At 69.7% G+C, this 227,873-nt stretch carries 218 protein-coding genes, 1 tRNA gene, 3 rRNA genes and 1 pseudogene (1 of these 223 running past the window's edge); 168 read left to right on the forward strand and 55 right to left on the reverse strand.

Annotation, left to right across the window (positions count from 1 at the left end; genetic code table 11):
* The first annotated feature begins 136 nt into the window (after positions 1-136).
* Positions 137-952, forward strand: a complete 816-nt coding sequence (gene dapB, locus C9992_RS00010; protein ID WP_106814544.1) for a 4-hydroxy-tetrahydrodipicolinate reductase — start codon at positions 137-139, stop codon at positions 950-952.
* Positions 949-1,395, forward strand: a complete 447-nt coding sequence (locus C9992_RS00015) for a tetratricopeptide repeat protein (RefSeq protein ID WP_106813577.1) — start codon at positions 949-951, stop codon at positions 1,393-1,395. Before dapB ends, C9992_RS00015 begins: the two co-directional genes overlap by 4 nt.
* Before the next feature lie 39 nt (positions 1,396-1,434).
* Here the strand turns inward: C9992_RS00015 and C9992_RS00020 are convergent, their stop codons facing one another.
* The 4 genes from C9992_RS00020 to C9992_RS00035 form a co-directional block, all read right to left on the reverse strand.
* Positions 1,435-2,379, reverse strand: coding sequence for a TIGR01777 family oxidoreductase (locus C9992_RS00020; protein WP_235007862.1), 945 nt, complete (start codon positions 2,377-2,379; stop codon positions 1,435-1,437).
* Positions 2,372-2,797, reverse strand: a complete 426-nt coding sequence (locus C9992_RS00025) for an OsmC family protein (RefSeq protein ID WP_106813578.1) — start codon at positions 2,795-2,797, stop codon at positions 2,372-2,374. The genes C9992_RS00020 and C9992_RS00025 overlap by 8 nt, the downstream gene beginning before the upstream one ends.
* 101 nt (positions 2,798-2,898) lie before the next feature.
* Positions 2,899-3,480 carry a DUF4395 domain-containing protein gene (locus C9992_RS00030; RefSeq protein WP_106813579.1) on the reverse strand — a complete coding sequence of 194 codons (582 nt, stop codon included), beginning with the start codon at positions 3,478-3,480 and terminating at the stop codon, positions 2,899-2,901.
* On the reverse strand, positions 3,473-3,910 hold the full coding sequence (locus C9992_RS00035; RefSeq protein ID WP_106813580.1) for a TlpA family protein disulfide reductase: 438 nt from the start codon (positions 3,908-3,910) through the stop codon (positions 3,473-3,475). Before C9992_RS00035 ends, C9992_RS00030 begins: the two co-directional genes overlap by 8 nt.
* A gap of 142 nt (positions 3,911-4,052) precedes the next feature.
* Between C9992_RS00035 and C9992_RS00040 the strand changes: the two genes are divergently transcribed.
* The 16 genes from C9992_RS00040 to C9992_RS00115 all read left to right on the forward strand — a co-directional run bounded on the left by C9992_RS00040 (position 4,053) and on the right by C9992_RS00115 (position 19,672).
* Positions 4,053-4,862, forward strand: coding sequence for a thymidylate synthase (locus C9992_RS00040; protein WP_106814546.1), 810 nt, complete (start codon positions 4,053-4,055; stop codon positions 4,860-4,862).
* Complete coding sequence (locus C9992_RS00045; protein WP_106813581.1) at positions 4,859-5,413, forward strand: dihydrofolate reductase; 555 nt, start codon at positions 4,859-4,861, stop codon at positions 5,411-5,413. The genes C9992_RS00040 and C9992_RS00045 overlap by 4 nt, the downstream gene beginning before the upstream one ends.
* A gap of 10 nt (positions 5,414-5,423) precedes the next feature.
* Positions 5,424-6,188 (forward strand): SDR family NAD(P)-dependent oxidoreductase, encoded by a 765-nt coding sequence (locus C9992_RS00050; RefSeq protein ID WP_106813582.1) that lies wholly within the window; start codon positions 5,424-5,426, stop codon positions 6,186-6,188.
* A gap of 51 nt (positions 6,189-6,239) precedes the next feature.
* Positions 6,240-7,217, forward strand: a complete 978-nt coding sequence (gene dapA / locus C9992_RS00055) for a 4-hydroxy-tetrahydrodipicolinate synthase (RefSeq protein ID WP_106813583.1) — start codon at positions 6,240-6,242, stop codon at positions 7,215-7,217.
* 144 nt (positions 7,218-7,361) lie between these two features.
* The gene (locus C9992_RS00060) at positions 7,362-9,038 is read left to right on the forward strand and encodes a ribonuclease J (protein ID WP_106813584.1); all 1,677 of its coding nucleotides are present in this window, start codon (positions 7,362-7,364) and stop codon (positions 9,036-9,038) included.
* 130 nt (positions 9,039-9,168) lie between these two features.
* Positions 9,169-9,603, forward strand: coding sequence for a GNAT family N-acetyltransferase (locus C9992_RS00065; protein WP_407662214.1), 435 nt, complete (start codon positions 9,169-9,171; stop codon positions 9,601-9,603).
* Between the two features lie 76 nt (positions 9,604-9,679).
* Entirely contained in the window at positions 9,680-12,424 is a 2,745-nt protein-coding gene (locus C9992_RS00070; RefSeq protein WP_106813586.1) for an FtsK/SpoIIIE family DNA translocase, read from the forward strand.
* A 52-nt stretch (positions 12,425-12,476) separates the two neighbouring features.
* Positions 12,477-13,049 (forward strand): CDP-diacylglycerol--glycerol-3-phosphate 3-phosphatidyltransferase, encoded by a 573-nt coding sequence (gene pgsA / locus C9992_RS00075; protein ID WP_106813587.1) that lies wholly within the window; start codon positions 12,477-12,479, stop codon positions 13,047-13,049.
* Positions 13,050-13,084: 35 nt separating this feature from the next.
* Positions 13,085-13,561 (forward strand): CinA family protein, encoded by a 477-nt coding sequence (locus C9992_RS00080; protein WP_200826226.1) that lies wholly within the window; start codon positions 13,085-13,087, stop codon positions 13,559-13,561.
* 164 nt (positions 13,562-13,725) lie between these two features.
* A complete protein-coding gene (locus C9992_RS00085) occupies positions 13,726-14,034 on the forward strand; it encodes a helix-turn-helix domain-containing protein (protein ID WP_106813589.1) in 309 nt (102 codons plus the stop codon).
* Between the two features lie 69 nt (positions 14,035-14,103).
* Positions 14,104-14,328: a DUF3046 domain-containing protein gene (locus C9992_RS00090; protein ID WP_106813590.1), complete on the forward strand. Its 225-nt coding sequence runs from the start codon at positions 14,104-14,106 to the stop codon at positions 14,326-14,328.
* A 308-nt stretch (positions 14,329-14,636) separates the two neighbouring features.
* Entirely contained in the window at positions 14,637-15,692 is a 1,056-nt protein-coding gene (recA, locus tag C9992_RS00095; protein WP_106813591.1) for a recombinase RecA, read from the forward strand.
* A 460-nt stretch (positions 15,693-16,152) separates the two neighbouring features.
* Complete coding sequence (locus C9992_RS18290) at positions 16,153-16,587, forward strand: regulatory protein RecX (protein WP_235007864.1); 435 nt, start codon at positions 16,153-16,155, stop codon at positions 16,585-16,587.
* Between the two features lie 83 nt (positions 16,588-16,670).
* A complete protein-coding gene (gene miaB / locus C9992_RS00105; RefSeq protein WP_106813592.1) occupies positions 16,671-18,221 on the forward strand; it encodes a tRNA (N6-isopentenyl adenosine(37)-C2)-methylthiotransferase MiaB in 1,551 nt (516 codons plus the stop codon).
* Positions 18,222-18,235: 14 nt separating this feature from the next.
* Positions 18,236-19,207, forward strand: a complete 972-nt coding sequence (gene miaA, locus C9992_RS00110) for a tRNA (adenosine(37)-N6)-dimethylallyltransferase MiaA (protein ID WP_106813593.1) — start codon at positions 18,236-18,238, stop codon at positions 19,205-19,207.
* 42 nt (positions 19,208-19,249) lie between these two features.
* Positions 19,250-19,672 (forward strand): GNAT family acetyltransferase, encoded by a 423-nt coding sequence (locus C9992_RS00115; protein ID WP_106813594.1) that lies wholly within the window; start codon positions 19,250-19,252, stop codon positions 19,670-19,672.
* A gap of 17 nt (positions 19,673-19,689) precedes the next feature.
* Here C9992_RS00115 and C9992_RS00120 read toward each other — a convergent pair whose 3' ends face one another.
* Positions 19,690-20,172 carry a MarR family winged helix-turn-helix transcriptional regulator gene (locus C9992_RS00120; RefSeq protein WP_160150812.1) on the reverse strand — a complete coding sequence of 161 codons (483 nt, stop codon included), beginning with the start codon at positions 20,170-20,172 and terminating at the stop codon, positions 19,690-19,692.
* A gap of 28 nt (positions 20,173-20,200) precedes the next feature.
* On the opposite strand from C9992_RS00120, the gene C9992_RS00125 reads away from it, so the two are divergent.
* Positions 20,201-20,590 (forward strand): nuclear transport factor 2 family protein, encoded by a 390-nt coding sequence (locus C9992_RS00125; protein WP_160150813.1) that lies wholly within the window; start codon positions 20,201-20,203, stop codon positions 20,588-20,590.
* A gap of 30 nt (positions 20,591-20,620) precedes the next feature.
* On the opposite strand, the gene qcrB (C9992_RS00130) is transcribed toward C9992_RS00125, so the two are convergent.
* Positions 20,621-22,303 (reverse strand): cytochrome bc1 complex cytochrome b subunit, encoded by a 1,683-nt coding sequence (gene qcrB, locus C9992_RS00130; protein ID WP_235007866.1) that lies wholly within the window; start codon positions 22,301-22,303, stop codon positions 20,621-20,623.
* Positions 22,304-22,422: 119 nt separating this feature from the next.
* Between qcrB (C9992_RS00130) and dapF the strand changes: the two genes are divergently transcribed.
* Entirely contained in the window at positions 22,423-23,310 is an 888-nt protein-coding gene (gene dapF, locus C9992_RS00135) for a diaminopimelate epimerase (protein WP_106813597.1), read from the forward strand.
* Positions 23,311-23,341: 31 nt separating this feature from the next.
* Here the strand turns inward: dapF and C9992_RS00140 are convergent, their stop codons facing one another.
* On the reverse strand, positions 23,342-23,989 hold the full coding sequence (locus tag C9992_RS00140; RefSeq protein WP_106813598.1) for a class I SAM-dependent methyltransferase: 648 nt from the start codon (positions 23,987-23,989) through the stop codon (positions 23,342-23,344).
* Between the two features lie 137 nt (positions 23,990-24,126).
* On the opposite strand from C9992_RS00140, the gene hflX reads away from it, so the two are divergent.
* A complete protein-coding gene (gene hflX / locus C9992_RS00145; protein WP_106813599.1) occupies positions 24,127-25,644 on the forward strand; it encodes a GTPase HflX in 1,518 nt (505 codons plus the stop codon).
* A 67-nt stretch (positions 25,645-25,711) separates the two neighbouring features.
* On the opposite strand, the gene C9992_RS00150 is transcribed toward hflX, so the two are convergent.
* The gene (locus C9992_RS00150) at positions 25,712-27,679 is read right to left on the reverse strand and encodes a S9 family peptidase (protein WP_106814549.1); all 1,968 of its coding nucleotides are present in this window, start codon (positions 27,677-27,679) and stop codon (positions 25,712-25,714) included.
* A gap of 288 nt (positions 27,680-27,967) precedes the next feature.
* Here C9992_RS00150 and C9992_RS00155 point away from each other — a divergent pair, with 288 nt between their 5' ends.
* Together C9992_RS00155 and metE are read left to right on the forward strand one after the other, a co-directional pair.
* A complete protein-coding gene (locus C9992_RS00155; protein ID WP_106813600.1) occupies positions 27,968-28,924 on the forward strand; it encodes a methylenetetrahydrofolate reductase in 957 nt (318 codons plus the stop codon).
* Positions 28,924-31,287 (forward strand): 5-methyltetrahydropteroyltriglutamate--homocysteine S-methyltransferase, encoded by a 2,364-nt coding sequence (gene metE / locus C9992_RS00160; RefSeq protein ID WP_106813601.1) that lies wholly within the window; start codon positions 28,924-28,926, stop codon positions 31,285-31,287. The genes C9992_RS00155 and metE overlap by 1 nt, the downstream gene beginning before the upstream one ends.
* Here metE and C9992_RS00165 read toward each other — a convergent pair.
* A complete protein-coding gene (locus C9992_RS00165) occupies positions 31,277-32,893 on the reverse strand; it encodes a hypothetical protein (protein WP_106813602.1) in 1,617 nt (538 codons plus the stop codon). The two genes, metE and C9992_RS00165, sit on opposite strands and share 11 nt — an antisense overlap.
* Before the next feature lie 97 nt (positions 32,894-32,990).
* A complete protein-coding gene (gene lexA, locus C9992_RS00170; protein ID WP_106813603.1) occupies positions 32,991-33,671 on the reverse strand; it encodes a transcriptional repressor LexA in 681 nt (226 codons plus the stop codon).
* Positions 33,672-33,933: 262 nt separating this feature from the next.
* Between lexA and C9992_RS00175 the strand changes: the two genes are divergently transcribed.
* The 7 genes from C9992_RS00175 to C9992_RS00205 all read left to right on the forward strand — a co-directional run bounded on the left by C9992_RS00175 (position 33,934) and on the right by C9992_RS00205 (position 39,900).
* Positions 33,934-34,326 (forward strand): LysM peptidoglycan-binding domain-containing protein, encoded by a 393-nt coding sequence (locus C9992_RS00175; protein WP_106813604.1) that lies wholly within the window; start codon positions 33,934-33,936, stop codon positions 34,324-34,326.
* A gap of 86 nt (positions 34,327-34,412) precedes the next feature.
* Positions 34,413-35,507: a histidinol-phosphate transaminase gene (locus tag C9992_RS00180; protein ID WP_200826188.1), complete on the forward strand. Its 1,095-nt coding sequence runs from the start codon at positions 34,413-34,415 to the stop codon at positions 35,505-35,507.
* Complete coding sequence (gene hisB, locus C9992_RS00185; protein WP_106813606.1) at positions 35,504-36,112, forward strand: imidazoleglycerol-phosphate dehydratase HisB; 609 nt, start codon at positions 35,504-35,506, stop codon at positions 36,110-36,112. The genes C9992_RS00180 and hisB overlap by 4 nt, the downstream gene beginning before the upstream one ends.
* A complete protein-coding gene (gene hisH / locus C9992_RS00190) occupies positions 36,109-36,780 on the forward strand; it encodes an imidazole glycerol phosphate synthase subunit HisH (protein ID WP_106813607.1) in 672 nt (223 codons plus the stop codon). Before hisB ends, hisH begins: the two co-directional genes overlap by 4 nt.
* Positions 36,781-36,853: 73 nt before the next feature.
* Complete coding sequence (priA, locus tag C9992_RS00195; RefSeq protein ID WP_106813608.1) at positions 36,854-37,600, forward strand: bifunctional 1-(5-phosphoribosyl)-5-((5-phosphoribosylamino)methylideneamino)imidazole-4-carboxamide isomerase/phosphoribosylanthranilate isomerase PriA; 747 nt, start codon at positions 36,854-36,856, stop codon at positions 37,598-37,600.
* Positions 37,584-38,417 carry an SseB family protein gene (locus C9992_RS00200; RefSeq protein WP_106813609.1) on the forward strand — a complete coding sequence of 278 codons (834 nt, stop codon included), beginning with the start codon at positions 37,584-37,586 and terminating at the stop codon, positions 38,415-38,417. Before priA ends, C9992_RS00200 begins: the two co-directional genes overlap by 17 nt.
* Before the next feature lie 94 nt (positions 38,418-38,511).
* Positions 38,512-39,900 carry a pyridoxal phosphate-dependent decarboxylase family protein gene (locus C9992_RS00205; RefSeq protein ID WP_106814550.1) on the forward strand — a complete coding sequence of 463 codons (1,389 nt, stop codon included), beginning with the start codon at positions 38,512-38,514 and terminating at the stop codon, positions 39,898-39,900.
* Here the strand turns inward: C9992_RS00205 and C9992_RS00210 are convergent.
* A complete protein-coding gene (locus C9992_RS00210) occupies positions 39,893-40,312 on the reverse strand; it encodes a DUF1844 domain-containing protein (protein ID WP_200826189.1) in 420 nt (139 codons plus the stop codon). The two genes, C9992_RS00205 and C9992_RS00210, sit on opposite strands and share 8 nt — an antisense overlap.
* 318 nt (positions 40,313-40,630) lie before the next feature.
* On the opposite strand from C9992_RS00210, the gene infC reads away from it, so the two are divergent.
* From infC to argH, 18 genes are all read left to right on the forward strand, one after another.
* Positions 40,631-41,236 carry a translation initiation factor IF-3 gene (gene infC / locus C9992_RS00215; RefSeq protein ID WP_235007868.1) on the forward strand — a complete coding sequence of 202 codons (606 nt, stop codon included), beginning with the start codon at positions 40,631-40,633 and terminating at the stop codon, positions 41,234-41,236.
* Between the two features lie 72 nt (positions 41,237-41,308).
* Complete coding sequence (gene rpmI, locus C9992_RS00220) at positions 41,309-41,503, forward strand: 50S ribosomal protein L35 (protein WP_106813610.1); 195 nt, start codon at positions 41,309-41,311, stop codon at positions 41,501-41,503.
* Between the two features lie 31 nt (positions 41,504-41,534).
* Positions 41,535-41,918 (forward strand): 50S ribosomal protein L20, encoded by a 384-nt coding sequence (gene rplT / locus C9992_RS00225; RefSeq protein WP_106813611.1) that lies wholly within the window; start codon positions 41,535-41,537, stop codon positions 41,916-41,918.
* 342 nt (positions 41,919-42,260) lie between these two features.
* Positions 42,261-43,061 (forward strand): TrmH family RNA methyltransferase, encoded by an 801-nt coding sequence (locus C9992_RS00230; RefSeq protein ID WP_106813612.1) that lies wholly within the window; start codon positions 42,261-42,263, stop codon positions 43,059-43,061.
* Positions 43,062-43,149: 88 nt separating this feature from the next.
* The gene (locus tag C9992_RS00235) at positions 43,150-43,938 is read left to right on the forward strand and encodes an amino acid ABC transporter ATP-binding protein (RefSeq protein WP_106813613.1); all 789 of its coding nucleotides are present in this window, start codon (positions 43,150-43,152) and stop codon (positions 43,936-43,938) included.
* Between the two features lie 60 nt (positions 43,939-43,998).
* Entirely contained in the window at positions 43,999-44,916 is a 918-nt protein-coding gene (locus C9992_RS00240; RefSeq protein WP_106813614.1) for a glutamate ABC transporter substrate-binding protein, read from the forward strand.
* 77 nt (positions 44,917-44,993) lie between these two features.
* The gene (locus C9992_RS00245) at positions 44,994-45,641 is read left to right on the forward strand and encodes an amino acid ABC transporter permease (RefSeq protein WP_106813615.1); all 648 of its coding nucleotides are present in this window, start codon (positions 44,994-44,996) and stop codon (positions 45,639-45,641) included.
* Positions 45,638-46,555: an amino acid ABC transporter permease gene (locus C9992_RS00250; protein WP_106813616.1), complete on the forward strand. Its 918-nt coding sequence runs from the start codon at positions 45,638-45,640 to the stop codon at positions 46,553-46,555. Before C9992_RS00245 ends, C9992_RS00250 begins: the two co-directional genes overlap by 4 nt.
* 78 nt (positions 46,556-46,633) lie before the next feature.
* On the forward strand, positions 46,634-47,698 hold the full coding sequence (gene pheS / locus C9992_RS00255; protein ID WP_106813617.1) for a phenylalanine--tRNA ligase subunit alpha: 1,065 nt from the start codon (positions 46,634-46,636) through the stop codon (positions 47,696-47,698).
* A complete protein-coding gene (gene pheT / locus C9992_RS00260; protein ID WP_106813618.1) occupies positions 47,698-50,235 on the forward strand; it encodes a phenylalanine--tRNA ligase subunit beta in 2,538 nt (845 codons plus the stop codon). Before pheS ends, pheT begins: the two co-directional genes overlap by 1 nt.
* Positions 50,236-50,293: 58 nt before the next feature.
* Positions 50,294-51,274 carry an NAD-dependent epimerase/dehydratase family protein gene (locus tag C9992_RS00265; RefSeq protein ID WP_106813619.1) on the forward strand — a complete coding sequence of 327 codons (981 nt, stop codon included), beginning with the start codon at positions 50,294-50,296 and terminating at the stop codon, positions 51,272-51,274.
* Positions 51,275-51,518: 244 nt separating this feature from the next.
* Positions 51,519-52,592: an N-acetyl-gamma-glutamyl-phosphate reductase gene (argC, locus tag C9992_RS00270; protein WP_106813620.1), complete on the forward strand. Its 1,074-nt coding sequence runs from the start codon at positions 51,519-51,521 to the stop codon at positions 52,590-52,592.
* The gene (argJ, locus tag C9992_RS00275) at positions 52,589-53,746 is read left to right on the forward strand and encodes a bifunctional glutamate N-acetyltransferase/amino-acid acetyltransferase ArgJ (RefSeq protein WP_106813621.1); all 1,158 of its coding nucleotides are present in this window, start codon (positions 52,589-52,591) and stop codon (positions 53,744-53,746) included. The genes argC and argJ overlap by 4 nt, the downstream gene beginning before the upstream one ends.
* Entirely contained in the window at positions 53,743-54,642 is a 900-nt protein-coding gene (gene argB / locus C9992_RS00280; RefSeq protein WP_106813622.1) for an acetylglutamate kinase, read from the forward strand. The genes argJ and argB overlap by 4 nt, the downstream gene beginning before the upstream one ends.
* Positions 54,639-55,871: an acetylornithine transaminase gene (locus C9992_RS00285; protein ID WP_106813623.1), complete on the forward strand. Its 1,233-nt coding sequence runs from the start codon at positions 54,639-54,641 to the stop codon at positions 55,869-55,871. The genes argB and C9992_RS00285 overlap by 4 nt, the downstream gene beginning before the upstream one ends.
* On the forward strand, positions 55,868-56,791 hold the full coding sequence (gene argF, locus C9992_RS00290) for an ornithine carbamoyltransferase (RefSeq protein WP_106813624.1): 924 nt from the start codon (positions 55,868-55,870) through the stop codon (positions 56,789-56,791). The genes C9992_RS00285 and argF overlap by 4 nt, the downstream gene beginning before the upstream one ends.
* Positions 56,792-56,809: 18 nt before the next feature.
* Positions 56,810-57,925 (forward strand): heparan-alpha-glucosaminide N-acetyltransferase domain-containing protein, encoded by a 1,116-nt coding sequence (locus C9992_RS00295; protein ID WP_235007870.1) that lies wholly within the window; start codon positions 56,810-56,812, stop codon positions 57,923-57,925.
* A 9-nt stretch (positions 57,926-57,934) separates the two neighbouring features.
* Positions 57,935-59,365: an argininosuccinate lyase gene (gene argH / locus C9992_RS00300; RefSeq protein ID WP_106813625.1), complete on the forward strand. Its 1,431-nt coding sequence runs from the start codon at positions 57,935-57,937 to the stop codon at positions 59,363-59,365.
* Between the two features lie 15 nt (positions 59,366-59,380).
* Here the strand turns inward: argH and C9992_RS00305 are convergent, their stop codons facing one another.
* Positions 59,381-59,980, reverse strand: a complete 600-nt coding sequence (locus C9992_RS00305) for a hypothetical protein (protein ID WP_106813626.1) — start codon at positions 59,978-59,980, stop codon at positions 59,381-59,383.
* Positions 59,981-60,050: 70 nt separating this feature from the next.
* The gene (locus tag C9992_RS00310) at positions 60,051-60,665 is read right to left on the reverse strand and encodes a helix-turn-helix domain-containing protein (RefSeq protein WP_106813627.1); all 615 of its coding nucleotides are present in this window, start codon (positions 60,663-60,665) and stop codon (positions 60,051-60,053) included.
* A 162-nt stretch (positions 60,666-60,827) separates the two neighbouring features.
* Here C9992_RS00310 and tyrS point away from each other — a divergent pair, with 162 nt between their 5' ends.
* The 22 genes from tyrS (at position 60,828) to der (ending at position 86,177) form a co-directional block, all read left to right on the forward strand.
* A complete protein-coding gene (tyrS, locus tag C9992_RS00315) occupies positions 60,828-62,129 on the forward strand; it encodes a tyrosine--tRNA ligase (RefSeq protein WP_106813628.1) in 1,302 nt (433 codons plus the stop codon).
* A gap of 46 nt (positions 62,130-62,175) precedes the next feature.
* Positions 62,176-62,997, forward strand: coding sequence for a DUF4184 family protein (locus C9992_RS00320; protein WP_106813629.1), 822 nt, complete (start codon positions 62,176-62,178; stop codon positions 62,995-62,997).
* Between the two features lie 119 nt (positions 62,998-63,116).
* Positions 63,117-63,758 (forward strand): UdgX family uracil-DNA binding protein, encoded by a 642-nt coding sequence (locus C9992_RS00325; protein ID WP_106813630.1) that lies wholly within the window; start codon positions 63,117-63,119, stop codon positions 63,756-63,758.
* 506 nt (positions 63,759-64,264) lie between these two features.
* Positions 64,265-65,787, forward strand: a 16S ribosomal RNA gene (locus C9992_RS00330).
* A gap of 386 nt (positions 65,788-66,173) precedes the next feature.
* Positions 66,174-69,280, forward strand: a 23S ribosomal RNA gene (locus C9992_RS00335).
* Between the two features lie 119 nt (positions 69,281-69,399).
* Positions 69,400-69,516: ribosomal RNA gene (rrf, locus tag C9992_RS00340) — 5S ribosomal RNA — on the forward strand.
* The 16S, 23S and 5S rRNA genes sit together here, the layout of an rRNA operon.
* A 95-nt stretch (positions 69,517-69,611) precedes the next feature.
* Complete coding sequence (locus C9992_RS18295) at positions 69,612-71,117, forward strand: primosomal protein (RefSeq protein WP_235007872.1); 1,506 nt, start codon at positions 69,612-69,614, stop codon at positions 71,115-71,117.
* Complete coding sequence (locus C9992_RS00350) at positions 71,117-72,154, forward strand: HAD-IIA family hydrolase (protein ID WP_106813631.1); 1,038 nt, start codon at positions 71,117-71,119, stop codon at positions 72,152-72,154. The genes C9992_RS18295 and C9992_RS00350 overlap by 1 nt, the downstream gene beginning before the upstream one ends.
* 48 nt (positions 72,155-72,202) lie before the next feature.
* Positions 72,203-72,361, forward strand: coding sequence for a hypothetical protein (locus tag C9992_RS18150; RefSeq protein ID WP_200826190.1), 159 nt, complete (start codon positions 72,203-72,205; stop codon positions 72,359-72,361).
* Positions 72,358-73,158, forward strand: coding sequence for a TlyA family RNA methyltransferase (locus tag C9992_RS00355; protein ID WP_106813632.1), 801 nt, complete (start codon positions 72,358-72,360; stop codon positions 73,156-73,158). The genes C9992_RS18150 and C9992_RS00355 overlap by 4 nt, the downstream gene beginning before the upstream one ends.
* The gene (locus tag C9992_RS00360) at positions 73,155-74,207 is read left to right on the forward strand and encodes an NAD kinase (RefSeq protein WP_106813633.1); all 1,053 of its coding nucleotides are present in this window, start codon (positions 73,155-73,157) and stop codon (positions 74,205-74,207) included. The genes C9992_RS00355 and C9992_RS00360 overlap by 4 nt, the downstream gene beginning before the upstream one ends.
* On the forward strand, positions 74,204-75,895 hold the full coding sequence (gene recN / locus C9992_RS00365; RefSeq protein WP_106813634.1) for a DNA repair protein RecN: 1,692 nt from the start codon (positions 74,204-74,206) through the stop codon (positions 75,893-75,895). The genes C9992_RS00360 and recN overlap by 4 nt, the downstream gene beginning before the upstream one ends.
* Positions 75,896-75,912: 17 nt before the next feature.
* The gene (locus C9992_RS00370; protein ID WP_106813635.1) at positions 75,913-77,631 is read left to right on the forward strand and encodes a CTP synthase; all 1,719 of its coding nucleotides are present in this window, start codon (positions 75,913-75,915) and stop codon (positions 77,629-77,631) included.
* On the forward strand, positions 77,628-78,305 hold the full coding sequence (locus C9992_RS00375) for an NUDIX domain-containing protein (protein WP_235007874.1): 678 nt from the start codon (positions 77,628-77,630) through the stop codon (positions 78,303-78,305). Before C9992_RS00370 ends, C9992_RS00375 begins: the two co-directional genes overlap by 4 nt.
* A gap of 1 nt (position 78,306) precedes the next feature.
* Positions 78,307-79,260: a site-specific tyrosine recombinase XerD gene (gene xerD, locus C9992_RS00380; protein WP_106813636.1), complete on the forward strand. Its 954-nt coding sequence runs from the start codon at positions 78,307-78,309 to the stop codon at positions 79,258-79,260.
* A gap of 101 nt (positions 79,261-79,361) precedes the next feature.
* Positions 79,362-80,252, forward strand: a complete 891-nt coding sequence (locus C9992_RS00385; RefSeq protein WP_106813637.1) for a ParA family protein — start codon at positions 79,362-79,364, stop codon at positions 80,250-80,252.
* A 43-nt stretch (positions 80,253-80,295) separates the two neighbouring features.
* Positions 80,296-81,111: a segregation and condensation protein A gene (locus C9992_RS00390; protein ID WP_106814555.1), complete on the forward strand. Its 816-nt coding sequence runs from the start codon at positions 80,296-80,298 to the stop codon at positions 81,109-81,111.
* A complete protein-coding gene (gene scpB, locus C9992_RS00395; protein ID WP_106813638.1) occupies positions 81,101-81,733 on the forward strand; it encodes an SMC-Scp complex subunit ScpB in 633 nt (210 codons plus the stop codon). The genes C9992_RS00390 and scpB overlap by 11 nt, the downstream gene beginning before the upstream one ends.
* Before the next feature lie 97 nt (positions 81,734-81,830).
* Positions 81,831-82,676 carry a pseudouridine synthase gene (locus C9992_RS00400; protein ID WP_106813639.1) on the forward strand — a complete coding sequence of 282 codons (846 nt, stop codon included), beginning with the start codon at positions 81,831-81,833 and terminating at the stop codon, positions 82,674-82,676.
* A 31-nt stretch (positions 82,677-82,707) separates the two neighbouring features.
* On the forward strand, positions 82,708-83,850 hold the full coding sequence (locus C9992_RS00405) for a prephenate dehydrogenase (RefSeq protein ID WP_407662198.1): 1,143 nt from the start codon (positions 82,708-82,710) through the stop codon (positions 83,848-83,850).
* Positions 83,843-84,637 (forward strand): (d)CMP kinase, encoded by a 795-nt coding sequence (gene cmk / locus C9992_RS00410; protein WP_235007876.1) that lies wholly within the window; start codon positions 83,843-83,845, stop codon positions 84,635-84,637. Before C9992_RS00405 ends, cmk begins: the two co-directional genes overlap by 8 nt.
* Position 84,638: 1 nt before the next feature.
* Positions 84,639-86,177 (forward strand): ribosome biogenesis GTPase Der, encoded by a 1,539-nt coding sequence (der, locus tag C9992_RS00415; protein ID WP_106813641.1) that lies wholly within the window; start codon positions 84,639-84,641, stop codon positions 86,175-86,177.
* A 1-nt stretch (position 86,178) separates the two neighbouring features.
* Here der and C9992_RS00420 read toward each other — a convergent pair whose 3' ends face one another.
* Complete coding sequence (locus C9992_RS00420; RefSeq protein WP_106813642.1) at positions 86,179-86,598, reverse strand: GNAT family N-acetyltransferase; 420 nt, start codon at positions 86,596-86,598, stop codon at positions 86,179-86,181.
* A 74-nt stretch (positions 86,599-86,672) separates the two neighbouring features.
* Between C9992_RS00420 and C9992_RS00425 the strand changes: the two genes are divergently transcribed.
* Positions 86,673-87,575, forward strand: coding sequence for an NUDIX domain-containing protein (locus C9992_RS00425; RefSeq protein ID WP_106813643.1), 903 nt, complete (start codon positions 86,673-86,675; stop codon positions 87,573-87,575).
* Between the two features lie 25 nt (positions 87,576-87,600).
* On the opposite strand, the gene C9992_RS00430 is transcribed toward C9992_RS00425, so the two are convergent.
* The 3 genes from C9992_RS00430 to C9992_RS00440 all read right to left on the reverse strand — a co-directional run bounded on the left by C9992_RS00430 (position 87,601) and on the right by C9992_RS00440 (position 89,365).
* Positions 87,601-87,984 (reverse strand): RNA-binding S4 domain-containing protein, encoded by a 384-nt coding sequence (locus C9992_RS00430; protein WP_106813644.1) that lies wholly within the window; start codon positions 87,982-87,984, stop codon positions 87,601-87,603.
* Positions 87,981-88,661 (reverse strand): lysoplasmalogenase family protein, encoded by a 681-nt coding sequence (locus tag C9992_RS00435; protein WP_106813645.1) that lies wholly within the window; start codon positions 88,659-88,661, stop codon positions 87,981-87,983. Before C9992_RS00435 ends, C9992_RS00430 begins: the two co-directional genes overlap by 4 nt.
* A gap of 116 nt (positions 88,662-88,777) precedes the next feature.
* Positions 88,778-89,365 carry a GNAT family N-acetyltransferase gene (locus C9992_RS00440; protein ID WP_106813646.1) on the reverse strand — a complete coding sequence of 196 codons (588 nt, stop codon included), beginning with the start codon at positions 89,363-89,365 and terminating at the stop codon, positions 88,778-88,780.
* A 288-nt stretch (positions 89,366-89,653) separates the two neighbouring features.
* On the opposite strand from C9992_RS00440, the gene C9992_RS00445 reads away from it, so the two are divergent.
* A tRNA-Pro gene (locus C9992_RS00445) sits at positions 89,654-89,727 on the forward strand.
* Between the two features lie 106 nt (positions 89,728-89,833).
* Here C9992_RS00445 and C9992_RS00450 read toward each other — a convergent pair.
* Positions 89,834-90,445, reverse strand: a complete 612-nt coding sequence (locus C9992_RS00450; RefSeq protein WP_106813647.1) for a hypothetical protein — start codon at positions 90,443-90,445, stop codon at positions 89,834-89,836.
* 476 nt (positions 90,446-90,921) lie between these two features.
* Between C9992_RS00450 and C9992_RS00455 the strand changes: the two genes are divergently transcribed.
* The 3 genes from C9992_RS00455 to C9992_RS00465 all read left to right on the forward strand — a co-directional run bounded on the left by C9992_RS00455 (position 90,922) and on the right by C9992_RS00465 (position 94,571).
* Positions 90,922-91,524, forward strand: a complete 603-nt coding sequence (locus C9992_RS00455) for an alpha/beta hydrolase (protein ID WP_235007878.1) — start codon at positions 90,922-90,924, stop codon at positions 91,522-91,524.
* A 23-nt stretch (positions 91,525-91,547) separates the two neighbouring features.
* Positions 91,548-92,291 carry an alpha/beta fold hydrolase gene (locus C9992_RS00460; RefSeq protein ID WP_106813648.1) on the forward strand — a complete coding sequence of 248 codons (744 nt, stop codon included), beginning with the start codon at positions 91,548-91,550 and terminating at the stop codon, positions 92,289-92,291.
* A gap of 582 nt (positions 92,292-92,873) precedes the next feature.
* Positions 92,874-94,571, forward strand: coding sequence for an ATP-binding cassette domain-containing protein (locus C9992_RS00465; protein ID WP_200826191.1), 1,698 nt, complete (start codon positions 92,874-92,876; stop codon positions 94,569-94,571).
* A 31-nt stretch (positions 94,572-94,602) separates the two neighbouring features.
* Here C9992_RS00465 and C9992_RS00470 read toward each other — a convergent pair whose 3' ends face one another.
* A complete protein-coding gene (locus tag C9992_RS00470; RefSeq protein ID WP_106813650.1) occupies positions 94,603-96,720 on the reverse strand; it encodes an FAD-binding oxidoreductase in 2,118 nt (705 codons plus the stop codon).
* Positions 96,721-96,841: 121 nt separating this feature from the next.
* On the opposite strand from C9992_RS00470, the gene C9992_RS00475 reads away from it, so the two are divergent.
* Positions 96,842-97,768: a LysR family transcriptional regulator gene (locus tag C9992_RS00475; protein ID WP_106813651.1), complete on the forward strand. Its 927-nt coding sequence runs from the start codon at positions 96,842-96,844 to the stop codon at positions 97,766-97,768.
* Positions 97,769-97,872: 104 nt separating this feature from the next.
* Here the strand turns inward: C9992_RS00475 and C9992_RS00480 are convergent, their stop codons facing one another.
* The gene (locus C9992_RS00480) at positions 97,873-98,289 is read right to left on the reverse strand and encodes a VOC family protein (RefSeq protein ID WP_106813652.1); all 417 of its coding nucleotides are present in this window, start codon (positions 98,287-98,289) and stop codon (positions 97,873-97,875) included.
* Between the two features lie 100 nt (positions 98,290-98,389).
* Here C9992_RS00480 and C9992_RS00485 point away from each other — a divergent pair, with 100 nt between their 5' ends.
* Entirely contained in the window at positions 98,390-99,406 is a 1,017-nt protein-coding gene (locus tag C9992_RS00485) for a helix-turn-helix transcriptional regulator (RefSeq protein WP_200826192.1), read from the forward strand.
* A 12-nt stretch (positions 99,407-99,418) separates the two neighbouring features.
* On the opposite strand, the gene C9992_RS00490 is transcribed toward C9992_RS00485, so the two are convergent.
* Positions 99,419-100,747, reverse strand: a complete 1,329-nt coding sequence (locus tag C9992_RS00490; RefSeq protein WP_106813654.1) for a flavin monoamine oxidase family protein — start codon at positions 100,745-100,747, stop codon at positions 99,419-99,421.
* Between the two features lie 134 nt (positions 100,748-100,881).
* On the opposite strand from C9992_RS00490, the gene C9992_RS00495 reads away from it, so the two are divergent.
* The 4 genes from C9992_RS00495 to C9992_RS00510 all read left to right on the forward strand — a co-directional run bounded on the left by C9992_RS00495 (position 100,882) and on the right by C9992_RS00510 (position 104,030).
* The gene (locus tag C9992_RS00495; protein WP_106813655.1) at positions 100,882-101,355 is read left to right on the forward strand and encodes a hypothetical protein; all 474 of its coding nucleotides are present in this window, start codon (positions 100,882-100,884) and stop codon (positions 101,353-101,355) included.
* Between the two features lie 10 nt (positions 101,356-101,365).
* On the forward strand, positions 101,366-102,916 hold the full coding sequence (locus C9992_RS00500; RefSeq protein ID WP_235007880.1) for a multicopper oxidase family protein: 1,551 nt from the start codon (positions 101,366-101,368) through the stop codon (positions 102,914-102,916).
* A gap of 83 nt (positions 102,917-102,999) precedes the next feature.
* Entirely contained in the window at positions 103,000-103,569 is a 570-nt protein-coding gene (locus C9992_RS00505) for a mismatch-specific DNA-glycosylase (protein WP_106813656.1), read from the forward strand.
* Positions 103,570-103,658: 89 nt separating this feature from the next.
* Positions 103,659-104,030 carry a ribosomal maturation YjgA family protein gene (locus C9992_RS00510; protein ID WP_235007881.1) on the forward strand — a complete coding sequence of 124 codons (372 nt, stop codon included), beginning with the start codon at positions 103,659-103,661 and terminating at the stop codon, positions 104,028-104,030.
* On the opposite strand, the gene C9992_RS00515 is transcribed toward C9992_RS00510, so the two are convergent.
* A complete protein-coding gene (locus C9992_RS00515; protein ID WP_106813658.1) occupies positions 104,024-104,734 on the reverse strand; it encodes an NADPH-dependent F420 reductase in 711 nt (236 codons plus the stop codon). The two genes, C9992_RS00510 and C9992_RS00515, sit on opposite strands and share 7 nt — an antisense overlap.
* 95 nt (positions 104,735-104,829) lie before the next feature.
* Here C9992_RS00515 and C9992_RS00520 point away from each other — a divergent pair, with 95 nt between their 5' ends.
* A complete protein-coding gene (locus C9992_RS00520) occupies positions 104,830-105,822 on the forward strand; it encodes an aldo/keto reductase (RefSeq protein ID WP_106813659.1) in 993 nt (330 codons plus the stop codon).
* A gap of 51 nt (positions 105,823-105,873) precedes the next feature.
* Here C9992_RS00520 and C9992_RS00525 read toward each other — a convergent pair whose 3' ends face one another.
* Positions 105,874-107,793 (reverse strand): glycoside hydrolase family 55 protein, encoded by a 1,920-nt coding sequence (locus C9992_RS00525; protein WP_235007883.1) that lies wholly within the window; start codon positions 107,791-107,793, stop codon positions 105,874-105,876.
* A 110-nt stretch (positions 107,794-107,903) separates the two neighbouring features.
* Complete coding sequence (locus C9992_RS00530; RefSeq protein ID WP_106813660.1) at positions 107,904-108,491, reverse strand: GNAT family N-acetyltransferase; 588 nt, start codon at positions 108,489-108,491, stop codon at positions 107,904-107,906.
* A 50-nt stretch (positions 108,492-108,541) separates the two neighbouring features.
* Here C9992_RS00530 and C9992_RS00535 point away from each other — a divergent pair, with 50 nt between their 5' ends.
* The 13 genes from C9992_RS00535 (at position 108,542) to C9992_RS00595 (ending at position 119,113) form a co-directional block, all read left to right on the forward strand.
* Positions 108,542-109,342 carry a glycosyltransferase family 2 protein gene (locus tag C9992_RS00535; RefSeq protein WP_235007885.1) on the forward strand — a complete coding sequence of 267 codons (801 nt, stop codon included), beginning with the start codon at positions 108,542-108,544 and terminating at the stop codon, positions 109,340-109,342.
* Positions 109,343-109,379: 37 nt separating this feature from the next.
* Complete coding sequence (locus tag C9992_RS00540; protein WP_106813662.1) at positions 109,380-109,808, forward strand: SRPBCC family protein; 429 nt, start codon at positions 109,380-109,382, stop codon at positions 109,806-109,808.
* A gap of 57 nt (positions 109,809-109,865) precedes the next feature.
* Complete coding sequence (locus C9992_RS00545; RefSeq protein ID WP_407662215.1) at positions 109,866-110,162, forward strand: DUF1905 domain-containing protein; 297 nt, start codon at positions 109,866-109,868, stop codon at positions 110,160-110,162.
* A gap of 192 nt (positions 110,163-110,354) precedes the next feature.
* Positions 110,355-110,810, forward strand: a complete 456-nt coding sequence (locus C9992_RS18530; RefSeq protein WP_327316445.1) for a type IV pilin protein — start codon at positions 110,355-110,357, stop codon at positions 110,808-110,810.
* An 80-nt stretch (positions 110,811-110,890) separates the two neighbouring features.
* Positions 110,891-111,313, forward strand: coding sequence for a type IV pilus modification PilV family protein (locus C9992_RS00555; RefSeq protein WP_160150814.1), 423 nt, complete (start codon positions 110,891-110,893; stop codon positions 111,311-111,313).
* A complete protein-coding gene (locus C9992_RS00560) occupies positions 111,310-111,855 on the forward strand; it encodes a hypothetical protein (RefSeq protein ID WP_106813664.1) in 546 nt (181 codons plus the stop codon). The genes C9992_RS00555 and C9992_RS00560 overlap by 4 nt, the downstream gene beginning before the upstream one ends.
* Positions 111,846-113,474, forward strand: coding sequence for a pilus assembly PilX N-terminal domain-containing protein (locus C9992_RS00565; RefSeq protein ID WP_146145279.1), 1,629 nt, complete (start codon positions 111,846-111,848; stop codon positions 113,472-113,474). Before C9992_RS00560 ends, C9992_RS00565 begins: the two co-directional genes overlap by 10 nt.
* Complete coding sequence (locus C9992_RS00570) at positions 113,471-114,301, forward strand: prepilin peptidase (protein WP_235007887.1); 831 nt, start codon at positions 113,471-113,473, stop codon at positions 114,299-114,301. The genes C9992_RS00565 and C9992_RS00570 overlap by 4 nt, the downstream gene beginning before the upstream one ends.
* A 26-nt stretch (positions 114,302-114,327) precedes the next feature.
* Positions 114,328-115,380, forward strand: a complete 1,053-nt coding sequence (gene pilM, locus C9992_RS00575; protein ID WP_160150815.1) for a type IV pilus biogenesis protein PilM — start codon at positions 114,328-114,330, stop codon at positions 115,378-115,380.
* Entirely contained in the window at positions 115,380-116,030 is a 651-nt protein-coding gene (locus C9992_RS00580) for a hypothetical protein (protein WP_106813667.1), read from the forward strand. Before pilM ends, C9992_RS00580 begins: the two co-directional genes overlap by 1 nt.
* Positions 116,027-116,731 (forward strand): hypothetical protein, encoded by a 705-nt coding sequence (locus C9992_RS00585; protein WP_106813668.1) that lies wholly within the window; start codon positions 116,027-116,029, stop codon positions 116,729-116,731. The genes C9992_RS00580 and C9992_RS00585 overlap by 4 nt, the downstream gene beginning before the upstream one ends.
* 1 nt (position 116,732) lies before the next feature.
* On the forward strand, positions 116,733-117,872 hold the full coding sequence (locus C9992_RS00590; RefSeq protein WP_106813669.1) for a type IV pilus twitching motility protein PilT: 1,140 nt from the start codon (positions 116,733-116,735) through the stop codon (positions 117,870-117,872).
* Entirely contained in the window at positions 117,872-119,113 is a 1,242-nt protein-coding gene (locus C9992_RS00595; RefSeq protein ID WP_106813670.1) for a type II secretion system F family protein, read from the forward strand. Before C9992_RS00590 ends, C9992_RS00595 begins: the two co-directional genes overlap by 1 nt.
* Positions 119,114-119,125: 12 nt before the next feature.
* On the opposite strand, the gene C9992_RS00600 is transcribed toward C9992_RS00595, so the two are convergent.
* Positions 119,126-120,796, reverse strand: coding sequence for a GspE/PulE family protein (locus tag C9992_RS00600; protein ID WP_106813671.1), 1,671 nt, complete (start codon positions 120,794-120,796; stop codon positions 119,126-119,128).
* Positions 120,797-120,892: 96 nt separating this feature from the next.
* Between C9992_RS00600 and C9992_RS00605 the strand changes: the two genes are divergently transcribed.
* Together C9992_RS00605 and C9992_RS00610 are read left to right on the forward strand one after the other, a co-directional pair.
* Positions 120,893-121,984, forward strand: coding sequence for a YhjD/YihY/BrkB family envelope integrity protein (locus tag C9992_RS00605; protein ID WP_106813672.1), 1,092 nt, complete (start codon positions 120,893-120,895; stop codon positions 121,982-121,984).
* Positions 121,981-122,736, forward strand: a complete 756-nt coding sequence (locus C9992_RS00610; protein ID WP_106813673.1) for an NAD(P)H-hydrate epimerase — start codon at positions 121,981-121,983, stop codon at positions 122,734-122,736. The genes C9992_RS00605 and C9992_RS00610 overlap by 4 nt, the downstream gene beginning before the upstream one ends.
* A 13-nt stretch (positions 122,737-122,749) precedes the next feature.
* Here the strand turns inward: C9992_RS00610 and C9992_RS00615 are convergent, their stop codons facing one another.
* The gene (locus C9992_RS00615) at positions 122,750-123,481 is read right to left on the reverse strand and encodes a glutamine amidotransferase (RefSeq protein WP_106813674.1); all 732 of its coding nucleotides are present in this window, start codon (positions 123,479-123,481) and stop codon (positions 122,750-122,752) included.
* A 40-nt stretch (positions 123,482-123,521) separates the two neighbouring features.
* On the reverse strand, positions 123,522-126,080 hold the full coding sequence (gene glgP, locus C9992_RS00620) for an alpha-glucan family phosphorylase (RefSeq protein ID WP_106813675.1): 2,559 nt from the start codon (positions 126,078-126,080) through the stop codon (positions 123,522-123,524).
* A 145-nt stretch (positions 126,081-126,225) separates the two neighbouring features.
* Here glgP and C9992_RS00625 point away from each other — a divergent pair, with 145 nt between their 5' ends.
* Positions 126,226-126,459, forward strand: coding sequence for a response regulator (locus C9992_RS00625; protein WP_106813676.1), 234 nt, complete (start codon positions 126,226-126,228; stop codon positions 126,457-126,459).
* Positions 126,446-127,096 carry a CYTH domain-containing protein gene (locus tag C9992_RS00630; protein WP_106813677.1) on the forward strand — a complete coding sequence of 217 codons (651 nt, stop codon included), beginning with the start codon at positions 126,446-126,448 and terminating at the stop codon, positions 127,094-127,096. The genes C9992_RS00625 and C9992_RS00630 overlap by 14 nt, the downstream gene beginning before the upstream one ends.
* An 84-nt stretch (positions 127,097-127,180) precedes the next feature.
* On the opposite strand, the gene lpdA is transcribed toward C9992_RS00630, so the two are convergent.
* The gene (lpdA, locus tag C9992_RS00635) at positions 127,181-128,581 is read right to left on the reverse strand and encodes a dihydrolipoyl dehydrogenase (RefSeq protein ID WP_106813678.1); all 1,401 of its coding nucleotides are present in this window, start codon (positions 128,579-128,581) and stop codon (positions 127,181-127,183) included.
* Positions 128,582-128,590: 9 nt separating this feature from the next.
* The gene (locus C9992_RS00640; RefSeq protein WP_106813679.1) at positions 128,591-129,274 is read right to left on the reverse strand and encodes a copper resistance CopC family protein; all 684 of its coding nucleotides are present in this window, start codon (positions 129,272-129,274) and stop codon (positions 128,591-128,593) included.
* Between the two features lie 104 nt (positions 129,275-129,378).
* Here C9992_RS00640 and C9992_RS00645 point away from each other — a divergent pair, with 104 nt between their 5' ends.
* Complete coding sequence (locus C9992_RS00645) at positions 129,379-129,780, forward strand: hypothetical protein (protein WP_106814561.1); 402 nt, start codon at positions 129,379-129,381, stop codon at positions 129,778-129,780.
* 88 nt (positions 129,781-129,868) lie between these two features.
* On the opposite strand, the gene C9992_RS00650 is transcribed toward C9992_RS00645, so the two are convergent.
* Complete coding sequence (locus tag C9992_RS00650; RefSeq protein ID WP_235007889.1) at positions 129,869-130,219, reverse strand: hypothetical protein; 351 nt, start codon at positions 130,217-130,219, stop codon at positions 129,869-129,871.
* A 203-nt stretch (positions 130,220-130,422) separates the two neighbouring features.
* Here C9992_RS00650 and C9992_RS00655 point away from each other — a divergent pair, with 203 nt between their 5' ends.
* The 3 genes from C9992_RS00655 (at position 130,423) to C9992_RS00665 (ending at position 132,289) form a co-directional block, all read left to right on the forward strand.
* Positions 130,423-130,926 (forward strand): FHA domain-containing protein, encoded by a 504-nt coding sequence (locus C9992_RS00655; RefSeq protein ID WP_106813680.1) that lies wholly within the window; start codon positions 130,423-130,425, stop codon positions 130,924-130,926.
* A complete protein-coding gene (gene ftsR / locus C9992_RS00660) occupies positions 130,926-131,615 on the forward strand; it encodes a transcriptional regulator FtsR (RefSeq protein WP_106813681.1) in 690 nt (229 codons plus the stop codon). Before C9992_RS00655 ends, ftsR begins: the two co-directional genes overlap by 1 nt.
* Before the next feature lie 131 nt (positions 131,616-131,746).
* Positions 131,747-132,289 (forward strand): MerR family transcriptional regulator, encoded by a 543-nt coding sequence (locus C9992_RS00665; RefSeq protein WP_106813682.1) that lies wholly within the window; start codon positions 131,747-131,749, stop codon positions 132,287-132,289.
* A gap of 33 nt (positions 132,290-132,322) precedes the next feature.
* Here C9992_RS00665 and C9992_RS00670 read toward each other — a convergent pair whose 3' ends face one another.
* Positions 132,323-133,537: a trans-sulfuration enzyme family protein gene (locus C9992_RS00670; protein WP_106813683.1), complete on the reverse strand. Its 1,215-nt coding sequence runs from the start codon at positions 133,535-133,537 to the stop codon at positions 132,323-132,325.
* Positions 133,538-133,832: 295 nt separating this feature from the next.
* Positions 133,833-134,642: a ParA family protein gene (locus C9992_RS00675; protein WP_106813684.1), complete on the reverse strand. Its 810-nt coding sequence runs from the start codon at positions 134,640-134,642 to the stop codon at positions 133,833-133,835.
* Between the two features lie 73 nt (positions 134,643-134,715).
* Between C9992_RS00675 and C9992_RS00680 the strand changes: the two genes are divergently transcribed.
* From C9992_RS00680 to def, 3 genes are read left to right on the forward strand one after another with little or no spacing between them, the layout of a single operon-like run.
* Positions 134,716-138,123: a pyruvate carboxylase gene (locus C9992_RS00680; protein WP_106813685.1), complete on the forward strand. Its 3,408-nt coding sequence runs from the start codon at positions 134,716-134,718 to the stop codon at positions 138,121-138,123.
* Between the two features lie 51 nt (positions 138,124-138,174).
* Positions 138,175-140,124 (forward strand): MinD/ParA family ATP-binding protein, encoded by a 1,950-nt coding sequence (locus C9992_RS00685; protein ID WP_106813686.1) that lies wholly within the window; start codon positions 138,175-138,177, stop codon positions 140,122-140,124.
* A gap of 6 nt (positions 140,125-140,130) precedes the next feature.
* Positions 140,131-140,622 carry a peptide deformylase gene (def, locus tag C9992_RS00690; protein WP_106813687.1) on the forward strand — a complete coding sequence of 164 codons (492 nt, stop codon included), beginning with the start codon at positions 140,131-140,133 and terminating at the stop codon, positions 140,620-140,622.
* Positions 140,623-141,723: 1,101 nt separating this feature from the next.
* On the opposite strand, the gene C9992_RS00695 is transcribed toward def, so the two are convergent.
* Complete coding sequence (locus C9992_RS00695) at positions 141,724-143,550, reverse strand: AMP-dependent synthetase/ligase (protein WP_200826193.1); 1,827 nt, start codon at positions 143,548-143,550, stop codon at positions 141,724-141,726.
* Between the two features lie 149 nt (positions 143,551-143,699).
* Between C9992_RS00695 and C9992_RS00700 the strand changes: the two genes are divergently transcribed.
* From C9992_RS00700 to C9992_RS00710, 3 genes are all read left to right on the forward strand, one after another.
* Complete coding sequence (locus tag C9992_RS00700; protein ID WP_106813689.1) at positions 143,700-144,635, forward strand: ROK family glucokinase; 936 nt, start codon at positions 143,700-143,702, stop codon at positions 144,633-144,635.
* Between the two features lie 2 nt (positions 144,636-144,637).
* Positions 144,638-145,324 carry a lysophospholipid acyltransferase family protein gene (locus C9992_RS00705; protein WP_106813690.1) on the forward strand — a complete coding sequence of 229 codons (687 nt, stop codon included), beginning with the start codon at positions 144,638-144,640 and terminating at the stop codon, positions 145,322-145,324.
* A gap of 97 nt (positions 145,325-145,421) precedes the next feature.
* Complete coding sequence (locus C9992_RS00710; protein WP_106813691.1) at positions 145,422-146,759, forward strand: class II 3-deoxy-7-phosphoheptulonate synthase; 1,338 nt, start codon at positions 145,422-145,424, stop codon at positions 146,757-146,759.
* Positions 146,760-146,857: 98 nt separating this feature from the next.
* Here C9992_RS00710 and pknB read toward each other — a convergent pair whose 3' ends face one another.
* Both pknB and C9992_RS00720 read right to left on the reverse strand, forming a co-directional pair.
* The gene (pknB, locus tag C9992_RS00715) at positions 146,858-148,813 is read right to left on the reverse strand and encodes a Stk1 family PASTA domain-containing Ser/Thr kinase (protein ID WP_106813692.1); all 1,956 of its coding nucleotides are present in this window, start codon (positions 148,811-148,813) and stop codon (positions 146,858-146,860) included.
* A gap of 83 nt (positions 148,814-148,896) precedes the next feature.
* On the reverse strand, positions 148,897-150,135 hold the full coding sequence (locus C9992_RS00720) for a LysM peptidoglycan-binding domain-containing protein (RefSeq protein ID WP_456085558.1): 1,239 nt from the start codon (positions 150,133-150,135) through the stop codon (positions 148,897-148,899).
* A gap of 247 nt (positions 150,136-150,382) precedes the next feature.
* Between C9992_RS00720 and C9992_RS00725 the strand changes: the two genes are divergently transcribed.
* Entirely contained in the window at positions 150,383-150,730 is a 348-nt protein-coding gene (locus tag C9992_RS00725; RefSeq protein ID WP_106814564.1) for an Rv2175c family DNA-binding protein, read from the forward strand.
* Between the two features lie 55 nt (positions 150,731-150,785).
* On the opposite strand, the gene C9992_RS00730 is transcribed toward C9992_RS00725, so the two are convergent.
* The gene (locus tag C9992_RS00730) at positions 150,786-151,880 is read right to left on the reverse strand and encodes a polyprenyl synthetase family protein (RefSeq protein WP_407662199.1); all 1,095 of its coding nucleotides are present in this window, start codon (positions 151,878-151,880) and stop codon (positions 150,786-150,788) included.
* A 64-nt stretch (positions 151,881-151,944) separates the two neighbouring features.
* Between C9992_RS00730 and C9992_RS00735 the strand changes: the two genes are divergently transcribed.
* From C9992_RS00735 to C9992_RS00780, 10 genes are all read left to right on the forward strand, one after another.
* Positions 151,945-152,313: a DUF3040 domain-containing protein gene (locus C9992_RS00735; protein WP_106813693.1), complete on the forward strand. Its 369-nt coding sequence runs from the start codon at positions 151,945-151,947 to the stop codon at positions 152,311-152,313.
* A gap of 195 nt (positions 152,314-152,508) precedes the next feature.
* A complete protein-coding gene (mraZ, locus tag C9992_RS00740; protein WP_106813694.1) occupies positions 152,509-152,940 on the forward strand; it encodes a division/cell wall cluster transcriptional repressor MraZ in 432 nt (143 codons plus the stop codon).
* A gap of 103 nt (positions 152,941-153,043) precedes the next feature.
* Complete coding sequence (gene rsmH, locus C9992_RS00745; RefSeq protein ID WP_200826194.1) at positions 153,044-153,997, forward strand: 16S rRNA (cytosine(1402)-N(4))-methyltransferase RsmH; 954 nt, start codon at positions 153,044-153,046, stop codon at positions 153,995-153,997.
* Entirely contained in the window at positions 153,994-154,620 is a 627-nt protein-coding gene (locus tag C9992_RS00750) for a hypothetical protein (RefSeq protein WP_235007892.1), read from the forward strand. The genes rsmH and C9992_RS00750 overlap by 4 nt, the downstream gene beginning before the upstream one ends.
* 46 nt (positions 154,621-154,666) lie before the next feature.
* The gene (locus C9992_RS00755) at positions 154,667-156,454 is read left to right on the forward strand and encodes a peptidoglycan D,D-transpeptidase FtsI family protein (protein WP_106813696.1); all 1,788 of its coding nucleotides are present in this window, start codon (positions 154,667-154,669) and stop codon (positions 156,452-156,454) included.
* 27 nt (positions 156,455-156,481) lie between these two features.
* On the forward strand, positions 156,482-157,897 hold the full coding sequence (locus C9992_RS00760; RefSeq protein ID WP_106813697.1) for a UDP-N-acetylmuramoyl-tripeptide--D-alanyl-D-alanine ligase: 1,416 nt from the start codon (positions 156,482-156,484) through the stop codon (positions 157,895-157,897).
* Complete coding sequence (gene mraY, locus C9992_RS00765) at positions 157,894-159,006, forward strand: phospho-N-acetylmuramoyl-pentapeptide-transferase (protein ID WP_106813698.1); 1,113 nt, start codon at positions 157,894-157,896, stop codon at positions 159,004-159,006. The genes C9992_RS00760 and mraY overlap by 4 nt, the downstream gene beginning before the upstream one ends.
* Positions 159,003-160,565: a UDP-N-acetylmuramoyl-L-alanine--D-glutamate ligase gene (gene murD, locus C9992_RS00770; RefSeq protein WP_106813699.1), complete on the forward strand. Its 1,563-nt coding sequence runs from the start codon at positions 159,003-159,005 to the stop codon at positions 160,563-160,565. Before mraY ends, murD begins: the two co-directional genes overlap by 4 nt.
* Positions 160,507-161,790 carry a putative lipid II flippase FtsW gene (ftsW, locus tag C9992_RS00775; protein ID WP_106813700.1) on the forward strand — a complete coding sequence of 428 codons (1,284 nt, stop codon included), beginning with the start codon at positions 160,507-160,509 and terminating at the stop codon, positions 161,788-161,790. Before murD ends, ftsW begins: the two co-directional genes overlap by 59 nt.
* Positions 161,791-161,968: 178 nt before the next feature.
* Positions 161,969-163,054: a UDP-N-acetylglucosamine--N-acetylmuramyl-(pentapeptide) pyrophosphoryl-undecaprenol N-acetylglucosamine transferase gene (locus C9992_RS00780; protein ID WP_106813701.1), complete on the forward strand. Its 1,086-nt coding sequence runs from the start codon at positions 161,969-161,971 to the stop codon at positions 163,052-163,054.
* A gap of 3 nt (positions 163,055-163,057) precedes the next feature.
* Here C9992_RS00780 and C9992_RS00785 read toward each other — a convergent pair whose 3' ends face one another.
* Together C9992_RS00785 and C9992_RS00790 are read right to left on the reverse strand one after the other, a co-directional pair.
* Entirely contained in the window at positions 163,058-163,435 is a 378-nt protein-coding gene (locus tag C9992_RS00785) for a GntR family transcriptional regulator (protein WP_106813702.1), read from the reverse strand.
* Positions 163,432-164,346 carry a hypothetical protein gene (locus tag C9992_RS00790; protein WP_106813703.1) on the reverse strand — a complete coding sequence of 305 codons (915 nt, stop codon included), beginning with the start codon at positions 164,344-164,346 and terminating at the stop codon, positions 163,432-163,434. The genes C9992_RS00785 and C9992_RS00790 overlap by 4 nt, the downstream gene beginning before the upstream one ends.
* Positions 164,347-164,458: 112 nt before the next feature.
* Here C9992_RS00790 and murC point away from each other — a divergent pair, with 112 nt between their 5' ends.
* From murC to C9992_RS00835, 9 genes and pseudogenes are all read left to right on the forward strand, one after another.
* Positions 164,459-165,883 (forward strand): UDP-N-acetylmuramate--L-alanine ligase, encoded by a 1,425-nt coding sequence (murC, locus tag C9992_RS00795; RefSeq protein ID WP_106813704.1) that lies wholly within the window; start codon positions 164,459-164,461, stop codon positions 165,881-165,883.
* Positions 165,884-165,889: 6 nt separating this feature from the next.
* Positions 165,890-166,939: an FtsQ-type POTRA domain-containing protein gene (locus C9992_RS00800; RefSeq protein ID WP_106813705.1), complete on the forward strand. Its 1,050-nt coding sequence runs from the start codon at positions 165,890-165,892 to the stop codon at positions 166,937-166,939.
* A 171-nt stretch (positions 166,940-167,110) separates the two neighbouring features.
* Positions 167,111-168,259: a cell division protein FtsZ gene (gene ftsZ / locus C9992_RS00805; RefSeq protein ID WP_106813706.1), complete on the forward strand. Its 1,149-nt coding sequence runs from the start codon at positions 167,111-167,113 to the stop codon at positions 168,257-168,259.
* Between the two features lie 49 nt (positions 168,260-168,308).
* Positions 168,309-168,995, forward strand: coding sequence for a YggS family pyridoxal phosphate-dependent enzyme (locus C9992_RS00810; protein WP_106813707.1), 687 nt, complete (start codon positions 168,309-168,311; stop codon positions 168,993-168,995).
* A gap of 32 nt (positions 168,996-169,027) precedes the next feature.
* The gene (locus C9992_RS00815; RefSeq protein ID WP_106813708.1) at positions 169,028-169,495 is read left to right on the forward strand and encodes a cell division protein SepF; all 468 of its coding nucleotides are present in this window, start codon (positions 169,028-169,030) and stop codon (positions 169,493-169,495) included.
* 9 nt (positions 169,496-169,504) lie between these two features.
* Complete coding sequence (locus tag C9992_RS00820; RefSeq protein ID WP_106813709.1) at positions 169,505-169,804, forward strand: YggT family protein; 300 nt, start codon at positions 169,505-169,507, stop codon at positions 169,802-169,804.
* 131 nt (positions 169,805-169,935) lie between these two features.
* Positions 169,936-170,514 carry a DivIVA domain-containing protein gene (locus C9992_RS00825; RefSeq protein WP_106813710.1) on the forward strand — a complete coding sequence of 193 codons (579 nt, stop codon included), beginning with the start codon at positions 169,936-169,938 and terminating at the stop codon, positions 170,512-170,514.
* 8 nt (positions 170,515-170,522) lie between these two features.
* Positions 170,523-171,083: pseudogene (gene lspA, locus C9992_RS00830) on the forward strand (signal peptidase II); the annotation flags it as partial.
* A gap of 235 nt (positions 171,084-171,318) precedes the next feature.
* On the forward strand, positions 171,319-172,239 hold the full coding sequence (locus C9992_RS00835) for an RluA family pseudouridine synthase (RefSeq protein ID WP_106813711.1): 921 nt from the start codon (positions 171,319-171,321) through the stop codon (positions 172,237-172,239).
* 50 nt (positions 172,240-172,289) lie between these two features.
* Here the strand turns inward: C9992_RS00835 and C9992_RS00840 are convergent, their stop codons facing one another.
* Positions 172,290-172,763: an NUDIX hydrolase gene (locus C9992_RS00840; protein ID WP_106813712.1), complete on the reverse strand. Its 474-nt coding sequence runs from the start codon at positions 172,761-172,763 to the stop codon at positions 172,290-172,292.
* Positions 172,764-172,851: 88 nt separating this feature from the next.
* On the opposite strand from C9992_RS00840, the gene C9992_RS00845 reads away from it, so the two are divergent.
* The 7 genes from C9992_RS00845 (at position 172,852) to C9992_RS00875 (ending at position 181,686) form a co-directional block, all read left to right on the forward strand.
* A complete protein-coding gene (locus tag C9992_RS00845; RefSeq protein ID WP_106813713.1) occupies positions 172,852-173,421 on the forward strand; it encodes a GNAT family N-acetyltransferase in 570 nt (189 codons plus the stop codon).
* A gap of 9 nt (positions 173,422-173,430) precedes the next feature.
* Positions 173,431-173,880: a hypothetical protein gene (locus C9992_RS00850; protein ID WP_106813714.1), complete on the forward strand. Its 450-nt coding sequence runs from the start codon at positions 173,431-173,433 to the stop codon at positions 173,878-173,880.
* Positions 173,881-174,044: 164 nt separating this feature from the next.
* Complete coding sequence (gene dnaE / locus C9992_RS00855; RefSeq protein WP_235008009.1) at positions 174,045-177,515, forward strand: DNA polymerase III subunit alpha; 3,471 nt, start codon at positions 174,045-174,047, stop codon at positions 177,513-177,515.
* Positions 177,516-177,634: 119 nt separating this feature from the next.
* The gene (locus tag C9992_RS00860) at positions 177,635-178,690 is read left to right on the forward strand and encodes a hypothetical protein (RefSeq protein WP_235007894.1); all 1,056 of its coding nucleotides are present in this window, start codon (positions 177,635-177,637) and stop codon (positions 178,688-178,690) included.
* Positions 178,691-178,720: 30 nt separating this feature from the next.
* Positions 178,721-180,058, forward strand: coding sequence for a histidinol dehydrogenase (hisD, locus tag C9992_RS00865; protein ID WP_106813717.1), 1,338 nt, complete (start codon positions 178,721-178,723; stop codon positions 180,056-180,058).
* Between the two features lie 12 nt (positions 180,059-180,070).
* Positions 180,071-180,559 carry a transcriptional regulator NrdR gene (nrdR, locus tag C9992_RS00870; protein WP_106813718.1) on the forward strand — a complete coding sequence of 163 codons (489 nt, stop codon included), beginning with the start codon at positions 180,071-180,073 and terminating at the stop codon, positions 180,557-180,559.
* A gap of 101 nt (positions 180,560-180,660) precedes the next feature.
* A complete protein-coding gene (locus C9992_RS00875; protein WP_106813719.1) occupies positions 180,661-181,686 on the forward strand; it encodes a quinone-dependent dihydroorotate dehydrogenase in 1,026 nt (341 codons plus the stop codon).
* Between the two features lie 44 nt (positions 181,687-181,730).
* On the opposite strand, the gene C9992_RS00880 is transcribed toward C9992_RS00875, so the two are convergent.
* The gene (locus C9992_RS00880; RefSeq protein WP_106813720.1) at positions 181,731-182,312 is read right to left on the reverse strand and encodes a DUF3043 domain-containing protein; all 582 of its coding nucleotides are present in this window, start codon (positions 182,310-182,312) and stop codon (positions 181,731-181,733) included.
* 47 nt (positions 182,313-182,359) lie between these two features.
* Between C9992_RS00880 and C9992_RS00885 the strand changes: the two genes are divergently transcribed.
* The 6 genes from C9992_RS00885 (at position 182,360) to C9992_RS00910 (ending at position 188,419) form a co-directional block, all read left to right on the forward strand.
* On the forward strand, positions 182,360-183,760 hold the full coding sequence (locus tag C9992_RS00885) for a dipeptidase (RefSeq protein ID WP_106813721.1): 1,401 nt from the start codon (positions 182,360-182,362) through the stop codon (positions 183,758-183,760).
* Between the two features lie 118 nt (positions 183,761-183,878).
* Entirely contained in the window at positions 183,879-184,244 is a 366-nt protein-coding gene (erpA, locus tag C9992_RS00890; protein ID WP_106813722.1) for an iron-sulfur cluster insertion protein ErpA, read from the forward strand.
* A 186-nt stretch (positions 184,245-184,430) separates the two neighbouring features.
* Positions 184,431-185,324, forward strand: a complete 894-nt coding sequence (gene ctaC / locus C9992_RS00895) for an aa3-type cytochrome oxidase subunit II (protein ID WP_106813723.1) — start codon at positions 184,431-184,433, stop codon at positions 185,322-185,324.
* A 1-nt stretch (position 185,325) separates the two neighbouring features.
* Positions 185,326-187,089: an aa3-type cytochrome oxidase subunit I gene (gene ctaD, locus C9992_RS00900; RefSeq protein ID WP_106813724.1), complete on the forward strand. Its 1,764-nt coding sequence runs from the start codon at positions 185,326-185,328 to the stop codon at positions 187,087-187,089.
* On the forward strand, positions 187,090-187,554 hold the full coding sequence (locus C9992_RS00905) for a cytochrome c oxidase subunit 4 (RefSeq protein ID WP_106813725.1): 465 nt from the start codon (positions 187,090-187,092) through the stop codon (positions 187,552-187,554). It begins immediately after the preceding gene.
* 55 nt (positions 187,555-187,609) lie between these two features.
* Positions 187,610-188,419 (forward strand): PP2C family protein-serine/threonine phosphatase, encoded by an 810-nt coding sequence (locus C9992_RS00910; RefSeq protein WP_106813726.1) that lies wholly within the window; start codon positions 187,610-187,612, stop codon positions 188,417-188,419.
* Positions 188,420-188,422: 3 nt separating this feature from the next.
* Here C9992_RS00910 and C9992_RS00915 read toward each other — a convergent pair whose 3' ends face one another.
* From C9992_RS00915 to ctaE, 5 genes are all read right to left on the reverse strand, one after another.
* Complete coding sequence (locus C9992_RS00915; RefSeq protein WP_106813727.1) at positions 188,423-188,842, reverse strand: rhodanese-like domain-containing protein; 420 nt, start codon at positions 188,840-188,842, stop codon at positions 188,423-188,425.
* A gap of 161 nt (positions 188,843-189,003) precedes the next feature.
* The gene (qcrB, locus tag C9992_RS00920; RefSeq protein WP_407662200.1) at positions 189,004-190,857 is read right to left on the reverse strand and encodes a cytochrome bc1 complex cytochrome b subunit; all 1,854 of its coding nucleotides are present in this window, start codon (positions 190,855-190,857) and stop codon (positions 189,004-189,006) included.
* The gene (qcrA, locus tag C9992_RS00925; protein ID WP_106813728.1) at positions 190,854-191,933 is read right to left on the reverse strand and encodes a cytochrome bc1 complex Rieske iron-sulfur subunit; all 1,080 of its coding nucleotides are present in this window, start codon (positions 191,931-191,933) and stop codon (positions 190,854-190,856) included. Before qcrA ends, qcrB (C9992_RS00920) begins: the two co-directional genes overlap by 4 nt.
* Positions 191,934-191,970: 37 nt before the next feature.
* Positions 191,971-192,801: a cytochrome bc1 complex diheme cytochrome c subunit gene (qcrC, locus tag C9992_RS00930; RefSeq protein WP_106813729.1), complete on the reverse strand. Its 831-nt coding sequence runs from the start codon at positions 192,799-192,801 to the stop codon at positions 191,971-191,973.
* 20 nt (positions 192,802-192,821) lie between these two features.
* Positions 192,822-193,463, reverse strand: a complete 642-nt coding sequence (ctaE, locus tag C9992_RS00935; protein ID WP_106813730.1) for an aa3-type cytochrome oxidase subunit III — start codon at positions 193,461-193,463, stop codon at positions 192,822-192,824.
* Positions 193,464-193,651: 188 nt separating this feature from the next.
* On the opposite strand from ctaE, the gene trpD reads away from it, so the two are divergent.
* The 3 genes from trpD (at position 193,652) to C9992_RS00950 (ending at position 196,337) form a co-directional block, all read left to right on the forward strand.
* Positions 193,652-194,713, forward strand: coding sequence for an anthranilate phosphoribosyltransferase (gene trpD, locus C9992_RS00940; protein WP_106813731.1), 1,062 nt, complete (start codon positions 193,652-193,654; stop codon positions 194,711-194,713).
* Between the two features lie 113 nt (positions 194,714-194,826).
* Positions 194,827-195,318, forward strand: a complete 492-nt coding sequence (locus tag C9992_RS00945) for an aromatic ring-opening dioxygenase LigA (RefSeq protein ID WP_106813732.1) — start codon at positions 194,827-194,829, stop codon at positions 195,316-195,318.
* A gap of 17 nt (positions 195,319-195,335) precedes the next feature.
* Positions 195,336-196,337, forward strand: coding sequence for a PHP domain-containing protein (locus C9992_RS00950; RefSeq protein WP_106813733.1), 1,002 nt, complete (start codon positions 195,336-195,338; stop codon positions 196,335-196,337).
* Between the two features lie 39 nt (positions 196,338-196,376).
* Here C9992_RS00950 and C9992_RS00955 read toward each other — a convergent pair whose 3' ends face one another.
* The 4 genes from C9992_RS00955 to C9992_RS00970 form a co-directional block, all read right to left on the reverse strand.
* Positions 196,377-196,670 (reverse strand): SHOCT domain-containing protein, encoded by a 294-nt coding sequence (locus C9992_RS00955; protein ID WP_106813734.1) that lies wholly within the window; start codon positions 196,668-196,670, stop codon positions 196,377-196,379.
* A gap of 130 nt (positions 196,671-196,800) precedes the next feature.
* On the reverse strand, positions 196,801-197,463 hold the full coding sequence (locus C9992_RS00960) for a response regulator transcription factor (RefSeq protein WP_160150817.1): 663 nt from the start codon (positions 197,461-197,463) through the stop codon (positions 196,801-196,803).
* Complete coding sequence (locus C9992_RS00965; RefSeq protein WP_146145280.1) at positions 197,460-198,674, reverse strand: sensor histidine kinase; 1,215 nt, start codon at positions 198,672-198,674, stop codon at positions 197,460-197,462. The genes C9992_RS00960 and C9992_RS00965 overlap by 4 nt, the downstream gene beginning before the upstream one ends.
* A 115-nt stretch (positions 198,675-198,789) precedes the next feature.
* Positions 198,790-199,722: a 5'-3' exonuclease gene (locus tag C9992_RS00970; protein ID WP_106813737.1), complete on the reverse strand. Its 933-nt coding sequence runs from the start codon at positions 199,720-199,722 to the stop codon at positions 198,790-198,792.
* Between the two features lie 151 nt (positions 199,723-199,873).
* Between C9992_RS00970 and C9992_RS00975 the strand changes: the two genes are divergently transcribed.
* The 5 genes from C9992_RS00975 (at position 199,874) to C9992_RS00995 (ending at position 204,932) form a co-directional block, all read left to right on the forward strand.
* Positions 199,874-200,785, forward strand: coding sequence for a hypothetical protein (locus C9992_RS00975; protein WP_106813738.1), 912 nt, complete (start codon positions 199,874-199,876; stop codon positions 200,783-200,785).
* Positions 200,782-202,026 carry an acylneuraminate cytidylyltransferase gene (locus C9992_RS00980; protein ID WP_106813739.1) on the forward strand — a complete coding sequence of 415 codons (1,245 nt, stop codon included), beginning with the start codon at positions 200,782-200,784 and terminating at the stop codon, positions 202,024-202,026. The genes C9992_RS00975 and C9992_RS00980 overlap by 4 nt, the downstream gene beginning before the upstream one ends.
* Positions 202,023-202,895 (forward strand): N-acetylneuraminate synthase family protein, encoded by an 873-nt coding sequence (locus C9992_RS00985; RefSeq protein ID WP_106813740.1) that lies wholly within the window; start codon positions 202,023-202,025, stop codon positions 202,893-202,895. The genes C9992_RS00980 and C9992_RS00985 overlap by 4 nt, the downstream gene beginning before the upstream one ends.
* The gene (locus C9992_RS00990) at positions 202,892-204,265 is read left to right on the forward strand and encodes a DUF6716 putative glycosyltransferase (protein WP_106813741.1); all 1,374 of its coding nucleotides are present in this window, start codon (positions 202,892-202,894) and stop codon (positions 204,263-204,265) included. The genes C9992_RS00985 and C9992_RS00990 overlap by 4 nt, the downstream gene beginning before the upstream one ends.
* 61 nt (positions 204,266-204,326) lie before the next feature.
* Positions 204,327-204,932: a hypothetical protein gene (locus tag C9992_RS00995; RefSeq protein ID WP_106813742.1), complete on the forward strand. Its 606-nt coding sequence runs from the start codon at positions 204,327-204,329 to the stop codon at positions 204,930-204,932.
* A 14-nt stretch (positions 204,933-204,946) separates the two neighbouring features.
* Here C9992_RS00995 and C9992_RS01000 read toward each other — a convergent pair whose 3' ends face one another.
* Both C9992_RS01000 and C9992_RS01005 read right to left on the reverse strand, forming a co-directional pair.
* Entirely contained in the window at positions 204,947-205,426 is a 480-nt protein-coding gene (locus C9992_RS01000; RefSeq protein ID WP_146145281.1) for a PKD domain-containing protein, read from the reverse strand.
* 275 nt (positions 205,427-205,701) lie between these two features.
* The gene (locus C9992_RS01005; RefSeq protein WP_106813744.1) at positions 205,702-206,226 is read right to left on the reverse strand and encodes a hypothetical protein; all 525 of its coding nucleotides are present in this window, start codon (positions 206,224-206,226) and stop codon (positions 205,702-205,704) included.
* 320 nt (positions 206,227-206,546) lie between these two features.
* On the opposite strand from C9992_RS01005, the gene C9992_RS01010 reads away from it, so the two are divergent.
* The 6 genes from C9992_RS01010 to C9992_RS01035 all read left to right on the forward strand — a co-directional run bounded on the left by C9992_RS01010 (position 206,547) and on the right by C9992_RS01035 (position 210,533).
* Positions 206,547-206,915, forward strand: a complete 369-nt coding sequence (locus C9992_RS01010; RefSeq protein ID WP_106813745.1) for a hypothetical protein — start codon at positions 206,547-206,549, stop codon at positions 206,913-206,915.
* 49 nt (positions 206,916-206,964) lie between these two features.
* A complete protein-coding gene (locus tag C9992_RS01015; RefSeq protein ID WP_106813746.1) occupies positions 206,965-207,330 on the forward strand; it encodes a TraR/DksA family transcriptional regulator in 366 nt (121 codons plus the stop codon).
* A 1-nt stretch (position 207,331) separates the two neighbouring features.
* A complete protein-coding gene (locus tag C9992_RS01020; RefSeq protein WP_106813747.1) occupies positions 207,332-207,772 on the forward strand; it encodes a YchJ family protein in 441 nt (146 codons plus the stop codon).
* 40 nt (positions 207,773-207,812) lie between these two features.
* Complete coding sequence (locus C9992_RS01025) at positions 207,813-208,589, forward strand: isocitrate lyase/PEP mutase family protein (protein WP_106813748.1); 777 nt, start codon at positions 207,813-207,815, stop codon at positions 208,587-208,589.
* A gap of 68 nt (positions 208,590-208,657) precedes the next feature.
* Entirely contained in the window at positions 208,658-209,752 is a 1,095-nt protein-coding gene (locus tag C9992_RS01030) for an NAD(P)-binding domain-containing protein (protein ID WP_106813749.1), read from the forward strand.
* A gap of 136 nt (positions 209,753-209,888) precedes the next feature.
* On the forward strand, positions 209,889-210,533 hold the full coding sequence (locus tag C9992_RS01035; protein WP_106813750.1) for an SDR family oxidoreductase: 645 nt from the start codon (positions 209,889-209,891) through the stop codon (positions 210,531-210,533).
* Here C9992_RS01035 and C9992_RS01040 read toward each other — a convergent pair whose 3' ends face one another.
* A complete protein-coding gene (locus tag C9992_RS01040) occupies positions 210,534-210,827 on the reverse strand; it encodes a DUF503 domain-containing protein (RefSeq protein WP_106813751.1) in 294 nt (97 codons plus the stop codon). It abuts the gene before it with no gap.
* 128 nt (positions 210,828-210,955) lie between these two features.
* On the opposite strand from C9992_RS01040, the gene C9992_RS18155 reads away from it, so the two are divergent.
* Both C9992_RS18155 and C9992_RS01045 read left to right on the forward strand, forming a co-directional pair.
* Positions 210,956-211,123: a hypothetical protein gene (locus tag C9992_RS18155; protein ID WP_200826195.1), complete on the forward strand. Its 168-nt coding sequence runs from the start codon at positions 210,956-210,958 to the stop codon at positions 211,121-211,123.
* A 1-nt stretch (position 211,124) separates the two neighbouring features.
* Positions 211,125-211,883 (forward strand): PH domain-containing protein, encoded by a 759-nt coding sequence (locus C9992_RS01045; RefSeq protein WP_106813752.1) that lies wholly within the window; start codon positions 211,125-211,127, stop codon positions 211,881-211,883.
* 32 nt (positions 211,884-211,915) lie between these two features.
* Here C9992_RS01045 and C9992_RS01050 read toward each other — a convergent pair whose 3' ends face one another.
* Entirely contained in the window at positions 211,916-212,968 is a 1,053-nt protein-coding gene (locus C9992_RS01050; RefSeq protein WP_106813753.1) for an FUSC family protein, read from the reverse strand.
* 323 nt (positions 212,969-213,291) lie between these two features.
* Here C9992_RS01050 and rpsA point away from each other — a divergent pair, with 323 nt between their 5' ends.
* The 5 genes from rpsA (at position 213,292) to C9992_RS01075 (ending at position 219,130) form a co-directional block, all read left to right on the forward strand.
* Positions 213,292-214,740, forward strand: a complete 1,449-nt coding sequence (gene rpsA, locus C9992_RS01055; protein ID WP_106813754.1) for a 30S ribosomal protein S1 — start codon at positions 213,292-213,294, stop codon at positions 214,738-214,740.
* 116 nt (positions 214,741-214,856) lie between these two features.
* On the forward strand, positions 214,857-215,423 hold the full coding sequence (locus C9992_RS01060; protein WP_235007896.1) for a GIY-YIG nuclease family protein: 567 nt from the start codon (positions 214,857-214,859) through the stop codon (positions 215,421-215,423).
* 99 nt (positions 215,424-215,522) lie between these two features.
* Positions 215,523-216,179: a hypothetical protein gene (locus C9992_RS01065; RefSeq protein ID WP_106813755.1), complete on the forward strand. Its 657-nt coding sequence runs from the start codon at positions 215,523-215,525 to the stop codon at positions 216,177-216,179.
* Between the two features lie 111 nt (positions 216,180-216,290).
* Positions 216,291-217,964 (forward strand): sensor histidine kinase, encoded by a 1,674-nt coding sequence (locus C9992_RS01070; RefSeq protein WP_106813756.1) that lies wholly within the window; start codon positions 216,291-216,293, stop codon positions 217,962-217,964.
* Positions 217,961-219,130, forward strand: coding sequence for a hypothetical protein (locus tag C9992_RS01075; protein ID WP_106813757.1), 1,170 nt, complete (start codon positions 217,961-217,963; stop codon positions 219,128-219,130). The genes C9992_RS01070 and C9992_RS01075 overlap by 4 nt, the downstream gene beginning before the upstream one ends.
* 57 nt (positions 219,131-219,187) lie before the next feature.
* Here the strand turns inward: C9992_RS01075 and C9992_RS01080 are convergent, their stop codons facing one another.
* Positions 219,188-219,973: a response regulator transcription factor gene (locus C9992_RS01080; protein ID WP_106813758.1), complete on the reverse strand. Its 786-nt coding sequence runs from the start codon at positions 219,971-219,973 to the stop codon at positions 219,188-219,190.
* Between the two features lie 481 nt (positions 219,974-220,454).
* Here C9992_RS01080 and coaE point away from each other — a divergent pair, with 481 nt between their 5' ends.
* Both coaE and uvrB read left to right on the forward strand, forming a co-directional pair.
* On the forward strand, positions 220,455-221,078 hold the full coding sequence (gene coaE, locus C9992_RS01085; RefSeq protein WP_106813759.1) for a dephospho-CoA kinase: 624 nt from the start codon (positions 220,455-220,457) through the stop codon (positions 221,076-221,078).
* A gap of 110 nt (positions 221,079-221,188) precedes the next feature.
* The gene (uvrB, locus tag C9992_RS01090) at positions 221,189-223,270 is read left to right on the forward strand and encodes an excinuclease ABC subunit UvrB (protein ID WP_106813760.1); all 2,082 of its coding nucleotides are present in this window, start codon (positions 221,189-221,191) and stop codon (positions 223,268-223,270) included.
* 45 nt (positions 223,271-223,315) lie between these two features.
* Here the strand turns inward: uvrB and C9992_RS01095 are convergent, their stop codons facing one another.
* Positions 223,316-223,567, reverse strand: a complete 252-nt coding sequence (locus tag C9992_RS01095) for a hypothetical protein (RefSeq protein ID WP_106813761.1) — start codon at positions 223,565-223,567, stop codon at positions 223,316-223,318.
* A gap of 42 nt (positions 223,568-223,609) precedes the next feature.
* Here C9992_RS01095 and C9992_RS01100 point away from each other — a divergent pair, with 42 nt between their 5' ends.
* From C9992_RS01100 to uvrA, 3 genes are all read left to right on the forward strand, one after another.
* Entirely contained in the window at positions 223,610-224,050 is a 441-nt protein-coding gene (locus C9992_RS01100; RefSeq protein ID WP_106813762.1) for a MarR family winged helix-turn-helix transcriptional regulator, read from the forward strand.
* A 226-nt stretch (positions 224,051-224,276) separates the two neighbouring features.
* Positions 224,277-226,631 (forward strand): 5'-nucleotidase C-terminal domain-containing protein, encoded by a 2,355-nt coding sequence (locus C9992_RS01105; protein WP_235007898.1) that lies wholly within the window; start codon positions 224,277-224,279, stop codon positions 226,629-226,631.
* 180 nt (positions 226,632-226,811) lie between these two features.
* Positions 226,812-227,873, forward strand: the 5' portion of a protein-coding gene (uvrA, locus tag C9992_RS01110) for an excinuclease ABC subunit UvrA (protein WP_407662201.1). Its footprint extends 1,905 nt past the window's final position; the window shows 1,062 of its 2,967 coding nt (coding positions 1-1,062); the start codon lies at positions 226,812-226,814; its stop codon lies off the right edge, out of view.

Consider the following 227,873-nt stretch of genomic DNA (forward strand, 5'->3'; position numbering starts at 1 on the left):
CTTCCCGTCGATCGAGATCGTGGAGGCGCACCGCGAGACGAAGGTCGATTCGCCCAGCGGCACCGCTGTCCGCACCGCGGAGCTGATCGCCGCCGCGCGCGAGGCGGTCGGGCCCGTCGAATCGCCGGATGGAAGCATGACGACACGCGTGGCCATCGTGGGCGGCACGGGCAAGCTCGGTGGGATCATCCGCGACGCCGTCCAGGCCGAGCCGGGGTTCGAGGTGTCCAGGGTGCTGTCGTCGCGGTCGCAGCTGGACGAGCTCGACGGCGCCGACCTCGTCGTCGACGCGTCGACGCCGGCCGTCTCCATCGATGTCGTCCGGGCGGCAATCGAGCGCGGCATCAACGTGCTCGTGGGAACATCGGGCTGGTCGGCGGAGCGCATCGCGCTGGTCCGCCCGCTCGTCGAGGCGGCGGGAACGGGTGCCGTGTTCATCCCGAACTTCTCGCTGGGCTCGGTCCTCGGCTCGGCGCTGGCCGCCGCGGCCGCACCGTTCTTCCCGTCGATCGAGATCGTGGAGGCGCACCGCGAGACGAAGGTCGATTCGCCCAGCGGCACCGCTGTCCGCACCGCGGAGCTGATCGCCGCCGCGCGCGAGGCGGTCGGGCCCGTCGAATCGCCGCACGTCGACCAGCGCGCCCGCGGGCAGCAGGTCGCGAGCGTGCCCATCCACTCGCTGCGACGCCCCGGCGTCATCGCGCGCCAGGAGACCATCCTCTCGGGTCCGGGGGAATCGCTCACCATCGTCCATGACACCGCGGAGCCCGCGCAGGCGTATGCCCCCGGCATCCGGCTGGCGCTGGCGGCCGCCCGCGACGCACGGGGAGTGATCGTCGGCCTGGACAGCCTGATCGACATCGGGATCGGGCGCCGCAGCGCGCCGTCCGAAGAGCCGCCGGTCGCCGAGGGCGGCGTGCCCGGGCAGGTCGCCCGCGCCACCGGCGCATGAGCGCGCGCATCGGCGTCGTCGTGATGACGGCGCTGCTCGCGCTGTACATCGTCCTCGTCGGACAGCGCGCGTGGCTGCTGATCGCCAGCGGCGACGGTGTGGCCGTGGCCATGGGCCTCGCGCTGGTGGTGCTCCCGCCCATCGCGGTGTGGGCGATCGGCCGCGAGCTGTGGTTCGGCGTACGCGCCCAGCGGCTGGGACGCCGGCTGGAGGCCGAGGGGGCGCTGCCGCAGGAAGAGGTCGCCGTGCGCCCCAGCGGACGGGTGCGCCGGGAGGACGCCGAGGCGCTGTTCCCCGCGTACCGTGCCGACGTCGAACGCGACCCCGGAGACTGGCGGGCGTGGTTCCGCCTGGGCCTCGCCTACGATGCGGCCGGCGACCGGCGCCGCGCTCGCGAGGCGGTGCGCACAGCCATCCGGCTCGAGAAGCAGCACCCCGCCTGATCGTTTCGGCCGGCGGTGCACGCGACGCGCTGTCGCGGGTCAGGATGCCGCGGGCACGGCCGCCGCGACGGCCTCCTCGACCGTGCGGTGCGTGAAGGCGAAGCCGGATGCCTCCAGAACGTCGGGCACGACGTGGGCGTCCGCCGTGAGGATCGCCTCCGTGGCGTCCGCCCCCAGCACGAGCTTCATCGCCCACACCGGCGCGCGCAGCAGGAACGGGCGGTTCAGACGCATGGCCACCGCGAATCCCAGGTCGTTGGCGGTCGCCCGTGTCGGCCCGGTCAGGTTCACGGGTCCCGTGATCCCCGCGTCGATCACATGCCGGATTCCACGCACCTCGTCCTCGAGTGAGATCCACGGCCAGACCTGCGTCCCGCGGCCGATGGGGCCGCCCAGGCCCAGCCGCGTGAGCAGGAGGAGCGGTTTCAAGACGCCGTCCGCGTGGACGACCGGGGCGGTGCGCACCACTGCCACCGGGGCATCCGGTCCCGCCGCGAACGCGGCAGCCTCCCACTCGCCGCACAGGTCCGCCAGGAACGACTCGCCGCGGGGGGAGTGTTCGCTGAGGCGCCGGCCCGGGGCTGAGCCGTAGTAGCCGACGGCCGAGGCCGACACGAGACGGGGCGCGTCCGTGCCGAGCTCGCGCAGGGCGCGCGCGAGCGCGCGCGTGGGGGTGATGCGCGACCACAGCAGCGTGCTCTTGTACGACGGCGTCCACGGGAATCGTCCGATGCTCGCGCCGTTGAGCCCGACGACGGCTTCGGCTCCGTCGAGCACGCCGGGATCCAGAGGTGCCGCCGTGGTGAGCCATTCCACCTCGTGCGCCGCGCGGGCCGGCCGGCGTACGAGCGTGGTCACCTCGATGCCGTCGGCACGCAGGCTCGCCACCAGCGCCGAGCCGATGAGCCCCGACGACCCGGCGACGACGACCCGGCGGGCCCGCAGACCCGCTCCGCCGTCGCCGGAGCTGCCGGGTTCAGGCAAGCGTCGCCTCGAGGGTGATCTCGATGCCGGCGAGCGCCTGCGAGACGGGGCATCCGGCCTTCGCCTCCTGGGCGATGCGCTCGAACTCCTCCGGGTCCAGACCGGGCACCACCGCGTTGACGTTGAGGTGGCTGCCGGTGATGCCGGTTCCCGGCTTGAACGTGACCGACGCGGTCGTGTCGATCGACTCCGGGGGAGTGCCGTTCTCGGCCAGGGCCAGGGAGAAGGCCATGCTGAAGCATGACGCGTGAGCGGCGGCGATGAGCTCCTCGGGGGTGGTGACCGACGTCGACCCCTCGCTGCGGGCCTTCCAATTGACGGGGAAGGTGCCCAGGCCCGACGACACGAGCGTGGTCTCGCCGGCTCCGTCGAACAGGCCGCCCTTCCAGGCGGTGGTTGCTTCGCTGGTGACGGTCATGGGAGGCCTCCTCGCTCGCGGCGCGCCCGCTTCCTGCAGGCGTCTCGCGTCAGCCTAATCGCGGGGGATGCCGCGCCGCGACGGGTTGCGCCACCGCGATGTCAAGCCGATGCGGGCCGCGTGCGGCCCACGATGCCGGCCCGCTGCAGCACGAGGTAGAGCTGGCAGCCGAGGCACAGTCCGAACGCGGCGTTGAGGAATGCCGCGACGAAGGCCGCAGCTGCGGCGACGACCAGCGCCCACGGCACGCCGCACAGGTGCAGCACGAGCCCGACGCTCACCACGAACAGGCCCACCCCCTGGGCGAATCGCGGCGGGCGTGGGTCCTCGCGCTCCTTCGGCGGAGCCAGCCGCGGCGCCACGACACGGCGGTAGAGGACGCCCCACGGCGCGGTCCGCGGCGACACGACGCCCCACAGGAACAGCAAGGCGATCACCACGAGGAGCAGGAACGCGGGGTCGAGGATGCGCTGCAACGGCGAGGCGAACGAGATGAGCCACGGTGCATCGCCGGCCGAGTACGCGAAATCCACGCCGCCGAACGATCCGAACAGCGGCGTCGCCCCGAACAGCCGTGCTGTCGACAGGCCGGTCAGGCCGAGGAACACGTCCACGAGCAGCAGGACGGAGGTGATGCCCGCGGCGAAGCGCGGCCCCCTGGGGTCGATGCCGCCGTCAGACATTGGCGTCCGCAGCGGTCAGCCGGTTCAGCTCCAGCTCGATGACGTCGCGTCCCGGGGTTCCGCCGAACCGAGTCTGGACGACCCCGTCGCGGTCGAGCACCAGCGTCGTCGGCGTCTGCAGCACGCGGAAGTGCTTGGCGATGTCGGGCCGGTGGGTCAGATCCACGTCCAGGTGCCGCACGCCGGGGTGGTCGTCGGCGATCGCCGCCAGCGTGCGATGCACACCGGGACAGCGGGCGCACATCTCCGTGCTGAACTGCAGCAGCGTCGCCACGTCGCCGAGTCCGTCGGCGCCGAGACGGTGCGGGTCGATCACCTCGTGATCGATGTCGCGACGCGCACGCGAGGGACGACGGGTGAGCAGAGCGCCGACGGCGAATGTCGCCACGAGCAGCGCGGCCAGTGAGATCAGGGCTCCGACCAGGGTCACAGCAGATCAGGCTAACCCTTTCCGGATGCGCGCGGGCCGGAAACGCGAAGATGACGTCCCCGCCGTAACACAGATCGGCGCGACGGCGGCCCCTCGGCGCGGGCTGGAGCCGGCGGCATCCCTCGCCGGTATCGTGGCAGCCGTGACGACGCCGATCCCGACTCCGTACGAAGACCTCCTGCGCGACGTGCTCGAACACGGGACCCACAAGGACGACCGCACCGGCACCGGGACCACGAGCGCCTTCGGCCGTCAGATCCGGTTCGACCTCTCGCAGGGCTTCCCGCTCATCACGACCAAGCGGGTCCACTTCAAATCCATCGCCTACGAGCTGCTGTGGTTCCTGCGAGGCGAGTCGAACGTCGCCTGGCTGCAGGAGAACGGTGTCACCATCTGGGACGAGTGGGCGGATGCCGAGGGCGAGCTGGGACCGGTCTACGGCGTCCAGTGGCGCTCCTGGCCGACACCCGCGGGGGAGCACATCGACCAGATCGCGCTCGTCGTGGACCAGATCCGGGCGAACCCCGACTCTCGACGGCTCATCGTGTCGGCGTGGAACCCGGCCGACATCCCCGACATGGCGCTTGCTCCCTGCCACGCGCTGTTCCAGTTCTACGTGGCCGACGGGCGGCTGTCGTGCCAGCTGTACCAGCGCAGTGCCGATCTCTTCCTCGGCGTGCCGTTCAACATCGCCTCCTACGCGCTGCTCACGCTCATGGTCGCGCAGCAGACCGGTCTGGAGCCCGGCGACTTCGTGTGGACCGGCGGCGACTGCCACATCTACGACAACCACCTCGAGCAGGTCCGCGAGCAGCTGACGCGGGAGCCCTATCCGTACCCGACCCTGCGGTTCGCGCGGAAGCCCGACTCCCTCTTCGACTACCGGTACGACGATTTCGTCCTCGAGGACTACCAGCACCGTCCGGCGATCCGTGGTGCCGTGGCGGTATGAGCTCGCCGCGGACGCAAGGCGACGAGCCGGTGCGCGCCGGTGGCATCGGCCTCATCTGGGCCGAGGCGGCGGGCGGGGTCATCGGGGCGGCGGGCGGCATGCCGTGGCACGTCCCGGAGGACCTGGCCCACTTCAAGACGGTCACTGCGGGAGCCTCCGTGGTCATGGGCCGGAAGACCTGGGATTCACTGCCGCCGCGCTTCCGCCCTCTGCCCGGCCGGCGCAACATCGTCGTGACCCGGAACGCCGCCTGGACGGCCGACGGTGCCGAGCGCACCGGGTCCCTCTCGGAGGCCCTGGGCCATGCGGCCGACGCGTCGAGCTCGCGGATCTGGGTGATCGGGGGCGGTGAGCTCTTCCGCGAGACCATCGACATGGCCGACGTGCTCGAGGTCACCGAACTCGATCTCGACGTGGCCGGTGACACCCTGGCCCCTGCCCGAGGCGGCTTCATCCTCGCCGCTGCGTCACCCGAGGAGGGCTGGGCGACGTCGGCCTCCGGCATCCGCTACCGGTTCCTGACCCTCGTTCGAGCGACCGGCGGCCAATAGGCTGGCCGCCATGGCGAAGACCGTACTGATCACCGGCGCGAGCTCCGGACTCGGCGCCGAGTACGCCCGCCAGCTCGCGGCGCGCGGAGCTCATCTGGTGCTCGTCGCCCGCGACCGCGCGGTGCTCGAAGACAACGCCGCGCAGCTGCGACGTGCCTACGGTGTCGAGGTCGAGATGCTCCCGGCCGACCTGCTCACGCCCCGGGAGCTCGAGAAGGTCGTGGCGCGCGTGGCCGACGAGTCGCGTCCCGTCGAGATGCTCGTCAACAACGCGGGATTCGGTCTGCCGCTGGCCTTCGAACGCAACGACATCTCGGACGAGGTCGATCATCTCCGACTGCATGTCGAGGTCCCGATGCTTCTGACGCACGCGGCACTGGGCCCGATGCTCGCGCGAGGTCACGGCCGCATCGTCAACATCGCGTCGGTGGCCGCGTTCATCCCCCGCTCCACCTACGGTGCGTGCAAGGGATGGCTGGTGAGCTTCAGCAGGTGGGCCAACGGTCGCTACGCGGGATCCGGGGTGACGGTCACGGCCGTCTGTCCGGGCTACACGCACACCGATTTCCACCACCGGATGGGTCTCCCACCGGGGGAGGAGGGCGTTCCCGCGGCGCTGTGGCTGGACGCACGCGCCGTCGTGCGGGACTCGCTGCGGGACGTCGCGCGCGGCGCGGCCGTATCGGTGCCATCCTTGCGCTACAAGCTCCTGACGGGGCTGGCACGGCTGGCACCCCCGTCGTGGGCGGCGCGCGTGGGCGAACGCGGACGGTGATCGCGCGGCTCAGACGCACGCCGGGGTGCGGCATCCCGATAACCTGAAGACATGACGCATACGGGCAACCCCTTCGGACAGGTGCTCGTCGCGCTCGTCACCCCCATGACGGCCGACGGCGAGGTCGACTGGCCCGCCGTCGAGAAGCACATCGACGACGTCATCACCGCCGGCGCCGACGGCATCGTCGTCACCGGCACCACCGGTGAGACGTCGACCCTCACCGACGCCGAGAAGATCCGTCTCGTCGAAGTCGGCAAGGATGTCGCGGCGGGGCGGGCGAAGATCATCACCGGTGGCGGATCGAACGAGACCGCCCATGCGATCGAGTTGTACAAGGCGAGTGAGAGGGCCGGCGCCGATGGCATCATGATCGTCACGCCGTACTACAACAAGCCCACGCAGGCGGGCATCCTCACGCATTTCCGGCTCGTCGCCGACGCGACCGATCTGCCCGTGATCCTCTACGACATCCCCGGTCGCACGGGCGTGCCGATCCGGTACGAGACGATCCTGCGCCTGGCCAAGCACCCCAACATCCTCGCGATCAAGGACGCCAAGGGCGACTTCAGCGAGGTGAGCCGCGTGCTCAACCAGACCGATCTCATGTACTTCTCCGGCGACGACGCCAACGTGCTGCCTCATCTCGCGATCGGCGCGACCGGCCTCATCGGCGTGACGGCGAACATCGCCGCGCAGCCGTACCGGGTGATCGTGGATGCCGTCAACCGGGGCGATCTGAAGGCCGCCACCGCCGCGCACATGCAGCTTGAGCCGCTGGTGCGTGCGGTCATGACCCACGTCCCCGGCACCGTGTCGGCGAAGTACATCCTGCACGGCCTCGGCCGCATCGGCAGCCCGCGCGTGCGGCTGCCGCTGGTCGGACCGGAGGAATGGGAAGCGGCGAAGATCGAGGACGAGCTCGCTCTGGTCCGCGAGGTCCCCGGCGCCGACTTCTCCAACTTCCGCCCCGACCGCAACGCCGCCGCCGGCGGCGCGCTGCCGAAGGTCTCCGGCACGACGAGATGACCACGACGCGTGCCGTGGCCGACGCCGGCGGCACGTGAGCGAGGACGCGCACGACCGCCGCAGCGAAACAGGCGGCGCACGAGAATCAGATGAGAGGGGCGCCGCCGCCGGCGGTGTGTCGAAATCGCCCTGAGGAGGCCGCACATGCCCACCACCCCGTACGATCCGCCGGAACTCGAGGCCGGGACGCTCCGGGTCATCCCCCTGGGCGGCCTCGGCGAGGTCGGCCGCAACATGACCGTGTTCGAGTACGGCGGCAAGCTGCTGGTCGTGGACTGCGGCGTGCTCTTCCCCGAGGAGCACCAGCCCGGCGTGGACCTCATCCTCCCGGACTTCGAGCCGATCAAGGATCGCCTCGACGACGTCGTCGGTGTCGTGCTCACCCACGGTCACGAAGACCACATCGGCGCCGTCCCGTACCTGCTCAAGCTCAAGAGCGACATCCCGCTCATCGGCTCGGGGCTCACGCTGGCCCTGACCGAGGCGAAGCTCAAGGAGCACAGGATCAAGCCCTACAGCCTCACGGTCGCCGAGGGCCAGCGCGAGAACCTCGGGCCCTTCGAGCTCGAGTTCGTCGCGGTGAACCACTCGATCCCCGATGCGCTCGCCGTGGCGATCCGGACGCCCGCCGGTCTGGTGCTCGCCACGGGCGACTTCAAGATGGACCAGCTGCCGCTGGACGGCCGGCTGACCGATCTGCGCGCGTTCGCGCGGCTGGGAGAGGAAGGCGTGGACCTGTTCCTCGTCGACTCGACCAACGCCGACGTCCCAGGCTTCACCCCGCTGGAGCGCTCGATCGGGCCCGTCCTCGACCAGGTGATCGGCAAGGCGCCGCGCCGCGTGATCGTGGCGAGCTTCTCCAGCCACGTGCACCGCGTGCAGCAGGTGCTGGACGCCGCCGCCGCCCACGGGCGCCGGGTCGCGCTGCTGGGCCGCAGCATGGTGCGCAACATGACGATCGCCGAAGAGCTCGGGTACCTGCACGTACCCGAAGGCGTGCTGATCGACTACAAGAAGGCGCGCGACCTGCCCGACGACCAGATCGTGTACATGTCGACGGGCTCGCAGGGAGAGCCGATGGCGGTGCTGAGCCGCATGGCGAATCTCGATCACGCGATCGAGCCCGGGCCCGGCGACACCGTGATCCTCGCCTCGAGCCTCATCCCCGGGAACGAGAACGCGGTGTACCGCGTGATCGACGGGCTCACAAAGCTCGGCGCCAACGTCGTGCACAAGGGGAACGCCAAGGTGCACGTGTCGGGTCACGCCGCCGCCGGCGAGCTGCTGTACTGCTACAACATCCTGAAGCCGCGTAACGTGCTGCCGGTGCACGGCGAGTACCGGCACCTGATGGCCAACGCCCGGCTCGCGCAGGACACCGGGATCGCCGCAGAGCGCACGCTGCTCGGCGAGAACGGGACCGTCATCGACCTGAAGGGCGGCGACGCGCGCGTCGTCGGCCAGCTGGACCTCGGCTTCGTGTACGTCGACGGGTCCACCGTCGGCGAGATCACGGACGCCGACCTCAAGGATCGCCGCATCCTCGGCGAAGAGGGCTTCATCTCGGTGATCGTCGTCGTGGACGCCTCGACCGGCAAGGTGATCTCGGGCCCAGAGGTGCACGCGCGGGGCTTCGCCGAGGATGCCGCGGTGTTCGAAGACGTGAAGCCGAAGATCGCGGCGGCGCTGGCCGAAGCCGCCAAGTCCGGGGTGCGGGACCAGCACGCCCTCTCGCAGGTCGTGCGCCGGACCATCGGCCGCTGGGTCAACCAGTCGCTGCGCCGCCGTCCCATGATCGTTCCGCTCGTGATCGAGGCGTGACGAGCGGCCGACTCCGCCGGGCCGGATCGCGCGTCATCGCCCCGTAACACACCCGCCGTACCATCGCCCCGTGGCTTCCACGTTCCGCCTCCGCCCCGCCGTGCCCGCAGACGGCGCGTTCCTGGGCGACATGGTGGTCGAGGCGGCGAACTGGCGGCAGGGTGCCGCGCGCCCCCGTCACGAGGTGATCGGCGGAGCCGATCACCGGCGCTATGTCGCGGGCTGGATGCGGCCCGGCGACGCCGGATTCATCGCTGAGGCCACCGCCGGTGGGCTGGTGGGTGCGGCGTGGTACCGCCTGCTGCCGCGCGACGAGCCGGGGTTCGGGTATGTCGGGACGGGGGTGCCCGAGTTGATCATCGGCGTGCGCCCGATCTGGCGGGCCCACGGCGTCGGTCGCGCCCTCCTGCAGGAACTGTGCGACCACGCCCGCGCGCAGGGGCACGCCCGCATCAGCCTGAGCGTGGAGCGCGGCAACTTCGCGGCGACCCTGTACCGGAGCGAGGGCTTCGCGGTGGTCCGCAGCGGCGTCGGCCGGGACACGATGGTCAAGCGCCTGCGCTGACCTCGTGCCGCGCGGTGTGTCCGTCGCGGCGGCGTGGTTGGCCGGAAATGTCGGGCGCGCGGCCTACCGTGGGGGGATGGCCAGGAGCACAAGCCCGACCAAGGGATCGCGCGCGTCCTCGAGCACGCCGTCGAGTGGACGCTCCGCCGCGGCGTCGTCCGGTGCACGCAAATCCGGCGGTGCGAAGCCCGCCCCGGCCCCCAAGCGCTATGTCGGCGAACCGGATCGTCCACCGTTCCTCACACGCGCCTGGCTCGGTCTGGCCCACGCCGTGGGGGGCCTCTTCCGTGCATTCGGGCCCGAGACCCTCGAGAAGGATCAGCGGCGCGACGGCTTCCCGCTGCTGCTCGTGCTGCTGGCGGTCGCCGGCGCGGTCAACGAGTGGTTCTTCATCGGCAACGAGGTCGCCGCAGGGATCAGCGCATTCACGGTCGGCGGTCTGCTGGGCCGCGAGGCCTTCGTGCTCCCGGTGCTCCTCCTCATGCTCGCCGGCTGGATGTTCCGGCACCCGTCCTCCGTCCACGACAACGGCCGCGTGGGCATCGGCTTCGGTCTTCTCATCGTCACGATCGCCGGTTTCTGTCACGTCGCCGGCGGCAGGCCCCAGCCCAGTGAAGGCCTGCCCGCACTGAGCCAGGCGGGTGGCTTGTTCGGATGGATGCTGGGGGAGCCGCTCGCACTCGTCCTCACGGATGTCGGCGCCTACGTCGTGCTGGCGCTGCTGGCCGTGCTCAGCATCCTCATCATCAGCAAGACCCCACCCAACCGCATCGGTCGCCGGCTGGGCGAGCTGTATGCCTGGATGTTCGGCACCGAGCCGCGCGAAGAGGCGTCCGCCGCCGGCACCGCCGATGCCGCCGCGGACGATGCCGACGACGACGGCGATCCGTCGCTGCCGTGGTGGCGACGCAACAAGACGGGCCGCGAGAAGGACCCGGAGGGCGAGCTGGGCTCGCAGGATCTGACCGAACTGCTTCCCCCCGGCTCCACGCAGGGCGGGTTCGAACAGGCGATCGCGCCGTCGGTCCCCCCGCCTGCCGTCACGACCGACGCGCTCACCGAGATCATCGATCCCTCCGTCCTGTCGGCAGCGAAGGCGGCCACCACCTCTCACACGTCGCTGCGCGACGACGCGGAGGTCGTCGAAGACGACGGGACCCTGCCCGGTCTCGACGGCATCGGCTCGTCCGAGTCGTTCGACTCGCCGTCGGCGCCGTACCGCTTGCCGTCCGTGAACGCGCTCGCCGCCGGCACGCCGCACGTGGCCCGGTCGCAGGCCAACGACGACACGGTGCGCGCGATCACGAGCGTCCTCGAGCAGTTCAAGGTGGACGCCCGGGTCACCGGGTTCTCGCGCGGCCCGACCGTGACGCAGTACGAGATCGAGGTCGGCCCCGGCGTGAAGGTCGAGCGCATCACCGCGCTCACCAACAACATCGCCTACGCGGTCGCCTCGAACGAGGTGCGCATCCTCGCCCCGATCCCCGGCAAGAGCGCCATCGGCGTCGAGATCCCCAACACCGACCGCGAGATCGTCACGCTCGGTGACGTGCTGCGCTCCGCCGCCGCGACTTCGCAGACGCACCCGATGACGATCGGTGTCGGCAAGGATGTCGGCGGGGGGTACGTCGTGGCGAACCTCGCCAAGATGCCGCACCTGCTGGTGGCCGGCTCCACCGGCTCCGGAAAGTCGAGCTTCGTCAACTCGATGATCACGAGCCTGCTGATGCGCGCCAAACCCGCCGATGTGCGCATGGTGCTGATCGACCCCAAGCGCGTGGAACTCACGTCGTACGCGGGTGTGCCCCACCTCATCACGCCCATCATCACGAACCCGAAGAAAGCCGCCGAGGCGCTGCAGTGGGTCGTGAAAGAGATGGACATGCGGTACGACGACCTGGCGTCCTTCGGATTCCGTCACATCGACGACTTCAACAAGGCCGTCGTCGCGGGCGAGATCACCCTTCCTCCGGGCAGTGAGCGGGTGCTCAAGCCCTACCCCTACCTCCTTGTCGTGGTCGACGAGCTCGCCGACCTCATGATGGTCGCCCCCCGCGACGTCGAGGACTCGATCGTGCGTATCACGCAGCTGGCCCGGGCCAGCGGCATCCATCTCGTGCTGGCGACCCAGCGACCCTCCGTCGACGTGGTCACCGGTCTCATCAAGGCCAACGTGCCCTCGCGCCTCGCGTTCGCGGTGACCAGCGTCACCGACTCCCGGGTGATTCTGGATCAGCCCGGCGCCGACCGGCTGATCGGTCAGGGCGACGGGTTGTTCCTGCCCATGGGCGCGTCCAAGGCGCTCCGCGTGCAGGGCGCTTGGGTCAGCGAGCAGGAGATCGAGACTGTCGTCAAGCACGTCACGGCGCAGGCCCGCCCCGAATACCGTGCAGACGTGCAGGCCGCCGCCGAGAAGAAGGAGATCGACGCCGACATCGGCGACGACCTCGAGCTGCTGCTCGCGGCTGCCGAGCTCGTGGTGTCCAGCCAGTTCGGATCCACCTCGATGCTTCAGCGCAAGCTCCGGGTGGGGTTCGCCAAGGCCGGCCGCCTCATGGACCTGCTCGAATCCCGCGAGATCGTCGGACCCTCCGAGGGCTCCAAGGCGCGCGACGTGCTCGTCACCGTCGAACAGCTGCCCACGGTGCTGGCGAGACTGCGCGGCGAGGACGTGCCGGATGCCCCGGCTGCGGCATCCGCACCGGCCGCCGGCGACGACCCGTACGGGCCGGACGCGGTCGCCGCGCAGTACGACGGCTACCCGGTGGTCGACGGCGATGAGGGATCCGAGGATGCCTGGGGCCTGACCGGGCGGGACTGACCACCGTCGCGGTGGTGATGGCGTGCCGCGTGGCGCCGATAGGCTCGTGCTCATGGCGATCCCGAGGCAGCTGCCGAACGCGATCACGATCGTGCGCATCCTGTGCGCGCCGGTGTTCCTCTGGATGCTGCTGGCGGACGGGGGAGCGGACGGCCCGCTGCGGTGGTGGGCGGCCGTGCTGTTCATCGTGGCGATCGCCACCGACGGCGTCGACGGCTACCTGGCCCGCAAGAACGACATCGTCTCCGACCTCGGCAAGCTGCTCGACCCGATCGCCGACAAGGTGCTCACCGGTTTCGCGTTCATCGGTCTGTCGATCCTGGGGGAGCTGCCCTGGTGGATCACCGTCGTCGTCCTCGTGCGCGAAGTGGGCATCACTGTCTACCGGCTGATCGTCGTCAGCGACCATGTGCTGGCCGCCGCCTGGATGGGCAAGCTGAAGACGCTCGCACAGGGCATCGCGCTCTCGCTGGCGCTGCTGCCGCTGTGGACGCTCGTCGGCGACGGGATCTTCTGGGTCAACGGCATCACGATGACGATCGCGGTGATCCTCACGATCGCCAGCGGCATCGACTACGTCGTCACCGAGGTGCGGGGCGCCCGGGCGAAGCGGAGGAACGCGTGACCGACCTCGCGCCAGGAGGAGGTGCGGCGGAGGGCATCGGCTCACCGCTCACCGGAACCGCCGCCGAGGTGCTCCGCGCCCTCGAGGTGCGCGGATGGTCGATCGCGGCGGCAGAGTCGCTCACGGGGGGCCGCGTGACCGCCGCCCTCGTCGACGTGCCGGGTGCGTCCGCTCGCGTTCGTGGCGGCATCGTCGCGTACGCCACCGACCTGAAATCCAGCGCGCTGGGGGTCGAGACCGACCTCCTCGCCGCACGCGGCGCCGTCGATCCCACGGTGGCCGAGCAGATGGCTCAGGGAGTGCGCCGGGTCCTCCGCTCCGACGTCGGGCTGGCCACGACGGGCGTCGCGGGGCCCGACCCGCAGGACGGACACCCCGTGGGCACCGTCCACATCGCCGTCGCGACGCCGGAGACGGCGATCGTCTCGACCCTCGCCCTGTCGGGGACCCGCGATCAGATCCGCACACAGACGGTGCAGCGCGTCCTCGAGCTGGCGCTCACGCTCCTCTGAGTCGGCGACCTTCTCGTGCTGGCGGGAACAGACGGTGTTTCGTCTCGGTTACATTCGGTGATTCCCACCCATTGCCCAGTTCTCGGGTTTAGATTGACATCAGCAGGTGATGTACTGTTGTCCACCCGGACGACGGCGGAATCGGAAGTGAAGGAGGGGGCCCGATGATCCTGGTACGTCAAGAGATCGGCGAAGTGCTTCGTGATTTCCGCCAGCAGAAGGGTCGCACCCTCCGGCAGGTGGCCAGCCGCGCAAGCGTCGCGCTGGGCTACCTGAGCGAGGTGGAGCGCGGTCAGAAGGAGGCCTCGAGCGAGATCCTCGCCTCGGTGGCCGAGGCGCTCGACGTTCCGATCTCGACCATCATGCGAGAAGTCGGCGACCGCATCTCGGTCCTCGAGGGGCTGCAGACGTTCCCGGACGTCGTCCCCGAGGATCTCATGGCATCGGTGGACGCCGAGCTGTCGCTGCGCTGATCCTTCGAACCGCGCGGATCGCCGTGCGCCGCCGTGCCCGACGAGAGAGTTCAGGAACCGTCCACCGCCATGCGCCGCAGTGAATTCCATCGCGCCGTCGCCGACGAGTTCGGCGCGCGAGCGAATGCCGTGGTGACGGATCTGGTCCTCTCGCGGGTCGGCGGGCGCACCGCCGCGGACGCCATCGCGGCGGGCTTCGACCCTCGGGAGGTCTGGCTCGCGCTGTGCGAGGAGCTCGACGTGCCGCCCGAGCGCCGATACGGCGTCGGCCGGCTCGAACCGCGCCGGCGCTGACCGCTCCGCCGCATCGCGGCGTGCCATCGTCCTGCGATACGGCTCCTTCGTCGCCTCCTCAGGAACCGGATCGTGCCGCTCCCACGGCGTGTCATCGAACGAGTGTTCGATATCCGCGTAGGCTCCTGCACAGCAGGTGTCGAGAACGTGTTTTCCACGGGATGGCGAGGATTCAAGACGGATGTCGGAGCCCCCGCCTAACGTGAACCACGTCGAACGACACCACACGCCTTGTCGCAGCATCCTTCCCACCGGGGCCGGAGCGCGACAGCCTACAGGCGACGGAATGCGAGCATAAGGAGCACGCCATGCCATCACCCGCTGACCGCGAGAAGGCCCTCGAGTCGGCTCTCGCCCAGATCGACCGGCAGTTCGGGAAGGGCTCGGTGATGCGCCTCGGCAGCGACGAGCGTGCTCCCGTCGAGGTCATTCCCACCGGCTCGATCGCCCTCGACGTCGCGCTCGGCGTCGGCGGACTCCCGCGCGGACGCATCATCGAGATCTACGGTCCGGAGTCGTCGGGTAAGACGACTCTTACCCTCCACGCGATCGCCAATGTGCAGCGCGCCGGCGGCATCGCCGCATTCATCGACGCGGAGCATGCGCTCGACCCCGACTACGCGCAGAAGCTCGGCGTCGACATCGACCAGCTTCTGGTGTCCCAGCCCGACACCGGTGAGCAGGCGCTCGAGATCGCCGACATGCTGATCCGTTCCGGTGCGATCGACCTCGTCGTCATCGACTCGGTCGCGGCCCTCGTTCCGAAGGCCGAGATCGAGGGCGAGATGGGTGATTCCCACGTGGGTCTGCAGGCGCGCCTCATGTCGCAGGCTCTCCGCAAGCTGACCGGTGGGCTCAACCAGACCAAGACCACCGCGATCTTCATCAACCAGCTTCGCGAGAAGATCGGTGTCTTCTTCGGCTCGCCCGAAACCACGGCGGGCGGTAAGGCGCTGAAGTTCTACGCCTCCGTGCGCCTCGACATCCGTCGCATCGAGACCCTCAAGGACGGCGCTGAGGCGGTCGGAAACCGCACACGGGTCAAGGTCGTCAAGAACAAGATGGCCCCGCCGTTCAAGCAGGCCGAGTTCGACATCCTGTACGGCGTGGGCATCTCGCGCGAGGGCAGTCTGATCGACTTCGGCGTGGAACACGGCATCGTCAAGAAGTCGGGTGCGTGGTACACCTACGACGGCGAGCAGCTCGGTCAGGGCAAAGAGAACGCCCGCAACTTCCTCATCAAGAACGAGGATGTCGCGGCCGAGATCGAATCGAAGATCAAGACGAAGCTCGGCATCGGCGTGCCCCGCGGCGCGGTCGAGGGTGCTGTCGAAGACGAGCTGGCGGCGCGTCGCCCGGCCTGATGGTCCGTGTTTCGACGGAGCTCAACAACCGGGGTGAGCTGTGAGCGGGGACGAGTCCGACGTGGGTTCCGACGACGGACTCGCCCCCGTGATCCCGCTCTTCGGTGATCACGAAGCCGCGGAGTACCCTCGCACGCGCGACGAAACCCAGCGAGAGCTCCAACGCCGGCTGTCAGGGCGAGGGCCGTCGCATCGCGGCGACCAGGCCTCTTCGCCGACGAATCTCCCGTCCGGCTCTCCGCGGGCGGGAGAGACGGACTGGCGGACGGAATGGGATGAGGATCCGGAGGTCGCCGAGATCACTTCGGGGCGTGACACCGCGAACCCTCCCCGCCGTCGGCGATCCGAAGCCGGCACCGGTTCCGGCCGACGTGCGGCGCGAGGAGGGCGGGACGAGGCTGATCCTGTCGCCGCGGCCGAGAGCGGTCTGCTGAAGAAGCTGCGGACTCGGCAGCTCTCGGTGTCAGAAGCCCGGTCCTTCCTCAGCGGGCTCGAGCTTCCGACGCCGTCGGTGGACGCCATCCTCGAGGCCTTCCTCGAGCGCGGCTACCTCGACGATGCCCGGCTGGCCGAGCAGCTGGTGCACGCCGGCGTCGACCGAAAGGGCCAGGGACGGCAGGTGATCGCCCAGACGCTCGCCAAGCGGGGAGTCCCCAGGGACGTCGCCGACGCGGCACTCACCGAGCTTCCCGACGACGACGCCGAACGCGCACTCGAGTTCGCCCGCACCAAGGCCGGCTCCCTCCGCGGTCTGGAACGCGACGTCGCGCTGCGTCGCCTGGCCGGTCAGCTCGCCCGCCGCGGCTACGGCGGGGGGATCGCCTTCAGCGCCGCCCGCACCGCCCTTGACGAGGCGACACGGCCAACGGGGCGCGTGCGCTTCGAAGAGCGCTGATCGGCGCGGTGTGCACGGATGAGCTGAGCCCGTGCACGCAGAGGGACAGCACGCCACGGGACGGCTCGTAGAATGGCGGCATCATGTCTTCCCCATCCTCTTCCCCGACACTGATCGCGCCCTCCCCGGCCGCGCATCACGTCGACGGCCGGGCGCGCACGTACGAGGTGCGCACGTTCGGCTGCCAGATGAACGTCCACGACTCGGAACGGCTGTCCGGGTCGCTCGAAAGTGCCGGGTACGTCCGCGCCGAAGCCGGCGAAGAGGCCGACGTCGTCGTCATCAACACCTGCGCGGTACGCGACAATGCCGCCGGCAAGCTGTACGGCACGCTCGGGCACCTCAAGTCGCGCAAAGACAAGCACGATGGGATGCAGATCGCCGTCGGCGGCTGCCTGGCCCAGATGGACAAGGATGCCGTGCAGCAGAAGGCGCCCTGGGTCGACGTCGTCTTCGGCACCCACAACATGGGGTCGCTGCCCAGCCTGCTCGAGCGCGCCCGCCACAACGGCGAGGCCGAACTCGAGATCCTCGAATCGCTCGAGGTGTTCCCGTCGACGCTCCCGACCAAGCGCGACAGCGTATACAGCGGCTGGGTGTCGATCTCGGTGGGCTGCAACAACACCTGCACCTTCTGCATCGTGCCCAGCCTTCGCGGCAAAGAGAAGGACCGCCGCCCCGGCGACATCCTCAACGAGATCCGGCTGCTCGTCGACGACGGCGCCATGGAGGTCACACTTCTCGGGCAGAACGTCAACTCCTACGGCGTCGAGTTCGGCGACCGTCAGGCGTTCGGCAAGCTGCTCCGCGCGGCCGGCGAGATCCCGGGACTGGAGCGCATCCGCTTCACCAGCCCGCACCCCGCCGCCTTCACCGACGACGTCATCGACGCCATGGCCGAGACGCCCGCGGTGATGCCGCAGCTGCACATGCCGCTCCAGTCCGGCAGCGACCGGATCCTCCGCGCCATGCGCCGCTCGTACCGCAGCGAGCGCTTCCTCGGCATCCTGGACCGCGTCCGGGCCAAGATGCCCGACGCCGCCATCACCACCGACATCATCGTCGGCTTCCCGGGCGAGACCGACGACGACTTCGAAGACACGATGCGGGTGGTCGAGCAGGCCCGGTTCGCGAGCGCGTTCACCTTCCAGTACTCGATCCGTGAGGGCACGCCCGCCGCCACGATGCCCGACCAGGTCCCGAAGGAGGTCGTTCAGGAGCGCTACGAGCGTCTGGTCGCGCTCCAGGAGCGCATCTCGCTGGAAGAGAACCAGAAGCAGCTGGGTCGCGAACTTCAGGTGCTCGTCTCCACCGGCGAAGGCAAGAAGGATGCCGAGACCCATCGCCTCACGGGACGCGCGGAAGACAACCGGCTCGTGCACTTCGAGGTGCCCGCAGGCTCCGAGACGCCCCGCCCCGGTGATGTCGTCTCCGTGATCGTGACCCACGCGGCGCCCTTCCACCTTCTCGCCGACGCTCCCGACGGCTCCGCGCTGCGGATCCGTCGCACGCGTTCGGGAGACGCGTGGGAACGCGCGCAGGCCGACTCGTGCGGCATCCCCGCCCCTGCCGGTGACTCCGCGGGCCCGCGTCCCGTGTCGCTCGGACTGCCGACGCTGCGCGTCGGCGTCTGAGTGCAGCACGTGCCGTGAGCACGGTCCCGCACCCGCACGAGGACGCTGCGCGGCCGGGCGACGCGCCGCGCCTGTGGGCCGTCGTGGGCGCGACCGGCACGGGGAAGACGGCGCTCTCGCTCGACCTCGCCGAGCGACTGCTCGCGGGCGGGCGACCTGCCGAGATCGTGAACGCCGACGCCATGCAGCTGTACCGCGGCATGGACATCGGAACGGCCAAACTTCCGCTCGACCAGCGGCGCGGCATCCCGCATCACCTGCTCGACGTGCTCGACGTCACCGACGATGCCGCCGTCGCCTGGTACCAGGATGCCGCCCGCTCGAGGATCCAGGAGATCCACCGGCGCGGTGCCGACGCAGTGCTCGTCGGCGGGTCCGGGCTGTACGTGTCGAGCGTGCTGTTCGACTTCCGCTTCCCTCCGCGGGACGAGAGCCTGCGCGCAGGGCTCGAAGCGGAGCTCGAACGGCACGGGCCCGGCGCATTGTTCGAACGTCTCCGGCGGATCGATCCCGCGACGGCTGCGAAGGTGGATCCCCGCAACGGGCGGCGGATCGTCCGAGCGCTCGAGGTGCTCGAGCTGGGGGAGAGGACGCACGGCGCGGTGCTGCCCGACGAGCCCCGGCTGTGGCATCCCCGAACGCGCATCATCGGCGTGAGCGTCGCCCGGGAGGAGCTCGTAGGCCGGCTCGACGCGCGGGTGCTCCGGATGTGGCGCGACGGGCTCGTCGACGAGGTGCGGCGCCTGCGCGAGCAGGGGCTGGAACGAGGTGTCACCGCGCGACGGGCCATCGGCTACGCTCAGGCGCTCGCCCAGCTGGCGGGCGACGCGACCGAGGCTGAGGCGATCGCCGAGACGCAGGCCCTGACGCGCCGGTATGCGCGACGGCAGGTGTCGTGGTTCAAGCGCTACCGCGGCGTGGAATGGCTGACGCCGGGGGCGGCTCCGAGTTCTCTGCCGGAGGGCACCGACGCCGCACCGCGGTGACCGCGCCGCCGTCAGGCGCCGGGGACTGGCAGACTCGACGCCATGACCATCGTCATCCGCCCCTTCGACGTCTCGGAGACCGAGGCGGTCGTCTCGCTTTGGCAGGCCGTCGGACTGACGCGCCCGTGGAACAACCCGTACCAGGACATCCGGAGAAAGCTCTCGGTGCAGCCGGAGCTGTTCCTGGTCGCCGTCGCCGACGGTGCCGTCGTCGGTTCCGTCATGGCAGGGTACGACGGCCACCGCGGGTGGCTGTACTACCTCGCCAGTGACCCGCAACGCCGAGGACAGGGCATCGGGCGTCGCCTGGTGCACGAGGCCGAGGAGCGTCTGCTCGCGATGGGCTGCCCGAAGGTGCAGCTGATGGTCCGGCCTGACAACGGCATCGCACGAGGCTTCTACGACGAGCTGGGTTACGAGCCGTTCGAGGTGTGGACGACCGGCAAGCGCCTCATCGCCGATTAGACGCCGCGGGCTTGCCCTCATGGCGTCGTCGGATCCGGAACGGCACGGCCATCCACGCGCCCTCCCAGCCCCAGCGCATCCAGGATCGCGCGCATCGCATCCTCCGCTGCCTGGACCCGTTCCGCGCCCGCCGCACTCCTGACGCGTCGCATGAGATCCGCGCGCGCCCGGCGAGCGGTCTCGAGCGCCTCGATCCCGCGTGGGGTCAGCGCGAGCGACCTCCGGCGTGCGTCCGCCGGGTCGGCCTCCCGCCCGATGTAGCCCAGGCGTTCCAGCTCGGCGACGGTCTTCGACATCGCCTGCTGGGTGACCTCGAGCGATCGGGCCAGTTCGGTCACGGTGCGATCGCCTGCCAGCAGCCTCTGGACGACGTACCCGTGCCGGACGCGCAGCCCCGGGTATCCCGCACGCTCGAGGACGGCGATGACGTGACCGTCGATCGCCCCGCCTGCCAGCGATGTCAGATCGATGAGGGTGGGCGTCGCAACTCGGTCATTCACACAACCATGGTTGTGTATTATCGCCCGCATGGCAAGCATCGAAGACACAGTGCGGCGGTACTTCGCGATCGTCGCCGACCTCTCGTCGACCACCGCGGATCTTCACGCGGTCGTCGACCCCGCCGCCCGGTTCCGTGAGATGCCGAACCCGATCTCACCGAACGGTGCGGTGCGCGGGGTCGCCGAGAGCACGGAGGGGTTCCTCGCCGGCAAGCGTCGGCTCAGCCGGCAGCGGATCGAGATCGACGAGATCCTGATCGCCCCGCCCGACCGCGCGGCCGTGAGGTCCACCTGGTACGGCCGCATCGGTGACGTGGACGTCGTCGCCCATATGGCCGGCTTCCTGCGGGTCCGCAACGGGCGCATCATCGAGCACACCACCTACGACTGCTACGAGCCCTTCACCCTCGGCACGTGAGCGGGTGATGAGCGGACGTCCGTCCCCGCATCATCGCTCGCGCGCCGCGGCGGATGCGGCAGCCGTCGGGCCGGCGGCAAGCGCGCGGTCATCTGGCGTGGGCACCACCTCGGCATCCGCGGCGTCCGGCACCGCGATGCCGCCTCCGACGTACATGCGCCACAACTGAGACCGCGCACGCCTCCCGAGGGGCCGATGGCCCGACCGGTCAGGGCCGATCGGCGGTTCCGGCGGGGGCGTCGGGGAGGCCAGCCGTGACCGCTCCACGTCGTCCAGCGGCCGGTGCACCTCCGTGAACCCGCCACCGGGGAGCCGCACGACCCGTCCCGTCTCCACCCCGTGCGCGAGGAGGGTCCGGTCTCTTCGCTGCAGACCGAGGCACACGCGCTGCGCGACCGAGAAGCCGATCACGGGAGCGCCGATGAGCGCGATCTGCAGAGTCATGATCACGTGTTCGATGCTGACCGACCAGGCCGTCGCGATGACGTCGGCGCCGCCGGCCGCCCACAGGACGCCGATGAAGACGAGACCCGCCGTGCCGACGCCGGTGCGGGTCGCCGCGTTGCGGGGTCGGTCGAGCAGGTCATGGGTCCGGCGGTCTCCCGTCACCCACTCCTCGGCGAACGGATAAGCGGCGAGGACGACGAAGAAGGTCCCGATCACGGCCAGCGGCGCGATGACGGCGAGCGTCCAGGTGCGGTTCAGCCAGACGATCTCCCACCCGGGCGGCACGAGTCTCAGCGCGCCGTCGAGGAAGCCGGTGTACCAATCCGGCTGGCTGCCCGCGCCCGCATTCCCGGGATCGCTCGGGCCGGAGAGCCAGATCGGGCTGATGGTGACGGTGGCGGCGATCGCGACGACGAACCCGCAGACCAGAAGGAACAAGCCGGTCATACGGGTCAGCGCCGTCGGCAGCAGTGGCACGCCGACGATGTTCTGTCCGGTGCGTCCCGCGCCCGGGAACTGGAGCGGACCGTGGTGCCAGCCGGCGGCGGCGCGCGCCGCCAGAGCGACGATCAGCATGACGGGGAACACGACGATGTGAAGCGGGTACAGGTGCTCGATGATCTGCCCCGGGAACGAGCCGCCGAAGAGGGCGGATGCGAGCCAGGTCCCGATGACGGGGATGCCGAGGGCGACGCCTTCGACGATGCGCAGGCCGGTGCCCGACAGCATGTCGTCGGGCAGTGCGTAGCCGCTCCACCCGCTCGCGACGGCGCAGAGGAAGCCGACCACCAGCAGCAGCCACATGCCTCGCCGAGGCCGACGGAAGGCGCCCGTGAAGAACGTCGTCACCAGCTGCAGCGCCAGTGATGCGGGAAGCAGCAGACCGGCCCAGTGGTGCGCCTGACGGAGCACTCGACCCCCTGGCAGCTCGAACGTGATGGACATGGTCGATGCGAACGCCTTGGAGACCTCCGCGCCGTGCAGGAGGCCGTATGACCCCGCGTACGTCGTCGCCTCACCGGAGGGCGTGTAGAAGAACATGAGGACCAGACCGGTCACGACGACTACCGTGAGCGACGCCAGGGTGACCACACCGAAGAGGCTCGTCCAATGGAGGGGCACCGGCCGGCGCTGTGCGCCGGCCACGATGTCGCCGATCCGGTGACCGAAGACGGTGACGTCCCGCGCCCGCGCGGACAGCCGGTCCGTGACCGATGCACGCGGCCTGTCCTGGTGTGGTCCGGGTGTGATCCCGCTGCTGCGCACGACCGCCTCCTTCTGGGTTCACTCGTACGGCCGGTTCACTCATACGACACCGCGGCGGCGTGGATTGTGACAGGCGTCAGGGCGGACCCGGCCTGACAGTGCCCCCGTAGACTGGGGCGATGCCGCAGACGATCGCGTTCACCAAGGGGCACGGCACGGGGAACGACTTCGTGATCGTCCCCGACCCGGACGGCGCGCTCGCCCTGACAGACGATCAGGTCGCGGTGCTGTGCGACCGCCGGTTCGGCATCGGCGGCGACGGGATCCTGCGGGTGGTGCGCTCCACCGCCATCGCCGAGGGCGCACAGGCCGCGGCATCCGGAGCCGAGTGGTTCATGGACTACCGCAACGCCGACGGCTCTCCCGCCGAGATGTGCGGCAACGGCGTGCGTGTCTTCGTGCGCTACCTGCTCGATGTCGGCTGGGCCGATGTCGACGCGGGTCCTGTCGCGGTGGGAACTCGAGCCGGCGTGAAGACCGTGACCCGCAGCGACGGCTCGGTCGGCGAGCGCGGCTACGAGGTCGATCTCGGACCCTGGCGGGTGGACGAGTCAGAGGTCCTGGTGCGTACCCGCGGTGGCGGGGCTCCGCGTCCGGGCGTCGGGATCGACGTCGGAAATCCGCACGTCGTGGTCGCGCTCCCCGACGAGGCGGAGCTGGCGGCTCTCGATCTGGCTGCGCAGCCGCTGTTGAGCCCGGAACCCGTGCACGGGGCCAACGTGGAGTTCGTCGTGCCGAGCGACCCGCTCGTGCGCGATGGGGTCGGATCGATCCGCATGCGGGTGTTCGAGCGGGGCGTGGGTGAGACGCTCAGCTGCGGCACGGGTGTCGCAGCCGCGGCGCTGGCCGTCCGGCATTGGGCAGGACCGGCCGCGCCCGACCGCTGGGTCGTCGACGTGCCCGGTGGCACTCTCGGCGTGCGGATGCCCGAGATCGACGGTGAGCGCCACGTGCTGCTGTCCGGGCCGGCGACCCTGGTGTACTCCGGCGAGGTCACCCTCGCGTAGATGAGCCGTCCCGCAGCGGGACGCTCCGCTGTCAGAGCTCCGGCAGTGCGATGGGCTCGCTCGGGGGCGACCCGTGACGGCGCACTTTGAGCACTCGGAAGCCGCGCGCCGTCGCCGCACGGTGAACGCTGAATCGGCGGTCCAGCGTGGCGGCGAGCCACCGCTGCAGCGAATCCGAGCCGAGGTTCCGCTGCACCACGAGCCAGGCATCCGCGCGTTCGTCCAGCCGCGGGAGCCACCGCTCCAGCAGACCGTGAAGCTCGTTCTTGCCCACCCTGATCGGTGGGTTGGAGCGGATGGTCCGGAATGCGATGTCGTCGGGAACATCGTCGGGAAGTACGGCGTTGACGTTATCGAGTCCGAGATCAGCCGCGTTGCGGCGCACGAGGTCCAGCGCCCGCTCGTTCACGTCCACGGCCCATACTGTGGCGCGAGGCGAGTCGAGCGCCAGGCTGAGGGCGATCGGTCCCCACCCGCATCCGAGGTCGAGGAAGTTCCCGCCCGGTGGAGGCGGGGGAGTGTTCGACAGCAGCACCGCGGTTCCCCAGTCGACATGGTCGGGGCTGAAGACCCCGGCCGCGGTCGTGACCTCGAGGTCACGACCGGCCAGAGCGACACGGATGCGGCGCAGATTCTCGGGGCTGGCGGGCGTCGCACTGAAGTAGTGGTCGCTCCCCATGGCTGACGAGCCTAGCGGAGGAGCCTCCCCGCGCGGGAGGCTAGAATTCACGGACGCTTCGACGGGCTCCCCGCGGCGTTGCGATCCGGCCGATCAACCCGGAAAACGCCATCACACCACACACCGCAAAGGAACACATGACGGATATCCAGACACCCCAGAGCACCGACGAGACGCCGGTCGACCCGGTGGATCGCGTGCTGGCGCGCGCCGAGGCGCGCTCGGGGGTGCGCGTCTTCGGAGCCGCCCAAGCGCTCCAGGACGAGTCCACCGTCGCGCCCGTCGACACCGACGGCGAGCAGTGGGACCGCGAGGAGCGCGCCGCGCTGCGCCGCGTACCCGGGCTGTCCACCGAGCTCGAGGACGTCACCGAAGTCGAGTATCGGCAGCTGCGACTGGAGAACGTGGTCCTCGTCGGCGTGCACGCGCAGGGCGAGACCGAGGATGCCGAGAACTCGCTGCGCGAGCTGTCGGCCCTGGCCGAGACCGCCGGCGCCGTCGTCCTCGACGGTGTGCTCCAGCGGCGCCCGCACCCCGACCCCGCCACGTATGTGGGTCGTGGCAAGGCGGAAGAGCTGCGGGACATCGTCGCCGCGGTGGGTGCCGACACGGTGATCGCCGACACGGAACTGGCCCCGAGTCAACGGCGCGCGCTGGAGGACGTGGTGAAGGTCAAGGTCATCGACCGCACCACCGTGATCCTCGACATCTTCAGCCAGCACGCCAAGAGCCGGGAGGGCAAGGCGCAGGTCGAACTCGCTCAGCTCGAGTACCTCCTGCCGCGCCTGCGCGGCTGGGGCGAGTCGATGAGCCGCCAGGCCGGTGGGCAGGTCGGCGCCGGGGGCGCCGGCATGGGTTCGCGCGGACCCGGTGAGACGAAGATCGAGCTGGACCGCCGGCGGATCCGCACCCGCATGGCTCAGCTGCGCCGCCAGATCCGTGACTTCGCGCCGGCACGCGACGCCAAGCGCGCCGAGCGCAAGCGCCACACGGTGCCCTCCGTCGCGATCGCCGGGTACACCAACGCCGGCAAGTCGAGCCTGCTCAACCGGCTCACCAGCGCCGGGGTGCTCGTGGAGAACGCCCTGTTCGCGACGCTCGACGCCACCGTGCGTCGCAGCGAGACGACCGACGGCCGGGTCTACACCCTCACCGACACGGTGGGGTTCGTCCGGAACCTGCCGCATCAGCTGGTCGAGGCATTCCGGTCCACGCTGGAAGAGGTGGGCGAGGCCGATGTGATCCTGCACGTCGTCGACGGCTCGCATCCCGACCCCGCCGCGCAGCTGGCGACGGTGCGCGACGTGATCGGCGACGTGGGCGCGCGCGACATCCCCGAACTGGTCGTCTTCAACAAGGCCGATCTGGTCGACGACGACACCCGCATGGTCCTCAGGGGACTGGAGCCGAAGGCGATCTTCGCCTCGTCTCGTACGGGCGAGGGCATCGACGACCTGCGAGCGGCGATCGAGGCGGCCCTGCCGCTGCCGGCGGTCGAGGTCCAGGCCCTCGTGCCGTACGACCGCGGCGACCTCGTGTCGGCGATCCATGAGCAGGGCATGATCCTGTCGCAGGAGCATGAGGAGGGCGGCACGGCGATCCACGCGCGTGTGGGCGAGCATCTCGCTTCGCGTCTGGCCCCCTTCGCCCGCTGACGGGAGCACCGTCGCGCGGGAGGGCGCACCCCACCCGGGGTGCGCCCTCCCGCGTGCGGGAATGTGGTCAGGCGAGGATGAGGGACGGCACGCCGGGCGTGTCGAAACCGAAGACCCGACCGAGAAAGGCCCACTCGGCCTCCAGCGTCCGCACCTGCGTCTCGGCCGCGCGAAACCCGTGACCTTCCCCCTCGAACGCCAGGTAGGCGTGAGGCACACCGTTCGCCGCGAGGGCGTCCCGCACCGCCTCCGACTGCGACGGCGGCACCACGTGGTCTTCGAGCCCCTGCTCGATGAGCAGCGGGGTGCGCAGCCGGTCCAGGTGTGACAGCGGAGACCGCTCGATGTACAGCGCCTCCGCGGCGGGAAGCGGCCCCACCATCCCGTCGAGGTAGCGCGACTCGAAGTCGTGCGTGTCGGCCGCGAGGCGGCGCAGGTCGGCGACACCGTAACGGCTGATCCCCGCCCCGAAGACGTCGGTCGTGGTCAGCGCGCACAGCACGGTCCAGCCTCCGGCGGAGCCTCCCGCGACGGCCAGCCGACCCCCGTCAGCCGCCCCCGACTCCGCCAGCCCCCGGGCGGCCGCGACGACGTCATCGACATCGACCACGCCCCATCGGCCGAGCAGTCGCTCACGGTACTCGCGGCCGTAACCTGTCGAGCCGCCGTAGTTGACGTCGAGGACGCCGATGCCACGGCTGGTGAAGTACGCGATCTTTCCGGATGCCGCGCCGCCGACGTGATCGGTGGGGCCGCCGTGGACGAACACCACGTACGGGGGACGCTCGTCCGCGGGCCCGGTGACGTGCGGGTGGGTGGGCGGATAGTCGAACGCGTGCACCGGCCCGTGCGGGCCGGGGAAGGTGACGGCGCGAGCGCGCGGCATCCATTCACCGCCCCAGGGCGTCGCGCCGCCGACGACCGCACGAGCAGCCCCGGCGTCATCGACGTCGAGCTCCCACAGGCCGGGCCCCGCAGCCCCGGCGCCCGACAGCAGCACCCGGGAACCGCGGGCGTCCTCGACGGACAGTCGCGTGACGGGGTCGACGGGGAGGGGTCGCGTCGATCCGTCCGTGCCGATCACGACCAGCTGGTCCGAGCCGTCGGTGCGTACCGCGACGATGCGGCCGTCATCGAGCACGGCGAACCAGCGGGTGCCGAGCACCCACAGCGGTCCGCCGGTGTCGGCGTCGGCCGGCGAGATCGGCTGCGCCTGGACGTCGTCCAGTCGGAGCCGCCAGAGGTTCCAGCGTCCGGACGGGTCGTCCGCGAACACGAGCTCCTCGGGGCTCGTCCACACCGGCTGCAACGGGGAATGACGCCCGCCTGCCGCCACAGCGCCGACCGGAGCGGTGGTCCAGTCCACGACCACGCCGTCCTGGATCCGGCCGATCCGCAGCTGCGCGGAGTCCCAGGGCATATCGGGGTGATCCCAGGCGATCCAGGCCAGGTGCCCGCCGTCGGGCGAGAGCGCGGGATGCGCGACGAAGTCGCTGCCGGCGGCGACCGAGACCGGGCGCATGCGAGTGCCCTCCTCCGGCGGGGTGACCGGGATCTGCACGATGTCGCGCGCGGGAGAGGCGCCGGTGAGGTCTTCGCGCACCGCGAGCAGTCGCCCGTGCTGCAGTCGGAGCCCGCCGTAGCGCACGTCGCCGTCGTCCGGGGTGAGCGCGCACGGCGATGACCCCGGATCGAGTCGCCAGACCCGCTGATCGGTCTTCTCGACGAAGAAGAGCGTTCCGTCGTCGTCGGCGGTCCACGACCCTCCGCCATACTCGTGCACCCGGGAGCGCGCGCTCCATGGCGCCGGCAGGACGTCTTCGACGACTCCGGACGCGGTCCGCCGGCGCACCGCCGATCGTCCGCGCTCCTCCGGCACGGATTCTCCCCACCACAGCTCTGCCCCGTCGATGCCGACGAAACGGGCACCCTCGAGGCGAGGCGATGCCGCCGACACGGCCGCGGCGGAGATCGGCGAGGGCCAGCTTCCGTAGGGATGGACGGCCGAGGAGGAGGATTCGGGCGGTGTCGTCACGTGGTCCACGCTACGGCGTGCTGCGGTGGTCCGCCGGATCGAAACAGAAGGTCACAGGCCCGCGTGAGGCCGCACCGCTCCGCTACCGTGGTCGCATCGTCGCCCGGCCGTCCGCATGGACGCCCCGCTCTCGGGGTCGCCGGGCAGGAGCGACAGCCGAGCCCGGCACCCGCCCGCGATGACACCCCACTGCCGTCCCCTGCAACCAGGACGGCGCGTGCGAGGTGCCGCGGCCGCCCGGGCCTTCCCGTTCGGCTCAGCCCCTGTCCGACTTCGAGAAGCAGGCCAATGTCCATCGACCTGAGCGCTCCGCCCGTGCCCATCTCCTTCGAGGTGTATCCGCCCCGCTCCGAGGCCGGCTTCGCCGCGCTGCACGAGACGATCCGCCGGCTCGCGTCGGTCGACCCACGGTTCATCTCGGTGACCTACGGCGCCGGAGGCTCGACCGGCGGTCGTTCGCTGGAGCTGCTCACGCACATCCTCCGAGAGACGCACGTCGAGCCGCTGGCACACCTCACCTGCGTCGGCAACACGTACGCGGCAGCCCACCGGCTCATCCGCGAGTTCCTGGATGCCGGGATCACGAGCTTCCTCGCGCTTCGCGGTGATCCTCCGGCGGGGGCTTCCGAGGACGATGTGTTCCTCGGCGACCTCGAGAGCGCCGCCCAACTGGTGCAGCTCATCGATCGCGTGCAGGCCGAACGGGCACCGTACACGGAGGTCCCCGTTCCGGGCGTGCCGGGAGCGGTACGGGTCGACAAGCGGCGGCGGGTCGACATCGCGGTGGCGGCGTTTCCGAACGGGCACCCGCGTTCCCGTCACGCGGCGCAGCACATCGACGCGCTCCTGGCCAAACAGGCGGCCGGCGCGACCCTTGCGATCACGCAGCTGTTTTTCGACGCCGACGACTACCTGGGGTTCGTGGAACGTTCGCGAGAGGCCGGCGTCACCATCCCGATCCTGCCCGGCATCATGCCCGTCGTCTCGCCGATCAGACTGCGCGGGGTGCTGGAGCTGACCGGTGAGCGGCTTCCGACAGGGCTGGCACGCAGGCTCGACGCTGAGCCGACCGCCGAGGGGCAGCGCGAGGTCGGCATCGCCTTCGCCGCGGAGCTGGCCCGGACCGTCTGCGAGGGGGGAGCCCCCGGCATCCACCTCTACGCCTTCAACAACCACGAGACGGTACTCGCCGTCCTCCGTGAGGCCGACATCCTGCACACCACCCTCGAGAAGGAGGCCGTCTGATGACCGACCCCCGCACCACCGTCCCCGACTTCCCCGCCGGCACGATCCTCGGCTACCCCCGGATCGGACGTCGCCGTGAACTCAAGCGTGCGCTCGAAGCGCACTGGTCCGGCGCGATCGACGCCGAGGCGCTCGAGCGCACCGCGGCCGAGCTGCGCCGCGCCACGCGCAGGCGCCTTGCCGAGCTGGGACTCGGCGGCGCGGACTCGTCGATCCCTGAAGCGTTCTCGTTCTACGACCAGGTGCACGACGCCGCCACCGCGGTCGGCGTCCTTCCCGCACGCTTCGACGGCTTCCGCGAGAGTGACGGTCGCATCGGGCTCGACGCGTACTTCGCGGCAGCCCGTGGTGCCGGAGAGGATGCGCCGCTGGAGATGACCAAGTGGTTCGACACCAATTACCACTACCTCGTGCCCGAGATCGGTCCCGAGACCGTCTTCGCGCTGTCGCACGACCGGTTCTCCCGGCAGGTCGCCGAAGCCACGGCCGACGGTCACGTCGTGCGGCCCGTCATCGTCGGTCCCGTCACCCTTCTGGCGCTGTCCAAGCCCGCGACGGGAGCGCGGTCCGACTTCGATCCGCTCGAGCGTCTGGACGACCTCCTCCCGGTGTACGCGGAGCTGCTGCGCGCGCTGCGGGCCGCGGGTGCGGACTGGGTGCAGCTCGACGAACCGGCCCTGGTGAGTGAGAGCCTGCCCGCCTCCACGGACCGCCTGGCACAGGCCGCCTCACGTGCCTACGCCGCACTCGGCGACGCTGCCGGCCGTCCGGCCATCCTGGTCGCCGCCGGTTACGGGCAGCTCTCCGAACAGGCGTGGCGAGCTCTCGCCGCGTCGCCCGTGGAGGCGATCGCCATCGACCTGGTGCGCGGAGCGATCCCGGCGGCCGTGGACGGGCTGGCCGGAAAGACCGTCGTCGGCGGCGTGGTGGACGGACGCAACATCTGGCGCGGCGATCTCGAAGCCGCCTGGGAGACGCTCGAGGCGCTTTCCGGGCTCGGTGCCGGGAGCGTGGCCGCCGGGACGTCGACCTCGCTCCAGCACGTTCCACATGATGTGGCGGACGAGACCGAGTTGGACCCCCGTCTAGCATCGTGGCTGGCCTTCGCTGATCAGAAGGTCGCGCAGGTCGCCACCCTCGCCACCGGCCTGACGAGCGGGCGTGACGCGATAGAGGACGCGCTCGCCGCGGCATCCCGCGCCCTTGCCGACCGTCGCAGCGCGCCCGGAGTCCGTGACGGCGCCGTGCGTTCCCGGCTGGCTGAGCTGGGCCCCGACGATTTCCATCGCGGAGCGTACGAGGACCGCGTGTCGGCGCAGGAGCGCCGCCTGGACCTGCCGCTGCTGCCCACGACGACCATCGGCTCGTTCCCGCAGACGGGCGAGATCCGTCGAGCCCGCGCACGCCGCGCGCGCGGTGAGCTCTCCGCGGCCGAATACGAGACGTTCCTGCGGGAGGAGATCACCCGTGTCGTCGCGCTGCAGGACGAGCTCGGACTGGACGTCCTCGTGCACGGAGAGCCCGAGCGCAACGACATGGTGCAGTATTTCGCCGAGCACTTGGACGGATTCGCCGTGACGCAGAACGGCTGGGTGCAGTCGTACGGCTCGCGGGCGACGCGCCCCTCCATCCTGTGGGGTGACGTCTCACGTCCCGCGCCCATCACGGTGGCGTGGTCCGCTTTCGCGCAGTCGCTGACCGACAAGCCGCTGAAGGGCATGCTCACCGGCCCCGTGACGATCCTCGCCTGGTCGTTCGTGCGTGATGACCAGCCGCTGGGCGAGACGGCGAACCAGGTCGCACTCGCGTTGCGCGACGAGATCGCCGATCTGGAGGCCGCCGGCATCGGCGTGATCCAGGTCGATGAGCCGGCGTTGCGGGAGCTGCTGCCTCTCCGCCGCGCGCAGCAGCCCGCGTACCTGGAGTGGTCGGTCGGGTCCTTCCGGCTGGCCACCGCCGGCGCGGGGGCGCAGACCCAGGTGCACACGCATCTGTGCTACTCGGAGTTCGACGCCGTCATCGACGCGATCGCAGCCCTCGACGCCGACGTGACCTCGATCGAGGCGGCTCGCAGCCGCGGCGAGGTGGTGGACGACATCGCGGCATCGGGCTTCGGCGCGGGGATCGGGCCCGGGGTGTACGACATCCACTCTCCGCGCGTGCCGTCGGTGCGTGAGATCGAGGACCTCCTGCAGCGCGCCGTGGACGCGCTGCCGCTGCGCCGGGTGTGGGTCAATCCCGATTGCGGGCTCAAGACGCGCGGCTACGACGAGACGGTGGCGTCGCTGGCCAACCTCGTCACGGCGACGCAGCGTGTGCGCGCCCGGATCGGCGCGGGAGTGCCGGCCGGTATCAGCGCGTAGTCCGCGGCTTCCGCGCTCGGGGTTTCGCGGCCGCCGCCGAGGCGTCGGCCGCGGCTCCGGCGTCGGGGACGGCGTCGGGGACGGCGTGGCCGTCGGGGCCGGCCTCGGCGTCGTTCTCGGCGCCGACGCCTTCCGGGATGCCGCCCTCACCGTCCGCGAGCGGCGCTCCGCCCGCGAGGGCGTCTGCTTCCGCGAACGCCACGCCCTCGGCGAAGCCCACTCCCTCTGCGAATCCCGCTGCGGCCGCCGCCTCGGCGGCCTCCGGCACCACGACCGCAGCCGTCTCGCCGGGTCGCTTCTGCAGGAGTTCGAGCACCCAGGCCGCGAAGAGGGCGACGATGAGCACGAGGAACACGTCGCCCGCCGACAGCGGCCGCAGCAGCCACAGCCAGATGATCGCCAGCACGATGACCAGTGCGCGCACGAGGGCGCGCGAGCGGTAGAGCCAGTCCCCGAAGCGTCCCGTCGCGAACCCGTGGGCGGCCAGCCGCGTCCTCAGGGACGCGTTGAGCGACCCGACGGCCCACCGGGAGCGCACGGCGGGCGACCAGCGACCGGCGAACCAGCCCAGCACGGCGATCACCGCGCCCAGCAGCACCGCGATGGCGGCGGTCTGCTGCATCGATCCGATGAGGCTCTGGTAGACGACGTCCAGGGCCGAGACGGACAATCCCAGCTGCACGGCGGTCTGGCCGATGACCGGGTAGCCGACCGCGAAGGCGAGCGCGAGGGCGGCACCGCCGAGAGCGAAGCCGATGCCCGTGCCGAGCACGGCTGTGCTGCGACGCCGCGCCACGAGGATCCCGGCGATGAAGAGTGCGATGGTGATGAGCGGCAGCCACCACCCCGCCGCCGTCGCGAGCGCGTACGTGGTGCGGATCGTCACGAGAGTCTCGCCCGTGCCGATGATGATGACCTTGTCCACCGCCGGGATGAGCTGCGCGATCCCGACTCCCCGGTCGACGAGCTGAGCCTTGACCCGCTCCACGATGGCGCCGAGCTGGATGCCGAGACCGTCGGCCGTCATGACGACGAGGCTCCCGCCGTCGGACGTGGCTGCGGTGGTCAGGGCGCGGTGCGCCGCACGCGTGGTCGCCGTCCAGGTGTCGGCGAAGGCATCGGATTCGACCACGTGTGTCACCGCCTGGTCGAGCAGGTTCTTCACGCCTTCCGCGGCGGGAGCCTGCAGAAGTTGCAGCGCGTCGGCGGCCCGTGGCGGCAGGCCGAGCTGGGCGATGCTGTCGAAGACCTGGGCGGTGACGGCATCGATATCGATCTGGGACTCGACCGCCTGGACGGTCTCGTCGATGATCATCTGCTGCACGGCGGGATCGTCGGCCAGCGGAGCCAGCGTCTGGACGAACGCCGTCTCGTCGACGAGCTCCAGGCGCGCCCATGCCGCGACGACCGACACCGGCACGAGGATCGAGGCGACGACGATGCAGACCGCCGACAGGACGGCTCGCCAGCGGCCGGACCGGCGCACGCCGGCTCCGTCGCTTTGCAACGGGATGCGCTCGGACAGGAGTCGAGCGTTCTCGGCTTCCAGTTCGGCCAGGCGCACCTGAAGGGCGGAGGTGTCCGGCGCGGGCGCTTCGGCGGTCATTCCCCCCTTATAGCGCGGCGCCCGGCACCGCGGCTACCCATCGCCTCGCGCGATCCGCATGAAACCGGAAGGCGCGAGCCCGGTGGCGCGGAGGCGCTCAGACCGCGCGCAGGATCGCGACGACCTTGCCCAGCACGACTGCGTCGTCGCCCAGGATCGGTTCGAACGCCGAGTTGCGGGGGAGGAGCCACGTGTGGCCGTCCCGCTGCCGGAACGTCTTCACGGTCGCCTCGCCATCGAGCATGGCCGCGACGATGTCGCCGTTGTCGGCGGTGGCCTGCGACCGCACGACCACCCAGTCGCCGTCGCAGATCGCAGCGTCGATCATGGACTCGCCGGAGACCCGCAGCATGAAGAGGTCGCCCTTGCCCACGAGCTGACGCGGCAGGGGGAAGATCTCCTCCACCTGCTGCTCCGCCGTGATGGGCACGCCGGCGGCGATCCGGCCGACCAGCGGAACAAGTGCCGCGTCGCCGAGCGCCGGTGCGCTGTCGGCCGGGTTCTCCGCGGCGGTGCCGGGCAGATCGATGAGCACCTCCATGGCGCGCGTCTTGCCGGCGTCGCGACGGAGGTAGCCGCTCAGTTCGAGCTGGTTCAGCTGGTGGGTGACGCTCGAGAGCGACTTGAGCCCCACGGCGTCGCCGATCTCGCGCATGCTCGGCGGGTACCCGTGGCGCGCGATCGACCGCTGGATCACTTCCAGGATCGCCAGCTGCTTGTCGCTCAGGCTCTTCCGCCGACGAGTCTGGGGCTTCTCGCGCCCGGCCGCGTCGCTCATCTTCCGGCTCCGTCCCGCGCTCGGGCGTCGAGCGCTGTTTCTTCGAATGTCGGAGGCCCGTGGTGGGGTTCTCGTATCGAAACCGTATCCGGATCCGACGAGCGAGTGGAACAACCCACCCGCGTGTCGCGTTCGAGGAATATCGATCCGGACACGGGGTTGACATCCTACAGACTCGAAGATAGCTTCGGAAGAGAGGTTCGCATTCTCCACTCCCGGCCGAGTGGAGAATGCGAATCTCTCCCCATCAGAGGAGAACAGCATGACCGCGATCGGCATCACGACGTCCGTCCCCTCGCCGGCCCGCGCGGCGACTGCGGCTGCGCGCCGGGCCACGCGACTGCGCCTCACCGTGCGCGGGCGGCGCGTGCTCGCCGCCCTCGCCGCGTTGCCCGTGGTGGTGGCGCTGAGCGCCGCGGTGCTCGGTGGCGGTGCCGCCCTCGCCTCGCGCGACGGGGGAGCGCCGGCAGGCTCCTTCCAGACGGTGACGGTGGCTCCCGGTGATTCGCTGTGGACGATCGCCGAGGAGGTCGCGCCCGATCGCGACCCGCGCGACGTCGTCGACGACATCGTGCGCCTCAACGCGCTGGACGATGTCGTCGTCCAGGCCGGGCAGAGCCTGGCCATCCCGGCGGAGTACGACGGCGGGCGTTGAGCGGCTGCGCACGCGTCCGCGGTCGCACGCGCTGACGGAGCTGCGAGCCGTCATCGAACGGCTCCGTCCCGCGCGCCGGGCCTAGCATGGGAGGGGTGAGTGCACGTCTCGAAGACCTCCCCCTCCGCGCAGATCTGCGCGGCCAGAAGCCCTACGGGGCACCACAGGCGCCCCTTCCGGTCGCCCTCAACGTCAACGAGAACACCCACCCCGTTCCGCAGGACGTCGCCGACGACATCCTGGACTCCATCGCTCGCGCGCTGCGCGACGTGAACCGCTATCCCGACCGCGAGTTCACGGCGCTGCGGGAGGGATTCGCCGACTACCTCGGGCACGGCCTCACGCGTGACCAGATCTGGGCGGCCAACGGGTCCAACGAGGTCCTCCAGCACATCCTGCAGGCCTTCGCCGGACCGGGGCGCACCGCCTTCGGCTTCGCGCCGACGTACTCGATGTATCCGCTGCTGACGCGCGGGACGGGTGCGCGATGGATCTCCGGCACACGCCCGGACGACTTCGCGATCAGCGCCATGGACGCCGCATCGCAGGTCGCAGACGCCCAACCCGACGTCGTGTTCCTCTGCTCTCCGAACAATCCCACCGGCACGCCCATGCGCCTGGACGTCATCGAGGCCGTGTACGAGGCAACGCAGGGCATCGTGATCGTGGATGAAGCGTATTTCGAGTTCGCGCCGCGTGATGAGCGATCGGCCCTCACGCTCCTGCCGGGGCGAGAGCGCCTGGTCGTCTCTCGCACGATGAGCAAGGCCTTCGCCTTCGCAGGCGCCCGGGTCGGGTATCTGGCCGCCGACCCCGCACTCATCGACGCGCTCCGTCTCGTCCGGCTGCCGTATCACCTGAGTGCGCTGACGCAGGCGGCCGCCAGCGCGGCCCTGCGGCACGCGCCCACGATGCTCGGCATGGTCGACGAGATCGTCGGCCAGCGCGATCGCATCTCGGCGACGGTCGAGGCGCTGGGCTTCACTGCGCACGAGACCTGGACGAACTTCGTGCTCTTCGGGGGAGTGGACGACCCGGCCGCCACGTGGGACGCCCTCTACGATCAGGGCGTGCTGATCCGCGACGTCGGGATCCCCCACCACCTTCGCGTGACAGCGGGCACCGAGGACGAGACGACCGCGTTCCTGGACGCGCTGGCCTCGGTAGGATCGGCGGCATGAGCGCCGCACCTCGTACCGCCTCGCTGCGACGGGCCACGAGCGAGTCCACCGTCGAGCTGGAGCTCGACCTCGACGGCACCGGCCGCAGCCGGATCGACACGACCGTGCCGTTCTTCGACCACCTGCTGACGGCGTTCGCGAAGCACTCGCTCACCGACCTCACCGTCCGCGCCTCGGGTGACACCGACATCGACGCGCATCACACGGTGGAAGACATCTCGATCGTGCTCGGTCAGGCGATCCGGGAGGCTCTGGGCGACAAGTCGGGGATCTCGCGCTACGGCGACGCCCTGGTGCCTCTCGATGAGGCCCTCGCGCAGGCGGTCGTCGACATCAGCGGGCGGCCGTATCTCGTGCACACCGGCGAGCCGGAAGGCTTCGAGCACCACCTCATCGGCGGGCACTTCACCGGATCACTCGTGCGCCACACGTTCGAGGCCATCTCGTACAACGGCGCGTTGACCGTCCACGTTCGCCTGCTCTCCGGCCGCGATCCGCATCACATCGCCGAAGCGGAATACAAGGCGTTCGCCCGCGCGTTCCGGCAGGCGAAGTCGCTGGACCCCCTCGTGGACGGCATCCCGAGCACGAAAGGCGCGCTGTGAGCGGCGAGGCCCAGACGGCGGGCGAGCGCCCCGTCGTGGCCGTGCTCGACTACGGGTCGGGCAACGTGCACTCGGCGGTGAAGGCGCTCATCGCGGCGGGAGCCGACGCCCGCCTCACCTCCGACCGAGGGCTCATCATGGACGCCGACGGTCTGATGGTTCCCGGCGTCGGAGCCTTCCGCGCCGTCGCTGAAGCGCTGCGTGCCAGCCGGGGCGACGAGCTCATCGAACGCCGGCTGGCCGGCGGACGCCCCGTACTGGGCGTCTGCGTCGGCATGCAGATCTTCTTCGAGCGGGGCGTGGAGCGCGGCGTCGACACGGAGGGTCTCGGGGAATGGCCGGGGGTCGTCACCGAGCTCGATGCGCCGGTGCTGCCGCACATGGGCTGGAACACCGTCGAGCCCGGCGACGGATCGCGACTGTTCCGCGGCCTGGAGAGCGAGCGGTTCTACTTCGTGCACTCGTTCGCGGCTCAGAAATGGCTGCTCGACGTGCAGCCGCCCTTCCCGGAGCCGGTGCTGACCTGGTGCGAGTACAGCACCCCGTTCCTCGCGGCCGTCGAGAACGGCCCGCTCTCGGCAACCCAGTTCCACCCCGAGAAGTCCGGCGATGCCGGCATCCGGCTGTTGAGGAATTGGATCGACGGCCTCGGCGGGGCTACCCTCTGAGACCGTGCCGTCTGCGGGAGCGCGTGCTCCGGAAGACCGTCTCGCACAGCATCCGACTCTCAGCCAGGAACACATGAACGATTTCGCGTCCACACCCAAGCTCGTGCTTCTGCCCGCCGTCGACGTGGCCGACGGGAAGGCTGTCCGGCTGACCCAGGGCGAGGCCGGCACCGAGACCAGCTACGGCGACCCCGTGGACGCGGCACTGGACTTCGCCCGCCAGGGCGCCGAGTGGATCCATCTCGTCGACCTCGACGCCGCCTTCGGCCGCGGGTCGAACGCGGGGGTTCTGCGCAAGGTGATCCGGCAGGTCAAAGGCGTCCAGGTGGAGCTGTCGGGCGGCATCCGCGACGACCGCACCCTGGAGGCGGCGCTCGAAAGCGGCGCGTCCCGCATCAACCTCGGAACCGCGGCACTGGAGAACCCCGAGTGGGCCGCCGACGTCATCGGCCGCTACGGCGACGTCATCGCGGTGGGACTCGACGTGCGGGGAACCACCCTGGCCGCCCGCGGCTGGACGCGTGAGGGCGGCGATCTGTGGACAGTGCTGGACCGCCTCGAGGCCGCCGGCTGCAGCCGCTACGTCGTCACCGACGTGACCAAGGACGGCACGCTGAAGGGCCCGAACCTCGATCTGCTGCGAGAGCTGACCACCCGCACCCCGAAGCCGATCGTCGCATCGGGCGGGGTGTCGAACCTGGACGACATCGCGGCGCTGCGCGACCTCGTTCCGCTGGGCGTGGAAGGCGCCATCGTCGGCAAGGCGCTGTACGCCGGCGCGTTCACGCTCGCCGAGGCGCTGGATGTCGCCGGATACTGACGCACCCGACGAGCGACCCACGGGCTCCGGCCGGCGGGACCGGCAGCCCTCCGCGCACGATCATGGGGCGGCATCCGACTCGGCGGGAGTGCCGTGGGAGGGCCGCAGCTTCCACGCCAACCCGCACTCCGCGGACGACGGTTCCGCCGACCCCGGGCTGCTGGCCGCACTCACCGCCTTCCGTGCGGGATCGGGGGACCAGCGGGCGGTCGTCGACGCCTACCGCACGGCGCGTCTGCTGATCCCGCTCCTCGCCGAGAAGGGGGACCACGGCGTCGGGGCGCACGGACTGGAGGTCGACAAGACGCAGGAGCTGTCGATCGTCACCGTCGCCGCTCCAGACGGACGCCGAGTGCTGCCCGTGTTCACCTCCGTGGGCACGATGCGGCGCTGGGATGCCACGGCACGGCCCGTTCCCGTCGACGGCGTCCGCACCGCGCTCGCCGCGGTCGCCGACGACACCGATCTCATCGTCGTGGACCCCGGCTCCGACACCGAGTTCGTCATCCGTCGCCCGGCCGTCTGGGCCATCGGGCAGGGGCACGGGTGGGAGCCCGCCTTCCACTCGCCCGAAGTGGTGGCCGGACTGCATGAGAGCATCGGCGGCGAGCTGTCGGTCATCGACCTGGCGGTGGAGCCGGGCGACCCGGACGCTCGTCTACGCGGGCCGGAGCTCGTCGTGCGCCTGCACCTCATGAGCGGGCTCGACAAGACCGAGCTGGATGCCGTGCTGGCGCGCCTGGCCAAGCGCTGGGCTGCCGACGACCGCATCGCGGTGCTCGTGGACTCGTTGACGGTGAAACTCGTCCGCGCCTGAGCCCAGTCTCCGAGACCATCCGTCGCCTCCGAATCCGCGAGTGCTTGCGGCGGGCGCGGGCTCGGCGGATGATCGGCTCCGCGGAGGTGACTCGATGGACGAGGCGACGAACGAACAGTATCGGAGAGCGCTCGAAGCCGCGCACCGGTACGCGCTCGGCTGGCTGGAGTCGGTCCGGGACCGTCCGGTACGCCCCGAGCTCGACGTCGACGGCGTGCTGGCACTGCTGGAGGAACGTCTTCCGCAAGAGGGCGCCCAGCCGGACGACGTCGTCGAGGAGCTCGCGGCCGCCGCCGAGGACGGTCTCATGGCGATGGGGTCGCCGCGCTTCTACGGATTCGTCATCGGCGGCACCTATCCTGCAGCGCTCGCGGCCGACTGGCTGGTCTCGGCGTGGGACCAGAACACGGGGTCACGTCAGCCGACGCCGGCGACCGCCGCGGTGGAGGAAGTGGCCGCCCGATGGCTCGTCGAACTGCTCGGGCTGCCCGCCGGCAGCGGCGTGGGCTTCGTCACCGGCGCGACGATGGCGAACCTGTCCTGTCTGGTCGTCGCCCGCGACGCGGTCCTGCGGGCTGTCGGCGCCGACCCGGCGGCGGGCCTTCAGCACGGCCCAGTCGTCCGCTTCCTGGCCGGTGATGCGGTGCACACATCTGTCGTCCTCGCCGGCCGCATCGCCGGACTCGGCGCGCCGCGCACCGTGGGCGCCGACGCCGAGGGACGCATCGATGTCGGGGGACTCGAACGGGCGCTCGGTGACGGAGAGGGCCCGGCCATCGTGGCCTTGCAGGCAGGGGATGTGCATTCGGGCGCGTTCGACGACTTCTCCGCCGCTGTGGACATCGCCCGTCGACACGGCGCATGGGTGCACGTGGACGGCGCGTTCGGGCTCTGGGCGGCCGCCAGTCCACGCCTGCGGCATCTGACCCGGGGGCTTGCGGAGGCCGACTCGTGGGCGACCGACGCGCACAAGACGCTCAATGTCCCTTACGACTGCGGTGTCGCGATCGTCCGGGACGAGGCGGCGATGACAGCCTCGCTCGGCGCGCACGCGGCATATCTTCCCGTGGTCGCGAGCATCGCCGACCCGTATGACCGCGTCCCTGAGCTCTCGCGGCGCGCACGTGGAGTCCCGGTATGGGCGGCACTGCGTTCCCTCGGACGCGATGGCGTCGGGCGACTGGTCGACGGTCTCGCGGATGCCGCAGCCGGTCTTGCGGCGGGCTTCTCCCGCATCCCCGGACTCGAGGTCCTCAACGACGTGGTCTTCACGCAGGTGTGCCTGGCCGCTCCGGATGATGCCGCCACCGCTGCCTTGGGGGAGTGGCTGCGCGCGGAAGGAACGGTGTGGGCGTCCTCGTCGACGTGGCGCGGACGCACCGTTGTGCGTTTCGCGGTGAGCAACCACGGCACGGACGCCGAGGCGGTTCGTCGCACCGTCGACGCCGTGCGACGCGGTGCCGACGCCCTCGGGATCAGGTGACCGGACCGGTCCACTTCTCGCCCGGGCCCTGGCCGATCGGGTCGGGGATGACCGAGGCCTCGCGGAACGCGAGCTGCACCGAACGCAGGCCGTCACGCAGTGAGCGCGCGTGCATGTCGCTGATCTCGGGCGCACCCGCCGTGATCAGGCCGGCGAGGGCATTGATGAGCTTGCGCGCCTCATCGAGATCGGTCTGCGTGGCGGGGTCGTCGGCGAGGCCGACCTTGACGGCGGCGGCGCTCAGCAGGTGGACGGCAGTGGTGGTGATCACCTCGACGGCGGGAACGTCGGCGATGTCGCGGGAGGCCGACGCCGCGGCGCGCTCCTGCTGCTCCCAGCGGGCCTGGCGTTCGGCATCCGGTCCCGCCGTCGCGTCAGCAGTGTCGCCGTCCTGGTCTCGAATCGTGTCCACGCCGTTCTCTCTGATAGACTGTTGCGGTCTCCGGTGCGTCTGCACCGGATCGGAAAGAGGATCACATCCCACCCGCGCTTGCCGTTCCAGGCTACCGGGTCACGCACTCCGCCCCGACCGTTCTGCGGCCGGGGTAGCCGCGGCCAGAACCACGCGGAGGGCTCCGTCACGGAGCAGGGTGCAGAAAGTCGGCGCTGGAAGCGTCTCGACGGGTGGAGTGGCTCTCGATCCACCCGCGACACACCGTGTCGTGGGGGTTCAGCCCTCATACCCAAGGAGTTCCGCATCAGCGATCCCCGCACCAACGACCGCATCCGTGTGCCCGAGGTCCGTCTCGTCGGCCCCAACGGAGAGCAGGTCGGCGTCGTCCGCATCGAGGTGGCGCTGCGCCTGGCTCAGGAGGCCGACCTCGATCTCGTCGAGGTGGCCCCCAACTCGAAGCCGCCCGTGGTCAAGATCATGGACTACGGCAAATTCAAGTACGAGGCCGCGCAGAAGGCCAAGGAAGCGCGTCGCAACCAGGCGAACACCGTCCTCAAGGAGGTCCGGTTCCGTCTGAAGATCGAGGCCCACGACTACATCACCAAGCTCAAGCGCGCCGAGGGGTTCCTCCAGTCCGGCGACAAGGTCAAGGCGATGATCCTGTTCCGCGGTCGCGAGCAGTCGCGTCCCGAGCAGGGCGTGCGCCTGCTCCGCAAGTTCGCCGAGGATGTCGCCGAGTTCGGCACCGTGGAGTCGAACCCCACGATCGACGGCCGCAACATGGTGATGGTCATCGCCCCGCACAAGAACAAGTCCGAGGTGAAGACCGAGCAGAACGCTCAGCGCGCCGCGAACAAGGAAGCGGCCCGGTCCGCCCGCAACGGCGGCGCACCGGCGCCGGAGGCCGAGGCCCCCGAGGCCGAAGCCGCCACGGCCGAATAGGCCCCCACAGACTCCCGCACCAGGCGGGATGAGACTCCCGCCTGGGCGGGAAGCGAAACGAAGGAAGAACAGATGCCGAAGCAGAAGACCCACTCGGGCGCCAAGAAGCGCTTCAAGGTCACCGGCAGCGGGAAGCTCATGAAGCAGCAGGCGAACCTTCGCCACAACTTCGAGGGCAAGCCCACGCGCCGTACCCGCCGCCTCTCGCAGGACCAGGTCCTCGCCCCGGGCGACGCCAAGGTCGCGAAGAAGCTCCTCGGCCGCTGAGCGCGCCGACGCAAGTTAGGAACCAGAAGAAATGGCAAGAGTCAAGCGGGCCGTCAACGCCCAGAAGAAGCGTCGCGTCATCCTCGAGCGTGCCTCCGGCTACCGGGGTCAGCGTTCGCGCCTGTACCGCAAGGCGAAGGAGCAGGTCACCCACTCGCTCGTCTACGCGTACCGCGACCGTCGCAAGCGCAAGGGCGACTTCCGCCGCCTGTGGATCCAGCGCATCAACGCCGCCGCTCGTCAGAACGGCATCACGTACAACCGCTTCATCCAGGGCCTCGGCCTCGCGGGCGTGCAGGTCGACCGTCGCATGCTGGCCGAGCTCGCGGTGAACGAGCCCAAGACGTTCGCGTCGCTCGTCCAGACCGCCAAGAACGCGCTGCCCGAGAACGTCAACGCTCCCAAGAGCGCCTGAGCGCAGCATCCGCTCTCCCCGAAAGAGGCGTCCTCCCCACGGAGGGCGCCTCTTTCGCCTTCCCGAGTCGGCCGGGTGCGTCGGGGACGGTCGGGGGTTCCGCGAGACTTCATCCGGGCGCCGAGACTGCGTGCGTCAGACGCTGTCTCGGCGCTCCAGTGGAGTCTCGCGTCCGGGTGGCCGGGTGCGTCGCGGACGGCCGGGGGTTCCGCGAGACTTCATCCGGGCGCCGAGACTGCGTGCGTCAGACGCTGTCTCGGCGCTCCAGTGGAGTCTCGCGTCCGGGCGGGCGGGCGGGCGGGGGTGATGGGGAACGGATGCCGCGACCCTAGACTGAGAGCCGTGCTCGAGAACCCTCGTTCGCCGCGTGTCCGCGCCGTCGCCAAGCTGACGAAGCGCAGCGCGCGGCAGGAGACGGGGCTGTTCCTCCTCGAAGGACCTCAGGCCGCGCGCGAGGCCCTGGCCTACCGCCCCGACACGCTCGTCGAGCTGTTCGCCACCCCGTCGGCGCTCGAGAAGCACGCCGACGTCCGCGACGCGGCGAAGGATGCCGGCCTCGAGGTCGTTTACACGACAGAGGCGGTGCTCGACGCGATGGCCGACACGGTGACGCCGCAGGGGATCGTCGCCGTGGCCCGTCAGTCGCCCACATCGGTGCGCGAGGTCTTCGCCGCGTCTCCGCGTCTCGTGGCGATCTGCGAGGAGGTGCGCGACCCCGGCAACCTCGGCACGATCATCCGTGCCGCCGATGCCGCCGGCGCCGACGCCGTGGTGCTCACCGGACGCACCGTCGACCCGTACAACCCCAAGGTTGTGCGCGCGACGACCGGGTCGCTCTTCCACGTGCCGGTGGCGCTGGGGGTGGACCTGGCCACCGCGGTCGAGAAGGCGCGGGCCGCCGGGGTGCGGGTCGTTGCGGCTGATGTCGGGGGAGGCGACTTCCTCGACTCGCGCGCGCTCCTGGCCGAGCCGACGGCGTGGCTCTTCGGCAACGAGGCGCGGGGCCTCGACGACGACGCCCTCGCGCTCGCCGATCTCTCGCTGCGGCTGCCGATCTACGGCGCCGCCGAGTCGCTGAACCTCGCGACGGCCGCCAGCGTGTGCCTGTACGAGACCGCGTTCGCGCAGCGTGCCACGCGGTGACAGTCTCACCAGCCCCACCTGTTACAACACGGTTAAGACGCGGGCAAGCCACTGGCATCGTGTCCGAACGCGGCCCTAGGGTGCTTCTATGACGCCCGACGACAGTGCGCCACCCACCAGCAACATCTCGGTGCGCCGTGGCGATCCCTTGGTGCAGATCTCGAATGTGCAGAAGCACTACGGAGACTTCCAAGCCCTCAAAGACATCGATCTGACGGTGAACCGTGGCGAGGTGGTCGTCGTCATCGGGCCGTCCGGCTCCGGCAAGTCGACGCTCTGTCGCACGATCAACCGTCTCGAGACCATCACCAGCGGCACGATCACCATCGACGGCAAAGAACTGCCGAAAGAGGGCAAGGCGCTCGCGGGGCTGCGTGCCGATGTCGGCATGGTGTTCCAGTCCTTCAACCTGTTCTCGCACCTGACGATCCTCGAGAACGTCACCCTCGGGCCGATCAAGGTCAAGAAGATGAAGCGAGCGGATGCCGAGGCTCTGGCGGCACAGCTGCTCGACCGCGTCGGCGTCGGCCATCAGGCATCCAAGCTGCCCGCCCAGCTCTCCGGCGGCCAGCAGCAGCGCGTGGCGATCGCGCGCGCCCTGGCGATGCAGCCGAAGGTGATGCTGTTCGATGAGCCGACCAGCGCCCTGGACCCTGAGATGATCAACGAGGTGCTCGACGTCATGGTCGGCCTCGCACAGGACGGCATGACGATGATCGTCGTGACCCACGAGATGGGGTTCGCGCGCAAGGCGGCGGACCGCGTCGTGTTCATGGCCGACGGGCAGATCGTCGAGCAGGCGACGCCGGAGGAGTTCTTCACCAACCCGCAGAGCGCGCGGGCCAAGGACTTCCTCTCGAAGCTGCTCACCCACTGACGTCCGCGCCCGCACCGGCGCGGCGATGAAGATACACACGGAACGGACTTGGAGGATCACATGCGAAAGCTACGGATCGGCGGCGCGCTCGCAGGCATTGCGATCGCGGCGCTGGCGCTCACCGCGTGCAACAGCGGCACGCCGGGCGCATCACCGTCGGAATCGGCGGGCGGTGGCGATGGGGAGGCCTCGAGCACGCCGTGGGAGGTCGCCACCGATGTCACGATCGAGGGCAGCCCGACGTTCGACGCCATGACCGAGCGCGGCTCGGTGAAGGTGGGCGTGAAGGAGGACCAGCCGGGGCTCGGCTACCTCGACCCGACGACCGGTGAGCGCACCGGCTTCGACATCGACATCGCGCGCTGGATCGCGGCGTCGCTCGGCTTCGACGAGGATCAGATCGAGTTCCAGGCGATCCCGTCGGCCAACCGCGAGCAGGCGATCGTGAACGGCGACATCGACTACTACGTCGGCACGTACTCCATCACCGACAAGCGCAAGGAGCAGATCTCCTTCGCGGGACCCTACTTCGTGACGGGGCAGGGCCTGCTCGTGGCCGCGGACAACGACACCATCGACGGACCCGACTCGCTGACGTCCGACATGGTCGTGTGCTCGGCCACCGGCTCCACCTCGATCCAGCGCATCAAGGACCTCGGCACCGCGCAGACGAAGGAGTACGACACGTACTCCGCCTGTGTCGAGGACCTGAAGAACGGCCAGGTCGACGCGGTCACCACCGACGAGGCCATCCTCATCGGCTACGCGGCACAGGACCCTGACAACCTGAAGGTCGTCGGCGACGTCTTCAGCGAAGAGCGCTACGGCGTGGGCCTGGCCAAGGACGACGTCGCGCTGCAGGAGTTCATCAACACGATGTTCACCGACGGCGGCGACATCTGGCAGCAGATCTTCGACAACAACCTCGGCGACGCCGGGGTCGAAGGCGAGCAGCCTGAGGTCGACCCGACGAGCTGACCGGCAACTCGTGGCGGCGCCGCACACCGGCGCCGCCACGAGACGTTTCTTGATCGGTTCTGAACAGAAGGCGGCGCATGGGAGTCATCACGGACAACCTCGACCTGTGGGGCGAGGCCATTGTCGGGACCCTGATCCTGTTCTTCGGGGGCGGCCTGATCGCCCTCGTGCTCGGCTTCATCGTCGGGGCCATGCGGGTATCGCCGGTGCCCATCGCGCGCAGCGTGGGGGCCGTCTACGTGAACTGGATCCGCAACACCCCGCTGACGCTCGTGATGTTCTTCTTCGCGTTCTGTCTGCCGATCCTCCTGCAGCAGCGCGTCTCACCGATCGTCCTGGCCACCGCCGCGCTCGGCATCTACACGGCCACGTATGTCGCCGAGACGCTCCGGTCCGGCGTCAACACCGTCCCAGTCGGGCAGGCCGAGGCCGCGCGAGCGCTCGGCCTGACCTTCGGGCAGGTCATGACCCTCGTCGTGCTGCCCCAGGCGACGCGGTCGGTCATCCCGCCGATGATGAGCGTGTTCATCGCTCTGCTGAAGAACACGACGGTCGCCGCCGGCTTCTCCGTGCTGAATCTGGGATCGGTGCGCGCATGGCTCAGTGAGCGCGGCGAGAACCAGCTCATCGTGCTGCTCTGGGTGATGGTCATCTTCGTCGTGCTGGTGCTGCTGCTGGCGTGGCTGCAACGCACCCTGGAGCGCAAGTGGAGGATCGCGCGATGAGCAGCTCCGTCCTGTATGACGTCCCCGGTCCCCGGGCAGTGGTGCGCAACCGCATCATCGGCGCGATCACGATCCTCGTCGTCCTGCTGTTCCTCGGCTGGGTGATCTGGCGGTTGTACGAGACCGGACAGCTCAGTCCCGAGAAGTGGTCGATCTTCACCTACACCCGCATCTGGGAGATCATCGGCGAGGGCGTCGTCAACACGGTCTCGGCCTTCGCGGTGGCCGCCGTCGGTGCGCTCGTCCTCGGGTTCGCGCTGGCTCTCGGACGCCTCTCCGATCACGCGTGGCTGCGACTGCCGATCGGCTGGATCGTCGAAGTGCTGCGCGCGATCCCGGTGCTGATCTTCATGATGCTGCTGTACTACGGGCTGCCCGTCATCGACATCAAGATGTCCCCGTTCTGGGCGGTCGTGATCGCGTTGATCGCCTACAACGGCTCGGTGCTGGCGGAAGTCTTCCGGGCGGGCGTGGAGTCGCTTCCCCGCGGCCAGAGCGAAGCGGGCTACGCCATCGGCCTGCGCAAAGCTGGCGTGATGCAGCTGATCCTCCTGCCACAGGCGGTTCGGGCGATGCTGCCGGTGATCATCTCGCAGCTCGTGGTCACGCTGAAAGACACCGCGCTGGGCTTCATCATCACGTTCCACGAGCTGCTGTACGTCATCAAGCTCATCGGCTCGCAGGCGCTCTACAACTCTCCGCTCATTCCCGCGGCGATCGTCGGCGGCTCGATCTACGTCGCGATGTGTCTGGCGCTGTCGTATGTCGCATACCTGGTGGAGAAGCGCACGCGGCGCTCGCCCAAAGTCATCGCCTTCGACGCGGGAGACGGCGAGGAGCCCACGACCATGACGGAGACCATCGCGGCCAGGCGCGGCCTCGGTAAGTTCGACGGCACCGCAGGACCCGTCTGACCGCGCGGTGGGACGCCGGCGCGTGAGCACCGGCCGGCGAGCCGAGGACGGCCGCCGCCGTCGGTAGACTCGTCTCTCGTGTCCGACGCACCCGAATCACCCGCCGCTGCCCCGGCAGAGATCACGCCCGAGGCGGTGGATGCTGCCGTCGCCGACGCCCTTGCCGCGATCGCGGGCGCCGCCGACACCGCGGCGCTGAAGGCCGCCCGCTCCGCGCACTCCGCCGAGGGCTCGCCGCTGGCGAAGCTCAACGCGCGCCTGCGCGACGTCCCGAACGAGAAGAAGGCCGAGTTCGGCAAGCTCGTGGGCCAAGCCCGCGGCCGCGTGAACCAGGCGCTCGCCGCTCGTGAGGAGGAGCTCGCCGCCGCCGAGACCGCCGCGAAGCTCGAGGCGGAGCGGGTCGACATCACCGCACTCGCGGCTCGCGCCCGCGTGGGGGCGCGGCATCCGATCTCCCTCCTGCAAGAGCAGATCGCCGACATCTTCGTCGGGATGGGCTGGGAGATCGCGGAGGGTCCCGAGCTCGAGCACGAGTGGTACAACTTCGACGCCCTGAACTTCGACGTCGACCACCCCGCGCGCCAGATGCAGGACACGTTCTTCGTCGACCCGGTCGAACGCCACCTCGTCATGCGCACGCACACGAGTCCGGTTCAGGTGCGCTCGATGCTCGAGCGGGATCTGCCGCTCTACGTCCTGTGTCCCGGGCGCGTGTACCGGACCGACGAGTTCGACGCGACACACCTTCCCGTCTTCACTCAGTTCGAGGGCATCGTGGTCGACAAGGGCATCACGATGGCGCACCTCAAGGGGACGCTCGACCACGCCGCCAAGGTGCTGTTCGGCCCCGAGGCCAAGACGCGCTTCCGCGCGAACTTCTTCCCGTTCACCGAGCCGTCGGCCGAGCTGGACCTGTGGCACCCCACCTTCAAGGGCGGGGCGCGATGGATCGAGTGGGGCGGCTGCGGCATGATCAACCCCAACGTGCTGCGCGCTGCGGGAATCGACCCGGAGGAGTACTCCGGCTTCGCGTTCGGCATGGGTATCGAGCGGACGCTGATGTTCCGCAGCGACGTCCAGGACATGCGCGACATGGCCGAAGGCGATGTCCGCTTCAGCGAGCAGTTCGGAATGGTGGTCTGATGCGCGTCCCGCTCTCCTGGCTTCGCGAGTACGTCGAGGTGCCGGCCGACGCCACGCCCGAAGACATCCTGGCGGCATTGGTCCGCGTCGGCTTCGAGGAGGAGGACGTCCACCGCTTCGAGCTGCAGGGCCCGATCGTCGTCGGCGAGGTGCTCGAGTTCGTCGAGGAGCCGCAGTCCAACGGCAAGACGATCCGCTGGTGTCAGGTGCGCGTCGCACCGGACGGCGAAACCGCCGCGGACGGCGGCGACGCCGTGCACGGCATCGTGTGCGGCGCCCGCAACTTCTTCGTGGGGGACAAGGTCGTCGTCACGCTCCCGGGTTCGGTCCTCCCCGGCCCGTTCCCCATCGCGGCACGCAAGACCTACGGGCACGTCTCCGACGGCATGATCGCGTCCGCGCGCGAACTCGGCCTCGGCGAGGAGCACAGCGGCATCCTGCGGCTCGTGGAACTCGGCATCGACGCCCCCGTCGGCACCGACGCGATCACGCTGCTGGGCCTGGACGACGTCGCCGTCGAGATCAACGTCACGCCCGACCGCGGCTATGCACTGTCGATCCGCGGTGTGGCTCGCGAGTACTCGCACTCCACCGGCGCAGCGTTCCACGATCCGGCCGACCGGCCGTGGGAGGACCTCGCGCCCGGATCGGGCTTCCCGATCACCGTCGACGACCAGGCCCCCATCCGCGGCCGGGTCGGGGCGTCCGAGTTCGTCGCGCGCGTGGTGCGCGACGTGGACCCGACCAAGCCGACCCCGGCCTGGATGATCGCTCGCCTGAGCCTGGCGGGTATCCGCTCGCTCGGCATCCTGATCGACATCACGAACTATGTGATGCTCGAGCTCGGCCAGCCGATCCACGGGTACGACCTCGACAAGCTCCAGGGCGGCATCACCGTGCGCCGGGCGACGGCGGGGGAGAAGCTCGAGACTCTCGACGGCAAGGTGCGCACGCTCGATCCCGAAGATCTGCTCATCACCGACGATTCCGGGCCCATCGGCCTGGCCGGCGTGATGGGCGGGGCCGCCACCGAGATGAGCGACACCACGCGCAACGTCCTCATCGAGGCCGCGAGCTTCGACACCGTCTCGATCGCACGCACCGCCCGCCGTCACAAGCTGCCCTCCGAGGCATCCCGCCGCTTCGAGCGCGGCGTCGACCCGCTGGTGCCGTTCGTCGCGGCCCGGCGGGTCGCCGAGCTGATGGTGGAGTACGCCGGCGGCACGAGCGACGACGAATACGGGGGTGCCCTGTACGCCGAGGTGTTCGTGCCCGGCATCGAGCTTCCCCCGCTGTTCGTGCAGCATCTGATCGGCGTGGAGTACACCGGCGGTCAGATCGAGGCGGCGCTGCGGCTGATCGGATGCGACGTCGTCCCCAACGAGGACGACGCGGCGGGCTGGCAGGTCATACCGCCCTCGTGGCGCCCGGACCTCACCGACAAGTGGACGCTGGCCGAGGAAGTGGCACGCATCGAGGGTTACGACCGCATCCCCTCCGTGCTCCCGCTGCCGCCGTCCGGACGCGGACTCACCGACGCGCAGCAGGGCCGACGGCGCGTGGCGAACGCGCTCGCAGCAGCAGGCTTCGTGGAGACCCCGTCCTTCGGATTCACCACCGAGGAGCAGAACGACCTGCACGGCTCGGCGTCGGGCGAGCACCTGCCCAGCGTCAAGCTGGCCAATCCGCTCGACGGCCAGGCGCCCTTCCTCCGCCGCTCGCTCGTTCCCGGCCTCCTGCAGGTCGCCCACCGCAACCTGTCGCGCGGCTTCACCGACCTGGCGCTCTTCGAGACCGGCGTGGTCTTCCTCCCGAAGGCCGGTGTCGCGTACGGCACGTCGTTCGTCCCGCCGCTGGCCGTGCGTCCGGATGCCGCGACCCTCGCCGAGCTCGACCAGTCGATCCCGCCGCAGCACCGTCATGTCGCCGTGCTGCTGACGGGAAGCCTCGTGCCCAAGCAGCCCGGTGTCGCCCCCGTGACGGCCGAGCTCGCGGACGGCCTCGACGCAGTGCGCACGATCGCCGCCGCTGCCGGTGTCACGGTCGATGTGGCCCAGGGCGAGCGCGCGGCGCTGCACCCTGGACGCACCGGGGTGCTCTCGGTCGCCGGCACCGAGGTCGGCTACGTGGGGGAGCTGCTGCCGGCGGTGGCCGCGGCATCCGATCTTCCCGGCCGCGTCATCGTCGTTGAGCTCGACCTCGACCTCGTGCTGTCGCTGGCGGGGGAGAAGGTCGTGGCGGCGTCACTGTCCGCGTTCCCGGCGGCGACGCAGGACGTCTCGCTGGTCCTCGGCGCGGACGTTCCGGCCGCAGAGGTGCGCACCGCGCTGGTGGACGGCGCGGGCGAGCTGCTGGAATCTCTGCGCCTCGTTGACGACTACCGCGGCCAGGGCGTGCCGGACGGCTCCAAGAGCCTGACGTTCGCGCTGCGGTTCCGCGCCGCCGACCGGACGCTCACGGCGGCGGAGGCGACGGAGGCGAAGCTCGCCGGTGTCGCGGTCGCCGCTGAGCGGTTCGGGGCGACGCTGCGCGAGTAGCGATCTGCTCCCAGCGGAGACGGGTGCCCCCGCCCGGTGGTTCTGATTGGCTGGGGGCATGACCGATGTGCTCATCCTGGGCGGTACCGGCTGGCTCAGCGGCCGGGTGGCCGAGAGCTGGGCGGATGCGGCGGCATCCGTCACCTGTCTCGCCCGCGGCGCGCGACCGGCGCCCTACGGAACAACCCTTGTCGTGGCCGATCGTGATCACCCGGACGCGTACGCGGCGGTGGCGGACCGGGACTGGGATGAGATCGTCGACGTGTCGTCCGACCCGGCTCATGTCGGGGCCGCGCTGGGGGCGCTCGGGGAGCGCGCGAAGCACTGGACCTACGTCTCGACGGTCTCGGTGTACGCGTCCCACGACGAGCGTGGCGCTGACGAGTCGGCGGGGCTGCTCGCGCCGCCCGCTGCCGGGGAGCCGGAGGACTACGGCCAGGCGAAGGTGCACGCGGAGGCTGCGGTGCGTGCGGCGCTCGGGCACCGTGCCGCGATCGTGCGTCCGGGACTGATCGTCGGTCCCGGCGACCCGACCGACCGTTTCGGGTACTGGGCGGCGCGCTTCGCCCTGGCGGACGCGGGCGACGTGCTGGTGCCCGATGCCGCCGATCTCGGGACGCAGGTCATCGACGTCGAGGACCTCGCCGCGTTCGTCCAGGTGCTCGGACGAGAACGCTGGACCGGCGTGGTGAACGCAGTGGGTGATCCGGTTCCGCTGGAGCGGGTCCTGGCCGAGGCGCGAGAGATCGCCGGTCACACGGGCCGGGCGGTGTCGGCATCCGATGAGTGGCTGACCGAGCAGGGCGTGGCGTTCTGGATGGGACCGCGGTCCCTGCCCCTGTGGCTTCCGCGCGACATGCCGGGATTCTGGACGCGCTCGAACACGGCGTACCGGCTGCTCGGCGGCCGGCTGCGGCCGCTGCGCGACACCCTCGAGCGCACCTTGGCCGATGAGCGCACCCGTGGTCTGGATCGCGAGCGCCGCGCCGGCCTCACCCGCGCGGACGAACTCGAGCTTCTCGCGCAGCTGCCGGCCTGACGCGACCCTCGACGACGCGCGTTCTTCGCCGGATTTGCGGATGCCGCAGCCCGGCGGCTATCGTCGGCGCATGCCTTCGGCGATCCAGGGACTTGTGACGCTCCTTCCGAGCGTCGCTCCCGCACGCCGACGCCGTCTGGGCGAGCGCCGACTCTAGGCGACCCCGAACGCCGTCCTGTCATGGACGTCTGCGAACGGGCGTCGCCGTCTCCGGCCCCCGTACGCAGACTCTAAGGTGGAATCCATGACATATTCGGTCGCCGTCTCCGGCGCATCCGGCTATGCGGGCGGTGAGATCCTGCGGATCCTCGCCGCACATCCCGACGTCGAGATCCGCACCGTGACCGCGCACTCCAACGCGGGACAGCCGCTCATCCAGCACCAGCCGCACCTCCGCTCGCTCGCCCACCTCACCCTCGAAGACACGACTCCCGAGGTCCTCGCGGGCCACGACATCGTCTTCCTCGCGCTGCCCCACGGCCAGTCCGGCCAGTACACCGACGCCCTCGGCGACACCCCGCTCGTCATCGATGCGGGTGCGGATCACCGTCTCGAGTCCGTAGCCGACTGGGACCGGTTCTACGGCGGGGACTTCCACGAGCCGTGGGTGTACGGCGTGCCGGAGCTGCCGGTGGCCGGCGCCAAGCAGCGCCGGCGGCTCGAAGGCGCCTCGCGGATCGCCGCTCCCGGTTGCAACGCGTCGACCGTGAGCCTCAGCCTCGCGCCCGGCGTCGCTGCGGGCGTCATCGACCCGTCCGACATCGTGACGGTGCTCGCGGTCGGCCCCTCCGGCGCCGGCCGCAGCCTCAAGACGCACCTGCTGGCTTCCGAGATCCTCGGCAGCGCCAACCCGTACGCCGTCGGCGGCACGCACCGGCACATCCCCGAGATCCGCCAGGCGCTGGCGGCGGCCCGCGAGTCCAGCGTCGAAGGCGGCACCGGTCCCGACCGGGGCATCCGCATCTCGTTCACGCCGGTGCTCGTCCCCATGGCCCGCGGCATCCTCGCCACCTCTTCCGCGCCCATCGTTCCGGGCATGACCGACGAGCAGATCCGCGGCGCCTGGGAGTCGGCGTACGGCGACGAGACCTTCGTGCAGCTCTTGCCGGCGGGGGAGTTCCCCCGCACGGCGGACGTGCTCGGCGCGAACACCGCGCTCATGGGCCTGGCGATCGACCGGGCGGCCAACCGGGTCACCGTCGTGACGGCGGTCGACAATCTCGTCAAGGGCACCGCCGGCGCGGCCGTGCAGTCCATGAACATCGCGCTGGGCCTGCCCGAGGGCACGGCGCTCACCGTGAACGGAGTCGCCCCGTGAGTGTCACCGCGGCACAGGGATTCGAGGCGGCCGGTGTCGCCGTCGGGCTCAAGTCGACCGGCAAGCCCGATGTCGCCGTCGTCGTCAACCGCGGGCCGCTCAAGGCCGCCGCCGCCGTGTTCACCAGCAACCGCGCGAAGGCAAACCCGATCCTCTGGTCGCAGGAGGTCATCCGCGACGGCGTGGTCGAGGCGATCGTGCTCAACTCCGGCGGCGCCAACTGCTTCACGGGGTCGTTCGGATTCCAGACCACCCACCAGACGGCCGAGAAGGCGGCGGAACTGCTCGGAGTCAGCGCCGGCGACGTCCTGGTGTGCTCCACCGGGCTCATCGGCACGGGCGACGAGTCCTTCCGGGCCAAGGTGCTGGCCGGAACCGAGAAGGCGATCCGCACTCTCTCTGCCGAGGGCGGCGAAGCGGCGTCGCTCGCGATCATGACCACCGACTCCCGCCCCAAGAGCGCGGTCGCCGCCCGCGACGGGTGGTCGATCGGCGGCATGGCGAAGGGCGCCGGCATGCTGGCCCCGGGTCTTGCCACCATGCTCGTCGTCATCACGACCGATGCGGTGCTCGATTCGGCGCAGGCCGACGCCGCGCTGCGTCAGGCCACGGCGCGCACGTTCGACCGGCTCGATTCCGACGGGTGTATGTCGACCAACGACCAGGTGACGCTCATGGTCAGCGGGGCCTCCGGCATCGAACCCGATCTCGACGAGTTCGCCGCGGTGCTCACCGAGGTCTGTCAGGACCTCGCGAAGCAGCTGCAGGGCGACGCGGAGGGTGCGAGCCACGACATCACGATCGAGGTCGTCAACGCCGCCTCCGAGGAGGACGCGGTGCAGGTCGGGCGCTCGGTGGCCCGCAACAACCTCTTCAAGGCGGCGATCTTCGGCAACGACCCGAACTGGGGACGCGTGCTCGCCGCGATCGGCACGACACAGGCCGCCTTCGACCCCTACGACGTCGACGTCTGGATGAACGGCGTGCGGGTATGCAGCGCGGGCGGTCCCGACGCGCCTCGCGAAGACGTCGACCTCACACCCCGGGCGACCGACCTCGTCATCGACCTGAAGGTGGGCAGCGCCTCGGCGACCATCCTCACCAACGACCTCACCCACGACTACGTGCACGAGAACAGCGCCTACTCCTCATGACCGATCTGCAAGACACCGATCCCGGCGAGGCCAGCGCCCGCGCCGTCACGCTCATCGAGTCGCTGCCCTGGCTCAAGCGCTTCCGGGACCAGATCGTCGTCGTCAAGTACGGCGGCAACGCGATGGTCAGCGAGGAGCTGCAGGATGCCTTCGCCGCCGACATCGCCTACCTCCGGTACGTCGGGGTGAAGCCGGTCGTGGTCCACGGTGGTGGGCCCCAGATCTCATCGATGCTCGATCGCCTCGCGATCCCGAGCGAGTTCAAGGGGGGATACCGGGTGACCTCCACGGAGGCGATCTCGGTGGTGCGCATGGTGCTCACCGGCCAGATCAACCCGCAGCTCGTCTCCAAGATCAACGCCCACGGCCCCGTCGCGACCGGTCTCAGCGGCGAAGACGCGGGTCTGTTCGGCGGCCGCCGCCGCGGCGTGGTCATCGAGGGCGTGGAGCACGACCTCGGGCGGGTCGGCGACGTCGTCCAGGTCGATCCGCAGCCGGTGCTCGACCAGGTCGCCGCCGGCCGCATCCCGGTGGTCTCGAGCATCGCGCCCGACCTCGACCACCCCGGGCACTCGTTGAATGTGAACGCGGATGCTGCGGCATCCGCGCTGGCCGTCGCGCTGGGGGCGGCGAAGCTGGTGGTGCTCACCGACGTCCCGGGGCTCTACGCCGACTGGCCCAACCGCGACTCGCTCGTGTCGCACCTGACTTCGACGGAGCTGCGCGCGATGCTGCCGCGGCTCGAGTCGGGCATGATCCCGAAGATGACGGCGTGCTTGGAAGCGGTCGAAGGCGGCGTCGAGACCGCCGCCATCATCGACGGACGCGTGCCGCACTCGGTACTCGTGGAGATCTTCACCAGCAAGGGAATCGGAACAGAGGTGGTGCTCGGATGACGTGGCAGGACGATGCGGGGCGCGACCTCGTCAAGAGCTTCGGGCCGCGCATGGCGATGTTCGTGCGCGGAGAAGGCTCCTATCTGTGGGACGCCGACGGCAAGCGCTACCTCGACTTCCTGGCCGGGATCGCGGTCGACTCGCTGGGCCACGCGCATCCGGTGTTCGTCGACGCCGTCGCGACGCAGGCCGCGACGCTGTCCCACGTCTCCAACTACTTCGCCACCCCGCCGCAGCTCGCGCTGGCTGCGACCCTCAAGCGGCTGGCCGGCACCGGCGACGCGGGGCGCGTGTACTTCGGCAATTCCGGCGCTGAAGCCAATGAGGCGGCGTTCAAGCTCGCCCGCCTTCACGGCGGGTCGGCCCGCCCGCGCATCCTCGCGCTCAAGGACGCCTTCCACGGGCGCACGATGGGGACCCTCGCGCTCACTGGCAAGCCCTACATGCAGGAGCCGTTCCTGCCCATGACCCCCGGCGTCGAGTTCATCGACTCCACCGTCGAGGCCCTCGAGGAGGCCATCGACGACCGCGTCGCCGCGCTGTTCGTCGAGCCGGTGAAGGGTGAGGCGGGCGTCCTGCCGCTTCCCGCCGGTTACCTCACCGCCGCCCGCGAGATCACCCAGCGTCACGGAGCGCTTCTCATCGTCGACGAGATCCAGACCGGGGCCGGGCGCACCGGGGCCTGGTTCGCGTTCCAGCACGAGGGCATCACACCGGATGCCATCACGGTCGCCAAGGGGATCGGCGGCGGGTTCCCGATCGGCGCGCTGATCACGTTCGGCGAGGCCAGCGAGCTCTTCTACCCGGGCACGCACGGCTCCACCTTCGGCGGAAACCCCCTCGGCACCGCCGTCGCCGGCGCCGTGCTGGCCGAGATCGAACGGGCCGATCTGGTCCGCAACGCGGCGGAGCGCGGAGCGCAGCTGCGCGCGGCGATCGAGCGCATCGATTCCGAGCTGATCGAGGGGTGCCGCGGCGCGGGGCTGCTCATGGGCGTGGGGCTGCGGCATCCCGTCGCGAAGGCGCTCGTGGCCGCCGCCGGCGAGCACGGCCTGGTCATCAACGCCACCAACGACGACACCATCCGACTGGTGCCCGCCCTGACGATCGGCGATGTCGAGATCGACGAATTCGTGGAGCTGTTCACGGCGGCACTGCGCACGGTGGAGGACGCGCTGGTGCTCGATGCGCCGAGCGGATCGAGCACCGGACGGGAGGTCTCGGCATGACCCGCCACCTGCTGCGCGACGATGACCTCACGCAGGCCGAGCAGAACGAGATCCTCGAACTCGCGGTCGCGCTCAAGAAGGACCGGTGGAAGCTCAAGCCGCTCGAGGGGCCTCAGACGGTCGCGGTCATCTTCGACAAGTCGTCCACCCGCACCCGGGTCTCGTTCGCGGTCGGCATCGCCGACCTCGGCGGGTCGCCGCTGATCATCTCCACCGCGAACAGCCAGCTGGGCGGCAAGGAGACGCCCTCCGACACCGCCCGGGTGCTCGAGCGCCAGGTGGCGGCGATCGTCTGGCGCACCTACGCGCAGGCCGGTCTCGAGCAGATGGCGGCGGGCACCCGCGTTCCGGTGATCAACGCGTTGAGCGACGACTTCCACCCCTGCCAGCTGCTGGCCGACCTGCTGACCATCAAGGAGCACAAGGGCGAGCTCGCTGGATTGACCCTCGCGTTCTTCGGCGACGGCAAGTCCAACATGGCGCATTCGTACGTGCTGGCCGGGGTGACCGCCGGCATGCACGTGCGCGTCGCGTCGCCCGAGTCCTACGCGCCCCGCGACGACGTGATCGCCGACGCCGACCGGCGCGCCGCCGAGACCGGCGGCTCGGTGACGCTCTACACCGACCCGAACGAGGCCGCGGCAGGCGCGGACGTCATCGTGACGGACACCTGGGTGTCGATGGGCAAGGAGGAGGAGAAGCTCGAGCGGCTGCGCGACCTGGGCGGGTACAAGGTGACTCAGGAGCTCATGTCGCTCGCGCGCGGCGACGCGATCTTCATCCACTGCCTGCCGGCCGACCGCGGATACGAGGTGGACGCCGAGGTGATCGACGGACCGCAGAGCGTGGTGTGGGACGAGGCCGAGAACCGGCTCCACGCCCAGAAGGCGCTGCTGGTCTGGCTTCTGCGCCAGGACTGAAGATCGGGCGGCCCGAGGGTGAACCGGCTCGCCGAGTGCTGGGGTCGCCTGAACCACGCGCCGCGCGTCGTGGGCGTCGATCTGGCCCGAGGGCTGGCGGTGCTCGGCATGTTCGCCGCCCATCTGCTCTGGATCGACGAGCCCTTCGCGTGGGCTGACCCGGCGACCTGGGTCGCGGTGGTTCATGGTCGCTCGTCGATCCTCTTCGCGACGCTGGCCGGGGTGTCGATCGGTCTCGTGACCGGCGGAGCGTCGCGGCTGCTCGGCGCGCCGATGGCACTCGCGCGGCGCCGGCTGGTCGCACGAGCCGCGCTCCTGTGGCTGCTCGGCATCCTGCTCATCGCGACCGGTGTGCCGGTCTACGTCATCCTCCCGGCATACGCGCTGCTGTTCCTGCTGGCCATCCCTCTCACCGCGCTACCGGCAGGCATCCTGCTGCCGGCGGCCGCGGCGCTGGCCGTCGTGATGCCGTTCGTGCAGGTCGCGTTGGACGCACTCCCGGTGTGGACCTCGCCGGCGGGGGAGGCGCTGTCGCTCGTGCTGGGCTGGCACTACCCCTTCACGACGTGGATCGCCTTCGTCGCCGCCGGTCTCGGAGCGGCGCGCGCCGGCGTGACGAGGCTGCGGGTGCAGGTCTGGCTCGTCGTCGCCGGGGTTGCGCTGGCCGTCGTGGCGTACGGACTGGATGCCGCGGCCGGCGCGGGAGGCGACGCCGAGGTGTCGTCGTACCTCGGTGCCCTCTGGACGGCACGTGCTCATTCGAGCGGCCTGCTGGAGGTGGTGGGGTCGGGCGGGTTCGCGTTGGCGGTGATCGGCGCGTCTCTCCTCGTGTGCCGGACTGTCTTCGTGTGGCTGCTGCTGCCGCTGCGGGCGGTGGGCGCGATGCCGCTCACGGCGTACACGCTGCAGCTGCTCGTCTGGGCGGCGATCGCCGGTTCCGTCCTCGACAGAGTCGGGGACCTCTCCGGTTTCCGCGCGCTGCAGCCGTTCTGGCCGTTTACCGCGGGAACGATCGTCTTCTGCACGGCGTGGGCGCTGCTGGTCGGGCGGGGACCGCTCGAGACCGTCGTGGACCGCGGTTCGCGGCTGTTCGCCCGGTCGCGGGCGACGGCAGACCCGGCATCGCCTCGGTAGGCTGGTGCGGTGAGTGATGCGAAGGGCGACGGCACGAACGAGGGCGCACTGTGGGGAGCCCGGTTCGCCACGGGGCCGTCTCCGGAGCTGGCGGAACTGAGCCGCTCGACGCACTTCGACTGGGAGCTCGCGCTCTATGACATCGCCGGTTCCCACGCGCACGCCAAGGCGCTCGCCGCCGCCGGCTATCTCACCGCCGACGAAGAGCAGGCCATGCATCGGGGTCTCGACGTGCTGGCCCGCGGTGTCACCGAGGGCACCCTCCTGCCCGCGGCATCCGACGAAGACGTCCACGGCGCACTCGAGCAGGCGCTGATCGGCGTGGTCGGTCCGGAGCTCGGCGGCAAGCTGCGCGCCGGCCGCAGCCGCAACGACCAGATCGCGACGCTCGTACGCATGTATCTGCTGGACCACTCGCGCACGATCGCCCGCGAAGTGCTCCGTCTCGTCGACGCGCTCGTGGCTCAGGCCGAAGCCCACGCCGATGCCGTCATGCCCGGTCGCACGCACCTTCAGCATGCCCAGCCGGTGCTGCTCGCGCATCACCTGCAGGCGCACGCGTGGCCGCTCGTGCGGGACCTGGAGCGGATGCGCGACTGGTCGGCTCGTGCCGCCGTCTCACCATACGGCGGCGGGGCACTGGCGGGATCGACGCTGGGACTGGACCCGGAGCTCGTGGCGCGCGAACTCGGCCTGGACCGGCCCGCGGAGAACTCCCTGGACGGCACCGCGTCGCGCGACGTCGTCGCAGAGTTCGCCTTCATCGCCGCGATGATCGGTATCGACCTGTCCCGCTTCGCGGAGGAGATCATCCTGTGGAACACCCGGGAGTTCGGCTTCGTGACGCTCGACGACGGCTACTCGACCGGTTCGAGCATCATGCCCCAGAAGAAGAACCCCGACATCGCAGAGCTGGCCCGCGGCAAGGCAGGCCGGCTCATCGGCAACCTCACCGGGCTTCTGGCGACGCTCAAGGCGCTCCCGCTGGCGTACAACCGGGACCTCCAGGAGGACAAGGAACCCGTCTTCGACTCGGTGCGCACCCTCGAGACCGTCCTACCCGCCTTCGCCGGCATGGTGGCCACGCTCCGCTTCCACACCGAGCGCATGGCGGCCCTCGCCCCCGAAGGCTTCTCCCTGGCCACCGACGTGGCGGAGTGGCTGGTCAAGCGGGGCGTGCCCTTCCGCGACGCACACGAGATCTCCGGTCACCTGGTGCGCGTCTGCGAGCAGAACGGCCTCCAGCTGCACGAGGCGTCCGATGCTCAGCTCGCGGAGGTCTCACCCCACCTCACGCCCGAGGTGCGCGAGGTGCTGACCGTCGAGGGCTCGGTCGCCAGCCGTGCGGGCACCGGCGGCACGGCTCCGGTACGTGTAGCCGAGCAGCGGGCCGAGCTGATCCAGCGTGTCCAGGCCGCTGCCCACGCGCTCGGGCTCTGACGGGCGTCCCCGACCTCACCAGATGGCGAGCCGCACGGCTCCGGCGACCACGCACGCCCAGACGAGGCTGGCGAGGGTTCCGATGATGAAGCGCTCCCGTGTCTCCGCGGTCGCCAGCTCCGAGAACCGGCCGATGCCCTTCAGTGCGACGATGACCGCGATCGCCTCGGGGAAGCCCACGATGATGCCCAGGGCGACCGCCGCGCGCTCGAGATAGCCGATCGTGGTGCCGCCTCGCATCACCTCGCGCACGACATCCTGTTCGGAGGCGATGGCTCCCGCAACGGCGGGGGCACGCAGCAGGATGCCACCGTTGTCGCCTTCCTGCACTCTGCCGTGACTGGCCAGCTCCAGCACGCGGCGGGTGATCGGGTTCCCGCCGAGGATGGCGACGGCGGTGCCGAGCACGGCGATGCCGAGACCCACCGGCAGCGGCACGTCGACGGGCGAGACGGCGACCACGAGCAGGCACAGCACCACGAGTGCCGCCGCGATCATGAGCGGCACGTCGATCGGCTTGCGGATGCTGACGAGCACGAGGACGAGCGCGACCGCGAGGGCAGCGCACAGCACGATCGAGAGCACGATCGCGAACAGCACGTCCGGCAGGACCATGGCTGTCAGTCTGGCACGGGCGCCCGACGTCGCCCGTGACGACGTCCCGACGTCGGCGATCCGGGCGCGCTCAGGCGTGCGAGACCTCGCCCGGTGCCGCAGGAGCGTCCAGCCGTTCCAGCACACGCTGCAGGGCCGGGATCGCCGCCTCCTCGGTGCGCAGTGCGGCGGTCTTCGCGCGGAGGCTCACGGCGCCCTCGGAGATTCCGAGCCGGTCCGCGGCGTCACGCTGGGTGAGACCTTCGGCCAGCAGGTCGTAGACCTCCCAGCCCTCGGCCGTCCGTCGGTCGCGCAGTTCGATGAGCAGCCGTACGAGCGCTTCTGCGTCGTCGCCGTCCGCCGGCGCAGTGACCGCCATGCGCGTGCTGGCCTTCTTGGCGCGCTCGACGGCGTCGCGGGCGTTGACGAACGCCTCGCCACGCGCGGCGCGCACGCTGGCGGGGAGAGGCGACTCGACCGCTCCGACACCGACTCCGACGCTCCATTGTCCGGTCCGCGTGAGATCCAGGATGACGGCGAGGACGGTCGCGGCATCGGCGATCGCGGCCTGGATCTCGTCTCCGGCCGTGCGCTCGGGCGCGAGTGCCAGCCGCGGGGGATCGTGTCGCGCCACCACGGCGATCGCCGCGGGAACGGCGTCGGCATGTACCCGGCTCGCGCGCTGATCTGCGGTCACGACATACATGGGCATCCTTAAGGGACGAGGCTTAATCGAACACCAATTTAGCCTCTAGGCTTCACGTGCTCAAGCCTGTGGGCTAAACCAAGCTTGCCTTTAGCGCCCACGCTCAACGTCCCGAGGGGGCGAGGACGGGTGCGGGCACGCGGCGCTGATAGCCTGGCTCGCGTGTCTGAAACCGTCGTGAGCGCGACTGCGCCCGCGATCGATCCCTCGTTCGAGAACGTGTGGGACGAGATCGTGTGGCGCGGGCTCGTGCATGTGTCCACCGACCAGGAGGCGCTGCGCGCCCTTCTCGCCGGGGGCCCCATCACGTATTACTGCGGCTTCGACCCGACCGCGCCCAGCCTGCACCTGGGGAATCTCGTGCAGTTGATCACGATGCGTCGCCTGCAACTGGCAGGACACAAGCCGCTCGGACTTGTCGGAGGATCCACCGGCCTGATCGGTGACCCGCGACCGTCGGCGGAGCGCACGCTCAACACGAAGGAGACGGTGGCCGAATGGGTCGGCTCTCTCCGATCGCAGGTCGAGCGCTTCCTGAGCTTCGAAGGCGACAACGCAGCACGCATCGTCAACAACCTGGACTGGACGGCGCCCATGAGCGCCATCGACTTCCTCCGTGAGATCGGCAAGCACTACCGTGTGGGCACGATGCTCAAGAAGGACGCGGTCGCTGCACGCCTGAACTCCGAGGCAGGCATCAGTTACACGGAGTTCAGCTACCAGATCCTGCAGGGCATGGACTACCTCGAGCTGTACCGGCAATACGGCTGCGTCCTGCAGACGGGCGGCAGCGACCAGTGGGGCAATCTGACCAGCGGAACCGATCTCATCCATCGGGTCGAGGGAGTGTCGGTGCATGCCATCGGCACGCCGCTGATCACCAACAGCGATGGAACGAAGTTCGGCAAGAGCGAAGGCAACGCGATCTGGCTGGACGCGGCGATGTGCAGCCCCTACCGGATGTACCAGTTCTGGCTGAACACCGATGACGCGGACGTCGTTCAACGGCTCAAGATCTTCACGTTCCTCACGCGGGACGAGATCGACGAGTACGAGCGCCTGGTCGCCGAGGAGCCGTTCCGCCGCGCCGCCCAGAAGCGGCTCGCGCTCGAAGTCACGTCGTTCGTGCACGGTGTCGAGGCCACGGCGGCCGTCATCGCGGCATCCGAAGCGCTGTTCGGGCACGGGGATCTGTCCGCGCTCGACGCGGCCACGCTGCGTCACGCCCTGGAGGAACTGCCGCACGCGACGGTTGCCCGGGGGACAGGGGTGCTTCAGGTGCTCGTCGACACCGGTCTGGTCGCCAGCCTGTCCGAAGGCCGCCGGGCGATCGCTCAGGGCGGTGTCTGGCTGGACGGCGAGAAGGTCGACGATGATGCGGCGGTGGTGGCGGGTTCGCTCCCCGGCGGCGTGTCGGTGCTCCGGCGCGGCAAGAAGACGCTCGCGGGAGTGTTCGTCGGCTGAGGCGGCGGCGATGGCGAACGCGTGCACGCGCGGCGGGGAGTGACGGATGCCGTTCACACCGAGCCATGCCGTCGTCGCGCTGCCCTTCGTGCGCACGCCGCTGGTACCCGCCGCGATCGCGATCGGCGCGATGACTCCGGACATCCCGCTCTTCGTGAGGGGGCTGCCGGCCGGCTACGGCGTCACGCACTCCTTCGCATGGGTACCGGTGACCGTGGTGGTGGCCTTCCTGCTCTTCCTGCTGTGGCGGTGCGTTCTGCGACCGGCGGTACGAGAGCTCTCGCCGCTCTGGCTCGCCGCCCGCCTTCCGTGCGAATGGGACAGGGGGGCCGGGGCGGCCCTCCGAGAGGCGGTGGGCGTCGCCGCCGGAACACGCGCGCGGCGCTCGTCGCGGACGATTCTGCTCCTGGCGGCATCGCTCCTGGTCGGCGTGCTCAGTCACATCGTGTGGGACCTGTTCACCCACGAAGGGCGATGGGGGAGCCAGGTGCTCCCGGTCCTCGCCGACGAGTGGGGGCCGCTGCCGGGCTACAAGTGGCTTCAACACGGGTCGAGCATCGTGGGCCTCGCGATCATCACCGTCTGGATGCTGAACTGGTTGATCCGCCGCCGGCCAGAGAACCCGCCGAGGGAGGCGGTGCCTGCGGTGGTGCGATGGGTGTGGTGGATCGCGCTGCCGGGCGCGCTGGTGGCTGCGTGGCTCGGCGGTCTCATCGCGTTCGGTCCGCTGGACGGGGATTTCACCCCCGCGCATCTGGCGTACCGTGTGCTCCCCCCGGCGTGCGCTGCGTGGGGGCTGCTCACCGTGGCCGTGTGCGTCGCCGTCCAGGTGCGGCGTCATGGCGAGGGTGCACCGAGCGCGCTCTGAGGATCAGCGGCCGCGCCCCGTCATGTGCCCGATTCACCGGGCGGAACGTCACCATACCTCGCGACGACGTGGCCGGCCAGGGGCTTCGACCCCGGTCGGCGTCCGCGTACGGTGCGGGTATGGATATCGAGCGTCCCGGGGCGGAGCAGTGGGTGCCCTCCGATGCGGACGTCGATCGGCTCCGGGATGCCGTGCAGGGATGCCGTGGCTGCGAGTTGTGGCGCGGCGCGACGCAAGCGGTGTTCGGCGACGGTGACGCGCCGGCGCGACTGATGCTGGTGGGGGAGCAGCCGGGCGACAAGGAGGACCTCGCGGGCGAGCCCTTCGTGGGACCCGCCGGACGCATCCTGTCGCAGGCGCTCGAACAGGCCGGCGTTTCGCGGGAGAGCGTGTACGTGACCAATGCGGTCAAGCACTTCCGCTTCGAGATGCGCGGCAAACGCCGGATCCACCAGCGTCCCGATGCCGGGAACATCCAGGCGTGCCGGCCATGGCTCGAGGCGGAGTTCGCGGCCGTGCAGCCGGCCGTGGTGGTCTGCCTCGGCGCGACCGCCGGCCGTGCCGTCCTCGGCCGGGTCGTGAAGGTCGGCGCAGAGCGCGGCAGACCGCTGGACAGCAGCGGTCGGATCGTCGTTGTGACGATCCACCCGTCGGCCGTGCTGCGGCTGCGTGACTCGGGCCAGAGAAGCGAAGCGGTGGCCGGACTGGCGGCGGACCTCCGCGTCGCCGCGAAGCTGGCGAGGGACGTGGACACGGCGTGAGTCGGGGTCTCGTCGAGCGCGACACGCCCGGGGTGCGGGGTGGATTCGACGTGGGGCGTGGGTTCACGTAATGTTCTTGTTGTTCGCCCCAAAGGGTAGAGCGGAAGGCCGGAAGGTCTGGCTCCCCTCAAGCAGCGGACCACCCCATCTGATTCGGCTCCTGGCGAGTCGGCCGGTTTCCGGTTTAGGATGGGTTTCTTCCACTCTCGGGTTCGTCGATGGTGGCGGGGTTCGGTCCTCGTCGCGCGGTTGACAAGCCGCTCGGGATGTGTAAGATAGAGAAGTTGCCCTGCGGTGATGGTCGAGAGGCCTGAGCGTGGGTGCGTCCGATCTTTGAGAACTCAACAGCGTGCACTTGTCAAATGCCAATTTTTTCTCTGTCGGCCACGTTTGTGGTTGGTGGGGGTTTTTGGATCAATTCATGGATGTCAGTTTGATATTCGTTTTTGGTCATGGTTGAACTCGCTGGCTTTGGTCGTTTTTCCCGGCCGGGTTGGCATCATTTTTTTATGGAGAGTTTGATCCTGGCTCAGGATGAACGCTGGCGGCGTGCTTAACACATGCAAGTCGAACGGTGAAGCCAAGCTTGCTTGGTGGATCAGTGGCGAACGGGTGAGTAACACGTGAGCAACCTGCCCCAGTCTCTGGGATAAGCGCTGGAAACGGCGTCTAATACTGGATATGAATCACGATCGCATGGTCTGTGGTTGGAAAGATTTTTCGGTCTGGGATGGGCTCGCGGCCTATCAGCTTGTTGGTGAGGTAATGGCTTACCAAGGCGTCGACGGGTAGCCGGCCTGAGAGGGTGACCGGCCACACTGGGACTGAGACACGGCCCAGACTCCTACGGGAGGCAGCAGTGGGGAATATTGCACAATGGGCGGAAGCCTGATGCAGCAACGCCGCGTGAGGGATGACGGCCTTCGGGTTGTAAACCTCTTTTAGCAAGGAAGAAGCGAGAGTGACGGTACTTGCAGAAAAAGCGCCGGCTAACTACGTGCCAGCAGCCGCGGTAATACGTAGGGCGCAAGCGTTATCCGGAATTATTGGGCGTAAAGAGCTCGTAGGCGGTTTGTCGCGTCTGCTGTGAAATCCCGAGGCTCAACCTCGGGCCTGCAGTGGGTACGGGCAGACTAGAGTGCGGTAGGGGAGATTGGAATTCCTGGTGTAGCGGTGGAATGCGCAGATATCAGGAGGAACACCGATGGCGAAGGCAGATCTCTGGGCCGTAACTGACGCTGAGGAGCGAAAGGGTGGGGAGCAAACAGGCTTAGATACCCTGGTAGTCCACCCCGTAAACGTTGGGAACTAGTTGTGGGGTCCTTTCCACGGATTCCGTGACGCAGCTAACGCATTAAGTTCCCCGCCTGGGGAGTACGGCCGCAAGGCTAAAACTCAAAGGAATTGACGGGGACCCGCACAAGCGGCGGAGCATGCGGATTAATTCGATGCAACGCGAAGAACCTTACCAAGGCTTGACATACACGAGAACACCCTAGAAATAGGGGACTCTTTGGACACTCGTGAACAGGTGGTGCATGGTTGTCGTCAGCTCGTGTCGTGAGATGTTGGGTTAAGTCCCGCAACGAGCGCAACCCTCGTTCTATGTTGCCAGCACGTTATGGTGGGAACTCATGGGATACTGCCGGGGTCAACTCGGAGGAAGGTGGGGATGACGTCAAATCATCATGCCCCTTATGTCTTGGGCTTCACGCATGCTACAATGGCCGGTACAAAGGGCTGCAATACCGTGAGGTGGAGCGAATCCCAAAAAGCCGGTCCCAGTTCGGATTGAGGTCTGCAACTCGACCTCATGAAGTCGGAGTCGCTAGTAATCGCAGATCAGCAACGCTGCGGTGAATACGTTCCCGGGTCTTGTACACACCGCCCGTCAAGTCATGAAAGTCGGTAACACCTGAAGCCGGTGGCCTAACCCTTGTGGGGGGAGCCGTCGAAGGTGGGATCGGTAATTAGGACTAAGTCGTAACAAGGTAGCCGTACCGGAAGGTGCGGCTGGATCACCTCCTTTCTAAGGAGCACCTGGGTCTCTTTGGGGACTCTAGGACCCAGATCAGGACGAATGTTCCTGGTTGGGGCTCGTGGGTGGAACATTTGACATGGCATCAGCGCGACTGGTTCCCACTAGTACGCCGCATCCGTTGGGTGTGGTTGGAGGGTGGGGGGTGGTGAGCGGGGTGCCTGCACGCTGTTGGGTCCTGAGGGACCGGACGTCTCGTCCCCGTTTGGGGGTGGGGGTTTGACTCTCTGGGCTCCTGATCGCTGGTTGTGGCCGGTGGGTTGGGGGTGCCGCCCGTACTTTGAGAACTACACAGTGGACGCGAGCATCTTAAAGGGCTCATGCGTAAGCATGGGTTCGAAACGATAGACGATTCCTTTTGGAGTCGGCTCATGTGATTTCAAGTCTTTAAGAGCAAACGGTGGATGCCTTGGCATCTGGAGCCGAAGAAGGACGTAGCAATCTGCGATAAGCCTCGGGGAACTGATAAGCAAGTTTTGATCCGAGGGTGTCCGAATGGGGAAACCCCGCTGGGCGGCGTGCCGACCCAGTGACTCCCGCCTGAATATATAGGGCGGGTAGAGGGAACGTGGGGAAGTGAAACATCTCAGTACCCACAGGAAGAGAAAACAACCGTGATTCCGTGAGTAGTGGCGAGCGAAATCGGATGAGGCTAAACCGAGTACGTGTGATATCCGGCAGGAGTTGCGTATTCGGGGTTGTGGGACTTTCCGTATCATTCTGCCGAGTGGTGAACGTGATGCGTCGATATAGGTGAACGGTCTTGAAAGGCCGGCCAGAGTGGGTGCCAGCCCCGTAACTGAAATGTCGGACGCAGCGTGGAGAGTATCCCAAGTAGCACGGGGCCCGAGAAATCCCGTGTGAATCTGTCAGGACCACCTGATAAGCCTAAATACTCCCAGATGACCGATAGCGGACAAGTACCGTGAGGGAAAGGTGAAAAGTACCCCGGGAGGGGAGTGAAATAGTACCTGAAACCGTTTGCTTACAAACCGTTGGAGCACCCCTGGTAGGTGTGACAGCGTGCCTTTTGAAGAATGAGCCTGCGAGTTAGCGATATGTGGCGAGGTTAACCCGGGTGGGGTAGCCGTAGCGAAAGCGAGTCTGAAGAGGGCGATTTCAGTCGCATGTCCTAGACCCGAAGCGAAGTGATCTATCCATGGCCAGGCTGAAGCGACGGTAAGACGTCGTGGAGGGCCGAACCCACTTAGGTTGAAAACTGAGGGGATGAGCTGTGGATAGGGGTGAAAGGCCAATCAAACTTCGTGATAGCTGGTTCTCTCCGAAATGCATTTAGGTGCAGCGTTGCGTGTTTCTTGCCGGAGGTAGAGCTACTGGATGGCCGATGGGCCCTACCAGGTTACTGACGTCAGCCAAACTCCGAATGCCGGTAAGTGAGAGCGCAGCAGTGAGACTGTGGGGGATAAGCTTCATAGTCGAGAGGGAAACAACCCAGACCACCATCTAAGGTCCCTAAGCGCGTGCTAAGTGGGAAAGGATGTGGAGTTGCTTAGACAACCAGGAGGTTGGCTTAGAAGCAGCCACCCTTGAAAGAGTGCGTAATAGCTCACTGGTCAAGTGATTCCGCGCCGACAATGTAACGGGGCTCAAGCACGCCACCGAAGTTGTGGCATTGACATTATTGGTAGGCCTTCGTGGTCCAGCCGTGTTGATGGGTAGGAGAGCGTCGTGTGGCGAGTGAAGCGGCGGGGTGACCCAGCTGTGGACGCTACACGAGTGAGAATGCAGGCATGAGTAGCGAAAGACGTGTGAGAAACACGTCCTCCGAAAGACCAAGGGTTCCAGGGTCAAGCTAATCTTCCCTGGGTAAGTCGGGACCTAAGGCGAGGCCGACAGGCGTAGTCGATGGACAACGGGTTGATATTCCCGTACCGGCGAAGAACCGCCCCAATCAATCCAGTGATGCTAAGTGTCCGAACCTGTCCATCGTTGCCTTCGGGTGACACCGGGCGGGGGAGCACACGACCCTATGCTGGTGCGGTTAGCGTGTTAACAGGTGTGACGCAGGAAGGTAGCCCATCCCGGGCGATGGTTGTCCCGGGGCAAGTGCGTAGGCCGAGCTGTAGGCAAATCCGCAGCTCATGCAGGCTGAGACACGATGCGGATGAAAAGTGGGTGATCCTATGCTGCCGAGAAAAGCATCGACGCGAGGTTCTAGCCGCCCGTACCCCAAACCGACTCAGGTGGTCAGGTAGAGAATACCGAGGAGATCGAGAGAATCGTGGTTAAGGAACTCGGCAAAATGCCCCCGTAACTTCGGGAGAAGGGGGGCCATCCGCTTATACCACCTTGCGTGGAAAAGGGTGTGGTGGCCGCAGAGACTAGTGGGTAGCGACTGTTTACTAAAAACACAGGTCCGTGCCAAGTCGCAAGACGATGTATACGGACTGACGCCTGCCCGGTGCTGGAAGGTTAAGAGGACGGGTCAGCCGCAAGGCGAAGCTCAGAATTTAAGCCCCAGTAAACGGCGGTGGTAACTATAACCATCCTAAGGTAGCGAAATTCCTTGTCGGGTAAGTTCCGACCTGCACGAATGGCGTAACGACTTCCCAACTGTCTCAACCGCGAACTCGGCGAAATTGCATTACGAGTAAAGATGCTCGTTACGCGCAGCAGGACGGAAAGACCCCGTGACCTTTACTACAGCTTGGTATTGGTGTTCGGTGTGGCTTGTGTAGGATAGGTGGGAGACTGTGAAGCGGATACGCCAGTATTCGTGGAGTCGTTGTTGAAATACCACTCTGGTCACTCTGGATGTCTAACTTCGAACCGTGATCCGGTTCAGGGACAGTGCCTGGTGGGTAGTTTAACTGGGGCGGTTGCCTCCCAAAAAGTAACGGAGGCGCCCAAAGGTTCCCTCAACCTGGTTGGCAATCAGGTGGCGAGTGTAAGTGCACAAGGGAGCTTGACTGTGAGACTGACAGGTCGAGCAGGGACGAAAGTCGGGACTAGTGATCCGGCAGTGGCTTGTGGAAGCGCTGTCGCTCAACGGATAAAAGGTACCTCGGGGATAACAGGCTGATCTTGCCCAAGAGTCCATATCGACGGCATGGTTTGGCACCTCGATGTCGGCTCGGCGCATCCTGGGGCTGGAGTAGGTCCCAAGGGTTGGGCTGTTCGCCCATTAAAGCGGTACGCGAGCTGGGTTTAGAACGTCGTGAGACAGTTCGGTCCCTATCCGCTGCGCGCGTAGGAAGTTTGAGAGGATCTGACCCTAGTACGAGAGGACCGGGTTGGACGAACCTCTGGTGTGCCAGTTGTACTGCCAAGTGCACCGCTGGTTAGCTACGTTCGGGATGGATAACCGCTGAAAGCATCTAAGCGGGAAGCCGGCCTCAAGATGAGACTTCCATACCCTTTTGGGTGAGAGGCTCCCAGCCAGACTACTGGGTTGATAGGCCAGATGTGGAAGCACGGCAACGTGTGCAGCTGACTGGTACTAATAAGCCGATGACTTGATAATCACCCCCACCCGCGGGTGGGTAAGGGTGTTCGCGTCCACTGAGTGGTTCCCGATGTACGGTCGGGAACACAACAGAACAGAGTACTTTCACGTTGTGAAACCTGAAACATCGAAAGAGTTTCGGCGGCCATAGCGAGAGGGAAACGCCCGGTCCCATTCCGAACCCGGAAGCTAAGCCTCTCAGCGCCGATGGTACTGCAGGGGCGACCCTGTGGGAGAGTAGGACACCGCCGGACACCACGTAAACGGAATGGCCACCCAACGCAGGGTGGCCATTCCGCGTTAAGGGACTGAGTTGCCTCGCACCGAGCGGATCCAGGAGGATCGAACAATGGCAGAGCACGAGCCGCGCGATGATCGACGCGCGCCGCGCGAGCGATCCGGCAGCCGCAAGCCGTCGTCGGCACGAGCCGACCGTACGTCGAACGGGCGCGAGGGGGACCGCAAGCCTTACGCGAAGCGCGACGGCGATCGTCCGTACGGTGCGCGCGCCGGTGACAAGAGGTCCTCTGGGCAGCGCGACGCCGACCGCAAGCCCTACGTCAAGCGTGACGGTGACCGTCCGTATCAGAAGCGTGACGGTGACCGTCCGTATCAGAAGCGTGACGGTGACCGTCCGTATCAGAAGCGTGACGGAGATCGCCCGTATCAGAAGCGTGACGGTGACCGTCCGTATCAGAAGCGTGACGGAGATCGCCCGTATCAGAAGCGTGATGGTGACCGCCCGTACGCGAGGCGTGACGGTGACCGCAGGACGTACGACCGGGGTGCCCGGCCGACCCGCGGCGGCGCCGACCGGCCCGACCGTGCCGTGCGGGAAGGCGAGATCCGTCCTGTCCGGCCACGTCACACCGATCCGGTCATCCCGGAGGACGTCACTGCGAAGGACCTGCCCGCGTCGGCACGCAACGAGCTGAAGACGCTGAGCAAGGAGAACGCCGACCAGGTGGCCCGCCATCTGGCGATGGCCGCTCAGCTCATCGACGAGGACCCCGAACTGGCCCACCAGCATGCTCTGTCGGCATCCCGTCGCGCCGGGCGGATCGCCGTGGTCCGCGAGACCCTCGGCATCACCGCCTACGCCACCGGGGATTTCTCGTTGGCGCTGCGCGAGCTCCGCACCTACCGGCGGATCTCAGGACGAGACGACCAGATCGCGCTGATCGTCGACAGTGAACGAGGAGTGGGGCGGCCCGACCGCGCGCTCGAGGTGGGGCGTTCCGTCGACCGCACCACTCTTGACACGCCCGTGCGGGTCGAACTCGCCATTGCAATGTCCGGCGCCCGCTTGGATCTGGGCGAGACCGAGCGCGCCCTGCAGGAGCTCGACATCCCGGAACTCGACCCCGATCGCGCCTTCGCGTGGAGTCCCGCCCTCTTCGCGGCACGCGCGTCGGTGCTGGAGGAGCTCGGGCGTCTCGACGAGGCCGACCAGTGGCGCCGTCGGGCGGTCGTCGCCGGCGAGGCGCTCGATGCGGCATCCGGCCTGGGCGATCTCGAGACGGTCTACGTGGAGGAAGTCCTCGAGGAGCCCGACGAGGTCACGGATTCCGAAGAGGTGACGGAGCCTGAGGAGGTGGCGGAGACCGACGAGCCCGCCGCCTCGGTGCAGCCGGAGCCCGAGGAGCCCACGGCCCGGGTCGAGCCGGCGGCCGAGCAGGAGGAGATCGCCGGGACCGACGGTGAGGAGTCCTCTGAGCAGAACGTCGGGCAGGCTCCGACGATCGCCGACGAAGTCGCCGAGATCCTCATCGAAGCCGGTGTCGACGAGCCCGAGGCGCCCGGGCGGTCGTCCAACGGCGGCGCGAAGGGCGGCGAGAGCGAGGACGAGGACTGATGGCCCTCTTCTCCCGGCGTGCGTCGACGCCTGCCCCGATCGACGGCGTCGACGTGGTGCTCGCGGACCTCGATGGCGTCGTCTACGCGGGTGCCGGCGCGCTGCCCTACGCGGTGGACAGTCTCAACAAGGCCCGTGACGGACGCGTGCTCGCGTACATCACGAACAACGCATCCCGCACGGACGCGTCGGTGGCCGCGCATCTGAGCGAGCTCGGGCTGGCGACGGCGCCCGGCGACATCGTCACCAGTCCGCAGGCGGCGATGCGTCTGCTCGTGCAACGCATCGCCCCCGGGTCGACGGTGCTCGTCGTAGGCGGCGACGGTCTGGTCACCGAGGTGGAGAAGGCCGGCTTCGTGGTCACGCGCAGCGCCGACGACGCGCCCTCGGCGGTCGTACAGGGGTTCGCGCCCGAAGTCGGCTGGACGCAGCTGGCTGAGGCGGCCTATGCGCTGAAGGTTCCCGAGGAAGAGGGCGGGATCCCCTGGATCGCGACCAACACCGACTGGACGATCCCGCAGGCGCGGGGCCTCGCTCCCGGCAACGGCACGCTCGTGTCGGCGGTGCACACCGCCGTCGGGCGCCTGGCGACCGTCGCGGGCAAGCCCGAGGTGCCGATCTTCCAGGAAGCGGTCGCACGTTTCTCTGCCCGGCAGCCGCTGTTCCTCGGTGATCGGCTGGACACCGACATCCTGGGCGCCAACCGCGCGGGCATCGCATCGGCGCTGGTGCTCACCGGCGTCGACCGGCCGAAGCACGTGCTCGCGGCGCCGGAAGGTTCGCGGCCGACATTCATCCTCGGTGACCTGCGCGAGCTGCACGAGCCGTACCCGGAGGTGTCGGTGAAGGGCGGTGTCGCGACGGTGCGAGAAGCGCGCGTCGCGATCGACGGCGCCGACGTGCGCGTCCTCAGCGAAGGCGACCGCCCCATCGATCTGCTGAGGGCCGGCGCGGCGGCGATCTGGTCGACCGGGCGTGCGATCTTCGGCTTCCGCGTGCCGGAGCAGCTGTACGCGGACCCCTTCCACCGGCCTTGACCGACGGCGCATCCCGGCTCTGTCGCGGCGTCGCCGTATCCTGGGGTCATGGATCAGCCCCGCGACCGTGAGGACGAGACCGGCGACCTGCTGTCGACCCTCGAGGTGATCGAAGCGCAGCCGCTCGCCACGCGCGCCGACGCGTACGACGCGCTGCACGACACGCTCGCCCGTCGCCTCGAGGCGACGCCCGGCACCCCGTCATGACGAGCCGCCTCGACGCCGCCCTGGCCGCTCGAGGACTCGCCCGATCGCGCACGCACGCGGCCGGTCTCATCGCGGAGGGGCTCGTGACAGTGGACGGGCGTCCCGTCGTGAAGCCCTCCGCCCAGGTCTCCGACGACAGCGTCATCGACGTCGCCGCCACCGATCACTACGTCAGCCGCGCGGCGCACAAGCTCCTCGCGGGTCTCGACGCGTTCGACATCGACGTGCGCGGGCGTGTCGCATTGGACATGGGCGCCTCCACCGGCGGCTTCACGCAGGTGCTGCGCGAACGTGGCGCAAGCCCTGTCATCGCCGTGGACGTCGGTCACGGTCAGCTCGCGGCATCCGTCGCCGAGGATCCGGGCGTGATCTCTGTCGAGGGGTTCAACGTCCGGTACATGACGCGGCAGACCGTCGTCGAGGCGAGCGGTGTGGACGAAGCGCCGTCGGTCATCACCGGCGATCTCTCGTTCATCTCGCTGAGCCATGTGCTGCCCGCCGCGACCGCGGTGTCAGCGCCTGACGCCGACCTCGTTCTGCTGGTCAAACCGCAGTTCGAGGTGGGGCGCACCGCGGTCAAGGGCGGCCTTGTGACCAACCCCGTGCTGCGGGCGGATGCCGTTGCGCGCGTGCTGTGGTCCGCGTGGGATGCGGGTCTTGGCACGTGCGGGCTGGTCGCTTCGCCGATCGTCGGCACGCACGGGAATTCCGAGTACATCGCCCATCTCGCTCCGGGCCGCGGGAGCAATCCGACAGAATGGTTGGACACCGTGAACCGACTGGCGGGGAGCCGATGAACAACGCTGACGCGCGGGCCGACACGCACACCGACGCGCGGGCCGCGCGCAGCATCCTCGTCGTCGCGCATGCTCATCGCAGCGACACCGTCACCGCCGCCGAACGTGTCGTGGCGGCGCTGCGGGCCGCCGGTGCCACGCCGGTGCTCGCCGCAGATGACCGCGACGAGCTCATCGCCGTCGGCCCCACCCTCGGCGACGTGGCGATCCTCGGCGTGGACGTCGCCGTCGCCGACATCGAGCTGGCGATCGTCCTCGGCGGCGACGGCACCATCCTGCGCGCCGCTGAACTCGTCCGTGACGGCAGCGCCCCCGTGCTCGGCATCAACATGGGACACGTCGGCTTCCTCGCCGAGATCGAACGCGACGACATGGACGAGGCCGTCCGCCGCGTGATCGCCCGGGAGTATGAGGTCGAGGAGCGCATGGCGCTGCAGGTGCGTGTGAAAGACACGGCGGATTCGGTGATCTACGAGACCTGGGCGCTCAACGAGGCGACCGTCGAGAAGGCGAGCCGCGAGCGCCTGCTCGAGGTCGTCATCGAGATCGACGGGCGGCCGCTGTCGACGTTCGGCTGCGATGGCATGGTGGTCTCGACACCGACCGGGTCGACCGCCTACAACTTCTCGGCCGGCGGGCCGGTGATCTGGCCGACCGTCGAGGCGATCGCCGTCGTACCGCTGTCAGCCCACGCGCTGTTCGCCAAGCCGCTCGTCGTCGGCCCCGAGCACGCCGTGGCGATCGAGGTTCTCGAGCGCACCAATGGCACCGGCATCCTGTGGTGCGACGGCCGGCGCTCTCATGACCTGCCCCCGGGGGCGCGCGTCGTCGTCCGGCGCTCCGACCGCCCGGTGCGCTTGGCGCGCCTGCATCCGTCGCCTTTCACCGATCGACTCGTGCGCAAGTTCCGTCTCCCGGTGGAGGGCTGGCGGGGTCCGGCGGCCATCACCGGTGTGCTCCCGGTGCGAGACGTCAAGGCGGATGCCGCGACCGCCGACGTCGCGGGCACGACGACGCGCCCGGCCGCGACGCCGGGGGTCGAGCCGTGATCGAGGAGATGCGCCTGCGTGATCTGGGCGTCATCGCCGAGGCCACGCTGCCCATCGGACCCGGGTTCACCGCCATCACGGGCGAGACAGGCGCCGGCAAGACGATGGTCGTGACGGGGCTGGGACTGCTTCTCGGGCAGCGCGCGGATTCGGGAGCTGTCAGGGCGGGGGCTTCCCAGGCCACGGTGGATGGCGTGTGGATCGTGCCGGAGGACGGTCCGGTCGCCGAGCGGGTGCGGGAGGCCGGCGGCGATGTGGAGCCGATCGGCGACGGCCGCGCCGAGCTGTACGTCGGCCGCTCGATCTCCAGTGAGGGCCGGGGGCGCGCATCGGTGGGTGGGCGAGCGGCTCCCGCCGGGGTGCTCGCGGATCTCGCCGACGAACTCGTGGTCGTGCACGGCCAGTCGGACCAGCTGCGGTTGCGCTCGGCCGCCGCGCAGCGCGACGCGCTGGACCGGTTCGGCGGCGAAGCGGTGCAAAGCGCCCGCGAGACCTACCGACGCGCCTATGAACGCTGGCGCACCGTCGACCGGGAGCTGTCGCAGCTCACCGAGGATCGCGACGCGCGCGCTCGCGAGGCCGAGGAGCTTCGCGCGCAGCTCGCCGAGATCGAGCAGGCGGCTCCCCAGCCGGGCGAGGACGCCGAGCTCATCGCGCGCGCGGAGAGACTCGCCAACGCCGAGGAGCTGCGGCTCGCCGCCGCCTCGGCGCACGACGCGCTCTCGGGGGACGGCGACGTCCCGGACGCCGGCTCCCTGCTGGCCGAGGCGCGCCGCGCTCTGGAGCGGGTGCACGACCCGGCGCTCGAAGACCTTGCAGGACAGCTGGCCGACCTCGGCTATCGGGTCGCCGACGTCGCCGCCGCGTTGGCGGGGTACCTCGCGGATCTCGACGAATCCGGTCCGCACGAGCTGGCGGCTGTAGAAGAGCGCCGTGCGGTGCTGTCCGCGCTCGTCCGCACGCACGGCTCGCTGGAGTCCGCCATCGAGCTGCTCGACACCGGGTCACTGCGACTGGCTGAGCTCGATGACGATTCCGGTCGCATCGAGCGGCTGGCCGAGGAGCGGGATGCCGCGGCATCCGCTCTCGACGATGCCGCCGGCGCGCTCACGGCCGCGCGCACCGAGGCCGCCGGGCGGCTGGGAGCGGCCGTGACCGCAGAGCTGCGGGAGCTCGCGATGCCGGATGCGCGGCTCGAGGTGGCGGTGACGTCCGGTGCCGAGTCGGCCTCTGGACGCGACGATGTGGCCATCCTCCTGGCGCCGCACCCGGGTGCGGAGCCGCGCCCGGTCTCGCGAGGGGCGAGCGGCGGCGAGCTGAGCCGCGTCATGCTCGCGATCGAGGTCGTGATCGCGGCCGTCGATCCCGTCCCCACGTTCGTGTTCGACGAAGTGGATGCCGGCATCGGCGGCGCGGCGGCGATCGAGGTGGGACGGCGCCTGGCCCGCCTGGCACGGTCGTCGCAGGTGATCGCGGTGACCCACCTGGCTCAGGTCGCGGCGTTCGCGGCCAACCACCTGTCGGTGGTGAAGGCCAACGACGGCTCGGTCACGGCATCCGACGTGCGTCGCCTGGAAGGCGCGGAGCGCGAGGCCGAGATGGCGCGACTGCTCTCGGGCATGCCCGACTCCGATGCCGCCCTCACTCACGCCCGCGAGTTGCTCAGCCTCCGCACGGACGCCGACTGATAGGATAAAAGCCCGTGATGCAGACTTCTGGTTCTTCCCGCGGCGACTCTTCGAACGACACCACCAAGCACATCTTCGTGACCGGTGGTGTCGTTTCCTCCCTGGGCAAGGGCCTGACCGCCGCGAGCCTCGGGAACCTCCTCACCGCGCGCGGGCTGCGTGTCGTGATGCAGAAGCTCGATCCATATCTCAACGTGGATCCGGGCACCATGAACCCGTTTCAGCACGGCGAGGTCTTCGTCACCGACGACGGCGCCGAGACGGATCTCGACATCGGCCACTACGAGCGGTTCCTCGACATCGAGCTGAGCCAGGCGGCGAACGTCACGACCGGGCAGATCTACTCGCAGGTCATCGCGAAGGAGCGGCGCGGCGAGTATCTGGGCGACACGGTCCAGGTCATTCCGCACATCACCGACGAGATCAAGCGCCGCATGCGCCTGCAGGCCTCGGAGGATCCGCGACCCGACGTCATCATCACCGAGATCGGCGGCACCGTTGGCGACATCGAGTCGCAGCCGTTCATCGAGTCCGCGCGGCAGATCCGTCACGAGCTCGGCCGCAACAACGTCTTCTTCGTGCACGTGTCGCTGGTGCCCTTCATGGGCGCTTCGGGGGAGCAGAAGACCAAGCCGACACAGCACTCGGTGCAGGCGCTGCGTCAGATCGGCATCCAGCCGGACGCACTCGTGCTGCGTAGCGATCGTCCCGTCACCGAGTCGAACAAGCGCAAGATCGCGCTGATGTGCGACGTCGATGAGGGCGCCGTCGTCAACGCCGTCGACGTGCCGAGCATCTACGACATCCCGTCCATGCTCAACGAGCAGGGCCTGGACGAGTACATCGTTCGTGCCCTCGGCCTGTCCAAGGCGGACGACGTCGACTGGTCGCGCTGGCAGCGGGTGCTGAACGCGGTGCACAACCCGAAGCACGAGGTCACGATCGGTCTCGTGGGCAAGTACATCGACCTCCCGGATGCGTACCTGTCGGTCACCGAGGCGCTGAAGGCAGGCGGGTTCGCGCAGGAGACGCACGTCAACATCCGCTGGATCCCGTCGGACGAATGCGAGACCCCGGAGGGCGCGGCGAAGGCGCTGGCTCCGCTGGACGGCATCGTGATCCCCGGCGGATTCGGCATCCGCGGCATCGAAGGAAAGATCGGCGCCCTGCGATTCGCGCGGGAGCAGGGCATCCCGACCCTCGGGATCTGCCTCGGACTGCAGTGCATCGTCATCGAGTACGCGCGCCATGTGGCCGGCATCGAGGATGCCTCCTCCAGCGAGTTCGATCCTGACACCGCGCACCCGGTCATCGCGACGATGGAGGAGCAGATCGACATCCTCGACCACGGGGACATGGGGGGAACGATGCGGCTCGGCCTGTACCCGGCCGACCTGCAGGAGGGGTCGATCGCCGCGGAGGTGTACGGCACGACTCGGGCGTCGGAGCGGCACCGGCACCGCTACGAGGTCAACAACCGCTACCGTGACCAGATCGCCGCGGCCGGCCTGGTCTTCTCGGGCATCAACCCCGACCTCGACCTCGTCGAGTACGTGGAACTGCCGCGCGACGTGCACCCGTACTACATCGCGACCCAGGCGCACCCCGAGCTGCGGTCACGGCCGACCGACCCCAATCCGCTGTTCCGGGGACTCGTCGCCGCGGCGCTCGAGCGGCACCGTTCGAGCGAGCTGTTCGACGTCGAGCCGTTCGAGGCGCAGGAATCCGTCGCGTGACCGACGAGCGCTCCTCCTCACCGCAGCCCGCCGCCGCTGACCCGACGCGCGCCGCTGTGGAGACGTCCGCGCCGAGCGATGCGTCCGAGGGCATCCGCGTGCTCCAGGACGAGCCGTTCGAGCCTCCGATCCTGGCGAGCGATCTCGTGTATCGCGGGCACGTGTGGGACGTCCGCGACGACACGCTGGCTTACGGCGGTGCCCGCATCCAGCGCCAGTACGTCGACCACCCGGGCGCCGCGGCGGTGGTCGCCCTCGATGACGACGACCGCGTGCTCCTCATCCAGCAGTATCGCCATCCGATCCGTCACCGCGACTGGGAGGTGCCGGCAGGGCTGCTCGACGTCGCCGGCGAATCGCCGCTGGAGACGGCCCGCCGAGAGCTCGCCGAGGAGGCGGACCTGGTCGCCTCGTCGTGGGAGCCGCTCGTGAGCATCTTCACCACACCCGGGGGCAACGACGAGGTGGTCCACCTCTTCCTCGCCCGCGGGCTGACGCCCAGCGAGGGCACGCACGACCGCGCCGACGAGGAGGCGGACATCCGCATCGAGTGGGTGCCGCTGCGCGAGGCGGTCGCGGGGGTGCTGGCGGGCCGCCTGCGCAACGGCATCCTTGCGGTCGGCGTGCTGGCCGCTGCCGAACGCGCTCGGGCGGGGGAGTCGTCGGGAGCCTGACATGCGACTCGATCGCGCCGTGGACTCGTATCTTCGCCACATCGCGATCGAACGCGGCCTGTCCGAGAACACCGTGGCCGCCTACCGGCGGGACCTCACGGGGTATGTCGCGTGGCTGAGCGAGCAGGGGGTCGCTGACACCGCCGAGGTGGCCCCGGCGATGGTCGGCAGCTTCATCGCCGACCGCGCGGCGGGTGAGGCGCCCATGGCGGCCTCATCGCTGGCCCGGCTGCAATCGTCGGTGCGGGGGCTGCACCGGTTCCTCGCCCGCGAGGGCATCGAGGCGGCGGACCCGACCGCCCACCTGCGGCCCCCCAAGCAGCCGCGGCGGCTGCCCAAGGCGCTCACCATCGATCAGGTCGAGAGACTGCTGGATGCCGCGGGTCCGGCACCGTCCGCGCCCTCCGACGCCGAGCCGGCCGGCGGGGGAGCGGCTCCGGGCGATCTGTTGGGACTGCGCGACCGCGCGCTGCTGGAGCTGCTGTACGCGACCGGCGCCCGGGTCTCGGAGGTCGTCCAGCTCGATGTCGACGACATGGCGCACGGCGATGTGCTGCGGGTGCGCGGCAAGGGATCCAAGGAACGCATCGTGCCCGTCGGTTCCTATGCGCGCGCTGCCGTCGACGCGTATCTGACTCGCGCGCGGCCGGAGCTGTCACGGCGCGGCAGGGCGACCCCGCGACTGTTCCTGGGCGCGCGCGGCGCGCCGCTGTCACGCCAGAGCGCCTGGCTCGTCATCAACTCCGCCGCCGAGCGCGCCCAGCTGACGGCACACGTGTCACCGCACACGCTGCGTCATTCGTTCGCGACACATCTGCTGCAGGGGGGTGCCGACGTGCGGGTGGTGCAGGAGCTGCTGGGACACGCGTCGGTGGCCACGACTCAGATCTACACCTACGTGTCGGTGGACGCGCTTCGCGACGTGTATGCGACGTCCCACCCACGCGCCCGCTAGTCGCGGCCTGCCTGAGCGGTGTGCTCGCGCGCGGCGCTTCGCTCGGGCATTCCCCCTAGAGCCGACTAGGATCGAGCGAGCACGAGGAAGCGGGAGCACGGGTGGCTGACAGCACGGCGAAGACCAGATCGGGGAAGGCCTCGGAGTCCGAGGTCCCCATCGGGCCGACCGGGCGTCCCTACCAGGGTTTCCCCACTCCGGCGAAGCTGGACGGGCATGGCCCGGCGCGCATCATCGCGCTGTGCAATCAGAAGGGCGGGGTCGGAAAGACCACGACCACCATCAATCTCGCCGCAGCCCTCGCCGGCTACGGTCGCAAGGTGCTCGCGGTCGACTTCGACCCGCAGGGCGCGCTGTCGGCCGGTCTCGGCATCCAGACCCATGAGATCCCGACGATCTACGACCTGCTGGTGGACGGGAAGCTCGATCCGCGTGAGGTGATCGTCCATTCCCGCGTCGAGAACCTCGACGTCGTTCCGGCCAACATCGACCTGTCGGCGGCGGAAGTGCATCTGGTCAACGAGGTGGCGCGCGAGCAGACGCTCTCGCGAGTGCTCCGCAAGGTCGCCAACGACTACGACGTCATCCTCGTCGACTGCCAGCCGTCCCTGGGTCTGCTGACCGTGAACGCGCTGACCGCCAGCCACGGCGTCATCATTCCACTCGAGTGCGAGTTCTTCGCGCTGCGTGGCGTGGCCATGCTCATCGAGACCATCGACAAGGTCCGGGATCGCCTGAACCCGACCATCCGGCTCGACGGCGTGCTGGCAACGATGTACGACGCGCGGACCCTTCACTCGCGCGAAGTGCTGGAGCGCGTCGTGGACGCCTTCGGCGACGACGTGCTCGAGACCGTCATCGGGCGGACCGTGAAGTTCCCGGATGCCTCGGTCTCGGGCATGCCGATCACCGAGTTCGCGCCGGAGCACGCCGCCGCGCAGGCCTACCTGCGACTTGCGCGGGAGCTGGTCGCCCGTGGTGCTGTCGCCTGAGGCCGGGGACGGCTCAACGACCGGGCAGCCGCCGGCGCCCGACATCCTGGGGGACGATGCGGCCGGCGGCGAGCCGGAGGCGGGCTTTCGCGTGTCGCTGTCGAACTTCGACGGACCGTTCGATCTGCTGCTGAGCCTCATTTCGAAGCACGAGATGGACATCACCGAGGTCTCTCTGTCGCTGGTGACGAACGATTTCATCGCGTACCTGCGGGAGCTCGGACCCGACGAGGAGCTGGACGAGGCATCCGAGTTCCTCGTCGTGGCGGCGACGCTGCTGGACATGAAGGTCGCCGGTCTGCTCCCGCAGGGCGAGCTCGTCGATGCGGAGTCGGTCGCGCTGCTGGAAGCACGCGACCTGCTGTTCGCGCGGCTGCTGCAGTACCGCGCGTTCAAGGAGGTGTCGGCCTGGTTCGAGCGATGCCTGCGGCGCGAGGGCGCTCGTCACACTCGCTCCGTGCGGCTGGACGAGAAGTACCGCAAGGCCGTGCCCGAGCTCGTGTGGTCGCTCAGCGTGGACGACTTCGCGGCGCTGGCCCTGCTGGCGATGACACCCAAGGAGCTGCCGCGGGTCGGACTGGACCATCTGCATGCGCCGCTGGTGAGCATCCGCGAGCAGGCGGCGATCGTCGTGACGCTGGTGCGCGATGCCGGGTCGCTGACATTCCGTGAGCTCGTCTCGGGCGTCGCGCAGCCCGGCGTCGTCGTCGCACGGTTCCTGGCGGTGCTGGAGCTCTACCGGCACGCCGCCCTGTCCTTCGAACAGCTCGAGCCGCTCGGCGAGCTCACCCTGCGCTGGAGCGCGCAGCGCTGGAGCGACGAGAACCTCGCGACCCTGGGAGCCGACTATGACAGATGAACTCGATACACCCGCTGCGCGGGCACTCGATCCGGCGGATGGAGGTGACGCACCGCTCGTCGTCGACACGAGCGACGTCGCGCGACGGCTCGAGGCGATCCTCTTGATCGTCGAGGAACCGCAGAGCCTCGTGAGCCTCGCCGCCGCCGTGGGAGCGCCGGTGCCGGCCGTGCGACAGGCCATCGAGTCGCTCGTCGACGACTACGACGGGCGAACCGGAGGTCCGACTCGGGGCTTCGAGCTGCGTGAGGTAGGCGGCGGCTGGCGACTGTACGTCCGCGAGGAGTTCGACGACCTCGTCAGCGAGTTCGTGGGTGGTCAGGCGCCGTCCCGGCTCTCGCAGGCGGCGCTGGAAACCCTTGCGGTGATCGCGTACAAGCAGCCGGTGACGCGCAGTCAGGTGGCCTCGATCCGAGCCGTGAACGTCGATTCCGTGGTCCGGACGCTGCTTGCCCGTGGCCTCATCACGGAGCTGTTCGCCGATGCCGAGACCGGGGCGATCAACTACGGCACCACCGACGCGCTGCTGACGCACCTGGGGATCAACTCGCTCGACGAGCTGCCGCACATCTCGCCGCTGCTGGACGACGGCACCAACGGTTTCGAGGAGGTCGCTCGATGAGCACCCCTCGCCCTGCGGCATCCATGTCCCCATCCCTGGCCTCCATGTCCCGATTGCGTTCGTTCCGCGTTGCGGGAACCATCGAAAGTGGGACACGATGACCGCGCACAACACGAGCGGATCGACTCCCGCTGCCGAGGGCGTGCGTCTGCAGAAGGTGCTCGCGAACGCCGGTGTGGCATCGCGGCGGGTCGCCGAGCAGCTCATCGTGGAGGGACGAGTGAGGGTCAACGGCGCGGTGGTGACCGAGCTCGGCTCACGCATCGACCCCGAGAAGGACCTGGTCGACGTCGACGGCACCGCGGTGCAGCTGGACACCTCCAAGCGCTACGTCATGCTCAACAAGCCGACCGGGGTGGTCAGCTCGATGAAGGACGACCGCGGCCGGCCGGACCTGCGCCGGTTCACCAAGGAGTGGCCGGAACGGCTGTACAACGTCGGTCGACTGGATGCCGACACCAGCGGTCTGCTCGTGCTGACCAATGACGGCGAGCTCGCGCATGTGCTCGCCCACCCCTCGTTCGGAGTGACCAAGGTCTACATCGCCAAGGTGGAGGGTCGCGTCACGGCGCAGACGATCCAGCGGCTGCTGCGCGGCGTGGACCTCGAAGACGGGCCGATCACCGCCGACAAGGCACGGCTCCTCTCCACATCGCCGAACTCGACGGCCGGGGGGGCCGGCGGGGAGTCGCTGGTGGAGCTGACCCTCCACTCGGGTCGCAACCGCATCGTCCGCCGCATGATGGCGGCGGTGGGACATCCCGTCATCGAACTGGTGCGGCGGCAGTTCGGGCCCCTGCACCTGGGAACCCTGCCAGCCGGGCAGGCGCGCGAGTTGACTAAGGTGGAGCGGGGCGCTCTGCTGACTCTCGCGCGCCGTGCGACCTCCTCCGCGCCGGCGGAGGGCGCGTCCGACACCCGCGACGAGCCGCCCGCGACGTGATCATCCCTCGCAGGGCGAACAGGAGACGTAAGTGACCGACACCAGGCCGACCTCCGCGCGCGAGCGTGCGGGCGAGCCCGTGCTCGCGCCGCGCGTGCGCGGCACGGTGCGGATCGTCGGCGCCGGTCTGCTGGGTGCCAGCATCGGTCACGCCCTCACGGCCCGAGGCGTGGATGTCGCGCTGGACGACACCTCGCCCTCGCAGCTGCGGCTGGCCGTCGACTACGGCGCCGGACGACGGGCCACCGATGGTGACGACCCCTCACTGGTCGTCGTCGCTGTGCCGCCGGACGTCACGGCAGACGTGATCGAGCGCGAGCTCATCCGCTATCCGCGCGCCGTCGTGACCGATGTTGCGAGCGTCAAACTGGAGCCGTTGCGCTCGCTCCGTGAGCGTGGCGTCGACCTGACGCACTACATCGGGTCGCACCCGCTCGCCGGCCGCGAGCGCGGCGGCGCGATCTCGGCGCGCGCCGACATCTTCGTCGGGCGCCCGTGGGTGGTCTGCCGTGACGGCGAGACCTCTTCGGCCGACCTGGCCCTCGTCGAGGGACTGGCACTGGATCTCGGGGCCACGCCGATCGAGATGACGCCGGAAGACCACGACCGCAGTGTGGCGCTCGTCTCGCATGTGCCGCAGCTGGTCGCCAGCCTCCTCGCCGGCCGATTCGTGGACGCGCCCGACGGCTCCCTGCGTCTGGCGGGCCAGGGCGTGCGCGACACCACCCGCATCGCGGCATCCGCACCCGAGCTGTGGGTGCAGATCCTCGGGGCGAACGCGGCGCCCGTCGTGGACGTGCTGGATCGGCTGGCAGCCGATCTCGCCGCCGTGGCCGATGCGCTGCGCGACCCCGACGCACCCGGCGCCCGTCGCGCCGTCGCCGACACCATCCGCCGCGGCAACGACGGCGTCGAACGGCTGCCCGGAAAGCACGGCCAGAACCGTCGCTTCGAGCAGGTCGTCGTGATGGTCGATGACACCCCAGGACAGCTGGGCCGGCTCTTCGGAGAGCTCGGCGATCTGGACGTGAACGTGGAGGACCTGCGCCTGGAGCACTCGCCAGGCGCTCAGTTCGGCCTCGCCGAGATCAGTGTCGTCCCGAGCGCCGTGCGCCGCGCCGTCGACGGACTCGAAGCGCGGGGCTGGAAGATTGCGAGCACCACCAATGACTGAGCCCTCGACCCCTCCCGCACGCTCGGGGACGCCGGCCGCAGAGGCCGCGGTGACCGGTGCGGCTGCCGGCGCCGCGAGCGAAGGCACGCCGACGCCGACGGTCGTCGCCATCGACGGTCCCGCGGGCAGCGGCAAGTCCAGCGTCTCCAAGCAGGTGGCGCGGCGCCTCGGCTACGGCTACCTCGATACCGGCGCCGCGTATCGCGCACTGGCATGGCACGCCCTCGAGCACGGCATCGACACGTCGGACGCGGCATCCGTTCTCGACGTCGCGGGCGACTTCGACTACGCGATCTCGCTGGACCCCGACGCGTACTGGGTGCGCGTCGGGCCCGCCGACGTGACCGACGCGATCCGGGAACCCCGCGTATCGGATGCCGTCAGCGGTGTCGCCCGGGTGCCCGCGGTGCGCGAGTCCGTGAACGCGCTGTTCCGACGCCTCGTGGCAGGCTCGGGCCGGACCGGCGTCGTCGTCGAAGGCCGTGACATCACCACCGTCGTCGCGCCGGACGCCCCGGTGCGCATCCTCCTCACCGCCGCGCCCGAGGTGCGCGCGGCCCGGCGCAGCGCCGAGCTGACCACGCAGGATGCCGCGGCCGTCGCCATGGCGCTGCACCGGCGCGACGCGTCGGATTCGGCGGTCGTCGACTTCCTCACCGCCGCGCCCGGCGTGGAGGTCGTCGACTCGACCCACCTGGATTTCGATCAGACCGTGGACGCCGTGCTCGCGGTCATCAGCGCCGCGCAGCGTGAGCCGGCGGTCGACCCCCTTCAGACAGGAGCCTGAGATGGCCGCTGACAACGACACCGACTTCGACGAGTTCGACGCCGGCGACGACAACCTCGAGGAGAACCTCGCGGCTGTGGACGACGACCTCGCCGAGCAGCGAGCCGCCGCTCTGCGCGCCGGGCTGGAGGACTACGACCTCGACGACGAGGATGCCGCGCTCCTCGAGGGCATCGTCCGTGGCGAGGACGGCATCGAGTTCCTCCCCGCGCTCCCGGTCGTCGCCATCGTCGGACGGCCCAATGTCGGCAAGTCCGCGCTGGTGAACCGCATCCTCGGGCGGCGCGAGGCCGTCGTGGAAGACACCCCCGGTGTCACCCGCGATCGCGTGACCTATAAGGCCGAGTGGATGGACCGACGGTTCACGCTCGTCGACACCGGCGGCTGGGAACCCGACGCGAAGGGCATCGATCGCTCCGTCGCCGCCCAGGCCGAGGTCGCCATCGATCTGTCCGACGTCGTACTGTTCGTCGTCGATGCGATGGTCGGAGCCACCTCGACCGATGAGCACGTCGTGCGTCTGCTCCGCAAAGCGCGCAAGCCGGTGTTCCTCGTCGCCAACAAGATCGACGACGCACGGCAGGAGCCGGAGGCGGCTGCCCTCTGGAACCTCGGGCTCGGCGAGCCGCATCCGGTGTCGGCGATCCACGGGCGCGGCGTCGCCGACCTCCTCGACGAGGTCGTTAAGGTACTGCCCGACGTCTCTGCCGTGGCCAAGCACGAGATCGGCGGGCCGCGGCGCGTGGCGATCCTCGGTCGACCGAACGTCGGGAAGTCCTCGCTGCTGAACAAGGCGGCCGGCGAGGAGCGCGTCGTCGTGAACGAACTCGCCGGCACCACCCGCGACCCCGTCGACGAGGTCGTCGAGGTCGGCGGCAAGATGTGGCGCTTCGTCGACACCGCCGGCATCCGTCGGCGGGTCCATCTGCAGCAGGGTGCCGACTTCTACGCCGCGCTGCGCACGTCAGCTGCGTTGGAGAAGGCGGAGGTGGCGGTCGTGGTCCTCGACGTCACCCAGCCGCTCAGCGAGCAGGACGTGCGCATCATCGATCTCGTGCTCGAGTCGGGCCGTGCGCTCGTGCTGGCGTTCAACAAATGGGATCGCCTGAACGACGACGACATGGACGGTCAGGACCGGCGACGGTACCTGGAGCGGGAGATCGAACAGGACCTCGCGCACGTCTCGTGGGCGCCGCGCGTCAACATCTCCGCGCGGACCGGACGCCATCTCGACAAGCTGGTGCCGGCGCTGGAGACCGCGCTCGAGTCGTGGGATCAGCGCATTCCGACGGGGAAGTTCAACGCGTTCCTCACCGAGCTGGTCGCCGAGCACCCCCACCCGGTGCGGGGCGGCAAGCAGCCGCGCATTCTGTTCGGGACGCAGGCATCCACCCGCCCGCCGACCTTCGTGCTGTTCACGACGGGCTTCCTGGATCCGGGATACCGCCGGTTCATCCAGCGCCGGCTGCGGGAGCTGTACGGCTTCGAGGGCACGCCGATCGTGATCAACATGCGCGTGCGGGAGCGCCGCCAGCGCTGAGTCAGACGCGCGCCGGACGCACCATGGCGGTGGCATCGGGCTCGGTGAACCCGAACCTGCGGTACAGGCCGTGAGCGTCGCTCGTGAAGAGGACCCACCGCATGTCGGCACCCGGGCCATCGTCGATCATGAACCGGACGAGGGACGCTCCCAGACCGTTTCCGCGGTGGGCGTCCAGCACGAAGACGTCGGCGAGGTAGGCGAACCCCACACCGTCCGACACGGCGCGCGCGAAGCCGACAAGCGCACCGCTGTCTCGGTCGTACGCGCCGACGACCCGCCAGGCGGTGTCGAGCTGCGTCTCGATCTGTTCGCGCGTGCGCCAGCGTCCCCAGTAGGCCTCGGTGGAGAGCCATTCCCACACGACGTCACGCTGGATGCGGACCGGGTCATCGTCGAGGTCGTATGCCATGCGCTCCATTGTCGCGAGTCTTCGGATGACGGCGGCCGGTCCGGTCGGGACCCCGTGGCACGGTGGTGTGACAGGCTGGCAGGGTGACGATCCAACCCCCTGGTCCCGACGAGCCGCGCCGTCCGCACGGTCCGCGCGACCCCGGCGACGCGTGGGTGGTCGCGCCCACGGGGGAGCGCTATTGGGGCCGTTTCGGCGCTGCGGGCCTGCTCGCGGTGGATGCGGAGCGTGGCGTGCTGCTGCAGCACCGGGTGTCGTGGAGCCACTTCGGCGACACATGGGCGCTGCCCGGCGGTGCGCGCCACGAGGGCGAGTCGGCCTGCGACGGAGCGCTGCGGGAGGCCGCCGAGGAGGCCGGGGTTCCTCGAACCGCCGTGCAGCCGCGCGTTCTCAGCGTGCTGGACTTGGGCTACTGGAGCTACACGACGGTGGTGGGCGACGTGGTGGATCCGTTCGAGCCGACCATCAGCGACCCCGAGAGCCGCGAGCTCGCCTGGGTGCCTGTCGCCGAGGTCGCGGACTATCCGCTGCATCCCGGGTTCGCCGCGTCGTGGGACCGCCTGCGCGGCGTGCTCGACGTGCGCCCCGCAGTGATCGTGGATGTCGCCAACGTGGTGGGCTCGGTTCCCGACGGCTGGTGGCGCGACCGCGCCGGCGCGGCATCCCGGCTCATCGAGCGCATCGCTGGGATCTCGGACGTGGGAATCCCCGCTGCGGCGCTGGACCTCGGTGAGCAGACGTGGCTTCCCGAGTGGACGGCGGTCGTGGAGGGGCAGGCGCGCTCAGCCGCGGAAGCCCGAGGGGTCGACGTCGTGCGGGCCGAGGCATCCGGAGACGACGCGATCGCCGTCGCCGCCGAACGGGCGGTCGTGGCCGGCAGAGTCGTGACCGTCGTGACGAGCGATCGCGGGCTCGCGCAGCGGGTGACGGATGCCGGAGCAGTGGCGCGCGGCGCGCGCTGGCTGCTGGACCTGCTCGACGACTGAGGCCGGCCACTGGCCGCGGTTTCCGTCAGAGCTGATCGCGCCCGCGCAGCCGGTCGATCTCACGCCGCTCCCGCTTGGTGGGCCGACCTGCGCCCCGATCCCGCTGCGCCATGACCGGCGTGGGGTCGCGAGGGGGAGTGCGATCCTCCATGGCTGCCGCCACCAGCGGTGCGCCGACGCGCTTGGAGATGGGCTGGCGCACGACGAGGTGTCGATCGAACCCGTCGATCCGCACGCGCACTTCGTCACCCGGCCGCACCGGCTGGGCCGCCTTCGCCCGCTCACCGCCCACGCGCACGTGCCCGGCACGGCACGCCGCGGTCGCCGCGGAGCGCGTCTTGTAGATCCGCACAGCCCACAGCCACGCGTCGACCCGCACGGACGGACCGGCCGGGGTGGGGACGCTCACGCGGCTGCCCTTCGCATCACCACGACGCGCCGGGTGCGGACGCTCACGAGCACCCCGGCCGCGATGAGCCCCTGCCCCAGACAGTACGTCAGCATGACCAGCGGACTCGTCCATGCCGGCGTCGCGTCGGGCAGGAAGAGCCGGAACGCGAGGATGGAATCCGAGGCGAGGAAGAACGCGCCGCCCCCGGCGATGAATGGATGACAGCGGGATGCCGCCAACGCGGTGCCGCCGAGCACGAGGCCATAGATCGCGACGGCGACGGCGAGACCGCCCAGGTGCGGCCACAGCACCGCGAGCAGCGCGACCCACCACACGCCGTACACCGCTGCCCACGGCGGCACCCGGCGGACGGCGAGCATCCGCCAGAACAGCCAGATGTAGCAGAGGTGCGCGACGCCGAAGAAGAGCAGCATCATCGGGACGGTGGGCAGCCACGGCACGAAGGTCTCGGCGCCGTCGCCCAGCCAGGAGAGCCCGATCGCCACGACGGCCAGAGTGTGCGCGCGCGTCCAGTCGGAGCCGGCGGCTGCCCACACGATCGCGACCGCGAGCAGTGGCATGAGCGCGAGCTTCGTGGTCGCCGCCAGCGCGTCCGCGCCGTCGACAGCGAGAGCGACGACGTGGACGAGCGACACGGCGACATAGGGGATGAACCCGATCCAGAGCCGCCGCATGATCCTCCTCGGTCGCCCCTCGAGCAGCTGGGGCACGACCATCGTCGCATGCGCGGGCGAGCGCGCTCGGGCGACTGCGGCGGATGAGGCATCCGTCCGCACGGGCCGGGGCGGAATCAGCCCGCCAGGTCGAGGGAGACGATCGCGAGGTGGGGCTGCGGTCGAGCCACCTCGCGGAATCCCGCGTCCTGGAAGGTCGACAGCACGCCGTGGTACAGGTCGTTGACCGGGATCTTCTTGCCGGCGTTCGGGTCGAAGGGGTAGGCCTCGACGACGCGTGCGCCGCCCGCACGAGCGAAGTCCACTGCCGCCGCGAGCAACCGCGCGTTCAAGCCCTGATTGCGGTGCTCCTTGCGGACGACGAAGCAGCTCACCGCCCAGACCGACTCGTCATCCCACGGCTCTTGGGAGTTCGCGGCGAAGTTGCGCGTGCGCGCCAGTCGCACTTGCCGCGTCCGCGGCCCGACTCGCACCCAGCCGGCCGCCTCCCCGTCGACGTAGGCGATGAGCGCCGGCGCCGGCTGTGCCGACATCTCGTCGCGCAGCATGTCTGCGCGCTGCTCGATCGTCGTCGACTGCCATTGGCTGTTCGGCATCATCCACCACTGGCACTGGCAGCCGTGACCGTCGCCTCCACCACTGAGCGCGTGCTGTGCGTCGTCGAAGCGGTTCGCGGTGGCCGGTTCGATGGTGATGTTCGCCATGCCGCGACGTTAACGCCCCCTTCCGACACCGGGCCCGCGCCGCGCCGCCCCGTTGCGAGGCCTCCTCGACTCTGCGCGGCGCTTCGGGTGTCGCGTTCTGCTGCTTCGGCGCGGGCGTTGCGGCGTGTTGCGCCACCTGAAGGCCGGCCCACGCGGGCGCGACCGCGGAGCCGACGGCGAGTGACGGGTCGACGGCGGTTGTGCGGCACGCCCGGTCGGTGCGCGTGTTCGCGAGGCGCGTGCGCAGCGGGTAGGATGGGGGAGTTGTCCGCGCGCGAGCGGGGGCATCGGGATGTGGCGCAGCTTGGTAGCGCACTTGACTGGGGGTCAAGGGGTCGCAGGTTCAAATCCTGTCATCCCGACAGAGAAGGGCCCGGAAACTCGCAAGAGTCTCCGGGCCTTCTGCGTGTCGGCGAAGACGCCACCCCCCACTTCGGCGTCGCGGCTACCTCCGCGTCTGTTGCGGCTTCATGGCTCGCGATCGGGATCACGCGAGACGGACCTGATCCGCCGTCGTTCGTATCGGAGAGTGGCGGTGAGAGTGAGAACGCCCACGACGATCCCCATCGACACTGCAGCGAAGTGAGCGACGCCGGGTATCAGGGCGAGCAACAGGCTGACGATCGCGCCACCGAGCACGGCGTTGACGGTCGCGACCATGGTGGCCATGGTGAACAGGTACGACGAGTTGAGATAGCGGACACCCAGTTCGCCGGTCGTCCTCGGGTCGTCTGCTTCTATCAGAGCGCCGAGCGGGTCGAGTGACGCGAAGTAGCCCCGGATGCGCCTCATCCGGCGTCGAGCGATGATGTTCTCCACGCTCGTGTCGACCAGTCGCACGACGGTGAACCAGCCCAACGCGAACACAGTCGGGAGTACGGTCAGCGTCAGGACCTGCAGCAGCGGCGGGGATGAGCTCCCGAATCCGATCGCGACCAGACCGCCGGACAGCGTCGAGAGGTAGATCGCCGATCGGGTGCCGGCTTCGCTGATCGTCGAACTGGCCGCTGACTGGAGCACGAACAGCTCCGTACCCAACGCACTGCGCACGGCAGCAGCGTCGGTCGGTTCGTCGGCCATGTGGTCGTCTCCTCTACGGCTCGCGGGTGCGGCTCGATAGTGTGACCGTCCGCACGGGCGATGTGTGACACGCCGGGTCGACTCCTCACGCGCCACGGCGTCCGGCTCCCTCGAGGACAGTGCGGCCATCCCGTCTGTGACAGCTGGCTCGCAGTGGCACAGATCTCTCACTTGGTGTCACACGTCGCGTCGCCGTGTGGTCGTTCTTTGCAAGCCGTGATCGACGGCTCCGATACCGGATCACAACTCCAGGGAAGGCTGGGACATGACCGAACACACTCTGCAACCAGAAGCGCGAGCATTCGCTGAAGCCGCCGCAACACCGCCCACGCTCGTGGAACGGGGTGTCGACGGGGCAAGAAGACTGCTCGACGACGTGCAGGCCGCCCCCACCGACTTGCTGCCCGTCGACGAGGAGTGGATCACCGTGCCGGCCGCGGTCGGCGACGTGAGGGTGCGGATCGTCAAGCCGACGGGTGCAGCCGCTCGGCTGCCCGTCGTGCTGTACATCCACGGCATACGCCACGGCTCGGTGGATCACCGAGAGCGGCGACCAGAAGGGCCTCGACGCATCACGCCTCGCCGTCGCCGGCGACTCCGTCGGCGGGAACATGGCCGCCGTGCTGTCGATCCTCGCCAAGAAGCGCGGCGACGTCGCATTCCTCCACCAGTCGCTGTACTACCCCGTCACCGACGCGCGGATGGACACGGTGAGTTACCGGGAGTTCGCCGAGGGCTTCCACCTCCGCGCAGACGCCATGGCCTGGTTCTGGGACAACTACCTTCCCGACATCTCCCGGCGATCCGACGTCACCGCCTCGCCGCTCCAGGCCTCGAACGACGAGCTCAGGGGTCTGCCGGAGACGTTCCTCATCGTCGACGAGAACGATGTGCTCCGTGACGAGGGAGAGGCATACGGCCGCAAGCTCATCGACGCCGGCGTCCCCACCACGCTTGTGCGCTACGACGGCACCATCCACGACTTCATGATGCTCAACCCGCTGCGCGGATCCACCGCCTCCACGGCCGCCATCGAACAGGCCATCCACATCCTCCGCAAGGCCTTCAGCACCCGCTGAACACAGAGAAAGAAGAAACCCGCATGAACGCTCAGAACCCCACCATCGTCCTCGTCCACGGCGCCTTCGCCGAGTCCGCATCCTGGAATGGCGTCATCGGCCAGCTCCACGCTCGCGGTGTGACCGCTGTCGCTGCCGCGAACCCGCTTCGAAGCCTGGCCGGCGACGCCGCGTATGTCCGCGACGTCATCGCGTCGGTCGATGGCCCTGTCGTCCTCGTCGGGCACTCCTACGGTGGGCTGGTGATCAGCGAGGCCGCCGCACAGAACCCTGCCGTGGTCGGGCTGGTATACGTCTGCGCGTTCGTTCCCGAGACCGGTGACAGCGCCTTCGCACTGTCCGCCAGCGAGCCGGGCTCGACGCTCGGCGACGCCCTCGCGGCCTACCCGGTGGCCACCGGCGGCAACGAGTTCGTGATCCGCCCCGACGCGTTCCACCAGCAGTTCGCCGCGGACGTGCCGGCTGCCACCGCAGCGCTGATGGCAGCCACGCAGCGACCGGTCACCGAAGCCGCTCTCACAGACGGCCTGCCCACCGCGTCCCCCGCGTGGAAGGACATCCCCTCGTGGCACGTGTTCGGCGACGCGGATCTCAACATCCCCGTCGCCGTGCACCGAGCCGGCGCGGCTCGGGCGCAGTCGCGTCAGACCTGGGAGGTCGCCGGCGCGTCGCACGCCATCGGCGTGTCCCGGCCGGAGGTCGTCGTGGAGGCCATCGCCGCCGCGGGCAGGACCTACCTCGCATCGCAGGCGGAATCAGCCGCCTGACGAAGGCTGGCGTACCGGTCGTCGGTGCGCCGGCCGGGACACCACCCCACGTGAAGGACTTCACAGACGCACGGAGCCCGACGGTCAAGAAGTGAGGAGGGCACCGGCTTCGAGCCGGTGCCCTCCTCTGAGAAGAGATTCTCATCAGGGCTTCGTCGTGCGTGGCCGGCGTTCGTGGGTCGCCCTCGTCTCGCGCTTCGAGCCGGAGCAGGAGACGGCGTGCACACGCCGAACGGCCGGTCGGCCGGGCGACCGGTGGGCGGCCCGTTGACAGGCCCTGATAGGGTGCTTCGCATGGGTACCCTGGCTTCTTAGTACGGGACGCCGCGTCGAGTTTCTCCGCGGCGGGTCCTATGCGCGCCCAGCGATCGAACGCTGTAGGCGCGAGGTCCCGTACATGTGTGCGCGTCCTTCAGGGACCGCACGTGCCGCGATCCACCGGGTCATCGCCCGCGGGACGCGGAGAGGAGTGCTGTGATGACCCATTCATCGTCCGAACGTCAGTGCACGGCCGCGCCCGCGAGTCGTCGGCACCGAGCCTGCGGGCTTCACGGGGCAACGGTCCGCTTCGCTGACCGAACCGTGCTCGACGGCGTCGACCTTGCCGTCGGTGTGGCCGATCGTCTCGCGGTGATCGGAGACAACGGTTCTGGTAAGTCGACGCTTCTGCACGCTCTCGCGGGAGCCGTCTCGCTCACTGCGGGGGAACGCGTGGCCCACCTGCCGGGAGGGCTCGCCGTGGCTGAACAGCGACCGAAGTTCCGCCCCGGAGCGACCGTCGCCGAAGCGCTCGACGACTTGCTCGCTGATATCCGTCGCATCGAGGCTGAGATGCAGGAAGCCGCCGAGAAACTGGCCGGCGCTGACGGAGACGAACAGGCCCGTCTCCTCGAAGAGCTGAGCGCCGCGATGGACCGCTTCGAGGCGAGAGACGGCTACAACCTCGACCAGCGCGTCGACTCCGCCCTCGACCAGCTTTCGCTGGGGGGCATCGACCGAGAGCGTCCGGTCGATTCGCTCTCCGGCGGGGAGCGGGCGCGGCTCGCGCTCGCGGCAGCGTTGTCGTCCGAGGCGGAACTACTCCTTCTCGACGAGCCCACGAACGACCTCGATGACGCTGGTGTCGCCTGGATGGAGGAACGGCTTGCGCGCCATCAGGGGGCCCTGGTGATCGTGACGCACGATCGCGCGCTGCTTGAACGCTTCGCGACGGACATCGTCTGCGTCGAGCACGGCGCACTGCGCCGGTACGGCGATGGGTACGCCGGGTACCTGGCGTCGCGAGACGCAGAACGGAGACGGCTGCTGAACGAGCACCAGGCATGGCGAATCGATCTGGCAAGGAACGAAGCGCTCGTCGCGGCCAACTCGTTCCGCCTCGACGGCATACCCCGGAAACAGACACGAGCCGTGTTCGGGCATGGCGCTTTTCGGGCACGCAACAGCGATCATGGCGCGGCAGGTCGAATCAAGCAGGCGAAGGAGCGTGTCGCCCGCCTCCGAGCGAGCCCGGCACCGCCGCCGCCGTCGCCGCTGAGGTTTGCGCCCTCGTTCGCCACCACGCCGCTGATGGAAGACGACGGGATTGCCCGGGAGATGCAGCTCGTGCTGACTGCGGACTCGGTCAGCCTGGGGCTCGACAGTAGGGGTCCCCGACTCACGCTCGGATCTCTGGAGGTGCGCGAGGGCGATCGTTGGCTTGTCTCGGGACCGAACGGCGCCGGCAAGACGACGCTGTTGCGTGTGCTCGCGGGCGAAATTGTGCCGGAGCGAGGCGCAATCCGGCACCGGCCCGCGCTTCGTGTGACGTGGTTGCGGCAAGACCTCACTGCGGGCTTCGAGGGGACGCTCCTCGACGCTTTCGCTGACGCGATAAGCGCATATCGCGATGACGCTGCTGATTCTCTGCTCGGGCTCGGTCTCTTTCCTGCCCGTGATCTCGAGCTGACGTTCTCCCAGCTGTCGATCGGGCAACGCAGGCGTTTCGAGCTCGCAGTAGCGGTATCGATACCCAGTGACATCCTCTTGCTGGACGAACCCACGAATCACCTGGCTCCCGAGCTTGTCGAGCAATTGGAGAGCGCACTGATCGACTATCCCGGCGCCGTGATCACCGTCACGCATGACCGACGCTGGCGGCAGCATGCGGCCGAAGCCAATCAGACGCGAAGAATCGAAGTGCAATCCGGAGGGCTCGTCTCAGTGGTCGGGCGTGCATGCCCGCCAGCGCCGGCGCCGGGGGAGCCGCCCCTCGATGAGGAGACAGAGGTCGCGTCCTGAGCCGCGACACCGCCTCCTCGCCGCTGTGGCCTCAGGCGTCGGGCACGACGTCGCCCGCGAACACGCCGGCAGGGTCGACATGCTGCCGGATCGCGCGCACGCGGAGCGAGGTGTCGTCGTCGAACAGCCGCTGGGGCCGGGACGGATCGGCGGCGAACGTCGGCACGACGAGCCCGGTGTCCCACGGGGAGAGCGTGTCACGGAGCCGGTCGAGGATGCCTCGCGCCGCGTCGTCGGAGGGCCCGAGCCGACCGGCGAAGTAGGCGAACGCACCCGCGTACAGACCGACCGCGCCGGCGTCCGTCGGCTCGTGCGCGAGCGCCCCGCCCAGCTGACGGAGCTCGCACATGATGCCGGACCGGGTCGCGGCATCCACGAAGGCGGCGATTCCCTGCGGTCCGAGGTCGCGGACCATGAGGTGGTCGGCCGCGTGGTGGAGGCCGAACGGCAGGTCCATATGCGTGTGCGGCGCCTCGTGAGGTGCGGCGAGCCGCCACGAGTCCAAGAGCGGCTCGTCGACCGCCCGGACCGCATCGAGCAGCGTGCGGGCCGCTGTCCAGGGATCGAGGGTGTGATCGCCGAGGCGATGGGCGACGCCGTCGATGACGATGCACGTGCGCCCGGCCAGGTGCCGCGGCATCCCCGGCATCTTCGGAACCTCGACGATGCGCAGAGCCGTGGAGATCTCCGCCGGTGCATCCAGCGTCCACTCGTACCAGGCGCGCGCCACCTCCTGCGCGCGATCGAGGCCGAACATGATGGTTCCCGTCGCGATCTCGGTCAGCGGGAACAGCCGGATCGTGAGCGCGGTGACGATCCCGAACCCGCCTCCGCCGCCGCGCAACGCCCAGAACAGGTCGGGATCACTCGCCGCGTCGACGATGCGGAGCACCCCCTCTGCGTCGACCAGCTCGATCCGCTCCACGCAGTTGGCGGCGACGCCGCGGCCACGCCCGTAGAAGCTCAGCCCGCCGCGCAGCAGGTACCCGATCACGCCGACGTCGCCCGAGGAGCCATGCGGTGCGCCGAGACCGTGAGGCACCACTGCTTCGAGAACATCGGCCCACTTCGCTCCCGCGGGCACCCGCGCGGTGGACGTGAGCGGGTCGACGGTCACGGGTTCGTCCAGAAGCACACGGATGAGTGCTTCCCCGCTCATGGGCGGCACCATGCTCGACCGGTGCCCGGTCGAGTGCGTCCGCACCGTCAGACCGCGCTGGCGGGCATCCTCGATCAGCGCCACGACGTCGGAGACGGACCGGGCGACACCCGCCGTCTGCGGCCGGAGCCTGTTGTTCAGCTCGTACCCGCTCACCGCCGTGCGATACGCCGGCCTTCCCGGGTCGGCCAGACGCGCCGCTCGCGTCCCACGCGGCACGGCGACCCCGACGGCGCCGGCGGTCACTGCCACTGCGATGAGCGCGGCCACCGGTGCCGGGAAGAGGACGAGGCCGACCGCGGTGACCACTCCGATGCCGAAGACGGCCAGGCATCCCGCCGCCAGCACCGCAGCGGCGGTCTCGGCTTCCTGGAGCGGACGTGCGAGCCGCACGGATGCACACATGATCACGAGCAGGGATGCCGCGCCCACGCCGGCGGCGATCGCCCCGAGCGGTTCGCCGGCCATCGCTGCGATCGCCGGGCGCAGCGCGATGAGAGCACCAGAGAGCACGGCCGCGGTGATGGCGAGCCGCATCGGACGGCGACGCCGCACCGAGAGTGCGAGGGGCACCGGGAGGAGGTACCGGGGCGTCCACGGTTCACGCGCCCTCGGGATCCCGGCCACCAGGAGCGCGCAGGCGGCCGCGAGGCCGAATGCGCCCGCGGCCGAGAGCAGGAGGGCGAGGGCCGAGAGCCCTGTCGTGAGGTGCAGGATCGCGCCCGCGGCCGCCACCGCGGCGCCCGAAACGGCCCAACGCTGTGGACGCCCCCCGTCTGCGCCACGCCCGAGCAGGAACGCCGACGCGGCGGCCAGCAGGCCCGCGAAGGCGACGGCGAGCGTGCCGGCCGGGCCGGCGGTCAGGATGATGGATGCCGCGACCGCGGCCACGACGAAGACCCCCAGGACGACGCCGGTGGCCCGGCGCCCTGAACGGGGTGCGGGGACCGTTCGGCGCCCGGCGCTGATCTCGAACTCGGTGACTGACATGGATTGACCCGTTTCCGTGAGATTCGGCGGGATGTCCGCCGCGAAACAGCGTGGCCTCGCGGCCGCCGAGCGTCCAACGATGATCCTTGATGGGATCCATCGCCGACCGAGATAATGCGCTGTGGAAGTGCGTCAGCTCGAGGTGTTCCTCGCCGTGGCGGAGGAGCAGAGTTTCACCCGCGCGGCGGAGAGGCTCCATCTCGTTCAGTCCGCCGTCTCAGCCACCATCAAGTCGCTGGAGAACGAGCTGGGGTTCACGCTGTTCCTCCGGGGTCCCCGCACCGTCGAGCTGACGAGCGAAGGTGAAGGACTGCTGCCGGCAGCCCGCGGAGCCGTCGCCGCTCTCGCCGAGGCCCGAGATGTGGCGGCCGACTACCGCGGCCAGGTGCGGGGCACCGTGAACCTCGGTGTTCTCGCGACCTCCGACTCCGCGGAGATCCGGCAGGCGCTGCGCGCGTTCCGCGAGGCCTACCCCGAGGTCGTCGTCTCGGCGCGGACCAGCCCGACCGGCACCGCTGGGCTCATCCAGGGCGTGATGGACGGCTCTCTCGACGTATCGATCATCGTGCTGCCGTTCCCGGTTCCGGACGAGATCGAGATCCTGCATCTCTTCTCGGGGGAATACGTGTTCGCCGCGGCCGAGACGCACCCGCTCGTCTCGAACGGACGTGAGTCGGGGAAGCCGCACGCTCCGGCTGACCCATCTGTGCTCCACGGGCTCGACCTGCTCGGGATGCCGCGAGGCTTCGCGATGCGCCGTGCGCAGGACGACCAGCTCGCCGTGTGGGGTGTGCGCTCGGAGGTCCGTATGGAGCTGACGGACGTGAGCACTCTGGCACAGTGCATCGCGGACGGGCTCGGCGTCGGCCTCTTGCCCCATGGCGCCGTCGACGCACATCCTCAGCTCGCGGTGCTCGACATCGCGGGCGTCACTGCGACGTGGTCCGTCGGCCTGGCGACGCGGCGCGGACGCCGCCGGTCGGCCGCGCTCCGGCTGCTCATGCAGGCGCTGCACGATGCCACGACTGCGCCTGCGCCGGAGACATGAGTCAGCTGTCACGGCGGCCCGCAGCCGGCCCGTCGCGTTCAGCCGCCGAAGGCCCCGGTGAGCGAGGCGCTCACCGGGGCTTCGACCTCAACCGCCGTGGTGCGTCACGCGGGCGGTGCCGCGATGTCGAGCACCCACGTCACGCCGAAGCGATCGGTGAGCTGCCCGTACAGGGGCGCCCACGGCGACGCGCCGAGCGGCTGGATCACCGTGGCGCCCTCGACGAGCTTCTCCCAGAACCCCTGCAGTTCCGCCGCGTCGTCGCCGCGCACCGACACGTAGAACGCGTGCTGACCCTGGTCCCACGGCAGGTGCGGGTAGACGTCGTAGGCCATGATGCGGATGCCGTTTGCCGCTGCGAGCTGGCCGAACGTGAGGTGGTCGGCGCTCGCCGGATCGGTGTTGCCCATGTCGGCGTACGTGACGAGGGTCAGCTCACCGCCGAACGCGGACTGGTAGAACTCGAGCGCGGCGCGGGCATCGCCGCGGAAGTTGAGGTGGGGTGTGACGTGGACGCTCATGTGGACTCCTGTTCTCTGACTCCGGCCGGACGCCGGGGCAACAGCGAGCCTCGCAACAGAAGCGGTCACATACCGGCCGCTTCTTGAAGAGAATCGAGCTATGCCCGGACCTTCTTCGCGGATGCTCACGCTTCTGTCATTGCTGCAGACCCGCCGCGACTGGCCGGGACGCCTTCTCGCCGAGCGACTGAGCGTGAGCCCGCGCACGCTGCGCCGGGACGTGGAGAACCTGCGCGACCTCGGGTACCGGATCACCGCGATGAAGGGACCTGACGGCGGCTACCGGCTCGAGGCCGGATCGGAGTTGCCCCCGATGCTCTTCGACGACGATCAGGTCATCGCTCTGGCCGTAGCCCTGCGCACGGCATCCGCCGCCGGCGGCCCGCAGGCCGAGGCATCCCTGCGTGCACTCGCGACCGTGAGGCAGGTCATGCCGTCGCGGCTGCGTCACCGTGTCGACGGCCTCCGATTCACCACGCTCGCCGTCTCGCCCCACGCCGATCCCGCCGTGCCGGCGGCCGTCCTCGTCGCGGTGAGCGACGCCGTGAGAGCTCGAGAAGTGCTCCGCTTCGACTACGCCGGCGTCGGCGGCGCCGCTCACGCCGACTCGACGCGCCGTCGAGTGGAGCCGCATCATGTGGTGTTCCGTGGGGGCCGCTGGTACCTCGTCGGCTGGGAACTGGATCGTGAGGAATGGCGGGTGTTCCGCATCGACCGACTCGAGCCGCGCATCCCGACCGGCCCCCGGTTCACGCCGCGCTCCGTTCCGGGCGGCGATGTGGCCCGCTTCGTCGCCGCGCGCTTCAAGGGCGGCGAGCGTGGCACGGACTGGCCCGTCACCGGTCACGCGGTGCTGCGTCTTCCCGCGCGGCGCGTGATCCCGTTCGCCGACGACGGCGTGGTCGAAGAGCTCGGTCCCGACCAGACGCGCCTCGTCCTCGGCTCCTGGTCGTGGACGGCGCTCGCCGCCGCGTTCGCGCGATTCGACGCTCCCATGACGCAGGTCGCCCCGCGTGAGCTGGCCGAGGCCTTCGGCGTCCTCGCCACGAGAATGGCTGACGCTGTCAGCGGTGAGAGTGGTGAGCCCCGCCACCGACGTGGACCCGGCCGCAGCTGAGCCAGGACCGGTTCAGTGGCCGGCCCAGAGGTCTTCGATCGGGATGCCGCGGCCGAGGATGCGGGAGGCCGCGCGGTGACCGGAGAGCATCGCCGCCGGCACCGTCGCAGGGTCCTCCGTCCAGGTCGCCTCACCGGCCAGGTGCAGCACGCCACCGACGGGGGTCGCCAGGTCGTCGTGATCTGCAGTCGTCGACCCGACGGTCATGTACGCGTACGAGCCGTGCGTCCAGGGATCGTCCTGCCAGTCCGTCACGTGCACGGAGGTCGGAGCCTCGACGCGGTCTCCGTAGAGGCGCCGCAGCTGCACCAGGATCGATTCCACGATCTCGTCCTCGGTCCAGTCCCGCGTCTCGACCGCGGCGGGACCGGCGGCGAAGGTGAGCAGCGTCGGCGTGTCGTGGAGCGCGGTCAGGTCGTACCAGGAATGCCACCAGCGACTCTGCGGACCCTGCTGGCGGATCGCGTACACATCGTCGTCCCAGAACTTCGTGGGGAAGCGCAGGAAGACCTTCTCGAACGCGTTCATACGCAACCGGCTCAGAGCGCCGGCGACCGGCTCGGGCAGGGGCGGCTCGATGACGAACTCGTCGGACTGGAGCACGCCCACCGGCACCGTCACCACCGCGGCGCCCGCCGCGAACACGCCCTGGTCCGTGGTCACGACCACACCGTCCGGCGACCACTGCACCCGTGAGACGACATGGATCAGCCGGACGTCCAGGCCTTCGGCGAGCCGGCGCGGCAGCCGGTCGTACCCGTCGGGGAAGACGACCTCGTCGCCCTCTATGGCATCGTCGTCCAGCCCGTGAGCGGCGAGGTCCTCGATCCATGCGCCGTACTGCTCCTCGGAGCGATGCTCCAGGTACTCCCGCACGCGCTGGGCCCGTTCGGGCTCCCAGCCCTGCGCGGCGATGGCCGTCTCCGTGACGTCGCGGTACGAGGCATCGGGGGCCGAGGCCGCGACCGCTTCCAGGAGGGAGGTGTCCACGGTGTGAATGTCGTCGACGAACGCCTGCGCCGCGGCGTCCGTCAGACGTCGCCCGTCGGGGCCGTAGTACGCGATCGGGCGGCTGTCGGGCTGATAGCCGCCCACCGTGAACTCGACCATGTGCATTCCGAACGCCCGCGCGGCGGCGGCGACGGGGGAGTCGGTGATGCCGTGGATCCACGACGCCCCCAGGTCGGTCGTCAGTCCGAACCGCCGGTCCGTCGAGATCCGGCCCCCCACGCGGTCGCGCGCCTCCAGCACGACGACATCGCGCCCCGCCTCGACCAGCAGCCGTGCCGCCGTCAGCCCCGCCACACCGGCGCCGACGACGATCGTCTCGAACCGATCCATGCCGACGGTCCTCCTTCCGACGCGCCACCGACGCGCGCTCTCGACGCTAGCGCGTCGGGCATCCGCTCACGATGTATCACCGGCGTGAAATACGCGCTCTGGATGGTCGTTGAATCCCGACCCAAGGAGCATCCATGCGCATCGCGTATCGAATCATCTCGTTCGTCATCTGCGCGCTGGTCGCGCTGCAGGCGGCGTCCCACGCGTGGGCGTCCGCCGGCTTCAGCCTCTACCTCGCGGAAGGCGGAGTGGTGGATGCGGCCACGCAGGAGGGCCCGCCGCCGTTCGCAGAAGCCCTGGGCTTCATGATCCACGGGATGAACGGCATGTTCGTGATCCCGGCCCTCGCGCTCGTGCTGGTCATCGTCTCGTTCTTCGCGAGGGTGCGTCACGGTGTTCTGTTCGCACTGGGGGTGCTCGGTCTCGTCGTGCTGCAGGTGACGCTGGGGCTGCTCGGGCACGGTCTGCCGCTGCTGGGCTTCCTGCACGGCATCAACGCACTGCTGCTGTTCACGACCGCGCTGCTGGCAGGATTGAACGCGTCCAAGCGTCGTACCGAGGCGACCGCCGACGCCGCCGTTCCCGCTGCAGCCGGTGCTGCCGCCTAGAAATGCACCGGTGAGCCGGTGGGCGTGGTTCGCCCGCCGGCTCGCCGTCGTGCTCGCGCTCATCGGCACCGCGCTCGTCGGCTGGCTCTGGTGGTCGAGCGTCCTCCCGGGGTCGTACTCGGCGATGCAGATGGGAAAGCCCGACTACGGCGGCGGGCCCGGCGCCGACGACGCCATCATGTCCCACGGCGCGCATACCGCACAGGCGGCTGAGGCGGCTGCGCCGGGCGTCCAACCGGTCGACGTCACGGAGCTCGTCGCCGACCCGGGTCGCACGGCCGACGTGCGGGTGGAGCTGGTGGCGCGCACCGAGCAGGTGACCCCGCCCGGTGGGGAGCCGTTCGAAGGCTTCACGCTGAATGGCCAGACCCCGGGACCCACCATCCGCGCCACGCAGGGTCAGCTCGTGGAGGTGGTGCTGCGAAACGACGACGTGACGGCCGGCACGACGCTGCACTGGCACGGGATCGACGTGCCCAACGCCATGGACGGGGTGGCCGGGGTGACGCAGGATGCCGTGCCCGCGGGCCGGAGCTTCACGTACCGCTTCGTCGCGGAACAGGCCGGCACGTTCTGGTACCACGCTCACCAGGCATCGCACCCGCAGGTGGTCGGCGGCCTCTTCGGCGCGATCGTGCTCGAACCGGCGCCCGAAGCGGATGCCGCCGGCAGCGCGCCGTCCGAGTCCGCGGTGCAAGGTGCGGCGGACGCAGTCGCCGTCGTGCACACCTACCCGGGAGGTCAGCGGACCCTCAACGGTGTCGTCGGGGACGCGCATCACGAAGCGGCCCCGGGTGCGGCAGTTCGTGTGCGGCTGGTCAACACCGACAGCACGCCGACCTCCGCCTGGGTGACCGGCGCGGCCTTCCGCATCCTCGCCGTCGACGGTCACGACCTCAGCGGACCGACGCCGGTCTCCGGCAAGACGGTTGATCTGACGGCGGGCGGTCGAGTCGATCTCGAGGTGAGCGTCCCGGCGTCGGGCGCGGCGCGCGTGGAGGTGCCCGGGGCGTCGCTCGTCGTCGGACCGGACGGCGCACGCGCCGACCGGGCCCCGGCACCCCGGCAGGCCGTCGATCTGCTGGCGTACGGGTCACCGGCTGACACCGGCCTCGATCCCACGCGGGCCGACCGGCGGTTCCGCTACGACATCGGCCGGGCACCGGGGTTCCTGGACGGACGGCCGGGATACTGGTGGACCATCAACGGCGGCATCCTGCCGGCGGTGCCGATGTTCATGGTCGACGAGGGCGACACCGTCGTGATGACGGTCTCGAACAGCAGCGGTGAGGTGCACCCGATGCACCTGCACGGCCACCACCTGCTCGTCCTCTCCCGTGACGGCGAGCGCTCGTCGGGCAGTCCGTGGTGGGTCGACTCGCTGAACGTCGAGCATGGCGAGACGTACGAGGTCGCCTTCCTCGCCGACAACCCCGGCATCTGGATGGACCACTGTCACAACCTGCCGCACGCCGCGGAGGGCCTCATGACGCACGTCGCCTACTCCGGTGTCACCACACCCTTCCGCCTGGGCCGCGACACCGGGAACGACCCGGAGTGAACGGGTCTGCGTCTGCGTCCGACCGACCCTGCCGGGCGGCCGACGACACGGTGTAGCGCCGGCTCGTGCGCAAGACTGGAGCCATGGGGTTCACGCGCGCCGAACTGGAGTCGTTCCGCGGGCGCAGCATCGAGGACCTCGTGCCGTCGCGACCGCGGCTGGTCTTCGTCGGCATCAACCCGGGACTGTGGACGGCGGCTACCGGGGTGCCGTTCGCGCACCCGGGCAACCGGTTCTATCCGGCGCTCGTGCAGGCCGGGATCATCCCTCGGATGCCGCGCATCGGCGATGACGGCATGCCCGAGGCCGACCGACGCATGCTCTTGGACGCCGGTGTGGGCATCTCGAGTCTCGTTCGTCGCGCGACCGTCCGTGCCGACGAGCTGAACCGCCAGGAATTGCGAGAGGGGGCGCAGCGCCTGGAGGCTGACGTGGCGGCGTGGGGTGCGCGCGTCGTCGCGGTGCTGGGGCTCACCGCGTACCGCCAGGGGTTCGCCCGACCCCGAGCGGTCGCCGGCCGGCAGTCAGAGACCCTCGGCGGGGCCGAGCTCTGGGTCGTTCCCAACCCGAGCGGGCTCAACGCCCATGAGACGATCTCCACGCTCGCCGCTGCCTACGCCGAACCGGCCCGCTCCGCTGGGGTGATCGCGTGATGGCCGGGCCGGTCGACCGAACGCGCCCCATTGCACGCCCTAATGCCTCCGGCCGAGGCCACGACCGTCCGCCGTCGCTGATCCGGCGCGTGATCGCCGGCGTCCTCCTGTGCGTCACGATCATCGCGGGGCTCGTCGTCCACGGTGCGATGCCGGATACCGCGGCCACCGACATCGCCGGAGACGTGCTGTACGCCGTCGCCGCGTATCTGGGCGTGGTGCTGATCGCCCCGCGGCTGCCGGCACCGGCGGTGGGCGCCGTGGCGGCGTTGTGGTGCATCGGCGTGGAATTCTTCCAGCTCACTGGGCTGCCGCTGGAGTGGGGTGTCCGCCTCCCGCCCGTCATGCTCGTGCTGGGAACGGTGTTCGACCCGCGCGATCTGCTGGCATATGTGGTGGCCGTCGTCGGTGCCACCCTCATCGACCTGGGCTGCCGCACGGTCGGCCGGCGGTCTCACTGACGTCGACGGCCGCGAGCCCGTGCCACCATGATTCCGCGTTGCGACGTCGGGAAACGCTCCAGCATGGCGCGCAGCTCGGTGGCATCCACGTCGGCGCCGAACGCCTCCGCACCCGGTTCCAGCCGGATCCCCTCGCCGAGCGGCCCCGCATAGACGGGATCGAATCCGAGGTCGTCGACGAGCCGCATCACCGTCCGCACGTCCTCGGCATCGTCGCCCGCGACGGCGATCGCCTTGCGCCCGGGCGTGCCGGCGGGGCGGGCCTCCTCATCCAGGTCCCGGTAGCCCATGTGGTTGAACGCCTTGACCACGCGTGCGCCGGGGAGCGAACGCTGCACGATCTCGCTCGTCGAAGTGCGCAGGTCCGCGTACTCGGGCCGCAGGCCGTCGGCCTCCCACCAGTAGTTCATGGCATCGATCACGAGCTTGCCGCGAAGCTCATCGGCCGGGAGGCCGCGATGTGCGGGTAGAGGCAGGGCCAGGACGACGAGGTCGGCCTCCCACGCCACGACCGCGGTCTCGGCGACCTCGGCGCCGGATGCGACCGCGCCGATGGTGGCAGCGATGCGCGCCGGCCGGCCCGACCCCGCCACGAGGACTCGGTACCCGGCCGCGACAGCCAGTCGCGCGAGAACCCGACCGACCCGACCGGCGCCGATGATCCCGAGCACCTCGGGCGCGCTGTCTTCGCGGCCGTTCGTCACACGTCCAGGCTACGGTGCGGGATGATCCGGCCTTCTTGACCCGCGCTCGTGGAATGCTGGAAGGCGAAACCCGTCTCCGCTCACGAAGGACCCTCATGCAGCAGCGCGCACTCGGACACACTCGCCGCTCCGTCTCGGCGATCGGCCTGGGCACTTGGCAGCTCGGTGCGGATTGGGGCCAGGTGAGCGAACAGGACGCGGCGGCCGTGCTTGCGGCATCCGCCGACAGCGGCGTCACGCTCTTCGACACGGCCGACGTGTACGGCGACGGGCGCAGCGAATCGTTCATCGGCCGCTTCCTCGCCGCTCGCGCCGGGCATGACATCGTCGTGGCCACCAAGATGGGCCGCCGCCTGGCACAGGAGCCGGAGAATTACACGCCGGAGAACTTCCGGGCCTGGACCGATCGGTCGCGGGCGAACCTCGGTGTCGAGACCCTCGACCTCGTGCAGCTGCATTGCCCGCCGTCCGCGGTGATCGACGACGACGCGACGTACGAGGCTCTGGATGAGCTGGTGGCCGAAGGCCGGATCGCTGCCTACGGCGTCTCGGTCGAGACCAGTGCCCAGGCGCTCGCCGCGATCGCCCGCCCGCACGTGACGAACGTGCAGATCATCTTCAACCCGTTCCGGCTCAAGCCGCTGGACGAGGTGCTGCCAGCTGCCGAAGCCGCCGGTGTCGCGATCTTCGCTCGGGTGCCGTTGGCCTCGGGTCTGCTGTCGGGTCGCTATACGGCTCAGACGACCTTCGCGGCCGACGACCACCGCTCGTACAACCGTCACGGCGAGGCGTTCGACCGCGGCGAGACGTTCTCGGGCGTCGACTTCGAGGTCGGACTGAAGGCCGCGGCGGAGCTCGCCGCGTCGCTGCCGTCAGGCGTGACACTGCCGGCCGCGACGCTCGCGTGGATCGCCTCGCGCCGCGGGGTCACGAGCGTCATCCCCGGCGCCCGCAACGTGGCACAGGCACAGGCCAATGCGGCTGCCGCTGCGCTGCTCGACGATGGCTTCGACGTCGAGGCGTTCGATCGCGCCGTGCACGAGGTGTACGACCGCGACCTCCGTGCGGCGATCCACCCGCTCTGGTGAGCCGGATGCCTCGGCCCGGGCGAGCGCGCCGGGCCGAGGCATCCGCTCCTCTCAGGGGGTCGGGTAGTCGACGATGAACTGCGGCGTACCCGTGTTCGTGTTGTCGGCCTGACCGCCGACGCCGTTCACGACGTGCTGAACCGTGCCGGCCGACAGATTCACCGTCATGATGTGGTGCAGGCGGACGCCCGGCGCTTCGGCGACCTCGAAGCCGTTCGAGGTGACGATCGACGGGTTGTTCTGGTTGAACACGTAGACCCCCGCTCCGTCGAGGCGGTGCGTCGTCACGCCGTCGGCGACCTTGTAGCCGGGGTACCCGAGGGTGCCGTCGGGCTGCGTCCAATCCGCCTGCGTCGGCGGGTCGTACGGCAGCTCGTTCTGGTAGAGGATCACACGGCCGTTCTCACCGTTCCACAGGGTGTTGTAGCGCTGGAAGTGCTCCACGAACAGACCGGTCGCGGTCACGTCATCGCCGTTGACGATGACCCCGTTGGTGCCGGTGTTCGTGTTCCACCGGTCGGTGTCGCCGTTCACGCCGTTCGTGAACCCCTCGACGCCGTGGTCGCCACGCCACACCCACGTGTGGTCGATGAGCACGTGGTCGGAATTGACCTCGAGCGCCGTCGTCGTCTTGCCGATGTGCGGGCCGCCGACCCGGAAGTACACGTCGCTCAGGGTGATGGGGTCCTGAGGGTTCAGCTTCTTGCCGCCGTGCGGATTGCCCACCCGCAGGAGTGCCGGCGAGAGCTGCGTTCCGGCGTCGATCGTGACGCCGGCGACGACCATGCCGTCGGCATCCTTCACCTCGAGCGGAACCGCGCCACCCACCGCCGTGAGCGTCGCGTGTCCGAGTCCGAGGACGACGGTGCCCGGGCGCTTGACCTGGATCGTCTGCGCGACGTCATAGATCCCCGGCGTGAGGATCAGGTGCTGACCGCGGGCCAGAGCGTTGTTGATGTCCTTCACCGAGTCGGCGGGCGTCGCGATGTAGAACTCGGTGATCGGGATGCTGCGGCCCGGCGTCTGCGCGTCGGCCCAGCTGATCCCACGCGACTGGCGCTCCGCGGACGGGACGCGCACGTTGTAGCGACCGTCGTCGTCGACGTACAGGTACGGCTTCTCGCGGCTGACCGGTGTGCGATCGACCGTGGTGTACGGCTCTGCGGGGAAGTTCGCCTCCGATGGAGCCCCGACGACGCCCGAGAACACCTGGTTCCACACGCCGTTGGACCAGCCGGCCACCTCGCTGTTGCGGATCAGCCACTGCTGCTGGGACCCGTTCACGACGAACGGCAGGCGGGAGTCCGCAATGAACCCGCCGCTGGCGTACTGGGGCCCCGCGGTGCAGTAATCCATGAGCGAGAGATTGGCGCCCGAGACGTCCAGTCGTCTCATCGAGACGGCCTGCGACACCGCCCAGAACTCGGCACTGGCACGGCAGCCGTCTTGACCGGCCTTGTCGACGTCGATCGACAGGTTCGAGATCGTGCGCCAGAAATTCACCAGGGCCAGGCAATTGCCGGTACCTCCGCCTTCGAGGCACCGGTTGTACACCTCGACGGAGCCGTGCACGGTGACATCCTCGGGCGAGGCACCGAGACCGGCGATCTCGGTGTAGTACCCGACCTTGACCTGCAGCGGATCGTCGGCCGTGCCGTACTGCCCGGGCAGGAAGTACACCGCTTTGCGGGCGGTGCTCATCTCGGCATCCACCTGCTGCAGGTGGAGGGCGTCGAGGTCTGCCTGGATGTCGGCCGCCGGGGTGTCGGGGGAGTAGATGGTCACGTTCGGACCGAAGTCCGGGTGGTAGGCATCGACCGCGCGCGGCGGCGCGGCCGCCGCGGGGGCGGCCAGCAGCGCGCCGGCGACAAGCGCCGCGGCGCCGACGACGGCAGCGGCCATGCGGCCGGCGCGCGGGGCTCCCCGCGAGGCCGTGGCGGTGTCGGGGAGCGGGGGAACGGGGACAGCCATGCGAAGTCCTCTCCATCGAGGCGGAAGCGGCGGACGCCGATTACTTACGGGAATGTAACCAAATCGTGGGAGCGGTCTCAAGACCCGCTTCGCCGGAATGCGGTCTGCCGTCAGAAGTCCAGGCGCATGACGAGGCGCCGCTTGGTGGGATGGCTGATCTCACGGAACCCGGCCGCGAGGAACGGACCGACGGCGCCGACGCTGAGCTCGTCCCAGATGACCTTCTTGCCCTCGGTGAGCATCGGGTAGGCCTCGACCGCAGCGGCGCCGCGCAGCCGAGCATGCTCAGCGGCCGCGGCCACCAGGGGGTACGTCAGGCCCTGGCCGCGGTGTCCTTTCCGCACGACCATGCAGGCGATCGCCCACACCGACTCGTCGTCGGGGTCCTCGTCGCGACCCTGCCACGGCACCGGTGACCCGCGCACCCGTCCGTAGACGCCGCGCCTGTCGACCGCGCACCACGCCACCGGCTCGTCATCCTGATAGGCGACGATGCCGATCGTCTCGTCCGCGCGGGGGTCACCGCAGTGCGTTTCGGCGCGCAGGATCGCGGCGCGCTCGGCCTCCGGCATGTACCACCAGTCGTGGTCGCCCAGGCGCTGCCGCTGACACTGGCAGCGCCCGGCGGCGCCGGTGAGGATCGCCTGCAGGTCGTCCCAGGTGGCCTCGTTCGCCGGTGCGAAGCGCAGTCCGCTCATGTCGGCAGGGTAGCGTCGTGGCCCGACAACGCGGGAGTAGGGTGTGGCTTGTGTCCCTCGCCCCTCGTCTTGCCGTGGTCATCCCGTGCCGAGACGACGCCGCTTACCTCGACGCGTGCCTGGCCGCCCTGGCCGTCCAGACGCATCTCGCGGATCGCGTGATCGTGGTCGACAACGCCAGCAGCGACGACTCCGCCGCCGTCGCTCGTCGGCACGGCGCGGTGGTGCTGCACGAGTCTGCGGTGGGCATCTGGCCTGCTGCCGCCCGAGGGTATGACGAGGCGATGCAGGACGCCGACATCATCGCGCGGCTCGACGCCGACTCACGTCCGCACCCCGACTGGGTCGCGCGGCTCGTCCGGTCGTTCGTGGCGGATCCTTCGCTCGGCGTGCTGACGGGCAGCGCCGAGTTCTACGGCGGCACGCCGTTGCAGAACTACCTCGGCGAGCGCTGGTACATCGGGGGCGGGCACTACTGGATCAAGAAGTGGCTGGGGATCCCGCTGGTGTTCGGGTCGAACTTCGCGATGCGCACCCGCGTGTGGGAGCGCGTGCGCGACCAGGTCGATCGGGGGAATGCGCGCATCCACGACGATCTGGACCTGACGATCCGCCTCCGATCCTCAGACGGTGTGCGGTACGACCCGCAGCTGAGGATGCCGGTGTCGGCCCGCCCGGTGCAGACGCTCTCGGGGCTGTCGCGGCGCGTGTTCAAGGTGGCGTCGACGTTCGCGGCCAGCTGGCCGGAGGGGGCGGCCTGGCGCCGTTCCGAGCCGGCGACGACCGACGCCGCGTCCGTCGCGGAGTGGATGCCGGAGGGTGACGACTGGACCCCCGAGTACGGTCGCTGACGCGGTCGCCCGCGGGCGCGGGGCGTACGGTGTGAGCATGCACGAGCTCACGGAAGAGGCGCTGATTGCGGCATCCGTCGACACCGTCTGGCGGGACTTCACCGAGTCGCATCGCCTCGCCGAGTGGTTCTGGCCGCCGCGGTTCGAGCCGACGGCGGTCGTCGAGCCGCGCGAGTGGGGACGGTGGGAGGTGAGGTCGGCGCCGATGGACATGGCGGTCGAGGCGAGGGTGCTCACCCTCGCTGCGCCGCGCGATCTGCGACTGGAGTGGAGTTGGGCGGGGGAGGAGTCCACCACCGGCGTCGAGATCACCCTGGAGGCTGCGGCGGATGCCGCGACCCGCGTGATCGTGCGGCATACGGGGTTCGCCGGGGCCGAGGAGCGGAACGATCACGTCGAGGGCTGGTCGAGCTGCCTGCAGCGACTCGTGGACCGTCACGGCGGACCGCCGGGAGAGCACCTCTGACGCCGGGACGGCCCGCACCGGCGCATGTCGTGCGGCGGCGGTAAGGTCGTGGCCGTGATGGTCGAGTTCGACGGCGAGGTGTTCCGCTGGGCGGCACGTGAGGACTCGGCATGGTTCTTCACCGAGGTGCCCGCCGAGCTGAGCGCCGACATCCGTGAGATCCCGCGGCCCTTCCGCGGGTTCGGGTCGGTGCGGGTGCGCGCACGGATCGGCGACACCGCGTGGACCACGTCGATCTTTCCGAGCTCCGGATCGGGCACGTACGTCTTGCCGCTGAAGAAGACCGTGCGGGATGCCGAGAGTCTTGTCGACGGCGCGCCAGTGACTGTGCACCTCGAAGTGCTGGACGCGTGACGCATTCGCTGTGCACCCTGCTCAGCCTCCTGAGGATTCACTGATCTCGCCCTGTGCTGATCTTGATTTGACACGAACATGAGAATTCTCTCATGATTGTGCGCGGAGGCGGTTCCCGGCGAAGCCCCGGACCCGTCCCCGCCTGATACGACTGGGCGACTGGGCGAAAACGCGGTCCGGATCAGGGATGTCATGTCATCTGTCATCCTCGAGAAAGCGAGCCGCACCATGCGCTCTTTCATCCGCAATTACATCCAGGCCGAGAAGGCACGTCGTGAGGAGTCCGGCGAGGCCGGCTTCTCGCTCATCGAGCTCATCGTCGTCGTCGTCATCCTCGGCATCCTCGCCGCAGTCGCTATCCCTGTGTTCCTCGGCCTCCAGGCGCAGGCGGAGGAGAGCTCGGTCAACTCCGTGATCGCCAATGGGGCGTCTCAAGTCGCCTCTGACCTGGGCCTCAACAAGACCGACGCGGAGATTCGCGCGAGTCTCACGAAGCTCGGCACGCAGAGCAACGTCACACTCACGGTCACTCCCGCGTCCGGTCTCAAGATTGACAACTTCTGCGTGAGTGGCACCAAGACTGGTGTTGACACAACGAAGATCAAGTCGTCTGGCCCGGGCTGCTCCGGCGCGACGCCTACCTCCTAAGTCAGGCGAGTAATCGGCCAGGTCCGGCCCGGGGGGCGCCGGACCTGGCCGAAGCGCGAATGCGGAGGAGGTGGTCGATCGTGTCGCGCGCAGACGAAGGATTCAGCATCGTCGAGGTCATCATCGCGATGTTCCTCCTCGCCGTGATCGCGCTGGCGGTGCTGCCCCTCATGATCGGGGCGACGCGCACCAGTGTCGTGAACCGCGATCTCGTGGCCGCGATAACGTTCGCCAATGCCCAGCTCGCGCCCGTCAAAGCGGCATTCGGGGTCGACCCCGCGGGGCCGGCCCGATGCTCCGAGCTGCGCACGAGGGCGGTGCCGTCGACGGCCGCGATCGCCGATCCGGCGGGCACGGGAATGAGCGCGACCGTGGAGATCGGCGCCTGCCCGACCGGTGCCGCGTCGTACCCCGCGACCGTCGCGGTGGCGGTGAAGGTGCGGGATCCGAACGGCCGGGTGCTGGTCACCCTTCCGACTCTCGCCCTGGTCTCCGAGCCGTGAACGTGCGTTGGAGCGCATCCGATGAGGAAGGTGTCACGCTCGTGGAGCTTCTCATCATCATCTTCGTCTCGGTACTCTTCCTCGGCCTGCTCGCCGTGTTGTTCAGCGACGGGCTCAGCGCCCAGCAACGGGCGACCTCTCGTGACGGCGCGACCGGAAAGGCTCTGGTGGTGAGCACCTCTCTGCAGTCATCCATCCGCAACGCGACGGCTGTCGCCGTCAGCGGTTCCGGTGCCCGCGTCGACGCCGTGGTCATGACCGCGGCGGGAGGATTCGAGTGCCGCGCGTGGGCGCTCGACGTGGGGGGAGCACTCCGCTACAGCTCCGGAACAGATGCCCGCGGTGTCGACGTGTCGTCTTGGAAGCCGTTGACACAGGGTGCGCGAGGAACGCTGGCCGCAGGCGCCGCATTCGCAATGAACGGAGTGCGCGGGATCGATGTCGGCATCGCCGTGACGGTCGGCGACGAAACCGCTCGCGTCACCGACGGCGTGACGGCACAGGCGGTCGCGAACGCGGATGAGGTGCCCGCATGCTGGTAGGTCGCGTCTCACAGCGCCGCAAGGACGATGGGTCCACCCTTATCTCGGTGCTCATCGTGATGCTGGTGCTCAGCATCGGAGCGCTCACGCTCGGGGTCATCGTCACCAACACCTCTGGCCTCGCTGCGGGCGGGCGCAGCACCGCGCAGTCACGGGCCGCAGCCGATGCCGGGATCGCCGAGCTCGTCGCGCGCGCCGGGAGGGGGGACGTGTGCGAGCAGACCCTGTCGAACGTGAGTCTTGGAGCGGGTTCGCGCTACACCGCCACCAGTAGCTGCGATGACGCCACCGGGCTCGTCGTGTTCGAGTCGACCGGGACTTCGGAGGGCGGCGCACACACCACGGTGCGGGCGGTCTACGAGCTCGAGACCGATCCCGGAGCGACCCCGCCCACCGCCGGCGGCCCTGGACTGTTCTACACGCATGGCATGACGTCCCGCATGAACTCGTATGTGTTCGACGATGTCAACAGCGAGATCGGAATCGACGAGTTCACGGGTGCCGCGGGAGTGTTCGCATCGACAGGGAACATCGAGTGCGGTGCCGGTTCGGTCCTCCCCGGCGACATCTACACCGAGATAGGAAATTTGAAACTCGACACCGGCTGTCTCGTCGAAGGCAGCGCCTTCATCGGCGGAATGGCCGACGTCAACGGAGGCACCATCGAGGGCACCCTGATTGCGCCGAAGAACGTTCAGCATGAGATCACGGGAACAGTGGGCAAGTCCGGAATGATGCAAGGCAACGTCTTCGTCGGCGGCACCGTGTATGTGAACGGCGGTCGGGTTTATGGAAGCGTCACCGCAGCAGGGACGGGTTCCAGCACGCTCGGAAGCGACCTCATCTCAGGCAACTTCGTGTACAGGGGGAGCTACGGCAACTGGGGACCGAACATCGTCAAGGGCGCGATCGTCAAGAACACGTCGCTCCTTCCCCCAACGCTTCCCGACATCCCGGACTGGCAGGACGTGCAATTCGTGCCGGTGAACGCCACGACTCCTCCGCAAGCTTGGGCCGACGCCGGTTATGCGCTCACCACCGTGACAGGGATCGGTTGCAGCAAGTGGTCGGGCAACTCGGCCGACGTAACATCGCTGACCTCCGTGCTGAGCACCCGCATGATCTTCGACATCCGCGCGTGCAGCGGGAACTTCGACACCAATTCCGGCGGCGCCAACAAGGTGGTCAAGGTCAACAACGACATCGCGATCATCGCGAACGGCTGGTACCTGTCGGGAACGAAGTTCAAGAGCGCGGACGGGCAGCCTCATACCATCTACTTGATCACCCCGGACAGCAAGCCAGCCGTCGCCGACCCACAGTGCGACTGGCCGGCGCAGGACTCGCAGCAGCTGAACGATTCGACCGTCGACCCGACCATCGCGATCTACATCTACACGCCTTGCGCGATGAAGTTCAACAGCGGCACGGCCACCTTCCGCGGCCAGGTCTACTCGGGTCGGCTGTCGTTCGGCGGCGGTGTCAAGGTCGCCTTCGCGCCTCGCAGCATCCCGGGGTATGACTTCGGTGAAGACGTCGAACCGTGGCCCGGCACGGGCGGCGGGGAGACGCCCGCGGGACTCGGCACCCTTCTCTCCCTCCGGGATGTGCAACCGTGACCGATCCCGCCGTCGCCGTCTTCGTCCTGGTGTTCGCCGGGTTGTTCGGGCTGGTGATCGGCTCGTTCCTGAACGTCGTCGTCTACCGCATGCCCGCAGGCATCCCGCTGACGAGGGAGAGCAGGTGTCCGTCCTGCGACGCACCGGTCAGGCCCTGGCAGAACGTGCCGGTGATCTCGTGGCTCGCGCTGAGGGGCCGGTGCGCGTCGTGCGGAGCATCCATTTCGACACGCTACCCCGCGGTGGAACTCGCGACCGCCGCGGCCTTCGTCGCCGTGGCGTGGTGGGCTCTGTACGCGGTGGAAGAGCCCGGGTTCACGGCCTCGGTCGCGCCCGTCGTCATCGCGTACCTCTACCTCGCTGCCATCAGCGTGGCACTGACGCTCATCGACCTCGACGTGCACCGGCTGCCGAACGCGATCGTCCTCCCCGCGTACCCCGTGCTGCTCGGACTGTTCACGCTGGCGTGCGTTCTCGGCGCCGACTGGGCTGCGCTCCTGCAGGCGGTCGCCGGCGGCATCGTGCTGTATGCCTTCTATCTCGTGCTGCGGCTCGTCCGCCCCGCTGGGATGGGTGGGGGCGACGTGAAGCTCGCCGGTGTCCTGGGGATCGCGCTCGGGTGGCTCGGCTGGGGCGCCCTGGTCGTCGGCGCGTTCGCCGCCTTCCTCCTCGGCGGAGTGTTCGGGCTCGCGTTGCTCGCGACGAAGCGCGCCGGGCGCAAGACCGCGATCCCGTTCGGCCCGTGGATGATCGCAGGCGCATGGATCGGCATCTTCGCGGGGGATGCCGTCGCCCGCTGGTACACGGGGCTCATCTTCGCCGGCTGACGGCGAGCGGAAGACAAGGAGGCGGCATGGCGAAGACGATCGTCGGGCTGGAAGTGACCGAGGAGGGCGTGCGCGCCGCCGAGGTGACGATCGGACGCGCGCCCAGCGTGGTGGCCTTCGGCGCCGTGCCGCTCCCGCCGGGTGCGGCGAAGGACTCGGAGGTGTTCGACCGCGAGGCCGTGGTGCTCGCGCTGCGGCAGCTCTGGCAGCGTTCCGGCATCCGGAGCAAGCGGGTGATCCTCGGCATCGGCAGTCGCCGCATCCTGGTGCGCGAGTTCACGACACAGGCGCTGCGGCCCGACCTGCTGCGCCAGGCGCTCCCGTTCCAGGTGCACGACCTGCTCCCGGTGCCGGTCGAGCAGGCCGTGCTCGACTTCGCTCCGGTCGCCCAGCACGGCGATCAGGTCACCGGGCTCCTTGTGGCAGCGGTGGCCGAGACGGTGGAGGACCTCGTCTCGACCGTCGGGCGCGCGAAAGTCACCGTCGACGTGGTCGATCTCGCACCCTTCGCCCTCGCTCGCGCGGCGGGGGTCATCGCCGACGCCGGAGAGACCGTCGCCGCCATCCACCTCGGCGACCACACGAGCTACGTCGTCGTCGTGCGCGACGGCGTGCCGCGGTTCGTCCGCATCATCCCGGTGGACATCCCGACGCAGGCCTCGCGCACCCGTGAGCTCGCGATGCTGTCGGAGGCGGCCGAGGGTGCGGTCGAGCTCGAGGAGGTGCTCGAGACGGTCCCGCCCTCATCGCAGCCGCCGATGCGTCGGTCGCGCGGCGGCGTGCGCACGGCACGGCCGACGGAGCTCTCGGAAGCGGCGGTGGCGGATCTTGCCGCCCGGCTGCGCAGCACGCTCGCGTTCTACTCCGAGCGCGCCGGCGACCGCCCCCTCGCCCGCGTGCTGCTGAGCGGCGCAGGGTCCGTCACGCCGGGTCTCGCGGCGGCTCTTGCGGCGAGCCTTCCGATCCCGGTGGAGTACGTCGGCGCCGCGCGCCTCGCGGGTGGCAAGACGATCCCGCCCGGTGACGACGACCTGAACCTCGTGACCACCGTCGGACTCGCCCTGCGGGGAGGCCGCTGATGGCGACCCTCGACCCGGCCGCGAGCTTCGGGGCGCCGCTGATCAACCTGATGCCGCGGGCGGAGATCGAGCGGCGCGCGCGGGCGTCGCTGCTCCGGCGCTGGGCGTGGGGGATCGTCGTGGCGCTCACCCTGGTGGCCATCACGAGCGGCGGCGCCTTCGCGCTGCGGTTCGGCGCCGAGGTGCGGCTCGCCGCCGAGAACCTCCGCACCACCGCGCTCCTGACCGACCTCGCCGCCCTCTCTGATGTGCGGGCAGCGATCGCCCTTGAGAACGAGCTCGGCGACTTCCGTGCGCAGGCGATGGCATCCGAATTCGACTGGCGGACGCTGGTCGCGATGGTGCAGGACGTCACCCCGGCGGGAGTGACCATCGCGGGCTTCGATCTGGCGGCGGGCCCGGTGCCCGCAGGCGACGACCCGGCAGCGGAGGTGGGCGCGGCCGGCACCTTCACGTTCGAGAGCGCCACCCCGCTCGAGATCGTCCCGCTGATCCGCGCGGTGCGCCCCCTCCCCGGCGTGATGGACGCCGATGGCTGGGAGCTCACCTCGGAGGGCGAAACCGGCACGCGGACGTACACGTACATCCTCCGGGTGACGGTCGACCAGAGCATCTACACGGGCGCCTACGCGAAAGAGGAGTCGGAGTGAAGATCCCCGCGCAGCTGGTGAACCTCCTCGGCATCGTCGTGATCGCCGCGATCCTGCTGGCCGGCGTCGCGCTCATCGCGCTGCCGCTGTACGGCCAGGCCCAGGCGACGGATTCCGAGACGCGCACCGTCTCCCAAACCAACGACATCTACGTCGCACAGGTGACCCAGCTCCAGACGGATGCCGACCGGATGCCGCAGATCAGCGCCGACGTCGAGACTTTGCGTCGCGGCATCCCCGTCATCCCGCAACTCGATGATGTCCATGAGCTGGTGGGTGCGGCGGCCACCGAGACGGGCGCCGTCGTCGTGAGCACGGTGATGACCGACCTCGTGCCCTGGACCCCGCGTACCGACCTCGGCGCGATCCTGGGGGAGGACGGGGCGACCGCCGCAGCACCCGAGCAGCCGAGCGCGGCGGAGACTCCTGATGCGGCGGCGGGTGAGAACGGCGCACCCCCAGCGGACGAGACGTCCGCTCCCGCGACGGACAGCGGCGGAGATGGCTCGTCCCCCCAGCAGCAGGTGACGGCGACGATCGAGGTCGAGGTGACGGATGCCGCGCAGGCGGCGGCCTTCATCGACGCACTCGGCGCCGGGCCGCGGCTCCTCGCCATCGGATCATCCGTCCTCACCAAAGACGACGACGGCCCCCTCAAACTCATCGTCACCGCGTACGCCTTCCTCCGGACGGAGAACTGACATGCCCTACGACTCCACCTCTCTCACCGGCATGCTGACCGCTGCCGGCACGGCAGGCGCCTCCGATGTGCACCTGACGGCGAACCACCCGCCCCTCATGCGGGTGAAGGGCGACCTGGCGGCGATCCCGGGTTACGGGGAGCCGACCGGCACCAACTGGCTGGAAAGCGCCATCGGCAGCATCATGACGAACGAGCAGATCGCCGAGTTCCGCGAGCACGGCGAGGTGGACCTGTCGTACACGGTGCCGCACGTGGCCCGGTTCCGGGTCAACGTCTTCCGCCAGCTCGGCGACGTGGCGGTGGCGCTGCGCTTCATTCCCGACAAGGCGTTCAGCCTCGAGAAGCTCGGCGTGCCGGCGGTCGCGGCCGATCTCGTGCTCAAGCCTCGGGGACTCGTGCTCGTCACCGGTCCCACCGGGTCGGGCAAGTCGACCACCCTCACGGCGATGCTCGACATCGTCAATCGCACGCTGCCCGCGCACATCGTGACGGTGGAGGATCCGGTCGAGTTCCAGCACACCAGCCGCATGTCGCTCATCCACCAGCGTGAGATCGGCAGCGACACCCGCTCGTTCGCCGAGGCGCTGCGGCGCGTGCTGCGACAGGACCCCGACGTCATCCTCATCGGCGAGCTGCGTGACCCGGAATCCATCTCGACCGCGCTGTCGGCAGCCGAGACCGGTCACCTGGTGCTGTCGACCCTGCACACCCAGAGCGCCGCGAAATCCATCAACCGCATCGTCGACGCGTTCCCGCCCGATCAGCAGACGCAGGTGCGCACGCAGCTCGGAGACACCCTGCAGGGCATCATCAGCCAGACGCTGCTGCCCATGGCGCAGAGCGATGGACGCGTCATCGCGACCGAGGTGCTGATCAACACCCCCGCGATCGCGAACCTCATCCGCGAAGGCCAGGTCAGTCAGATCTACTCCATGATGCAGGCGGGCGGCGGCCTGGGCATGCACACGCTGGATCAGGACCTCCGCCGGCTCGTCGAGGACGGCAGCATCGCGATGTCGCTCGCGAAGTCATATGCGTCGGACCCGTCGTCCCTCGACGACGCCCGCGTGCGTCCGCGGGATCTGGATGCCGAAGCCTGGTCGCTGCGGTCCGGCGCGGCCGCGGGCTGGGGGCACTGATGGCGCTCGTCGAGGAGTACGTCTACCGCGCGATCGATGCGGCCGGCGGCGGCGTCGTCAAGGGCACCATCGAGGCCGCCAGCGACGGCGCGGTCGCCGCGAAACTGCGCGCACAGGGCCTCACGCCTCTGGAGGTGACCCTCGCCTCGAAGACCGGTCTGAACCAGGAGATCTCGATCCCGGGGTTCGAGAAGCGCGTCAAGGTGGCGACGTTGGCGGTCTTCGCCAAGCAGATGGCGGGCCTCATCAACGCGGGTCTGCCGCTCATGCGCACGCTGTCGATCCTCATCGAGCAGGCGGAGGACAAGAAGCTGCAGCGCGCCCTCATCGGGGTGCAGTCGGCCGTGGAGTCCGGTGCGTCCTTCTCCACCGCGCTGTCGAACTACCCCGACGTGTTCCCCCCGCTGCTGGTCAGCATGGTGCGCGTCGGTGAGACCGGCGGCTTCCTCGGGCAGTCGCTCGCCACGATCGCCGAGACCTACCAGAACGAGGCCGAACTCCAGGCGAAGATCAAGTCGGCGACGACCTACCCGATCATCGTCTTCTCGATCGCGATCATCGGCGTGATCGCCATGGTGACGTTCGTGGTGCCGGTGTTCAAGGGGATGTTCGAGAACCTCGGCTCAGAGCTGCCCCTTCCGACCCAGATCCTCGTCACCCTCTCCAACAACATGATCTGGATTCTGCCGGTCATGATCGTGCTCGCGATCGCCGGCTGGCTGTGGTGGGTGCGCAACCGTCGGAACGACAGCGTGCGGAAGGCCGTCGACCCGATCAAGCTCAAGCTGCCGGTCTTCGGCCCCCTCGCCACCAAGATCGCGGTGGCCCGCTTCACGCGCGGGCTGTCGATGATGCTCCACGCCGGCGTGCCCCTGGTGCAGGCCCTGTCGATCGTGGGCGCGGCCTCCAACAACTACAAGGTCGAGCAGGCGGTGCGCGACATCCAGGAATCCGTCAAGCAGGGGCGCTCGTTCGCCGCCCCGCTGGCCAAGGCCGAGGTGTTCCCGCCGATGGTGGCGCAGATGGCGGCGGTCGGGGAGGAATCCGGAACGCTCGCCGACATGCTCGCGAGCATCGCCGACTTCTACGAGAACGAGGTCGAGACCGCCACCGACCAGCTGACCTCGGCGATCGAGCCGATCCTCATCGTCGGCATCGGCATCATCATCGGCGGCATGGTCGTCTCGCTCTACATGCCGATCTTCTCGATCTACGGCGAGCTGGGCCAGCAGGGCCAGTGAGGCGCGGCCGCGTCACAGCGTGACGCGCAGCACCTCCTCGATGGTGGTGATGCCCTCGGCGACCTTCATGAAGCCGTCGTCGCGCAGCGACACCATCCCCTCCGAGAGCGCCAGCGCGCGCATCTCCGAGCCCGTGGCGTGGCGCACGACCAGCTGCTCGAGCCCTTCACTGAGCGTCATCACCTCGTGCAGGGCCACCCGGCCGCTGTACCCGGTGCCCGAGCACGCGCTGCAGCCCACGGCGCGGTAGAGCACCGGAGGATCGGAGGGCTGGTACGGGAAGCGGACAGCGTCCAGCGTGTCTCTGGACTCCCGGTAGCTCTCCCGGCATTTCACGCAGAGCCGGCGAGCGAGGCGCTGCGCGACCACCGCCGACAGGGCGGTGCCCACGAGGAACGGCTCGCAGCCGATCTCGGTCAGCCGGGTGAGCGCGCTCGGGGCGTCGTTGGTGTGCAGCGTCGAGAGCACCAGGTGACCGGTCAGTGCCGCCTCGATGGAGATGGTCGCGGTCTCCTGATCGCGGATCTCGCCGACGAGCACCACGTCGGGGTCGGATCGGAGGATCGACCGCAGCGCTGCCTGGAACGTCATCCCCGCCCGCTGGTTGACCTGCACCTGATTGATGCCTGCCATGCGGTACTCGACCGGGTCTTCCACCGTGATGACGTTGATGCGGGGGTTGGCCACGGTGTTCAGCGCCGTGTAGAGGGTGGTCGACTTTCCGGATCCCGTCGGTCCGGTCACGAGCACCATGCCGTGCGGGCGGGTGATCGCTTCGCGGAACCGCTTCTCGTTGATCATCGAGAAGCGCAGGTCGTCCATCGTGAGCGTCTGGGCCCGGTTGTCGAGGATGCGCATGACGATCTTCTCGCCCCACACCGTGGGCAGGGTCGCCAGGCGCAGGTCGACCTGGCGCCCCTCGTGCTGGACCGACAGGCGGCCGTCCTGGGGGCGGCGCCGCTCCGCGATGTCGATGGAGGCCATGATCTTCAGACGCGAGATCACGCCGTCCTGGATCGCGCGGTCGGCCTTCTGCATCTCGTGGAGCACGCCGTCGATGCGGTACCGCACGGTCAGCTGCCGCTCGCCCGGCTCGATGTGGATGTCGCTGGCGCGGTCGTTGATCGCCTGCGTGATGAGCAGATTCACGAACCGCACGATCGGCGCGTCGTCGACCTGGTCCTGCAGAGTCTCGGTCGTCCCGGGGCCGGCGTCGACGGCGGCGATCTCGCCGATCTGCTCCGACAGGTCGCTCAGCTCTTCGTCCGATCGGAGGAAGCGGGTGAATGCCGTCGTGAGTGCGTCGGCGGCCACGACCACGGGGACGATGTTCAAGTCGGTCGCGGTGGCGAGATCGTCCAGCGCGATGAGGTCGTTGGGATCCAGCATCCCGACCGTCAGCTGGCGTCGCCCCCGGGCGATGGGGATCACCTGGTACCGGCGGCACAGCGCCGGCGGCACGAGGGCGATGATCTCGGGGTCCAGGACCGCCGCGCTGATGTCGACGTAGGGGCGCCCGGTGTGCTCGGCGATGGCCTCGGCGATCTGCGCCTCGGTCACGAGCCGAGACGAGACGAGTTCCTGGCGCAGCTCGGGGCCCTCGCCGGCGCGCGCGACCAGCGTGGACATGTCGTCGGCGTGGACCACGCCGTTGCGAACCAGCGTCTTCGCGAGTCCTTTCACGGGCCCCCTTTCGCCACCCACATCATAGGTCTGCCGGATCCCCGCGCCCGCGTCAACCCCGGCCGGGCCGCGACATCGGGTCAGTAGCCTGGCGGCATGACTTCCACGTCCGCACCCTCGACGCAGGCGCCGGGTCTGCCCGGTGTGCTCGCGCGGGTGACCGCGTGGGCGTTGTCGCTGCGCCTGGTGCGGGTGTGGCTGCACTATGCGGAGCGTCGTGGCCCGATGCTGTCGGACAGCGTGACGTATCGTGCGCTGTTCTCGGTGTTCGCCGGTGTCCTTCTCGGCTTCTCGTTCGCGGCGTTGTGGCTGAGCGACAACCCCGCGGCGTGGCGAGCCCTGGTGGAGGCGGTGGATGCCGCGATCCCCGGGCTCGTCGGCGAAGGCGGGCTCGTCGACGTCACCGACATCGAGGCTCCCGCCGGTCTGACCGTGGCCGGCATCATCGCGCTCATCGGCCTCGTGGGCGCCGCGATCGGAGCGATCGGCTCCCTGCGCGTGGCGCTGCGGACCCTCGCCGACAAGGTGCACGACGATGTGCTCTTCGTCTGGGTGCTGCTCCGGAACCTCCTGCTGGCCCTGGCGATCGGCGGCGGCTTCGTGCTGTCGGCGGGGGCCACGTTCGTGGGGACGTCTTTCGTCGGGACGGTGCTCGAGTGGGCCGGCATCACCCAGGACGACTTCGCGACGCTCGCCACCCGCGCCGTCTCGCTGCTCGTCGTGTTCGTGCTCGACATGGCGGTCGTGGCGCTGGCCTTCCGCTCGTTGAGCGGCGTGCGGGCGCGTCCCGCGGCGCTGTGGTCGGGCGCTCTCGTGGGGGCCGCGGGGCTGACGGTGCTGCAGCAGCTCTCGGGTCTGTTCGTCAGCGGAGCGGGATCCAATCCGCTCCTCGCCTCGTTCGCGGCGCTCATCGCGCTGCTGCTCTGGCTGAACCTCTCGGCACAGGTCATCCTGTTGGCGTCCGTCTGGATCATCGTCGCCGAGCGCGAGCGGGTCGACCGGGTGCGGGAGCGGTACGGCTCGCCGACGTTCGCGCTGCGTCGTGTGAGGCAGGCCGAGGATGCCGTTCGCGTGGCCACCGAGGAGCTCGAGAACGCGCGGGCCGCCGCCGACCGCGAACGTCAGGCGTCGCAGGAGCGCGCCGCTGAGCCGCCCGACCATCCCAGGGGGCAGAAGGAGTCCGCGTGATCGAGCGCGTCCCCACGTACACGGCCGACCAGGTCCGCGACGCCGAGCGCCCGCTGCTGGAGGCGCACGTGCCGTTGATGCAGCGCGCCGCGGCGGCGCTGGCCGCCATCGCCCGTGAGGAGCTCATGGGCGCACCCGGCGCCCGGCACTTCGCCCCGCTCGAGCCGGTCGTGCGGGAACGCGCGGACGCCCCGCGCCCGCGCGTTCTCGTTCTCGTCGGCAGCGGTGACAACGGCGGCGATGCGCTGTACGCGGCCTCGCGACTGGCGCCGGTCGCAGACGTCGACGTGCTCCTCGTCTCCGAGCGCTTCCACGAGGCGGGCTTCGCGGCCGCCGTGGGCGCGGGGGTGCGCTGGATCGAACTGCCCGAGGCCGCCGATGCCGGCGCCGACTACGCGCTCGTCATCGACGGCATCCTCGGCATCGGCGCCTCCGGTCGCTCGGCGCTGCGCGGCCGTGCGCGAGAGGCCGTCACGGCGCTGCTCCCGCTGGCGCGGCGCGGAGGGATGCCGCGCGTCGTCGCCGTCGACATCCCGAGCGGGCTGGATCCCGACAGCGGAGCCGCCGACGACGCCGTGCTTCCAGCATCCGTCACCGTCACGTTCGGCGCGGTGAAGGCGGGGCTGGCCGCGGGACGAGGACCGCAGCTCGCGGGCGACGTCGTGCTCGTCGACATCGGCCTCGGACTGGAAGGGGTCCAGCCGGTGGGTGAGGCGTCCGTCTCACGTGTCGTGACGGCCCCGCAGGGGTAGCCCGGCCGGAGCGTCAGCGCGCGTAGCGCGACACGAACGTGGTCAAGATGCGGCTCGGGTGCGACACCGCCGCCCGCCGCACGGCGGCCAGGGTCAGTTCGAGCTCGTCGGCCGCAAAGTACCCGTGCCCGGCGTACGCGTGGATGCGCGTCGTGATGCCGTCGACGTCGAGTTCTGGGTGGAACTGCGTCGCGTAGACGTTGCGGCCCACCTTGAACATCTGCACGGGGCATCCGGGCGATGAGGCCAGCAGCGTCGCCGAGTCGGGCAATCGCGAGATGGCCTCCTTGTGACCGACGAACGCGTTGAACGTCGCCGGCAGCTCCCGCAGGAGCGGGTCGGATGCGCCGGCCTCGGTCATGGTGACCGGCACCACGCTGATGGGCTCGGAGTAGGTGCGGTCGATGACGGCGCCCTGGTGTGCGCCCAGGGTGCCGATGCCGTAGCACGCGCCCAGGAACGGGAAGTCACGGGCAACCACCTCGTCCAGCAGCGCGGCGAACTCGGCTTCGACCCGACGCTGCACCGCCGACTTCTTCGAGGACGGATCCGAGGCGTTGAACGGACCGCCGCCGACGAAGATGCCCGAGAGCGCGTCGAGGTCCAAGGGCGGAAGCGGACCCGCCTCGAGACGCACCCGCTGCAGCAGGCTGGGCGTCAGCCCCGTGTACCGGAGGAACAGCTCGTACTCCTCCTCCGCCGGCTCGTCCTCCGCACGCGTGGCGAGGAGGACGAACGGCTTCACCCGACCAGCCTAGGCGAGCACGTGTCGCGCTCGAGAGGCCTCACGAGGCGTACGTGACAAGGCCGAGCTCGACCGGCGACACCAGCTGCGGATGCGCCGGACGCACGCGCACGGTGTAGCCGAACGTGCCGGTGACGGTGAGCGGCAGCGTGCCGGTGAAGGGCACCACACCGTCGACGGCATCACCGGAGGGGGAGAGGCGGTACACCGCGTGGTCACGGGCCAGCGCGTCATCCTCGTCTGTGCGCCCGTACGCGAGTTCGACGGCGAGGTCATCCGGTGAGAGACCGTCGATCCGCACGTCGGCGCGCACCTGCAGGGTGTCGCCGGCCTGCGCCTGCTGCGGGATGCCGGAACTGTCGACACTGGCGATCGACACGCGGTTCCAGGCATCCTTCACCCGCGTCACGAAGGCGGCGACCTCCCTGGCCGCGGCGAAGCCGTCAGCCCGCAGGGCGGCGTCGTGCGCCGCCGCGGGGACGTACAGTCGCTCGACGTACTCGCGCACCATGCGGTCGCTCGTGGCCTTCTTGCCGAGCTCGGTCATGGTGTGGCGGACCATGCTCAGCCATGCCGTCGGGATGCCGCCCTCGCGCTCGTAGAACTTGGGTACCAGCTGATGCTCGATGAGGTCGTAGAGCGCTGCGGCCTCGGCATCGTCGCGCTCCTCGTCATTCGAAGCGGTGTCGGCGGTGGGGATGGCCCACCCGTTCTCGCCGTCGAACCACTCATCCCACCAGCCGTCGAGGATGGAGAGGTTGAGGGCACCGTTCAGGGCGGCCTTCATTCCGCTGGTGCCGCACGCCTCCAGCGGTCGGAGCGGGTTGTTGAGCCACACGTCGCAGCCCGGGTAGAGGTCCTTGGCGAGTGTGATGTCGTAGTCGGGGAGGAACACGATCCGGTTGCGCACGCGCGGGTCGCGGCTGAAGCGCACCAGCTGCTGGATGAGGATCTTCCCGGAGTCGTCGGCGGGGTGCGACTTGCCGCCGATCACGATCTGCACCGGCCGGTCGGGGTCGGTGAGCAGGCGCGTCAGACGCTCGGGATCCCGCAGCATCAGGGTGAGCCGCTTGTAGGTGGGCACCCGGCGCGCGAACCCGATGGTGAGGACCTCCGGATCCAGCAGTTCGGAGACCCATGACGGCGTCACGCCGGAACCGTTGCTGACGGATGCCGCGACACGCCGACGCGCCTCGGCGACGAGTTCACCCTTCATCTGCTGCCGCACGCCCCACAGTTCGGCGTCGGTGACCACCGCGCGGTCGGTCCAGTCGTGCGTGTCGGTGTGTGCGTCGCCCCACGCCCGCTCGCTGACCGCCTTGAGCGCGGGGTGCACCCAGGTCGGTGCGTGGACGCCGTTGGTGATCGAGGTGATGGGGACCTCGTCGGTGTCCACACCCGGCCACAGCATGCCGAACATCCGGCGGCTCACCTCTCCGTGCAGCAGCGAGACGCCGTTCGCGTGCTGGCCCAGGTGCAGGCCGAGCACCGCCATGTTGAAGACGCCCTGGTCTCCGCCGTCCCAGGTCTCGAGGCCGAGCGAGAGCGCGCGTCCCGCGTCGAGACCCTGGAACAGTCCGCTCGCGAGATAGGCGGCGATGAGGTCGCGCGGGAACCGGTCGATGCCCGCAGGAACCGGGGTGTGCGTGGTGAAGACGGTGCCTGCCCGCACCTGGGCGAGGGCCTCGTCGAAGCTGAGCCCGTCGTGCGTGATCAGCTCCGACATGCGCTCCAGCCCCTGGAAACCGGCGTGCCCCTCGTTGGTGTGGTACACGTCGGGGACCGGTCGGCCCGACAGCTCGCACCACGCACGGATCGCGCGCACGCCGCCCACGCCGAGGAGCAGCTCCTGCAGCAGACGGTGCTCGCCGCCGCCGCCGTAGAGGCGGTCGGTGACGTGCTTCATCTCGTCGGAGTTCGAGGGGGTCTCCGAGTCCAGCAGCAGCAGCGGCACGCGGCCGATGTCGGCCACCCAGATGCGTGCGTACAGGCGACGGTCACCCGGCAGATCCAGCGCCACCTCGACCGGCGCGCCCTCCGGGTCGCGCAGCAGGGTCAGGCCCAGACCATACGGGTCGAGCAAGGGGTAGCTTTCGCGCTGCCACCCGTCGTCGCCGATCGACTGCCGGAAGTACCCGGCGCGGTAGAACAGACCCACGCCGGTCAGCGGGACGCCGAGGTCGGAGGCGCTCTTCAGATGGTCGCCGGCGAGGATGCCGAGACCGCCGGAGTACTGCGGGAGCGAGCCGTCGACCCCGAACTCGGGGGAGAAGTAGGCGATGTGAGCGGGTTTGTCGCCTTCGAGGTGCTGGAACCAGCGGTCACCGGTGAGGTAGGCCGTGAGGCGCTCGTCCTCGTCGCGGACACGGGCGACAAACTCTTCGTCGTGGGCGAGCTGGTCCAGCCGCTCTTGACCGAGGGCGCCGAGCATGCGGGCGGGGTTGGCTCCGATCTCATCCCACAGCGCGGGGTCCATCGAGGCGAACAGCGCGTGGGTGGCACGGCTCCACGACCAGCGCCAGTTGGAGGCGAGGCGATCGAGCGGAGCGAGGGATTCGGCGAGGACAGGGCGGACCGTGAACGTTCGGATGGCCTTCACGCGAGCGATTCTAGGGGGAGAAGCTGGAAGCGCTTGCACCAGTGCCTCCCCGACGGTGCCGAAGCCTCCCTCCCCATGGTCAGCGGGTGCCGGCTTCGCACGCCCGTGTTCTCGCGAGTGTCGGCCACGGGTCTACGCTGGCGACATGGCCATTGCACGACTGCACGGAGGCCCGCTCGACGGGCAGCTCCTCCCTCTGGAAGACCCGGATCTCGATCGGATGATCGTGCCCTACAGCGAGACCCAGGTGGTCTACGCCCGGCGCGGCGATCTCGCCCGAACGGGCGACGACGACGGTCCGACCGAGGCGGAGTTCTGGTTCGTCGAAGCCGAGGCCGACATCGACCCCGACAGCGACCAGCCGCGTGAGCGCCGCTGACGAACCTCGCTCCGAGGCATCCCCGTCTCGATCCCTCGAGATCGAGCTGAAATTCGACGTCGCCGACGCGACACCGCTGCCGGACTGGTCGCAGCTGCCCGGCGTCGCCCGTGTCGACGAGGTGGAGCTGCGCGAGCTCGACGCCGTCTACTTCGACAGCGACGATCTCGCGCTCGCGCACGCCGGCTACGCAGTGCGACGCCGCACCGGAGGACCCGACGCGGGATGGCACATCAAGGGCCCGCGCGGAGCGGATGGCGGACGTGTCGAGCTCCAGTGGCCGCTCGGCCCAGATGAGGCGATCCCGGATGCCGTCACCGCCGCCTTGGCGTCGGTGACGACTGTGTCGCGGCTGGGGCCGATCGCCCGCATCCGGAATCAGCGCCACGCGTACTCACTTCGCGATGATCGCGGTGGAGTCATCGCGGAGTTCCTCGACGACCGCGTCGTCGCGACCGACGAACGGGGCGGCGTGGAGCGGGTGTGGCGGGAATGGGAGTTCGAGCTGGGACCGTCCGCACCGACGACCCCGGATGCGCGCACGGCGCTCTTCGCCGCCGCGGAGGCTGCGGTGCGCGCCGCAGGTGGCGTTCCCGCGGCATCCGATTCGAAGCTCGCCCGCACGCTCGGGCACTGATCGGACGACACTCGAAAGCGACCCCGATCGAAGACGGCAGACGCCCCGGACCGTGCGAGGTCCGGGGCGTCTGCGGTGAGTGCGTCAGATGTTGATCATGTGGCCCGCGATGCCGTGGAAGGCCTCCTGGACTGCCTCCGACAGGGTGGGGTGGGTGTGGACGTTGCGCGCCGCCTCGAGGGCGGTGAGGTCCCACTTCTGGGCGAGCGTGAGCTCGGGCAGCAGCTCCGAGACGTCGGGGCCGATCATGTGCGCGCCCAGCAGTTCGAGGTGCTCGCCGTCGGCGACGACCTTGACGAACCCGATGGGCTCGCCCAGGCCGTTGGCCTTGCCGTTGGCCGAGAACGGGAACTTCGCCACCTTCACGTCGTAGCCGGCGTCGCGCGCCTGCTGCTCGGTGAGACCGAAGGAGGCGACCTGCGGGGAGCAGAACGTCGCGCGCGGCATCATGCGGTAGTCGCCCAGCGGCATGGTCTCGGCCTTGCCGATCGTCTCGGCGGCCACCACGCCCTGAGCCTCAGCCACGTGCGCGAGCTGCAGCTTGGCGGTGACGTCACCGATCGCGTAGATGTGCGGCACGTTCGTGTGCATGTAGTCGTCGATGTCGATCGCGCCGCGGTCGGTGAGCTTCACGCCGGTGTTCTCGAGACCGAATCCCTCGACGTTCGGCACGAAGCCGATCGACATCATGACCTTGTCGGCGTCGATCGACTGCGCCTCGCCGCCTGCCGCCGGGGTGTAGGTCACGGTGACGTGGTCGCCGTGGTCGGTGACCGTCTCGACCTTGGTCGAGGTGAGGAAGTCGATGCCGTACTTCTTGTACTGACGCTGGATCTCCTTGGAGACCTCCTCGTCCTCCAGCGGCAGCAGGCGGTCGAGGAACTCGACGATGGTCACCTTGACGCCGTAGTTGGACATGACGAAGGCGAACTCCATGCCGATCGGGCCGGCGCCCACGATCACGATGGAGGTCGGGAGCTCGCGCGCGAGGATCTGCTCCTCGTACGTCACGATGTTGCCGCCGACCTGCACGCCCGGCAACAGGCGCACCTTGGAACCGGTGGAGATGATCGCGTTGTCGAACGTGACCCGCTCGGTCGAGCCGTCGGACTTGGTCACGTCGATGGTGTGGTCGTCGACGAACGAGCCACGACCGTCGTACTCGGTGACCTTGTTCTTCTTCATCAGGTAGTGGATGCCCTTGACGTGGGTCTCGGCCACCTTGCGGCTGCGGTCCCACGCGACGCCGAAGTCGAAGTGCACGTCACCGGAGATGCCGAAGAGGTCGGCCTTGTGGTGGAACTGGTGCGCGAGGTCGGCGTTCTTGAGGAGCGCCTTCGAGGGGATGCAGCCGACGTTCAGGCAGACACCGCCCCAGTACTTCTCTTCGATGACCGCGACCGTGAGGCCGAGCTGGGCAGCACGAACGGCCGCGACGTACCCGCCGGGCCCCGCGCCGAGGATGGCGACGTCGTAGTGAGGCATGCTTCCAGCCTAGTGGTCGGCCGGAGGCGTGGAGCCGGGGCCGGACGTGGCTCCGCCGGCGTGTGAGGAGCCCTCGGCCAGTGCCTTCTCACGACGAGAGCGCGACACCGCGAGGTACACGATGGCGGCGATCAGGGCGAGCGCGAGCACCCCCGCGATGACCCACGGCAGGGCGCTGGAATCGTCGGCGCCAGCGGGCTCTCCCGTCACCGTGGGCGTGGGTGCCGTCGGCGAGGGCGCCGACGTCTCGGTGGGCGTCGGCGCGGTCGTGGCCGTCGATGTGGGAGCGGGCGCTCCGGCGACGGTGAACGCGAACTCGCCCGAGATGGGGTGACCGTCGCTCGAGACGACCTTCCACAAGACCGTGACGGCTCCCGACGCGGAGCCGGTCAGCGACTGGGTCAGGACGTTGTCCTGGACGGTGGGGGCACCATCGGTCAGCGACGTGCCGGCGGCATCCGTCACCTCCACGGCCGAGGCGCCGTCGTCGTCGGCGATCTCGGCGCTGAAGGTCAGCGTCAGCTGGGCGGGCAGGGTGTCGACGGTGCTGCCGGTGGCGGGATCGCTGCCGATCAGCTCGTCGTGCGCGTGTGCGGGCGATGCCGTGGTCACGGCCACGCCGAAGGCGAGCAGGACGGCGGCGACAAGCGCCCACGCGCGAGCGCGCAGCGGCTTGTGAATTGTGTGTGACATCACCCGATCGAGCCTATCCGCCTCTTCGATCCGGGCGCCCCGAGGTCTACCATGGCGGCAGGCGGGGTACCTGCCCGCTGACCGGTGACGGAGGGATGCGGCAGATGGACCAGATGATGATGGGCGCCATGTCCAAGGACATGATGTCGATGCCCGGCATGGAAGCCATGGACATGTCGGTCATGCAGGCGTGTATGGACGCCTGCTCGGCCTGCGAGCAGGCATGCACGGTGTGCTCCACGCAGATGATGTCGTGCGCGCCCGCGTGCATGAACTGCGCGGACATGTGCAACACGATGATGCGCGCCATGCTGCGCATGCAGGGCATGACGCCGGCGGCGATGATGGCGATGCTGGACGCCTGCATCGCGATGTGCCAGGTCTGCATGGACGAGTGCATGGAGCACGCCGACCACAGCGAGGTCTGCAAGATGTGCGCTCAGGCATGCCAGGCCTGCATGGACGCCTGCATGGCCGTGAAGAACTCGATGATGGCGATGAGCTGAGGCTCGTCGCCTCTCTTTTGGACGCGGCCGTTCGACGCGGCCGCTCGACGCGGTCGCTCGACGCGGTCGCCGGTTGCGCGGCAGCGCGTCAGCCCTGCAGGACGTTGAAGCGCGCGCCGCCGACCGCGAGCACGTGATACCGCTCGTGCAGGGCGACCGGCGTCCCCGGCGTCGCGGCCGCCGCCGCCCCCGTGCCGTTCCAGAGCGCGATGGCAGCCCCGTCGGCCAGCGTGCGCACGATCACGAAGCCCGAGCGTGGGTCGGATGCCTCGACGATCGCGTCGGACCAGTCCGACGGCGTCGCCGCGGCCAGGCGCGCCTGGATCAGGTGCAGCGCGTGGCCCGGCGCGAAGGAGGAGCAGACGTCGCCGTGGTCGCACATGCACGCCGCACGCTCACGCACCTCGAGGGGCGGGATGTGGCGATGCGGGCTGGACACGGGATGCTCCTTGTCGATAGGAAGGGCCGGTCCTGCCAGGCTAGGCGGGCGCCCGCGCGTCGGCATCCCGAGCGACACGGGGCGAAACATTGCGCGTGAAGCCCCGCGATCGATCGGCACCGCTGTGCGGCACCCGTCGTCGAGAATCCGTCTCTTCCGAGGAAGGGTCGATCGGATAGGCTGAGCGGACAGAGGAGGAAACCGTGGAGCACGACCGCCGACCCGATCAGGGCGACATCCGCCGCGCAGCCGGGGCCGACGCACACGAGTCCGACCGAGCCGCTGACACGACCCAGACGTTCGGGCACGATTCCGACCTGTCGTTCGTGCCGTTCGGCAGCGAGCTCGGTGAAGCGGAGCTCGATGCCATCGACGCCCTTCCCTCCGGTGCCGCACTCCTTCTGGTCCGATCCGGGCCGACGGCGGGAGCCCGGTACCTGCTCGACTCCGACGTGACCACCGTGGGGCGTCACCCCGAGGCGGACATCTTCTTCGACGATGTCACGGTCTCGCGCCGCCACGCTGAGATCACCCGCTCGGGGACGACCTTCGAGCTCGTCGATCAGCGTTCGCTCAACGGCACCTACGTCAACGGAGAGCGTGTGGACCGTGCCGTGCTGACCAACGGCGCCGAGGTGCGCATCGGAAAGTTCCGCCTCAACTTCTTCGTCTCGCCGGCCGACCTCGCGCAGGCGGCGGACGCCTGATGCCCGCGGCATCCGCCCGTGACCGGGCGTCCGCGGGTCTGTTGAGCATCGGGCAGGTGCTGGCGCGGCTGTCGCCCGAGTTCCCGTCGCTCACCTCGAGCAAGCTGCGATTCCTCGAAGTACAGGGGATCGTCACACCGCTGCGTACCGAGTCGGGCTATCGCAAGTTCTCCCAGGACGACCTCGAACGGCTGCGGCTGGCCCTCACGCTGCAGCGAGACCACTATCTGCCGCTTTCGGTGATCCGTGACTACCTGGAAGACGTCGACGCGGGTCGGGATCCGGCGACCCCCACCGCGGTGCCGCCGCCGTCGATCGTCCCCGCGCCGCGACGTTACCGGCGCGACGAGCTGCTGTCGGCGGCCGGTGCAGCGCCGCAGCTGCTCAACGACGCCATCAGCACGGGCGTGCTCGCGGGCGCGGAGTCGTACACCGAGCAGTCCGTCACGCTGCTGCGGGCACTGGTGGCGCTCGACCGTCACGGCATCGAGCCGCGCCATGTCCGCGCACTGCGGCAGAGCGCAGAGCGCGACGTCGCTCTGGTGGAGTCGGCGCTGGCGCCGTTGCTGCGACGTACGGATGCGGCATCCCGCGGCCGCGCGGGCGAGCTCGCGCCGGAGCTCGCGCGCCGCCTGGAGGACGTGCGCGCGATCTTCGTGCGAGCAGCGTTGGACCGCATGCTGTCCTGAGCAGGCCGCTCGAGACGGAGCTGCGGGGCGGCGAGCGAATGCGACACGCCGAAGGCCGAACGGCGGATGTCGTTGCCGCGAGGGGGAGCCTGATCTAGCGTGGAACTATCCGATCCGGAGGGGGGACGAGCATGACCGGAGACACAGCCGCGGGCGAGCCGTTCAGCGCCGAACTCCTCTTCACCGACGGGCTTCCCGCGATGGACGACGAGGTCGGCTACCGCGGCGCCGTGGCGGCTCGTGCCGCCGGGATCACCTACCGCCAGCTGGACTACTGGGCGCGCACCGAGCTCGTCGAGCCGACCGTTCGCGGTGCCAGCGGCTCCGGGTCCCAGCGTCTGTACGGCTTCCGCGACATCCTGGTGCTGAAGCTGGTCAAGCGGCTCCTCGACACCGGCATCTCCCTGCAGCAGATCCGCACCGCCGTCGATCAGCTGCGAGCGGCCGGCATCCGCGATCTGGCCGGCACCACGCTCATGAGCGATGGCGCCTCCGTCTACCTGTGTACGTCGAACGACGAGGTCATCGACCTCGTCAGCCGCGGGCAGGGCGTCTTCGGCATCGCCGTCGGCAAGGTCCTGCGCGAGGTCGAGTCCGAGCTCGTCGAGTTCGAGGTCGAGAAGCCCGACCCCATGGACGAGCTGGCCGCCCGACGCGCCGCCCGCACCGCCTGACGGCCCGCCTTCGAGCCACCGGCGGCGATTGAGTCAGCCGAGGCTCGAGTCCGCGTGCTCCCGTACCTCGGCGCGCGCCGAGAGCGCCCGGCCGAGGTCGGCGATCAGGTCGGCGGGATCCTCGAGGCCGATGGACAGCCGAACCAGGGCGTCCGACGGCTTGGCAGCTGACGCGACCGGCCGGTGCGTGAGGGCTGCGGGATGCTGGATCAGCGAGTCGACGCTGCCCAGCGACACCGCGTGCGTGAAGAGCTCCACCGACCCCACGAGGGACGCGGCTGCCGCGAAGCCGCCCGCGAGCTCGATGGCGATCATCGCGCCGGGTCCGGCCTGCTGCGTGCCGACGAGGCCGAGCGAGTCGCACTCCGCGAACCCGGGGAAGTGCACCCGGCTCACCTCTTCGCGTGTCGTGAGCCACTCGGCGACCGCTCGCGCGTTCGCCTGTTGCGCGCGCATCCGAATGGGGAGTGTCGCCAGCCCGCGGTGGATGAGGTACGCCGCGAGAGGGTGCAGAAGCGCGCCGGTGATGGCACGCGTGCGGCGCAGCGACGCGGCCAGCCGCGCGTCGCACGCGACGACACCGCCGACGACGTCGCCGTGGCCTCCGAGGTACTTCGTGGCGCTGTGCAGCGAGAGCGCGGCACCGAGTTCGAGCGGCTGCTGCAGGAGCGGTGTGGCGAAGGTGTTGTCGACCAGCACCGGCACGTCGCCGGCCGCCGACACGATCGCGGCGATGTCGACGAGCTCGAGCGTCGGGTTGGCCGGAGTCTCGAGCACGACGAGCGCGGTGTCGGGGCGCAGCGCGCCCGCGACCTCGTCGGGGCGGCAGAACGTCGTCTCCACGCCGAGGAGGCCCGACGCCAGGAGGTGGTCGGTGCCGCCGTAGAGCGGACGCACCGCCACGACGTGACGGTGACCGGAGTCGTGGGTGAGGGCCAGCAGCACCGCTGTGACGGCCGCCATGCCGGAGGAGAAGGCGACGGCCTCCTCGGCGTGCTCGAGACGGGCGAGCGCCTCCTCGAACCGCGCGACTGTGGGGTTCCACAGCCGCGCGTACACATGGGATCCGCCCTCGAACGGGTGGCCGCCGGTGGCGAGCACTTCGTAGGACAGCCCGCCGAGCTCGAGACCGGGAAGCGGGTTGGTCGACGAGAGGTCGAGGGGGAGTGCGTGGACGCCGAGGCCCGCGAGGTCTTCGCGGCCGGCATGCACGGCGAGGCTGTCGGGGTGCAACGTCATCGGTGCCATGGCGATATGTTCAGCGAGATCGCGATGTTTGGCAAGTCATGTTCACGCCGACGTGCACAAAGTTTGCAATCTGATCATCGGCTAAGCAAAGTGGTCACCCCCCGCCGCCCCTGCCGCAGCATCCGTACCTCCCCGCTCCCGCCCGCCCCGCACGCAGGCCGTTTGTGCGGAGAACACGCCGTTCTGCGCGCGGTCATTGCGGCGTGTTCTTCGCACAAACCGAAGTGGAACGGGGTGGTCGGGGATACGTGGCGGAGCCGCGAACGGAGCCGCGAAGGGAGTCGCGACGGGGAGGTCAGGAGCGGGTGTCTTCGGGGACCGGGATGCGGCCGGTGCGCATGATGCGGTCCAGCAGCGAGTCGAAGTCGGCGGCGAGCTCCTGCGCCGAGTCGCCGGGCCAGATGTGCAGCGGCTTCGCGGCGCCCTGCGCCTGCTGCAGCGACGTGCGCTCGGGCAGCTGCGGCGAGAGCACCAGCGGGCCGAACATGTCGCGCAGCTCCTTGATGCGGAACTGGTGCTCGATGGATTGGGGCCGCACACGGTTCACCACGATGCCGAGCGGCTGGAGCCGGGGGGAGAGGCCGCGGCGGATCTCTTCGATGGCGCGCAGCGCGCGGTCGGCGGCGGCGACCGAGAACAGCCCGGGCTCGGTGACGACGATGACCCGGTCGGAGGCGGCCCAGGCGGTGCGGGTCAGCGCGTTGAGCGAGGGGGCGCAGTCGATGAGCACGAGGTCGTAGTCGGCTTCGATCGTGGCCAGCGCCTCTTCGAGCTTCCACACGTCGCGCACGCTCGGATGCGGGCCGTCGAAGTTGATGGCGGAGGGGCTGCCGATCATGACATCGATGGTGCCCGGGTGCACTTTGGCCCACCCGCTGGACGTGATCGCCTGGCGGACCGTCTTCTCCTTGGGATTGGCGAGGACATCGGCGACATTCAGGCGGCCTGCGACCTGGATGTCCATGCCCGTCGACACGTCGGACTGCGGGTCGAGGTCGACGACGAGCGTGCGGACACCGCGGGCGAAAGCCGCCGACGCGAGGCCGAGAGTCACGGTCGTCTTGCCGACGCCACCCTTGAGCGAGCTCACGGAAAGGACGTGCACAAGCCACCACGTTACCGTCCCCTAGGCTGAGAGCACACTCAGGCCCGCCCGCACCGCCGCCCCCGGAGGTCGAATGTTCCGCAAGATCCTGGTCGCGAACCGTGGCGAGATCGCCATCCGCGCATTCCGTGCGGCCTACGAGCTGGGGGCGCGCACCGTCGCAGTGTTCCCGTTCGAGGACCGCGGCTCGCTGCACCGCCAGAAGGCGGACGAGTCGTATGAGATCGGCGAGAAGGGTCACCCCGTCCGCGCGTACCTCGACGTCGACGAGATCATCCGCGTGGCCAAGAAGGCCGGCGCCGACGCGATCTACCCGGGATACGGCTTCCTGTCCGAGAACCCCGAGCTCGCCGAGAAGGCCACCGCCAACGGCATCGTCTTCATCGGACCGCCCGCGTCGGTGCTGGAAATGGCGGGGAACAAGGTGACCGCCAAGCAGCACGCGATCGCCGCCGGCGTGCCGGTGCTGCGTTCGACCGAGGCATCCGACGACGTCGACACCCTCGTGGCGCAGGCGGACGAGATCGGGTTCCCCATCTTCGTGAAGGCCGTCGCCGGCGGCGGGGGGCGAGGCATGCGCCGCGTGGAGCGACGCGAGGAGCTGCCCCCGGCGCTGGCCGAGGCGATGCGGGAGGCGGGAAGCGCGTTCGGCGATCCGCGCGTGTTCCTCGAGCAGGCCGTGCTGCGTCCTCGTCACGTCGAGGTGCAGGTCCTGGCCGACAAGACCGGGGAGACCGTCCACCTCTTCGAACGCGACTGCTCGGTGCAGCGGCGCCACCAGAAGGTCATCGAGATCGCGCCGGCGCCGAACCTCGACCCGGCGATCCGCGACTCGCTCCATGCCTATGCCATCGCGTTCGCCCGCTCGATCGGCTACGAGAACGCCGGGACCGTGGAGTTCCTCCTCGAGACGGCCGGGCCGCGCACCGGTGAGGTCGTCTTCATCGAGATGAATCCGCGCATCCAGGTGGAGCACACCGTCACCGAGGAGGTCACCGACGTCGACCTGGTGCAGTCGCAGATGCGCATCGCCGCCGGGCAGTCCCTCGCCGAGCTCGGACTGCAGCAGGACCGGATCCAGCTGCGCGGTGCCGCGCTGCAGTGCCGCATCACGACGGAGGACCCGGCCCAAGGCTTCCGCCCCGATACCGGGAAGATCACGACCTACCGCTCACCCGGTGGCGCCGGCATCCGTCTGGACGGCGGCACGACAGCCGCCGGCTCGCAGATCAGCCCGCACTTCGACTCGATGCTTGCCAAGCTCACCTGCCGCGGGCGCGACTTCCCCGCCGCCGTCGCCCGGGCCCGCCGAGCGCTGGCGGAGTTCCGCATCCGCGGCGTCTCGACCAACATCCCGTTCCTGCGGGCCGTCCTCGACGACCCGGCCTTCCTCGCGGGCGACGTCAGCACCTCGTTCATCGACGAGCGTCCCGAGCTGCTCAAGAGCAACCCGTCGCGCGACCGTGCCACGAAGCTCCTGAACTGGCTGGGCGATGTCACCGTGAACCGTCCGTACGGTGAGAAGCCGCTGTCGGTCTCGCCCGGCAGCAAGCTGCCGGACATCGACCTCACGACGCCGCCGCCCGCGGGCACCCTCGAGCGCCTCCGTGCGCTCGGGCCGGAGGGCTTCGCGCGAGCGCTGCGAGCCCAGACCGCGCTGGCGGTCACCGAGACGACGTTCCGCGATGCCCACCAGTCGCTGCTGGCCACCCGCGTGCGCACCCGCGACCTGGTCCGCGTGGGGCCGCACGTGTCGCGGATGACGCCGCAGCTGCTGTCGGTGGAGGCGTGGGGCGGTGCGACCTACGATGTCGCGCTGCGCTTCCTGGCCGAGGACCCGTGGGAGCGGCTCGAGGCCCTTCGCGAGGCGATGCCCAACATCCCGATCCAGATGCTGCTGCGCGGGCGCAACACCGTCGGCTATACCCCGCGCCCCGTCGAGGTGACCGACGCCTTCGTCCGCGAGGCCGCAGCCACCGGCATCGACGTGTTCCGGATCTTCGACGCCCTCAACGACGTGTCGCAGATGCGGCCGGCGATCGACGCCGTGCGCAGCACCGGAACGACGATCGCCGAGGTCGCGCTCTGCTACACGTCGGATCTGCTCGACCCGGCCGAGCGCCTGTACACGCTGGACTACTACCTGCGCCTCGCGGAGCAGATCGTCGAGTCCGGCGCGCACATCCTCGCCATCAAGGACATGGCGGGGCTGCTGCGTCCGGCCGCGGCGGCCAAGCTCGTCACCGCCCTGCGCGAGAGGTTCGAGCTTCCGGTGCACCTGCACACGCACGACACGGCGGGCGGGCAGCTTGCGACCCTGCTCGCGGCGAGTGCGGCGGGCGTGGATGCCGTCGATGCGGCCGCTGCGCCGATGTCGGGCACGACGAGCCAGCCGTCGCTGTCGGCACTGGTCGCGGCGCTCGCCCACACGGAGCGCGACACCGGGCTCGACCTGCAGGCGGTCAGCGATCTCGAGCCCTACTGGGAGGCGGTCCGCCACCTCTACCGGCCGTTCGAGTCGGGTCTGCCGTCGCCGACCGGACGGGTCTACCATCACGAGATCCCGGGAGGACAGCTGTCCAACCTGCGTCAGCAGGCGATCGCCCTGGGCCTGGCCGATGACTTCGAGCTCATCGAGGACATGTACGCCGCGGCGGACCGGATCCTGGGTCGCATCCCCAAGGTGACACCGTCGTCGAAGGTCGTCGGCGATCTGGCGCTCGCCCTGGTCGCTGTGCGCGCCGACCCCGCGGACTTCGAGGCGAACCCCCAGAACTACGACATCCCCGACTCGGTCGTGGGTTTCATGGCCGGCGAGCTCGGTGATCTTCCCGGCGGGTGGCCTGAGCCGTTCCGCACGAAGGTCCTCGAAGGCCGCACGGTCGCCATCGACATTCCGCCCCTCAGCGAGGACGAGCGGGCAGGGCTGGCCGGCGACGCTGCCCAGCGACGTCGCACCCTGAACCGGCTGCTCTTTCCCGGACCCGCGCGCGAGTTCGAGAAGAACCGTGAGACGTACGGCGACCTGTCTGCCCTGGGAACTCCCGACTACCTCTACGGCCTCAAGCCGGGGGAGGAGCACGTCGCCGAGATCGACCCGGGTGTGCAGCTGTTCGTCGGGCTCGAGGCGATCGGCGAGGCCGACGACAAGGGCATCCGCACCGTCATGACGACGCTGAACGGGCAGTTGCGGCCGGTGTTCGTGCGGGACCGCAGCATCAAGGTGGAGGCGAAGCAGGCCGAGAAGGCCGACACGTCCAAGCCCGGACAGGTCGCGGCTCCTTTCTCCGGCGTGGTGACGCTCAAGGCCGACGTCGGCGACACCGTCGCGGCGGGGCAGCCGGTCGCCTCGATCGAGGCCATGAAGATGGAAGCGGCGATCACATCCCCCGTAGACGGTGTCATCGAGCGCGTCGCGATCGCCGCCACCGCCCAGGTGGACGCCGGCGACCTTTTGGTCGTCGTCCGCCCCGCCCAGTAGCCTGGAGGGCGGCATCCGCCCGACACGCCGCCTTTTCTGGAGAACTCCGCAGTGACGCCCGATCGCACCGAACCCACGCCCGACGAGACCGAGAACGGGGTGCTCTCCGACACCGGGAGCGTCGACACGACAGGTCTCGGCATCCTGGGCGGAGCGACGGCACAGGTCAACGTCGAGCTGCCCACGGAGTCCGACGACGACCTCGCCGACGACGATGTCATCGACGACGAGGTGCCTTTCGTCGTCGAGATCCCCGCCGACGCCGACCTCCCCACGACTTCGGTGGCGGCACCCGAGCTGTCCGCCGACACCACGGAGGCGGAGATCATCGAGGTGACCGCAGAGGAGTGGACGGTCGAAGGCGAGGGCTTCGCGCCGGCGCGCATCGACGAGGACATCGCCGATGCCGACATCGTGCTGGATGCCGACGAGCCGGGCGACTCGGAGCAGCCGGGCGCCGCCGAGCCGGTCGATTCTTCGACCCCGGCGGCCGACGCGGCTGTCGGCCCGGATGCGCATGTCACAACCCCTGACCCGAGCACAGACGAGGCGCTCGCGGGGGAGGCCGTTGACGAGGCTCGAGGCGGCCCCGAGGCTGTCGAGCCCGCGTCCGTCGCCTACGACGACGTCGAGTACGAGGAGGTCGACTTCGACTCCGATTTCGATCCTGCCGAGTTCGCCCTGGGTGAGGATGCCATCGAGGCGACCCTGGCGGAGAGCGCCGGGACGGGAGACGATGTCATCGCGACCGACCAGACCCCGGAGGACTCCATGAGCGCCACCACCCCGGCCGACGACGAGACCGCACCAGAGACCGTTGCGGCGTCCGAGGCTGCGAAGAGCGCCGGCGCCGCTGCCGCGTCGCAGAACGCCGCGGCACCGGCCGCGACGGAGAGCAGCACGCCCTCGGGGTCCGTCCCGACGACGCGCCGAGAGGCGCACACCGGGTCGACGCCCGTCGCCGGACGGCCGGCGGACCGCGCCGTCGAGCGCGCATTCCCGCGCGCCGATGTCACGCTCACCTCCAAGCGGCTGGGGGAGTTCGAACCCGACCGTGAGACGGCGGATCTGCTCACCGCCGACCGCCTGCTGGATCCGCACCAGGTGGTCCGTCCGGAGCCCGAGGGGGCGTGGCAGCACTTCGTGTATTCCATCTCCGGCAGGCGCATCAACCTCGGCGACAGCAAGCGGGCCCGAGCGCGTAAAGAACTCGACCGCCGTATCGCCGCACCCCTTGCCGGCGGCGCGCGATTCGTGCCGGTGCTCTCACGCAAGGGCGGTGTCGGCAAGACGACCATCACCACCCTGCTCGGCATGGCGCTGGCCGATGCCCGCGACGACCGGGTGATCGCCGTGGACGCCAACCCCGACCGCGGCACGCTGGCCGAGCGCATCTCGCGAGAGAGCGGGCGCACCGTGCGGGACCTCGTGCGTGTGCGCGGCGAGGTCGTCGGTTTCAACGACCTGTCCACGATCGTCGCTCGCGACGAGACGCGCTTGGACGTCGTCGCGTCCGACTCGGACCCGCGCGTGTCCGAGGCGTTCAACGACGCGGACTACCGGGATGTCGCGGCGCTGGCGGCCCACTACTACTCCGTGGTGCTCACCGACACCGGCACGGGCATCGTGCACTCCGTGATGGGCGCGACGCTCGACCTCGCCGACCAGCTGGTGATCGTGGCCGGACTGAGCGTCGACGAGGCGCGGCTGGCGTCCGAGACCCTCACGTGGCTCGAGACCAACGGCCACGCCGACAAGGTGCGCAACGCCGTGGTCGTGCTCAACAACGCCCGTCCGGGGCATCCGCTCGTCCAGCTCGACGAACTGGAGTCGCACTTCCGCACGCGGGTGCGCACCGTCGTGCGGGTGCCGTACGACCCGCACATCGCCGCGGGCAGCGCCATCGTCTTCCGTGAACTGCAGCCGGCGACCCGTCAGGCGGCGCGCGAGCTCGCCGCGACGGTCGTCGAAGGCCTGCGTGCGCTGGCGTCGGCGGCCTGATCACCGATGGCCGTCCGTCCCATCCGCCTCTTCGGCGACCCTGTTCTGAAGTCCGTCTCCGCGCCCATCGATGAAATCGACGACGGCGTGCGCGCTCTGGTACGCGACCTGGTCGACACCGTGGAGCTGCCCGGCCGGGCAGGCGTCGCCGCACCCCAGATCGGCGTCGGCCTGCGCGCGTTCAGCTACAACATCGACGGCGACATCGGCTACGTGATCAACCCGGTGCTCGTGGAGGTCTCGGGAGACCCGGAGCCCATCGGCGAAGGGTGCCTGTCGGTCCCCGGGCTCTGGCACGAGGCCATCCGGTACCCCCGCGCGAAGGTCGTCGGCATCGATCTCGACGGCAACGAACTCGTGCTCGAGGGCGAAGGACTGCTGGCTCAGGCGCTGCAGCACGAGACGGACCACCTCGACGGCACGCTCTACCTCGACCGTCTGAGCCCCGAGGAGCGCCGCACCGCGATGCGCGAGATCCGCGAGTCCGACTGGTTCTAGCCCCACCCCCGGGTCGTTGAGCGAGCGCAGCGAGACGAAACGCGGCGACGGGTTGTGCGCTGTAGCCCCGGTCGTTGAGCGGGAAGCGAGTCGAAACGCCCGGGTTGGTTCTGGCCCTTGCCCCGTTCGTTGAGCGAGCGCAGCGAGTCGAAACGCGGCGACGCGGCGGTTCGGTGTGGGTGCGGGCGTTTCGTCTCGCTTGTGCCTCGCTCGCTCAACGACCGGGTGGGGTCGGGGGTCTGGCGCCGGTCGTTGAGCGAGCGCAGCGAGACCAAACGCGGTGACGCGGCGGTTCGGTGTGGGTGCGGGCGTTTCGTCTCGCTCGTGCCTCGCTCGCTCAACGACCGGGTGGGGTCGGGGGTCTGGCGCCGGTCGTTGAGCGAGCGCAGCGAGTCGAAACGCGGTGACGCGGCGGTTCGGTGTGGGTGCGGGCGTTTCGTCTCGCTCGTGCCTCGCTCGCTCAACGACCGGGTTGGGTCGGGGTTCTGGCCTCGGTCGTCGAGCGAAGCGAGTCGAAACGCGGCGACGCGCGGCGGTTCGTCATGGGTGCGGGCGTTTCGTCTCGCTCGTGCCTCGCTCGCTCAACGACCGGGTGGGGTCGGGGGTCTGGCGCCGGTCGTTGAGCGAGCGCAGCGAGTCGAAACGCGGCGACGGGACCGTTCGGTGTGAGTGCGGGCGTTTCGTCTCGCTCGTGCCTCGCTCGCTCAACGACCGGGTTGGTCGGGGGTCTGGCCTCGGTCGTTGAGCGAGCGCGGCGAGTCGAAACGCGGCGACGGGACCGTTCGGTGTGGGTGCGGGCGTTTCGTCTCGCTCGTGCCTCGCTCGCTCAACGACCGGGTTGGTCGGGGGTCTGGCCTCGGTCGTTGAGCGAGCGCAGCGAGACGAAACGCGGCGACGCGCGGCGGTTCTGCATGGGTGCGGGCGTTTCGTCTCGCTCGTGCCTCGCTCGCTCAACGACCGGGTTGGGGCACGTCTCGCTCGTGCCTCGCTCGCTCAACGACCGGGTTGGGGCAGGTCTCGCTCGTGCCTCGCTCGCTCAACGACCGGGTTGAGGCGGGTCGCGCTCGTGCTGCTCGGTCAGCGACCGGGCAGAGGGCCCGCTCAGCTCAGGGAGACGTTCGTCGTGTTCACCGGCACGGCGTAGAGCTCCTCGATCTCGCCGGCGAAGTCGGCGAGGATCACGTTGCGCTTGATGCTCATCTTCGGAGTCAGGTGGCCGCTCGCCTCGGTCCATTCGGACGGGAGGATCGTGAACTTGCGGATCGACTCGGCGCGCGAGACGTACTTGTTGGCCTCGTCGATCGCCCGCTGCACCTCCGCCCGCACCGCCTCATTGGCGGCGGCATCGGACAGCGACATGTCGGCCGGCAGACCGTTGTTCGACAGCCAGGTCGGCAGCATCTCGGGGTCGAGGGTGACGAGCGCCGAGATGAACGGCTTCTGGTCTCCGACCACGACCACCTGGCCGACGATGGGGTTGGCGCGGATGGGGTCCTCGAGGCCGGCAGGGGCGACGTTCTTGCCGCCGGCCGTCACGATGATCTCCTTCTTGCGGCCCGTGATAGTGAGGAAGCCCTCGTCGTCGAACGAGCCGAGGTCGCCCGTCTTGAACCAGTCGCCGTCGAAGGCAGCGGCGGTCGCCTCGGCGTTGCGCCAGTACTCCTTGAAGACGTTGATGCCGCGCACCTCGACCTCGCCGTCTTCGGCGAGCCGGATGCCGACGCCCGGGAGCACCGGCCCCACCGTGCCGATCTTCGACTTGTTGGCGAGGTTCACCGTCGCCGGCGCGGTCGTCTCGGTCAAGCCGTAGCCCTCCAGGATGGTGACGCCCAGGCTGTGGAAGAAGTGGCCGAGCCGTGGCCCGAGGGGCGCGGAGCCCGACACCGCGTAGGTGACGCGGCCGCCCATCGCTTCGCGCAGCTTGCTGTACACGAGCCTGTCGAACAGGGCGAACTTGATGCGCGTGCCCAGCGGGATCTTCTTGCCGTCCTGCAGCAGGGTCGAGTGCTCGATGGCGGTCTTCGCGGCGGCGCGGAAGATCTTGCCCTTGCCGCCCGCCTCGGCCTTCTGCTCGGCCGAGTTGTAGACCTTCTCGAAGACGCGGGGGACGGCCAGCAGGAATGTGGGCTTGAACGAGCCCAATGCCGGCAGCAACTGCTTCGTGTCGGGCTGGTGTCCGGTCTTGACACCCGCGTGGATGTCGAGGATCGAGATGAACCGCGCGAACACGTGCGCCGTCGTGATGAACAGCAGGGTCGACGCGCCGGGTGTCTCCACCACCTCGTGCAGCGATTTCGCCGAGTTGCGCGCGAGCTCGACGAAGTTGCTGTGCGTGAGGACGCAGCCCTTCGGGCGCCCGGTGGAGCCAGACGTGTAGATCAGGGTGGCGATGTCGGCGCCGTTCGCGATGTTGCGCCGCCGCTCGATCTCGTCGTCGCTGACGCTCGCGCCCTCGGCGACGAGCCTGTCGAGATCGCCGTTGTGCATCTCCCACGCGGTGCGGATGAGGGGGAGGTCCGCGCGCGCCTCGGCCAGGCGTGCCGAATGCTCCGGGCCCTCCGTGATCACCGCGACCGCGCCGGAGTCGGCGAGGTTCCACGCGATCTGCGCCGCCGAACTCGTCTCATAGATCGGCACCATGACGGCGCCGGCGTAGAAGAGCGCGAAGTCCACGAGCGTCCATTCGTACGTCGTGCGGGCGATGAAACCGACCTTGTCGCCCGGCTCGATGCCGCCGGCGACGAGCCCCTTGGCCAGTGCGATGACCTGCCTCTGGAACTCCGCCGCGGTGATGTCGCGCCACCCCGCCCCGTCGGGCACGGCGAACAGCGCGAGGTCGGGCGTCGCTTTGACGCGCTCGACGAGAAGATCGGTGACGTTGGCCTGCGGATCGGCGGGGACGATGGCAGGTACTTCGAACTGGACCACGGCAACTCCTTCGGTACCGGATGGATCTCGGGTGGCTCTCATGCGAGTCTAATCGGCCGTCACATCCCACTCCGCGGTGGGTGTGGATGCGCGGTGCCTGGATAGACTTCAAGGCGCTGTCGCGCACGTGACGGCCGGAGAGGGAGACTGTGCTCAAGGTCGGGATCGACATCGGCGGAACGAAGATCGCGGGCGGAGTCGTCGACGCCGACGGCGGCATCGTGGAGCAGCTTCGCGTCGACACCCCGACCGATACCGCAGCCCTCGCCCAGGCGGTCGTCGACATGGCGCGGTACTTCCGTGCCGCGCACGACGTGGCGGCTGTCGGTGTCGCCGCCGCGGGGTTCATCGATCGCGCACGGGCCACCGTCATCCACGCCCCCAACATCGCGTGGCGGGACGAGCCGCTGAAAGCCACCCTGGAGCAGGGCATCGGCTTGCCGGTGTCGATCGAGAACGACGCCAATGCCGCAGGGTGGGCGGAGTTCCGCTTCGGGGCCGGCCGCGGGGTCGACCACATGGTCATGCTCACCATGGGCACGGGTGTCGGCGGCGCGATCGTCCTGGACGGCAAGCTCTTCCGCGGCGGACACGGCATCGCCGCGGAACTCGGGCACACCCGCTTCATCCGTGACGGCCTGCTGTGCGGCTGCGGTCAGAAGGGCTGCCTCGAGCAGTACGCCTCGGGTCGTGCCCTGCAGCGCGAAGCAGGCGAGATCGCGGATGCCGGCGGCATCGGCGCCGCGCTGGCTGCTCACCGCGACGAGCACGGCTCGATCAGCGGGCCGGCGATCTCGCGTCTCGTGCTGGCGGGCGACGCGGGCGCGGCCGAGGCGCTGCGCCGCGTCGCGACCGCGCTGGGCGAGGCGTGTGGCGGCTTCCAGGCCGTGCTGGACCCGGAGCTGTTCGTCATCGGAGGCGGGGTGGCGCAGCTCGGTGACGCGCTGCTGGAGCCCATGCGGGTCGCCTACGAACGCTCCCTCCCGGGATATGGGGACCGGCCGGTGGCGACCTTCGCGATCGCGCGGCTGGTCAATGACGCCGGTCTGATCGGCGCTGCGGATCTGGCGGGGACCGAGGACTAGCCGTGTTCTACTGGCTGATGAAGTACGTGGTGATCGGACCGATCGTGAAGGCGATCTGGCGCCCGTGGATCGTCGGCCGCCGGAACGTCCCGTCTGAGGGGGCCGCCATCCTGGCGAGCAACCACCTCTCGTTCGTCGACTCCATCTTCCTGCCGCTGATGCTCGACCGCCCCGTCGCCTTCCTCGCCAAGAGCGACTACTTCACCGGCAAGGGTCTCAAGGGGTGGGCGACCCGCATGTTCTTCAAGGGGACCGGGCAGCTTCCCATCGACCGCTCCGGCGGCAAGGCGTCGGAGGCATCGCTGAACACCGGTCTGCAGGTGCTCGGCCGTGGCGATCTCCTCGGGATCTACCCCGAGGGCACGCGGAGCCCCGACGGCAAGCTGTACCGCGGCCGCACCGGCATCGCGCGCATGGCCCTCGAGGCGCATGTCCCCGTCATCCCCGTGGTCATGGTCGACACCGACACGATGATGCCGATCGGCACGACCGTTCCCCGCATCGTCCGCGTCGGAGTCGTCATCGGCGAGCCGCTGGACTTCTCACGGTTCGAAGGCATGGAGGGCGACCGGTACATCCTGCGCTCCATCACCGACGAGATCATGGTCGCCCTCCAGCGGCTCGGCGAGCAGGAGTACGAGGACGTCTACGCCTCGACCGTGAAGGACCGGCTCAAGACCAAGCGTTGACGACAGGCCCGGCGCCCTCGCTCGGGACCGCCGGGCGCCCTCGTGCGGCGGCGTCATGCAGCGCCGGGGTCATCCGCCCCACGGCTAGAATCGGGGGATGCTCCAGCACCTCGACGCACTCGACCACTGGCGGACCCTGCCGATCAAGCAGCAGCCGCAGTGGTATGACGTCGAGGCGGTGGCGGCGGCATCCGCCGAACTGGCGACGCTGCCTCCGCTGGTCTTCGCAGGTGAAGTCGACAACCTGCGCGACCGGCTCGCCCGCGCGGCGTCGGGCAACGCGTTCCTCCTCCAGGGCGGAGACTGTGCCGAGACGTTCGCCGGTGCCACCGCCGAGCAGATCCGCAACCGCATCAAGACGGTGCTTCAGATGGCCGTCGTGCTCACGTACGGGGCATCCATGCCCGTCGTGAAGATGGGCCGCATGGCGGGCCAGTTCGCCAAGCCCCGCTCGAGCGACACCGAGACCCGCGGCGACGTGACGCTGCCGGCATACCGCGGCGACATCGTCAACGGTTACGACTTCACCGAGAACTCGCGCCGGGCCGACCCCGCCCGGCTGCTCAAGGGCTACCACACGGCCGCGTCGACCATCAACCTCATCCGCGCGTTCACGCAGGGTGGCTTCGCCGACCTTCGTGAGGTGCACTCCTGGAACAAGGGCTTCGCGCAGAACCCCGCCAACCAGCAGTACGAGCGCATGGCGACCGAGATCGATCGCGCCATCCGCTTCATGGAGGCCGCGGGCGCGGACTTCGACGAGCTGAAGCGCGTCGAGTTCTACACCGGCCACGAGGGCCTGCTCATGGATTACGAGCGTCCGATGACGCGCATCGACTCGCGCACCAACACGCCGTACAACACCTCGGCGCACTTCCTGTGGATCGGGGAGCGCACCCGCGATCTCGACGGCGCGCACGTCGACTACTTCTCGAAGATCCGCAACCCCATCGGGGTGAAGCTCGGCCCGAGCACGACGCCCGAGACCGCTCTGGCGCTCATCGACAAGCTCGACCCGAACCGCGAGCCGGGCCGCCTCACGTTCATCACGCGCATGGGCGCCGGCAAGATCCGCGACGCGCTGCCGCCGCTGCTGGAGGCCGTGAAGGACTCGGGGGCGGTGCCGCTGTGGGTGACCGACCCGATGCACGGCAACGGCATCACAACCCCCACCGGCTACAAGACCCGTCGCTTCGACGATGTGGTCGACGAGGTGCGCGGCTTCTTCGAGGCGCACCGCGCCGTCGGCACGTTCCCCGGCGGCATCCATGTGGAGCTCACCGGCGACGATGTCACGGAGTGCCTGGGCGGCTCCGAGCAGATCGACGAGGCCACCCTCGCCACCCGCTACGAGTCGCTGTGCGATCCTCGCCTGAACCACATGCAGTCCCTCGAGCTGGCCTTCCTCGTGGCCGAGGAGCTCGAGAAGCGCTGACGCGCGTCATGTGACGCGAAGATCCCGGATGCCTCGACCCGAGGGATCCGGGATCTTTCGTCGTATCGGTCTCTCGGAGGCCGCGCGAAGGGCGCGCGTCAGAGCGCGGCGGCGATGCGGAGGGAGATGACGGTGCCCTTGCGCTTCATCTCCTGAGGGTCCGGGTTCTGCGACTCGACCTTGGTGAACGGGTCGGGGAACGCGTCCCAGCGGTCGTCGTAGTCGATCGTGAAGCCGGCGTCCTCGGCGGCCTTGCGCGCCTCGGCGAGGGTCTTGCCGACGAGATCGGGCACGGCGAACAGCGGGGGACCGGTCGAGACGACGAGGGTGACCGTGTCACCGGGTGCGAGCGGACTGCCGTCCTCCTTGCCGAGGACCTTGATGACCCGGCCCTCCTCGACGGAGTCGCTGGCCTCCGTCTGACTCGGATCGGCCACCACGAGTCCGACGCCCTCGAGTGTGCTCCGTGCCTTGCCCTCGCTGGCCCCCGTGACGTCCGGCACGGGCCCGAGCGACACATCCAGGCGGGCGGTGTCGCCCTGATGGACGACGCAGCCGTCGATGCAGGCGACGTCCTGCGAGCCGTCCTCGGGTGCACCGGCCGGGCGGACGACGACGCCGATCACGGTGCCGGCGGGCGCGTCGTTGAAGTAGGTGCTGCTGTCGCCCGGGACCGTGACGGATTGGTCGGTCAATCGCGCGCGCGCATCGGCCTCGGGCAGCCCGGCGAACGACTCGAACACCGCCTCAGCGGGCCCGAGCGAGACGAACACGTTGATCTCCGAGTCGCGGTCGACGCGGGTCCCGCTGGGAGGGTCGGTATCGATGACCTCGCCGGGGGCGACCTCGAGGCTGTTCCGGCCCTGCTGCACCGCCACCAGCGAATCCTGGGCGAGCCGGTCGGAAGCCTCATCGAACGTCATGCCGCTGACGTCGGCGACGGCGACCAAGGATCCCGGTCCCGAACCGAACCACCAGCCGAGACCCCCGGCGAGCGCGGCCAGCAGCAGCACGAGGATGACGAGCCACGCGCCACGGGTGCGGCGGCGCCGCGTCGCGACGCGAAGGCGACCGGCGTTGTCGGCCTCCTCCGGCGCGGGCACGGGAGTGGTGGTCGAAGCCGGCAGCACGGCGGTCAGCTCGCCGGTCGCGGTGCCCGTCTCCCGCACGACGCCCATGGGTGCGGTGCGGGCGACCACCGGGGCGATCCCCAGCTCACGTTCGATCTCGCGCAGCCGCTGGAGCATCTCGCGGGCATCGACCGGTCGCTCGTCCGGAGATCTCTCGGTCGCCCAGAGCACGAGCTCGTCCAGCGGCTCGGGAACGCCGGGGTTCTTCACGCTCGGGCGGGGCACCGAGTCGGTCGCGTGCTGGAACGCGATCTGCATCGGCTGCTCGCCCTTGTACGGCTGCTCGCCGGTGAGCATCTCGTAGAGCATGATGCCGATCGCGTAGATGTCGCTGCGAGCGTCGGCCGTGCCACGGGTCACCAGCTCGGGTGCCAGGTAGGCGATCGTGCCCAGAAGCTGCGCGCCGGACGCGGTGTTGGCGGTCGTCGCGCGCGCCAGACCGAAGTCGCCGATCTTGATGCGGCCGTCCTCCGCCAGGAGCACGTTCTCGGGCTTGACGTCGCGGTGGACGATGCCGGCCTTGTGTGCAGCGGCCAGGCCCGAGAGCACGGCGTCGAGGATCGACACCGCCTGCGGCACGGTGAGCCGGCGTTGCTCGCGCAGCAGCTCACGCAGGGTGATTCCCGGCAGGTACTCCATGACGAGATACGCCATGTCGCCGTCCTGGCCCTGGTCGAAGACGTTGACCACATGCGGGTCGGCCAGTCGCGCGGCCGCGCGAGCCTCCTGGATGAACCGGCTCTGGAAGACGGTGTCGTCGCTGAGGTGCCCGTGCATGACCTTGAGGGCGACACGGCGCTCGAGCCGCAGATCCGTCGCGACATACACGGTGGCCATGCCGCCGCGGGCGATGCGAGCACGCACCCGGTACCGACCGTCGACCAGACGGCCGATCAGCGGGTCCGTCTGCTGACTCGTGCTCACGGTGAGAGTCTACGGACGCGTGCCTGCGAGCCGGCGGAGCGGCTCACCCTGCGACCGTACTGTGACGTTGCCGTGACGTGGGGTCAGCCGAGCGCGGCGAGCCACGCGTACGCGGGTGCCTCCCACTTGGCGTAGGCGTCGGGGTAGGCCGAGATCTGGACGGCCTGCGCCGCTTGCGCGAACGTGAGGTTCTGCCAGCCGGGGATGTCGAGCAGCCCGCGCGTGCGAGACCCGTTGGGGTCGGCGGGACCGCCGAAGAACACGCGCGTGGCGCGGGCCGCATCCTGCACCTCGGCGGTTGTGCCCCAGCCGTAGCTCGGGCGCTGCTGGAACAGGCCCTGTGAGTCGCGGTCGCCCCACGAGAGGTTGCGCAGTGACGACTCCTGCATGGCGGTGCCCAGTGCGATGGCGATCCCGCGGTCGGACACACCGAGCTCGCGTCCGATGCGGATGATCAGCTGCGCGTTGCCGGCCTGCTCGCCGGACAGGCCGGCGACGTTCGTCGTGGCCGCCCCGGGGATCGCGATCGTCTGACCGGGGTAGATGATCGAGGAACGGTTGAGGCCGTTCGCCGCGAGGACCGCGTCGGTGGTCACACCGTATCGCCTCGCGATCGCACTGATGGTATCGCCGGTGCTGACCGTGTGGGTCCCCGCAGCGGGCGCGGGAGCCTGCGGAGCGGGAGCCTGCGGCGCAGGTGCGGGCGCGGCGGGAGTCGGGGGTGCGGGAGTGGATGCTGCGGCGCCGGCCGTGGGGATCTTGATGGCCTGGCCGGGGTAGATGATGGACGACCAGCCGAGCCCGTTCGCTGCGAGGACGGCGTTCGTCGTGGTGCCGTGGCGACGCGCGATCGCGCTGATGGTGTCGCCACGCTGGACGGTGTACGTCGCCGCGGTGGTGGGCGGGGACGCCGGTGCCGACGGGGCCGCACCCGCCCCGGTGAGCCGGAGCACCTGACCGGGATAGATCGTGGTCGACCACCCGAGACCGTTGAGTGCGAGCACGTCGGTGGTGCGCAGCCCGAAGCGTGCGGCTATGCGGCTCACCGTGTCTCCGCGCTGCACCGTGTACGACGTCGGTGCGGCCTCTGCGGCCGCTCGCGGTGCGGCCGACGTGACGGCGGCGAAGGCGGTGCCCACGGACCGCGGCAGGCCGACCACGGATGCCGTCACCGCACGAGGCACGCTCAGGGCGGCCGTCTTCACCCGCGGGATGTTCACCGCGGCGACGGGCGCCGCCGCCTTGCGCGCGGCGTCCGGCGACGCGGGGGACTGGTGCTGCTGTCCGGGCAGCTGCGCAGCATGGGCCGGAGCCGCGCACAGCGTCAGCGCGATCGATCCCGCGACGGCGATGGGGACGGTGCGCGCTCCCGCCGACGCGGCCGCCCATCGCCGCTCTCGTCTGGTGATACTCCGAACCTGTCGCACGAGCTTCCCCCTCAGTCGACTCCCAAAACCGTGTCACGGAAGCGAAATCATGTCAACGGGTGTTATAAGAAGTGACTCCTGTGATGGGTGTGACCGAAGTGACGCCGCGCCCGGCGGATGCGGATCTGAGATAGTGGCATGCGTGACCGACGACTCTTCGCGTTTCGAGACCGACTGGCTCACCCTTCCTGACCTCGTCGAGGCGCTGGGCGAACCGCTCGGCCGCGTCCGCCGCCTGCTGGACGAGTTCCACCTCGTCGGCTCTCGCCGGGACGGCGTGCTCAAGGTGCCGGCCGTCTTCATCGTCGACGGGCACCCGCTGCCTTCGTTGCGCGGCACCGTGTTCGTGCTGCACGATGCGGGATTCACCGATGACGAGGCCATCGACTGGCTGCTGACCCCCGAGGACACCATCGGTGCCGCGCCGATCGAGGCGCTGCTGGCGGGGCGCAAGAGCGAGGTGCGGCGAGTCGCGCGAACGCTCGCCTGACGCGCGAGGAGGCGCCGGCTCGCTGACGCGCGAGGCCGCGCGCGGTCGGGACGGCTCAGGTGGTGCGCACCGTGGCGGCTCGGGCGAGGTCACGCAGCTCGCCGACTGCAGCGTTGCCCAGTCGGGCGCCCGAGAGCGCCCGGTCGGCTTCGTGGGCGTACGCGGCGATGAGCTGCTCGACGCGGTCGAGTGCGCCCGAATCGATGATCGTCTGCTGTAGGGCCGCGATCTGGGCGGCGTCCAGCGCCGGATCACCGATGAGCTCGTCGACGATGCGGCGGGCGGGCGGGGCCAGCGCTTCGCGGGCATAGGCGATGAGCACCGTGCGCTTGCCCTCTCGGAGATCGTCACCCGACGGCTTGCCGGTCGCCGCCTCATCTCCGAAGACGCCGAGAACGTCGTCACGGAGCTGGAACGCCATTCCCAGCGGATGTCCGAAGGCGGCCAGCGCCGCGGCTTGACCCGCATCGGCTCCCGCAAGGGCCGCCCCGATCGCCAGCGGCTGCTGCACGCTGTAGCGGGCCGATTTGTACGAGGCGACGCGGAGCGCGCGTTCGGCATGCCGGTCGTCGGGTTCGCTGATGAACGCCGATTCCTCCGCGACGTCGAGGAACTGGCCGAGCGTGACCTCCCGCCGCATCAGCGCGTACTGGTGGCGGGCTGCCGCGGCGCGCTCGGGTGTGACCTCGGCCAGGCCCTCCTCGAGCAGGTCGTCGCTCCACGCCACGAGCAGGTCACCGACGAGGATGGCGGCCGAACGGCCGAAGGCGTCGGGATCGCCGAGCCAGCCCGACGCGCGGTGATCGGCGCCGAGTGCGCGATGGGTGGCGGGACGGCCGCGGCGGGTGTCGGAGTTGTCGATGAGGTCGTCATGCACCAGGGCGGCGGCGTGGAAGACCTCCAGTGCGGCGGCCGCGTCGACGACGGAGGCGATCACATCGCCACGAACCGCCGACGCCTCCTCCACAGCCCTCCACCCGGCGATGCAGAATCGGCCGCGCAAGCGTTTTCCGCCTTTGACCGCGTCTGCCGCGGCATCCGCGAAACGCAGCGCCTCAGGCCCCGCCTCGGCCAGCGCTGCGCGCTGAGCCGTGACGAACATGTCCACTCGCTGAGAAATGGCTTCGATCGGCTCTGCTCGGGCGGACACGGGCCTAGCCTAGTGAGGAACGGCACGCGTACAATCGAGCCCACGGAAGTACAGAGGGGGATGCATGCCACTCTCCGAACAGGAGCAGCGCCTGCTGGACGAGATGGAGCGCCATCTCATGCGCAACGACGCGGATGTCGTCAGCGCGCCCCGCGACGGACGCACTCTGAGCTATCGCAACATCGTCTACGGCACGATTCTCGTGCTGCTGGGCCTCGGCGGTCTGATCGTCGGCGTCTCGCAGCAGCTCATCTTCGTCGGCGTCATCGGATTCGTCGTCATGCTCGGCGGAGTCATCCTCGCCGTCACGCCGGCCCGAGGACCCGGCAAGGCGCGCGTCGAGCCGGATCGGCCCGCCAAGGCGCGCAGCACCTCATCATCCTTCATGGATCGCATGAACGACCGTTGGGACAAGCGGCAGGGGGAGCGCTGAGCACCCCCACCCCCTGAGCCGAACACCAGAGCACCGACCTTCGGGTCGGTGCTTTTTTTGTGCCCACCGGGATCGTCGGCCCCGACGAGTGGGGCCGGTGAAGGGCAATCGGCACGAATTGATAGCAAAGTGGAGGAGAGTGGAGTAAAGTGGCGGACATCCCGGGGGGCCGAGCGAAGGGGGAGTGATGTACCGATGCTTTTGGGCACGCACACTCCGAAGCTCGACGACAAGGGTCGCGTCATCCTTCCGGCGAAATTCCGCGACGACCTGGGCGGAGGCGTCGTCGTGACGCGCGGACAGGATCGCTGCCTCTACGTGTTCAGCGAGCAGGAGTTCGAGCGGGTGCACGACCGCATCCGGGAAGCGCCGCTGGCCAACAAGCAGGCCCGGGACTTCCTGCGCATGTTCCTCTCCGGCGCCAGCGCCGAGAAGCCCGACAGCCAGAACCGCATCACCATCCCCCCTCCGCTGCGCACCTATGCCGGCCTGGAGCGAGACCTCGTCGTCACCGGCGTGGGCGCTCACGCCGAGATCTGGGATGCCGCTGCGTGGAACGCCTACGCAGAAGCCAACGAAGAGAGTTATGCCGAGCTGGAGCAGGAGGTGATTCCGGGCCTGTTCTGAGGCCCTCGGCCGTGACTCCCAGCCGCTGCCGCCCTGACGCCACTTCCCCGGTGCCAGGTCGAAGCGGATGGGGATCAGGGCCGAGGGATCATCCCCGCCGATCATGAACCTCCACGAGATCCACACCCCGGTGATGCTCGAGCGCTGCATCGAACTGCTGGCGCCCGCCCTGCAGCGCGACGGCGCCGTGTTCGTCGATGCCACACTCGGCATGGGCGGCCACTCCGAGGCGTTCCTCGAGCGCTTCCCCGGTCTGCGGCTGGTGGGACTCGACCGCGACACCGACGCGCTGCGGATCGCGGGGGAGCGCCTGGCCCGCTTCGGCGATCGCGTGACGCTCGTGCACACCGTCTACGACGGGATCGCGGATGCGCTGGCCTCGGAAGGGTTCCCGGCCGCTGATGGGATCCTGTTCGACCTGGGTGTCTCGTCGCTGCAGCTCGACGTGGCCGACCGTGGCTTCGCGTACGCGCAGGATGCCCCGCTGGACATGCGCATGGACCAGTCCGCAGGCACGACCGCCGCCGACATCCTGGCGACATACGGAGAAGGAGATCTCCGCCGGATCTTCGAGCGCTATGGCGAGGAGAAGCTCGCGGGGCGTTACGCGCGAGCCATCATCGCGGCTCGCGCGCAGGCGCCGATCGAGCGCTCCGGCCGCTTGGTCGAGATCCTTCAAGCCGCCACGCCGGCTGCGGCGCAGCGCACCGGCCATCCCGCCAAGCGGGTGTTCCAGGCGCTCCGCATCGAGGTGAACCGTGAACTCTCGGTCCTCGAGCGGGCGATCCCGGCGGCCCTCGGCATCCTGCCGGTCGGCGGGCGGATCGTGGTGCTGTCGTACCAGTCGCTGGAGGACCGGCTCGTCAAGCGCGCGTTCGCCGAGGCGTCCGCCTCGACGGCTCCGAGGGGGCTGCCGGTCGAGCTGCCCGAGCACGCCCCCAGGTTCCGGCTTCTGGTCAAGGGAGCGGAGCTCGCCACGGACGAAGAGCGCGCGGTGAATCCGCGCGCGACCCCGGTGCGTCTGCGCGCCGCCGAGCGAATGAGGGAAGACGCATGAGCCCGACCGTGCGCACGTCGGCCGCGCCCATCCTCACGGGCTCCACGGCTCCACGCCTGAACGGCGTCCCGGCGCCCGACCGTGGCGGCGTCCCCGGTCGTCGCCTGCGCGCGGTCGACGCGCCGGCGCGTCGCCGGCGTCCCAAGCTCTTCTACGGCGTCGTCGCGGTGCTGGGCGCGTTCCTCATCGCCGGTGCCCAGATGGCGTTGTCGATCATGACCACGCAGGGGACGTACGAGCTGGCGGCGCTGGCGAAGGAGCAGCGCGATCTCACCTACGAGAAGCAGATCCTCTACGACGACGTCGCGGGACTGAGCTCGCCCCAGTACCTCGCCGCCAACGCGGCGGCGCTGGGCATGGTCATCAACGAGGCTCCCAGCTACCTGCGCCTGAGCGACGGTGCGATCCTCGGTCCGTCCGAGGTCGCGATGGGCTCCTCCTCGGTCGATGCGATCGGCAGGGGCGCCGTGGCTAACTCCCTCATCACCGATACGCCATTGGTCACCGTTCCCGACGCGACGATCGACGGGCTGCCGGTCGATGCGGATGACGCCGCAGACGGCGGAGTGGGGAACACACCGCCACCGATCACCGACGGACTGCCCACTCCCAGCACACACTGAACCCACGGCATCCACATCCGGACCGAGACTGAGGCGCACAGACGCAATGACGACACGAAGCACCCGCAGCCCCCGCCGCCGGACCGTCGTGGCACTCGCCGTGGTGCTGGCGGTGCTCGCGGGATTCATCGTCCGCCTCGTCGATATCCAGGTGGTCAACGCCGACGACCACATCAAGGACTCGATGGATGCCGCGTTCGCCGGCTCCCAGAAGCTGTACGGCGCGCGCGGCTCGATCGTGGATGAGAACGGGCAGACGCTCGCCGGCAGCATCCTCCAGTACGACTGCCAGCTCGATCCGCTGCTCATCACGCAGATCGACGGGCTGGTGCTCGAGAAGAAGTCGGAGGCGCGGCTGTGGGAGCAGGTCTCGCAGGACGTCGCCGAGATCACCGGGCAGACCCCCGAAGAGGTGCGTGCGATCGTCGGTCAGGCCCTCGCCGATAACCCCGAGTCACGGTGGGCGAAGCTGGAGAACGGCGTCTCGACCGAGCAGTTCCGCGCTCTGGCCGATCTGAAGATGCCGTACATCACGTGCAACTCGCATCCTGCCCGGGCGTACCCCGACGGCGCGGTGGGGGGCAACCTCGTCGGCTTCATGGGCACGGACGGCGAGGCTCTCGAGGGACTCGAGCTCTCGCAGAACGACTGCCTCGCCGCGACCGACGGGGAACGCACGTACGAGAAGGGCAAGGACGGGGTCGTCATCCCGGGCACCGAGCGCGAGACGCCGGCGACCGACGGCGGGACGCTCCAGCTCACGATCAACCGTGACCTGAACTGGTATCTCCAGCAGCTCATCGCCGAGCAGACGCAGAACATGGCCGCACAGCACGGCGCGATCCTCGTGTACGAGGTGAAGACCGGCAAGGTCCGCGCGGCGGCCGAGTACCCCACGATCGACCCGAACGATGTCGACGGAACCCCCGACCCGGATGACCGCGCGAGCCGCATCTTCCGCGACTGGTTCGAGCCCGGCTCGACGTTCAAGGGCCTCACTGCCGCCACCGTGATCGACGCGGGCGGACAGACGCCGCAGTCGACGGTGGTGGCGTCCGGTCTGGAGAACTTCCCCAACGGCGCACGGGTGCGCGACTCGTTCCAGCATCCCGCGTACGAGTACACGCTCACAGGAGTGCTCATCGACTCGTCGAACGCGGGTATCTCCAAGTTCAGCGAGAAAGTCGACAAGCAGACCCGGTACGACTACTTCCAACGCTTCGGCATCGGGCAGGGCACGAACTCCGGTTACCCGGACGAGCGGAGCGGTCTCATCAATCCCGCGAACGAGTGGGGCGCCCAGACGACGTACAACACCTCGTTCGGCCAAGGCGTGACGACCACGATGCCCGAGCTCGCCCGCGCGTACGGCGCCCTCGTCAACAACGGCGTCAAGATGCCGCTTCAGATCATCGAGTCCTGCACCAAAGCCGACGGCACGGTGATCAAGCCCGACGTCGCCGAACCGGAGCAGGTGATCAGCCCCGAGACCTCCGCGCAGATGCGCACGATGCTCGAGAACGTCTTCCTGCAGGCGCCGTACGCCAAGACCGTCGAGATCCCCGGCTACCGCATCGGCGGCAAGACGGGAACGGGCGAGAAGAGCGACGGGAACGGGCACTACAAGCAGGGCGTGTACTACACGACGATGGTCGGTTTCGCCCCCGCCGACGACCCCGAGTACGTCGTCGTGGTCACCCTCGATGAGCCGACGAAGGTAACATCGTCTGCGGCCAACGCGACCGCGTTCCAGAAGGCGATGACCCAGGTTCTGAAGACCTATCGCGTCATGCCCTCGACGACGTCGCCGGAGCTGCTGCCCAAGTTCGGGTAGTCTCCCGAGCTTCCGGAGTACCCCCACATGATCCCGCTCAATATCGCCGAGATCGCCCATGCCGTGTCGGGCGAGGTGCACCTCGCCGGCGACGACACCCTCGACACCGTGATCTCGGGGACGGTCGACACCGACTCCCGCCTGATCGACGCCGGCGGGGTGTTCGTTGCAAAGCCCGGGGAGGAGACGGACGGGCACCTGTTCGTCGACGCTGCGGTCGAGCGCGGCGCGGTCCTCGCGATCGTGGAGCGGCGGGTCCCGGCCGCGGTGACCCAGATCGTCGTGGCCGATGCGGTCGCGGCCCTCGCCGACCTCGCCCGCGACGTGGTTCGCCGTGCGCGTGCGGCCGGGGACCTCCAGGTGGTCGGCATCACCGGGTCCAACGGCAAGACGACCACCAAGAACCTGCTGGCCCGCATCCTCGAAGGCGAAGGGGAGACCGTCGCCCCGCGTGCGTCTTTCAACAACGAGGTGGGCGCGCCGCTCACGATGCTGCGCGTCACCGCGGCCACGAAGTACCTCGTCAGCGAGTTCGGTGCGAGCGGCCCCGGTGCGATCGCGCGCCTGGCGGGCCTGGTGGACCCCGATGTCTCCATCGTGCTCATGGTCGGGATGGCGCATGCCGGCGGCTTCGGTGGGATCGAAGGGACCTTCCACGCGAAGTCCGAGCTGGTGAAGGCGCTGCGCGAGGGCGGCGTGGCGGTGCTCAACGCCGACGACGCGCGTGTCGCGGCGATGGCCGCCCTCGCCGCTGAGCGCGGTGCGACGGTGCGCTGGTTCGGCCGTGGGCCCGGCGCCACGGACGTGCGCGCCGATGACGTCGTGGTGACGGCATCCGGGACCTCCTTCACCGTCACCGTCGACGGCGTCTCGCTCCCGTTGCGCCTGCGCGTGCTCGGCGAGCACCATGTCATGAACGCGCTGGCCGCCCTCACCGCAGCCACGACGCTGGGCGTGTCCCCGGCGGATGCCGTCGCGCGGCTGGAGACCGTGGAGATCGCCGAGCGCTGGCGCATGCAGCCGCTCGGCTCGGACCGGGTGCGCATCATCAACGACGCCTACAACGCCAGCCCCGATTCCATGGCGGCGGCCCTGCGCACCCTCGCCCAGATCACCGGCCCCGGAGAGCGCACGGTCGCCGTGCTCGGCGCCATGAGCGAGCTGGGCGAGTACTCCGAGGAGGAGCACGACCGGATCGGGCTGCTCGCCGTGCGTCTCGGCATCCAGCGCATCGTCGTCGTCGGCGACGACGCCCGCCGCATGTACCTCGAAGCGGTCGCACAGGGATCGTGGGACAACGAGGCGGTGTTCTTCTCGACAGCCGACGAAGCCTTCACATACCTGCAGGGCGAGCTGCGCGACGGCGACCGCGTGCTCGTGAAGTCGTCGAACTCCGCCGGCCTGAGGTTCCTCGGCGATCGTCTGGGAGAATCGTTCTCGTGAGATCTCTCCTGACGGCGGCGGCGATCTCGCTGGCATTCACGCTCTTCCTCACCCCGGTCTTCCTGAGGCTCTTCCGCAAATGGGGCTGGGGCCAGGTCATCCGCACCCCCGAGGACATCCGCAACCCCAACCACCAGACCAAGCGGGGCACGCCCACGATGGGCGGCACCATCTTCATCGTCGGAACCATCGTCGGCTACCTGGTCGGCGGCTTCGCCGGGAACAATCCGCCGACCGTGTCGGGCCTGCTGGTGATCTGGATGATGGTGGGCCTCGGGGCCGTCGGGTTCATCGATGACTACATGAAGGTCCGCCAGCAGAAGTTCATGGGACTGAGCGGGTGGCGCAAGATCCTCGGGCAGGTGCTCGTCACGGTGCCGTTCGGCATCGTCGCGCTGAACTTCCCCAACGGCGCCGCGCAGACGGCGGCGTCCCCGTTCATCTCGGTGTTCCGCGATGTGCCCGTGCTCTCGTTCATGACGCTCGGCCTCGTCGTCGGGTGGATCGTGTACCTGGCGTGGGTGTCGTTCATCGGGGTCGCATTCTCGAACAGCGTGAACGTCACCGACGGCCTCGACGGCCTCGCGGCCGGCGCCGGCATCTTCGTGACCGGTGCCTACAGCCTCATCGCCTTCTGGCAGTTCAATCAGGCGTGCTGGGGGAGTGAGGCCCTGTCGGCAGCCGCCAAGGCGGCGTGCTATCCGACGCGCGACCCGTTCGATCTCGCCATCGTTTCGGCGTCGTTCGTCGGCGCCCTCATCGGCTTCCTCTGGTGGAACGCTCCCAAGGCGAAGGTGTTCATGGGCGACGTGGGGTCGATGGCGATCGGTGGCGTCATCGCCGCGATGGCGATCCTCACCCGCACCGAGCTGCTCGCGGTGCTCGTGGCGGGCGTCTTCGTCATCGGTCCGGGATCGGTCATCCTGCAGCGGCTGTACTTCAAGATCACGCGCGGCAAACGCCTGTTCCTCATGAGCCCCTTCCACCACCACCTCGAGATGCGGGGCTGGTCCGAAGTGACGATCGTCGTGCGCATGTGGATCATCGCGGGTCTGCTGGCCGTATCGGGCGTGGGCTTCTTCTACGTCGAATGGCTCTCCCGCACATGACCTCGGATCGCCTGCGCACCCTCACGAGCTGGAACGCCGACTGGAAGGGCCTCCGGGTCGCCGTCCTGGGGTTGTCGGTGACGGGGTTCTCCGTCGCCGACACCCTGGCTGAGCTCGGCGCCGACGTCCTCGTCGTGACCGAGCAGGCCGACGAGGAGTACGCGCGCCTGCTGCCCGTCATCGGTGCCAGGCTCTGGGCGGGATCGCTCGACGCCGTTCCGGAGGAACTCATCGCGTTCGCGCCGGAGGTCGTCGTGGCCTCGCCCGGCTTCCCGCCGCGGCATCCCGTGATCTCCTGGACACGCGAGAACGGCATCGCCCTGTGGGGCGACGTGGAACTGGCTTGGCGGGTGCGCGACAAGGTGCTGCGCGCCGACGGCACCCCGGCCGACTGGATCCTGATCACCGGAACGAACGGCAAGACCACCACCACCCGCCTCGCGGCGACGATGCTCGTCGCAGGAGGCCTGCGCGCGGCGCCCGTGGGCAACATCGGGACCCCCGTCCTCGACGCGGTGCGCGATCCCTCCGGCTTCGACGCGCTCGTCGTCGAGCTGTCGAGCCATCAGCTCTGGTATCTCGGACTGCAGGAGGGGCCGGAGCCGGTGTCGCCTTACGCCGCCGTGTGCCTGAACCTCGCCGATGACCATCTGGAGTGGCACGGATCCTTCGAGGAGTACCGCGCGGCCAAGGCGCACGTCTACGACAACACGCGGGTCGCCTGCGTGTACAACAAGGCGGATGCCGCGACCCAGGTCATGGTCGAGGAGGCCGACGTCGTCGAGGGCGCACGTGCCATCGGGTTCGACCTCGGCGTGCCCGGACCGAGCGACGTCGGCGTCGTGGAAGGCATCCTCGTCGACCGCGCCTTCCTCGAGGACCGGCACAAGAGCGCGCTCGAGCTCACGACCGTCGCGGAGCTCGCCTCGCGCGGGCTCGCGGCGCCCCACATCGTGGCGAACATCCTCGCTGCCGCGGCGCTGGCTCGCTCGCTGGACGTGGATCCGGCGGCGATCCGCGACGCGCTGCGCAGTTTCCGCCTGGACCCGCACCGTATCGAGGTCGTGGCCCGGCATGGCGGCATCACATGGGTGGACGATTCCAAAGCCACCAATCCGCACGCCGCCGCCTCGTCGCTCGCGGCATACCCGGGCGCCGTCTGGGTCGTCGGGGGGCTGCTCAAAGGCGTCGACATCTCCGACCTCGTCGCGGCGCGCGGGGCGGGCGCCAAGGCCGCGATCGTGATCGGGCAGGACCGCGCGGCCGTCGTCACCGCGTTCGAGCGACACGCGCCGGGGGTGCCCGTGTTCGAGGTCGACGCCGTCGAGACTGAAGAGGTCATGGCACAGGTCGTCGATCTGGCGGCAGGGGTCGCGCGTGACGGGGACGTGGTTCTGCTCGCCCCGGCTGCGGCATCCTTCGACCAGTTCGCCTCCTATGCCGACCGAGGCCGCCGGTTCGCGGCCGCGGTGAGGGATCTGATCGGAACGGGGGACGCCGGTGACCACGACGCAGCCGCCTCGGACCCGTCCGGCGACGACCCCGACGACAGAGGCTGACAAGGCGGCCAAGCGCGGCCTCGCGGCCCGCGTGTCGCTGGGGCGCATCTTCGCGCCGGTGCCCAGCGAATTCCTGCTGATCGCGTCCACGGCGCTGCTGCTGACCGTGTTCGGACTCGTCATGGTGCTCTCCGCCACATCGGCCACCGCGACGGCGAAGGGCGAGGCGCCGTGGGAGATGGTGCTGAAGCAGGTCATGTTCGCCCTCATCGGCATCCCGCTGATGTTCATCGCGAGTCGCCTGCCGGTGTTGTTCTGGAAGAGGATCGCGTGGCCCGCGCTCATCTTCGGAGTGGCGTTCCAGCTGCTGGTGTTCACGCCGCTGGGCATCGACAACGACGGCAACCGCAACTGGATCAACGTCGGCGGCGTGCAGGCGCAGCCCTCCGAGTTCCTCAAGCTAGGGCTCGCGCTGTGGCTGGCGTTCGTGCTCTTCCGCAAGCAGACGCTGCTGAGCAAATGGCAGCACGTGTTCATTCCCGTGGTCCCGGTGTCCGTCGCCGTCTTCGCGACGGTGCTCGCCGGTCACGACCTCGGCACGGTGATCATCCTGGTGCTGATCCTGCTGGGGGCGCTGTTCTTCTCCAACGTGCGCTTGCGCCTGTTCGTCATCCCGCTGCTGCTGGCAGCCGGCGGCCTGGCGGTCTTCGCGATCACCAGCCCCAACCGCATGAAGCGCATCATGAGCTTCCTCGACCAGGACTGCCTCGCCGACTACCTGAATTCCTGCTACCAGCCTCTCCACGGCATCTGGGGCCTCGCCAGCGGTGGCATCTTCGGACTGGGGCTGGGCAACTCGCGCGAGAAGTACGACTGGCTTCCCGCCGCGGCGAACGACTACATCTTCGCCATCGTCGGCGAGGAGCTGGGACTCATCGGCTGCGCGGTGGTGCTGGCGCTGTTCGCCCTGTTCGCAGTCGGCGCCTTCCACGTGATCCGCAAGACCGACGACCCCTTCGTGCGGATCGCGGCCGGAGCGATCACGGTGTGGATCGTGGGCCAAGCCCTCATCAACATCGGCGTCGTGCTGCGCGTGCTCCCGGTGCTCGGGGTGCCGCTGCCCTTCATGTCGCAGGGCGGCACGTCGCTGCTGTCGGTGCTCGTGGCCTGCGGCGTGCTGCTCGCGTTCGCGCGTTCGCTGCCGGCATCCATCGCCCGTCGCGAGGCCGCGATCGCGCAGGCCCGCGCCGCGCGCGAACGCGCGAAGCTGCACGCCGTGCGCTGACCCGGTCCGCCGGCGCCCGGGGTCGGTGGGATCGGGATCTGCGCGCGTCACAGGTTCGCGGTGCGTGGCGTTCCCGCGGGTTTGGGGCGCGTTCGGGACGGTCGGGGCGCGAGTCGTCCGCCCCGAGTGCACCGCACGCGCCTCAAACCCGCACCGACGGGCCGGTTAGGCTCGGGGAGTGACGACGTACCTGCTGGCCGGCGGCGGAACCGCCGGGCACGTGAATCCGCTCCTGGCGGTCGCCGACGCCTTGCGGGCCCGCGAACCGGAGGCCGAGGTGCTCGTGCTGGGCACGAAGGAGGGCCTCGAGGCGCGCCTGGTGCCCGAGCGGGGCTACGAACTGCTGATCGTCGACAAGGTGCCCTTCCCGCGCCGGCCGGACGCAGCGGCCGCCGCCTTCCCGGCACGCTTCCGCCGTGCCGTCGCGCAGGTGCGCGGGCACATCGTGACCCGCGGCGTCGATGTGGTCGTCGGGTTCGGCGGGTACGCCTCGGCGCCCGCGTACGTGGCCGCGCGGCGGCAGCGGGTGCCGTTCGTCGTGCACGAGGCGAACGCTCGGCCGGGCCTGGCCAACATCCTCGGCGCGCGCCGCGCCGCCCGCGTCGGCGTCGCCTTCGCGGGCACACCGCTCAAGCGCTCGCGTGTGGTGGGGATGCCGCTGCGCCGCGAGATCGAGATGCTGGACCGCACCGCGCTCCGCGCCGAGGCCGCCGAGCACTTCGCGCTGGACCCGGCCAAGCCCGTGCTGCTGGTCTTCGGGGGGTCACTCGGAGCGAAGCGACTCAACGAGGCGTTCGGCGAAGGACATGGTGCGGCGTGGCGCGATGTGCTCGATGCCGGATGGCAGCTGCTCCATGTCACGGGCGAGCGCTCCGAACTCGTCGACCCGGAGGTCGAGGGGTATGCGGTGCGCCGTTACGTCGACCGCATGGACCTCGCGTTCGCGCTGGCCGACGCCATCGTCTCGCGCGCCGGGGCCGCCACGGTGAGCGAGATCACCGCTCTGGGCATCCCCACCGTCTACGTGCCCTACGCCGTCGGGAACGGAGAGCAGGCCCTCAACGCGTCGTCCGCGGTGCGCGCGGGTGCCGCGCTGCTGATACCGGATGCCGAGTTCACCGCGGCCCGCGTGCGAGCCGACGTGATCCCGCTTCTGGGTGACCAGCCGCGGCGGGCGACGATGGCTGCGGCAGCGGCATCCGTCGGCACCCGGCACGGCACCGAGAACGTCGTCGCGATGATCGACGAGGCGCTGAAGGGCTGACCCTCACCCCGAGGCGCGGGATGCCTCGCCACCGCGGAGCGCGGCCGTCACGACCGCGAGCGCCTCATCGGCGTCGAGGCGCAGCTCCCGCACCTGTGCGGCGAAGGCCGCGGCGGCCCGCTGGAGCTGCTGCCGGGCGGGGTCGGCATCGAACGCGACGAACGTCCCGTTGCGCCCGCGGGTCTCGATGATCCCGGATGCCTCCAGCTCACGGTACGCGCGTGCCACCGTACCGGGGGCGATGCCGAGATCTTCCGCCAGCCGGCGAACGGTGGGAAGGCGAGCGCCCGGAGCGAGCTCGCCCGAGCCGACCGCCGCCACGAAGCCGGCACGCAGCTGTTCGAACGGAGGAACGGGCGAGCGGGGGTCGATGACGATCATGCGGAAGCCCCCACGACGACCGGACGACGAAGCCAGTCGGGATAGAGCTCGGGGCGCAGACGCCGGCCCGTGCTCGGATAGATGAACGCGAGAGTGATCACACCCCAGGTCGGCAGCTGCTGGACGACCGCGTCGGAGAGCCCGCCGGACCCCAGCCACAAGGCGCCGAGCGCCAGCGCGAAGGTCATCCACGCGCTGAGCGCACACAAGAGCCGGAGCGCGCCCAGAGCGGTCGTGCGCATCGCGTCGTCCCAGGCGAGTTCGAGGGTGTCGCTCGCGGGTTGCGGCCGTCCGAGCATGAGACGCTCGAGGACCGGCATCACCGCGAAGACGACCGCGGCGACGACGGCGGTGATGACCGCGGTACCGGCGAACCTGCCATCGACCTGGTCGGGTCGCCTCGTCCATTCGACGATGAGCGCCGCGGACGCGACGGCCGCCAGCACGCCGAGAACCCCGGGCAGGATGCGCCTGAACGGGTCGAGGTAGTCGCCCGGGCCGAGTGCTGCGGCGCGAGCGATGCGGGGCGCATCCGGAGCCGGGTGGAACAGACGCTCACGGATGCTCACGACCGCGGATGCGATCCCGGTGGTGACGAGCATCAGCACGACGACCAGGAACGGGAAGGTCACGGTCGTCGCCAGGGACGTGAGGAGCAGCGGCGAGACGATCAGCGTCATCGCGAGCATCGTGACCGCGGTGACCAGGGCGTTCGTGCGCAACCGGCGGGTCACGGACTCCCGGGTCGCCGCCGAGCCGTACGGCAGGCGCACGCGCATCGAGAAGCGATCGGCGCGTGCGTACGCTGACGACCGGGAGGCGGCGGTCAGCGCCACGATCGTGCACACCACCAGCAGGACCAGCAGCAGCCCGGCATTGACCATCCGCGCGACGTCGGGATCGAGCTCCATACGTGCATTGTGCCGGTGTGTGTATCAATGTGTCAATACAAACGCCACGCGTGCGCCGCGCTCAGCGCGCCGGGGCCTGGTGGCCGGCCGCCCAACTTAGACTTGACCGGTCATGATCAGACCCGATCTCAGCCTCCCCATCCCCGACGACATCACCGCCGCCCACTTCATCGGGATCGGCGGCTCCGGCATGTCGGGACTCGCGCGCATGTTCCTGGATCGGGGCATCCGCGTGTCGGGCTCGGATCGCGCGGACAGCAAGGCGCTGCGCGAGCTCGCTCAGCTCGGAGCGACCGTGCATGTCGGGCACGACGCCGCGAACCTCGCCGACGATGTCGACACCGTGGTGCACACCGGCGCCATCTGGCCGGAGAACCCCGAGTTCGTGCGGGCGAAGGAGCGCGGACTGCACGTCATCCACCGCTCGCAGGCGCTGTACTGGCTCATCGGCGGGCGCCGGCTCGTGTCGGTTGCCGGCGCGCACGGCAAGACGACGTCCACCGGCATGATCGTGACCGCCTTGCGCGATCTCGGCACGGACCCGACATTCGTCAACGGGGGAGTCATCGCTCAGCTCGGCGTGTCGAGCGGCAGCGGATCCGACGAGCTCGTCGTCATCGAGGCCGATGAGTCCGACGGCACGTTCCTGCTCTACGACACCTCGATCGCGCTCATCACCAACGTCGACCCCGACCACCTCGACCACTGGGGCACGCGCGACGCCTTCTACGCCGCGTTCGCGCGATTCGCGAACGAGGCGCGCGAGGCCGTGGTGATCTCGGCTGACGACCCCGGCGCACAGCGCGTCCGCGCAGCACTCACGCACCCGCGCGTCATCACCTTCGGTGAGGCGCCCGATGCGACGGTGCGCGTCAGCGACATCATCACCGACGGCCCCGTCTCCTTCCGCATCGCACACGAGGGGCGCATCGTCGACGCGCAACTGCCGGTGCCCGGGGCGCACAACGCCATCAACGCGACAGGGGCGGTGGCGGTGCTCCTCACTCTGGGACACGAACTCGAGTCCGCCGTGCGCGCCGTCGAGGGCTTCGCGGGAACGGTGCGCCGATTCGAGCTGCACGGCGTCGAACGGGGCGTGAGCGTCTTCGACGACTACGCGCATCACCCGACCGAGGTCGCCGCGGCCCTCGCCGCCGCCCGCACCGTGGTCGGCGACGGGCGCATCATCGCGATCCAGCAGCCGCACACCTACTCGCGCACGCAGGAGATGTACCGGGAGTTCGCCGAGGTGCTCGAGCGATACGCCGACCACACCGTGATGCTCGACGTCTACGGGGCGCGCGAGGATCCTGTGCCCGGCGTCACCGGCGAGCTCGTCAGCGGCGCTTTCCATGACCCGTCGCACGTGCACTTCGTACCCGACTGGCAGGAGGCGGCCGAGTACACCGCCGCCGTCGCGCGCGACGGCGACTATGTGATCACCCTGGGCTGCGGGAACGTGTACCAGATCATCCCCCAGGTGCTGGAGGCGCTCGGACGCCCTCCTGCTCCGGCGAGCGCCGGCGCGGGGGAGTAGCGGACGATGCGCCGCCCCTCGCCGCTGCCGCAGCCGCCGTCCTCAGGCGGCCGGAGCGTCGCGGAGCCCGCGGGTGCGGGCGCCCGGCGCGCCGATTCCCGGGAGCCGCTGCCTCGCCGGGCCGCCCCTTCCGACGCGACGCTCGAGCACCTGAACGGCGACGGCGCTGCCGAGAGCGGCGCCGTCCTGCTCGACATGGAGGGTGCCGACACCACGGCGCCGATCATCCCCCTGGCGCCGCCGAGCCGGCCGCCGGCCCCGCGCCGGGAACCCGCCGACGCGGCGGGCGGCGAGGTCGGCTTCGGCCAGGTCTGGAAGGCGGCGCGCGCGCGGCGGAAGGCGCTGCGCGCCGAGATCCGCCGGTTCACCGTCCGCCAGCGTCGCCGGCGAGCCGTGTGGCTCGGTGTGGCGGCATCCCTCCTGCTTCTCGCCCTCGGATCCGTGGCCGCCGCGTACAGCCCGCTGTTCGGTGTCGAGAAGATCTCGGTCGTGGGCACGCAGCAGCTCAGCGCGGACGAGATCGCGGACGCGCTGTCGGGCCAGCTCGGCACCCCGCTTCCGCTGGTCGACGAGAGCGCCGTCAAGGCGCAGCTCGTCGCCTTCCCGCTGATCGAGACCTATGCCCTGGAGGCGCGGCCGCCGCACGATCTCGTAGTGCGCATCGTGGAGCGCACGCCGATCGGCCTCGTCCAGACGCGTGCCGGCTACACGCTCGTCGACGCTGCCGGCGTCGCCCTCTCCACGACGGCGACGCCGAGTGCCGGAAGCCCGCTGCTCACCATCACCGGCGGCGTCGACTCGGATGCCTTCACGGCAGCCGGGCAGGTGATGCGCTCGCTTCCCGCCGAGATCCGCGCGCAGGTCACAGCGGTCACGGCGACGACACCGGACGACGTGACGCTGACCCTCGGCGGGACCAACACGCAGGTCGTGTGGGGCAGCGCCGAGCGCTCTGCGCAGAAGGCGGTCTCGCTGCAGAAGATGATGATCAACCGCCCGCCCGCCGACGTGACGACCTACGACGTGTCGTCGCCGGACGCTGTCGTCGTCCGCTGAGGCTCTGCCGGAGCGGAACTTTCGGCGCCGGTTGCCGCGACACGCCGTCTCGCTCCGGGCTCGCGCGCGGCATCCGCTTACTTTCGTGACAACGGAATTGCATACCGGGCAATTCTTTATACCTCTACTAGAGGTTGAAGGTTTAGAAGGTCCAGGGCTACGGAGGCCGGCATGAGCCAGAACCAGAACTACCTCGCCGTGATCAAGGTCGTCGGCGTCGGCGGCGGCGGTGTCAACGCGGTCAACCGCATGATCGAGCTCGGCCTGCGGGGCGTCGAGTTCATCGCCATCAACACCGACGCCCAGGCGCTGCTGATGAGCGACGCCGATGTGAAGCTCGACGTCGGACGCGAGCTCACCCGCGGGCTCGGCGCAGGTGCCGACCCGGAGGTGGGCCGACGTGCGGCCGAGGACCACGCGGAGGAGATCGAAGAGGCCCTCCGCGGCGCCGACATGGTGTTCGTCACGGCCGGTGAGGGCGGTGGCACGGGAACCGGCGGCGCACCCGTCGTGGCGAAGATCGCGAAGTCGATAGGAGCACTCACGATCGGTGTCGTGACCAAGCCCTTCTCCTTCGAGGGTCGTCGCCGCCAGCAGCAGGCCGAGTCCGGAGTGGCGCGTCTGAAGGAAGAGGTCGACACCCTCATCGTGGTGCCGAACGACCGCCTCCTGGAGATCAGCGACCGCGGCATCTCGATGATCGAGGCGTTCGCGACGGCCGACCAGGTGCTCCTCGCCGGTGTGCAGGGCATCACCGACCTCATCACGACGCCCGGTCTCATCAACCTCGACTTCGCCGACGTGAAGTCCGTCATGCAGGGCGCCGGGTCCGCTCTCATGGGCATCGGCTCGGCGCGCGGCGCGGACCGCGCCATCAAGGCCGCCGAGCTGGCGGTGGAGTCTCCGCTCCTGGAGGCCTCGATCGAGGGGGCGCACGGCGTGCTGCTGTCGATCCAGGGTGGCTCGAACCTCGGCATCTTTGAGATCAACGATGCCGCGCAGCTGGTCAAGGAGGCGGCGCACCCCGAGGCGAACATCATCTTCGGCACGGTGATCGACGACACGCTCGGCGACGAGGTGCGCGTCACGGTCATCGCGGCAGGCTTCGACGGCGGAGAGCCGCAGGCCCGCATCGAGCCCATCGGCGCCCGCGTCGTCACGGCGCCCGCCGTGCCGGTGACGCCGGCGGACGAGGCGGCCAAGGACCGCGACGTCGTCGAGCAGCCGGCCGTGCCGGTGAGCGTCGGCGCGGTCACCGAGCCGTCGTACGACACGGCGTTCGGCGACGACGACCTCGACATCCCCGACTTCCTGAAGTAGGCCGGCACACGCGCTCCGCGGAGCGAGCTCCGACACGTCGAGGAACCTCATGGACGATCTCGCTGCCCGCCTGGCGGCGATCGACGAGCGCATCGCGGATGCCGCCCGATCGGTCGGCCGCGATCCGTCCGAGCTGACCCGCATCGTGGTGACCAAGTTCCACCCGGCGGCTCTGGTGCGCGAGCTCTACGCGCTGGGGGTGCGCGACGTCGGCGAGAACCGTCAGCAGGAGTTCAGCCGCAAGGCCGGCGAGCTGACGCAGCTCGACGGCCTGCGGTGGCATTTCATCGGGCAGGCGCAGACGAACAAGGCCCGCGCGATCCGGGCGGCGGCATCCGTGGTGCACTCGGTCGACCGCGCGCGCCTCGCGGATTCCCTGGAGGCGGCCGCCGACGAGGGAGATCCGGTGCTCGACGTGCTCCTCCAGATCAATCTCACCGACGACCCCGGACGCGGTGGTGTCGCACCGGGCGAGCTCGAGCGTCTGGCCGCGCATGTCGCCGGCCTCCCGTCGCTGCGGGTGCGCGGCGTCATGGCGGTGGCGCCGCTGGAGGAGCCGCCCGCGCCCGCGTTCGAGCGCCTCCGGGCGCTCTCCGACGTCGTGCGCGCGGTGATCGCGGAGGCCGACTGGATCTCGGCGGGCATGACCGCCGACTTCGCCGAAGCCATCGCCGCGGGCGCGACACACCTTCGGATCGGTTCGGCAATCACCGGTCCCAGACCAGAACGCGGTTAACCTCAAAACAGATGAGCACTACGGAGGATGCGATGTCGAACCCGCTCAAGAAGACCATGGTGTACCTGGGCCTCGCCGACGAGGAAGAGGTCTACGACGAGCCCGCTCCTCAGCCGCGTGCCCGCACCACCGAGAAGGCCGTCGTCGAGAAGCCGGCTGCTCCGGTGACGCCGATCCACCGTCCCGCCGTGGTGCGTCAGCCCGCTCCGACGGCGATCAACGAGATCCTGACGGTGCACCCCAAGCAGTACCGCGACGCGCAGATCATCGCCGAGAACTTCCGCGACGGCATCCCGGTCATCATCAACCTCTCGCAGATGAGCGACGCCGACGCCCGGCGCCTCATCGACTTCGCCAGCGGGCTGTCGCTCGGCCTGTACGGACGCATCGAGCGCGTGACCAGCAAGGTCTTCCTGCTCTCGCCCGAGAACGTCGCCGTCTCCGGGGACGGGGCCGTCGCCCAGGCCGATCCGGAGTCGGTTCCCTTCGCGCAGCCGTAATCTGGCTACGTGGCCGTCGTCCAACTGATCGCAGCGATCCTCAACCTTGCGCTGCTGCTCTACGTGTTCGTGCTGCTCACGCGGCTGATCCTGGACTGGATCCCGTTCTTCAACCGCGAGTGGCGGCCCCGCGGGGCGGGCCTGGTCGCGGCGGAGATCGTGTACACCGTCACGGACCCGCCGATCAAGCTGTTCCGTCGTTTCATCCCCCCGCTGCGCGTGGGCGCCATCGCCATCGACTTCGGGTTCGCTCTCACGATGCTGCTGTGTTTCATCCTGCTCAGCATCACGAGGTCGATCGCCGGTTGATGACCGCGTCCGCTCGGAGCCGTCCTTCGACACTCACCGGACCCGTGACTATGCTTGCCTGATACGAACCGCCGCCAGCCGGCGGTCGCCCCGACATCGGCCAGCGACCAGCGCTCGAAAGAGGAATCACCATGGCATTGACCCCCGATGACGTCGTCACCAAGCAGTTCCAGCACGTCCGCTTCAAGGAGGGCTTCGACCCGGACGAGGTCGACGACTTCCTCGACGAGATCGTCGTCGAGTGGCGCAAGGCCCTCGCGGAGAACGAAGAGCTGAAGGCCAAGCTGGCGGCGTACGAGTCGGGTGCGGCTCCCGCGCGCGCCGAGGCCGCACCGGCGCCGGCGCCGGCCCCGGCCGAGGCGGCTCCCGCGGCGAGCACGGCGCCTGCCGCCAGCGCCGGCATCATCGAGCTGGCTCAGCGTCTGCACGACGAGCACGTCGCCGAGGGCATCGCCCAGCGCGACCAGCTCATCGCCGACGCGAAGGCGCAGGCAGCCTCGATCGTCTCCGAGGCGGAGACCCGCGGACGTGAGGAGCTGGCCAAGCTCGAGCGAGAGCGCACGTCGCTGGAGGGCCGCATCACGGAGCTGCGCAACTTCGAGCGCGACTACCGCGCCCAGCTGCGCAGCTACATCGAGGGCAAGCTGCGTGACCTCGAGACCACGGCGACGACGTCCGGCGCACAGCCGGTCTCGGCCCTGGGTCTCTGAGCCGGTCCTTGACGGGCCGACCTCCCCTTCGTCAGGCGGCGGCCGGCACCATCATCGCGGGTCTCGCGGTGCTGGTGCTGGCCGCCGACCAGTTGGCGAAGCATTTCGCTCTCCAGAACCTGCCATACCAGGAGCCGGTGAAGGTCCTCGGGGACTTCCTCAGCTTCTACCTCACCCGTAACCCGGGTGCCGCCTTCTCGCTCGGCGAGGAGGTCACCTGGATCTTCACGATCGCCCTGGCCGTCGTGGCCATCGTGATCGGGTGGCTGGCCGCCACTCGCGTGAGATCGCGCCCGTGGGCCGTGGCGCTGGGACTGCTGCTCGGCGGCGTTCTGGGCAACCTCACCGACCGGCTGCTGCGCGACCCCGGCTTCGGCGTCGGCCACGTCGTCGACTTCATCAACACGCCGTGGTTGTGGTTCTTCCCCGGCATGTCTCCGGCGATCTACAACGTCGCCGACATTTTCATCGTGTGCGACATGATCGCCGTCGCACTGCTCGTACTCCTGGGAGTTCACATGGACGGTACGCGGGACGGACGCCGCACAGACGACAGCACCGGTGACGACGACAAGACGCTGCTGGGCGCCGACGGCGACGAGTTCGCGCCGGGAGGAGCGGTCGCGGGCTTCGGTGACGAGTTCCCCGTCGCCGACCCGGATGCCGGCATCCCGGCCGCCGAGCGTGGACTCCCGCCGCTGAGCGAGCGCGAGCAGCGTCAGGTCGAGGCGGAAGCCGACCGGGAGGCCGACGAGTACGAGGCGGAGCGCGACACCGGACGGCCCGGCCGCGACGAACTCTGACGTGGAATCACGCAGTCTCCCGGTTCCGGATGGGCTCGACGGCAGCCGCGTCGATGCGGCACTGGCCAAGATGCTCGGGTTCTCACGCTCCTTCGCCGCCGAGGTCGCGGAGGCCGGCGGGGTGTCGATGGACGGCCGCATCCTTTCGAAGTCCGACCGGCTGAGGGGCGGGGCGTGGCTGGACGTCACGTGGACGCCCAAGGAGGAGCCCCGGATCGTTCCGGTCGAGGTGCCGGACCTCGGCATCGTCTACGACGACGATGACATCGTCGTCGTGGACAAGCCCGCCGGGGTGGCGGCCCATCCCTCACTCGGATGGGAGGGACCCACCGTGCTGGGCGCTCTCGCGGCGGGCGGGTACCGCATCGCGACGACGGGCGCCGCCGAGCGGCAGGGCGTGGTGCACCGGCTGGATGTCGGCACGAGCGGGCTGATGGTCGTCGCGAAGACCGAACGGGCCTATGTCGCGCTCAAGCGGGCGTTCAAGGAACGCGAGGTCGAGAAGATCTATCACGCGGTCGTGCAGGGTCACCCCGACCCGCTCGTCGGGACCATCGACGCGCCGATCGGGCGGCACCCGTCGCACTCATGGAAGTTCGCGGTCACACCGGACGGCAAGGACTCGGTGACCCACTACGAGACGCTCGAGGCCTTCCCTGGGGCGTCGCTGCTCGAGATCCACCTGGAGACCGGCCGCACCCATCAGATCCGCGTGCACATGGCAGCGCACCGGCATCCGTGCGTCGGCGACCCGCTGTACGGCGCCGACCCCACGCTGTCGGCGCGACTGGGGCTCACCCGCCAGTGGCTGCACGCCCGCGAGCTGTCGTTCCTGCACCCGACGACCGGGGAGTGGGTGACTTTCACCTCTGAGTATCCCGCCGACCTCGCGCACGCCCTCGACGTGCTGCGCGGGGACTGACGCGGTCGACGCGGGATCGAGCAGGAGCGCGTTCCCGGCACGCGTGGAGCTCAGCGACCGCCCTCGAAGAGCGTCGGGCCATCGCCCAGCGCCCGTCGGATGCGGGTGAGCATGTCGGGCAGCTCGAGCGGCGGCAGCCGATCCACGTCGTACCACCCGACCTGCGTCATCTCGCCGTCCGCGGGGTACGGGTCACCCGAGACCCACCGGCACAGGAACGTGAGGTCCAGGTAGTCGACGACGTCGCCGTGCGCGTACACGACGCGGGGGATCTGGTGGACCCACGCGAGGCGCTCCGCGCGGCACGTGACGCCGGCCTCCTCGAGCGTCTCGCGCACCGCCGCGTCGGCAGGCTCCTCTCCGGGGTCGACGATGCCGGTGACCGGCGTCAGGTGCCCGTTGTCGCTGCGCCGCCCGAGCAGCACCTGCCCGTCGCGCACGACGACGGCCGTGACGCCGACGAGGGGGAGCGGCGCCGTGCCGATCTTGCGGCGCAGCTCGAGCACGAAGTCGGGGGTGGCCATGGACCCACCCTAGGGTGCCGCTGCGCAGGCTCCGCCCGGCGAACGCGCTCCTGACCGGGATGTCGGTGCCGGCGGGCACACTGGGTCCATGGCGATCGAGGTGCGGCCCGCGACCGTATTCGATGACGTCGCGTGCATCATCGGCCCGAAGAATCCCGACTCGAGCGTGTGCTTCTGCCTGAGCTATCGCATCCCGAGCAAGGAGGCGACCGCCCTGCGCGGACCCGCTCGTGCGGAACGCGTTCGTCGCCTGATGGATGAAGAGGGGCCGATCGGGGTGCTCGCGTACGACGGCGACGCGGTCGTCGGATGGGCGGCGGTGGCGCCCCGGGCACGCACCCACTTCGCGACCTTCCGGAAGATCCCGCACGTCGACGACCTGGACGTGTGGTCGCTGTGGTGCTTCCGCGTCCGCCCTGGACACCGCAAGAAGGGCATCATGCACGCGCTCATCGACGGCGCCGTCCAGTTCGCACGCGATCAGGGCGCTCCGGCCATCGAGGGCTATCCGGTCGACAACGGCGACGCGCGCGTCGATCTGACGATGGCGTATGTCGGAACGCGCCGCCTCTTCGAGCAGGCCGGGTTCGACAAGGCCGCCGACACGACATCGGTGCTCGCCGGATTTCCGCGTGTCCTCATGCGGCGCAACCTCTAGCGTGGACGCGTGAACCAGCTTCTGCGCCGCCGCCTCGAGCGCTCGAACACCCTGTACCTCGACTTCGTCGACACCCTCCCGCCACAGCACCTCGGATCGCGCCTGCGCGATCTGCCGTCCGACACGGTGGGCCATCAGCTGTGGTGCGTGCTCGGAGCACGCGAGAGCTTTCCCGCAGCGGCGCGGGCAGGACAGTGGCAGGGGTTCTCGAGCCCCGTCGCACGCGACGGCGGGTCTGATGCGGCGACGGTGCGCGGCGCCTTCCTACAGACCGCGGCGGACGTGGACGAGTGGGTCGCGGGCATCGACCCCTCCGACGAGGACTCGCTGCGCTACGCACTCGCACTGCTCGAGCACGAGACGCAGCACCAGGGCCAGCTGATCCGCTACCTCTACGGCCTCGGCATCGACCGCCCGCACTCGTGGCAGCAGCAGTACGCGCTGGACGAGGACTTCTGATCGGCGAGCGCCGACCTTCACGCTCCACTCGAGGGTGAGGTGAACTCGCAGCCGCGTCGTGCAGACAGCGGCGTCGTCCGGACGGGCATGTCGGCCGCCCTTCGTAGACTCGGTGCGTGGCATCCGACTCCTTCGTTCATCTGCACGTGCACAGCGAGTACTCGATGCTCGACGGGGCGGCCAAGATCGGCGCGATGACGCAGGCCGCCGCCGAGTACGGCATGCCGGCCATCGCCGTCACCGACCACGGCAACACCTTCGCGGCATTCGAGTTCTACAACGCCGCCAACGCCGCCGGGGTGAAGCCGATCATCGGGCTCGAGGCGTACGTCACGCCCGGCACGCACCGCAGCGACAAGTCGCGCGTCGCGTGGGGCACGCCCGAGCAGAAGAGCGACGACGTGTCGGGCTCCGGGGCCTACACCCACATGACGATGTGGAGCCAGAGCACGGAGGGCATGCACAACCTCTTCCGCCTCAGCTCGCTGTCGAGCATGGAGGGCTACTACTTCAAGCCCCGCATGGACCGCGAGCTCCTCGAGACCTACGGCAAAGGGCTCATCGCGACCACGGGATGCCCCTCCGGCGAGGTGCAGACGCGCCTGCGTCTCGGCCAGTACGACGCCGCCCGCGCCGCCGCCGCGGAGTTCCAAGACATCTTCGGCAAAGAGAACTACTTCGCCGAGATCATGGATCACGGGCTGTCGATCGAGCGCCGCGTGATGACCGACCTCATCCGCATCGCGAAGGATCTCGGCATCCCGCTCGTCGCGACCAACGACTCCCACTACACGCACCAGCACGAGGCCGATGCGCACGCCGCCCTGCTGTGCGTGCAGTCGGGCTCGACGCTGGACGACCCCAACCGCTTCAAGTTCGACGGCGACGGGTACTACATCAAGACCGCACAGGAGATGCGGCAGATCTTCCGCGAGCATCCCGAGGCGTGCGACAACACACTCCTGATCGCCGAGCGCTGCGAGGTCGAGTTCAACACCAGCGCGAACTACATGCCGCGCTTCCCCGTCCCCGACGGAGAGACCGAAGACAGCTGGCTCGTGAAGGAGGTCGAGGCGGGCCTTCACTACCGGTACCCCGACGGCATCCCCGACCGGGTGCGCAAGCAGGCCGAGTACGAGGTGGGGATCATCCTCCAGATGGGGTTCCCGGGGTACTTCCTCGTGGTCGCCGACTTCATCAACTGGGCCAAGCGCAACGGGATCCGCGTCGGTCCGGGCCGCGGCTCCGGTGCCGGATCGATGGTCGCCTATGCCATGCGCATCACCGATCTCGACCCGCTGGAGCACGGCCTCATCTTCGAGCGCTTCCTCAACCCCGACCGTGTCTCTATGCCTGACTTCGACGTCGACTTCGACGACCGGCGCCGCGGCGAGGTGATCGACTACGTCACCGAGAAGTACGGTTCCGAGCGGGTCGCGCAGATCGTGACGTATGGCACCATCAAATCGAAGCAGGCCCTGAAGGACGCCGGCCGTGTCCTCGGCTTCCCGTTCAGCATGGGAGAGCGCCTCACGAAGGCGATGCCTCCGGCCGTGATGGGCAAAGACATGCCGCTCAGCGGCATGTTCGACTCGCAGCATCCTCGCTTCAAAGAGGCCAGCGAGTTCCGTGCGCTCATCGATACCGATCCCGAGGCCAAGACGGTGTTCGACCGGGCGCTCGGCTTGGAAGGCCTGAAGCGCCAATGGGGAGTGCATGCGGCCGGTGTGATCATGTCGAGCGAGCCGCTGCTCGACATCATCCCGATCATGCGCCGTGAGCAGGACGGCCAGATCGTCACGCAGTTCGACTACCCGTCGTGCGAGGCGCTGGGTCTGATCAAGATGGACTTCCTGGGGCTGCGCAACCTCACGATCATCTCGGACGCCCTCGACAACATCCGGACCAACCGAGGGGAGGAGCTCGACCTCGAGCACCTCGCGCTCGACGACAAGGAGGCTTACGAGCTGCTCACGCGGGGCGACACGCTCGGCGTGTTCCAGCTCGACGGCGGGCCGATGCGGTCGCTGCTGCGGCTCATGAAGCCCGACAACTTCGAAGACATCTCGGCCGTGATCGCGCTGTACCGACCCGGCCCGATGGGCGCGAACTCGCACATCAACTACGCGCTGCGCAAGAACGGACAGCAGGAGATCACGCCGATCCATCCCGAACTCGAGGAACCGCTCAAAGAGATCCTCGAGACCACCTACGGCCTGATCATCTATCAGGAGCAGGTCATGGCGATCGCGCAGAAGGTTGCGGGGTTCTCGCTCGGACAGGCCGACATCCTCCGGCGGGCGATGGGCAAGAAGAAGAAGTCCGAGCTCGACAAGCAGTACGAGGGCTTCTCCGGCGGCATGAAGGAGCGCGGCTTCGGCGACGACGCCGTCAAGGCCCTGTGGGACATCCTGCTGCCCTTCTCGGACTACGCCTTCAACAAGGCGCACTCGGCTGCCTACGGCCTGGTGTCGTACTGGACGGCGTACCTCAAGGCCCATTACCCGGCCGAGTACATGGCAGCGCTTCTGACGAGCGTCGGCGACTCCAAGGACAAGATGGCGGTCTACCTCAACGAGTGCCGCCGGATGGGCATCAAGGTGCTGCCGCCGGATGTCCGGGAGTCGATCCGGTACTTCGCGGCCGTCGGCGACGACATCCGCTTCGGCCTCGGAGCCGTCCGCAACGTGGGCGCGAACGTCGTGGACGGGGTCGTGGAGGCGCGCAAGGACGCGACCTTCACTTCGTTCCACGACTTCTTGACGAAGGTGCCGCTGCACGTCGCGAACAAGCGGACCATCGAATCGCTCATCAAGGCCGGTGCCTTCGATTCCATGGGCGACACGCGCCGCGCTCTCATGGAGATCCACGAGGACGCCACCGAGGCGGCCGTCGATCGCAAGCGCAACGAAGCCCAGGGGGCGATCGGGTTCGACTTCGACAGCCTGTACGACGCCGTCGAGGAGGTGGCTCCGCCGAAGGTCCCGCCGCGCCCGGAATGGACCAAGAAGGACAAACTCGCGTTCGAGCGGGAGATGCTCGGGCTCTACGTCTCTGACCACCCGCTGGCGGGGCTCGAGATCCCGCTGGCCAAGCATGCGTCGACGAGCATCCACGATCTGCTGGCTTCTGAAGACGTCGGTGACGGCGACCAGGTCACCATCGCCGGTCTGGTCACGAGTGTGCAGCACCGGGTCGCCAAGCAGAGCGGCAACCCGTACGGCATGATCACCGTCGAGGACTTCGACGGTGAGATCACCGTCATGTTCATGGGCAAGACGTACACCGAGTTCTCGTCGCTGCTGCAGGCCGACTCGATCCTCGTCGTCCGGGGCCGGGTGTCGCGCCGCGACGACGGCATGAATCTCCACGCCCAGTCGGCGTTCAGCCCCGACCTCGGCACGATGGACGAATCGGGTCAGCTCGTGCTCGTGATGCCGGAGCGGCGAGCCAGCGAGAGCGTCATCGGCGAACTCCTGCAGACGCTGCAGCGGCATGCGGGCGACACCGAGGTGTCGTTGAAGCTGCACAGCGGCACGGTGGCAAAGGTCTTCGACGTGCCGCACACGGTGCGCATCACCCCGGACCTCTACGGCGAGCTCAAAGGACTGCTCGGCCCGCAGTGCCTCGGGTGAGCGCATCGACACATGCGAACGGGATGTCTGCGCGCGACGCGTGGTCTCATCGGCATCTCATTCGCCCTAGGTAATATCGGGTCGACGCGGGCCTCGGGAGCCCGCCGGAAGGAACGATCGTGACGGACGAGAATCAGGACACCAGCATCGACGAGACGATCGCAGCGGAGGAACCGCCCCAGTACGGCGTGGGCCCGTTCTCCATCCGGGAAGTGGCTCTCGTCGGCACCTGGCTCGTGGCCTTCGTCGTGTCGTTCTTCCCGGTGTCGGGCGCCATCGGCGAAGGACCGTCGGTGTGGAGCAGCGGCATCGACTGGGTGCTCACCATCGGGGTCCCGACCGTGGCGGTGTTCCTCATCGTGCTGCGCCGTCTGTCACCGCAGGGCATCCGTCGCGTCGGCTCGCTGGGCATCGACCAGTTCGCGTCCGTCGCGTTCTCCGTGGCCACCGTCCTCTGGCTCACCATCATCTGGAACTCCTTCATCACGCTCGCCGAGCACGAGATCTTCCCGGCGACGTGGGTGGTGTGGGTCGAGGTGATCCTGATGCTCGCCGGCGTCGTCCTGACCGTCTTCGCACCCTTCATCCCGCCGTTCGCGCAGGACTTCCAGGGTCGCCCCGAGAGCATCGCGCACCGCAACGCCCGCCAGGTGCGACCGGTCGCGCCGCGTCCGCTGATCACCCGGCCCGACCCGACACCTCGCGCCGAGCCGGGCGCGGCGGAGCCGGCGGACGTCGCCGCCACGTCGACGCCGTACGGGGCGGGCTCGTCCACGCCTGCGCGCACCGATGACGAGGTCGCGAGCGACGACTTCGCGACCACGGTCATCCCGGTCGAGCGCGAGGACGCCGACACCACCCCCGCCGGCGGAGCACCTTCGACCGCCGAACCTTCCGCCGTGGAGCCGGAGCCGGCACGCGAATCGTTCGAGCACATCGAGAACCCGTCGTCGACGGTGGAGCCGGCGTCGACGACGAGCTCTCAGCACCAGGCGTTCTGGGCGCTCGTGCCCGAAGAGCGCGACGTCGTCGATGAGATCGGCATCCCCGTGTTCCGCATCGGGCCGACCGCGTGGGCGCTGGTCATCGAGGACCGCGGCGACGTCTTCGTCGTGCGCCACGAGGATGGCCGGATCGGCTACCTTCACGACACCTCCGGCGTCACGCGGGGCTGAGCGTCGTCCGCCCAGCGATACCGTAGAAGGATGCTTCGGACGATCGACCTGCGCGGGCGCACGCTGTCTCCCGCCGAGCTTCTCGCGACCGTTCCGCGCGCCACCGCTGCGCGGGAGGAAGCGCTCGCGACGGCCGCCCGGATCGTGGACGACGTCGCCGCACGCGGTGAGACGGCGCTGCGGGAGCAGGCCGAGCGCTTCGACGGAGTGACCGCTCACGACATCCGGGTGCCGGCCGCGCACCTGGACCAAGCGCTGGAGTCCCTTGATCCGGCTGTGCGCGCGGCGCTCGAGGAGGCGATCGCGCGCGTCCGCGAGGCCTCCCGTGCGCAGGTGCCCGCGCCGCGTGTCACCGAGCTCGGGCCCGGTGCGCGTGTCACCCAGCGCTGGCAGCCGGTCCGGCGCGTCGGGCTCTACGTGCCGGGCGGCAAGGCGGTGTATCCCTCCAGCGTGGTGATGAACGTGGTGCCCGCGCAGGTCGCCGGCGTCGCGGAGATCGCCCTGGCCTCTCCGCCGCAGCGGGAGCACGGCGGTCGCGTGCACCCGGTGATCCTCGGTGCAGCACGGCTGCTGGGTGTGACCGAGGTCTACGCGATGGGCGGCGCCGGTGCGATCGGCGCACTCGCGCACGGTGTCGACAGCCTCGGACTGGTGCCCGTCGACGTCGTGACGGGGCCGGGCAACAACTTCGTCGCCGCTGCGAAGCGCGCGGTCGCCGGACGCGTGGGGACGGATGCCGAGGCCGGCGCCACCGAGATCCTCATCGTCGCCGACGACACGGCCGACGCCGACCTCGTCGCCGTCGACCTCATCAGCCAGGCCGAGCACGATGAGCAGGCGTCGGCCGTGCTCGTCACCGACTCCGAGCGCTTGGCACAGGACGTTCGGGATGGGATCGTGCCGCGTGCTGCGGCGACCCGCCACGCCGAACGCGTCGCGGCCGCTCTCAGCGGCCCCCAGTCGGCGATCGTGCTCGTGAACGATCTGGACGCGGCCACGGCCTTCAGCAACGCGTACGCCCCCGAGCATCTCGAGCTGCACCTCGCCGATCCGCGACCGGAGGAATTCGTGCACGCCGGTGCGGTGTTCGTGGGACCCGATTCGCCGGTCAGTCTCGGCGACTACCTGGCGGGCAGCAACCACGTGCTCCCGACGGGCGGGCAGGCGCGCTACTCGGCGGGTCTGTCCGCCGCCACGTTCCTGCGACCGCAGCAGGTCATCCAGTACGACCGCGGTGCTCTCGCCGCGGTGCGGGATGCGATCGTGACGCTCGCCGAGGCCGAGGCGCTGCCCGCGCACGGTGAAGCCGTCACCGCCCGGTTCGCGGATCCGCGGGCCGCAGAGGCCGGCGGGTCGCACCCGGCGTAGGCTGTCTCTGTCATGCACTGCCCGTTCTGCCGTCACGCCGACTCGCGCGTCATCGATTCGCGCACCAGCGACGACGGTCTCAGCATCCGTCGTCGTCGCCAATGCCCGCAGTGCGGCGGACGGTTCACGACCGTCGAGACCGCGAGCCTCAACGTCATCAAGCGCTCCGGCGTGATCGAGCCGTTCAGCCGTGAGAAGGTCATGTCCGGTGTGCGAAAGGCCTGCCAGGGCCGCCCGGTGACCGAGGCGGATCTCGCCGTGCTCGCGCAGACCGTCGAAGAGACGATCCGCCAGACGGGTGCCTCGCAGCTCGACGCGAACGAGATCGGCCTGGCGATCCTCGGGCCGCTGCGGGATCTGGACGAAGTGGCCTACCTCCGCTTCGCGAGCGTCTACCAGGCGTTCGACTCGCTCGAGGACTTCGAGGCCGCCATCGAGCAGCTGCGGGTCGACCACGGACGGGCACCGGCGCGCGCCGAGACGGCCGCGACCGCCGAGTAGAGCCGCCGGTCCGGGCGGCTGAGCCCGATCCCCGTCGGCTGCTCCAGCGCGCGGCACGATGCGGCGAGGGGCGGAAGCGGCGAACGGCTAGCCTAGGAACGATGTATCCCCTCCTGTTCCGCGCCGTCCTGTCGCGCATGGATCCCGAGTCCGCCCATCACGCCGCGATGCTCGTGATCCGGGTCCTGGGGGTTCCGCCCTTCTCCTGGGCGGCGCGCGCGCTGACTCGGCCTGCGCCGGAATCGGCGACGACCGCGCTCGGACTGCGGTTCGCGTCGCCGTTCGGCGTCGCGGCCGGATTCGACAAGAACGTCACCGGCGCCGCGGGCCTGTACGCGCTCGGCTTCGGTCACGTCGAGGTCGGGACGATCACCGCCATCCCGCAGGACGGCAACCCTCGCCCGCGGCTCTTCCGCCTCATCCCCGACCGCGCCGTCGTCAACCGCATGGGTTTCAACAACCGTGGCGCCGAGGCGGCCGCCGTGCGGCTGCGCAAGCTGCGCCGGAAGTCGCGTCGCGCAGTGCTCGGGGTGAACATCGGCAAGAGCCGCGTGGTCGACGTGGCGGACGCCACCACCGACTACGTCCGCAGCGCCACGCTTCTCGCCCCGCTCGCCGACTACCTCGTCGTGAACGTCTCATCGCCCAACACTCCGGGGCTGCGGGGTCTCCAGGCGGTCCAGACGCTCCGGCCGCTGCTGGATGCGGTACGTGACGCCGCCGGCGCCACGCCGCTGCTGGTGAAGATCGCCCCCGATCTGCCCGACGACGAGATCACGGCGATCGCGAACCTCGCGGTGGATGCCGGGCTCGCCGGCATCATCGCGACCAACACGACGATTTCGCGTGAGGGGCTGGTCACCGACCCCGCCACGGTCGCGGCGGCGGGGGAGGGCGGGCTCTCCGGCGCTCCGCTGAAGTCTCGCTCCGTCGAGGTCCTGAGGCTCGTGCGTGCGGCGGTGCCCGACGACTTCTGCGTGATCTCTGCGGGCGGCGTCGAGACGGCGGCCGACGTCCAGGAACGGCTGGATGCCGGAGCCACGCTGGTGCAGGGCTATACCGCGTTCCTGTACCGCGGCCCGCTGTGGGCGCGCCAGATCAATCGCGGACTCACGCGGGGCGCGTGACGGAAGCGTCCGGGGTGCGGGCGCTCGGTACCCGGGCGGGACGCTCAGGCGGGCTTCTGACCCCGCTTGACCTGCGGCTTGGGAAGCCGGAGGAAGCGCATCTGAACGGTGCGCATGGCCGCATACCATCCGAGGCCCTTCTCGACCCTGCCTTCGCCGAACTTCTTCCTCGCCGCCCGTTTCACGGTGATCGACGTGATCACCATGTCGCCGATGACGAAGAAGATGAAGATCCACAGGCCCACGAAGGCGTAGTACTGGAGGGCCGGCACCGGGAGGAACGTCGCCAGGATGACCAGCACCATGGCGGGCATGACAGCCTCACCGAGGTGCCATCCGGCGTCGACCCAGTCGCGCACGAATTTGCGTTGCGGGCCCTGGTCGCGGCGGGGGAGGTAGCGCGCATCGCCGTTGGCCATCCCGATGCGGGCCTTCTCGCGCTGGGCGGCCAGGTCGGCGCGGGCGCGGGCCTTGGCCTCCTTCGTGTCGGCCACGAGCGGACGCTTGCGAGCGGCCTCCTGCTCCGCGCGGGACGGCGTGGCACGGCCCTTGCCGACAGGCGTGCCGTTCAGGACGGTGCCCTCGGAAGGGACGTCGTTCGGCGCGGGGGCGGAGTTCTTTGCCACGGGTGATCCTCGAGGTGCGGAGAAGGGGTGCCCTTAAGATTACCCGCATGACGACTGAGCTCTCCCGGGAGGCTGCTGTGCGGGATGCCGCGGCCTCCGGCATCCCGTCCGCCCTCGCCGATCTCGGCACCCTCGTGCGGATCCCCTCCGTCGCCTTCCCGGGATTCGACCCCGCGCAGGTGCAGCGGAGCGCGGAGGCGGTCGCGCAGCTCGTGCGCGACACCGGGCTGTTCGAGACCGTCGAGATCCGTACGGCCGCCGTCCCCGGCACGGGGGAGCAGGGCAACCCCGCGGTGCTGGCGACCAGGGCCGCCCGCAACGGCCGCCCCACGATCCTGCTCTACGCGCACCACGACGTGCAGCCGGTGGGCGACGAGGCGCTCTGGGAGTCGTCGCCCTTCGAACCCACGGTGCGCGGCGGGCGCCTCTACGGTCGTGGCGCCGCCGACGACAAGGCGGGCGTCATGGCGCATCTGGCCGCACTGCGGGCGCTGAAGGAGGGGATCGGAGACGACTTCGACCTCGGTGTGGCGCTCTTCTTCGAGGGCGAGGAGGAGGCCGGGTCCCGGTCCTTCGCACAGTTCCTGACCGACAACGCCGACGCTCTGCGCGCCGATGTGATCGTCGTCGCCGATTCCGGCAACTGGGACGCGCAGACCCCTGCGCTGACCGTCTCGCTGCGGGGGAACACCCGGTTCACGATGCGCGTGCGCACCCTGGAGCATGCGTCGCACTCGGGCATGTTCGGAGGTGCGGTTCCCGATGCCATGATGGCGACCGTCAAGCTGCTCGCGACCCTGTGGGACGACGACGGCGCCGTCGCGGTGGCGGGCCTGACCGAGCGGGATGCCGACACTCCGCCGTACAGCGAGGAGACGCTGCGCGACGAGGCCGGACTCCCCGCGGGGGTGTCGCCGATCGGCCGCGGCACGATCCTCAGCCGCATCTGGAACAAGCCGTCCATCACCGTGACCGGGATCGATGCCCCGAGCGTCGTCAACGCCTCGAACACCCTGAGCCCGGAGATCTCGGTGGTGATCAGTGCGCGCATCGCGCCGGGACAGACGGCACGGGAGGCGTATGCCGCCATCGAGGCCCACCTGCGCGAGCACGCGCCGTTCGGCGCCCAGCTGGAATTCAGCGACCACGACTTCGGCGACGGGTTCCTCGTCGACACGTCCGGCTGGGCGGTGGCGGCCGCACGCGAGGCGCTTCAGGAGGGCTACGGCGCCGAGTCGGTCGACATCGGCGTCGGAGGGTCCATCCCCTTCATCGCCGACCTCGTGCGCGAGTTCCCCGGGGCCCAGATCCTGGTGACCGGCGTCGAGGACCCGCACGCCAAGGCGCACAGCCCGAACGAGTCCCTGCACCTGGAGACCTTCCGCAACGCGGTCCTCGCCGAGGCGCTGCTGCTGGAGAAGCTGGATGCGCGGGCGGCCGACGCGTGACACGCCGATCTCGGAGCCGGTGCGCCGTGGAGACGCGTAGAATCTAGGCATCCCGCCGCCTGGGCGGATCACCGACCTGCTCGGCCGATGATCCGGGCGGCCCGTCCGGAGGAGTCCCATGACCGACACCGCACTGACGACCGAGCAGACCGCCCACGCGCACGGTGTGCTGCTGACCGACGCCGCCGCCGGCAAGGTGAAGAGCCTGCTCGAGCAGGAGGGTCGCGACGACCTGCGCCTGCGCGTTGCCGTGCAGCCCGGAGGATGCAGCGGTCTGATCTACCAGCTCTACTTCGACGAGCGCTACCTCGACGGCGACAAGACCGTCGACTTCGACGGCGTCGAGGTGATCGTGGACGACATGAGCGTGCCCTACCTCGACGGCGCGACCATCGACTTCAAGGACACGATCTCCGAGCAGGGGTTCACGATCGACAACCCGAACGCGGCAGGATCGTGCGCCTGCGGCGACAGCTTCCACTGAGCGGCGTCGCGGGAGACCGCTGACGATTCGAGCACATTTCCGGCGGGTCCGGGGCGCAGATGAATGGCGCCCCGGCCCGCCTTTTTCCGTGTCGGCGACACGGTCGAAGCTGGGCGGATGGCCTGAATCGCCTGGACGCTTGCCCTAGACTGACAGGAGTCCTGTTCGTGATCGGAAAGGTGCACCGTGCCTTCGAAACGCCGTATCCGCTGGGCCGTTCTCCCGATCGGGATCGCAGCGGCAGCAGTCCTCGCCGGATGCACCCCGACCGAGCTGCACGGCTTCCTCCCCGGGTTCACTGAAGACGGCCAGGCGGCCACGAACCACACCGACATGGTCGCCGGTCTGTGGGTCAACTCCTGGATCGTGCTCCTGGTGGTCGGCGTCATCACGTGGGGCCTCATGGGGTGGGCGGCGATCGCCTACCGCCGGCGCAAGGGTCAGATGGGCCTTCCCGTCCAGCTGCGCTACAACATGCCGATCGAGATCTTCTACACGATCGTGCCGCTGATCCTCGTGATCGGCTTCTTCGCCTTCACGGCGCGGGACCAGACGATCCTGGAGACCCAGTACGACGACCCGGACGTCGAGATCACGGCGATCGGCAAGCAGTGGTCGTGGGACTTCCAGTACGACGGCGAGACCGACGACGACACCGTCTGGACGATGGGCGTGCAAGCCCAGACCGACGAGCGCGGCAACATCATCAACGAGCTGCCCACGCTCGTGCTGCCGGTCGGCGAGTCCGTCAAGATCAAGCTCCAGTCGCGCGACGTCATCCACTCGTTCTGGATCATCGACTTCCTCTACAAGAAGGACATGTACATCGGCAAGGACAACTACTGGTCCTTCACGCCGACCCGCGAGGGCACCTATGCCGGCAAGTGCGCCGAGCTGTGCGGCGAGTACCACTCGATGATGCTGTTCAACGTCGAGGTCGTGAGCCCGCAGGAGTACGAGGACTACCTCGACTCGCTGCGCGAGGCGGGCCAGACCGGCGACATCAACGACGCCTACGACCGTCTGCAGAACGAGCCGGGCACCGGCGGCACCCCTGAGGACGAAGAGGGAGACAACTGATATGGCGACGACGCTTCCGCTTCAGGAGAAGACGCAGGGTCGCTCCACGACTCTGCCGCCGCGTCAGGCCGCACTGCTCAGCGCGACGCGCGTCGAGCAGAAGGGCAACATCATCGTCAAGTGGATCACCTCCACCGACCACAAGACGATCGGCTATCTGTACCTCATCTCGTCGGTGATCTTCTTCCTGCTGGGCGGGGTGATGGCGCTGATCATCCGCGCCGAGCTCTTCGAGCCCGGGATGCAGATCATCCCGACCAAGGAGCAGTACAACCAGCTGTTCACGATGCACGGCACGATCATGCTGCTGATGTTCGCGACGCCGCTGTTCGCCGGCTTCGCGAACGCCATCCTGCCGCTGCAGATCGGGGCGCCCGACGTCGCCTTCCCGCGCCTGAACGCGTTCGCCTTCTGGCTGTTCCTCTTCGGCTCGACGATCGCCGTGTCGGGCTTCCTCACCCCCGAGGGTGCGGCGGGCTTCGGCTGGTTCGCATATCAGCCGCTGGCGAATGCCTCGTTCTCGCCGGGTGTGGGCGGAAACCTGTGGATGCTCGGGCTCGGTATGAGCGGTTTCGGAACGATCCTGGGTGCCGTGAACTTCATCACGACGATCATCACGATGCGCGCTCCCGGCATGACGATGTGGCGGATGCCGATCTTCTCGTGGAACACGCTGGTCACCAGCATCCTGATCCTGATGGCCTTCCCGGTGCTCGCGGCCGCGATCCTCGCCGCGGCCGCCGACCGCGTACTGGGCTCTCACATCTACGATCCCGCCAACGGCGGCGTGCTGCTGTGGCAGCACCTGTTCTGGTTCTTCGGGCACCCCGAGGTCTACATCATCGCGCTGCCGTTCTTCGGCATCGTCTCCGAGGTCTTCCCGGTGTTCAGCCGCAAGCCGATCTTCGGGTACAAGACCCTGGTGTACGCGACGATCGCGATCGCCGCGCTGTCGGTGGCGGTGTGGGCGCACCACATGTATGTCACGGGTGCGGTGCTGCTGCCGTTCTTCGCGCTCATGACGATGCTCATCGCGGTGCCGACCGGGGTGAAGATCTTCAACTGGATCGGCACCATGTGGCGAGGCTCGGTGACGTTCGAGACGCCGATGGTCTTCGCGCTCGGCTTCCTCGTGTCGTTCGTCTTCGGCGGCCTCACGGGCGTGATCCTCGCCTCGCCGCCGCTGGACTTCCATCTGTCCGACTCGTACTTCGTCGTCGCGCACTTCCACTACGTGGTGTTCGGCACGGTGGTGTTCGCGATGTTCGCCGGGTTCTACTTCTGGTGGCCGAAGTGGACCGGCAAGATGCTCAACGAGCGGTTGGGGTACGTGCACTTCTGGATGCTGTTCATCGGCTTCCACATGACGTTCCTCATCCAGCACTGGCTCGGTGTCGACGGCATGGTCCGCCGCTACGCGGACTACTCCGAGGCCGACGGCTGGACGTGGCAGAACCAGGTGTCCACGATCGGCGCCGTGCTGCTGGGCGCTTCGATGATCCCGTTCCTGTTCAACGTGTGGATCACCTCGCGCAAGGCGCCCAAGGTGACCGTGAACGACCCGTGGGGTTATGGCGCGTCGCTCGAGTGGGCGACCTCGTGCCCGCCGCCGCGGCACAACTTCACGTCGATTCCGCGGATTCGCAGCGAGCGGCCCGCGTTCGACCTGAACCACCCCGAGGCGGGCATCCCGGTGGGCGTGGGCCCGGCCAAGGACGCTCCCGAAGCCCCGGTTGCCGACGTCGCAGATGGAGAGGTGAAGTAAGTGCGTACCAACGCCGGACTCTGGTGGCTGCTGTCCGCCTTCTTCTTCCTCGTGTTCGTTGCGTACACGGTGTGGAACCTGATCTCGCACTGGGACACCAACCTCACGGGTGAGCAGTCCCTCTGGCGGACCGCCACGCTCTCGATCGAATGGGTCGGCAGCATCGCGCTGCTGTTCACCGCCTTCATGGCGGCGCTCATCGCCTTCTACGTCGGCCGCGTCCACAAGGCGCAGGGTGGCGAGCTTCCCGAAGACGTGCTGACCGCCGACATCGACGACGGAGACCCGGAGCTCGGCGAGTTCAGCCCGTGGTCGTGGTGGCCCATCGTGCTGGCGTTCTCGGCAGCGCTCGGCATGATCGGACTCGCCGTCGGCGCCTGGCTCATGCCCATCGGCATCGGCGTGTTCGTCGTCGCCATCGTCGGCTGGGTCTACGAGTACTACCGCGGGTACTTCGCCCGCTGATCCCGTCCGCGATCGGCTGAATGGCTCGTCTCGCGACCGACGTGGGGCCCCGTCGATGACGGAGCCCCGCGTCCGTGTGCGCGCGGCCGCTTTCTCAGAGAGTGGACCGCACCGCAGCGTCAATCAGGATTCCGCCTTCACGTCACCGTGGGGCGCGGCTGTCGCCGACGGAGTGGGAGGGGGCCCTGCCGGTGACTTGGCATCGGCCGCGTTCCTGCATCGCCTGGTTGCCGGCCGTCCCGCCGGATTGGATGCGGAGGAGCTTGCCACTCGCATCCGCGGCGCCAACTGGGACCTGCGTGCGCACGTGGATCGGGATCCTGCCCTTCGGGGCATGTCGACGACGTTCACCGGCGTCTTCGCTTCTCGCCGGGGCGGGATGCTGCTCGCGCACACCGGCGACTCCCGCGCGTATCTGGTGCGCTCCGGCCACATGTGGCAGCTGAGCCGCGACGACTCCTTCGTGCAGGCGCTCGTCGATCAAGGCCTGGTGACCCCCGAGGATGCCGTGCACCATCCGCGACGCAACGTGATCACGGCGTCCCTCAGCGGCGACGAGCGTGATGCGGCCGTGATCGCCGAGTATGAGGCAGCGGCGGGGGACCGCTGGCTGCTGTGCAGCGACGGTCTGACCGACTATGTCGCCGACGCCGACATCCTCGCTGTGCTCGCGGACCCCACCGACGCGGAGACGGCCGCCCGGCGTTGCGTCGAGCTCGCGCTGGAAGCAGATTCCCATGACAACGTCACCGTCGTCGTGTGCGACGTCGCAGAGGGCGGCTTCAGCGCGGGGGAGGTGCAAGCGGAGGCGTCGTTCTACGGCGCCGCCGCCGGTCGTTTCACCGAGGAGTTCGATCCGTCCTGAGCGTCAGCGCGACACCGGCGCGCGGACGACCATCACCTGCGGGTCGAAGACGCGCGGAAGCGGCCCTTCGTCGTTCTCCGTGGGCTGGCCTTCGCGTACCCAGTACTCATAGCCCCCGATCATCTCCTTGACCGTGTAGCCCAGCCTGGCGAACTCGAGGGCGCCCTTCGTCGCGGCGTTGCACCCAGGGCTCCAGCAGTAGACGACGACCGGCGTCGACACGGGGATCTCGCGCGGCGCACGCTCCGCGATGTCGCGATACGGCATGTGCACCGCGCCCCGGATGCGTCCCTGCGCCCACGCCTCTTCACCCCGCACGTCGACCAGGATGAACGGTTCGCCGGCCTTCTGCGCCGCATACACGTCGGAGGCGTCGGTCTCGAGGGCGAGCTTGGCGGCGAAGTACGAGAGAGCGTCGGTCATGCTTTCACGCTAGTGGCCGGCCTCGCGGCCCGGGCGCCGGGACGACGCCAACCCCCGCCGGATTCCTGCCGTTTCCGTTCGGCGTTCGGCACCGCGTGAAACGCAGGATGCCCCGGCACGATCGCGAAGATCGTGCCGGGGCATCGGCGAACGGAGAGGACCTACTCGTCGTCGGCCTTGTCGCGGCTCTGTGGCGTCGTGCCCGTATCCGGATCGGGGATGATGACGTTCGACGGCCGCACCGGCACTTCGCCGTGCTTTCCGTCGTCGATCGGTCGGTGCGGAGCGTCGGGTACACCGGCGCGCTCGTGGGCGCCCTGGAGCTCGGCATCCTCCTCGACCGCGATGTGGTCCAGCGCATGGTGCTGGTGCGCCAGAGCAGCGTCGAGCTCGCCCTGCGTGACGGGGGTGAGACGGTCCTCGAAGAACCAGCGCGACACCGAAGCGCGCAGGTTCTCGTGCCACGGGATGCGACCCTTCGCGTTCGGGCGCACGACGAGAGGCTCGTATCCGCCGAAGTCGGCGAGCTTGAACCGCTCGTACTCGTCGACGGGCTGGTGCACCTCGATGTACTCGCCGCCGGGGAGACGGACGATACGACCGGACTCGTACCCGTGCAGGACGATCTCACGGTCCTTCTTCTGCAGCGCGATGCAGATGCGCTTGGTGACGAAGTACGCGATCACGGGTCCCACGATGAGAAGGGCCTGCAGTGTGTGGATGACACCTTCCATCGTCAGCCAGAAGTGCGTGGCGATGATGTCGGAGGATGCCGCCGCCCACAGGACCGCGTAGAACGTCACACCGGCGGCACCGATGGCCGTGCGCGTGGCCGCGTTGCGGGGACGCTCGGCGATGTGGTGCTCGCGCTTGTCACCGGTGACCCACGCCTCGATGAAGGGGTAGATCAGGACGATGACGATGAACAGGCCGAGGATGACCAGCGGAACGATGATGTTGAACGACCAGGTCCGGTCGAGGAAGACGACCTCCCAGCCCGGCGGGATCAGTCGCAGCATGCCGTCCGCGAAGCCGATGTACCAGTCGGGCTGCGTGCCCGCCGACACCGGGGACGGGTCGTACGGACCGTAGTTCCAGATGGGGTTGATCGTGAACAGCGACGCGATGAGCACGATGACGCCGAACGTGATGAACAGGAAGCCGCCCATCTTCGACATGTAGACCGGCATCATCGGGTAGCCGACCACGACGCTGTTGGTGCGTCCTGCCCCGGCGAACTGCGTGTGCTTGTTGATCACCATGAGCATGAGGTGCAGCACGAGCAGCCCCACCAGGATCGCCGGCAGCAGCAGGATGTGCAGCGTGTACAGGCGGCCGACGATCGCGTCGCCGGGGAACTGCCCGCCGAACAGCAGGAACGAGGTCCACGTGCCGATGATCGGGATGCCCTTGATCATGCCGTCGATGATGCGCAGACCGTTGCCGGAGAGGACGTCGTCGGGCAGCGAGTATCCCGTGAAGCCCTCGCCCATCGCGAGGATGAAGAGGATGAAGCCGATCACCCAGTTCAGCTCGCGCGGCTTGCGGAAGGCGCCCGTGAAGAACACGCGAAGCATGTGGACGCCGATGCCGGCCACGAACACCAGAGCCGCCCAGTGGTGGATCTGCCGGACGAGAAGGCCGCCGCGAAGGTCGAACGAGATCTCGAGGGTCGAGGCCATGGCCGCCGACATCTCGATGCCGCGCATGGGCACGAACGCGCCGGTGTAGTGCGTCTCGACCATCGAGGCCTGGAAGAAGAAGGTCAGGAACGTACCCGACAGCAGCACGACGACGAAGCTCCACAGAGCGATCTCGCCGAGCATGAACGACCAGTGGTCGGGGAAGATCTTGCGACCGAGCTCCTTGACGAACCCGGAGAGGCTCGTCCGCTCGTCGATGTAGTTCGCCGTCGCGCCGATGAAGCGTCCGCCGAGAGGCTTCTCGCGTCCGTTCGGGGACGTAGGAGCCGCGGGGGGAGCCTCAGGCCGCTCGGTGGTGGTTGCGGTGCTCAATGACGCTCCCAGAAGCTCGGGCCGACAGGTTCGAGGAAGTCACTGCGGGCGACGAGGTAGCCCTCGTCGTCGACGGTGATCGGCAGCTGCGGCAGCGGACGGGCAGCCGGTCCGAAGATGACCTTCGCGTGGTCGGTCACGTCGAACTGCGACTGGTGGCAGGGGCACAGCAGATGGTGGGTCTGCTGCTCGTAGAGGGCGACGGGGCAGCCGACGTGCGTGCAGACCTTGGAGTAGGCGACGATGCCGTTGTACGACCACTCCTTGCGCTCCTCGGACTCGACGAGCTGCTCCGGGAGCAGACGGACCAGCAGCACGATGGCCTTGGCCTTCTGGTCCAGGTAGCCCTCGCTGTGCTCCATCTCGGCCAGCGCCTCGGGAATGACGTGCACGGCCGAGCCGAGCGTGAGGTCGGCGGCGCGGATCGGTTCGCCCGACGGGTCGTGCGCCAGGCGCATGCCCTTCTTCCACATCGTGTGCTCGAGGAGGTACACCGGGTCCCCGGCGTTGGGCTCCTCGGGCGAGTTGAACGGTGCGAGGCCGCGGAACAGCACCACACCGGGCACGACCGAGGCGACGAGGGCGGCGATGAGCGAGTTGCGGATCATCACGCGGCGGCCGAAGCCGGATTCCTCGTTGGCGTCGGCGAAGGCCTTGATGGCCGCCTCACGCGTGGTGTCGCGACCACGCGTCGCATGCCGCGGCTCGACGAACTCGCGGTCGGACATGACCGCCTTCGACCAGTGGATCGCGCCGATGCCGATGGCCAGCAGAGCCAGGGCGATGCCCAGACCCACGAAGAGGTTGTTGTGGCGGATGTCGATCAGCCGCCCGCTCTCGATCGGGAAGAGCATGTAGGCGGCGACCGCCCAGATGCTGCCCGCGATCGACAGGTAGAACAGCGTGTACACGGTGCGGACCGCGCGCTTCATCGAAGCCGGGTCCTTGTCCGTCATCCGCTCGCGGTGCGGGGGGAGGCCAGGGTTGCGCACCGGGTCGGGGACCGCGACGGCGAGCCCGGGGGAGGGCTTCCAGGAAGCCCTCTCGTGCTCGAGCGGGTCGTCCTCGTGGGCCATGCTGCTCCTCGTCAGTGTTGCGTGGGGGTGTTCGTGATCAGTTGGACTTCGCCGTGATCCACACGGTGATGGCGATCAGCGAACCGATCCCGAAGATCCAGATGAAGAGGCCCTCGGACACGGGGCCCAGGGAGCCGAGCGTGAAGCCGCCGACGGACTCCTCGTTCTGCAGGAAGAGGAGATACGTGATGATGTCGCGCTTCTCTTCGGTGGTCAGCGTCATGTCGTTGAACACCGGCATGTTCTGCGGCCCGGTCACCATCGCGGCGTACATGTTCAGCGCGCTGGTGGTGTGCAGGTTGGGGGCGTACTTGCCCTCCGTGAGAGCACCGCCGGCGCCGGCGACGTTGTGGCACATCGCGCAGTTGATGCGGAACAGCTCGCCGCCCTCGGACTCGTTCCCCTGGCCGTCGAGGATCTTCTCGTCGGGGTAGGTCGGTCCTGGTGCGATGGACTGCACGTACGCGCCGATCGCGGCGATCTGCTCCTCGGTGAACTGCGGCGGCTTCTGCGGCGCCTGGGGGCCCTGCTTCTGCAGCGGCATGCGGCCGGTGCTCATCTGGAAGTGCACCGCGAGCTCGCCGACGCCGTACAGCGAGGGGCCGTCGTCGGTGCCCTGCACGTCGAGCCCGTGGCAGGTGGCGCAGTTCGCCTGGAAGAGCTTCTTGCCGTCCTCCACGCCGAGCGCCGAGTTCACGGCGGTCTCGGGAGTGGTCGCCGCCATCGCGGCGGACGCGCCGGCGTAGACGCCGCCCGTGATCAGCAGGCCGATGCCGATGAGTGCGGCGGCCGCCCAGGGGCTGCGACGGCCCTGCGCACGGTCGTTGGGTACGCGACGGTCTCGGGGACGCCTGGTCTCTCGTGCCATGTCGGGAATCAGCTCCGGTCTTATCGCAGGAAGTAGATGACGAGGAACAGGGCGATCCACACGACGTCGACGAAGTGCCAGTAGTACGACACGACGATCGAGGACGTCATCTCCTTGCGCCCGAAGTTCTTGACGGCGTAAGCCCGTCCGATCACGAGGAGGAAGGCGATGAGACCGCCCGTCACATGGAGGGCGTGGAAACCGGTGGTGAGGTAGAACGCCGACGCGTACGCGTTCGCGGTGATCGGCATGCCCTCGGTGACGAGCTGGGCGTACTCCCACACCTGACCCGACACGAAGATGGCGCCCAGCGCGAACGTGAGCCAGAACCACTCGACCATTCCCCAGCCCAGCCAGCCGCGCTTCTTCAGCGAGTAGGGCTGGAAGCGCTCGGCGGCGAACACGCCCATCTGGCACGTGACGGACGACAGCACGAGGATGATCGTGTTGACCGTCGCGTAGGGGATGTTCAGCAGCTGCGTCTCCTGCGCCCACAGATCGGGCGAGGTGCTGCGCAGGGTGAAGTAGATCGCGAACAGGCCCGCGAAGAACATCACCTCGCTGCCGAGCCACACGATGGTTCCGACGGCGACCGGATCCGGCCGCTTGACGGACCGCATGGCCTGGGAGTAGGTCGCTGTGGAGGTCGTCACGTTCCCCATTATGGCCGATTCAGGCGCCCGATTTTCGCATCCGAGCGTATGTCGGGGCGTGCCCGTGAACTTAGGGGAACCTAAAAGAACTCTGCGACTCTGCCATGAACACGTGGTGAAGTCGCAGAATCGGCGCGGCGGTGCGCTCCCTGTCACGAATCGGTTCCGATTCCCGCGCGCGACTAGGCTTCTGCGTTATGGCGGAGCTGTACACGTGGCCGGGGATCCTCACGACTTTGCTCGAGAAGCGGGACCTCAGCGTCTCGGAGTCGACGTGGGCCATGCGGCAGATCATGACGGGCACCGCCACGCCGTCTCAGCTGTCGGGATTCCTCGTCGCGCTGCGGGCGAAGGGCGAGACGGTCGACGAGATCGTCGGCTTCCGGGACGCGATCCTTGAGGCGGCGCTGCCCCTTCCCGTGGATGCTGCGGTGCTCGACATCGTGGGCACCGGGGGCGACCGCTTCGGAACGGTGAACGTCTCGACCATGTCGGCGCTCGTCGCTGCGGCATCCGGGGTCCCGGTCGTCAAGCACGGCAACAAGGCGGCCAGCTCGTCGTCGGGGTCTTCGGACGTGCTCAGCGCGCTGGGCGTCGACCTCACGCTCTCGCCGGACGCGGTGGCCGAGACGCTCTCACGAGCGGGGATCACTTTCGCGTTCGCCGCGGCCTTCCACCCCGGGTTCAAGCACGCCGGCCCCACGCGCAGCGAGCTCGGCGTGCCGACGGTGTTCAACTTCCTGGGACCGCTGTGCAACCCGGCCCGGGCCGAAGCGAACGCGGTGGGTGTCGCGCACCTGGACCGCGTGCCGCTCATCACGGGAGTCTTCCGCACCAGGGGAGCCACAGCACTGGTGTTCCGCGGTGACGACGGGCTGGACGAGCTGACGACGACCGGGCACAGCCGCTTGTGGGAGGTCAGCCTCGGCGACATCCACGAACACGACCTGGACCCCCGGGACCTCGGCATCCCGCTCGCCGACATCGACGATCTGCTCGGTGGCGACCCGGCCCACAACGCGGCCGTGGTCCGCCGGGTCCTCAGCGGCGAGGAAGGGCCGGTCCGCGACATCGTGCTGCTCAACGCCGCGGCGGGGATCGTCGCCTACCGTCTGTTCCGCGACGCGACGCAGGTGCAGCGCCCGATCCTCGAACGCCTGGCCGAGGCCCGGGACGACGCCGCGTCCGCCATCGACAGCGGTGGGGCCTCGGCAACGCTCGACCGCTGGATCGAGACCACCCGCGCCCTGGCCTCCTGATTTTGCCGCGCTTTCCCGCCGGCGGCGGCTCGCCGAGCACCGGGTCTTCCGCGTCGGTGCCCGGCGCCGCTAGCGTGTGGCCCGGGAGGCGACCGTCGCGTTTGGAGGACGACATGACCGATCAGACCCCAGCAGCGTTCGAAGGCTCCGTCGAACCGCCCGCTCGCAGGCTCGGTGGCGTCAAGGCCGTCGGGATCCTCGGCATCCTGGCGGGGATCCTGCTCATCGTCGCTGGGATCGTGGTGTGGATCGTCGTGTCGACTCAGCTGCAGGCCGAGCGGATCACCATTCCTGACGACGCCATGGCGTTCCAGGGCCAGACGGTAGCGGGACCCTTCACCGCCTACGTGCAGGCCGACATCATCCAGCAGCACGCGCTCGAGGCGTCCGACGGCAGAGCTTATGCCGAGCTGTCGCAGGACGACCCCGCGCGTGCCACGATGATGAACGCCTCGTTCCTTCGGGCCTCCCTGTTCACTTCTGTCGTGTCGTTCGGGGTGGCGGCATTCGCCATCGGCATCGGCATCCTGTCCATCCTGTTCGGCTGGGCACTGCACCGGCTCGCGAGCGCACCGGTGGTCGTGCGCCCGGCGAACAACGTCTGACCGGGTGGGCGCCCCGCGTGGATCCGCATGACGCGCTGACCGAGATCGCGACGCTCCTGGAGCGAGAGCGCTCGTCGAGATACAAGTCGAAGGCCTTCCGTGCGGCGGCGGACGCCATCGCGGGCCTCAGTGAGGCGGAACTCCGTGACTTCGCCGCACTTCGACGGCGCAAGGGCATCGGCGACTCCACGTTCGCGGTCATCCAGCAGGCTCTGTCCGGTGAGGTGCCGGCGTACCTCGCCGACCTGCGCGAACGGGCGGGCGTCCAGCGCGCATCCACCCTGCGGCCGAAGCTGCGTGGGGACCTGCATTCGCACAGCGATTGGTCGGACGGGCTCACCTCGATCGACCTGATGGTCGCGGCGGCGCGGGCCCTCGGCCACGAGTACCTCGCACTGACCGACCACTCGCCGCGGCTGCGCGTGGCCAACGGGCTCTCGCCCGACCGGCTGCGGACGCAACTCGAGGTGGTCGCGGGGATGAGCGGGGACGGCTTCACCCTGCTGTCGGGGATCGAGGTGGACATCCTGGAGGACGGCGCACTCGACCAGGAGCCGGAGCTGCTGGACGAGCTGGACGTCGTCGTCGCCTCCGCGCACTCCAAGCTGCGGATGGAACGCGGACCCATGACGCGGCGTCTCGTTGCGGCGGTGTCGAGCCCGCACGTGGATGTGCTGGGCCATGTCACGGGACGACTCGTCGAAGGCTCGCGGGGCACGAGACCGCCCTCCACCTTCGACGCGAAAGCGGTGTTCGAGGCGTGCGCCGCTCACGGGGTCGCGGTCGAGATCAACTCTCGCCCGGAGCGGCAGGATCCGCCCGACGACCTCATGACACTGGCCCTGGAGCTGGGATGCCTCTTCGCCATCGACTCCGACGCCCACGCGCCGGGGCAGCTCTCGCTGCTGGACTACGGCGCCGAGCGCGCGGAACGGCTCGGCGTGCCGGCGGAGCGGATCGTCACGACCTGGCCGCTTGAGCGCTTGCGCGCGTGGACCGGACGCGAGCGCGACGCCTGACCGTCTCGGCGGAGGGTCGCGCTCGCGCCCGTTGGTCGGTCACTGCCCGGCGTTCGCCCGGATCACCTCGAGCCGCGCGCGGTACTCGGTCTCGTCGATGTCGCCCTTGGCGAAGCGCTCCGCCAGGGTGATCTCGGCCTGGCGTGCCGGCGTGCGTCCGTAGGGACCGTAGCCGCCGACCGCAGCGGCGCGACGCCAGCGACGCCCGAAGACGGCGAACAGGATGGCGATGAGCGTGATCCAGAACAGCGGGATGAGCAGGAACCACCAGCCGAAGCCCCAGGGGCCGACGACATGGGTGGCCACCATTCCGGTGGCGAGTGCAGTGGACATGCGGAATCCTCTCTCGGACCGGAGGACCGGGCGGTCGACCGGATGCCTCGAGTCAACGCGGGTGGCGGCATCCGCGAATCCGCCCTCCGGAGTGATCTCGGGTCGTCTCGTCGGAGTAGCGACCGGGGTGCTATCGCCGGCCGGGCCCGACCAGACCGGACTCGTAAGCGAGGATCACGAGCCGGACCCGGTCGCGCGCGTGCAGCTTCTGCATGATGCGCGACACGTGGGTCTTCGCGGTGAGAGGCGACAGGTACAGCCGGGCGCCGATCTCGTCGTTCGTGAGGCCTTCGGCGACGAGGCGGAGAACATCGACCTCACGCTCGGTGAGTGTGGCGAGAAGCTGCGGATCGGGCGCCGGCCGAAGGCGCGACGCGGCAGTGTCGAGCAGTCTGCGGGTGACGCCCGGCGACAGGAGGGCATCGCCGTCGGCGACGGATCGCACCGCCCGGATGAGGTCCGCCGGCTCGGTGTCTTTCACGAGGAAGCCGCTCGCGCCGGCCAGAACGGCGCGGATCACGTACTCGTCGAGCTCGAACGTCGTGACGATCACGACGCGAACCTGTGACAGCGACGGATCGGCGGCGATCTGCTCGGCTGCCCACAGTCCGTCGCCGTCGGGCATGCGGATGTCGACGAGCGCCACGTCCACCGGCGTGCGCCGGAGGGTGCGGAGCAGATCCTCCCCGCCGGATGCCTCGGCCACGACCTCGATGTCGGGCTCGGAGTCCAGCAGGGCCCGGAATCCGGCACGGACGAGCTGATGGTCGTCGGCGAGCGCCACGCGGATCACGACACGTCCCCTTCCCACGGGATCCGCGCGACCACGGTGGTCCCGCCGGCCCCTGTCCGGACGGTGAGCACGCCCCCGGCCAGCTCCGCCCGCTCCCGCATGCCGCGCATGCCGCCGCGCTCGGGAGCCTGCGCCGGGAACCCCGCCCCGTCGTCGGCGATCGTGAGCACGAGGTCTTCCCCGTCGCGCGAGACGGTCACCGTCGCGCGTGAGGCGGCCGAGTGGCGCACCACGTTCGTGAGCGCCTCCTGCGCGATGCGGTAGGCGGTCGTCTGCACTGCGCTGGGAGGAGCCCCGCCGTCCAGACGATCATCCAGTGTCACGGTCAAGCCGAGCCCCGTGCGCCCGGCGATGAGCGCGGGCAGCTGAGCGAGCTGAGGCTGGGGGGTGAGCGGCGCCGTATCGGGCGCGCCGCCGTCCTCCCCTCGCAGGAACGCCAGCACACCGCGCACCTCGTCCAGACCCGTGGCGCTCAGGGTGCGGATGTTGGCGAGCGCCTCGCGCGCACGTTCGGGCTCCCGGTCGAACAGATGCAGGCCCATCCCGGACTGGACGGCGATCTGGCTGAGGGAATGAGCCAGCACATCATGCAGCTCGCGGGCGATACGCGTGCGCTCCTCCTGCTCGGCGGCGCGGCGCCGCGCCGCCAGCTGTGCGCGCCGCTCCTGGGCACCGCGGATGCGGGCGCGCAGGCCCTCGCCGATGGCGAAGCAGACCGCCAGCGCCACGGTGGCCGCCGCGACCCGTCCGGGATGCCAGTCGACTCCGGCGAACTCCGCACCGAGCACCGCGACGAGCCAGGCGACCCCGACAGAGATGAGCGCCCACAGACGCGCGCCGCGGACGACCGCGCCCACGATGGCGAACGCGAGAGCGACCGGCGGCGGACCGCCGACCGGCGGAAGGAAGAGGTCGGCTGCAGCGAGCACCGCGATGACTGCGACCGTCGGGCCCGGAAGGCGTCGTGCCGCTAGCAGCATGAGCGCGGATGCCGCCGCCACCGCCACGCCGGTCATGGCCTGTGGGAGCGGAACGTGCTGCCACCACGCCACGGCGATCGTGGCCGGGACCTGGGCGATCAGCGCGACGAACACCGGGACCAGAAGCACGAGCGCAGGCGGGGGCCGGAAACGCGGCGAGAGGTCCTCGCCGGGCGGGTCGAGCCGTCGCGCCGCACGCGAGCCGGGGTCCGATCCAGCGGTGCCGGGCATGCGCACGATGCTACGCCGCGTCACGGTGTGACCCATCTGACCGCGGGAGCCGCGCACGTACTCCCGCGGGAGTACGCGGGGAGTGCCCCAGGGGGTCGCGTCCCCGCGTCGGATGTCAGACGGTGTCGAGCGCGCTGACGATGCGCGTCATCGCGGCGCCGAGCGCCCATCGCTCCGCCAGGGCGGCGGCATCCGCCTTCGCGGTCCCGTCCAGCGGATGCAGGCGCGGGTCGGGCACATCCAGCGCCAGATCGCGCACGACGGCCACGACCTGCGGCGCGACCGCGAGATAGGGAAGCCCGGCGAGGATCTTGGCGCGGATGCCTGCCGACATGCCCTCGCCCGCTTCGGCGGCCGCGATGATGCCGGCGAGGTCGCCGTGCGTGGCCAGCAGTCCCGCCGCCGTCTTCTCGCCGATGCCGGCGACGCCGGGCAGACCGTCGGAGGAGTCGCCGCGCAGCGTGGCGAAATCGGCGTACTGCGAGGGGAGGACGCCGTACTTGGCGACGACCGCGGCATCCGTGAGCACCTCGAGGTTGCTCATGCCGCGCGCGGTGTAGACGACCCGCACGTCGCGCGCATCGTCGACGAGCTGGAAGAGATCCCGGTCGCCGGTGACGATGTCGACAGGCATGGTCGCGGTCGTCGCGAGCGTGCCGATCACGTCGTCGGCTTCGTGCTCAGCGGCGCCGACGATACGGATGCCCAGCGTGTCGAGCACCTCACGGATCACCGGCACCTGCACCTCGAGGGGGTCGGGGACCTGTTCCACGTCGGGCGCCCCGGCGACGACTTCGGCGACGCGGTGCGTCTTGTACGTGGGAATGAGGTCCACCCGCCACTGCGGACGCCAGTCGTCGTCCCAGCACGCCACGAGGTGGGTGGGCCGATACGTCGTCACGAGCCTCGTGATGATGTCGAGGAACCCCCGCACCGCGTTCACCGGCGTGCCGTCGGGAGCGCGCACCGTGTCGGGCACGCCGTAGAACGCGCGGAAGTACAGCGATGCGGAGTCGAGTAGAAGCAGCTTCTCGGGGCGGTCGGTCACGCGTTCATCCTGGCACGCGCCCCCGACGCGCGCCGGGGGCGATGGAGGATACCGGGCGTTCACCTTCCGGACGGCTGCCCGTCGCATGTCGGCACCCTTCGCGTTCACGTCTCGCGCTCACCGTGGGGAGACAGCCGCGGAAGGGGGCGCCATGGGCCGGGAAGATGTGCTCGCGTGGGTCGAGTCTCCGCTGCAGCTCATCGGCGCGGCCGAGTGGGCCGCGGCGCACGCGACCACCGTGCCGGTGGCAGGCCGCCTCACGCCGCAGATCTCGGCCACCGCGGATGAGCTCCTCGCCCGCGGCGCAAGGTTCGGCGAGCTCGAGCCGTACCTCGGGATCCCGTGGAGCCTGCTGTCCCGCCACGGCCACTGGCTGGTCGGCGACGGCTTCTCCGGTCAGTTCCGACTGGCCGCCGCGGTGCTGCGGCCCCACCGCATCACGTTCCTCGACGACGGCGCGCACGCTATCGCGTATGCCGACACCCTCCTCGGCCACCGCCCCTACCACCGCCCCACCGTCGAGGAGCGGGGGATCACCACGCTGGTCGCCCCGTTCGCCGCGGAGCTCATCCACCGGCGTGCCGCCGACCGCCGGGCAGGGATGTTCACGGCGTTCGATCTCGGCGCCGCGCGCCAGGACGCCCTGGCGGACCGCGGGTTCGGCATCCGTCGCCACGACTTCTCATGGACGCGTGCCAGCGCGCCGGCCGCGCCGGAGCTCGGCCCGCGCATCGTGCTGGGCAGCGCTCTGCCCGTCGATGGTCGCATGCTGCTCGTGGACTATGTGCGGTGGGTGAGGGATGCCGCGGCCGACGGTGCCGTGTACCTCCCGCACCGTCGGGAGACGATCGAGCAGCTCGACGCCGTCGCCACCGTGCCGACCGTCAGAGTGCATGCGACAGGGCTCCCGGTGGAGCTCGTCCTCGCGGGTGCCCGTGGACCGCTGGATGTGCACACTCTCCGGTCCAGCACCACCACGACGCTCCCGCTGGTGCTCGAGGGCATCGGCGCCACCATCCATACGGGTCGCGTGCGACGCAGCTCCCCGAAGGCGGCGGCATGAGCGAGGTGGTCGCTGTCGTCCCCGCGCGCGGGGGATCCAAGGGCATCGCGCGCAAGAATCTGCAACGGGTTGGCGGGGTGCCGCTCGTCGCCCGCGCCGTCGACGCGGCGCGGCGCTGCCCCGCGATCGACCGTGTCGTCGTGACGACCGACGACCGCGACATCGCGGCCGTCGCCGCCGAATGGGGAGCCGAGGTCATCGAACGCCCCGCCGACCTGTCGGGTGACGAGGCGAGCTCGGAGAGCGCGGTGCTGCATGCCCTCGACACCCTGGAGGCACGCCGGGTCGATGTGGGAGTGGTCGCCTTCCTGCAGGCGACGTCGCCGTTCATCGACGGCGAAGCGCTCGGGTCGGCGGTGCAGCTCGTGCGCTCGCGCCGGCGCGACAGCGTCTTCTCGGCCGTCGAGACCTACGGCTTCCTCTGGGAGAAGGGCGCGGGTGGTGCGGCCGAGGCGGTCAACCACGATGTCGACGTGCGCCCTCGCCGCCAGGACCGTGCGCCGCACTATCTCGAGACCGGCGCCTTCTACGTGTTCCGGGCCGCGGGCTTCCGCGCCTCGCGTCACCGCTTCTTCGGCAGCATCGGCATCGCCGAGGTGTCGCCGCGCACCGCGATCGAGATCGACACCGCCGAGGAGCTCGAGATCGCGCGCACGCTCGCGCCTCTCCTTGACCGTGCCACCCCGGTCGCCGCGGATGCGGTCGTCACGGACTTCGACGGCGTGCACACCGACGACACCGTCCGCGTGGATCAGGACGGCGTCGAGTCGGTGACCGTCAGCAGATCCGACGGCATGGGCGTCTCGCTGCTGCGAGCGGCCGGCATCCCGTTCCTCATCCTGTCGACGGAGGCGAACCCCGTCGTTTCGGCCCGCGCACGCAAGCTCGGAGTCGAGGTGCGTCAGGCCGCCGTGGAGAAGGCGGCCGTCCTGCGGGAATGGGCGGAGGGACGCGGCATCCCGCTGTCGCGGATCGCGTTCCTCGGCAACGACGTCAACGACCTGCCGTGCCTGGAGCTCGTGGGCTGGCCGATCGCCGTGCCCGACGCTCACCCCCGCGTGCTCTCGGCCGCACGCGTGGTGCTCGACCGGCCGGGCGGCGACGGCGCCGTGCGTGACCTCGCCGAGCGCGTGCTGGCCGCGCACACCGCCCGCGAGCATCCCGACGTGAACCCCGCACACCAGCCGGGCCGGCAGGCCACAGCATCCGGTCACCCCATCGCACCACAGGAGGCCTCATGACCGTCACCATCGGAACCCACGTCGTCGGAGGCGGACGCCCCGCGTACGTCATCGCCGAGATCGGACTCAACCACAACGGCGACGTCGAGCTCGCCAAGCGGCTGATCGACGTCGCGGCCGACGCCGGCGCGAACGCGGTGAAGTTCCAGAAGCGCACACCCGAGATCGCCACGCCCGAGCACGTGCGCGACGTCCCCCGTGAGACGCCGTGGGGCACCATGACGTACTTCGAGTACCGCAAGCGCGTCGAGTTCGACCGCGACCAGTACATCGAGATCTCCGATCACGCCATGCTGCGCGGCCTGGAATGGTTCGCGTCCCCGTGGGACGTGCCGAGTGTGGAGTTCTTGGAGGACCTCGGGGCGGTCGCGCACAAGGTCGCATCCGCGTCGCTCACCGACACCGAGCTGCTGCAGGCACTGCGCGAGACCGGCAAGCCGGTCATCCTCTCGACCGGCATGTCGACCATCGAGCAGGTCGACACCGCCATCGACGTTCTCGGCACCGACCGGCTCGTGCTGATGCACGCGACTTCGACGTACCCGCTGGAGCCGGAGGAGGCCAACCTGCGGATGATCCCCGCGCTGCGGGACCGTTATCCGGGCGTCCCGGTCGGGTACTCCGGGCACGAGCGGGGGCTGCAGATCTCGCTCGCCGCCGTCGCCCTGGGCGCTGTCGCGGTGGAACGTCACATCACGCTCGACCGCACGATGTGGGGCTCCGATCACGCCGCATCGCTCGAGCCGACCGGGCTCGCTCACCTCGTACGCGACATCCGCGTCATCGAAGCCGCGCTGGGAGACGGCGTGAAGCGCGTGTACGACAGCGAGCTGGCACCGATGGCGAAGCTGCGTCGCGTTCCGGCGTGAGGTCCACGCGTGCAGGCGGTCGGCGGCCGCGGGTCGTCGCGATCGCCGATACCGACTCGTATGTGAAATGGGCGGCGGCGCTCATCGGATCGCTGGACCGGAAGCGGTGGGATGTCTCGCTCCTGGTGCTCGAGACGCCGCTGGTCGTCAGCGATTCGCAACTGGCAGCCGCGCTGGGCGGCAGCGGACTGCCCGCCGACCGGGTCGAGCGGATCGCCCACCGCGATCTGCCCGCGCGGCTGAGACGGATCGGCGTCGACGCCGTCGTCCTCGGAGCGCGTGGGCCGCTCGTGCGCGTGCTCGCGCGGGAGGTGAGCCGTCTCGCGCCGCGACCCGTGGTCGTCACCGGTCTCCCCGGCATCTCGATCCCCGCGACTCGCAAGGCGGTGGTCTATCGGCTGCAATGCGACCTGTTCGTTGTGCACTCCCGGCGCGAGGTGCGCGAGTTCACGGCGCTCTCCGCGCGCACCGGCTATGCACATCGCTACGCCCTCGCGACGCTCCCATTCGCGCGGGGCGCCGCCGTCGCAGCGGGGGGCGCAGTCCGCGCCGACGCATCGAGCGTGACGCGCACCGACATGGTGTTCGCCACGCAGGCGAAGGTCCCTGCCGAGCGCGCTGACCGGCTGCGGGTCGCGAGCATGCTGCTTCGGGCGGCGGAGGCCGACCCGACGCGCCGTGTGGTCGTGAAGCTGCGCGCGGCGGCGGGGGAGCACCAGACCCACGTCGAGCAGGACGGCTATCCCGAGCTGCTCGCCTCGCTCGGTCCGTTGCCACCCAACCTCGTGACCTCGACGGCGTCGATGCGGGAGGCGCTGGCGACCGCGGAAGGCCTGGTGACGGTGAGCTCCACCGCCGCCATCGAGGCGATCGCCTCCGGCATCCCGGTGATCGCGCTGGATACGTTCGGGGTGTCGGCGCAGCTCATCAACGAGACACTGGCCGACGCCGACCTGCTCGCGGGGGAGGAGGACGTCATCGCGCGACGGTTCCGGCATCCCGATCCGGAGTGGCTCGACGACAACTACTTCCACGCTCCGCACGCCGACGACTGGACCGACCATGTCGAGGACCTGCTCGGTCGGCGCGCCGCCGGACGGCTGACCCCGCGTCCGGAGGTCCGCCGTCATGGCGGGGTTCTCAGAGACGCGTGGGAGCGGAAGGTCGCACTGGGTGCCAGTGACACCTCTGCGCTCGGGGCGTTCGCCTACGCGGTAGGTGTGCCGCTGCGTGCGGCCCTGCGCGCGTCGCGCCGCGCTCGACGTGCCCTCGGTCGCCGGCGTCCGCCGGCGCTCGCCGAGGCGACGAACGCCGCGTCTGCCGGCCTGGCGGGTACGCCCGGACGTTCTCGCGTCGCACCGCTACGCTGAGCCGAAGACCGGCGAACCGGGGCGCTGGTGCACACCCAGACGACGCGTGAAGGATGACACCGTGAGCAGGACGACCGGGGCGCACGGCGAAGTGCACGAACGATTCCGGTTCGTCCGGGCGACGGTCGTGGTCGCGTCGGTGGCCGTCGCGCTCGGTGTCGTCGCGATGCTGGACCCCAGGTCGTGGTACGTCCTGCCCCTCGTCGCGACGCTCGCATGGCTGGTGTGGGCGTCCTGGGTGTGGCCGCGGGTCGTGGTCGGTCCGGATGACGTCATCGTGCGCAACACCTTCAGCACGGCGACGATCCCGTATTCCGATCTGGACGGCGTCACATCAGGGCTCGTCCTCCAGTTCCGCACGAAGTCGGGGGCGCGCGTGCGTGCCTTCGGAGTGCATGCTCAGACCGGACTGGGTCGCGACGCGATCCGGCGATCCGAGGCGTACACGAGCGGCGTCGTCCAGGTGCGGCGGTTCGACGATCTGCGCCCGACGGCGTCCCCGACGCAGGCCTCGCACGTGGCCGAGAACGTGCAGCGGCGCGTGGCGACTGCCGACCCGCAGCCCACGCACCGCCGCACCCGGCGACGCCCCAACCTCGCGATCCTCGTCGTGACCGTGGTCCTCCTCGTCGTCGACGCGGGGGCGTTGGCCGGGGCCTACGCCTGACATCGGGAGAGAAGTCAGCAGCCGGGGCCGCGCGGATCCTCGGCGCACGTGCGGTCGACGAGCGCGGTGCGCGCCTCGACCACGCGGACCTCGTAGCCGCCTGCCTGGGCGCGGACGACACCCGGGACGGGACGCCAGGAGCCGTTTCCGAAGTCGACGGAGGCCGCATACTCGACGGTGACCGACACCGGGTAGGTGCCGCGCTCGCGGTACACGTGGCTGGTCGAGGTCGGAGTGAACTGGCCCTGCCCGAGGCTCTCCCACGATTCGCCGCCGGTGGCGCTGCGCGTGGTGCTCCCGTCGCCGTTGTCGAACACGAATGCGACCGGTGCGAAGCGGACGGTGACCTCCCACCCGAGCACCGTGCCCGGGATGCGCTGCTCGGATGCCGTCGCGAGCAGGTTCGTCGGCATGCCGACGATGCCGAACCCGGCCGGTTCCCCGCCCAGTGTCGGCGCCGCCGGTCGGAACGACGCAAGGTCCGCCAGCGTCACATCCGGGAGCCCCACCACCGTGTACGTGCCGCACCGGTTCAGCGGCCCGCAATCCTCTGGGGGAGTTGCGTTGCTTTCACCGTGTGGAGGTGCAACATGTCCACCTCCTTGATGGCTGTGATCCGCCCCCCCTTGTTCCGAGACGCCTGCCCCGATATCGATGCTCGAATCCGAGTTTTCTACCTCGCAGTACGTCCACGCAGTGGACCCCGAGCACCCCGTGTTGCCAAAGGCATGGGTGCCGCCGACAGTCAGAACTAGAGCGAACGCGATGGCTACGGTGCGCATCGCCCGTCCTTTATCGCGGTACTGCCGGCGACCGCCAAGCCGTTGGGCGTGGAGCCAGGAGTGAATGACACGCGCAGTGCGTACACGTCGGGGCGGTCGGTTGAAACCTTCGACTGGCCGGAGGCATCTGTCACTTTGACATCGCTGACGTCACTGCAGATGACCGCCTCCACGATGCCGTCTTTATAGGATTCGCCAAAGAAACGAGTCACATCGGTAGCGCCAGCTACATTCCAGCCATCGGCGTGCATCTGCGAAAGCGACTTGCGTTCGTTCGCATTGGCTTCGCCCGTCGTGAGCGCGAATACCGGTTCGAAGGTCTCGGGGTCGCTCAGATCCACCTGATTCAGGGCGTCGACATACGCGCGATACGTCTCCTCGGCGGCCGCGAACGCCTCCTCCTCGCTGGTGAAGGCGGGGGTCGGCGTGGGCTCCGGCGCGGGTGTCGTGCATCCGCTCAGCGCGACGAGCAGGGCGACGCCCGCCGCTATGACCGCTCCCCGATTGCGCACGCCCCCACGGTATCGGCACGCATCGGGCGCCCCGCCGAGTTATCCACAGCGTCCGCCCTGCGCAAGAAGCCGGCGATCACGTCCGGGGGGTCGCGGATCGCCGGCTCCGGGCGAGTCAGACAGACCGCCCCGCGTGCCGTCAGGTTGCGGCACGAGGCGCGGTCCCTCGGCGCGCCATGCGAGGGACGAATCGTGGAGGATCGGGTTCCGCCCGTCGATTCCCCTCGACTCTCGCAGGCTTTCCTGCGAGAACCTTATCGACCGGCCGCACGCAGACCCCACGGTGGCCGTGCAACCGCCGCCCCTGCCATCATGGCGGCATGATCTCCGTCAGGCCGGTCGCCGCCCTCGCCGTCATCGCATCGCTCGTCACGCTCTCCGCGTGCGCCTCGTCGTCCGGCCCGGTGATCGCACCCGTGGTCCGCGACGCCGATTCGCTGCAGGGATCCACCGTCGACCTGCAGGTGGGGCAGGTGCTCGACATCGACACCGGAGATCTCGCCGTCGACAGCTATCGCGGGAAGGTCGCCGATCCCTCGGTCGCCGAGTTCACGGCTGGACGGGAAGAGGGCGGCGCGACCTTCAACCCGGGGGTGAAGGGACTCAAGGCCGGCAGCACCGAGGTCGTGCTGTCGAACCAGGACGGCGGCATCGAAGACGTCACCTTCACCGTCGACGTGTCGCAATGACCCGGCACGCCGGAGCGGATGCCGCCGTGCCCAGGCGTATCCTCGTGCGATGACCTCCGCCGCGGGACGCGCCGAGCTGCGAGCGCTCCTGGACGAGTTGCACGCGTCCGCGACCGCCCGTGTGGCGTCGATCGACGCCACACTCGCCGAGCTGCGGGCTGATCGCGGCGCCGACGTCGCGGACGACGAGCACGATCCCGAGGGCGTCACGCTGTCGGGGGAGTGGGCGCGTGCCGTCGGGCTGGAGGAGGCCGCGCGGCGCGAGATCTCCGAGATCGACGATGCCGTCAAGCGCTGGGAGGACGGCACGTACGGCGTGTGCATCGACTGCGGTCGCGGCATCCCGATCGCTCGCCTGCGCGCACGCCCTTTCGCCACCCGGTGCGTGTCCTGCGCCGAGAAGGCCGGCGCCTGAGATGTCGTTCGGTGCGGCGGCGGGCCGCCGGCCTGCCGAGGGCTTCCGCAAGGTCGGCGAGCAGGACCGGTGTCCCTGCGGCAGCGGTGAGCGATTCGACGGATGCTGCGCGCCCGCGTTGCGCGGAAGCCCGCCGCCCACAGCCGAGCGCCTCATGCGCTCGCGGTACACCGCGTTCGTCGTCGGCGACGTGCGCCACCTGCTCGACACCTGGCACCCCGGGACGCGTCCCGACGAGCTCGCCCTCGACCCGGCGCAGCGCTGGACCGGGCTGAAGATCCTGAGCGTGGAGGCCGGCGGCAAGACGGATGCGCGCGGTGCTGTCGAGTTCCGCGCGTCCTGGCGGCAGGGCGGGCAGCAGGCGGTCCTCCACGAGCGGAGCCGCTTCGTCCGGCAGAGCGGTCGCTGGTGGTACCTCGATGGACGGGTGGATCCGAGCTGAACGACCCGCGCAGTTCCGTGCCGCCGATAGCGTGAGGTCCATGACCACTCAGGCTGAGAAAGCACAGACCCTCGCCCGTCTTCACGCCGCCCCCGAGATCCTGCGCGTCGTGAACGTGTGGGACGCCGTTTCCGCCCGCACCGTCGCCGCACTCCCCGAGACCCGCGCGATCGCGACGGCGGGCCATTCGATCGCTGCGACGTTCGGATACCCCGACGGCGGCATCCCGCTCGAGATCAGCCTCGACATGATCGGCCGGATCGTCCAGGCCGTGGGAGATCTGCCGGTGACCGCGGACCTCGACGACGGGTACGCCGATCCGGGCGAGACCGTGCGTCGGGCCATCGGCGTGGGCGTCGTCGGCGCCAACGTGGAGGACCGGCTGCGCCCGCTGGATGAGGCGGTCTCCCGCGTGGAGGCGATCGTCGCAGCCGGCGCCGCCGAGGGCGTGCCGTTCGTGCTCAACGCCCGCACCGACGCGTTCGTGCGCGCCGGCGACCGCCCGTTCGAGGAGTCGCTCGCCGACGCGATCGAGCGCGGTCGGGCGTATCTCTCCGCCGGTGCCGACCTGGTGTTCGTGCCCGGCATCCTCGATGCCGAGGTCACCCGACGGCTCGTCGAGGGCATCGGCGAGCGCAAGGTGAGCGTGATCGGCCTGCCCGGCGCGCTGTCGGCAGGGGAGTACGAGGCGCTGGGCGTCGCCCGCGTGTCCTACGGTCCGATGCCGCAGCGCGTCGCTCTCACGGCGCTGCAGGACGTCGCCGCCGACCTCTACGCGAGCGGCGCCATCCCCGCATCCACGCGCAACCTGAACTGAACCGGCGCCACGTCCTGCCGCGGCCGGCTCCCGGGAATCCTGGTGAGCCGGCCGCTGTTGTGTCGGGCATGCAGCCCGAACCGGTCGACGTCGTCGTGATCGGTGCCGGGCAGGCGGGACTGTCAGCCGCCTACCACCTGCAGCGCCGCGGATTCGTGCCGCTGCCCCGCGCCGAGGCGGACGATGGGACGTTCCTGGTCGTCGACGCCAACCCTGCCCCCGGCGGGGCCTGGCAGCACCGATGGAGCTCGCTGCGCATGGCCACCGTGAACGGCATCCACGAGCTTCCCGGCTTCGCCGTGCCGCCTGCGGATCCGCGCGCCGCGAGCCGGGATGTCCTGCCGGCGTACTTCGCCGAGTACGAGGACCGCTTCGCCCTGGATGTGCTGCGGCCCGTTCGCGTACGCGCGGTGCGCCGCGCCGACGACGACCCCGCCGGCCGGCTGATCGTGGACAGCGACCGCGGATCGTGGGCGGTGCGATACGTCATCAACGCGACAGGCACCTGGACTCGTCCCTTCTGGCCGCGGTATCCGGGTCAGGATCGATTCCGAGGACGCCAGCTCCATGTGGCCGACTACGTGGATGCCGGCGAGTTCCGCGGTCAGCGTGTCGTCATCGTGGGTGCGGGCGTGTCGGCCGTCCAGCTGCTCGACGAGATCTCGCACGTCGCCGACACCTTCTGGGTGACGCGGCGGGAGCCGGAATGGGTGGAGGAGGAGTTCGACATCCCGGCGCGGGTCGCCGCGATCGCCGGCGTCGAGGACCGCGTGCGCCGTGGCCTTCCGCCCGGGAGTGTCATCTCCGTCACGGGAATGCACTGGACGCCGTGGGCGCGGGCCGCGCAGGCGCGTGGCGTGCTCGTGCGGCATCCCATGTTCGCGTCGATCGAAGAGCACGGGGTGCGGATGCCCGACGGCTCGTTCGAGCCCGCCGACGTCATCCTGTGGGCGACCGGCTTCCGCCCCGCGCTGGACCACCTGGCACCGTTGCGCCTTCGGACGCCGGAGGGCGGCATCCGGGTGGAGAACGGGCGGTCGATCGACGAGCCGCGGCTCTTCCTCATCGGCTACGGCCCGTCGCAGTCGACCGTCGGCGCCAATCGCGCCGGCCGTGATGCGGTGCGCGCGATCGCCTCGGAACGCATTCCGCAGGCTGCCTGATCGCCGCGCTGCAGCGACGCGGCGCCCCGACGGTCGCGCATGTCGGCCGTCGATCGAGAGGCGGGCTCCCGCGGGCGTGTCAGGTGCGCGCCGGAGTCGCGCCGCGTACCGTGAGAAGGCGACGGAGGGAGACCGCATGGCCCGCATCATGATCTTCGGAGGCCACGGCAAGGTGGCGTTGCTGCTGGAGCCGCTTCTGGTGGCGCAAGGGCACACCGTGACCGGCGTCATCCGCAATCCCGCGCACGAGCGCGAGGTGGCCGCCACCGGGGCCCAGCCGCTCGTGGCCGACGTCGAGACACTCGACCTCGACCAGTTCACGAACCTCGTGGCGGGCAATGACGTGATCGTCTGGTCGGCCGGCGCCGGGGGCGGCAACCCCGCTCGCACCTACGCGGTGGATCGGGACGCGGCCATCCGGACGATGGATGCCGCCACCGCCGCCGGTGTGCTGCGCTACGTGATGGTGTCGTGGATCGGATCCCGCGCCGATCACGGCGTGAACCCGGGAGATTCGTTCTTCCCGTACGCCGACGCCAAATGGGCCGCTGACGCGCACCTCAGTCAGAGCACGCTGGACTGGACGATCCTCGCCCCGGGCACGCTCACGCTGGAGCCACCCACCGGGCGCATCACGGTGGATCCGGCGGGCCGTGGGGAGGTGTCGCGCGCGGATGTCGCAGCCGTCATCGCCGCGGCCATCGCCGATGACTCCACGATCGGGCGCACCATCCGCTTCGGCGGGGGCGGCGAGAGCATCGGGCACGCCATCGCCGGCTGACTAATCGTCGCTGGAGTGCAGTCCGCGGTGTGCAGACAGCAGCGTCACCTCGGGATGGTCGGCCATGAGCCGCTCCGCGCGGTCGAGGACGTCCCGCACGTGCGAGGAGCCCGCCGCGACCACCGTCACGCCGATGCGGGCGCGCCGGTGCAGATCGTGCTCGCCGACTTCGGCGGCCGCCGCCTCCGTCCGCCGGCTCAGGTCGGCGATCAGCGGTCGCAGCACGCTGCGCTTCTCCTTCAGCGAGCGGACGTCGCCCAGGAGGAGGTCGAACTCCACCCATCCGATCCACATGCGTTCATCCTCTCAGCGGCGGCCGTCCGGCAGGGGGGATCGTGCGCGCGCATCGGCGACGCGCCGCGCGCCTGCGCGCAGCCGGACGCGCGTGCGGTAGAACAGCAGGAGTCGAAGGGACCTGGACCGTGAAGCTCGTCAAGCGCATCATCGTGGTGCTCGTCATCGCGTTCGCGGCCTTCTACCTCATCACCCGCCCGCAAGACGCGGCCAACGCCGTCCAGGGCGCGATCGGCGCCGTCTGGGGTGCCGGGGTCGCCGTCGTCGACTTCTTCATGGCGCTCGCCGCGCACTGACATGTTCGATCCGCGGATCGAGAAGCACCTGATCTCCGATCAGGGCGAACGCGTCGTGGACGAGGTTCGCAAGCACTGGGCCGCGACCGTCTCCGCCGTACTCGAGCTGTTCGCCGGCACCGTCGTCGCGCTGCTGTCGTTCTGGGTTCCGCCGCAGGCGTGGTGGGTGCCCGCCCTCCTCGGAGGACTGGTGGTCGCCCACGCGGTGTGGCGGTTCTTCGAGCAGCACCTCGACCGGTTCGTCATCACCAACATGCGCGTCTTCCGGGTGCACGGCATCCTCTCCCAGCGCATCGCGACGATGCCGCTCGCGCGGATCCTCGACATCTCGGTGCACAAGCCCGTCGTCGGTCGCATCTTCGGCTACGGGCACTTCGTGTTCGAATCGGCGGCGCAGGAGCAGGGACTCCGCGAGATCCGCTACGTCGGCGACCCGGACGAACGCGGGCTGACCATCCAGCGCGTCATCCAGCAGGCGGGCCTGCGCGGAGCGGCCGGCCGCGGCGATCCGTACGCCGGGACACCGCTGCCGCCACCGGCGGTCGCGGTCGTCGAGCCCGAGATGCCGCCTGCGTCCGGCGACACAGCTCCGGTGCCCGACCTTGCCCGGCCCGCCTCGCCGTCGGGCTGGGATTGGCTCGCCGAGGCGCAGCGGCGCGAGGACGAGCGCCTGGCCGAGCTGCGCGGAGAGCCGCGGCCGGCGGTCACGCCGTTCGATCCGGACCGCACGAGCACCGCGCCCATCGACCTGCCGCGCTGAGTCGGGGGCGCTCCGGTGCGCCGGGACGGGTCTCACTCGGGCAGGCGGCGCGACGAGGCGAGCTCGGCGAGCGACGCGTGGATGCGCTCCAGGTCCACCAGCAGCGATCCGATCAGCACCCAGTGATCCGACGACGGAGCCGCGACCGACAGGGGGCGCGTGAGCGCCGGAGCCTCGGCGCCCTCCCGCGCGCTCGCATTCCCGGCCCGACCGGTGGCGAGCCTGACGTCGTGGGCGGCGCGCGTGAGCTGCTCGGCGATGGCGGCCATGGTCGGCTCTTCCACGACCGAGGCGTCGTATCGGTCGGTGAACGCCCGCGTCATGCCGATGAGCTGGGTCGCGATCGGGCCGAACCGATCCAGGGTGGTCCGGAACTCCGCCAGCCGGTCCCGATGGCCGCGAGCGCGCGGGTTCAGCGTCAACGAGTCCTCCGCGTCCCCGATCGCCTGCTCTGCGTCGTCGAGCAGCGGTCGCAGCGCCCGCGCCCGTGCGAGGAGGTCCGCCAGTTCCGCCGGGGACTGCGGCGTCTGGGTGGCGGCGACGAGCCGGTCCATCGCCGCGGCCAGCTCGGACCCCACGCGGTCGATCGCCCGCTGAGCCGGCTCGATCGCCACCGGCGGGACGATCGCCAGGTTGACCGCGAAGCCGACCGCGGCGCCGATCAGTGTCTCCAGCACGCGATCGATCGCGTACCCGGCGGAGGCGCTCCCCAGCGCCAGCACCAGCATCGCGCTGATGCCCACCTGGTTGCCCGTTCCCGGCGTCATGCGCAGCAGCCAGACCAGAAGCAGTGCGGCGACGACGGCGAGCAGGATGACCCACGTCGCGTTGCCGAACGCCACGCCCAGAAGCGACGCCACGATCACTCCGACCACCACGCCGACCGTGCGCTCGACGCCCTTCGTCAGCGACTGATTGATGCTCGGCTGCACGACCAGCAGTGCGGCGATCGCGGCGAACACGGGCAGTGGCCCGGGCACGAGCCAGCCCGCGAGAAGCCATGCCGCGATGGTCGCGACGGCGGACTTCGCCACCTGCAGGATGGGCGGCCGCTTGGCCGATCGGATCGTCGCGGACACGCTCATGCGCCGATCCTTCCTCACCAGGAGTCTCGCCGCGACCGTCACCCCGACCGGCGCCGTCGGCAGGCCGCCCGCGACCGCGTGATCCCGCGGAAGGGAACATCGCGGACGGCCCCGGCGTTCTGATAGCCTTGAGTGTCACTCGTGTGGCCGTTTCGCCACGCCTGGGTGCCGGGTCCTCCGGTGGCCCGGTTCTCGCGAGAGTCAAGTGACATCGCACGAAAACAATCCGCTTCGCCTCGGCTCGAGGCATCCGTTCGCCCACGTGTGACCGGAGCATCGCAGCTGCGGCCCGACACCCCAACCCAACAAGGACAACCCACTACATGACTAGCGCAACGACCGCCCCGGCCACCAAGCAGGTCGCGATCAACGACATCGGATCTGCTGAGGACTTCCTGGCCGCGGTCGAGAAGACTCTGAAGTTCTTCAACGACGGCGACCTGATCGAGGGCACCGTGGTGAAGATCGACCGCGACGAGGTGCTCCTCGACGTCGGCTACAAGACCGAGGGTGTCATCCCCTCGCGTGAGCTTTCCATCAAGCACGACGTCGACCCCAACGAGGTCGTCAAGGTCGGCGACGAGGTCGAGGCCCTCGTCCTCCAGAAGGAGGACAAGGAAGGCCGCCTGATCCTCTCCAAGAAGCGTGCCCAGTACGAGCGTGCGTGGGGCGACGTCGAGAAGATCAAGGAGAACGACGGCGTCGTGACCGGTCAGGTCATCGAGGTCGTCAAGGGTGGTCTCATCGTCGACATCGGCCTGCGCGGCTTCCTGCCCGCTTCGCTCATCGAGCTGCGCCGCGTCCGCGACCTGACGCCGTACCTCGGCCAGGAGATCGAGGCGAAGATCCTCGAGCTCGACAAGAACCGCAACAACGTCGTGCTGTCGCGCCGCGCCCTGCTCGAGCAGACGCAGTCCGAGTCGCGCACCACGTTCCTCAACAACCTGCACAAGGGCCAGGTCCGCAAGGGCACGGTCTCGTCGATCGTCAACTTCGGTGCGTTCGTGGACCTCGGCGGCGTGGACGGCCTCGTGCACGTCTCCGAGCTCTCGTGGAAGCACATCGAGCACGCCTCCGAGGTCGTCGAGGTGGGCCAGGAGGTCACCGTCGAGATCCTCGAGGTCGACCTCGACCGCGAGCGCGTCTCGCTGTCGCTCAAGGCGACGCAGGAGGACCCGTGGCAGGTCTTCGCCCGCACCCACGCGATCGGTCAGGTCGCGCCGGGCAAGGTCACCAAGCTCGTTCCGTTCGGTGCGTTCGTTCGCGTCGCCGACGGCATCGAGGGCCTCGTGCACATCTCGGAGCTGTCGGGCAAGCACGTCGAGCTCGCCGAGCAGGTCGTGTCGGTCGGTGAAGAGGTCTTCGTCAAGATCATCGACATCGACCTCGAGCGTCGCCGCATCTCGCTCTCGCTCAAGCAGGCGAACGAGTCGGTCGACCCCTACGGCACCGAGTTCGATCCCGCCCTCTACGGCATGGTCACGGAGTACGACGAGAACGGGGAGTACAAGTACCCCGAGGGCTTCGACCCCGAGACCAACCAGTGGAAGGAAGGCTTCGACGAGCAGCGCGAGAAGTGGGAGCAGGAGTACGCTGCGGCCCACGCACGCTGGGAGGCCCACAAGGCCGCGGTCATCAAGGCCCTCGAGGCCGAGGCGGCCGCTCCCGTCGAGACCGGCGCCAGCACCTACTCGTCCGACAGCGGCCCGTCGGGCACGCTCGCGGACGACGAGGCCCTCGCCGCGCTGCGCGAGAAGCTCTCGGGTCGCTGAGCTGAGCTGAGCCCTCCGGTTCGCTGAACCTCTGGTTCGAAGAGGCCGTCACCTTCGGGTGGCGGCCTCTTCGCCGTCTGGCCGCCGACGTCGGAGGTCGCGGCTACCCTCGCGATGTGCCCCCGAACCTGCCGCGCCGCTGTCTGGTCGACGATGACGGATGCCGCGGCGCGGTGCCCGCCGACGCTCCGGTGTCGCTGTGCGAACGACATCTCGCCGTCGCATCCGACTGGGCGACGGCACGCGACGGTGTGGCGGACCTGCTGCCGGCGCCCTGCGGGTTGTGTGGATCGCGCGTGGGCGTGCGATACCCGTCCGGCTGGCTGTGCGCGGTCTGCGAGTGGCGCCACGGCGAGCTGCCTGACGCAGAGCTCCCGCCTCCGCGGGTGGATGTGGTCTACTACCTCCGCTACGCCGACCGCATCAAGATCGGCACGAGCAGCAATCCGCGTCAGCGGCTGGGTGCCATCTGGCACGACGAACTGCTGGCGTTCGAGCGGGGCGGGCGCGCTCTCGAGCAGCGCCGGCACGCCCAGTTCGCCGCCGACCGGTACGGCGGCACGGAGTGGTTCCGCCGCTCCGATGCCCTCACCCGGCACGTCGCGGTGCTGGCCGCCGGCGTCGAGGATCCGTGGCAGCTGCACGCCCGATGGCTGAGCGAGGCGCTGGCCGCACGAGGCTGACACACCGTCAGCAGGCGGCTCGGAGGTCCCCAGCCCCTTCCTAGGAACGGGACCTACCGTGGTGACTCCACCGCAGCACTGAAGGCGACGGAGCACACCATGGGATTCCTGGATCGACTGTTCGGAGACTCGGATGCCGCACGGCAGGCACCGCCCGTACCGCCGCCCCCTTCCGGTGCCCGGCCCGGCATGCAGCCGCCCCGCAGCGAGGACGAGGTGGCGATCGAGCGATACCGGTACCTGTTGCGCACGGCGCCCCCCGAGACCATCGAACAGGTGCACGCGGAGGCGTTCGCGAAGCTGACGGAGCCTCAACGGCAGCAGGTGCTCGCCGACATCTCCGCAGGCCTCCCCGCCGCGGAGCAGCCCAGGACGACCGACCCGCAGGCCATGGCGCGGGCGGCCACCCGGGCAGAGTACACCAACCCGGGTTTCATGGAACGCACGCTCGGCTCGCAGCGACAGGGGCCCTCCTTCGGCTCCATGCTCGGATCGTCCATCCTCGGCACCGTCATCGGGTACGTGATCGGGTCGGCGCTGGTCAGCTCCTTCCTGGCGCCGTCCTTCGCGTACGACCAGGGCTACAAGGACGGGGCGGCCGCCGACGAGGGATCGGGTGACGCCGGCGGCGGCGAGAACGGCGCGACCGATGCCGGATGGGGCGACGCCGGCTCCGGGTGGGGCGGTGACGCCGGTCCGGATTGGGGCGGCGACGCCGCGGGAGATCTCGGCGGCTTCGGGGACTTCGGATTCTGAGGTCCGCTGCGCCGGTGTGGTGACCCAGCGCCGCAGGCAGGGAGAGGGCGGGGGAGCAGGCGTCGCCGCGTGCCGCATGCAGCGGCCCGCGGCATCCATTAGCGTCACGGTATGACCGCTGCCACGCCGGGCGAGCCCGGCGCGCCCACGGCGCGTACCCGCGGCACCGGCGGGTCCGCTCCGCAGCTCGCCGATCGCACCCGCGGCCGCACGGCGACGCTGAACCAGCTGCTGCTGGCAGCGGTCGTCTTCGTGCTCGGCGTGCTGGTGGCCCTCGGGCCCTTCCACGGGGACGCCGTCGTGTTCTTCCTCGGAGTGGTGGTGGTCGTCGTCGTCACCGCCGCGACGCTGGTCTTCCCGTGGAACCGCGTGCCCTACGGGTGGATCGCGATCGTGCCCGCCGTCGACATCGTCGCCATCACCCTGATGCAGCTGGCGGCGCCCGACACGGTGATGGGGCTGCTGTGGATCTTCCCCACGATGTGGCTGGCCGGTGGCTTCGGCCTGCCCGGGCTGTTCGGCGTCATCGCCGCGATCGCCGGCATCGTGAGCGTCCTCAACGCGCTGAGTTCGACGGAAGTCACCTACCGCACCTTCCTGCTCCCGCTCGTCCTGTTCGCCGTCGCCGCCACCAGCCACCTCAACGCCCGTCGCTCCGAAGCGCAACGGATGCTGCTCGCCAAGCAGTCGCACCTGCTGCGCAGCGTGCTCGCGCGCACGCGCAGGCAGGAGCAGGTGGTCACCGAAGTGCTGGATGCCGTCGACTTCGGTGTGGTGCGCATCGGGCCCGACGGCCGCGTGGCCGTCACGAACGAGGCCCACGGCCGCCTGCAGCAGGGCCTGGAGCCGAACGATCAGACCGAGGTGGCGGCGTTCCGCGACGACGGGGTGTCGCGCCTGCCGCCCGAGGAGTTCCCGCTCGAGCGGGCGCGACGCGGTGAGGCGTTCGACGATCAGATCGTGTGGTTCGGCGCCGAACCGGGGCCGCGCCGCGCGCTCACGATCACCGCACGTCGGCTGACCGACCCCGACCGCGGTGACATCGGCGCCGTCGTCGTGTCACGAGATGTGACCGCGGAGCTGAACGCGCTGCGCGCCCGCGACGAGCTCGTCGCGTCGGTGTCGCACGAGCTGCGCACGCCGCTGACCTCCATCCTGGGATACCTCGATCTCGCCATCGAAGATCCCGATACGCCGGACGCGGTGCGCGCGGGGCTGGACGTCGCCGAGCGCAACGCCGAGCGGCTGCTGCGCATCGTCGCAGACATCCTGGCGGCTTCAAGCTCCTCGGCCTCGTCGGTCGAGGCATCCCTCACGCCGCAGCTGATCGACGCGCAGGATCTGGTGCGCACGGCGGCGACGGACGCCACACCGGTCGCCGCGGGACGCGCCATCACCATCGACATGACGGGCCTCGAGCCGGCGACCGCGTGGGCGGACCCGCTGCGCATCCGGCAGGTCGTCGACAACCTCATCGCCAACGCCGTCACCTACAACAAGGATGGCGGCACGGTCTTCGTCGGCACCACGACCGACGGCGTGTCCACCTGGATCCTGGTGCGCGACACGGGCGTCGGCATCTCGGACGCCGAACGTTCGCGGCTGTTCCAGCGCTACTACAAGGCGGGTGGAGAGCGCCGTGCCGGCACCGGCCTGGGTCTGGCGATCACGCGCGACATCGTGCGCGCCCACGGGGGCGAGCTCGCCCTGCACAGCGCACCCGGCATCGGCTCGACCTTCATCGTCAAGCTCGCCGCCCACCGCCCGGAAAGGGACACGCAATGATCCTCGACCTGCCGACCGCCATGATCTTCACGGCGGTGGTCGTCAACGTCAGCGGCGTGCTGTTCATCCTCGAGACCGTGCTGCGTCGGGACGAGGGCGCCGGTCGCATCTGGTCCATCGGGTTCCTCGCCGCCATGCTGACGACTCTCGCCTACGCGATCTGGGCGCAAGCCGGAGCAGGCGCGTGGTGGGCGATCGCGGTGGGCAACGCGGCGTTCGTGGCGGGCACCGGCTGCATGTGGCTCGGATGCCGCAGATTCAACGCCCGCGCCATGCGCTGGCCGGCGATCCTCGTCGCGGCCTCAGTGGTCGCCGCAGGTGCCGCGGTGGCCGTCGAGGGCGATCGCGGCGGTGACTGGGCGGGTGTGCTGTGGATGTTCATCCCGCTGCTCGTCTTCGCGGCCGCTGGTGCGGTGGAGTGTTTCCGCGGCGACCTGCGGCGGTCGCGCACCGCATGGGTGCTCGGCGGGGTCCTGGGTTTCCAGTCCCTGTACTACGTGGCGCGCACGTCGGCCTTCGTCGCCGCGGGCCCCGGCAGTGGGCTCTTCGAAGCCGTGTTCGGCACGGTCAGCACCAGCTTCTTGACCGTCACCCTCACGATCGTTGCGGTGGTGGTCACGTCGGTCCTGCGCGCCGGCCGTGCGCCGATGCGCGGTTACCTGCGCGTCGCAGCTGCTGCCGACAACGAGCTCGATATCGTCTCGCAGGAGGCGTTCCGCGCCGCGCTGGCCTCCCTGTGCATCCGGGCCTCGGCACGCGGCGAAGCGGTCGCCGTGACGTCCGTCCGGCTGGACGACCTCGACCAGATCTCGACGGCGTTCGGCAGCGAAGTGGCCGGCTCGGTCGCCCGCACGTGGCGCAGCGGCGTCCGGCGGCACGCGCCGACGAATGCCGTCGTGGCGCAGGACGGGCCGAAGGGCCTCCTCGTTGGCATCGCGGTCGGATCGCCCCAGGAGGCGCGACGTCAGGCGGCCGCGATCTACCGGGGGCTGTTCGACGACCTCGGGCGGGTCGGGGGTGGCGTGATCCCGGTGGTCGGCGTCGGCGTGGCGCTCAGCGAGAATGCGGGGTACGACACCGAGACGCTCATCCAGTCCGCACGGGAGGCCGCCGGCCGCGCGGCGGCCGACGTCGAGACGTCGGTGCTCGTGGACGGTGGCGACTGAGCCGCCCCGGTCACCGCCGTCGCGGCTCGCCTTGGACGAGCTGCCGGCCCTCAGCGGTCAGGCCGTCAAGCGGTAGCCCACGCCACGCACCGTCTCGATCCAGCGGGGGCTCGCCGGCGATTCGCCGAGCTTGCGTCGCAGGTTCGCCATGTGCACCTCGATCGCGCGCGCGTCGCTGTCGGAGACGAAGTCGTTGACGGCGTACTGGTCGCCGCGGAGCATCAGCGCGAGGTCGGCCTTGGCCCGCACGCGACGCCCGGCGCGGAGGAGGTCCGAGAGGATGTCGAACTCGCTGCGCGTGAGGTCCACGTCGTTGCCGTCGACCGAGACGATGCGCGTCTCGGCGTTCAGTCGCAGCCCGTGGTGCTCGAGCCACTCGCCGTCGGCGGCGGGCTCCTGACCGTCCGAGGCGAGCACCTGACGAGGCCTGCGCAGCATCGCGTCGATGCGCGCCCGCAGCTCGCGCGGGCGGAACGGCTTGGCGACGTAGTCGTCCGCTCCGGCCTCCAGCCCCTGCAGCGCGTCGATCTCCTCCGTGCGGGCGCTCAGCATCACGATGTAGGTCGAGCTGAACGAGCGGATCCGCTTGGCGGTCTCGAAGCCGTCCATGCCGGGCATGTTGACGTCCAGCGTCGTCACGAGCGGGCTGTGCGTGCGCACGAGTTCGACACCGGTGGTGCCGTCAGCCGCGCCGTGCACCTCGAAACCTGCCTGGGCGAGGACGGTGGACAGGAGAGCGCGGATGTCGTCCTCGTCTTCGATCACGACGGCGACGCGCACTTCTTCCACCGATTCCCCCTCCGGCTCCGTTGCTGGGGTCGACGGATCCTGGACCTCGGTCATGATATCCCAGAACACAGCCCGAAACGGCGACGACGCGTCCATCAGGCGGCCGGCGCGATGCCGCGGCCGAGGGCGTCCGCGACGGTGCACAGCCGTCGCTTCGAGAGGGACGGACAGGCCGCGCGGAGGGCGGGAGACTTCCCCACGTCCCGCCCTGCGCGCGTCCTCGTCCCACAGACCTGGGTCGTTCTCGTCCCCACGCGATCGGCCGGTCTGCACCTCCGAACCGCTCCACCGCGGCGGCCGTCGCGTGGCCGTGCAGCGCGGAGCGTGCGGCGAGGAGGATGTGCGTCGAACGCAGTGGACACGCGTCCGGCGATCATCTCCGCCCCTTCTCGGCTCCGCAAGAGCGGATCGGTCCTTCGGGTGCCCCGAGGCTACCGTCGGCGGCTCAGCGCCGGCTCAAGCGCGCCTCAGGAACGGCGCAGGCCTTCGGCGTCCCGACGCCCGCACGCGGCGGATCCCGTGGCATCCTCGATGCATGCCGCTCGTCGCTCTCACCGGTGGAATCGCCTCGGGAAAGTCCACCATCGCCCGTCGGCTGGCTGAGCACGGCGCGGTCGTCGTCGACGCCGACCAGCTCGTGCGCGAGGTGCAGTCGCCCGGTTCGCCGGTGCTGGCCCGGATCGCCGACGCGTTCGGGGCCGACATGCTGCGTCCCGACGGCTCACTGGACCGCGCGGCCCTCGGAGGGCTGGTCTTCGGCGACCGCGACGCGATCGCCCGCCTGAACGCCATCGTCCACCCGGCGGTGCGCGCCGAGTCCGCGCGCCGGTTCGCCGCCGCATTCGCGGCCGACCCGTCCGCCGTCGTCGTCTACGACGTGCCGCTCCTGGTCGAGGCGCGTGTCGACGACCCGTGGGAGCTGATCGTCGTCGCCCACGCGCCGGCGGAGGTGCGAGTGCAGCGGCTCGTCGATCTGCGAGGGCTCAGCCGGAGCGAGGCGGTCGCGCGCATCGACTCGCAGGTGCCCGACGACGCGCGACTGGCCATCGCCGACGTCGTGATCGACACCTCCGGCAGCCTGGCCGACACGCTGCGGCAGGTCGACGACCTGTGGGCGGGGCTGGACGGCCACATCGCCCGCCGGGCCTCGCGCGCCTGACGCGCCGCCCGCCGGGACTCGTACGCCTGATCGCGCCGCCCGCGGCGCCTCCGGCATCCGCTCGCCGCGAACGCGGAGCCGATGTCGGTGCCCGCGCCTACGCTGGACGGGTGCAGACCACTCGATCCGTGCGACCGTTCGAGGTCGTGAGCGAATACGCGCCGTCCGGCGACCAGCCGCAGGCGATCGCGGAACTGGCGGCCCGCATCAACGCGGGTGAGACCGACGTCGTCCTGCTCGGCGCGACCGGAACCGGCAAGTCGGCGACGACCGCGTGGCTCATCGAGGCCGTTCAGCGGCCGACCCTGGTGCTGGCCCACAACAAGACCCTGGCGGCGCAGCTGGCCAACGAGTTCCGAGAGCTCATGCCCCACAACGCGGTCGAGTACTTCGTGAGCTACTACGACTACTACCAGCCCGAGGCGTACGTCCCGCAGACAGACACGTTCATCGAGAAGGACTCGTCGATCAACGCCGAGGTCGAGCGGCTGCGGCACTCGACGACGAACTCGCTGCTGTCGCGGCGCGACGTCGTCGTGGTGAGCACGGTCTCGTGCATCTACGGTCTGGGCTCGCCCGAGGAATACCTGCGGGCGATGGTGGCGCTGCAGGTCGGCGAGCGGTACGACCGCGACGCGCTCATCCGCAAATTCATCGCGATGCAGTACAACCGCAACGACGTCGACTTCTCGCGCGGGAACTTCCGCGTCCGCGGCGACACCATCGAGATCATCCCGGTCTACGAGGAGTACGCGATCCGCATCGAGATGTTCGGCGACGAGATCGAGGCGCTGTTCATGCTGCACCCGCTCACCGGCGACGTCGTGCAGCGACTGGACTCCGTGCCGATCTTCCCCGCGACGCACTACGCAGCCGGAACAGAGACCGTTCAGCGCGCGATCGGCACGATCGAGCACGAGCTCGAGGAGCGCCTGAAAGAGCTCGAGTCGCAGAACAAGCTGCTCGAGGCCCAGCGCCTGCGCATGCGCACCACGTTCGACCTCGAGATGCTGCAGCAGCTCGGGTTTTGCTCGGGCATCGAGAACTACTCGCGGCACCTCGACGGTCGCATGCCCGGCGAGCCGCCGCACACGCTCCTGGACTTCTTCCCCGACGACTTCCTCATGGTCATCGACGAGTCCCACGTGACCGTGCCGCAGATCGGCGCGATGTACGAGGGGGATGCCTCGCGCAAGCGCACGCTCGTCGAGCACGGGTTCCGCCTTCCCAGCGCGCTGGACAACCGGCCGCTGCGCTGGGACGAGTTCAAGAACCGCATCGGGCAGACCGTCTATCTCTCCGCCACCCCCGGGCGCTACGAGATGGGCATCGCCGACGGCGTCGTGGAGCAGATCATCCGCCCGACGGGCCTGGTCGATCCGCAGATCATCGTCAAGCCGTCCAAGGGGCAGATCGACGACCTCCTCGAAGAGATCCGCATCCGCGTGCAGCGCGACGAGCGCGTCCTCGTCACGACCCTGACCAAGAAGATGGCCGAGGAGCTCACCGACTTCCTCGGCGAGCACGGCGTGCGCGTCCGCTACCTGCACTCCGACGTCGACACCCTGCGACGCGTCGAGCTGCTCAGCGAGCTGCGCGCCGGGGTGTACGACGTGCTCGTGGGCATCAACCTGCTGCGCGAAGGTCTGGACCTTCCCGAGGTGTCGCTCGTGTCGATCCTCGACGCCGACAAAGAGGGGTTCCTGCGCAGCGGCACGTCGCTCATCCAGACGATCGGGCGCGCGGCGCGCAACGTCTCCGGCGAAGTGCACATGTATGCCGACACGGTCACCGACTCGATGCGCAACGCCATCGACGAGACCGACCGGCGTCGAGAGAAGCAGATCGCCTACAACAAGGCGAACGGCATCGATCCCCAGCCGCTGCGCAAGCGGATCGCCGACATCACCGAGGTGCTGGCACGGGAGGCATCCGACACCGACCGGATGCTGCGAGGCAAGGCCGCCGCCAAGACCAAGTCCGGTGTCGGCAAGAGCCCGACGCCGCAGTTGCGACGTGAAGGCATCGGCGCCGAGGGGGCCGAGCAGCTCGAGGCGACCATCGCCGACCTCAGTCAGCAGATGCTCGCCGCGGCGGGCGAGCTGAAGTTCGAGCTGGCCGCGCGTCTGCGCGACGAGGTGCAGGACCTCAAGAAGGAGCTGCGCGCCATGGAGCGCGCCGGCCACGCCTGACGCTTCGCGCATCGCTGCCATGTGGACGCGCAGGCGCCGCGCCGGCTACGGGCAGTGCATCAACGGCTTCGGCCCGGACCGATCGAAGGTGTGCTGCGTGATCGGGGCGCCGCACAGTGGGCAGGCGCGTTCAGCGCGTTCGGCGGCGGTGGGCGGGGGAGTCGTCTCGTACGGGCCGACCGCGGCCGGTCCCGCGGCGCGGATGAGGTTCGCGTTGATCCACGCGTACCAACCGCCCGCCTCGCGCACGCGTTCTCGAAGGGGGCGGCGGGCGGAGGGGGCATCCGAATCGGGCATGACGTTAGTGTACTAATGATTTGTGCACGATAGGATCTTCGCGTGACGGATGAGCTCGGGCCGGACGACCTGTTGAAGCTGGACAACCAGGTGTGCTTTGCGCTGGTCACCGCTGCACGCAACGTCGTGGGGCTCTATCGGCCGATCCTCGAGCCGCTCGGCCTGACGCATCCCCAATATCTCGTGATGCTGGCACTGTGGGAGCGGTCGCCGCGCTCCCTGAGGGAGCTCGCGGCGGAACTCGCGCTGGAACCGGCGACGCTCTCGCCGCTGGTCAAGCGGCTCGAGGCCCAGGGTCTCGTCACTCGCGGGCGGCGCGACGGCGACGAACGGGTTCTCGACGTGGGGCTGACCGATGCCGGTCGGCGCCTGCGGGAGCAGGCGCTCGAGGTCCCGGGGAAGGTGATGGCGAGCGTGGGGACGGATGCCGCTTCGCTCGTGGCGCTGCGCGACGCGCTGCGGCCTTTCGCCGGAGCCCGCTGATGTCGCCGATCGTTCTTCGGGGCGTTATCAGACCGTTCCCGGCGACCCTATGGGATCGGGCCGGCGTCTCCTAGTCTCGGAACAGGTGCGACGAGTCCACCGAACCCGGCTCGTTCTCGACGCGCCCTCAGCCACGCACACGAGAAAGAAGCACGCACCCATGCGCTCTGGTCCGCGTTCCGCCCCCGCATCTCCGCGCCGCCGCCTCGCGGTCGGCGCGTCGACGATGACGCTCGCCGCACTCGCGGTGACCGGCCTCGCCGCACCCGCCGCCCATGCCGCCACCACCGAGGTCCAGATCCTCGCCACGAACGACTTCCACGGACGCATCCTGAACAACGCCTCCAACGGTGAGGCGGGGGCGGCCGTGCTCGCCGGGGCGGTCAAGCAGCTCCGGGCGGCCAACCCGAACACGGTCTTCGCCGCCGCCGGCGACCTCATCGGCGCCTCGACGTTCGAGTCGTTCATCCAGCACGACAAGCCGACGATCGACGCGCTGAACGAGGCGGGGCTGGATGTGTCCGCCGTGGGCAACCACGAACTGGACCAGGGATACAGCGACCTGGTGAACCGCGTCATGGCGCCTTACGACGCCACCGCGAACCCGTACGGCGGCGCGCAGTGGCAGTACATCGCGGCCAACCTCAAGATGAAGGCCACAGGCGACGACGCGGTGCCCGCCACGTGGATCAAGACGTTCGGTGATGTCGAAGTGGGCTTCGTCGGCGCGGTCACCGAGGACCTCCCCACACTGGTGAGCCCCGGCGGGATCACCGACATCACCGTCCAGGGCATCGTGCAGTCCGTCAACGCGGAGGCTGCCGACCTCGTCGCCGAGGGCGCCGACCTCGTCGTCATGCTCGTGCACGAGGGCGCCTCGTCGACCGACTGCGCGACGATGGACGACGCGGGCGCATGGGCGAACATCATCAACAACGTGTCGCCGGATGTGGACGCGATCGTCTCCGGCCACACGCACCTTGCCTACAACTGCTCGTTCCCGGTCGCGCAGTGGGCCGCCGAAGGACGTGCCGTGACCGACCGGCCGGTGGTCTCGGCCGGCCAGTACGGCACGAACCTCAACCAGCTCGTGTACTCGGTGGACGGCGCCACGGGCGAGGTGCAGGCCAAGTCGCAGAACATCCTCGCATTGGAGGATGCCGCGTTCGTGGCGAAGTACCCGGCGGACCCCGCGACCACCGCCATCGTGTCCGACGCCGCCGCCAAGGCGGAGGTGCTCGGCGCTGTCGAACTGGGCAAGCTCGGCGCGCCCCTGAACCGCGCGAAATTCGCCAACGGGACCGAGAACCGGGGCGGCGAGTCGACGCTCGGGAACCTCGTCGCCGAGGTGCAGCAGTGGGCGACCGAGGCGCCTGAATCCGGCGCCGCCCAGATCGCGTTCATGAATCCCGGAGGCCTGCGTACCGACATGCTCGGCACCGACCCCGGCGACGGCACCTACCCTCGCACGCTCACCTACAAGCAGGCGGCGGTGGTCCAGCCCTTCGCGAACACACTGGTGAACATGCAGCTGACCGGCGAGCAGATCAAGAAGGTGCTCGAGCAGCAGTGGCAGCGCGACGCGCTCAACAAGGTCCCCAGCCGCAACTTCCTGCGCCTGGGGGTCTCGGAAGGGTTCGAGTACACGTACACGCAGCAGCAGGTGACGGAGTACCCGCTCGATGACCCGAAGACGCCGGATGTCGACGAGTCGACGGTCCCGTACACCGGAACCCGCGGCACGGTGACAGGCATGTGGCTGAACGGAGAGCCCATCGACCTGACGGCGACGTACTCCGTCACCGTGAACTCGTTCCTCTCGACGGGCGGCGACAACTTCTTCGAGCTCGCCAACGGCACGTCCAAGCGCGACACCGGCAAGGCCGACCTCGCCGCGATGGTCGACTATCTCGCCACGCACGCCGCCACGACGCCGCTGCCGGTCGATTACGCCCAGCGCGCCGTCGAGGTGAGCTTCCCGGCCGACGCGCCGGCCGCCTACGACCCCGGGGCGACGGTGACGTTCACCGTGAAGTCCTGGGCGATGTCGGCGCCCGGCGACCTCACGGATTCCGAGATCGCCGTGTCGTTGGACGGCGCGCAGCTCGGCGCGTTCCCTGTCGACAACACCATCGGCACCACGGCGGTCCTCAACGACGACTACGGAACCGCGCAGGTCACCGTCACGCTGCCGAAGAAGCTGGCGCACGGCTCGGCCGTCCAGCTCACGCTGACCGGGCCGACCACAGGCACCGAGGTCGTCGTGCCCCTCACCATCGGCGCCGCCGACAGCACCACGATCGGCGTGCCGAACAAGCTCGTGGTCAAGGCGAACTCCTCCCTGCAGTTCACGACGATCGTGGTGGCAGAGGGCGGTCTGCGCCCGACCGGCGAGGTCACCGTGTTCGACGGCGAGACGGCGATCGCGACGGCCACGCTGACCGAGAAGAACCACGGCATCGTCAAGATGAAGCTGCCGCGGCTCGACCGTGGCGTGCACAAGCTGTCGGTCGCGTACGCCGGCAGTGACACGGTGAAGCCTTCGACCAGCCGCGCGGTGCCCGTGCTGGTGGTGCGCTGACACTCGAGGCGTGACCTCCCCGGGGTTTGGGGCGCATCTCGTCCGTTCGGGGCGCTACGCACGCGCCCCAAAGGTACGGACTTCGCCCCAAACCCCGATCGGACCTGCGCCGACGCCGGCCTTCGCCGCGGGCGAACGGCTCCCGGAGCCGATGTCGGAGGCCCCGCCTAGACTTGTCGGGTGCCCATCGTCCCTGTCGCCCTGCCCGGAAACATGCCCGGAAACGCCTTCGGTGGCACCAGCGGAAAGCTCAGCGTCCGCGGTGCCCGCGTGCACAACCTGAAGGACGTCGACCTCGACATCCCTCGGGATTCGCTCGTGGTCTTCACCGGTCTGTCCGGCTCCGGCAAGTCGAGTCTCGCCTTCGACACGATCTTCGCCGAGGGGCAGCGCCGGTACGTCGAGTCGTTGAGCGCGTATGCGCGCCAGTTCCTCGGGCAGGTGGATCGACCCGACGTCGACTTCATCGAGGGGCTCAGCCCCGCCGTGTCCATCGACCAGAAGTCGACGAACCGCAACCCCCGGTCGACGGTCGGCACCATCACCGAGATCCACGACTACATGCGACTGCTGTGGGCGCGCATCGGGGTGCCGCACTGTCCCGAGTGCGGGGAGGTCATCCAGCGGCAGACGGTGCAGCAGATCGCCGACCAGCTCGTCGAGCTTCCTGAGCGCACCCGCTATCAGATCGTCGCGCCGGTGGTCACCCAGAAGAAGGGCGAGTTCGTCGACCTCTTCAAAGAGCTCGGGGCGAAGGGGTACGCACGCGCCATCGTGGACGGCGAGCTGATCCAGCTGGCTGAGCCGCCGGCGCTGAAGAAGAGCTACAAGCACGACATCGCCGTCGTGGTCGACCGACTCGTGGCGGGCCCGGGCATCCTCGATCGCGTCACCGACTCGGTCGAGACGGCGCTGTCGCTTGCCGGTGGGGTCATGCAGGTCAACTTCGTCGACGAGGAGGGCGACGCCGCCTGGCAGTCGTTCTCCGAGAAGCTGGCCTGTCCCAACGGCCACCCGCTGCAGCTGACCGAGATCGAGCCGCGGACGTTCTCGTTCAACGCGCCCTTCGGTGCGTGCCCCGCGTGCTCGGGTCTGGGCACGCGCATGTCGGTGGACGTCGAGCTCATGCTCGGCGATGAGGAGCTCTCGATCCGCGAGGGTGTGCTGATCCCGTGGACGACGCAGGGCAAGGGCCTCTTCCAGTACTACGAGCGCCTGCTCGAGGGTTTGGCGAGCGATCTG

Source organism: Microbacterium timonense (genome assembly GCF_900292075.1).
Taxonomy (GTDB): Bacteria; Actinomycetota; Actinomycetes; order Actinomycetales; family Microbacteriaceae; genus Microbacterium; species Microbacterium timonense.

Excerpts from the sequence above, each read along its gene's own strand:
- C9992_RS00025 (WP_106813578.1), bottom strand. The coding sequence starts at position 2,797 with ATGACCGTCACCAGCGAAGCAACCACCGCCTGGAAGGGCGGCCTGTTC.
- C9992_RS00420 (WP_106813642.1), bottom strand. The coding sequence starts at position 86,598 with ATGGAGCGCATGGCATACGACCTCGACGATGACCCGGTCCGCATCCAG.
- rpmI (WP_106813610.1), top strand. The coding sequence starts at position 41,309 with ATGCCGAAGCAGAAGACCCACTCGGGCGCCAAGAAGCGCTTCAAGGTC.
- xerD (WP_106813636.1), top strand. The coding sequence starts at position 78,307 with ATGCGACTCGATCGCGCCGTGGACTCGTATCTTCGCCACATCGCGATC.
- C9992_RS00165 (WP_106813602.1), bottom strand. The coding sequence starts at position 32,893 with ATGACCGCCGAAGCGCCCGCGCCGGACACCTCCGCCCTTCAGGTGCGC.
- C9992_RS00355 (WP_106813632.1), top strand. The coding sequence starts at position 72,358 with ATGACGAGCCGCCTCGACGCCGCCCTGGCCGCTCGAGGACTCGCCCGA.
- murC (WP_106813704.1), top strand. The coding sequence starts at position 164,459 with ATGATCAGACCCGATCTCAGCCTCCCCATCCCCGACGACATCACCGCC.
- C9992_RS00915 (WP_106813727.1), bottom strand. The coding sequence starts at position 188,842 with ATGACCGACGCTCTCTCGTACTTCGCCGCCAAGCTCGCCCTCGAGACC.
- C9992_RS00050 (WP_106813582.1), top strand. The coding sequence starts at position 5,424 with ATGGCGAAGACCGTACTGATCACCGGCGCGAGCTCCGGACTCGGCGCC.
- C9992_RS00485 (WP_200826192.1), top strand. The coding sequence starts at position 98,390 with ATGCCCGGACCTTCTTCGCGGATGCTCACGCTTCTGTCATTGCTGCAG.
- lexA (WP_106813603.1), bottom strand. The coding sequence starts at position 33,671 with ATGAGCGACGCGGCCGGGCGCGAGAAGCCCCAGACTCGTCGGCGGAAG.
- C9992_RS00985 (WP_106813740.1), top strand. The coding sequence starts at position 202,023 with ATGACCGTCACCATCGGAACCCACGTCGTCGGAGGCGGACGCCCCGCG.
- C9992_RS00490 (WP_106813654.1), bottom strand. The coding sequence starts at position 100,747 with ATGGATCGGTTCGAGACGATCGTCGTCGGCGCCGGTGTGGCGGGGCTG.
- C9992_RS00965 (WP_146145280.1), bottom strand. The coding sequence starts at position 198,674 with ATGCCCGGCACCGCTGGATCGGACCCCGGCTCGCGTGCGGCGCGACGG.
- C9992_RS00945 (WP_106813732.1), top strand. The coding sequence starts at position 194,827 with ATGACCGATCAGACCCCAGCAGCGTTCGAAGGCTCCGTCGAACCGCCC.
- C9992_RS00665 (WP_106813682.1), top strand. The coding sequence starts at position 131,747 with ATGACCGGAGACACAGCCGCGGGCGAGCCGTTCAGCGCCGAACTCCTC.
- priA (WP_106813608.1), top strand. The coding sequence starts at position 36,854 with ATGAACGATTTCGCGTCCACACCCAAGCTCGTGCTTCTGCCCGCCGTC.
- C9992_RS01045 (WP_106813752.1), top strand. The coding sequence starts at position 211,125 with ATGTTCGATCCGCGGATCGAGAAGCACCTGATCTCCGATCAGGGCGAA.
- C9992_RS00495 (WP_106813655.1), top strand. The coding sequence starts at position 100,882 with ATGCGCATCGCGTATCGAATCATCTCGTTCGTCATCTGCGCGCTGGTC.
- C9992_RS00310 (WP_106813627.1), bottom strand. The coding sequence starts at position 60,665 with ATGTATGTCGTGACCGCAGATCAGCGCGCGAGCCGGGTACATGCCGAC.
- C9992_RS01035 (WP_106813750.1), top strand. The coding sequence starts at position 209,889 with ATGGCCCGCATCATGATCTTCGGAGGCCACGGCAAGGTGGCGTTGCTG.
- C9992_RS00350 (WP_106813631.1), top strand. The coding sequence starts at position 71,117 with ATGGCCCTCTTCTCCCGGCGTGCGTCGACGCCTGCCCCGATCGACGGC.
- mraZ (WP_106813694.1), top strand. The coding sequence starts at position 152,509 with ATGCTTTTGGGCACGCACACTCCGAAGCTCGACGACAAGGGTCGCGTC.
- C9992_RS00090 (WP_106813590.1), top strand. The coding sequence starts at position 14,104 with ATGCGCCGCAGTGAATTCCATCGCGCCGTCGCCGACGAGTTCGGCGCG.
- murD (WP_106813699.1), top strand. The coding sequence starts at position 159,003 with ATGACCTCGGATCGCCTGCGCACCCTCACGAGCTGGAACGCCGACTGG.
- pheT (WP_106813618.1), top strand. The coding sequence starts at position 47,698 with ATGCGCGTCCCGCTCTCCTGGCTTCGCGAGTACGTCGAGGTGCCGGCC.
- C9992_RS00250 (WP_106813616.1), top strand. The coding sequence starts at position 45,638 with ATGAGCAGCTCCGTCCTGTATGACGTCCCCGGTCCCCGGGCAGTGGTG.
- C9992_RS00030 (WP_106813579.1), bottom strand. The coding sequence starts at position 3,480 with ATGTCTGACGGCGGCATCGACCCCAGGGGGCCGCGCTTCGCCGCGGGC.
- C9992_RS00325 (WP_106813630.1), top strand. The coding sequence starts at position 63,117 with ATGGATATCGAGCGTCCCGGGGCGGAGCAGTGGGTGCCCTCCGATGCG.
- C9992_RS00400 (WP_106813639.1), top strand. The coding sequence starts at position 81,831 with ATGACCGCGCACAACACGAGCGGATCGACTCCCGCTGCCGAGGGCGTG.
- C9992_RS00060 (WP_106813584.1), top strand. The coding sequence starts at position 7,362 with ATGCCCACCACCCCGTACGATCCGCCGGAACTCGAGGCCGGGACGCTC.
- ctaE (WP_106813730.1), bottom strand. The coding sequence starts at position 193,463 with ATGGGGAACGTGACGACCTCCACAGCGACCTACTCCCAGGCCATGCGG.
- C9992_RS00545 (WP_407662215.1), top strand. The coding sequence starts at position 109,866 with ATGGTCGAGTTCGACGGCGAGGTGTTCCGCTGGGCGGCACGTGAGGAC.
- C9992_RS00640 (WP_106813679.1), bottom strand. The coding sequence starts at position 129,274 with ATGTCACACACAATTCACAAGCCGCTGCGCGCTCGCGCGTGGGCGCTT.
- C9992_RS00070 (WP_106813586.1), top strand. The coding sequence starts at position 9,680 with ATGGCCAGGAGCACAAGCCCGACCAAGGGATCGCGCGCGTCCTCGAGC.
- C9992_RS01010 (WP_106813745.1), top strand. The coding sequence starts at position 206,547 with ATGATCTCCGTCAGGCCGGTCGCCGCCCTCGCCGTCATCGCATCGCTC.
- argC (WP_106813620.1), top strand. The coding sequence starts at position 51,519 with ATGACATATTCGGTCGCCGTCTCCGGCGCATCCGGCTATGCGGGCGGT.
- C9992_RS00955 (WP_106813734.1), bottom strand. The coding sequence starts at position 196,670 with ATGTCCACTGCACTCGCCACCGGAATGGTGGCCACCCATGTCGTCGGC.
- ftsR (WP_106813681.1), top strand. The coding sequence starts at position 130,926 with ATGCCCGCGGCATCCGCCCGTGACCGGGCGTCCGCGGGTCTGTTGAGC.
- C9992_RS00520 (WP_106813659.1), top strand. The coding sequence starts at position 104,830 with ATGCAGCAGCGCGCACTCGGACACACTCGCCGCTCCGTCTCGGCGATC.
- C9992_RS00245 (WP_106813615.1), top strand. The coding sequence starts at position 44,994 with ATGGGAGTCATCACGGACAACCTCGACCTGTGGGGCGAGGCCATTGTC.
- rplT (WP_106813611.1), top strand. The coding sequence starts at position 41,535 with ATGGCAAGAGTCAAGCGGGCCGTCAACGCCCAGAAGAAGCGTCGCGTC.
- C9992_RS00590 (WP_106813669.1), top strand. The coding sequence starts at position 116,733 with ATGCCCTACGACTCCACCTCTCTCACCGGCATGCTGACCGCTGCCGGC.
- cmk (WP_235007876.1), top strand. The coding sequence starts at position 83,843 with ATGACTGAGCCCTCGACCCCTCCCGCACGCTCGGGGACGCCGGCCGCA.
- C9992_RS01020 (WP_106813747.1), top strand. The coding sequence starts at position 207,332 with ATGTCGTTCGGTGCGGCGGCGGGCCGCCGGCCTGCCGAGGGCTTCCGC.
- C9992_RS18530 (WP_327316445.1), top strand. The coding sequence starts at position 110,355 with ATGTCATCTGTCATCCTCGAGAAAGCGAGCCGCACCATGCGCTCTTTC.
- C9992_RS00980 (WP_106813739.1), top strand. The coding sequence starts at position 200,782 with ATGAGCGAGGTGGTCGCTGTCGTCCCCGCGCGCGGGGGATCCAAGGGC.
- C9992_RS00810 (WP_106813707.1), top strand. The coding sequence starts at position 168,309 with ATGGACGATCTCGCTGCCCGCCTGGCGGCGATCGACGAGCGCATCGCG.
- C9992_RS01050 (WP_106813753.1), bottom strand. The coding sequence starts at position 212,968 with ATGAGCGTGTCCGCGACGATCCGATCGGCCAAGCGGCCGCCCATCCTG.
- C9992_RS01025 (WP_106813748.1), top strand. The coding sequence starts at position 207,813 with ATGACCACTCAGGCTGAGAAAGCACAGACCCTCGCCCGTCTTCACGCC.
- C9992_RS00065 (WP_407662214.1), top strand. The coding sequence starts at position 9,169 with ATGGTGGTCGAGGCGGCGAACTGGCGGCAGGGTGCCGCGCGCCCCCGT.
- C9992_RS01080 (WP_106813758.1), bottom strand. The coding sequence starts at position 219,973 with ATGACCGAGGTCCAGGATCCGTCGACCCCAGCAACGGAGCCGGAGGGG.
- C9992_RS00085 (WP_106813589.1), top strand. The coding sequence starts at position 13,726 with ATGATCCTGGTACGTCAAGAGATCGGCGAAGTGCTTCGTGATTTCCGC.
- C9992_RS00320 (WP_106813629.1), top strand. The coding sequence starts at position 62,176 with ATGCCGTTCACACCGAGCCATGCCGTCGTCGCGCTGCCCTTCGTGCGC.
- C9992_RS00505 (WP_106813656.1), top strand. The coding sequence starts at position 103,000 with ATGGGGTTCACGCGCGCCGAACTGGAGTCGTTCCGCGGGCGCAGCATC.
- ftsZ (WP_106813706.1), top strand. The coding sequence starts at position 167,111 with ATGAGCCAGAACCAGAACTACCTCGCCGTGATCAAGGTCGTCGGCGTC.
- recA (WP_106813591.1), top strand. The coding sequence starts at position 14,637 with ATGCCATCACCCGCTGACCGCGAGAAGGCCCTCGAGTCGGCTCTCGCC.
- der (WP_106813641.1), top strand. The coding sequence starts at position 84,639 with ATGGCCGCTGACAACGACACCGACTTCGACGAGTTCGACGCCGGCGAC.
- C9992_RS00755 (WP_106813696.1), top strand. The coding sequence starts at position 154,667 with ATGACGACACGAAGCACCCGCAGCCCCCGCCGCCGGACCGTCGTGGCA.
- C9992_RS01030 (WP_106813749.1), top strand. The coding sequence starts at position 208,658 with ATGCAGCCCGAACCGGTCGACGTCGTCGTGATCGGTGCCGGGCAGGCG.
- C9992_RS00760 (WP_106813697.1), top strand. The coding sequence starts at position 156,482 with ATGATCCCGCTCAATATCGCCGAGATCGCCCATGCCGTGTCGGGCGAG.
- C9992_RS00800 (WP_106813705.1), top strand. The coding sequence starts at position 165,890 with ATGCGCCGCCCCTCGCCGCTGCCGCAGCCGCCGTCCTCAGGCGGCCGG.
- C9992_RS00205 (WP_106814550.1), top strand. The coding sequence starts at position 38,512 with ATGGACGAGGCGACGAACGAACAGTATCGGAGAGCGCTCGAAGCCGCG.
- C9992_RS00605 (WP_106813672.1), top strand. The coding sequence starts at position 120,893 with ATGACTTCCACGTCCGCACCCTCGACGCAGGCGCCGGGTCTGCCCGGT.
- C9992_RS00045 (WP_106813581.1), top strand. The coding sequence starts at position 4,859 with ATGAGCTCGCCGCGGACGCAAGGCGACGAGCCGGTGCGCGCCGGTGGC.
- C9992_RS00565 (WP_146145279.1), top strand. The coding sequence starts at position 111,846 with ATGCTGGTAGGTCGCGTCTCACAGCGCCGCAAGGACGATGGGTCCACC.
- C9992_RS00175 (WP_106813604.1), top strand. The coding sequence starts at position 33,934 with ATGACCGCGATCGGCATCACGACGTCCGTCCCCTCGCCGGCCCGCGCG.
- C9992_RS01070 (WP_106813756.1), top strand. The coding sequence starts at position 216,291 with ATGACCGCTGCCACGCCGGGCGAGCCCGGCGCGCCCACGGCGCGTACC.
- C9992_RS18150 (WP_200826190.1), top strand. The coding sequence starts at position 72,203 with ATGGATCAGCCCCGCGACCGTGAGGACGAGACCGGCGACCTGCTGTCG.
- C9992_RS00735 (WP_106813693.1), top strand. The coding sequence starts at position 151,945 with ATGCCACTCTCCGAACAGGAGCAGCGCCTGCTGGACGAGATGGAGCGC.
- pilM (WP_160150815.1), top strand. The coding sequence starts at position 114,328 with ATGGCGAAGACGATCGTCGGGCTGGAAGTGACCGAGGAGGGCGTGCGC.
- C9992_RS00460 (WP_106813648.1), top strand. The coding sequence starts at position 91,548 with ATGAACGCTCAGAACCCCACCATCGTCCTCGTCCACGGCGCCTTCGCC.
- qcrA (WP_106813728.1), bottom strand. The coding sequence starts at position 191,933 with ATGGCCCACGAGGACGACCCGCTCGAGCACGAGAGGGCTTCCTGGAAG.
- hisB (WP_106813606.1), top strand. The coding sequence starts at position 35,504 with ATGAGCGCCGCACCTCGTACCGCCTCGCTGCGACGGGCCACGAGCGAG.
- ctaD (WP_106813724.1), top strand. The coding sequence starts at position 185,326 with ATGGCGACGACGCTTCCGCTTCAGGAGAAGACGCAGGGTCGCTCCACG.
- C9992_RS00975 (WP_106813738.1), top strand. The coding sequence starts at position 199,874 with ATGGGCCGGGAAGATGTGCTCGCGTGGGTCGAGTCTCCGCTGCAGCTC.
- C9992_RS00840 (WP_106813712.1), bottom strand. The coding sequence starts at position 172,763 with ATGGCCACCCCCGACTTCGTGCTCGAGCTGCGCCGCAAGATCGGCACG.
- C9992_RS00525 (WP_235007883.1), bottom strand. The coding sequence starts at position 107,793 with ATGGCTGTCCCCGTTCCCCCGCTCCCCGACACCGCCACGGCCTCGCGG.
- C9992_RS00845 (WP_106813713.1), top strand. The coding sequence starts at position 172,852 with ATGGCGATCGAGGTGCGGCCCGCGACCGTATTCGATGACGTCGCGTGC.
- trpD (WP_106813731.1), top strand. The coding sequence starts at position 193,652 with ATGGCGGAGCTGTACACGTGGCCGGGGATCCTCACGACTTTGCTCGAG.
- C9992_RS18295 (WP_235007872.1), top strand. The coding sequence starts at position 69,612 with ATGGCAGAGCACGAGCCGCGCGATGATCGACGCGCGCCGCGCGAGCGA.
- dnaE (WP_235008009.1), top strand. The coding sequence starts at position 174,045 with ATGCTCGACGGGGCGGCCAAGATCGGCGCGATGACGCAGGCCGCCGCC.
- C9992_RS01095 (WP_106813761.1), bottom strand. The coding sequence starts at position 223,567 with ATGCCCGATTCGGATGCCCCCTCCGCCCGCCGCCCCCTTCGAGAACGC.
- C9992_RS00480 (WP_106813652.1), bottom strand. The coding sequence starts at position 98,289 with ATGAGCGTCCACGTCACACCCCACCTCAACTTCCGCGGCGATGCCCGC.
- rsmH (WP_200826194.1), top strand. The coding sequence starts at position 153,044 with ATGAACCTCCACGAGATCCACACCCCGGTGATGCTCGAGCGCTGCATC.
- nrdR (WP_106813718.1), top strand. The coding sequence starts at position 180,071 with ATGCACTGCCCGTTCTGCCGTCACGCCGACTCGCGCGTCATCGATTCG.
- argF (WP_106813624.1), top strand. The coding sequence starts at position 55,868 with ATGACCCGCCACCTGCTGCGCGACGATGACCTCACGCAGGCCGAGCAG.
- argB (WP_106813622.1), top strand. The coding sequence starts at position 53,743 with ATGACCGATCTGCAAGACACCGATCCCGGCGAGGCCAGCGCCCGCGCC.
- metE (WP_106813601.1), top strand. The coding sequence starts at position 28,924 with ATGACCGACCCCCGCACCACCGTCCCCGACTTCCCCGCCGGCACGATC.
- qcrC (WP_106813729.1), bottom strand. The coding sequence starts at position 192,801 with ATGGCACGAGAGACCAGGCGTCCCCGAGACCGTCGCGTACCCAACGAC.
- C9992_RS00530 (WP_106813660.1), bottom strand. The coding sequence starts at position 108,491 with ATGAGCGGACTGCGCTTCGCACCGGCGAACGAGGCCACCTGGGACGAC.
- C9992_RS01015 (WP_106813746.1), top strand. The coding sequence starts at position 206,965 with ATGACCTCCGCCGCGGGACGCGCCGAGCTGCGAGCGCTCCTGGACGAG.
- hisD (WP_106813717.1), top strand. The coding sequence starts at position 178,721 with ATGCTTCGGACGATCGACCTGCGCGGGCGCACGCTGTCTCCCGCCGAG.
- C9992_RS00200 (WP_106813609.1), top strand. The coding sequence starts at position 37,584 with ATGTCGCCGGATACTGACGCACCCGACGAGCGACCCACGGGCTCCGGC.
- coaE (WP_106813759.1), top strand. The coding sequence starts at position 220,455 with ATGCCGCTCGTCGCTCTCACCGGTGGAATCGCCTCGGGAAAGTCCACC.
- C9992_RS00125 (WP_160150813.1), top strand. The coding sequence starts at position 20,201 with ATGGCAAGCATCGAAGACACAGTGCGGCGGTACTTCGCGATCGTCGCC.
- C9992_RS01065 (WP_106813755.1), top strand. The coding sequence starts at position 215,523 with ATGGGATTCCTGGATCGACTGTTCGGAGACTCGGATGCCGCACGGCAG.
- C9992_RS00645 (WP_106814561.1), top strand. The coding sequence starts at position 129,379 with ATGGACCAGATGATGATGGGCGCCATGTCCAAGGACATGATGTCGATG.
- C9992_RS00435 (WP_106813645.1), bottom strand. The coding sequence starts at position 88,661 with ATGCGGCGGCTCTGGATCGGGTTCATCCCCTATGTCGCCGTGTCGCTC.
- C9992_RS00910 (WP_106813726.1), top strand. The coding sequence starts at position 187,610 with ATGACGGAGCCCCGCGTCCGTGTGCGCGCGGCCGCTTTCTCAGAGAGT.
- C9992_RS00625 (WP_106813676.1), top strand. The coding sequence starts at position 126,226 with ATGGCCATTGCACGACTGCACGGAGGCCCGCTCGACGGGCAGCTCCTC.
- C9992_RS00240 (WP_106813614.1), top strand. The coding sequence starts at position 43,999 with ATGCGAAAGCTACGGATCGGCGGCGCGCTCGCAGGCATTGCGATCGCG.
- C9992_RS00885 (WP_106813721.1), top strand. The coding sequence starts at position 182,360 with ATGACGACTGAGCTCTCCCGGGAGGCTGCTGTGCGGGATGCCGCGGCC.
- erpA (WP_106813722.1), top strand. The coding sequence starts at position 183,879 with ATGACCGACACCGCACTGACGACCGAGCAGACCGCCCACGCGCACGGT.
- C9992_RS00140 (WP_106813598.1), bottom strand. The coding sequence starts at position 23,989 with ATGGGGAGCGACCACTACTTCAGTGCGACGCCCGCCAGCCCCGAGAAT.
- C9992_RS00710 (WP_106813691.1), top strand. The coding sequence starts at position 145,422 with ATGCTCCAGCACCTCGACGCACTCGACCACTGGCGGACCCTGCCGATC.
- C9992_RS00440 (WP_106813646.1), bottom strand. The coding sequence starts at position 89,365 with ATGGCGAACATCACCATCGAACCGGCCACCGCGAACCGCTTCGACGAC.
- C9992_RS00235 (WP_106813613.1), top strand. The coding sequence starts at position 43,150 with ATGACGCCCGACGACAGTGCGCCACCCACCAGCAACATCTCGGTGCGC.
- pgsA (WP_106813587.1), top strand. The coding sequence starts at position 12,477 with ATGGCGATCCCGAGGCAGCTGCCGAACGCGATCACGATCGTGCGCATC.
- C9992_RS01105 (WP_235007898.1), top strand. The coding sequence starts at position 224,277 with ATGACGCTCGCCGCACTCGCGGTGACCGGCCTCGCCGCACCCGCCGCC.
- miaB (WP_106813592.1), top strand. The coding sequence starts at position 16,671 with ATGTCTTCCCCATCCTCTTCCCCGACACTGATCGCGCCCTCCCCGGCC.
- dapB (WP_106814544.1), top strand. The coding sequence starts at position 137 with ATGACGACACGCGTGGCCATCGTGGGCGGCACGGGCAAGCTCGGTGGG.
- dapF (WP_106813597.1), top strand. The coding sequence starts at position 22,423 with ATGCCGCAGACGATCGCGTTCACCAAGGGGCACGGCACGGGGAACGAC.
- C9992_RS00680 (WP_106813685.1), top strand. The coding sequence starts at position 134,716 with ATGTTCCGCAAGATCCTGGTCGCGAACCGTGGCGAGATCGCCATCCGC.
- C9992_RS00115 (WP_106813594.1), top strand. The coding sequence starts at position 19,250 with ATGACCATCGTCATCCGCCCCTTCGACGTCTCGGAGACCGAGGCGGTC.
- dapA (WP_106813583.1), top strand. The coding sequence starts at position 6,240 with ATGACGCATACGGGCAACCCCTTCGGACAGGTGCTCGTCGCGCTCGTC.
- C9992_RS00815 (WP_106813708.1), top strand. The coding sequence starts at position 169,028 with ATGTCGAACCCGCTCAAGAAGACCATGGTGTACCTGGGCCTCGCCGAC.
- C9992_RS00790 (WP_106813703.1), bottom strand. The coding sequence starts at position 164,346 with ATGGAGCTCGATCCCGACGTCGCGCGGATGGTCAATGCCGGGCTGCTG.
- C9992_RS00015 (WP_106813577.1), top strand. The coding sequence starts at position 949 with ATGAGCGCGCGCATCGGCGTCGTCGTGATGACGGCGCTGCTCGCGCTG.
- hflX (WP_106813599.1), top strand. The coding sequence starts at position 24,127 with ATGACGGATATCCAGACACCCCAGAGCACCGACGAGACGCCGGTCGAC.
- C9992_RS00155 (WP_106813600.1), top strand. The coding sequence starts at position 27,968 with ATGTCCATCGACCTGAGCGCTCCGCCCGTGCCCATCTCCTTCGAGGTG.
- C9992_RS00180 (WP_200826188.1), top strand. The coding sequence starts at position 34,413 with ATGGGAGGGGTGAGTGCACGTCTCGAAGACCTCCCCCTCCGCGCAGAT.
- rpsA (WP_106813754.1), top strand. The coding sequence starts at position 213,292 with ATGACTAGCGCAACGACCGCCCCGGCCACCAAGCAGGTCGCGATCAAC.
- C9992_RS00285 (WP_106813623.1), top strand. The coding sequence starts at position 54,639 with ATGACGTGGCAGGACGATGCGGGGCGCGACCTCGTCAAGAGCTTCGGG.
- C9992_RS00825 (WP_106813710.1), top strand. The coding sequence starts at position 169,936 with ATGGCATTGACCCCCGATGACGTCGTCACCAAGCAGTTCCAGCACGTC.
- C9992_RS00875 (WP_106813719.1), top strand. The coding sequence starts at position 180,661 with ATGTATCCCCTCCTGTTCCGCGCCGTCCTGTCGCGCATGGATCCCGAG.
- lpdA (WP_106813678.1), bottom strand. The coding sequence starts at position 128,581 with ATGCCTCACTACGACGTCGCCATCCTCGGCGCGGGGCCCGGCGGGTAC.
- C9992_RS00595 (WP_106813670.1), top strand. The coding sequence starts at position 117,872 with ATGGCGCTCGTCGAGGAGTACGTCTACCGCGCGATCGATGCGGCCGGC.
- C9992_RS00450 (WP_106813647.1), bottom strand. The coding sequence starts at position 90,445 with ATGGCCGACGAACCGACCGACGCTGCTGCCGTGCGCAGTGCGTTGGGT.
- C9992_RS01040 (WP_106813751.1), bottom strand. The coding sequence starts at position 210,827 with ATGTGGATCGGATGGGTGGAGTTCGACCTCCTCCTGGGCGACGTCCGC.
- C9992_RS00370 (WP_106813635.1), top strand. The coding sequence starts at position 75,913 with ATGCAGACTTCTGGTTCTTCCCGCGGCGACTCTTCGAACGACACCACC.
- C9992_RS00305 (WP_106813626.1), bottom strand. The coding sequence starts at position 59,980 with ATGGTCCTGCCGGACGTGCTGTTCGCGATCGTGCTCTCGATCGTGCTG.
- C9992_RS00580 (WP_106813667.1), top strand. The coding sequence starts at position 115,380 with ATGGCGACCCTCGACCCGGCCGCGAGCTTCGGGGCGCCGCTGATCAAC.
- C9992_RS00265 (WP_106813619.1), top strand. The coding sequence starts at position 50,294 with ATGACCGATGTGCTCATCCTGGGCGGTACCGGCTGGCTCAGCGGCCGG.
- C9992_RS00785 (WP_106813702.1), bottom strand. The coding sequence starts at position 163,435 with ATGATCGTCATCGACCCCCGCTCGCCCGTTCCTCCGTTCGAACAGCTG.
- C9992_RS01075 (WP_106813757.1), top strand. The coding sequence starts at position 217,961 with ATGATCCTCGACCTGCCGACCGCCATGATCTTCACGGCGGTGGTCGTC.
- def (WP_106813687.1), top strand. The coding sequence starts at position 140,131 with ATGGCCGTCCGTCCCATCCGCCTCTTCGGCGACCCTGTTCTGAAGTCC.
- C9992_RS00470 (WP_106813650.1), bottom strand. The coding sequence starts at position 96,720 with ATGTCAGTCACCGAGTTCGAGATCAGCGCCGGGCGCCGAACGGTCCCC.
- C9992_RS00540 (WP_106813662.1), top strand. The coding sequence starts at position 109,380 with ATGCACGAGCTCACGGAAGAGGCGCTGATTGCGGCATCCGTCGACACC.
- C9992_RS00360 (WP_106813633.1), top strand. The coding sequence starts at position 73,155 with ATGAACAACGCTGACGCGCGGGCCGACACGCACACCGACGCGCGGGCC.
- C9992_RS00670 (WP_106813683.1), bottom strand. The coding sequence starts at position 133,537 with ATGGCACCGATGACGTTGCACCCCGACAGCCTCGCCGTGCATGCCGGC.
- C9992_RS00750 (WP_235007892.1), top strand. The coding sequence starts at position 153,994 with ATGAGCCCGACCGTGCGCACGTCGGCCGCGCCCATCCTCACGGGCTCC.
- scpB (WP_106813638.1), top strand. The coding sequence starts at position 81,101 with ATGACAGATGAACTCGATACACCCGCTGCGCGGGCACTCGATCCGGCG.